Raw genomic sequence first — 230,686 nt, 5'->3', positions numbered from 1 at the left:
GACCATCGCCGGCGGCTTTGCCAAGCTGACCAAACTGGCGCAGGGTGCGCTCGATCTCCATTCGTCCCGCAGTCAGGTGGATTTGGGCTTTCTGGCAGACTTGCCAGTGTGCAGGGAGTTGGAGGAGCCTGTCCTGAACTTAATCCGAAGCTCGAACACATCACTGGAAGCCTTTTCAATTGCTCGCGAAAATGGCGTAAACCTTGCCCCCTCCGTCGCACGTGAGGCCTTGCGGATCGTTCGCGAGATCCTGCGAGACGCGCCCATCACGGTCGACATTGTCATCACCGATCGCGCCGGGAAGATCATTGCTCATGAGCACTGACGCCGGGCAGAAGCGCATCCTGATCCTCGGCGGCACGGCCCAGGCGCTCAACATCGCCAGAGACGAGATCGCCAAGGGCAACGACGTCATCACCGCGCTTGCCGGTCGGACAGAGGCGCCAACCCTGCCGCCTGGACGCCATCGGATCGGGGGCTTCGGCGGTGCGAAGGGGCTGGCCCGCTATCTGAAAGAGGAAGGCATCGACCTCCTCATCGACGCCACGCATCCCTTTGCGAAGACGATCAGCGAGAATGCGGTGCTGGCGGCACAGCAATCCGGCATTCCTCTCAAGACGGTTACGCGCGCGCCCTGGCAGGCCGAACAGGGCGAAACCTGGCTTAAGGTGGCCGACGAGGCAGCAGCGGCGGCGCTCTTGCCCGCCGGGGCACGCGCCTTCCTGGCGCTTGGCCGGCAGCATGTGGCCCTGTTCCGCTCTCGAGAGGATTGCCATTTCATTCTGCGCGTCGTCGATCCACCGATCGAGCCATCCACAGATAGCCGCTGGCAATGGGTGATTGGCAAACCCGCACAGGCCGCGGACACCGAAAAGGCCCTTTTCGAGGCCCACGGCATAACACATCTCGTTTGCCGCAATTCCGGTGGAACAGCCGGTTATGCCAAGCTTGAGGCTGCACGCATGCTGTCACTACCCGTGGTCATGATCGAGCGCCCCTTAAGCAATTCCAGCCGAAGCGGGACCGCTTCGGTGTCGGACAATGCGGCAAAATCAAAAAGATAGAGCATATCAGGTGAACCTGTATTCACCGGAAATGCTCTAGGCCGGCGCTCATCAACGGAATTCGAACACCTGGCGGAAAACGCCTGGTGCAATGATCGACAAGGGATTGATCACAAGATTGGGCTTGGCGGTGGGGCCTGTCAGCTTGAACGTGATTCCGAGCAGACCACGATCGCGCCCATTGCCGAGAATGAGGCCGATGACCGGCAGCTCTCCAAACAAGCGATTCAAGCCATAGGCCGGCATGAAGGTACCGGTCAGGTCAATCCGCCCCTTGGGATCGCGAATGATCCCCTGGAAGCTTGCGCCGACCTGCTCGCCGCGCACAATCCCGTTTTCCACGCTGAGGGAACCATCAACGACGGCGAGCCTGGCAAAGGCTCGCTGGAAGCGTGCCGAGCGCACATCGATATCGCGTTTAACCGCCGTATTCAGGCTCTGGCCATTCGCACCGGCGGGCGTTGAGACGATGGATTGAAGGCGCTCTTCATTGTCGACACTGAAATTGCGCATGTCGAAGCCGCCGGCCCAGGCGCCCTCTCTCACTTCGGTCATCTTGAGATTTGCAAGACCACCCGAGAGCCTGTTGTAGACGTCGATGAACCGAACCACAGCACCGGCATCGCTGCTGGTCATCGTCAGTTGCCGCTTTTCATCCTCGGTGCGCAATTTGGCGACCAGCGCCTGCCCACGACCAGTGACGCCTGAGAAATCCAGAAGCGAAATGCGGCTTCCCTTGCCGCTATAGATCAGGGAAGCCCCCGACAGCACCTCGCCACCGAAGCCGATGACCCTGTCGAGCTGCGCCTCAAGACGCAACGCCGTCGAAGACCCCTTCTTGCCCCCGGAGGGCGATGGGGTCTTCAGGCTTGAGATCAGGGAGCGCGCATCGAACGAGGCGCCGGTGGCCGTTACATTGTAGCGCCCCTTCTGCTGACTGATCTTGATGGCGACATCGTCTTCCGGACTGAGGCGGACCCGGCCGAAATTGGCCGACTGCAGCCCGTCCTTGTTGAGTACGAGGTCGCCCTTGATGCCAAAACCTTCACCGTCTAGTTCGAACTTGTCGATCCGCTGGGTCCCGTCGACAGAACTGAGTTCGAAGGTCGCCTTCGCACCGATGCTCTGCCCCTTGGACCAGCCAACCCAGGGAAAGGTCAGATTTGCATTGCGCAGATCGACGCTGACGGCCTGTTTTTGATCGTCCAGCCGCGTCAGCTCGACGGCAATCGGACCCTCGATCAGGTCCCCGATGCCTGGCACCAGTTTTTCGCGGGCCGCATTGTCGAGCTTCGCCGAGACGACACGCTCGCTTTTGACGCCGGCCTCCTTATCGACGGGTTCCACCATCCGGATGTTCATCGGCACATCCGCCACCTTGGCCTCGCCCTCAATGCGCGCAAGCGCCGGATCGACATCGATCTTGCCGTTGAAGGCACGAACCTCGCGTCCGTCAAAGGGCTTCAGGATATCGACATTCTCCAGTGCTGCGGCTGCAGTCCATACCGGTGGCGGCGGCGATTGATCGGCGATGAGGCCTAGACGAAGTTTGACGTTTCCAGTGACCTTGCCGGCAAAATCGTCAACCTTGAAGCCCGTGCGCTGCAGGGCGCCAATCGGGCGGAAGGAAATCAGCTCGGCAACGGAATCCGCACTCCCGGCCAGATTGAGGTCCATGTCGGCCATCAGCGGCTTGTCATAGGCATTGGCGATCGCGAATGCACTGTTCTCCAGAAGGACGGTTCGGCCCGACGGGAAATAGGAGCCGGCAGAGCGGACAGCGACATCGATCTTGCCGCCCGACATATCAAAGCGTCCGTAGACATCGCGCAGCGGTGCGATCTCGCCCGTGACGTTGATGCGAGCGTCCTCAACGTCAAACCCGATCTTCAATTCGTTTTCGTCGAGACGCACAGGCTGCGGATCGATGCTGAGGCGATTCTGCGGAATGAAGACATCGACCGTGCCCCTGGGAACGCGACCACCGAAAAGATTGCCCAACACCCATTTGCGCGGCTTGTCGGCAATCCAGTAGGGCCAAAGCTGTTTGACAACGGTCGTCTCAATTTCCTCGAAGACCGCGTTGAAGCGCACTTCCGGACCAGTGCCGCCGAAGCGCATGGCAAGCTTGCCCTTCATCCCGCCACCGGGGGCCGAGACATCCAGCTGATCGAGCTGCAGCCGCTTGTCGGCCGGCAGATAGCGGCCATAAGCCTTCATGAAGAACGGAACCGGCGGCTCGTTGGCAGCAGGCACATTGGCGCGGCCCTCGGCAACCACGAGGTCGATGCCGAACCCCTTCGGATAGGACTTGCCCTCAGGCAGACGGTCGAGGTCGATCAGCCCACCGGTGACCGGCAATGTCACCTCGCCCAAGCGTGCCTGCGATTGGGCAAGCTCGATCGTTCGCTTGGAAAAATCGTATTGAAGATTGAGCGTCGCCTCATCCAGCGACTGGTCCTGGCCATCCGAATAGAAGGTTGCATCGCGCACATTGATCGCAAGCCCGAGGGACGGTGGAACGCCCTCGGCTGCGCGCTTGGCGTTCAGCAGAAATTCGGCCGATCCATCGATCCCCTGCCGCGCCTCGCCAACGCTGGAGCGCCGCAGCAGGAAGGGCGTCACGCGGAAATCTTCGATCCGCATGGTCAAGGCTTGCGGCTTGCCATCCACTACAGTGGTCAGGGCCGTCAATTCGGTCTGCTCGCCGTTGACGGAAATGGCGCCGAAGATCGATAGGGCTCCATCCTCAGCACGTTCCAGTGCCACGTCGTCAATACCCAGGACGAGCGGCCGACCGCTGACGCTGGTGGTTGCGATCTCCAGCCCGCCAAGCCTGATTCGATCCAATCCGCCGCGTTCGATGATTCCCTGAATGCGCTCGAGTTCCGCGAATGCCGTTTCAAAACCCACAGGAATTGCATCGATGCGAAATTCGGACATATCCATCGGTTCGCGCGCCGGAAGAAGGCGCGCATCGAGCATGATGCCGTCGCTCGCCACCTCGCGGATCGCGACGCGACCGCCGAGAAGTGCAAAGGGATCGAGGATGATCCGCACGGATTGCGTCAAGGCGATCTGCTGCTGCTTGACCGAATCAAACAGACGAACGTTCTGCGCTTCGACCGCGACTTCGAAACCGTTGGAAAAACGGATCGCGGCAGAGCCGACATCGGCCCTCAGATCGGGACCGACCGCATCGTTCAGCGCTGCCGTTGCCCGGGCGGCAAGCGACGAATCGAGCGCCCCGCTTTCAACGACCGTATAGACCCCGAGAATGACGACGAGCCAAAGACCGACAAAACCAGCCAGAACCCGCACCAAGCGTCGCGCAACCGATCGCTTTGGTGGCGGGCAGTGCACGATGAGGGGGTCTTCGGCCTGTGCAGACGGCAAAGCGTGCAGCGGAACGATATCCCGCTTGCGAAAGCGCAGCTTTTCGCCCCGGATCTCCGACATGTCCTGGTGATTGTCTCCGCTGATCGATGCCGCTATCAAGTCGCTCTGGTCGACCTTCGAGCGGACTATATATCGATAGCGCTTAGATACACGCACAAAACGGGCAAAAGAAAGGTTATCCCATGACTGAAATCTCAATCGGCAAAAGCGCACCGGATTTCACCCTGCCCGCAAACGGCGGCGGCAGCGTAACGCTTTCAGATCTCAAGGGAAAATCGGTTGTCCTATTCTTCTACCCGAAAGACGACACAAGCGGCTGCACGACTGAGGCCAAAGACTTCACAACGCTTGCCGATCAGTTTTCAGCCGCAGGCGTAGCCGTCATCGGCATCTCGCCCGATTCGGTAAAGAGCCACGACAAGTTCGCAGCCAAACACGCTCTCTCCGTTACGCTGGCCTCCGACGAGGAGAAGTCGGTTCTGCAGACCTATGGCGTCTGGAAGGAAAAAAGCATGTACGGCAAAACCTATATGGGCGTGGAGCGTACAACCGTCCTGATCGATGCCTCGGGCAAGATTGCGGCGATATGGCCCAAGGTAAAGGTTCCCGGCCATGCGCAGGCCGTGCTTGAGGCCGCCAAGGTTCTGTGATGGCTGACAGCCCTGTGACCGATCCATCTGAGGTGCACTCGCTCCGTCAGGGCGCGACCCTGGCGATTGCGAGTGCGGATCTCGACCGCAAGACGAGATTGGCCCAGGAAACGGCAAGGCGGTGGCACGACCGCCGGCTGTCGCTGCGATCGCCGCTTGATCCCCCGCTGCCGGACCGTCCCGGGCGACCTGCCAAGCCCGACCTAGTCCCTCCAAAAGCTGTCGAAAAGCGCTCTCTGCATACGCTGCCGGGGCGCATCGCCCTCCTGCACGCACTGGCGCATATTGAACTCAACGCCGTTGATCTTGCCCTCGACATCGTGGCGCGATTCGCGACAGAACCCGTGCCGCAGTCCTTTTTCGACGGCTGGATGAAAGTTGCCTTCGAGGAGGCAAAACATTTCCTTCTCGTTCGCGACCGACTGAGGGCACTCGGCGCCGACTATGGCGACCTGCCGGCGCATGACGGCCTGTGGCAAGCGGCGCATTCCACCCGCAACGACCTGACGGCGCGGCTGGCCGTGGTACCCCTGATCCTGGAGGCCCGCGGACTTGATGTGACACCGGCCTTGCAGGAGAAGATGCGCGAAACCGGCGACCTCGAAAGTGCCGATGTGCTGAAGGTCATCTATGAGGATGAGAAGGGTCATGTCGCGGTGGGAGCCAAATGGTTCCGCTTCCTCTGCGCCCGCGAAAAGCGCGATCCGGCCAAAGCGTTTCAAGATCTGGTCCGGGCAAATTTTCGCGGTCAGCTGAAAGCACCCTTCAACGATATTGCACGCGCTGAAGCCGGCTTGACGCCTTCCTTCTACCGAACGCTTTCTGCCAAGAACTACTCAGCAAACACCAAGTAATTTCCGTCATCTAACCCTTCATTAACCCTAACAGGGACATATTGTGGACCGTGAAACCACACCGGCGACACGAGTCTGTTCGGCAGCAGGGTCAAACCCCGGTAGCCGGATCTTGAGGGACGGAAATAGCCATGACCGCCAAAAATCAGGTGTTCGGTAAACGGCGCCAGCAGCACATGATCATCCTTGCGAGCGGCGACAAGGTTCGCCACATGACGGTTCGCCCCTGGATGATGGCGCTCGGTGCCTGTTTTCTCGGCGTCATGACCATCGGCTATCTCGGAGCCACCACCTATCTGGTTCTGCGCGACAATCTGATCGGCGCAACCATGGCGCGCCAGGCGCGCATGCAGCATGAATACGAAGATCGGATTGCGGCACTTCGCGCGCAGGTCGACCGGGTGACGTCAAGGCAGCTGCTGGATCAGCAGGTGGTCGAGGAAAAGGTTGAGAAACTCCTGGAGCAGCAGCTGGCATTGACCTCCCGGCAGGGCCGGATAGGGGCGCTGCTTGACGGGGTGAGCACACAGCCGAAACTGCCGTCCGACGGTCCCCTGCCCGCTGACAAGCCCTATGAAGACGCATTGGACGAAGCCCGCGCGACCACCGAGGCGTCGAGTGCCTTTGCCACCCTTCTTGGCGACAAGAAGCCCGCTGTTGCGCCTGCCGCAACGACATCGCTGGCGCTTGGCTACACACCGATGACCAGCGACAATGTCGCAGACCGCGCCGACCGCCTGTTTTCGCACATGACGCTGTCTTTAAAGGAGATCGAGGCCGAGCAGATCGAACGGATCGTCTTGCTGACGACAGGCGCTGCAAAGACAGCGGATGAAATCGCTTCGATTCTCGACCGTCAGGGGGTCGTCCTTGCGGCAGCCGAGACGGATGCACAAGAACCGACGGAAGCCATCGGCGGCCCCTATCTCGCCCCGCGTGCCGAGCAGGATTTCAACGCCTCGCTCAACGCACTCGATGCAAGCCTGGTACGGCTGGAAAAGGCACGCGACACGGCACGCCGCCTTCCCTTTGCCAATCCGGCCCCGGGCCATGAAATCACCAGCCGCTTCGGCAATCGCCCCGATCCGTTCTTCGGTGGTCTTGCCATGCATGCAGGCATCGATTTTCGAGCGCCCACCGGGTCCGAGATTCGCTCGACCGGCACAGGCCAGGTCGTCAGCGCCGGCCCCGCCGGTGGTTACGGCATCATGGTCGAGATTGACCACGGCAATGGATTGACGACCCGCTACGGCCACCTCTCCCGCGTTCTCGTCAAAACCGGAGACACGCTTGAGACCGGCGACCTCATCGGCCTTTCAGGCTCGACCGGGCGCTCGACCGGACCGCATCTTCACTATGAAGTACGCCGGAACGGAGACGCAGTTGATCCCATCCGCTTCCTGAATGCCGGGCTGAAACTTGAACCGCTCATTCATTGATTTCTGCCGGGGCACTTTCTCAAAACCTGCCCTTGGATCAGCTGGCGCGAAGTTTTATTGCCGGTTTGCTAATCTGAAAGAGCATTGTTAATCCTTTCCTCTGTTGATCCCGCCCGTTTCCTTGACTTTCAGATGGTTTGCCACTATTCGGCGCAACCAATACGGTTCAGTTGGAACCGCCATCACGATGTTCGCTTGAACAGGAACGGAAACTATTTCCCTTTGACCACTTTTGCTGATCTTGGCTTGAGCCAGAAAGTCCTCTCAGCCGTCACCGACGCCGGCTACAATACCCCTACCCCGATCCAGGCAGGTGCCATCCCGCCGGCGCTTGAACGCCGCGACATTCTTGGCATCGCGCAGACCGGCACGGGCAAGACGGCTTCCTTCGTTCTTCCCATGCTGACGCTTCTGGAAAAGGGCCGCGCCCGCGCCCGCATGCCGCGCACGCTGATCCTCGAGCCGACGCGCGAACTGGCAGCGCAGGTCGCCGAGAATTTCGAGAAATACGGCAAGAACCACAAGCTCAATGTTGCGCTTCTGATTGGTGGCGTGTCCTTCGACGAACAGGACCGCAAGCTTGAGCGGGGCGCAGACGTCCTGATCTGCACGCCAGGTCGTCTGCTCGATCATTGCGAACGCGGCAAACTTCTGATGACCGGCGTCGAGATCCTCGTCATCGACGAAGCCGACCGCATGCTCGACATGGGCTTCATTCCCGATATCGAGCGCATCGCCAAGATGATCCCGTTCACCCGGCAGACACTGTTCTTTTCGGCCACCATGCCGCCGGAAATCCAGAAGCTTGCCGACCAGTTCCTGCAGAACCCGACGCGCATCGAGGTGGCACCGCCATCTTCGACGGCAAAGACGGTTACGCAGCGTCTCGTTGCCTGCCACAACAAGGATTACGAGAAGCGCTCGAAACTGCGCGACCTCATTCGCGCCCAGGACGACCTGAAGAATGCGATCATCTTCTGCAACCGCAAGAAGGATGTGGCCGACCTCTTCCGCTCGCTCGACCGTCATGGCTTCTCCGTTGGTGCTCTCCATGGCGACATGGACCAGCGCTCGCGCACCACGATGCTGGCAAACTTCAAGGCCAATGCGATCACACTGCTTGTCGCTTCGGACGTTGCAGCTCGCGGCCTCGACATCCCCGATGTCAGCCATGTCTTCAACTTCGACGTCCCGATCCATGCGGAAGACTATGTCCACCGCATCGGTCGTACAGGCCGTGCCGGCCGCTCGGGGGCCGCTTTCACGCTGGTCACGCGCAGCGACACCAAGTTCCTCGACGCCATCGAAAAGCTGATCGACAAGAAGATCGACTGGCTGGATGGCGACGTCAGCGCTCTGCCGGCACCGGCGGAGAGTGACGAGCCGCAGCGCGGCCGTGGCAAGGGCCGCGATCGCGATCGTGGTGGTCGCGGCAAGTCGCGCAGTCACAAGCCTGACACGCGCCGCGAGGATACTGCGGAAGCAGTGGCAGTCCAAGAAGCACCGGAAACAGCAAGGACAGAAAGCGTGGCAGTGGAAAACCAGAGGGTCGAGCACCGCAAACCGCAGGGTGGCCGCCACCAGGGACGCCCCTACCCCGCCAATGACGATCACCGCGAGCGCCGTCGCCGGCGCGACGATGATGACGGCCCGACCCCCGTTGGCTTCGGCGATGACATCCCCGCCTTCATGCTGATCGTCGCCAACGCGAAGATCTGACCGGAATGGCGGCACCCGGCGTCGATTTTCCCGGTGTCGGGGTTGGCCTCGCCATCCTCAGGGACAACAAGCTATTGCTTTACCGGCGCCTCAAGGCGCCGGAGGCAGGGCACTGGAACATTGTCGGTGGCAAGGTCGACCACATGGAGGCTGCCGAACAGGCGGCCCGCCGTGAAGCGGAAGAAGAAACCGGACTGACGATCGGCGCGGTCGATTTTGTCCAGGTAACCGAACAGATCATTGCCGCGGACCAGCAGCACTGGGTCTCCCTCCTCTACAAGACCAGCGACATCACCGGTGAGCCGCGTCTCACAGAACCCGACAAGCTGAGTGACTTCGGCTGGTTTTCACTAGACGCGCTGCCTCAACCGCTCTCGGCTTTCACGCGCGCAATCCTGCCGCACTTGAAAATCGATTAGCAGCCGCCTCATCGCCGGCATTCTTGCTTCGCCACCGGTAGCCGCCATTTCGGGACGGAAGTCTCCTCGCGTGGAAGCTAAGGGGTGATATCGTCAAGCGACCGCTCCCGGGCGCCCCGCTTTGGCTTCTTTGGCTTGGCAACCCCGGCACGCTGACCTGCATCGTTGGCGAGCCGGACCCAGTGTGCCATTTCATCCGGGTCGTCATAGGCCGTTTCCGGGATCGTCCAATAGGGCATGGCAACAGGCGACTTGCCCTCGCGCTGGTAAACCCACTGCCGCCCACCGGCCTCGGCAAATGCGGGAGAGCTCATTTCGTCGGCCTTGAGCATAACCTCTCCAAAGAGATCGATCGCTATGATCGCGCCTTCGCAATAGATGCCCTTGCCGCCGAACATGCGTTTGATCTGCACGTGCCCAAGGCTTGCAAACATCTCCTCGATCTCGACCGCATCCATGGCTCAATCCCTCAAGACCCCGCCAGCGGCGAGCACCGCGTCCGGCGTGTCGACATCTAGATGCGCCGCCGGGCCAAGATCGACATCGATGATCTCCAGTTCCGAGGTCTCGATAACGGCTCTTGCCCCGATATCACCCTTCAGGGCAAGCAGGCTTTCGAATGTGGATTGCGGCAGGATGACGGGATTGCCGCGCTTGCCCGCCGATGTGGCTCGCACGATAGCACCCCCGTCGCTTGCATCGAAAGCTGTCCGTAAGCGTCTGAGGCCGTCGGCATCGATGCCTGGCATGTCGGCGAGTATGACCGCCACCCCTTGCGCATCCGCCACCGCGGACGACTGCATGCCGGTGATCAGCGAACTTGCCATCCCACTGGCAAAATCCGGATTGTGATCGATGGTGACGGGCAATCCCTGCAAGGCCCGCTCGATTTCATCCGCGCGATGCCCGGTCACAACCGAGACCGCATCCATTCCGGCCTCGATGGCGGATAGGGCAACACGGCGGATCAAGGGAACACCTTCAAATTCGGCAAGCAGCTTGTGCTGACCGCTCATGCGGCTTGCCTTGCCTGCCGCAAGGATGAGGGCAGCAAGCCTTGGCCTTGCGGGTGGCTCCGGTGTTGCCATGCGCGGCTGGGGACGGGTGGGGATCTCCATCAGTAGCCCGCCAACCCCGAGACCGGCGAGATCATCTGAGGTCGGCTCCTCGCCGGTCAGCAGGCGCGCCAGGATCCAGTCGAAACCATTCTCCTTAGGGGAACGCGCACAGCCTGGCGCGCCGATGACATGCGATTGGCCGAGACGGCCGAGCACCAGAAGATTGCCGGGATCGACCGGCAGCCCCACCCGCTCGACCGTGCCGCCGGCCTGCCGGATGGCTTCCGGAATGACATCCGCCTCATCACAGACCGCGCTCGCTCCGAAGACGATGATCAGAGACGCGGGCGCCTGCAGAGCAGCCCGTTGCAGCGCGTCGGCAACAGCGGCCGTCGTATGCACAACCCGGTGCTCCCAATTGATGCGACATCCAGCGGCGGAGAGGCGCGTCTCCGTGATCCGCCGTGTCTTGTCCATCACGCTTGCACGAAGCGATGGTAAGGTCGTGGCAATCAGACTGACGGGTCTTGGACGATAGGCTGCGACCTTGAACACGTTATGGTTCCCGACCACCGCCGCCGCCGCCTCCACCGATCGTGCTGCCGCCGCAAGCGGAATGATCTTCAACGTGGCGACGAGATCGCCTGTCCGGACGGCTTGGCGGTCCCTCAGTGTCGCGAGCGTAATGGCAGGATCAACCCTGTTGAACGCGTTGACGTGAGCGGCCTCGACCTGAAAGACCCCGTTGGTCGATGCATGGAAATTGACGCGACCGGTGGAGGCTGGCCCCTGTTCAACACCGACGGCTGAAAATCCTGAAGCAAGCCTTCCTGCGGCCTCGTCTTCCGTCAGGTCGTCGGCGGACAACCGAACACCGATGACATCGGTGATCCCCTCGCCCACAAGCCGGTCGATGTCAGCCATCAGCAGGCGGTGCCCCTTTGGCAGTTTTCCATCCGGCAAGACCATCGCATGTGCGAGGATGACGCCCTCCGCCTCGCGCACGGGAACGGTTCCAAAGATCATGCGCCGGCAACCTCCCGCTCGATTACCTCCCGCTGACGCATATGCCGGATGACATCGGCAAGGATCGCGACGGCGATCTCAGGCGGATTGGCCGCGCCGATATCAAGCCCAATAGGGGCCGATATCAGGGCAATATCGGTTGCGCTGATGCCGGCAGCCGTCAGGCGACTGACACGGGCTGCATGGGTTTTGCGGCTGCCGAGTGCGCCGATGTAAAAACATCTGGCGCCGAAAGCGGCGAGAAGGGCGGGGTCGTCGATCTTAGGATCATGGGTGACTGCGACCAGCGCCGAATGCGCATCAAGTGGCCTCTGCTTCAAGGCTTCATCCGGCCACTCGGGCAAGAGTTCGACACCGGCAAAACGCTCGGGCGTGGCAAAGGCCGTGCGGGGATCGATGATCGTCACGGAAAAATTGGCCATGGCGGCCATCGGAGCCAGCACCTGGCTGATATGCACGGCACCGATGATGACCAGTCGCGGCGCCGGCAGATAGACATTGACGAACCATGAGCGGCCATCAAGCACGACCATGCCGGACTTGCCGCTCTGAAACATTTCCGACAGATGCTTCCGCAGAGCACCTGACTGCGGCTCGTCGGCGCGCATGCGTTCAACCGCGCCGGTCTCAAGATCGGTGACGGTGGCAACGGCAATGCGAGACCGGCGCGCCGCATTGAGCGCCTCAAGATGATCGAGTCGCATCAGTCGATCCTCTCGACATAGACGCGGATCTGCCCACCGCAGGACAGTCCGACGCGCCAGGCGGTCTCATCCGCAACGCCGAATTCAAGCATCCTGGCAGCGCCCGTCTCCAACACATCCAGCGCCTGTGAAATCACCTCGCCTTCGACGCAGCCGCCCGATACCGACCCTTCGAAGTGGCCCTCGGAATCGATCACCAGATGGCTGCCGACAGGGCGTGGGGCAGAGCCCCAGGTTTCGACCACGGTCGCGATCGCCACCGCGCGACCTTGCTGGCGCCAGGCTTCCGCAATGCCGAGCGGGTCGTCGCCAATTGTGTCCTGCATATCAGTTCCTCCCCATGCCAATCGTGTAACGCCTGGGATCGACAGATCGATCCACCGGGCGCGAAAGCGCCTCCACGAGATCCGACAAGGCTTGCAGGTTGTGCACACCCCGCAATTCGTCAACATGGGGCAGCATGGCCTGAACACCCCGTGCCCGCGCCTCGAAACCCGAAAAGCGCAGGAGCGGATTGAGCCAGATCAGACGCCGGCACGAGCGGTGAAGGCGCGCAGTTTCCTCGGAGAGCAGCGCCGTATCATCCCGCTCCAGCCCGTCCGTGATCAAAACGACGACCGCACCCTGACCGAGCACCCGACGACCCCAATCATGGTTGAAGGCTTTCAAAGCCTCGCCGATGCGCGTGCCGCCTGACCAATCGGCGACAGCCCCGGCGCATCTTTCGACAGCCTCGTCGGGATCACGGTGGCGAAGCGCGCGCGTCACATTGGTCAGTCGCGTACCGAAGAGAAAGGTATGCACCCTCTGGCGACGTTCGGTCAGCGCGTGGAGAAAATGCAGGAAGATCCGGCTATACTGGCTCATCGAGCCGGATATATCGGCAAGAACGACAAGCGGCGGCGGACGCAACTGCGGTCTGCGAAACTTCGGAAGCACGAGATCGCCGCCAAAGCGCAAGGCCTGGCGAAACGTTGCCTTCGGATCCAACTGGCGCTGGTCTCTCGAAGGCTGGTATCGCCGCGTTTTCACAAGATCCTGCGGCATGACCATCCGGCGGATAGCAATGCGCGCCGCGGCAAGTTCGTCCGCACCCATCTGCCCGAAATCCATCTGGCGCAACACCTCCCGTTCGGAGACGGTGAGCGTCGCATCGAACTCGACATCGGGTTCGCGCCTCTCCTCCGCTTCGGCGGAACGCGCGGCGAAGAGCGCATCCGACACACGCGCCGTGCCTGCCTTTGCCTTTTGCCGCTCGCCAATGGCAGCAACCGGAGACATCAATGCGATCATCTTACCGACAAGATCGCGGGACCGCCAAAAGAGGGAAAAAGCCTCATCGAACACCGGTTGATCTTCGTGCCGCTTCACGAAGACGGCAGAGAGCGCCGCGTGGAACTCGGCCCTGGAGCCGATGCCGATGGCATCAATCGCCTCGACGGCATCGATGACCGCGCCTGGCCCGGGATTGAGGCCTGCGCGTCTTAGCACACGCGCGAAATAGACGATATTGTCGGCCAGATGCCCGCCTGCGGAAACCGGAGCGGTGGTTGCAACCGAAGGGCCTGCCACCGTTTCCATGCCTCAAGCCTCCTGAGCCAGAAGCTCGGCCTTGACCTCGGACAGGATCTTCGTCCCCTCGCCGCCCTGCATCCGGGCAATATCCTCCTGATACTTGAGAAGCGTGCCAAGCGTGTCGGAAATCGTTTCCGGATCGAGCGCCAGCCGATCGAGTTCGGTGACGGCAGTTGCCCAATCCAGCGTCTCGGCAATACCGGGGTTTTTGAAGAGATCAACGGTCCGCAGCCGCTGGACGAAGGACACGATTTGGCGGGAGAGCTGCACGGAGGCCCGCGGAACCTTGCGCCGGATGATTGCCAGTTCATCCGCGGCGCTGGGATAATCGACCCAGTGATAGAGACAGCGACGACGCAGTGCATCATGCACTTCGCGGGTCCGGTTGCTGGTGACGATGACGATCGGCGGCGCTGCCGCCTTGACGGTGCCGAATTCCGGGATGGTGACCTGAAAGTCAGAGAGGATTTCCAGCAGAAAGGCTTCGAACGCCTCGTCCGTCCGGTCGAGTTCATCGATCAGGAAAACCGGTGCTGCCCCCGCTTCGCCATGCAGCGCTTCAAGCACGGGACGACGAATAAGGAAGCGCTCGGAATAGATATCGGCATTCAGCCGCGCCCGATCCGAAATACCCGCAGCTTCGGAGAGGCGGATTTCGAGCATCTGGGCCGCATAGTTCCACTCATAGACGGCAGACGCGATATCGAGACCTTCATAGCATTGGAGGCGGATCAAGGGGCGCCCCAGCGCCTTGGCCAGCACCTTGGCGACCTCGGTCTTGCCGACACCGGCCTCCCCCTCCAGAAAAAGCGGACGCTGCATCTTCAAAGCCAGAAATACGACCGTCGCAAGCGGCCGGCCAGCCAGATAGTTTTCCGTTCCCAGAAGCTCGATCACGCCATCGATTGACTGGGGCAAGGTCTTCGGCGCGGTCTCCGTCATGTCTCCTCCCCGCTTTGGAGCAGAGCTTACAGCGTGTGAAAGGCCCGGTCCAGATAGAGGAGGGCCGGGTCCTTCTCGCCAAAATGTATCGCTTCGACCTGGCCAAACAGGATGGTGTGCGTATTGGTCACCTTCTGATCGACAACGCGGCAGTCAAAGGCGACGAGCGCATCGGAAAGAACGGGCGAGCCCGTCGCTGCGACCTGCCATTCGGCAAGCGCGAATCGCTCATCGCCGCTCAATCCGCGAAATCCAGCAAATGCGGAGGCAAGCGCTTCATGACGTTTGCCAAGCGTATTGAGCACGAAATGGCCCGAGGCAAAGAACACTGCGTTGTTTGCATTGCTGTTGTTGAGGCAGACAAGCACCATCGGCGGATCATCGGAAACAGAACAAGCCGCCGTAATGGTCACGCCACGCCGCACACCATTCATTTCCGTTGTGACGATCTGGACATGACCGGCGTAACGACTCATACCCTCGCGGTAGAGGACCGAATCCAGGGGCTGCGAGACCAATGCGTTTTCCTTTCGGCGGGGTATCGACCGGGCGACTATGGCCGGCAACGATTACCTTTTCCACAACGAACAGCGGAATTGCAACGCCTCGGCGCGCGGTGGAAGTCAAGTCTTTCCAATCCTCTGCGCTTTCAGATAGGATTGGGGCGATAATCCGGGGATGCTTGATGAAACGATTGATGCTGGCGTTACTGCTGACGGGCCTTGTCCCGGCAACCGCCAGTGCACAACAGGTGACGCTGGCCATTGTCGCGCCCAAGTCTGGCAATTTTGAAACGCTCGGCAATCAGGTGCGCCAAGGAGCTGCACTCGCTGCAAAGGGCCTTTCGCTCAACCTGGTAGAGATCCACGAGCCCTGCACGGAAGGCAGCGGCCCCGTGCTTGCAGACCAGATCAAAAAGACCGGTGCGCGCGCGGCAGTCGGCTTCCTGTGCAGTGAAAGCCTGGTGGGCGGACTACCCCTCCTGGCCGAGGCCAAGATCCCGGCCATCACCCTCTCTGTCCGTGGCAAGGTCCTGATGGAGGATGCACTGAAGAATGGCTGGCCGTTTTTCCGGCTGGCACCCAACAGCGATGCCGAACCGGAGAAACTGACCGAGATCATTCTCAGGGACTGGAAGGCCGAAGCCATTGCGCTTATCGAGGATGGGACGATCCGAGGCCGGGAATTGACGGAAGCCGTGCGGCTTGCGCTCGAAGCGCGGGGGTTGAAGCCCGTGTTCATCGACACATTCCGCCCCGGGCAGGAAAACCAGATTGCACTTGTGCGACGATTGAAAGCGGCAGGCGCCAGCCGGGTCTTAGTCGGCGGCGATCGGAACGATATCGCCATCATAGCCCGCGATGCCGTCGAGGAGGCAGGTGCGATGCAGTTCCTCGGCGGTGACAACATGCACGCTCCGAACGACCCTGTGCCGCTGAAGAACGGCGTGCGTGCCGTCACGCTGCCCGAAAAGCCCTTTGGCGCCGCCGCAGTGGAGGTGACGAAAGCCTTGAGCGAGGCGCGGATTTCGGCGGAAGGCTACGTATTGCCTGCGCATGCGGCGGTCACCCTGATTGCCGATGCCCTCGGCATTTCCTCGGCCATGGGCCTGTCCCTGCCAGAAACCCTGGTTGAAACCGATTTCGAAACAGCGCTTGGCACCCTGCGCTTTGGCAGCGATCGCGAGCTGGCAAAAAATCCCTTCCAGCTCATGGAGTGGGACGGGACAAATTTCGTACCCGTTGTGCCACCCGCTCCTTGAGCCGATCAATCCCGATATGGCCAGAAGGCCTGGGTGAACACGCCACCATCGACCCAGATCGTTTGCCCGGTGACGAAAGCGGATTGTTCGCCCGCCAGAAACAGGATCGGCCCGGCGAGATCCTCAGGCGTTCCGACGCGGCGCAACGGTGTCACCTCGCCCCAGGTCTTGGCATAGTCGGGTGCTTCGACCAGCGTGCGGGCCGTCAGAATGGCTCCCGGCGCCACGCAATTGACGCGGATACCGTGGGGGCCGAGCTCGACTGCAGAGACCTTGGTGAACTGTTCGATACCGCCTTTCGACGCCGTGTAATCCACGAGTTTCGGAAAGGCGAGCTTGTTGCAGCCGGATCCAAGATTGATGATCGAGCCCACGGTACGGGCAGCCACCATGCGACGTGCGACCAGCTGCGTGTTGAGAAAAGTCCCCTTGAGATTGGTGTTGATGACGGCGTCCCAGCGTTCCTCGCTAAGCTCAAGAAGCGGAGACCAGGTCTGGATGCCGGCATTGTTGACGAGCACATCCGGTACTCTGCCGGCAAAGTCGATCGCCTCATCGAGGAACCGCTCGATCGCTGCTGCATTCGCCACTTCGCATTCCCGGCCGATCGCTCGGCCGCCTGCGGCAGCGGCTTCGGCCTCGACCTCTCCGGCGGCTTCCGCTTGGCCAAGATGGGTGAAGGCCACTGCATAGCCTGCCTTGGCAAAGGCGCAGACAAGATGCCGACCAATGCCGGAACTGCCGCCGGTGATGATTGCAAATTTTGACATTCTAACAGCCTCCTCCAGACCAATATGGTTGTCTGGGATGCCCCGCGGACTATCCGCCGTCAAGGCATCCGGATGCTTCCATCGTACGGTTGCCGCTCACTACAGCCGGTGCTATGCGCAGAGGCTAGCTGGTATCGGCTGCGACAACCGCTAGACGTCGCGCCCCGACCGCACCCCACACTGCGCCAAGAGGAACACAGATGAACCGCCCGCTGACCCTTTCTCCCTCGATCCTGGCTGCCGATTTCTCCCGCCTTGGCCAGGAAGTTGCCGATGTCGTGGAAGCGGGTGCCCAGTGGGTGCATCTTGACGTCATGGATGGGCATTTCGTGCCGAACATCTCGTTCGGCCCGGCGGTTATCAAGGCGCTGCGGCCCTGGACAAAGGCCGTCTTCGACTGCCACCTGATGATTGCACCCGCCGACCCCTATCTCGCAGCCTTTGCCGATGCGGGCTGTGACATCATCACCGTGCATGCCGAAGCCGGCCCACATCTTCACCGCTCGCTCCAGACGATCCGCGCCCTGGGCAAGAAGGCCGGCGTATCGCTCAATCCCGCCACACCGCTTTCGGTGCTGGAGCATGTCATGGATGACATTGATCTCTTGCTGATCATGAGTGTCAATCCGGGCTTTGGCGGCCAGGCCTATATTCCGGCGATGACCGACAAGATCCGCGCCGCACGCGCGCTGATTGGCAACCGGCCCATCGATCTTGAAGTCGACGGCGGCGTGACGGCGGCCAATGCAGCCGAGATCACGAGGGCCGGCGCCAATGTTCTGGTGGCAGGCTCGGCCATCTACAAGGGCAAGGGTGTGGAAGACTATCGCAAGACCGTTGCAGCACTCATGGCCGCCGCTGAGGAGGGCCGGGCGTGAACCTGTCCCGGCTGATCGCGACAACTGTCGCCGCTCTGCTCTGTGTCCCGACGGCGCAAGCCGGTGATGTGGCCGAGATGCGCCCACACGGCTTTTCCGCGGACGGCCGCTATTTCGCCTATGAGGAATTCGGCGAACAGGATGGCAGCGGTTTCCCTTACGCAACCATCTATATCGTCGATACCAAGACAGACTCATTCGTTCCGGGGAGTCCTGTCGAAACACGCATCAGAGATGAGAAGGCCAGTCTAGGGGAAGCGAGGCGCAAGGCCGCGCTGGAGATCGATCCCCTCTTCAAGACACTCGGCATTGGTGACGATCCGGGATATCTTGCGGCCTACAACCCGGTCAGCGAACTGGTCGAGGAACCGAAGGCGCTGCGCTACCAGCCCGTACCGAGCCTCTACATCGACGAAAGCGTGCGCAGACTGCGCCTTGAAACAGTCTCAATGGACGGTCCGGAAGACTGCAAGCGCTGGGGGATCGCCGTTCAAGGCTTTCGCCTCCTGATCGCTGCCGATGACAGCCCTGAGACGGCGCGAACTGTCTACGAGGACAAGCGCATCCCCGAAAGCCGACGCTGCCCCAGCAATTATGCGATTGGTGGCGTCGTCACACCCGGCTACCGGACGAAAGCGCCGCATATCGTCATGGTGCAAGTCGCCTCGCTCGGCTTCGAAGGCAATGACATACGCTGGATCGCCATCCCGATCAGACCTTGAGGGCATGCCAGAATGCCGATGACGCGACCAAAACCGCGCCTGCCCGCCGCCCTAATTGCGCCGCGCCGTCTGATCGTCGGCGCTCTGGCCTGGGGGCTTGCGATGGCGATAAGCCTCCTGGCGTCGGTTCTGGTCCTTGGCCGCGACATGGGCAGTCACAATGGGGCGCTCGCCATGCTCTATGCGGCAGGCGGCTTTTTGGGCTGGCTGATTGCCCTCCCCCTCATCCATGTCATCACCCGCAGTCGAGCGCCCTCGGTCGTGCTATCCGCATGGCTTCTCATCCTCGGGCTCTCGACGCTTGCCGCCACGGCGGCCCTCTTTGCAGTGCATTACCGGATCTTCTACGCCCATTGGCATGCTCCAGCCTTCACCCGGGTCTGGATCTATCAGCAGATTTTCACCGGCGCTTCTGCCGCCTATCAGTTCGCCGTCACGGGTCTCAGACACTTTCTGCCGGTGGGCTTGCTCCTGCTTTTCGGCCTCGGTGTCGCCATGGCCCGTCGCAGCCGTTGAGCTTGCCGCCCCACTTTGCTAAGGGGTGCCCAGATTTTCAGTCCAACGAAAGACGAGCCCGATGATCCCGCGTTACTCCCGGCCGGAAATGGTCGCCATCTGGTCCCCCGAAACCAAGTTCCGCATCTGGTTCGAGATCGAGGCCCATGCCTGCGACGCACTCGCCGATCTCGGCGTGATCCCGAAGGAATCCGCCCGCACCATCTGGGAAAAGGGCGGCCCTGCTGAATTCGACGTCGCCCGCATCGATGAAATCGAGGCGGTCACCAAGCACGACGTGATCGCCTTCCTGACACATCTTGCCGAATTCATCGGTCCTGACTCGCGTTTCGTCCACCAGGGCATGACCTCCTCCGACGTGCTCGACACGACGCTCAACATCCAGCTGGTCCGCGCCGCCGACATTCTGATCGCCGATATGGACCGCGTTCTCGCGGCCCTGAAGTCCCGCGCCTTCGAGCATAAGGATACGGTCCGCATCGGCCGCAGCCACGGTATTCATGCCGAGCCGACGACGATGGGCCTGACCTTCGCCCGTTTCTATGCCGAGATGGCCCGCAACCGTGACCGCCTCGTCAATGCCCGCGCAGAAGTCGCGACCGGTGCTATTTCCGGTGCCGTCGGCACCTTCGCCAATATCGACCCGCGCGTCGAAGAGCATGTCTGCGAGAAACTGGGCCTCGTGCCCGAGCCGATCTCGACCCAAGTCATTCCGCGTGACCGCCATGCGATGTTCTTCGCCACGCTCGGCGTCATCGCCTCCTCGATCGAAAACGTTGCGATCGAAATCCGCCACATGCAGCGCACGGAAGTTCTGGAAGCGGAAGAATTTTTCTCGCCGGGCCAGAAGGGCTCGTCCGCCATGCCGCACAAGCGCAATCCGGTGCTGACCGAAAACCTGACCGGCCTTGCCCGTCTGGTGCGCATGTCGGTGACACCGGCGCTGGAGAACGTCGCGCTCTGGCACGAGCGCGACATCAGCCATTCCAGCGTCGAGCGCGCCATCGGCCCGGATACCACAATCACCCTCGACTTCGCGCTGAACCGTCTCGCCGGCGTCATCGAGAAGCTCGTGATCTATCCCGAGAACATGTTGAAGAACATGAACAAGTTCAAGGGCCTGGTCATGAGCCAGCGCGTTCTGCTGGCTCTCACCCAGGCTGGCGTTTCCCGCGAAGACAGCTATCGCCTCGTCCAGCGCAATGCGATGAAGGTCTGGGAGAAGGGCGCTGACTTCCTTGAAGAACTGCTCGGCGATGAAGAAGTGCGCGCAGCCCTCTCCGAAGACGATATCCGCGAAAAATTCGACCTTGGTTATCACACCAAACATGTCGACACGATCTTCAAGCGCGTCTTCGGTTGATTGCGCAACAAATGACAGTATCGAAGCGCCTCAAGCGGTCCCGCCTGAGGCGCTTTTTTGATGTGGCGGAACGAGGCAAACCATGACGAAGGTCTCACTATGGATTGCGCATTGCATTTGCGCAGTCGCGATTCTCGTCCAGTTGCTGGTCCGCGGCTCTGAATATGACTGGATGCACGGCATGGACGCCAGCATTGAGACAGCACAGATCGAAAGCGCCGGAAACCGGGCCGTCATTGCTGGCCTCGCCCTGGTTCTTGCACTCGCGTCTCAAGGTTTCGTCGCCGCCTCCACGCGCTCCACTGCAGAACGACGTCTCTCCTTCGCGCTTGCAGCAGGTTCAGCGCTTCTGTTTCTGACCGGCTGAAGGCATCAGCGCCTCCAGCCAGGCAGTCGCTGCATCCGCGTTTCGGCGAAAGACCGCCTAAACCACCAGCCGGCGATAGAAGTGCCAGGTGGCATGACCGAGCACCGGCACAATGACCACAAGTCCGACCATCAAGGTCGCCATGCCGATGGCGAGCAGGGCTGCGACCATCAGCCCCCAGGCGGCAACCGGCAGCGGATTGGCAAGGCTTGCCCGCACCGAAGTCGCGACGGCGGACGCCGCACCGCAATCGCGATCCAACAGCATCGGGAATGCGACGATGCTGATCACAAGAGCCGTCAAGGCCAGCAGGAAGCCGAGGCCGTTGCTCCAGATCAGGAAGGCCGCGGCATTGGGATGCCCAAGCACATCGTTGAAGAAGGCGAAGATGCCGGGTGCCGGATAGTCACCGATGAAGGACAGATAAAGCGCCCGCGATATGACAAGCCAGAGCATGAAAAGCGTGACGAGATAGAGGCTCATCATCAGAAGCGCCGGCATCGAGGGCGATCTGAAGAGACCCAAGACCTGCGACCATTCGCTGGGCTGCCCATACTCTCTGCGCCGGCTGACGTCCATCAGGGCCAAGGCCAGAAGTGGTCCAAGCAACGCGAAACCGGTCAGCAGCGGATAGACCATCGGCAGAAGCGCCATTCCGGCACTCCAGGCGACCATCAGCACGCCGGCGATTGGATAAATCAGGGCAAAGAAGGCGTAGTGCGATGGCCTCTCGCGAAAGTCTTCAAATCCTTCTCGTAGGGCACCCGTCACATCGGAGAGACCGATGCGGCGGATTTCCGGATGTTCGATTGTACCCGAACCACTTGTCATGACATGGAATGTCGACATTCTCACTTCCTCCTCAAGCGTGTATTCACAGGCCTTAAAGTGAAATGCGAAGCAGCGCTTGCGCGCCTGCCCAGGTTGGAACGGCAATGTCGGAAATGCCGACGTCTGTCTGTCCAACGCTTCGGCCAAAGACCGAGACACGTCATGATAGCAGAAATTTCCCCAGGTGTCGCAATCATCCCGAACACCATCACGTGATGATTATGTCTTCCTGCAGTTCTGAAAAAATCGAAAAAACGGAATTTCAGCACAATCCAGCCCTGGCCGAAACCTTGACGGCAGGGATCGGGAGACGCAGATAAGGCCCATGAAAGTATCTGAAGCAGACATCCTCATCATCCCTGGCTACACCAATTCCGGCGCTGACCACTGGCAGAGCCGCTGGGAAAAGAAACTTTCGACCGCGCGCCGGGTAGAGCAGGCCGAGTGGTCTAAACCGGTGCGCGACGACTGGGTCGCGCGGGTCGCCGAAGAGGTCAACGCTTCGACGCGCCCCGTAGTGCTTGTCGCCCACTCACTGGGCATTCCGGCCGCCATCCATGCCATTCCCGAGATGAAACAACGTGTCGCCGGCGCCTTTCTCGTGGCACCTCCCGATGTGGCCAACCCCGCCATCAGACCCAAACATCTGATGACCTTTGGTCCCTATCCACGCGATCCGCTGCCCTTCCCTTCGATCATGATTGCCAGCCGGAACGACCCCTTCGGCGACTACGGCCATGCCGAAGACATCGCCAATGCCTGGGGATCCTTTCTCATCGATGCCGGCGAGTCCGGCCATCTCAATGCCGAGTCGGGACACGGCCCCTGGCCGGAGGGCACCATGGTCTTCGCACAGTTCATCGGCCGCCTTTGATTGTCACTGGCTATGCGCGCAGATGAAAGATTGACACAACCGGTTAATCCGTTTTTAAGCTACGGCTGATAGATACCTGGAGTTGTCATCCGACGTCTGGAGCATTGCGTGCGCCCCGATCCCGTGAGACACGCGGCTCCGCAAGAGAGCCGCGTTATAAGCATTTCGGACCTTCCTTTCCCCGCGGCTTGGGTTGACATCCACGGGACCATGGAAAGCGTAAACGCGCCCCTTCAAGCGCTCTTGGGCAGCATGGGTGATGCGTCATCTGGCGAGAACTGGTCTGCCTGTTTGCGACCCGGAGATCAGGCGCGCCTGCAACTGGCATTGAGACGCCTATTCCTCACGGAAGAACCCGCTGAACTCCAGGTCGCGACTGCGGACGGGCGCGGCCTCGCCTTTATCGCAAGCCTTTCGCGGGCAAGCGCGGAGGCAAACCTCGCCCTTCTTACTTTGACAGACATTTCGGCTCTGAACGGCAAGCTCCTGGACCTGGCGGAGCGGGAAAGCCGCTGGAACCATGCCCTTGTCAGCTCGGCGTCCGGGGTCTGGGACCAGCGTTCCAATGGCGAGCTCTACTACAGCAATATCTGGCGCTCCATCCGCGGCTTGAGCCCCGACGATCCCATCCCGCCAAACATGCAGGAATGGCTCGAATTCGTGCATCCGCAGGACCGGGAGCATGTGCTGCATTGCATCGAACGGCAAAATGCCGGCGATCCCGAATACATGACCTTCCAATATCGGGAATGGCATCGCAGCGGCTACTATGTCTGGATCGAATGCCGCGGTGCCTGCATCGAGCGCGGCAGCGATGGCAAGCCGATTCGAATCGTTGGCACCGACACCGATGTCACCTCGCGCAAGGTTCAGGAGGAATGGCTGGTCGGTCTTTCGCGCCGCCTAAGCCTTGCTCTCGATCTCTCTCGCATCGGCATTTTCGAAACCGATTTCGAGTCCGGCATCAGTGAGTGGGATGACGGCATGCGGCGGATTTTCGAGCTGCCGCACGACGACTCGGTGAAGGTTGGCGAATTCTGGGAAAACAAGCTGCATCCGGATGATCGCGAACGCACCCTTGCCTATGTAGAGAAGAAGGTCGCAGACCTCCGCCCCTTCACCGACGCCTACCGCATCATCGCCAATGACGGCACTTGCCGGTACATCCGCTCAAACAGTCTGCCCTACCTGGATCAGGATGGCCGGCTGAAAATGATCGGCGTCAACTGGGACGTGACGGAAGACCACAACCTGCATCAAGAACTCGGTCGGCAAAAGGCACTGGCCGAAATGCGCAATATCGAGCTGGAGCGCATGCGGCTTGAGGCGGAATATTCCGCCATGCATGATTACCTGACCGGACTGCCGAACCGCCGTTGCCTGGAAGCGAACCTCGAAGCCTGGCGTCAGGGAAAGCATGCGCGGACGCACGGCCTGGGCATCCTGCACATCGATCTGGATCGCTTCAAGCAGATCAATGACACGCTGGGCCACGGTGCAGGCGATGCGATGCTCAGACATGTCGCATCGATCCTCACGGGTTGCCTGAAGCCGGGTGAACTGGCTGCACGCATCGGCGGCGACGAATTTGTCCTTGCGGTCAATTGCACGGGCGACCAAAGCGTCCTGGCGCGCCTCGCCGAAGACATCATCTCCGCCATCCGCAAACCCGTCTGGCACGAAGGCCACGAATGCCGCTTCGGCGCGAGCATCGGCATCGCATGCTCGGCGGGAACCGATCTCGACCTGCCGCAGTTGCTGCAGAATGCGGACATCGCGCTCTACAACGCCAAGAACAATGGTCGCAACCGCCACGAATTCTACACCCCGAAAAGCCGGACCGCCCTTGCTCATGCCCAGCGGCTGGAGAACGAACTGATGCGGGCACTGGAGAACGATGAGCTCGTGCCGTTCTACCAGCTGCAATACGACGCGCGAACGCGCCGCGTGGTCGGTGCCGAATGTCTTGTGCGATGGGATCATCCTCGTCTGGGCATGATCGGCCCGGATCGCTTTCTCGCCACAGCCGACGATTGCGGGGTTCTGGCGCAGGTCGACAAAATCATGTTGGCGAAGGCCGTCAGGGATCTCGAAAGCTGGCGTCAACAAGGCTTTGACCTGCCGAAGGTCTCGGTCAATGTGTCATCGAAACGCCTGAGCGACCCGGATATGGCCGAAGCCCTGTCTTTGATGTCGATCCGCCCCGGATCCGTATCCTTCGAAATTCTGGAAAGCGTTTTTCTCGACCGTCAGGATGAGACGGTCATGCGCAATCTGGAGGCATTGCGTCGTCTGGAAATCGACATCGAGATCGATGATTTCGGGACGGGACATGCCTCGATTGTCGGCTTGCTCAACCTGAAACCCAGCACGTTGAAAATCGATCGGCAATTGATCCAGAACCTGCCAACCAGCCAGGAACAACGCGTGCTGGTCATGTCGATCATCCAGATCGCCAGGTCGCTGAAGATCAGGGTCACGGCGGAAGGTGTCGAAACCGAAGAGCATGCCCGCATTCTCAAACGGCTCGGATGTGACGTCCTGCAGGGGTTTGGACTATCCAGGCCATTCGACGTCCAAACGACAACCGAACTGCTGGCATTGGACAAAAAAAACGCCGCGGCCCGTGGACCGCAGCGCAGACATCAATAATGGCGCGACTACAATTCGCTTAGCTGTTTTGGACCTGCTCGATGGCCTGGCCGAGAAATTCGACCATCTTTTCGCGCAGTTCCTCATCGGTGATCGAAACACCGCCGGCGGAAAGGTCGGCGCGCAGCTTGCGCAGCACGTCTTCGTCCCCGGCCTCTTCAAAATCAGCTTCGACCACTTCCCGGGCATAGGCGTCAGGGTCCGCCTTGCCGAGCAGACCGGCAGCCCAGAGCCCGATCAGCTTGTTGCGACGCGCTTCGGCCTTGAAGCGAAGCTCCTGATCGTGGGCAAACTTGTTTTCAAAGGCCTTTTCGCGATCACTCATGCCGCTCATATCGATCTCCCGTTTCATGCCGTCATTGTGCGGTTTCGTTTCCCCATTAATCAAAAGGGAGTACAAAGTGCAATGCAAACTTCCGCGATTCTAGGTCAGACCCTGACGGCGCGACGTTTTGGCAGGAAGGGGTGAACTGCTGCATTGTGAAAACCGCTCTTTTCCTTTATGGGACCGCTTCAAAGATTGATCCACAGCATCCGCGCTCCAGGCGCCGGGATGCCAACAATAGAGAAATTCACCCATGAACCGTCGCCGCCGCGTTTACGAGGGCAAGGCAAAGATCCTCTATGAGGGTCCGGAGCCGGGCACGCTGATCCAGTTCTTCAAGGATGATGCAACGGCATTCAACAAGAAGAAGCACGATGTCATCGACGGAAAAGGCGTTCTGAACAACCGCATTTCGGAATATGTCTTCACGCACCTGAACAAGATCGGCATCCCGACGCATTTCATCCGCCGGATGAACATGCGCGAGCAGCTGATCAAGGAAGTCGAGATCATCCCGCTCGAGATCGTCGTGCGCAACGTTGCCGCCGGCTCTTTGTCGACACGGCTCGGCATCGAGGAAGGCGTCGTTTTGCCCCGCTCGATCATCGAATTTTACTACAAGTCGGATGCACTTGGCGATCCGATGGTCTCCGAAGAGCACATCACCGCCTTCGGCTGGGCCAATCCCGCCGAGCTCGACGACATCATGGCACTTGCCATTCGCGTCAACGACTTCCTGTCCGGCCTCTTCCTCGGCATCGGCATCCAGCTCGTCGATTTCAAGATCGAATGCGGCAGGCTGTTCGAAGGCGACATGATGCGCATCATCATCGCCGATGAGATCTCGCCCGACAGCTGCCGGCTCTGGGACATCGAGACCCGCGAGAAACTGGACAAGGATCGCTTTCGCCACGACATGGGCGGACTGCTGGAAGCCTATCAGGAAGTTGCCCGCCGTCTCGGCATCATGAATGAAAACGAGCCGGTTCGCGGAACCGGTCCGGTTCTGGTCAAGTAAGGTTTGGAGATAAGACAAGTGATCAAGGCACGCGTGACCGTTACCCTGAAGAACGGCGTCCTCGACCCCCAGGGCAAGGCCATTGAAGGCGCGCTCGGCGCACTCGGATTCGATGGCATCGGCCAGGTCCGCCAGGGCAAGGTCTTCGACCTCGAAATCGAGGGCGCAGACAAGGCCAAGGCCGAAGCCGACCTGAAGGCCATGTGTGAAAAGCTCCTCGCCAACACGGTTATCGAGAATTATACTATCTCCATCGCCTGAGGGTTGAAGGAGACACGCGATGGCTGAAGTAACCAGCGAATTGATGTTCGAACTCCTGAAGAAGCTGAACCAGAGATTTGACAAGGTAGACTTTGCCATCAGTGAGTTGCGCGCAGACAATCAGACAATGCGCGCGCAACTGCATGCGCTGCAGGGAGACGTGAACAACCTGCGCGCAACGGTCGGACACTTCGAAAGCCGGTTAGACCGTATCGACAATCGCCTGGAGCTGCGGGAGTTCCAGGAAGCCCAGCTAAGGTTTGAGCCCCAGCCATGAAATCAGCCGTCGTCCAGCTCCCAGGCCTCAATCGTGACCGTGACATGATCGCGGCTCTGACCAAGATCTCCGGCCACACCCCCGTCACCATCTGGCAGACAGAAACCGAGGTACCGGATGTCGATCTGATCGTCATTCCCGGCGGCTTCTCCTATGGCGACTATCTGCGTTGCGGCGCAATTGCCGCCCGCATGCCTGTCATGCAGGCAATCAAGGAAAAGGCCGAGAAGGGCGTCAAGGTCATCGGCGTCTGCAACGGCTTCCAGATCCTTGTGGAAGCCGGCATGCTGCCCGGTGCGCTGATGCGCAATACATCGCTCAAGTTCGTCTGCAAGGAGATCAAGCTCCAGGTGGCGAATGCGGACACGGACTTTACCCGCGCCTATGCCAAGGGCCAGATTATCCGCTGCCCCGTCGCGCATCATGACGGCAACTACTTTGCCGATGCCGAGACGCTGGCTGCGATTGAAGGCAATGGCCAGGTCGTGTTCCGTTATGCCGACGGCACCAATCCGAACGGCTCGATCAACGACATTGCCGGCGTCATCAACGCCAAGGGCAATGTGCTCGGCATGATGCCGCACCCGGAAAACCTGATCGAGGCGGCCCATGGCGGCAATGACGGCCGCGGCATCTTTGCCTCGGCTCTCGACGTCATCGCCGCCTAAGTTAAGCTTGGGTTAACCCTTTCGCTGTTAGGGATGCGGCATCAGCAAGGATCAGACCATGCGCCGCCTCCCCCTCTTCATGATTGCCTCCCTCACCGTCGCCGCCCTGCTTGCTGGCTGCAAGTCGGAAAGTCCGAAGCCTGTCGCACAGGGCCAATCGGCGCTGGACATCATGGAAAAGGTCGCTGTCGGCGCCAACCGCTGCTGGTTCAAATCCGGCGACGCCGCCTTCAAGGCCTATGCGCTTGCTCCAGAACTCACATCTTTCTCTGGCCGACCACGCATCCTGCTCGTGCGCAAGGGCTCAAGCGACATCCGTCCGCTGCTGGTCATTCAGGCGGAAGGCCGGCCCGCCCGCCTTGACGCTTTCGGCCCGTTGATGAACGAAAGCCTCTCAGGCCGCATCCGTCAAGATGTCGTCCGCTGGGCAAACGGCAGCAAGGACTGCTGATCGACCAAGCCGATGGATCAGAAGGGCGGCTGTATGGCGCGATCGATCGGCAGAAGCCTCGATCGACGGATTTCCCTTTGCGCCTCCTCCTTCGTAAGGCCGATGTCCTTCAGCTGATATGGGCTAAGGGCTGCCAGATGGATGCGGGTAACCCGCCGCCGGCGCCAGAGCCTGAACAGGCGAAACAATGACCAGGTTGCCGCGCCAGACTGGGGATCCGCCCCCGCCCCGCCAATTTCAACTGGATCGATTGCATCAATTGTCACCGCCATATCAAATCTCCACGTCTTCAATTCCTTGTTTTTTGCTTATGGATTGACGGAATGAAGGTGACAATCTATGGAATTGACACCATGACAAATTGGCTTCCTTCACTCCAGACTGGTTCAGGTCCCCTTTATGTTCGCATCGCCGATGAGGCCGAGATGGCCATCAAGGCAGGCCAGCTGGCGCATGGCGTCAAACTGCCGCCGCAACGGGATCTGGCCTACGATATCGGGGTGACAATCGGAACAATTTCACGTGCCTACGCCTTGCTGCGCGAGCGCGGGTTGGTCACAGGCGAAGTCGGCCGTGGCACTTATGTGCAGGCGACGGGGAGCGACACGGACCATCCATCGCGCGATCCGATCTCGATCACCTATGGCGGCACGAGGACAATCGCGCCACCGCCGGGCAAGCTGCGCTTCGACACCACCGCTGCGATCGATGTCGGCCAGGCGGAAACCGTGGGCCAGATCATGGCCGAGATTGCGAAGGCGCATCCGGGTGAAATCTCAAGCTACACACGGACCCTTTCGCCCGACTGGCTGGAAGCCGGCCGACGCTGGCTATCTGCCGGCAATTGGATGCCCGATGCGGAGCAGATCCTGCCGCAACTCGGGGTCCATGCCGGTGTCAACGCGGTGGTGGCGGCTGTCAGCGGCGCGGGAGACCGCATCGTCTGCGAACATCTCACCTATTCGCAGATCGCCCGCAGCGCCACGCTCATGGGTCGTCAGATCACGCTGGTCGATTCGGATGACGATGGCATTTTGCCCGCAGACTTCGAGCGCGTCTGTGCGCGCGAGCATCCCAAGGCCGCCTTCATCATGTCCTCGGGCCAGAATCCGACCCTCTCCTGCCTGCCGTTGCAACGGCGCAAGGACATCATCGATATCGCCCGCAGATACAATGTCTGGCTGATCGAGGATTATCTCTATGGCGGGATGATCGCCGACGGCATCCCACTCCTGGCGGAGTTAGCGCCCGATCGCACTTTTCTGCTCAACGGCCTGTCGAAATCGGTCGCCGCCGGCGTTCGGGGTGGCTGGGTGGCCTGTCCGCCGCACATGAGCCAGCGCGTGCGCGTGACGCAGAAGATGGTGACAGGCGGCCTGCCCTTTCTTCTGGCGGAACTCTCTGCACGCCTTGTGCTTTCGGGCGCAGCCAATGACATCCGGGACGCTGTCATCTCAGAGATTGGCGCGCGAGAAAAACAGGTCAGACAGCTTTTCGCCGGCCACGCGTTTCGCTCCCGTCCCCGCCTGCCCTTCCTCTGGTTAAAGCTCGCAGAGCCATGGCTTTCAGGCACATTCAAGCAGGCCGTTCTGGATGCCGACGTGCTGATCGACGATGAAGACGAGTTCAAGCCGGCCCGGTCGGCCAAGGTGTTTCACCATGTGCGCATCGGTTTCAGCGAAGGCCGGGATCGCGCCATTGCGATCGAGGGATTGAAGACGGTGCGTCGCGTCCTCGACCAATCGCCGGTCGGCACCAGCGCCATCGTCTGACAAATGGTCGCGGCAAGACAGCCAGCGACCGACGAGCCGTAAAAGCCTAAGGGAAAGGCGCGCGGGCCCGCATTTTTCAAGTGCGCCGAGCGCAGGCTTGGGATATAGCCTGCCTCGAAACCGATCTCCCACCGATCTCCCATTGCCCTGAGAGCCAGATGACCGTTTCCAACTCCCGTCCCATCACCCCGGAACTGATCGCAAGCCACGGCCTGAAGCCGGATGAATACGATCGCATCCTGAACCTGATCGGACGCGAGCCGACCTTTACCGAACTCGGCATCTTCTCGGCGATGTGGAACGAGCATTGTTCCTACAAGTCCTCGAAGAAGTGGCTGAAGACGCTGCCGACCAAGGGTCCGCGCGTTATCCAGGGTCCGGGCGAAAATGCCGGCGTTGTCGACATCGATGACGGCGACGTCGTGGTCTTCAAGATGGAGAGCCACAACCACCCGTCCTACATTGAGCCCTACCAGGGCGCAGCAACCGGCGTCGGCGGCATCCTGCGCGACGTCTTCACCATGGGCGCCCGTCCGGTCGCAGCCATGAACGCCCTGCGCTTCGGCGCGCCCGACCATCCGAAGACCAAGCATCTCGTCGCCGGCGTCGTTGCCGGTGTCGGCGGATACGGCAATTCCTTCGGCGTTCCGACCGTTGGCGGCGAAGTCGAGTTCGACGCCCGCTATAACGGCAACATTCTCGTCAACGCCTTTGCAGCCGGCCTTGCCAAGGCCGACGGCATCTTCCTGTCGGAAGCCAAGGGCGTCGGCCTGCCGGTGGTCTATCTCGGTGCCAAGACCGGGCGCGACGGCGTTGGCGGCGCGACCATGGCATCGGCCGAATTCGACGAGTCGATCGAAGAGAAGCGCCCGACCGTGCAGGTCGGCGACCCCTTCACCGAAAAGTGCCTGCTGGAAGCCTGCCTTGAGCTGATGAAGACCGGCGCGGTCATCGCCATCCAGGACATGGGTGCCGCCGGCCTCACCTGCTCGGCCGTCGAAATGGGCGCCAAGGGCGATCTCGGCATCGAGCTGCAGCTCGACAAGGTGCCGGTGCGCGAAGAGCGCATGACGGCCTACGAAATGATGCTGTCGGAAAGCCAGGAGCGCATGCTCATGGTGCTTGAGCCCTCCAAGGAAGAAGTTGCCAAGGCAATCTTCGTCAAGTGGGGCCTCGACTTCGCGATCGTCGGCTACACGACCGACGACCTGCGCTTCCGCGTTCTGCATCAGGGCGAGGAAGTGGCTAACCTGCCGATCAAGGAACTCGGCGACGAGGCACCGGAATATGATCGCCCGTGGATCGAACCCAAGGCTCCGGCCCCGCTCGCCGAGGGCGACATTCCCACGGCCGACATCAGCGACAGCCTGCTGAAGCTGGTCGGCTCGGCCAACAATTCGTCGCGCCGCTGGGTCTACGAACAGTATGACACGCTGATCCAGGGCAATTCGCTGCAGCTTCCGGGCGGTGATGCCGGCGTGATCCGCGTCGACAACCATCCGAGCAAGGCGCTCGCATTCTCATCGGACGTTACCCCGCGTTACGTTGAGGCCGATCCGTTTGAAGGCGGCAAGCAGGCGGTTGCCGAATGCTGGCGCAACATCACCGCGACCGGCGCGCTGCCGCTGGCGGCCACCGACAACCTCAACTTCGGCAATCCGGAACGTCCGGAAATCATGGGCCAGCTGGTCTTTGCCATCAAGGGCATCGGCGAGGCCTGCCTTGCGCTCGACTTCCCGATCGTCTCGGGCAATGTCTCGCTCTACAACGAGACCAACGGCCAGGGTATCCTGCCGACCCCGACGATTGCCGGCGTTGGCCTGATGAAGGACTGGTCGAAAATGGCCCGCGTCCGCTTTGCCGCACAGGGCGAAGCGATCCTGCTCGCCGGTGCGCCGTCCGGCTGGGGCACGCATCTGGGCCAGTCCGTCTATCTGCGGGATATTCATGGCCGCACCGATGGCCCTGCACCGCATGTCGATCTCGCCCATGAAAAGAAGGTCGGCGATTTCGTGCGCGGCCTCATCGAGGACGGTCTGGCGACCGCCGTGCATGACTGCTCCTCGGGCGGCCTTGCGCTTGCGGTCGCAGAAATGGCCATGGCTTCGGGCATCGGCGCGCATGTCAACGCGCTCAACGATGCAAACCCGGTTGCCATCTTCTATGGCGAGGACCAGGGCCGCTACGTGCTGACCGTGACCGAAGCCAATGTCGACCAGGTCCAGGTTCGCGCCGAAGCCGCCGGCGTCTTCTGCCCATGGATCGGCCGCACCGGTGGATCGAACGTTGTGCTTGGCGATGCACGTCCGGTTCCGGTCGAAGAACTGAAGGCAAAGCATGAAGGCTGGTTCCCGGCCCTCATGGATGGCGAACTCGCCTGATCAAAGTCCGCGTCCCTGTGGAGCATGGGGCAGCCTGTCGCTGCCCCATTGAAACGCCCCGGCGAATGGATGATAGTCAGCCTCATTGCTGATTTGCATGAGGGATCCATTACATGCCGATGAAACCAGGCGACATCGAAGACATGATCAAGGCCGGCATTCCCGGCGCCAAGGTCGTCATCCGCGACCTCGCGGGCGACGGGGACCACTACGCCGCCGAGGTTGTCGCCGAAGCCTTCCGTGGCAAGAGCCGCGTCCAGCAGCACCAGATGGTCTATGACGCCCTGAAGGGCAATATGGGTGGCGTGCTGCATGCGCTGGCGCTGCAGACCAGCATCCCCGAATAGCAACTGACCCGAGGATCGCAAGCGTGGCAGACCTCATCAAGGAAGTGGTCGAGAACGTCGTTCAGGGCGTTCTCAAGGAGATCCTGAAGAAGAGCGGGCTCAACGGACCGACGCGGCGGAAAAAGCGCAAAGCCTCGGCATCGACGGCCACGCGGGCGAAAACCACGCGCAAGCCGGCAAAGCGGACAACAAGAGCGGCAAAGCCTGCCAAGAAGCAGGTGAGCAGGCGGCGTACTGCCGCCAAACGCAGCGTGCAAAAGCGCCGCTAACCAGCATCTACAGACGCGCGTGGGGACTGGCAATCGCCGCAGCAAATTGCTATCTGTCACAACATATCAAAGCTGCGGCCTTGAACCGCATGTGAAAGGAACAACGCATGAGCGCGCACGAATTCATCGACAACGAAGTCAAGACCAATGATGTGGTTCTGTTCATGAAGGGAACGCCGCAGTTTCCGCAGTGTGGTTTCTCCGGTCAGGTGGTCCAGATTCTCGACTACCTCGGCGTCGACTACAAGGGCGTGAACGTTCTGGCCGACATGGAAATTCGCGAAGGCATCAAGCAGTATTCGAACTGGCCGACCATTCCGCAGCTCTACATCAAGGGCGAATTCGTCGGCGGTTGCGACATCGTGCGTGAAATGTTCCAGGCAGGTGAACTGCAGAAGCAATTCGAAGACCAGGGCATCGCCGTTCGCGGCGCCGCCTGATCCGCTCAGAGATACAAGACGTCCACTCCGTGTAACAAGGCGTTGCGAGAAGCAGCGCCTTGTGCCGTTCTCAGGTACAAATTTATGTCAGATATGTTACAGGCGTCCCCCAAGACGCTGGGCGCTATGGGCCGCGCCGAATTCATTGCCATGATGGCGTTTCTCATGGCGCTCAACGCGCTCGCCATCGACATCATGCTGCCGGGCCTCCAGGAAATCGGGGCAGCTCTCAACGTCGAAAACGAGAACCACCGTCAGTATGTCGTCTCGGCCTATCTGATCGGCTTCGGTGTCGCGCAGCTTTTCTACGGACCGATTTCCGACCGCTTCGGTCGTCGGCTGCCGATGATTGCGGGCCTTGTCATCTACGTGCTGTCATCGCTTGCAGTGCTGTTCGTACCATCATTCGAATCGCTCCTGCTGCTGCGCTTCATTCAGGGCATCGGCTCGGCTGCAACCCGCGTCATCACCGTTTCGATTGTCCGCGACGTCTTCGGTGGACGTAAGATGGCCGAAGTCATGTCTCTGATCATGATGGTGTTCATGGTTATTCCGGTGGTCGCGCCCGGTACGGGTCAGGTGATCATGCTCTTCGGCGATTGGCACTGGATTTTCGTCTTCATGGCCGTCATTGCCGTGATTGTCGGCGTCTGGATGTATGTCCGTCTGCCGGAAACACTGGCCACGGAAGATGTTCGCCCCTTCACCCCAAGGGTCATCTTCGACGGCTTCCGCATCGTTCTGACCAATCGCGTGGCGCTCTGTTACACGATCGCCAGCACCTTCATTTTTGGTGCGCTGTTCGGCTTCATCAATTCGGCACAGCAGATCTATGTCGGCATCTACGGCCTTGGCGTGTGGTTCCCGGTCGCCTTTGCCGCCGTTGCCATCTTCATGGCGCTCTCGTCCTTCGTGAATGCCAAACTGGTCGGTCGGTTCGGCATGCGCACGCTGTCGCATGCCTCCCTCCTCGGCTTTATCGCGATCAACTTCCTCTGGCTTGTGGTACAACTCCTCGGCCCCCAGCCTATGCCATTCTTCCTGTTCCTCGCCTTCTTCTCGCTGGCGATGTTCCAGTTCGGCTGGATTGGTTCGAACTTCAACTCGCTCGCCATGGAGCCGCTCGGCCACGTTGCCGGTACGGCTTCTTCCGTTCTCGGCTTCATGGGAACGGTCGGCGGTTCGCTGATCGGAGCTGGCATCGGGCAGGCCTATAACGGCACGGCTCTCCCGATGGTCGCCGGCTATTTCATCGTCTCGGTCATCGGCCTTGTCTTCGTTCTCATCGGTGAGAAGGGACGGCTGTTCCGGCCGCAGAACAAGCCGGTCTGAGCGCCCCACACCGCCAATGAAAAGCCCCGCGACAGCGATGTCGCGGGGCTATTTTTTTGTCAGACCGTGAAGATCTTTTCCCTGAGTTCCTGCCAGGCTTCCTCATCGGCAGCAATCAGAAGGCCGCCGTCGACATGGCTTGGCCTGTAGGGACTACCATCGAAGCGCGCGACATGCCCGCCAGCTTCTTCCATCATCAAAGCCCCCGCCAAATGGTCCCAAGGCATAAGCTTGTTATACATGGCAAAATCCATGTGGCCCTGGCCAAGCAACCGGTATTCGTGTGCAGCACAGCGATAGCTGGTAAAGAGGCGTACCTGAGCAAGATTGGAGAGAATCGTCCGGCGCTGGTCGATGTCGAAAAAGCCGGTATTGGCGATGCCGATCATCTGTTCGAGCGGCCCACTTGGACGCATGAACATTTGCTCCTGACTGCCATCAGGACGGCAAAGCCAGGCACCGCTGCCCTTTTCGCAGATGGCCCAGTCATTGCCGATCGGATCGTAGATGATGCCGGCAACCGTCTCGCCCTTTGAAACGACAGCCAGCATGACGCCGAACAAGGTCAGGCCTGCCGCGAAGTTGAAAGTGCCGTCGATCGGATCGACAACCACCGCAAGATCGGCATCTGCAAGCTTGGCCAGAAGCGGCGGATCGGCGGCGAAAGCCTCTTCGCCGATGAATAGCGCATCCGGCATCAGTGCCTCGATACCACGACGAATGTGGCGCTCGGCCGCCTCATCCGCTTCGGTGACGAGATCGATGGCTTCCGTCTTCATCCGGACATCGCCCTCGCCCAGATTGCGGAACCGGGGTCTGATTTCTTCGTAGGCTGCCTCTTGCAGCAGGGCGGCAAGTGCTGCGATGTCAATCATTGTGGTCATGAAGATCTCCCGTCTGGTCGTTTTGCCAGCTAAAACCTGCTCCGGCTTGTAGCGGTCTTTACCCTTGCAAGTATAGGGGAAAGGACTGTGCAGAATCGTTGTTTCGGCATGCGAAATATGCAAGATCGGAGCCACCCTACCTTCGGAGCCTTCCCCATGATCTCACGGCGTACCCTGGTCTCTGCGGCCGGCCTTCTCCTTGCCTCTTCGATGATGCCGGTCGAAGCCGCGACCCGGAAACCCTTGAAGGGGCCGAAGGGACAGATCTATCTCTTCCGCGGCTTCGCCAATATCTTTTCGACCGGTCTCGACGCCCTTGGCAAGGAATTGAACGCGCAGGGCATCGAGGCGCAGGTGCAGGCACAGCCGAAGCCGGAATTTTTTGCGCGCCGCATCGCCGAACGCTACCGCGCCTCGAAGGATGCGCGTCCGGTTATTCTGGTCGGGCATTCGCTTGGCGCGGATGCGAGCTTCGCCATTGCCCGCGCACTCCAGCCCATGAAGGTGCCAGTCGCGCTCATCATCAGCTTCGATCCGACCGGCCAAGGGCCAGTCCCCGGCAATGTGAAAAAGACCATCAACTTTTTCACCGGCGACGAAAAAATGTGGTCGCCGGTCAAGCCTGCCTCGGACTTCAAGGGCGATCTCGCCAACATCAATCTTCGCGAAGGCGAGACGGCCATCAAGGGCATCGGACACTTCAACGTCGAGAAAAATCCGGATCTGCACAAGCGTGCGATCAAGGAGATCAAATCCGCCCTCAAACGGCGCTGAGCTTAGAAGACCCCGGGAATGAGGCGCCGTGTGCGCTGGCAATAGGCGTCATACTGGGCGCCAAAGGTTTCCCGCATCATCGCCTCCTCTTTCTCCTGACGGACAGCGTAAAGGGCTGCCACAGCCGTGAGCCCAGCCAGGCCGGCGATCCAGTTCGGAATGAGCAGAGCCTGAGCGATCCCCCACAGGAAAAACGAGGCATACATAGGGTGGCGCATGAAGGCGTAGACGCCCTGTGTCACGAGCTGGTGCCCTTCCCTTACCTCAAGCGTCACGGACCAGTTGCGGCCGAGATCCTTGTGGCTGCGGCGGAAGAGCCACAGGAAGCCACAGGCGGCGACCAGTCCGAGCACCAGGGCGGGAATCGACTGGCCACGATCCGCAAACGTCCCCAAGGCTCCCAATCGCCAGAGAACAGGCATCAGTGCCAGACCGACACCACAGAGCGTCAGAAGTGTGATGTCGAGCGTCGTGCGCTTGTCGACAGCCGTCTTCTGCCGGCGCGCCCGCCGCATGGCGGGGTAACGCATGGCGCACCAGGCCAGAAGCATGATTGCCCAGAGGATGAAGGAGAGTCTGATCATGGAGAACCTTTTGTCGATGAATCATCCGGCATGGCGGCAATCGGCAAAGAGCCGGAGGTTGCAGCTTCAAGGCGCCGCGTGCCGAAGCAGATCATGAAGAAATCATAGAAGTAGCGGCGGCTGTTGGCCGAGATGAACTGATAATGGACCCGGAAAAAATTCCGGCGAATCCGCTTATAGGCCGCCGGCTCCAGCATCTGGCGAAACCGCACCTGATACTGCTTCGGAAAGGAATCTGGCCTGTTGTGGACGAGACCGACCGATGTGAACGGATCGCATTTGTAGAAATTGATGATGTCCGTCAGTGCCTGGAATTCGAACCAGCGAATCGCTGGACGCTCGCTCAACGCCTTTAGCCGCCCCCTTGCGCGCTGCGCTGCCGGATGGAGCCCTACCTTCATCGACGTCGAGCCCACTGTCAGGAGAGTAAAATCGACGTTCGCCCCACGGCCATCGAGGCGCGCCGACAAAAGATCCGCCAGATCAAGGATCAGAGCGCCTCCCGTGGAATGGCCGACGAGAAGGACCTCATCGAATGGGCCACCGGACAGCCGCTCGTCGATCATCGTCGCCCACGCATCAAGCCGTTGATCCATCTCGGGCCTGCGGCAATGCAGATGCTCGCGGCTGAAGGACCAGAGATCCATCAGATGGAAGACAAAGTATCGCCGCCCTAGGTAGCGGCCAACCAACACAATCGCCAGCAAGCAGAGGACCAGCGGAAGAACAGGTCCGCCCGGAACCCCTAGAGCGTTGACGATGCGGAATACGGTGTATCCGACAAAAAGGAAGCCGCAGAGGGCTGTGAAGGGATAGAGAAAATACAGGGCAAAGCGCCAGTTGGTAGCAAAGAACCGCGCCATCGTTCCACTGAAGACGTAGTCGAAGAATGCCAGCAGATAGACCCAAAGCCGCACAACCACCGGCCTTGCCCCGTCGCGGCGAACGATGTCGTCATAGCTTAGGAATGTGATGTCGCTGACGCAATCGCCATCCGGCCCCGCGTAACGCACCGTCGCCGTGGCCGACGTCTGGTCCGGGGCGTGGCTCGCCTCCCCCATTTCCGCGCGCACAGACCAGCATGTTTGAAAGCGTGCCATCTCGCGGCCAATCCGGCGAAAGAAGCCGGCCGCATCATTGCGCTCATAGCCACCGACGAGAAACACGGCACGACGGGCCACAACTGGCCGACTGGCGTCAGACATTCACTTTCCCCAAACCCCTTACAGATGCCTCGGGCGGATTACCCCGCAGTATCGGACGCAATCTGGAAAAATCACCCCCTGCAGCCCAGCACTGCCGATTATGCACCGGAATACCAAGAGAAACTTCCATGTCTAGTCCAGAGCGTCTCGAAAGAAAGCGGAACCACCGACCCCTCACCTAACCGCGCCTCTCGGCTGAAAGCGCCGCGAAATCATAGAGTTTCGGATCCAGAAGATGCGATGCATCGACATGACCAAGGGCTCGCAACATGGCATCCTTCCGACCCGGCATCTTGGCCTCGATACCGGCCAGCATCTCCTTCATGGCATTGCGTTGCAGACCATCCTGCGATCCGCACAGATCACAAGGGATGATCGGGAACTCCATTGCCTGGGCAAAGCGCGCCATATCCTCTTCCGCCGCATAGGCGAGAGGACGCAGCACAAGCATGTCCTTCTCATCATTCAAAAGCTTGGCGGGCATGCCAGAGAGCCGGCCGCCGTGGAAGAAATTCATGAAGAAGGTTTCGAGAATATCCTCGCGATGATGTCCAAGCACGAGCGCATCGCAGCCTTCTTCGCGGGCGATTCGATAGAGATTGCCGCGGCGCAGGCGCGAACAGAGCGAGCAATAGGTGCCACCGACAGGCACCTTCTCTTTCACGATCGAATAGGTATCGCGATACTCGATCCGATGCTTGACCCCAATCGAAGCCAGATAATCGGGAAGCACATGCTTGGGAAAATTCGGCTGACCCTGATCGAGATTGCAGGCGACCAGTTCGACCGGCAAAAGGCCGCGCCATTGCAGATCCAACAAAATCGCGAGCAGGCCGTAGCTATCTTTTCCGCCGGACAAACCGACCAGCCATCGTTTCTGGCCATTCAGCATGTCAAAGTCGGCAATTGCCTGCCGAACGTGGCGGATCAGGCGTTTGCGCAGCTTGTTGAACGACACCGATTGCGGCGCACGCGCAAAGACCGGGTGCATGCCCGAAAGGTCGAGCTCATCCCCGGCGTCGAGGGCCTCATCGATGGAAATTGCAGGCATACTGTTCATTGCGGCTCCGGCCATTTCGGCAAGTTGAAACATGCATTGCCCGCTTGCCGCCCCGAGATCAAGTCCCGAAGACGGACCAGCCTGTCCGACTTGCGAGCATTTCAAGTGCTGCCGACCCGAGCGCCGAATTGCCCACCTTGTTCAGACCCGGAGACCATACGCCAATCGACGCCTTTCCCGGCGCGATGGCGAGAATGCCCCCGCCGACGCCGGATTTTCCTGGCAGGCCGACATTGTAAGCAAAATCGCCCGATCCGTCATAATGGCCGCACATCAGCATCATTGCATTGATGCGCCGCGCGCGCTTGGGCGAGACGACCGAAAAGCCGGTCAGCGGATTGGTACCGCGATTGGCGAGAAACAAGCCGGCATGCGAGAGCTGAACGCAGGAGAGCGCCAGCGCGCACTGGTGGAAATAGACGCCGAGCGTGTGCTCAACGGGATGGTCGAGATTGCCGAAACCGCGCATGAAATTGGCAAGCGCGAAGTTGCGATAGCCGGTCCGTTGCTCCGACTGCGCAACCTTCTCATCGATGGCAAGCGTTTCGTCATCCGCCAGATAGCGCATGAAACGCAGATATTCGCCGATTGCCTCGCGCGGCGCATGGCCGGCCAGCACCATGTCGCTGATGACGATGGCCCCGGCATTGATGAAGGGATTGCGCGGAATGCCGTGTTCGTGCTCGAGCTGCACAATCGAATTGAAGGAAGAGCCTGATGGCTCCCGCCCGACCCGCTTCCACACCTGTTCCCCGGCCTTGCCAAGCGCCAGCGTCAGCATGAATACCTTGGATATGCTCTGTATGGAAAAGGATGTGTCGGCATCGCCGGCCTTGAAGGTCTCGCCATCGACCGTGGTGATCGCGATACCAAACTGCCTGGGATCGATGCGCGCCAGTTCAGGGATGTAATCGGCGACCTTGCCCTCCCCAAGCCGGGGCTGGAGAGAGACGACGATCTCGTCGGCGATCTTCTGCAGGTCCATATCCACTCCCCTCAACCAGTCCGTTGGCTCCGCATCATCACGGCTCTACGCTGCACTGCAAACAGAAAAAGCCGCCCCGAAGGGCGGCTTTCCACAAATCCGTCTCGCAAAAAATCAACGCGAGTAGAATTCGACGACCAGCTGCGGTTCCATGATGACGGCGTAAGGCACGTCAGCCAGGGTCGGAACGCGAGCGAAGGTGGCAACCATCTTGTTGTGGTCAACTTCGATGTAATCAGGAACGTCGCGTTCTGCGAGCGAAACCGATTCCAGAACGGTGACGAGCTGCTTCGACTTCTGGCGAACTTCGATAACGTCGCCAGCCTTGCAGCGGTAGGAACCGATGTTGACGCGAACACCGTTGACCGTCACGTGGCCATGGTTGACGAACTGACGGGCAGCAAAGACCGTCGGTACGAACTTGGCGCGGTAGACGATGGCGTCCAGACGCGACTCAAGCAGGCCGATCAGGTTTTCGCCGGTGTCGCCCTTGCGGCGGTTGGCTTCGTCATAGATCGCACGGAACTGCTTCTCGCGGATGTCGCCGTAGTAGCCCTTAAGCTTCTGCTTGGCGCGCAGCTGCACGCCGAAGTCCGAGAGCTTGCCCTTGCGGCGCTGGCCGTGCTGGCCAGGACCGTATTCGCGGCGGTTCACCGGGGACTTCGGACGGCCCCAGATGTTTTCGCCCATACGGCGGTCGATTTTGTACTTGGATGATGCGCGCTTGCTCATCGTATTTCCTTCTCAAAGGGTTACAGCGATTTGTTACCAAACCGCCTTAAGGAAACACGCCCTCCTCTTAGCCTCCGTTTCCGAGGCTCTGACAGGCTTCTCACGTCAGCGAACGGAGAAAACCACGGGACATGTCAAAACAAACACCGGGCTTTTCGGCCCGGCGTTGCGGCGTCATTAGTGGCCAGATCGAAAAATGTCAACACGATGGCTTGAACTAATCGGCCATGATCCCATTTGAGCCCTACGCAGCGCCGGGCCCCTCTGACGCGAGTGCCGGATTCCCGTGATGTCGGAGCTGCGATCCTCAACATAATCCGGCAAAGGATGTCCGCAATGGATTTTCTTTGGATTGACGTACTGGGCAAGCCTGCCTGGATGTGGCTCACTTTCGTGGCCGTCGTTCTCTTTCTTCTTGCCCTCGACCTGGGCGTTCTCCACAAAGACAGCCGTGAAATCGGCATCAAGGAAAGTTTCGCGCTTTCCGCTTTCTACATTACCCTTGGCCTCGCATTCGGCGGCTGGATCTGGTTCCAGAGCGGACAGCAGGCTGGCCTCGAATATCTGACAGGCTTCGTGGTCGAAAAGAGCCTCGCGATGGACAATATTTTCGTCATCGCGATGATATTCAGTTACTTCTCGGTTCCGCGCGCCTATCAGCATCGCGTGCTGCTCTGGGGCATCCTCGGTGTCATCGTTCTGCGTGGCATCATGATCGGTGCGGGTGCAGCGATTGTCGAAAACTATAGTTGGGTGCTTTATCTCTTTGCGGCCTTCCTGATCATCACCGGCATCAAGATGCTGATGACAGCGGATCAGGAATACGACGTGGCCTCGAACCCCGTCCTCACATTCCTGCGCAAACGCCTTCCGGTCACCGACGGCCTGCGTGGCGAAAAGTTCATCGTGCGCGAACCGGATCCGAAGTCGGGACGGATGAAGCGCTATGTTACGCCGCTGTTCCTGGCACTTGTCATGGTGGAACTTGCCGACGTCATATTTGCCGTCGACTCGATTCCCGCCATCTTTGCCATCACCACGGACCCCTACATCGTCTACACCTCGAACATCTTTGCGATCCTGGGATTGCGCGCCCTCTATTTTGCGCTGTCTGCCCTGATCCACCGCTTCGCCTACCTGAAATATGCGCTGGCCGTGGTGCTGATCTTCATCGGCTCGAAGATCTTCCTGGCAGACATGCTGGGCCTTGCGAAGGTCCCGCCGGTGGTCTCCCTCACGGTAACCCTGGGCATTCTTGCCGCCGGCATCCTCGGCTCGCTCTGGGCCACCCGCAATGATCCCGCCGCGATTGCCGAACGCGAGCGGACCGGCTGACCAGACCGGATCCGGGGGCAGCGCAAATCTGCTCCCGGATCCGCAGAGGAATCACGCCGGAGTGATGGAAAACCAATCAATTCAGGGCGTCCAATACTGACATGGCCGGACAAAGCGGGTATTCCCGTGGCGTCCGCCACAACAGTGTGTATCGTTTCTGATGATTTTCTCCGCGCTTCGCCGTTTGCCGCATCTCCTCATTCTTGCCCTGACCATTGGCGCCGTCTCCGTGAACACGGTTTCCGCCAAGCCGCAGCATCAGGCATTTATGCTCGTCGACGCTCAGACGGGCGGCGTGCTCGCGGCTGAAAACAGCGACATGATCATGTATCCGGCATCGCTGACCAAGATGATGACACTCTACCTGACCTTCGAGGCTCTGCGGACGGGTCGCTTCTCCTGGGACCAGAAGCTGACGATTTCGAAGAATGCCAATGACAAGGAACCCTACAAGTTCGCGGTTGGCGCCGGAAACAAGATCACCGTGCGCGAGGCGGTCATGGGCATGGTGGTGCTGTCGACCAATGACGCCGCGACCGCGATCGCCGAAACCCTGTCAGGGTCCGAGGAAGCTTTCGGCCAGGTGATGACCGCAAAGGCCCGCGAACTGGGCATGATCAACACCGTCTTCACCAATCCGTCCGGCCTGCCCGATCCACGTCAGGTCACGACCGCGACCGACATGGCCCGGCTCGGACTGGCCCTCGTTCGCGATTTCCCTGAGGAATACAAGCTGTTCGCGAATCGCGGCATGACCTTCCGCGGCATGAAGTTTCGCGGCCATAACGGCTTTCTGGTCCAGTATCCCGGCGCAGATGGCATCAAGACCGGCTATACTCAAGCTGCAGGCTACAATATCGTGACATCGGCCACCGACGGCAATCGCCGCCTGGTGGGCGTGGTCATGGGCGCCAGCAGCGCGGAGGCCCGCACCAACCTCATGATTGCACTTTTCAACCAATATCTTGGCCCGAAACCCGGGCAATAATCCTTTCAGGAGGTTTCATGACGGCGTCCGTTCTCGACCGTTTCCTGCGCTACGTGGTCATCGACACGCAATCGGATCCAGCCTCGAAGAGCCAGCCCTCGACCGAAAAGCAGAAGGATCTCGGCCGTATCCTCGTGGCCGAACTTCTGGAACTGGGGCTCCAAGACGCGCATCTCGACGAGCACGGCAATGTCTACGCCACCATTCCCTCAAACACCGACCGTGACGTGCCGGTCATCTGCTTCTGCTCCCACATGGACACGGCACCGGATTTCACCGGCACTGATGTCAAACCGCAGATCATTCGAAATTATCCGGGTGGCGACATCACCCTGCCGGGCGATGTGAGCCAGGTCATCCGCGTTTCCAGCCATCCGCAGCTGAACAACCAGATCGGCAACGACATCGTCACCACCGATGGCACGACGCTGTTGGGTGCCGACGACAAGGCCGGTATTGCCGAAATCATGACAGCGGCAGCCTTCCTCGTGGCCAATCCGGAGATCCGCCACGGCACGATCAAGATCCTCTTCACCACCGATGAAGAAATCGGCCGGGGTGCGGACAAGGTGGACCTGGAAAAGCTCGGCGCCCGCTTCGCCTACACGCTCGATGGCAGCACGGTCGGCGAGATCGAGAACGAGACCTTCTCGGCCAACGGCGTGTCGATCGAGATCACAGGCGTCGCCATGCATCCCGGCTATGCCAAGGGCAAGATGGAAAATGCGCTGAAGATCGCGGCAAACATCATCGCCCGCCTGCCAAAGGACATGGCCCCCGAAACGACCGAGGGCAAACAGGGCTTCATCCATCCCGTGGCCATGACGGGCGGCATGGAATCGGCAAAGATCACCCTGATCACGCGCGATTTCGTTGATGAAGGCCTTGCCGAAAAGGAGGCCCTGATCGAGGCGATCGTCAAGGACGTGATGGCTGGTTATCCCGGTTCGAGCTATCGCTTCGCCGTGACCCATCAGTATCGCAACATGAAACAGGTGCTCGACCGGCATCCCGAAATCATGGACAACCTTGCCGAAGCCGTTCGCCGTATCGGCGTCGAACCGGTGCAGCATTCGATCCGCGGCGGCACGGACGGATCACGCCTGTCCTTCATGGGCCTGCCCTGCCCCAATATCTACACCGGCGGCCATGCCTATCACTCGCCGCTCGAATGGGTGAGCGTTCAGGACATGGAAAAATCTGTGGCAACCATCGTTGAGCTGGTGAAGGTCTGGGAAGAGCGGGCGGCGAGCTGAGGCAGGAAATCTTCGAGGCGGACGAAGGCAAGGTCGACGATGACGGACGAGACGCTAGACTTCTATGCGCGCAACGCAGAGACCTATGCGGCACAGAGCCAGCCAAGCCCGCGCCTTGCGGCATTCCTTCGGCTGCTGGCACCCGGCAGCCACATCCTCGAACTCGGCACGGGCAGCGGCAGGGACGCCGCCGAAATGAAGCGGGCCGGGTTTCGCGTCGAGGCGACGGATGGCTCACCGGAACTCGCTCGTTGCGCAGAGCGCCTGATCGACCAGCCAGTGCGCATCCTGCTGTTCACAGAGCTCGATGCCGAGGGCATTTATGACGCCGTCTACGCAAATGCCTCCTTGCTGCACGCCCCGCGCCACGAACTGCCTGACATCATCAGCCGCATTTACAAGGCCCTGAAGCCCGGCGGCCATATCTGGGCAAGCTTCAAGGCGGGAGATGCCGAAGGCGTGGACGGCCTTGGAAGACGCTACAACTATCCGACCAGACAGGAACTCGGCACGCTCTGGAACGACAGCGGACCATGGTCCCAGGTAATCATCGATAGTTGGCAGGGCTTCGGCTACGACAGGCAGTCAACCGAATGGCTCTCCGTCACGGCCAGACGTCCGGGTGAGACAGAAACCTAAAGGCGGCAGGTCCTATTCGGCAGCGGTCTGGGAAGGCTGATCCTCGTCGATCTGGTTCGGATCGCCCGGTCGCGTTTCCGCTTCCAGATCCGGAAACGCGACAATGCGCTTGCCGGCAAAGTCCGTATGCACCACGACGAGACCCTGCTCCTCGAAATAGCCGAGCAGCCTGCGGGCGCGGCGCGCCGAATGCGTTCCATAGGCGCGCGCAATGCGCTGATCGGACGGGCACTCCTCACCCCGCAGAGCGGCCTTGGCCAGAAGCAGGAACACGCCTTGCAGATCATCCGAGACGCGCACCGAAAGCTCGAGCGCACGTGCCCATCCTTCGCTGGCCGCCGTCTCTTCATCCACGCCTGCGCGCGCAATCGCTACACGACGGCGGAATTCCCCCATTGGCATCGGTGGGCCGGTGACGCGGCGCATGCGGGCGCGCACCAGAAACTCCTGATAGAGAACGCTGTCGGTGCGATAGGCGGCCTGCGGATCGCCGAGAATTTCGGCCAGCACGGCGGCGAGGCGTTCCTCGCGCTCCTCGGAAGACATTTCCGGCGCTCGCGAACCGGAATCCGGGGCCGGGCCGGCGCCTATGCTGGGTGTCGAGCGTGACAATTCGGCCAGGATGTCAGTCGTCGGTCGCGGCGCCGGCGGTGCACGACGAACGATCGGCCGCGTGAACTCCTCCGGATCCGGCGTAAAGATCAGGTCCTCAACGTCCTGCGGGGCATCCGGCAGCGGCATCAGCACGGGCGATGACGAGCGCGCGGACGTTTCGACCGGACCGATCACAATCGGCAGCGGACGGCGCGACATGGCCGGCCCAAGCGCCACGAAATTGCCGCGCGCCAGATCGCGGAACATCTCCGCCTGGCGCCGATCCATGCCGAGCAGATCGGCCGCGCGCGCCATGTCGATATCGAGAAACGTACGACCCATCAGGAAGTTGGAGGCTTCGGCTGCGACATTCTTCGCAAGCTTAGCCAGGCGCTGCGTGGCGATAACGCCGGCGAGACCGCGTTTACGGCCACGGCACATCAGATTGGTCATGGCACCCAGCGACATCTTGCGCGCATCTTCCGATACATCACCGCCGACTGAGGGCGCAAACATCTGCGCTTCATCCACAACGACGAGCACGGGAAACCAGAATTCTCGGTCCGCATCGAACAGGCCGTTCAAGAAGGCGGCGGCGGCCCGCATCTGCTGCTCGATATCGAGACCTTCCAACGTCAAAACGCAGGAGACACGGTACCGGCGGATACGATCGGCAATGCCGGCAAGCTCGGCTTCGGTGCGCTCACCATCGACCACGACATGACCGTAGCGGTCCTGGAGCGTCACAAAGTCACCCTCGGGATCGATGATGACCTGCTGCACCCAGGGCGCCGACTGCTCCAGAAGGCGCCGCAGGAGATGCGATTTTCCCGAGCCTGAGTTGCCCTGGACCAAGAGACGGGTCGCCAGGAGCTCCTCGATATCGAGCTTTGCAGGCTGACCGCCCTGCACCGTTCCCATATCGATCCCGACTTTCACTGACGCCACCCTTGGATACTGATTGATGCTGACACACTGACCGCATCGGCACTTCGACCCGATGATCCGCAGAGCCTTAGCAAAAAATTCACCTTGGGACCCAGCAAAAGACGGCGCATCAACAGAGAAATTCTGCAGGTACCTTGACGGACCTCAAGCCGAGACAAGGCGCGGACGGCATAGAACGCGGATCACCACACATCGCAAGCATGGGGATCCGCGCTGTATCATCGCAGTACGCGATTCGCGGAGACTGCGGCGATCAGGATGTCAAACTGCTGATCTTTCTGCAGGGGAAGGCCGATATCCTCTCGGATACGGTTCGGCACACCCTGCAAATCGTTCATCAGCCTTCTGCGGCGACGAAGCCCGGCGACGAGAGCCAGCAAGGTGGACCACCCACCGAAACGAAGCAGAAGTTGATCGATCTCATCGCTCAGCGACGTTTCAATTAAAGATTGAGTTTTGTGCATGACGATATCTTACCCGGGCCATACGGATGGCCGGGTCTCCCAAATTGAAGACAGTGAAAGACAAGCCACGGACACGCACTGAGGCGAGCGGAGACCTATCGAGTTACGTTAGAGAGATAAAGCGCCGGAATGGCTGGAAATAAGCTCGAAAGCTTAGCGTGTCGTCGGAATGCCTGGTCGCACCGCGGTGGACACGTATCCGCCAGAGAGGCGCATATACGAACGATCATGAGTCATCTAACGCCTCCTGTTTCTAAAAAGTTGCGGACGGGAAAACCATGCCATCGGAATCACCGAAGGGCAAGCATGCAATTGAAGATTGCGAAAACTGACGGATCGCGTTGCAAGCCTGCAACAGATTGTCGCACCCTATAACTATCGACCGTTAGCCGACACTGGACATCGACAGCCCCATCCCCTGCATCAGCCGTCGCGTCGAAAAATCCTGGTTGCCCGAGGTGAAGACGGCAAAATCGAAACCATCCGGATGCTCCTGGCCCTCGACAAGCGGCACCAAACGGCGCGCCTGGCGGGCAATCGCCTCTGCCGGATCAAGCCAGTCGACCGGCCATGGCGCCAGCCGGCGGAAGACATTGGCGAGAAAGGGATAGTGCGTGCAGGCGAGCACGACGATGTCGGTGCGTGCGCCATCCTGCTCGACAAAGCATGGGGCAATCTCGGCAAGGACATCGGCATCCTCGATGGCCTCGCCCCGGATATACGCCTCCGCCATGCGAGCAAGGTTCTCAGAGCCAACCAGCCGCACATGGCAGCGCGTGGCAAAAGACTGGATGAGATCACGCGTATAGGCGCGCTTGACGGTGCCGGGTGTCGCAAGAACAGAGACCAGACCCGAGCGCGTTCGCTCTGCAGCCGGCTTGATCGCCGGCACGGTGCCGATGAAGCGCATCTCCGGAAACGCCTGCCGCAGATCGGCCCCCGCCAGCGTAAAGGCGGTGTTGCACGCCACGATGATAGCTTCCGGATTGAAACGGGCAAGCAGCGTCTCGAAGAGCGAAACGATCCGGGCGCGCAATGGTGCTTCCTCCCAGCCGCCGTAGGGAAAGCCGGCATCGTCAGCGACATAGATGAAGCCGCGCTCCGGCATCAGCAGGCGCGCTTCCCTGAGAACGGTCAAGCCGCCAATGCCGGAATCAAAAACCAGGATCGGCTTTGCGCCATTCGCTGTCGCGTCAGTCGCCTGCGGTGCCACCATCATGCCCATCATCCCCAGATTGGCTAGAAACCGTGATCTGGCCAGGGCGGGAGAACCGGTCGAGCGACGTGATGATGCCGCGCAAAACGTGGATCTCTGGCGACGTATAGGAACGCCTGGTCAGAACAGCGCGCAAGTTGTCGACCAATTTGGCCTTTTTATGCGGCGGATGGAAATAATTGCGCACCGAAAGTGCCTGCTCGACATGCTCGAACAGGCCGATCACCTCCTGCTTGCTCGCCTGCGCTTGCTCCGGCGCATCAAAAGCCACCGCATGGTGGTCCTCCATGCCGGACTTCATCCATTCATACGACATCAGGAGCACGGCCTGAGCGATGTTCAGTGACGCAAAGGCAGGGTTGACCGGGAAGGTCACGATCTCGTCGGCCAGCGCCACATCCTCGTTGGAAAGGCCGGATTTCTCGCGTCCAAAGAGAATGCCCGTCTTCTCGCCGGAACGGAAACGGCCGCGCAGGGTCTCCGCCGCCGTCACCGGCGAGCGCACGGGCTTGAAGCCGTCGCGCGAACGCGCGGTCGTCGCATAGACGAAATTTAGGTCGGCGACGGCGCCTTCAAGCCGATCGTAAACCACCGTCCCGTCGATGACATGGTCTGCCTTCGCGGCAGCCGAGCGCGCCTTGTCCGATGGCCAGCCATCACGCGGATTGACCAGCCGGAGTTCGGCGAGACCGAAATTGGCCATGGCGCGCGCCACCATGCCGATGTTCTCGCCCAGTTGCGGCTCCACCAGAATGATCGCCGGCCCTTCGGCCAAAAGTATGCGCTCGCTATTCGTGCCCGCCATGATCTGCCCTTTGAAAGTGTCGGGCACCCCTTGGCATAAAAATGCCCCGCCTTAAAGACCTTCGCTCATTGCTTGGGCCAGGCGCCTGTAACCCGGAAGGTCAGATAGTCGCGCGTGAAATCCGCATATTCATTCTTTACCGACGACAGGACATCGCCGCTCCTGTTATCGCGGTTCCAGAAATTGTCGATCACCGCTCTCCCGTCCTCTTCGATGACATGGAAGACGACCTGGGGCTTTGACAGATCCGGCGCGTGCCCGAAGCAGGACATGGCGTCGAAATAGACGGAGACTGGCGTCACACCGCCAGATCTGGCTCCCGTTTCAATGCGAACATCCTTCAGTTCGCAGGAATCCTGACCGCCGATGACCACGTCATATCCGGTCATGTAGCCGGAACCATCCTGAAGTTCATCGGTCTTCTGTGCGAGCCTGTAGACTTCGACAAAACTCTGGCTGTAGATCGTCGACAACAGGCTATCGTCGAAATAGCCGGAAGCCTGAACATCCGGCGCATCAGCCCCCTTCCAGCCGGCAACACTCATCAGCACCTTGACTGGATAGGCACCATCTGACGCCAGAGCCTGCGTCGGAAGCCATGCAAACAGCAATGCGAGCGAAAAGGCAGACGCGTGGGCGACAACCATCACAAGCCTCCCTGTCGTTTCAGCGCCTGCTTGATCGACTCGCCACTCTCACCTTCAACCACGGGATAGATGTCGTCGATGACAGCCCTGCCCGCCTCTTCCACGACGTGGAAGATCAATACGGTATCGGCGGCAGAAGTCCCGTCGAAGCAGGAGCGATTGTCAAACAGCGCGGTCACCTGCCCGTCACCATCGTCTTCGATCCGTATATTCTTGAAGGGGCAGCCATCCTGGCCCTGTGCGATGGGATCGTAGTCGAAGGGAAAGCCGGTCGTTTCACCCTCTGGAAGATCATGGGGCGGGTTCTTCGAGGCCGCGGTAAAGGCCTCCGCGAAATCCTTGCTGAACCGGTTCTGGAGGCGCTCGGGACTGAAAACCTCTTCTACCTGCCCCGTTGTACCTTCATCCCAATTTCGGGCTGTCGCCTCCACCACATCGCGAACAGGTTCAGTGACATCGAAAGCCGCCGGGGCTTGGCTGGCCAGCATACTCAAAAGCAGTGACATCGTAAGGGTTCGCATCGGCATCTCCAAAGTTTCATCGGCTTTCTTCTAGCCGATGCTGCGGCAGTTCTCCGGGCCAAGATTGGGAGCAAGCAGATATCGAAAGTCTGAACTCAGTTTTTGGCCGAAAAGGCCCTGCCCTGTTTGCCTTGGCAGAAGAGAATGTTATAGGCAGGCCATCGGCACGGCGCCTGCAAGCGCTCGTCCATCAGGCACCAACCCCGCGAGGATATTCATGAGCAAGATCAAGGTAGCCAACCCGGTCGTCGATCTCGACGGCGACGAGATGACCCGCATCATTTGGCAGTTCATCAAGGAAAAGCTGATCCTGCCCTATCTCGATCTGGACATTGAATATTACGACCTTTCGGTAGAAAATCGCGATGCGACCAATGACCAGGTCACCATCGACGCCGCGCACGCCATCAAGAAGCACGGCGTCGGCATCAAGTGCGCGACCATCACGCCCGACGAGCAGCGCGTCGAGGAGTTTGGCCTGAAGCAGATGTGGAAGAGCCCGAACGGCACGATCCGCAACATCCTCGGCGGCGTCATCTTCCGCGAGCCAATCATCTGCAAGAACGTGCCGCGTCTCGTTCCCGGCTGGACAAAGCCGATCGTCGTCGGCCGTCACGCCTTCGGTGACCAGTACCGCGCGACCGACTTCAAGTTCCCGGGCAAGGGCAAGCTTACGATCAAGTTCGTCGGCGAAGACGGCACCGTGATCGAGAAGGACGTCTTCGACGCTCCCGGCGCCGGCGTCACCATGGCCATGTACAACCTCGACGATTCGATCCGCGAATTCGCCCGCGCTTCGATGATGTATGGCCTGATGCGCAAGTGGCCCGTCTACCTGTCGACCAAGAACACGATTCTCAAGGCCTATGACGGTCGCTTCAAGGACATCTTTGAAGAAGTCTATCAGACCGAATTCAAGGCCCAGTTCGACGAAGCCGGCATCACCTACGAACACCGCCTGATCGACGACATGGTTGCCTCGGCGCTCAAGTGGTCCGGCGGCTATGTCTGGGCCTGCAAGAACTATGACGGCGACGTCCAGTCCGACACCGTTGCTCAGGGCTTTGGCTCGCTCGGCCTGATGACCTCGGTTCTCTTGACCCCCGATGGCAAGACCGTCGAAGCCGAAGCGGCTCACGGCACGGTGACGCGTCACTATCGCCAGCACCAGAAGGGCCAGGAAACCTCGACCAACTCGATCGCTTCGATCTTCGCCTGGACCCGCGGCCTCGCGCACCGCGCCAAGCTCGATGACAATGCCGAGCTGGCGAAGTTCGCGACCACGCTTGAGAAGGTCTGCGTCGACACGGTAGAAGCCGGCTTCATGACCAAGGATCTGGCGCTCTTGATCGGTCCGGACCAGCCGTGGCTCTCGACCACCGCCTTCCTCGACAAGGTCGACGAAAACCTCAAGAAGGCCATGGCGGCCTGATCGTCGCAAGACATCTGAGCATCAGGAACCCGGTCACGAAAGTGGCCGGGTTTTTACGTCATAGCCCCCCTCATCCGCGCCGTCGAAGGCGGCGAAACGCTGGCGGATGCTGCGCCCCAATCGGTGACCGGATACAGACATGCCTGACAAAGGCAGGTCGAAAGTCTCGACTACGTCCGGCTGCTCTTCGCGCAAATGGCGGATCGAGATCACCCATACCCCCCTGCTGCGGCGCTGCGCCAGATCGACGATATTAGCCCAGCCGATCCGGGTCTCGCTCGGAAAATGAATGATCTCCTCATCGTTCAGCTCGACGACCGGCTTCATGGATGCGGCGAGCTGTTTCAGCCCGCGGTGAATGACGACATAGCAGAGAGCAAAGATCACCAAATAAGCCATGGTGAACACGCAGGCCCAGGCGCCGTTCAGGATTTGGCCGAGCAGACCACCTGCAGAGACAGACAGGCCGATGGCGGCACTCACGATCAGCAAGAGATGCGTGGCGCGGCGGGGATAGGCGATCAAAATCGGAAACTGCTGGGTGCTCTGCATTGTCTTCACGCGAACAAGGGAAACGTCTAGCTCTAGCATGAACCGACGCATTCCTGTCGATCTCTGCCACTCTTCTCCAGAGATTTCGAAGGGCGCTTGCCGGGGAGTAAGGCTTGACGAACAGACATGCCCATCAGGCCCAAGAGCCGGCAAATCACGATATCCCCTCAAACACCCTCGACCAAAAGCTAATGCAAGCGGGCCTCGTGCTGCCGGCCAACTCATTGCAAATGCGATGGACTCAGTTTTGTATGGAATGATCTACCTGCCCGAGCGGCCCATCCAAGAGACAATCCGTCGAGACATGCGCGAAGCCCTGCTACCGAAATCCGTGAGCGTTTATCGCGAGGGCTACAGCGTCTCGCGCTTGCAAGCTGATGCCCTGGCGGGCTTGACCGTCGCCATCGTTGCTCTGCCACTCTCCATGGCGATTGCAATCGCCTCGGGCGTGACACCAGACAGGGGCCTTTACACTGCCATCATCGGCGGTTTCTTTGTCTCGTTGCTCGGCGGCAGCCGGCACCAGATCGGAGGCCCGGCCGGTGCCTTCATCGTCTTGGTTGCGGCCACTGTCTCGCGCCACGGCATCGACGGCCTGCTGCTGGCGACGGCGATGTCAGGTGTTCTTTTGGCGTTGGCCGGCTTCTTTCGACTAGGGGACTATATTAAGTTCATCCCCTATCCCGTCACCGTCGGCTTCACGGCGGGTATAGCCGTGATCATCTTTTCAAGCCAGATCAGCGAATTGCTGGGGCTTCAGCTCACCGGGCCGGAACCCGGTCCGCTTCTGGAAAAACTTCCCGCACTGGCAAATTCGCTCACCACGATCTCGCCAGCCGCCGCCGGAATTGCGAGCCTCACCATCCTCACTATTTTGGCCATTCGCCATTATCGACCCCATTGGCCGGGCTTGCTGATCGCGGTCATTTCGGCATCGCTTGCCGCCGCTCTTCTCGAACTGCCTGTTCCGACCATCGGCACAAAATTCGGCGGCATCCCCTCCAGCCTCCCTGTACCGACCCTTCCCGATCTGTCGCTGCAGCTTGCGATTGCCGTCCTGCCTGACGCGATTGCCTTTGCGCTGCTCGGGGCCATCGAATCGCTTCTTTCTGCCGTCGTCGCTGACGGAATGACGGGCCGCCGGCATCGCTCCAATACGGAATTGGTGGCGCAAGGCGTGGCCAACATCGCCTCTGCCCTGTTCGGCGGCATCTGTGTAACGGGCACGATTGCCAGAACCGCCACCAATGTGCGCGCCGGCGCAACGAGTCCAGTTTCCGGCATGTTGCACGCCGTCTTCCTGCTCGCTTTCATGCTGATTGCCGCCCCGCTTGCCTCCTATATTCCCCTTGCGGCCTTGGCAGGTGTTCTGGCCGTCGTCTCCTGGAACATGATCGAGCGGCCGGCGATCGCCGCTCTGATCCGCACATCGCGGGCTGAAACGGTGATCCTCGCTGTGACCTTCCTGCTTGTGGTCTTCCGTGACCTCACCGAAGGCATTCTGGTCGGCTTTGCGCTCGCCTCTGTGCAATTCATCCACCAGATGGCGAGCCGTTTGCAGGTAGCCTCACGCGAGACAGAGCGTCCAGTGGATGGCAGCGACGCCGAGACCATTGTCTACCGGCTTGATGGCGCCTTCTTCTTTGGCGCGGTGGCGACAGCGACTGCAGTCCTCGACCGGATCGGGGACCAGCATCGCAACCTGGTCCTGGATTGCTCTGGCATTGTTTTCATCGATGCCTCAGGCATCAACGCGCTGGCCGGCGTTGTCCGCAGCGCGGCACGGCATGGCACGCGGGTCTATATTGTCTCCAGCCGCCCGGATCTTCACGCCATGCTGCTGCATCATGAAATCAGCGACGCAACCGCGCGGTTTGAACCGGACATGCAATCGGCAATGCGGACCATTGCGACCCGGCGCAAAGCCGCATGAGTGCTCGACGAGCAGCGCAGGCCAAACGAAAAGGCCGATCCTGAGGACCGGCCTTTGCTGAGCGAGTAAACGGACGAAGCCTATCAGGCAAGAGCCGCAGCCACCGCCTCGATCGCTTCGTCGGCCTTGTCCCCGTCAGGACCACCGGCCTGCGCCATATCGGGCCGGCCACCACCGCCCTTGCCGCCGAGCGCGCCGGAGGCGATCCGCACGAGATCCACCGCGCTGAAGCGCGCCGTCAAATCCGGCGTCACCGAGACAACAGCGCTTGCCTTGCCATCGTCACCCGCAGCAATCAGCACCACGACAGCGCTCTCGATTCCGGCTTTCGCCTCGTCGGCCAGGCTCTTCAAATCCTTTGCCTCGACGCCCGCCAGGTTGCGACCGATGAAGTTGACGCCATTGATGACGCGCGGCTGATCTGCCTGTGCCGCACCACCGCCCATGGCCAGCTTGCGCTTGGCGTCGGCAAGTTCCTTTTCGAGCTTGCGGCGCTCATCGACGAGCGCCTCGACGCGGGCCACGACGTCCGTCGGCTGAACCTTCAGGGCCGAGGCGAGCGCCTTGACGCGTTCATCCTGCTCCGCCAGATAGTTGCGAGCGGCCTCGCCGGTCAGGGCTTCGATACGGCGCACCCCGGCGCCCACCGCACTTTCGCCCACGAGACGGACCAGGCCGATGTCACCAGTCGCCGATACATGCGTGCCGCCGCAGAGTTCGGTTGAGTAGCTCTTGCCCTTTTTCTCGCCGCGCACAGCGGTTCCCATCGAGACGACACGGACCTCATCACCGTATTTCTCGCCGAACAGCGCCATTGCGCCTTCGGCAATGGCATCATCCACAGCCATGAGGCGCGTGGTGACCTGCGCGTTCTGGATGATGATTTCGTTCGCCATCTCTTCAACGATCTTCAACTCCTCGGCAGAGATCGGCTTTGGGTGCGAGATGTCGAAGCGCAGACGCTCCGGAGCGACCAGCGAGCCCTTCTGGGCCACATGCGTACCGAGCACTTCGCGAAGCGCCTCATGCAGAAGATGGGTTGCCGAGTGGTTGGAGCGCAGGCGCGAGCGACGGGCGTGATCAACGGTCAGTGTCACCGCCACACCGGCGGTGGCCACACCGTTCGCCACAGTTGCCACATGCACGAAGACGCCTTCGCCCTTCTTCTGGGTATCGCTGACGGCAAGCGAGAAGCCTTCGCCGACGATGACGCCGGCATCGCCCATCTGACCGCCCGACTCGCCATAAAAGGGCGTCTGGTTCACGACGACCTGAACTTCGGCACCGGCATCGGCCCGCTCAACAAGCTTGCCGTCCTGCACCAGGGCCAGAATCTGGCCTTCCGCAGTTTCTGAGGTATAGCCAAGGAACTCGGTGGCGCCGAATTTTTCCTTGAGCTCAAACCAGACCGTTTCCTGCGCCTTGTCACCCGAGCCGGCCCAGCTGGCGCGTGCCTCTGCCTTCTGACGCTGCATCGCATCGTTGAAGCCCGTGAGATCCACGCCAATTTCGCGGCTGCGCAGCGCATCTTGCGTAAGATCCAGCGGAAAACCATAGGTGTCATAAAGTTTGAAGGCTGTTTCGCCGTCGAGGCTATCGCCCTTACCCAAGGTCGAGGTCGCATCCGACAAGAGCGTCAGACCGCGCTCGAGCGTCTTGCGGAAGCGGGTTTCCTCAAGCTTCAGCGTTTCGGAAATCAACGCTTCGGCGCGAACCAGCTCGGGATAAGCGCGGCCCATCTGCTGCACCAGAACCGGCAGCAGCTTGTAGATGATCGGATCCTTGGCGCCGAGCAGTTGCGCGTGCCGCATGGCGCGGCGCATAATGCGGCGCAGGACGTAACCGCGACCCTCATTCGACGGCAAGACACCGTCAGCGATCAGGAATGCCGACGACCGCAGATGGTCTGCAATGACACGATGGCTTGCGCGTCTCTCGCCCTCAGCCTTGACGCCCGTCATTTCGACCGAAGCCTCGATCAGCGCCCTGAACAGGTCGATGTCATAGTTGTCGTGCTTGCCCTGCAAAAGAGCGGCGACGCGCTCCAGGCCCATGCCCGTATCGATCGACGGACGCGGCAGATCCACCCGCTCTTCCTTGGTGATTTGCTCGTATTGCATGAAGACGAGATTCCAGATCTCGATGAAGCGGTCACCATCCTCTTCCGGCGAGCCCGGAGGGCCTCCCCAGATGTGATCGCCGTGATCATAGAAAATTTCCGAACAGGGACCGCAGGGACCGGTATCGCCCATGGCCCAGAAATTGTCGCTGGTCCCGATGCGGATGATCCGGTCATCAGACAGCCCGGCGATCTTCTTCCACAGGCCATGCGCCTCGTCGTCCGTGTGATAGACGGTAACCAGCAACCGGTTCCGGTCGATACCGAATTCCTTGGTGATCAGGTTCCAGGCAAGCTCGATCGCCCGCTCCTTGAAATAGTCGCCAAAGGAGAAATTCCCGAGCATTTCGAAGAAGGTGTGGTGACGCGCCGTATAACCGACATTGTCCAGATCGTTATGCTTGCCGCCGGCGCGGACGCATTTCTGCGCTGTCGCGGCCGTCGAGTAGGGACGATGTTCAAGCCCCGTGAACACGTTCTTGAACTGCACCATGCCGGCATTGGTGAACATCAGCGTCGGGTCGTTACGCGGCACAAGCGGGCTTGAGGAAACGACCTCATGACCGTTCGTCTTGAAGTAGTCGAGGAAAGTCGACCGAATGTCGTTTACACCGCTCATGTCACGCCCTTCATTCACGCCGAATTTCGGCCACTTTTTCCAAAATCAATGGCTTTTATCGCCCGTCAGAAGCGCTGTCCAGCCGCGCAATGGAAAACCGGCCGCGTCTCCATCGAAACGCGGCCGGCTTCACTTTCCAGTCGAGATCAGAGGATCTCACGCATCCTCGGCGCCGTCGCCATCATTGGCATCCGGGCCACCATTCTGCAGGAATTTTTCCGCAATCAGACCGGCATTCTGGCGCAAGGCCATTTCGATCTCCTGGCCCAGCGCCGGGTTGTCGCGCAGGAAGTTCTTGGCGTTCTCACGCCCCTGCCCCAGACGCTGACTATTGTAGGAGAACCAGGCGCCGGATTTTTCGACGATGCCGGCCTTGACGCCAAGGTCGACCAGCTCACCGGTCTTCGATACGCCTTCGCCATACATGATGTCGAACTCAACCTGCTTGAAGGGAGGCGCCATCTTGTTCTTCACGACCTTGACGCGGGTCTGGTTGCCGACCACCTCTTCGCGATCCTTGACCGAACCGATGCGGCGGATGTCGAGACGCACAGAGGCATAGAATTTCAGCGCATTACCACCCGTCGTCGTTTCCGGCGAACCGAACATGACGCCGATCTTCATACGGATCTGGTTGATGAAGATAACCATGGTCTTCGACTTCGAGATCGAAGCCGTCAGCTTGCGCAATGCCTGGCTCATCAGACGCGCCTGCAGACCCGGCAGACTGTCGCCCATTTCACCTTCGATTTCCGCACGCGGCGTGAGCGCTGCCACCGAGTCGACGACCAGGACGTCGACAGCACCGGAACGCACCAGCGTATCTGTAATTTCAAGCGCCTGCTCACCGGTATCGGGCTGCGAAATCAAAAGGTTCTGCAGGTCGACACCAAGCTTTCGGGCATAGACCGGATCGAGCGCATGTTCCGCATCGACGAAGGCGCAGATGCCACCCTTTTTCTGAGCTTCCGCAATTGTCTGAAGCGCCAGCGTCGTCTTACCCGAGCTTTCAGGCCCGTAAATTTCAATGATACGCCCCTTCGGCAAGCCGCCAATGCCAAGCGCGATATCGAGGCTGAGCGAACCGGTCGAAACCGTCTCCACCTCGACCGCACTCTCGTTGGCGCCGAGCTTCATGATCGAGCCCTTGCCGAACGAGCGCTCGATCTGCGAGAGCGCCGCTTCCAATGCCTTGCTTTTATCCACCGATTTGTCCTCTACCAGCCGCAAAGAATTCTGTGCCATTCGATCCACCTTTAGGTTATTGAAGCCGCATAGGCAATGAAGCCGCCGATGGACAGTATGTACGCCTTTTGTTCTCGTTTTGCAAGCCCACATCAAGGCCATGATTTCAAATGGTATTTTGACGCGTGTTCGAATTATGTTCCAACACTGGCTGGCATTGTCGGCGCGTCGCCTGGCGAGACGGTCCCGGATGAAAAGGCGGGCGGGCGATTCGCAACAGTTGAGACAAAGGAATTTTATCCGTGAACACCGATCTGCTTGCCATCGGCGGTGCCCATATCGATCGCCGCGGTTCACTTTTTGGACCGACAAAACCCGGGGCGAGCAATCCCGGCAAATGGTTCGAGGAGGTTGGCGGCGGTGTCTTCAACGCGGCCTGCAATCTGTCACGTCTGGGTCGTTCCATCCGGCTGATTGCGCCACGGGGCGGAGATGCGGCGGGCGCGCAGGTCGCTGATGCTGCGGAGCGCGCGGGCCTTGATGACCAGCCGGTCATGTTTCTCGACCGGGCCACGCCGAGCTATACGGCGATCCTGGAGCGGGACGGCAATCTCGTGATCGCACTGGCCGATATGGCGCTCTACGATGCCTTCAGCGCCCGGCGTCTGCGCGCGCGCAGCCTGCGCGACAGTCTTGACGCGGCAGGCTATGTCCTTTGCGATGCCAATCTTCCTGCAGAAACCCTGACGGCTCTTGCAAAGGAATGTGCCGCGCGCGGCCGACCGCTTGCAGCCATCGCCATTTCGCCCGCCAAGGTGACGAAACTGCGCGGCGCGCTTCCGCTGCTCGACCACCTGTTCATGAACGCCGCGGAAGCGGAAGCCATCGTCGGCGAGCCTGCGGGCCATCCGGAAGAGTGGCCGCGCCTGCTGAAGGCCTGCGGTTTGCGCGGCGGCACCGTCACCTCCGGCGGTGGGCCCGCCATCGCCTTTGCCGGAAATCAGACCGCTGTTATCGAGCCAAAGCCGCTGACCACCATTGCCGATGTCACGGGCGCCGGCGATGCCTTTGCCGCGGGCTATCTCGATGGCCTGCTCTCCGGCATAGAGCTCACTGAACGTCTGCGTCGCGCCGTTGCATCGGCAACGCTCACCCTTGCCTGCCACCGCGCGACGGATGAAAACCTGTCTGCATCAAGCCTTGCCGCGCAAATCACCCTTGTCCCGGAGGCCCGTTTCCTGCCATGAGGAAACAGGTTTTTTAGAGAGTTGCCAATGACACGTCCCATTTCGCCCCTTCTTCCGATCAGTTACTCGGCTGAAGTCAGCGCCGCAAAACAGCGCGGCGCACCACTCGTCGCACTGGAATCGACGATCATCACGCACGGCATGCCCTATCCCGGCAATATCGAGATGGCCCGGAGCGTCGAAGACATCATCCGTCAGCAAGGTGCCGTGCCTGCGACCATTGCGGTGATCAAGGGAACCCTGCATATCGGCCTTGAGCCGGAACAGCTCGAAACACTGGCCAAGCTCGACAATGTCATGAAGGTGTCGCGGGCTGATCTCGCCTTTGCGATCGCGGAGCGCCGCCATGGTGCGACAACGGTTGCTGCCACGATGATCGCGGCCGCCCGCGCCGGCATCAAGGTCTTCGCGACCGGCGGCATCGGCGGCGTTCACCGCGGCGCGGAGGAAAGCTTCGACATTTCTGCCGATCTGGAGGAACTGGCGCGCACCGGCGTCATCGTCGTCTGCGCCGGCGCCAAGGCGATCCTCGACGTGCCGAAAACCCTTGAGGTTCTGGAAACCCGCGGTGTTCCGGTCGTGACCTATGACAGCGAGGAGTTTCCGGCATTCTGGTCGCGCAGTTCAGGTCTCAAAAGTCCGCTCAGCCTGCCAAGCCCGGCGGCAATTGCCAATTTCCAGAAGATGCGTGACCAGCTCGGCATTGATGGTGGCATGCTGATTGCAAATCCTGTCCCGGAGGCAGACGAGATCCCGCGCGAGGAAATGGAAATCTATATCGGCCGGGCGCTCGCCAATGCCGAACGTGACGAGATCTCCGGCAAGGCCGTGACACCTTACCTGCTGGACAACATCTTCCATCTGACAGAGGGCCGCAGCCTGAAGACGAATATCGCGCTGGTCGAGAACAATGCCCGTCTGGCAGCGGAAATCGCGGTTGCCATGGGCAACTGACCTCGCGAGACAGCGCTCAATCAAAGAGACCGCCGGTGCTTGCCGGCGGTCTTTTTTTTGGTCGGATGAAGCTTGGCGCTATAAACCTCAGCTTTCGCCGTCGAGCATTTCGCGCACCGCAACCGCCAGCTGCTTCAGCGAAAACGGCTTCGGCAGGAAGCCAAACTTCGCTTCCGCGGGCAGATTGCGGGCGAAGGCATCCTCGGCATAGCCCGAGACGAAGATGAATTTGAGATCCGGGTACTTCTTGCGCAATTCGGTCAAGAGTGTCGGCCCATCCATCTCCGGCATCACCACGTCGGAAACGACGATGTCGACCTGACCGTCGAGCTCATCCATGATGTCGAGCGCCTCGACGCCCGAACCTGCCTCATGCACAGTATAACCGCGGGTCTCCAGCATGCGTTTGCCGCCGCGCCGCACGGCCTCCTCGTCCTCGACCAGAAGCACGACGGCGGACTTGCCGGTGAGGTCCTTCTGCTCGGCAGCCGCCTCAGCGGTGGGAGCCGCAACCGTAATCGTGTCGCCATCGACTGAGACGTTGACGGGCTGCGCCTCAGGCACGGCCTGTACCTCGGGAATATGGCGCGGCAGGAAGATGCGGAAGGCCGTCCCCTTGCCAACTTCCGATTCCGGATAGATGTAGCCGCCCGACTGCTTGACGATGCCGTAGACCATGGCAAGGCCAAGTCCGGTCCCCTTGCCGACTTCCTTTGTGGTGAAGAAGGGCTCGAAGATCTTGTCCATGATATCGGGCGCGATGCCTGTCCCGGTATCGGCAACCTCGATCAGCACCATGTCTTCGACGGGCAGGCCGCGATAGTTGAAGGCCTCCGTCTCCGATGCCGATATGTTGCGGGTCGAAACGGTCAGCGCACCGCCCTGCGGCATGGCATCACGGGCATTGACGCAGAGGTTGATCAGCACCTGTTCGAATTGCGAAAGGTCCGTCTTTACCGGCCAGAGATCGCGGCCATATTCGACCTTCAGCTTGACATTGGTGCCGGAAATCAAGCGGTCGACCAGCATTCTGAGGTCGCCGATCACGTCCGTTAGATTGAGCACGGATGGCCGCATGGTCTGCTTGCGCGAGAAAGCCAGAAGCTGGCGCACGAGCACGGCAGCGCGGTTCGCATTGCGCTTGATTTCCATCAGGTCGGCAAAGCTCGCATCCGAGGGGCGCGCCTGCAACAACAGGTGATCGGAGGAGAGCAGGATGGCGGTCAGAACATTGTTGAAATCGTGTGCAATGCCACCGGCCAAAGTGCCGACCGCATTCATTTTCTGCGTCTGCGCCATCTGCGCTTCCAGCGCCTTCTGGTCTGTCACATCGACGGCGTAAACGATGGCAGCCTCTTCGGGCGCCTCGTCGCTTTGATCGATGACGGCATTGACGTAGAAGCGGAAGTTGCGCACATCGCTGGTCGGATGTCGACTGTCGATGGGCGCGATATCGACCTGGCGATCCTTGGCCGAGGCAAGCGCCTGACGAAAGGCTTCCCGCTCGCTTTCATGCAGCACGACCTCGATCCGTTCCTGACGATCGATTTCATCCCGCGAGATGATGTCCGAGAATAGCTTCATGAAGGGCGCATTGGTGCGCAGGATGCGGCCCTCGCCATCGACAGAGGCGATGGCCATCGGCGTGTTGTTGAAGAAGCGGGTAAAGCGCATCGAGGCAACGGAATCCGAGTGATCGCCGCCTTCGCCCTGCTGGCGCGCCAGAACAATCGATCGGCTCTCGCCCGGCGCACCATCGCGGGCGGCCCGCACGCGGTGAACCAGCCTCACCGGCAGGCTCTGACCATTGGTCCGCCTCAGATCGAGATCCAGCGTTTCGGTCCGCGACTGGCCCGGTTCCGCCTGAACGGAATCGATCAGCGCCATGCCCTCGCCCGCCACGAGGTCGGAAATGGAAATCGAACCGGGATTGAACTGGGTAAGATCGACCCCCAGCCATTCCGCAAGCGTTGCATTGAGATAATAGATCTCACCCTTGCGTCCGGCGGAGAAGAAGCCTGCGGGGGCATGGTCGAGATAATCGATGGCGTGCTGTAGTTCCTTGAAGAACCGCTCCTGGTCGTCACGCTCGATGGTGATGTCAGACAGCTGCCAGACATGCAGGTTGCGGCCGCGCCGGTCGCCGGGCAATAGCCGTGCCTTCAGCCGATACCAGTGGGCGCCCGAGCCGGCACTGGCCTGGCTGCCCAGAGGTTTCATCAGGCGAAATTCCTCATAGGTCTCGCGCCCTTCACGAAGGCCGTTTGTCAGGCGATAGAGCGCCTCGCTCGACTCGCGGTGGCGCGACAACAGGGCCTCCAGCGTCTGCACCTCGGCGGCCTTCTGCGCGCCGGTCAAAGCCCCGTAGGCAGTGTTGGCGTATACGATCCGCCCCTGCTCGTCGGTGATCAGCGTGCCCTCAGGCTGGCTTGCCAGAAACTGGCGCGCAAGCGTGTCGCCCTGCGGCTGTGGCATAACTTCGACAAAGCCGATGACCGCCGAAACGATGAAGAAGATTCCCATCATCGCCAGAACGCCCAGGACACCGAGAAACAGCTGATTGTCCAATTGTTCGCGGAAGAAGACGAAAGCCGCCGACGCAGCGATCAGGACAAGGGCGAGCACCAGGATGCGCAGGGCCGTGCCAGCGCCGCCGCGGCGCTCCACAAGCGCGCCATCACCGTCGCGGTCCGTCAGTTGTCGTGTCATCGAGGCCTCTCGCTCATTCCGCGATTCCGTCAATCCCAACGAGAATCGTGCCATTCTGTTTAGCAACTTGGCTTGACCGCAAAAAGCAAAGAAAGGGTTCAAGACGCGACACATCCCCGCTATCCCACAGGAATGCCGCATTCTGGGCACAAACAGACCTGTCGCTAGGGAACAGAACGGGCGCATACTGGCCGCAGATTGCGCAATATGATGTCTTCTGCCAGAAAGCCTGTAAAGGAGCCAAAGATATGGTCGATGAACTGATGTCCGCTTACGGCGACAATTTTCTGGTCGCAGCCCTCGGCGTCGCCTTGGGGCTACTCTGCCTTTTCATCGTGCTCTGGCTGCTGCGCAGTCGCGCGCCATCACCCTTCGTCCGCGGTGGTCGCAACCGGCAGCCCAGGCTGCAGATCCTCGACGCAGCCGCTGTCGACACGCGACGACGGATCGTTTTGATCCGACGCGACAATGTCGAACACCTCGTGATGATCGGCGGACCAACGGATATCGTCATCGAGACCGGTATTGGCGACGAGCGCATACCTACGGCAAACACTGCGCCGGCAATCGTGCAGAATGCCGCCGAGCCTCCCTCTGTCGCCGTCGAGGCACTGGACAACACTGCTGCGCTGGCACTTTCCGCACCGCCTGCATCGCCGGCTGCAAGAGCAACCCCGCCGAGCACGCCCGCGCCAAACATGCAGCAGCCCTTAAGAGTGGCGCCCGCCGCACCGCCCGTTCCGCCAGCGCCAATGCCCACGGCTTCGCTCGATCGCCGCCCGGACGCGCCATCCCGCCCTCAAAGCCCAGCCGCCGCAGCGCCTGTTCGCCCCGACGCGCAGCCGCCTGAGAAGCCCATTGCCCCACAAGTCGCCCAAGTTGCGCCGGTAACGCATCATCGCAGCGAGGCACCTCCCCCGGCCCAGGCCCCTTCAGCGCCGCCCGTGCCCGTTGTTGCCCCGACAATTGCTGCCGAGCGCCGCCCCGACCAACCGGCACCGACAGCAAAAGCCACAGCAAGCGCAAGGTCGGAGCCCACCTTGTTTGCAGCGGCGACATTCGCCTCGACGCTGTCAGCGTCTGCCGTGAGCGCTGCTGAACCTGATGACAATCTCCGCTCCAGCGCTGTCGACAACCTGGTGCCAGAGCGCGACGCGCTTCCGGAGAGCGACGCGATCACAACTTCGCCAGCCTCAGCCAAGCTGTCTGAGGATCACAATCGGCAAGAGCTGACGTCGATCGACATTCCGAAACGCTTGGAACCTGTCGTCCCGATTGTTTCGGTTGCGCCGTCCATCGACGAGGATCTGGTCAAAATCTCGCACCCTGCTGAAAGCTGGCCCGCACCTTCAGAGCCTGCCGCCGCGGCATCGCAGGACGCTAGCCTTAAGACCGATGAGCCGACCGTGGTGCCAAGCCTTGATGACAGCAGTGCGGAGACTGCTCAGGCCAGCAGGCTCTCCGGGCTCGATCAGATCTTCGGGCTCGATCCGGTCGAGCGCAACCGGACGACCGAACAGGATGCGGTGATTGATCCGCAAATCCCCGAACCGACCATTGCCGATTCTGTAATGGAGCTGCAGCCGGAACTCACCGAGATTGACGATATCTACGTCCCGAACGAAGAGCCGCGCACAGGGTCTGACAGCATCGCAGTGCGCGATGACGAGCCACAGAATTCACAACAGAATGAAAGCCCGGCCGCGGAGCACGCCTCCGTCGATCTGCCTGATGTCGAAGAAATTCTGGACGTCGCGCGCCACAAGGTCCTGGTTGACGGACCGGAACCGCGCCCCTTCCCGCAGGAGCGCTTCGACAGAACGCCGGAACCGGTGCATCTTGAGCCAACAGAGCCACCAAAGCGCGATATGAGCGATTTCGAGCGGGTTCTGGAACAAGAAATGGCCATGCATCTCGCGGCATCTCCCATCCCGGCAAAACGCGATGCCGATGACGACAACCAATATGCTTCCATGCACGGCAGCACTTCGGAAAGCCCGCGATTGCCCGCTGACATCTTGCTTGGCGACGGCCTGGTCGCCCGCAGACCGACCAGTCAGCCGGATGGCGCGAAAGCAGAAACCGATCCCAATTTGCAGAACGAGATCGCCAGGATCTTTGGGGAAATGTCGGCAAGCCGCAACTCCTGAAGGGGCGGCATTTCCGCAAATGAAAACAGGCCCGCGATCACCACGGGCCTGTTTCAAAAATCACAGCTGACTGCGACAATCGCTGTCCCGGGCTTTGGCGCATGCACCGCAACCCGTGAACAAGCGGAGGATATTTACTCGTCGCGATAGACCTTCTCACGGCGCTCGTGACGCTCCTGCGCCTCGATCGACAATGTTGCGATTGGCCGGGCATCGAGACGCTTCAACCCGATAGGTTCGCCCGTCTCCTCGCAATAACCGTAGGTTCCATCATCGATACGCTGCAAGGCGGCATCGATCTTGGAGATCAGCTTGCGTTGGCGATCGCGGGCACGAAGCTCGATGGCGCGATCGGTTTCCGAAGATGCTCTATCGGCGAGATCGGGGTGGTTGGCACTTTCCTCGGCGAGATGATCAAGCGTTTCGCGCGCTTCGCGGAGGATCTCATTCTTCCATGCAATCAGCTTGGCCCGAAAATAGGCCCGCTGGCTCGTGTTCATGAACTCGTCTTCTTCCGACAAGACGTAGTTGCTAAGATCGATCTTCTCACTCAACGCGATTCTCCCGAAGAACATCTCAATGGGCGGCTGTATATCCTTTCGCGACTGGTCGTTCAAGTCTGCATCGCGTTGATTTTGTCTTTTTAAGTTTGTCACATTTTTCAGCTAAACTGTCATTTTTTAAGCACAAATTTTATATGCTCCATGTTTGCCGATTGTTCCTTCCCTAAAGGCAGGCACCATCACCTGACACTCATGGGCCAGTTGACGGCAAGGGGCAGAAGCCGCTACGTGATGGCTTCGCAAATCAAGCGGAATGGCCGGATGATCTCCAATCTGCAGCAAGCCGAACGACTGTACCTGTTGCGCCACGCCAGATCCGGATGGGCCGAACCCGGAAGCCGTGACTTTGACCGGTCTCTGTCTGATGCGGGTTACGCCGAGGCTGAACTGGTGGCGAATGCCGCTGCCGATCGCGAGTACCGCCCTGATCTGGTCATCAGCTCGACAGCAAAGCGGTGCAGGCAGACCTTCGAGGCTTTCTCGCGCGCCTTTCCGGATCTGGAGGACGCCCGCTTTGTTGACGAACTCTACAACGCGCCTGCGGAAATCTATCTGGAAATCATCGGCGCCACGCAAGGGGTGCGCTCGCTGCTCTTGATCGGCCATAATCCGGCAATCGAAGAGGTCTTGGCGCGCCTCTGCGGCCACGACACGGTCGGCAAGACAGTGCCCGACGGTTATCCGACCTCCGGTTTCGCTGTTCTCGACGCCAAAGACAACAGCTGGGGACTGTCCGATTTCCTGATTGGGTGAATTCCATAAGCAGCTTGAGCGCTGCCCCTTCCGATCACGGTACACACCACCTATATCGCTTCTGTTCCCCGCAGTCGGACTGCACCTTGACACCACCTCAAGCGGATAGACCTGTTGCCACCCTCGCTGACCGGATTGATGGATGAAGCCGCCATCGTATTGGACAATCTCGGCGATCGCGCCTCAAGCCTGATCAATCCGACGCTTCGACTCGGCGTGACCGGCCTGTCGCGCGCCGGAAAGACTGTCTTCATCTCCTCCCTTGTGCACAACCTGCTGCATGGCGGACGGCTGCCATTGTTCGAGCCCGTGCGGTCTGGCCGTGTCTCCGCCACAAGACTTGAAGAGCAGCCCGACGATGCCGTTCCGCGCTTCCAGTATGAAGATCATGTCAATGCATTGGTAACGGACCGGATCTGGCCTGACAGCACCCGGGCCATATCGGAATTGCGACTGACAATTGACTACAAGAGTGCGAGCGCCTGGTCCCGCATGCTGACACCCGGACGGCTTTCCATCGATATCGTCGACTATCCGGGAGAATGGCTTCTCGACCTGCCACTCCTCGATCAGGACTACCGCACCTTCAGCAGGAAGACCGCAGAACTCGCCGAGACAGGTGTTCGCGCCGAGCTTGCGCGCCCATGGCTGGAGCTGGCTGCCAGCATCGACCCCGAAGCCGTCGCTGACGAGACGACCGCCCGCAAACTCGCAGAAGCCTTCACCACCTATCTCCGTCTCTGCAAATCGGACGAACGGTCGCTGTCGACACTGCCGCCGGGGCGGTTTCTTATGCCTGGCGATCTCGAAGGGTCGCCCGCCCTCACCTTTGCGCCGCTCCCATCCCTGCCGGACAATGTCCCGTCGAAGGGCTCACTGCACGCCATGATGGAGCGGCGCTTCGAAGCCTATAAAACGGTCGTGGTGAAGCCCTTCTTCCGCGAGCATTTTGCCCGGCTTGATCGCCAGATTGTGCTGGTTGACGCCCTGCAGGCATTGAACCGCGGGCCGGAAGCCGTTCAGGATCTCGAACGCGCACTCGTCGACGTCCTCGGTTGCTTCAGGGCTGGCAAGAATTCCGCACTCACCGCCCTGCTCCGACGCAGGATCGACAAGGTTTTGATCGCGGCGACAAAAGCCGACCATCTGCACCATGAAAGTCACGACCGACTGGAGAACCTGACCCGCCGGCTTGTTCACCGTGCGGTGGAGACCATCGGCGCAAGCGGTGCGGGTATTGACGTCATGGCAATCGCCTCGGTGCGCGCCACCCGCGAAGGCGTCGTGCGGCAGGACGGGCACGAGCTGCCCGTCATCGTTGGCACCCCGATGCCGGGTGAACGCATCGGAGAGGAAGACTTCGATGGCGAGCGGTCGACCGCGATCTTCCCCGGCGACCTGCCGATTGATCCCCAGGCCTATTTCAGAGCCGTGGACATCGGCTCGCAAGCCGCAAAACTCTCTGATGTTTCCTTCGTGCGCTTTCGTCCGCCGAAACTGGAGCGGACTGGCGAAATGCATATCTCGCTGCCGCATATCCGGCTCGACCGTGCACTGCAGTTCCTGATGGGAGATCGCCTCGGATGAAAGAACCCTCAGACCCCTATTCTCCGAAACCCGAAGAAGCCAGCAAACGGCGCCCGGCGGCCTTTGCCGTGGCGAAGGATGCAGCAGAACCGGGCAAAGCAGAGACATCTCGGCCACCGCGCGCCTTTTCAGGCGCAGTCGAGATCGTCGCCGACCAAGACGATCCCTTTCTCGCAGACGCGGTAGAGGCGATGCCAGCCCCTCCGCGGCGGCGCGTCTCATGGTCCAACCTTGCGTTCGCGGCCATTGGCACGCTGCTCTCACTGGCCTTCGGCCTGTGGGTGGACCAGCTCATCCGCGACCTTTTTGCCCGATCCGATTGGCTCGGTTATGCCGGTGCCGTTGCGGCAGCGATTGCCGCCTTCGCCTTGGCAGGCCTTCTGGTGCGGGAGATGTTGGGGCTTTATCGCCTGGCGGCAGTGCAATCCTTGCGCAGCGACGCTGCAGAGGCGAGCCGACAGCGCGACCGCCGTCCGGCTCAGAAGGTCGTCGACCGGCTGCTGGCCATTCTCTCGTCAAGGCCAGAGGCAGCACGGGGTTCCGCCAACCTCAAGGCCCTCGCCGATGAGGTGATCGATGGCCCGCAGCTGATCGAACTTGCCGAACGCGAGCTTCTCGCACCGCTTGATGTCAGGGCCCGAGCGCTTGTCCTCGGTTCGGTCAAGCGAGTGTCCGTCATTACGGCTGTAAGTCCGCGCGCAATTGTCGATCTCGCCTATGTCACCTTTGAGATTACCCGCCTGGTCCGGTCCATCGCCGAACTTTATGGCGGCCGCCCGGGCAGTCTTGGAATGCTGCGCCTGCTTCGCGACGTGATTGCGCATCTGGCCGTGACAGGCTCCATTGCCGTCGGTGACGGATTGGCCCAGCAAATCGTCGGTCACGGCCTTGCAGCACGCCTGTCAACACGACTTGGAGAGGGCGTCATCAACGGGCTCATGACGGCGCGAATCGGCATTTCAGCCATCGACCTTTGTCGCCCCCTGCCCTTCAACGCCCTGAAGCGACCCGGGATTGGTGAGTTCATGGGTGACCTTTCCTCCCCGAAGGCAGACACGAAGGGGCAAGCTGCAGATTAACCTTGCGCCAATTTCGGCGTTGTGATCCATGACGATTGATTGCAATGTCGCAAGCGGCTAAAGCAAGAAAGCATTAACCACTCTGCCGGTATTTTAGCGTTGGCTCTCTGGTTTCTCGTAGCAAGGTTCAACCATGTCCATTCTTCTTACTTCGACAGTCGGTCGCTGCGCTGCACTTCTCGCTGCAATCGCTCTTATGCCGGCCGGCTTTGCAGAGGCCTCCTCGCGTGACAAACGCTTTTTCGAGTCGGTCGCCGGCGTCTGGAAAGGCCCGGGCGAGATTGTCGCCGGAAAATACAAGGGAACGAAATTCACCTGCAATCTGACAGGGCTTGCGGCAAACGGTAAGGAGACCGGTCTGAAGCTCGACGGCACCTGCCGCGTTGGCGTGTTCAGCCAGCCGATGTCGGCGGTCATTTCCAATATGGGTGATGGCTATAAGGGTCAGTTTCTGGATGGTGCCGACGGCAAGGGCCTGGACATCGTCTCGGGTCAGGTCACCGGCAATCGCGCCGTCATGGGGATTAACCGGGCCAAGCTGAGCGGCGCCATGGTTGCACGCCTCGACGAAGACGATTCGATGAACATCACGATTTCGGTCAAGGTTGAAGATCAGATGATCCCGGTCATCGGCCTGAAACTCAACCGCCAAGCCGTGGCCCAGGCGCGCTCCATCGATTAGGGCCTGCCCTCAACCAAAATTCTGAGCACTGCATGATCATCCGCGCCACCAGGCGCGGCTTTCGTTTTCGACCCGAATGCCGGCCTGATCGCTGTCACGCAGCCAGGCATCGACTGACCGCCCCTTGACCGTAAGATCCCAAGCAACATCGGCAAGCGGAAGCAGAACGAAGGCACGCTCCGTCATGCGCGGATGCGGCAGATGCAACCGATCACTATCAAGCTCGACCGAGCCGAAGGTTAGAATATCGATATCAATTGTGCGCGGCCCCCAACGTTCGGATCGAACGCGCTTCATCCGCCGCTCTATCTCAAGACACAGGTCAAGCAGGTCATGCGGCATCCGCCGGGTTTCGAGCTTGACGCATGCATTGTAGAAATCCGCCTGATCGGTTTTCCCCCAGGGCGGCGTCCGATAGAGACGCGAAACATCGAGAACACGGCAATCCGAATCCGCGTCAAGCCATCGGATTGCCTGCGCCATCGCGGCAACCGGATCGCCGAGATTGCCGCCAAGACCAAGCGTCGCAACGGTGCCGATGTCGCGGGTTTCCTGCTCGGGCGTACCCACGTCAGACTCTGCTCTGCTCAACACTCACCTGCACATAGTCGAGAACGCCGGCAATCGGTGCGCTGGGCTTGCGCAGCGTAACCCTGACGCGCAGAATTTCTTCAAACCGATCAAGAAGCCCGCGCGCCACGGCAAGCGCCAACGCCTCGATCAATTGCTTGCGCGCACCGGTGACGATCCCTTCAATCACCTCAAAGGCAATTCCGTAGTGCACCGTGCCATCGAGCGTGTCGGTTTCGGCGGCCCTCTCGGCATCGACGTCGAATTCGACATCGACATAGAAGCGCTGCCCCAGGACCGCCTCTTCGGCGAAGACCCCGTGATGCGCGAAGAACGCGCAATTCTTCAAAGTAATGGTGAAGATCGCCGGCATCTCAGGCATCGCCCTCCGATTGAGTGTGATACGCGCCACGGCGCGCCGAAAGCATAGCATCGGCGACCAGCAAAGCGTCCCGGTTCATAGCGACATTATGGACACGAAATACGCAGGCCCCCGCCATTCTCATCAACACCGTAGTCGCAGCGGTCGCAGCATCGCGCTCTGCAGCATCCCGCCCCGTCAACGCGCCGAGAAAGCGCTTGCGAGAGGTCCCGACCAGGAGCGGCAGCCCGAACGTCTCGAGTTCGCTCATGCGCGCCATCAGCGACCAATTGTCGGCCGGCGTCTCCTTCGCAAAACCGAAACCCGGATCAAGCACGATGGACTGCCGTTCGATGCCCGCCTTTTCCGCGACAGCGAGAGAGTGCTCGAAGAATACAACCTGATCAGCGATCGGATCGGCAAGGCGCTTGCGGTCGCGTCCCGTGTGCATGATGCAGACGCCCGCACCGACTTTTGCAATGACATTAGCCATCTCCGGATCGCGCTGCAGACCCCAGACATCATTGACGATATGAGCCCCGGCCTTGAGCGCGGCAATCGCTGTCTCTGCACGATAGGTATCAACGGAGATCAGGGCATCGGTCGAGGAGGCCAAGGCCTCGATCACCGGCAAGATACGCCTTTGTTCTTCGCGCGCATCGATCGCCTCGGCACCCGGCCTTGTCGATTCCCCGCCGATATCGAGAATGGTCGCCCCCTCCGCCAGGCAGGCAAGGCCATGGGCGACGGCTGCATCGACATGGTGGTATCGGCCGCCGTCGGAAAAGGAATCCGGCGTCACGTTGACGATGGCCATCAGGTAACCGCGTTCGCCGAGATCGAGCTGGCGGCCCTGGCCAAGCTTCCAGGAAAACTTTCTGTCGATCGTCACGGGCCCTCTGTCGAAATGGCGCAAAAGCTGCAAAAGTGCATTAGGGTTCGTGCTCGGCTATGCCCGAAGGCCCTGGCGATTACAACATTGCGGATCAAAGAATGAAGAGAATAAGTCGCCTTGCGGCCATCGTGCTGGGCGGACCTTTGCTTTTGAGCACCATCACTGCGGCAAACGCAGAAACCCGGATCAAGAAAACAATCACCTATTTCGATATCGGTGGCCGCACCGCCGCCGAAATTGATGCAGAGCTTTCGAAGAAGGGGCCGCTCACGCAATCGACGGGCGGTCGACATCCCGGCGCAACGCAGATCCAGTTCGGCGGTGACGTTACCTATTCCAGCAGCGGCGGACGCTGCGCGATTGAAGACGCAACCGTCACGCTCAAAACCAAGCTCATCCTGCCGCGCTGGAAGAACCGCAGCAAGGCGCCAAGTGGGTTGGGGCTCATCTGGGATTCGCTGTCTGCCGACATAAAGCGGCACGAAGAACGCCATGCCGAGATTGCCAGACAGCATGCCCGCGAGCTTGAATCCAGATTGAAACGGCTAAGACCGGAAAACAGCTGCGATCGGCTCCAGGACAAGGTCGCAGCCATCACCGACATGGTCACGGCCAATCACGACCGCGCCCAGATGCAGTTTGATCGCGTCGAATCGAAAAACTTTGAGGAGCGCATGATCCGCATCCTGCGCTACCGTGCCCAGCAACGAGAACAGCGTTAGACCATTTTCGGCGAGCACCGCCGGAAACAATTTGGCTATTTGCTTTTGTTGGGCTTTCCGGCGCGGACGCGATCTCGGATCGGCAGGAAGCGCCTGCGATCGTCATCCTACTTGCGCGATGGCGCTTGGACCACAATTTCAGTGGCTTGCCCGAAGCTTTCCAAACGCCTCGTGAATAACCTGCAATTTATCAGTGTAGAACTTACGCAACGACTGAAATAAGATTGTCACCAATTGCAGATATTCTGACAGATTTCTCTCCCAGGCGCGTTCTGGTGCCGCAGGTGCTTCCTCCCTCGCCTGCTTGGCTATGCGCCCACTTGCCCCGCTCTCGTCAAGGCGAGAGCGGGGCTTTTTTCGTCGCAAAGGTAAATGCTGAGCCCTGGACTAAAGGGCCTTCAAGCGGCTTAGCCCTGCCGCTCGGGGACGTGCACGACCAGACCATCAAGATCCGGCGACACCTTGATCTGACAGGACAGACGCGACGTCGGGCGGACATCGACGGCAAAGTCCAGCATATCCTCCTCCATGGGCGAAGGACTACCGACCTTCGACGCCCAGGCATCATCAACATAGACATGACAGGTCGCACAGGCACAGGCACCACCACATTCCGCATCAATCCCAGGAACGGAATTGCGGACCGCGTTCTCCATGACGGTGGAGCCATCCTGCACTGAAAGGTCGAAGCGTGTACCGTCAAAGGCGACGATCGTGATGTTTGACATGTGAAATTCGTTGCTCCGCTTGCATTCGCACGGGCGCTGTCATCCCCCAATTCAAAACGGAGGTCAACACGCCTGCCCCTCAGATGGGGCGAAGCAACCGGCTTGAGAAGGGGTAGATCAGCGCGCGATCTTCAAGATGAACAGTTCAGCCTCCAGAACGGAGGCGGCAACACTGGCCAGAGCATCTGTTGTATTGCCTTTCATTTCGAGGATTTCCAACGCGCCGACAACACGCATGGCCCCTATGCTGAGGGCCGCATTGCGCAGTCCGGTCACAACCTTCTTCACCTCTGCACCGGTTGCCCCTTCCCCCAGCACACGCAGACACTTACGTGCCTTTCGTGCAAAACCCTCAAGCAATTGAATTTCCCGAAGCTTGTCACCGTCCACGGCCGAATTGACAATCTGCAAATCGATGGGGCGACTCCCGCGGCGGGATGCAACTTCAAGCAGTTGCGGCGCTTCAAAAGCAATCGAAGAGGTATTAATCATGGGGCCAGCCTGTGTTTTCCACGTTTAATTTCATGCCCCACTTTGAATGGACCAGTTGCGACGTAACGTTAAATGTGCCGTATCGGGACAGAAAAAACTGGCCTTATGGTTAACAAAACGCAAAGCCCTGCGAACAAAGGCTTTTCGCGGTCAATCAAGGTTGAGATTGGTTTAACATCGATTGCGGTCGAGACTGGCGTCAAAACGCATTAATTGTATAAAAACCTCGGATGTGCCACTACGATACGGTTGATAAGGGCGATCTGCGATTGCGAGCCCCGCTCGACGGAAGCAGAATATTTAGCCCTGCTTGCCGGCACCACACAATTGGCCGGTTTGGAGGATGAAAGATGCCGCGTTCATTGTGGCGGTGGACGAGCAGTCGGTGTACGAAGGTGTGATCGGTGTCACCCGGCCTGGGCGACAGGTTCTCAGTGTCACCGAGAATGAGTGTAACGAGGCGTAACCTTATGGCGAACAAGAAGTCAGACTCGATCGATGAAAGTGCTTTCCAAGCACTGGAAGCGGCGCTGAGCATCGACTTCGAAGACGAGGCATCGCCGTCTCAAGGCGGCAAGTCTCGCGTTTCGGAGGAAGCCGATACAGTCAAGCAAGCGCAGGGCAATGCGACCAAAGCTGAAAAGCGGGCCGCACGCGCGAGCGAGCATGCGGCAGAACCGTCGCCCCGGTCTCCAAACCTCGCCGCAGCCAACGATGCTTCGCGTCGGCCGCCGACGGCTTTGCTGCGCTCGCTTGAGAGCAACTCCGTAAGCCATGCCATTAGAAATGCCACCGTGATCTCGGCGCTCTGGGTGCTTGGCGCCCTGGGCCTCACGCAACTTATATATGGCGCAACGATCTGGCAGGCCAACAGCATTGCCGAAGTCCTTGCTGCACCTGGCCTTGTCGCCATTTTCATCGGCACCGTTCTGCCGATCCTTCTTTTCTATGCGTTCGCAGTCATGATGGCCCGCGCACAAGACCTTCGCAATGCCGCCCGCTCCATGGCAGAGGTGGCGCTGCGTCTCTCAGAGCCGGAGACAATCGCAACAGAACGCATCATGACGGTGGGTCAGGCTGTCCGGCGCGAAGTCTCCGCCATGAACGAAGGCATCGAGCGCACCATTGCCCGCGCCACCGAGCTCGAAGCACTGGTTCACGCCGAAGTCACAGCCCTCGAGCGCAGCTACACCGATAACGAACTGCGCGTGCGCGGCCTGGTGCACGAACTGGGTGCCGAACGCGACGCCATCGTCAATCACGCAGAACGTATCCGCTCCTCGATTGTTGGAGCACACGACCAGCTGAAGGAAGACCTGTCGCTCGCCACGGAAGAAATTTCCGTGCGCTTGCAGACATCCGGCGAGGCTTTCGCCTCGATGATCGACACGCGTGCAGCTGTGCTGATGGAGAAATCCAATGCGGCGGTGAGCGCGCTTGGCTCGTTGCTCGACCACAAGACCGAGAACATGGTCCAGACGCTGGGCGCGTCAGGCCTTTCGCTTTCCACCGAATTCGACAGCCAGCTCAAGACGTTGACAGACACCTTGAGCTCGCGGGGTCGCGAATTGCTGACCGAATTCGAAACGCGTGCCTCCACGCTCGACGCCAATACCGAAAAGCTCAATGCCGCCCTGCACGACCGCGCGCGTCAGCTGAACGATACCTTGCTCGAGCGCACCCGCGACATCGCCGAGAGCCTGAAGACCGGCGAAACGACGATCACCAGCTCGCTTGACACCGTCCTGTCGACGCTCAACCTGTCGCTTGAAGAACGTGGCAAGAGCTTCCGCCAGAGCCTGCAGGCCAGCGCCGATGACGCGCTTGTTGACCTCGATCTGCGCTCGGGCCTGTTTGAAGATCGCTTCCAGACCACCATTGGCCAGATCAACGCAACCTTTGACGATCGCGTTGCCGAGTTTGCCAGCGCCTTCGATCAGCGCGCCGGCAGCCTCGATAGCAAGCTGATGGAAAGCCTTGCGCGGATCAACGAAACGGTAAATGGCGGCTCCGAATCCATCGAAGGCATTCTGACCTCCAGCATCGAGCGCCTTGGCACCACGCTGACGGAACAGTCGCTGGCAATGGCGCTGAGCCTCGATACCAATCAGACCATGCTGGACGAGACCCTCTCCGGTCGCGCGCAAGAGATTGCCGATGCCATGTCGGCCCGGGCACAGTCGCTGACTGAAGGTCTCGAAAATGCCAAACGGCGCATCGAGGAGGTTCTTGAGGAGCGTGGCGGCGCGCTGACCAACGCCCTGACCGACAACCAGACCCGTTTCGAAGACGTCCTCACCAGCCGGACCGATGGCGTCATCAATGCGCTCGAGGGCAACCAGGCACGGCTCGCCGAAACGCTTGACGCCAAGACCCGCGGCATTGCCTCGATGCTTGAGAACAAGAGCAGCGAGATCGCCGACACGCTCGAGACGAAGAGCCTTGAGCTGGATCTTTCGTTGACGGCGCGCAGCGCCGATCTGGCGCAGACGCTGACCGATAGCCAGCGCCGTCTTGATGAGAGCCTTGACCAGCGCGCTTCGGCCATTATCGAGAGCGTTTCCGATGCTGACAAGCGCATCGATGAAGCCTTTGCCGGCAAGGTCGATGTGATCCGCACGGCATTCACCGAAAATCAGGAACGCCTGGATCTGTCGCTTGCAGGGCATACCAGCTATCTCGCTGCCACGCTCGAAGACGCCCAGACGACATTGTCGCGCACCCTCGGCGAAAACACCGGCAAGATCGTCGACACGATCACCACGGGTGTCGTCGATATCGATGAGCGCCTGGTGAGCACGCATGACCAGATCCGCAGTATTCTCGAAGATCGCTCGGAGGCCATCGCGCTGACGCTTGGCGATGGACAGCGCAATTTGGCTGAGACCCTCTCGGGTGCCCATGAGGCGATCGAGAACACCTTGAGTGAGCATGGCACCACCATCGGCGCTTCGCTGGCCGCGAGCACGAGCATGCTCGAAATGAGCCTTGAGGACCGTGAGGAAGCCCTGAGAAAGGCGATCGACGACTCAAGCCGCATGCTTGACGATCGTCTCCGCGGCACCGCCGGCACACTCACCGAACAGATCCGCGATGCCGCCGGTGAAATCACCAAATCAGCGCAGGGCTTCTCCGGCATGGTCGAGCAATCGGTCACCGGCATGACCTCGCGTCTGGATGAGACGAGCTCGCGGATCGAGTTGAGCCTTGGCACGCTCGAAGACCGCCTGCGCAACGGCCTTGACGGCGTCGACGCCCGTGTCAACGACGCCGGTGAGAAGTTTGCAGCCCGTCTCGATGACAAGGTCTCCGCCATCGAACGCATCGGTGAAGAAGCAAGCCAGCGCGTTTCACAGGTACTGACGGATGGCGCGACAAAGGTCGCCGACACATTCGACAGCCGTACGACAGAAATCACATCAGCGCTCGATAGCCGCACAACACAGATCACCGCAGCACTCGACAGTCGCACCACGCAGATCGCTGCAACGATCGACAGCCGGACCGCGCAGATTGCCGAGACATTCGACAGCCGCACGACGCAGATCGACGAGCGCCTCTCGACCATGGATCGCGCCCTCTCCGTCGGACTTGAAAACGTCAACAAGACCATCGAAGGCAAGGCTGCCGGGTTGGCTGCAGCACTGCGCAGCGCCGTGACGGATGCCGCACGTGATCTCGACACCGAAGCGCAGCGCTCCGTCGAGCGTCTGGCTTCCAGCAGCACCATGCTGACCGAAAAGCTGGACGAAAGCAGCGCAGCGCTCAGCCGCACGGTTGAGGCGCGCTCCGAAGAACTCGCCAAGCGCATCAGCGAAACGCAGAATCGCCTCGCCGGACAGGCCGCCGTCGTCGCCGAAACCTTCTCGCAGGCCGGCGATGTCATTGCCAACAAGGTTTCGCATGCCGAGGCACTGGTGAGCGCCCAGGTGTCGAACCTCACCGGCACGCTGTCTGATGTGTCCACAACACTTGAACAGCGCGCAACGGCGATCCGCGATGCGATTTCCGGCAATGCCCAGGAACTCAACGCATCCATGGATGCCGTCGAAAAGGCCCTGGAAGCACGCGGCAATTCGATCCGCAACGTGCTTGATGACCGTACCCGCGAACTCAACTCGATGCTGTCGACCCGCTCGGCCGAACTTAGCCGCCTGATCGACGAAAAGGCCGTTCCGGTCATCGAGACCTATGCCCAGACCGGCCGGACCGCCGCCGAGCAGATCAGCGCCGCAGCCGCGGAAAGCGCCGACCGTCTGCGCGCCGAAAACCAGGCACTCGTCGGGGCCATCAATGAGCGCACCGAGCGCGCGGTGGCATCGCTCTCCAACGCGGAGAACAATCTCGTTGCCAGCGCAACGCAGCTCATCGACCGTCTTGGCGACAGCAATGCCGGCATCGCCGATGTCATCGAACAGGCCGTCTCCAGCATCAGCGCGCTCGACAGCCGTCTGGACGCAACCGCTTCACAGTTCAACGAGACCGCCGGCAAGGCAACCGATCTGATGTCGACCTCGAGCCGCTTGCTGAGCGACCAACTTGGCCGCCTGTCGACGGTGTCAGGCGAAACCCTGTCGCAGGTCTCCTCTATCGTGGGCCGCTTCGGCGATCATACGAAGGTCCTCGGCAAGGCATCGGAACTTCTCTCTGCCGCGCAGTCCAACCTCGTTGGCACGCTCGAAGAACGCCAGCAGGCGCTCCGCGAACTCTCGGTTGGCCTCGTCAAGCGCTCGGAAGAGATCGAGACCACCATGCAGGGTCTCGGCCAGATGCTGGAAGGTGCCTTCGAACGCGCCGAACAGCGCTCCGGTCAGCTTGCCGGCAATCTGCGCCAGAGCGTTGCATCCTCCTTCAGCGATATTGGTCAGATCCTGACCGAAACCGAGAAGCGTGCACAGGGCACGGCCGCCACCATGCGCGATGCCCTGCTCTCCGCAGAGCAGGAAGCCCATCAGTCAATCGAGAAGACCCTTTCGGAGGCCGAGCAGCGCTCTGCGGCTCTCGCCGAGCGTCTGCGCGGCGGCCTGTCGATGTCGCTCAACGACATCGATCACCTGCTGCAGGAAGCCGGTCGTCGTTCGGACGGCGCTGCAGCAACGCTGCGCGAGGCGCTCCGTCAGGCCGTTGACGAGGCGGTCACCCGCTTTGCCGGTGCGACCGACGAAATTCGTCGCTCTGCGGGTGACATCCGCAAGGAGCTCGATATGACCCGCGAAGAACTGAAGCGCGGCGCCTTCGACCTTCCCGAGGAAGCCAAGGAAAACGCCGCGGCCATGCGCCGTGCCGTCTCCGAGCAGATCAAGGCCCTCCAGGATCTGTCGCAGCTGATCGGCCGCACCAGCCAGAACCTCGAGATCTCCGAGCCGGTCGCCCAGCGTGCCGTCCCTCAGGCAGATATTCGCAGGGCAGCCCAGGCTCAGGTCGCCGCCCCCGCGCGCGCCACCGAAACCTTCGCATTGCGCAGCGGTGTTGACGCCACTGACAACGCATCGCCTGCTGCCGGTCGCGGCGAAGGTGGCGGCTGGATTTCCGATCTGCTCCGCGCCGCGTCCCGTGACGAGGCTGCAGAAGCCGCACCGCCGCGCGGTGCCGCTGCGACCGCCCGCCCAGCCGCCGAAACGGCGGCAGCCGCACCGCGTCAGGGCGACACGCGCAACCCGCGCCACATGGTGGAATCGCTGAATTCGCTTTCGGTCGATATCGCCCGCGCAATCGACCATGAAGCCTCGGTCGACCTGTGGCGCCGCTACCAGCGCGGCGAGCGCGACATCTTCACCCGTCGCCTCTACACGCTGAAGGGCCAGCAGACGTTCGACGAGATCAAGCGCAAGTATGAACGCGAACCGGAGTTCCGTGTAGCCGTCGACCGCTACATCGCCGACTTCGAGAAGCTCCTGGGCGATGTCGCACGCACGGATCGCGACAAGACCATCACCCAGTCCTACCTCACCTCGGATACGGGCAAGGTCTACACCATGCTTGCCCATGCGGCCGGCCGTTTCAGCTGAGACTGAATTCACATCAAGACCTTCAAAGCCCGGCCTCATCAGCCGGGCTTTTTGCTATCGGGGCTCAATGGCCAGCGGCCGGATCCAGGCAAGCTCGGACTTGGGCATGGGCTCGCAGAATCGGAAGAGGGCGCCATCACTGCTGCGATGACGCCCTCTTCCAAATTGCAGTGCTCTTGCCGAGCGAGATTGTCTCAGAGTGTGGCCAGGGTCCAGGCCACCATGTCGGCCGTCACCGTGGCGAAGGCGCGGTTCAAAGCATCGACATAGGCTTCGTTACTGGTGCCTGTGGCGCGCGCTTCGGCGCGGAAGCTGCGCTGCGCCTTGACCGTGCCATTGCGGTCATTGAGGAGCTTCACGGAAATCTCGACGACACCACGGTCTCCGCCGCTTGCGACAATTTCAAAGGTGCGGATATCGGAGACGAGCTGGTAGTCGATCGCAAGACCCTGCCCCGGTCGACCGACACCGCCCAGACGACCCGTGTTCTCGAAGGCTTCGACCAGATTTGCCTGCACGACGCGTCCCAGTCGATCGCTCCACTGGGAGTTCTTCAGGTAGCGGATCTCGGATCCGGAAACACGGACCAGGATCTGCTCGCTATCGAGCGCCTTCAGCGCCGAGGGATCTGCCACCAGCAGCTGGCGCGAGCGCGCCGAGGCCTTGGTCGAAACATCGACCTGCGCGGCAGACAAATCAAACGTATCATTGACGGCAGACGAACTGCAGCCTGCAAGCCCCATGCCGACGCTTAGCATAGTGACCGCCAGCAGATGCGGTCGCCACCGGCGTTGCATGAAAGGATCGCGTTTCAAAAACTGGTCGCCCATAGTTTTACTCGTCCCTGCCCTTGTCACCGGCGCGTCCGCCCGTCGAATTCCTTGACGGTATCGCCACCAAAGATCAGCCTCTGCGGATCCTGATCGAAGTTTGTAATCGCATCATTCAAGCCACGAACGGTCTGTCGCGTGTCATTGACCAGCGTCTGGATGTCACGCAGACCGCTGCTGGAGAAGCGGTTGAAGTTATCGGCAATCGGACCGATCCGGCTGTTGAGGTTCTCCGCCGTTTCGCGGATCGAAACCAGGGTCCGGCGTGCCTCGGCACTCAGCGAATTCGCCTCGTCCGATCCGAGCAGCGCGTCGACCTTGCGCAGGATGCCGTCGACCTGTGTCGATGCATTGTTCAGCCGTTCCGCCAATTGGGTGAAATCGTCAATCGCACGATCGATATCGCCTTTACGGCTGGCGAAGCTATCGGAAAGGTCGCGGAAATTCTCAAGCGTCTTGCGCGCATCGGCAGAGGCGACCGATACGTCGTCTACGACCCGTCCGACCTTCTGGCTGTCAACCGCGGCAATCAGAGCGTCGACACGCTGCAACGTCTTGTCGGCATTGTCGCCGAAACGACCGAAGGTGTCGGCAGTCTTGCGGAAGGTGTCCATTGTCGGCCCGACCTTGTCCGAGGCATCAGCAAAACTTGCCGTCGCTCGCTCCGTATTGGCAAGAATCTGGTCGATCTTCTCCGAGTTCAGTGCCTTGAACAACTCCTCCGCAGCACCAAGCGTCGAATCGAGACGGCCGGAAAGACCCGAGACCGAATCCGACAATGCGCTTACACTCTCAAGAAACCGGTCGATACCCTCGGCATTGTCGGCCAGCGACTTCGAGAATGTCTCGGCATTTGCAACCGTATTGGTAAGAGGCCCGCGCGCATCCGCAATAAAACCCTGAAGGTCGCTGATGGCATCGTCGGCCCGCTGCAGAATACTGTCTGCCGTCGACAGGAGGTTGGTCACGCTCGACTGATCAGCGGTCAGGATCGCAGGCTCTCCGGTATCCAAAGCCCGCTGAAGAATGCGCTCTTCCGCCTTGCCGCCAGCCCCTGAAAGCTCGATATAGGCAGCCCCTGTCAGACCCTGAATTTCAAGGATGGCCTTGGTATTGGCCGTCACTGGTGCGTCCGCCCGTACCTCGGTGAAGGCGACGGAAAACTTCGGATCGTCGTTGTCGATATAGAGATTGCGCACGGCGCCGACCGCAATGCCGTTGAAGCGGACGGCCGAGCCAACGCTCAGACCGTTGGCTGAACCGGGAATGCGAATTGCCAGCGGCGCCATTGGGCCACCGCGACCATACTCGGCCATCCAATAGACAAATCCGAAAGCCGCCGCGATCACCAGAATGGTGAAGAAGCCGACGATCGTGTAATTGGCTTTGGTTTCCATGGGTCACTCTACCGGAAATCTGGCGGATTGATCCGCGCGGGGAATGGAGCGGGCGCGCTTGCCCTTGAAATAGGACTGGACCCAGGGGTCATCAAACGCCAGCATGTCATCAAGCGTTCCCTCGACCAGCACCTTCTTCTGCCCGAGCACCGCGATACGGTCGCAGACGGAGAACAGACTGTCCAGATCGTGGGTCACCATGTAGACCGTCAGGCCAAGCGTATCTCGCAACTGAGCGATCAGTTCGTCGAACTCTGCTGCGCCAATGGGATCAAGACCCGATGTCGGTTCGTCCAGGAACACAAGATCCGGGTCGAGCGCCAAGGCACGCGCGAGCGCTGCACGCTTGATCATGCCGCCAGAAAGCTCAGAGGGATAGCGGTCTGCAGCCTCGGGCTTAAGGCCAACCAGTGCGATCTTCAGATAGGCAAGCTCGTCCATCAGCCATTGCGGCAGATCGAGATATTCGCGCATGGGCAGCTGGATGTTTTCCTTGACTGTCAGCGCCGAAAACAGCGCGCCATGCTGGAACAGCACCCCAAGCCGCGTATCGAGCGCCATTCTCTCGGCATCGCCGACGGCGTCGTAATCGGCCCCCAATATCTCGATGCGACCCGAGCGACGCGGCAAAAGTCTAAGCACCGTGCGCATCAGAACGGACTTGCCAGCGCCGGATGCGCCGACAAAGCCGAGGATCTCGCCGCGATAAATGTCGAGATTCAAGTGATCAAGAACGACATTGTCACCGAATGCGACCGTGAGATCCTTCACGGACAGAATGACCTGACGATCCCGATCTCTAAACTTGGCTGCTGCAATCATTCGGCCACCTCAAAAATCGATGGCTGCGTAGAACATGGCGAACAGACCGTCCACCAAGATCACGACAAAGATGGATTTGACCACGGAGGCCGTGACGTGGCGACCGAGCGATTCGGCGCTGCCGCCGACCTTCATGCCTTCCACAGCAGCGATGATGCCAATGATCAGCGCCATGAAGGGCGCCTTGATCATGCCTGTTGCAAGGGTCGAGTAGTCGACGGCCTCATGCAGACGACCGAGGAAGACCTGAAAGGTGATGCCTGAATAGCCCCAAGCAACCACGGCCGCACCAAACAGCGCGGCAAAATTGGCGATGATGGTCAGGAGCGGCAGGGCGACTGTCAGCGCAACAAGACGCGGGAAAACCAAGACGCCGATCGGATTGAGACCGATGACCTTCAGCGCATCAATTTCCTCGCGCATCTTCATCGAGCCGATTTCCGCCGTGATCGCGCTGCCGGAGCGACCAGCAATCATGATGGCCGTCAAAAGCACACCAATTTCGCGCAGTTGCAGGATACCGACGAGGTCGACAACAAAGACCTCCGCACCAAAATACCGGAGCTGAAAGGCCCCCTGCTGGGCAATGATCGCGCCGATCAGGAACGACATCAGGACGATGATCGGGACCGCCCGCACGCCCATATGGTCCAGCTGGCTGACGACGGAGGCGGGAGAAATACCAGAGCCACGACCGAGCTTGGTCTGCGCGCCTCTGACGGCAGAGCCGAGTACGAACATCATGGCGACGAGATCTGACCAGACCGCAATGGTGGCTCGACCGACAGGTTCAAACACCCGATCGACCAGCCGACGCCTGTCATTGACCTTTGCCGGCGCCGGCACCTGCTCGGGCAGCGCGCTGATCAATTCGCGCATCTCCTCGGTGCCACCGGAGACCTCTACCGTTCCGCCCTTGCCCACACGGTCGTTGACCAACCGCCGGATCAGCCAGGCACCGGCGGTATCCATTGCGGTTACACCGCTGAGATCAATGCGTCCGATCTCGGGCGAACTGACGCCGAAAAAATCGCCAGGCCCTTTCACCACATCCATAAGATCGGCATTCTTCCAGCTGCCGGACAACCGAAGACAGCGCGTTCCATTGGTCGCTTCCTCGTCGACATCGATGCGTGCAGGTTGAGACTCAGCAAGAGACAAGGAGCGGCATTTTCCCAAAGAACGCGGCCCGCGACTCAGCACGGGCCAAACTTCGATAATTCAGGAGGCCACTATAACCACCCCAGCAACAGATGAAATGCTTAACAAATATCTAATCCGGGACATTGCGTGGTTTGCGCAACGGCTGTGTTTCTTTGCAACACCCACAGGAATTCAAGCAGCGCGCACACCCGCATTGTCTGCCGGGCCTGTCAGCCCAGGGATCGACACCTTGACCATCGGTTCAGGTTCGCTGCGCTTCGTCGCTGCGCCGACACGATCGGCCCACGAAATCAGCTCGAGCCTGCCATCGAAATGCTCGACAATCGCGGTGCAGCTCTCCACCCAATCGCCGGTGTTGACGTAGTGGATGCCATCAATGTCTTCCATCACGGCATGATGGATATGCCCGCAGATGACGCCATCCACTTCGTTGCGACGCGCTTCGTCGGCAACCACCTTCTGAAATTCACCGATAAAGTTGACAGCATGTTTGACCTGCAGTTTCGCCCAGGCCGAAAAAGACCAGTACGGCATGCCCAATCTGCGGCGAACCGCAGCAAGCAGCACATTGATCGCGATTGCAGTGTCATAGGCCCAGTCGCCCAGATAGGCGAGAAGCCGGGCATTGCGCACGACGACGTCGAACTCATCGCCGTGGAGAACGAGATAGCGCTTGCCGTCTGCCATCTCGTGCACCATGCGCTCCGCGACCTCGATGCCACCGAAATGCGTACCGGGAAAACCGCGCAGGAACTCGTCATGATTTCCGGGAATGTAGACGATCTTCGTGCCCTTGCGCGCCTTGCGCAGCAGCTTCTGCACAACGTCATTGCAGGACTGAGGCCAGTACCAGCTGCGCTTCAAACGCCAGCCGTCGACAATATCCCCGACAAGAATGATCGTCTCGGCTTCGTGTGTTTTCAGAAAATCGAGCAGGAAATCCGTCTTGGCTGCTTTTGATCCCAGATGAACATCGGAGATGAACAGAGTACGGAAATGCCGGGCTTCGCTCACAGTTTCCACGGGCCTAGTCCTTTTCAGCGGTCACGACAGCGCTAAACCAGACTCGTGTTTCAAGAAGATGACATTGGCGGCCCACCCCTCTTCCGACAGGCGCGCGGCGGAACTAAAGTCTACCACTCAACGACAATTCGTGTATGACGTTGGCGATATCGACGCCTTGAACCGCCCGGTGAAATGATGAATTCCCAAGAAAAGACCACGCCTCCCCTTGTCAATCCGACTGCCGATCTCGACGAGCAGGCGCTTTTCTACCATCGCCATCCAAGGCCCGGAAAACTGGAAATCCAGGCAACGAAGCCCCTCGGCAATCAACGCGATCTGGCGCTTGCCTATTCTCCGGGGGTCGCCGCGCCATGCCTCGCGATCAAGGATGATCCTGCTGCGGCCGACTATTACACGGCCCGGTCAAACCTCGTCGCCGTCATTTCCAACGGCACGGCCGTGCTCGGCCTTGGCAATATCGGTCCGCTGGCCTCCAAACCCGTGATGGAGGGCAAGGCCGTCCTTTTCAAGAAGTTTGCCGGTATCGATGTGTTCGACATCGAGATCGATGCCCCGGGCGTGGACCAGATGGTCAACACCATTTCGGCGCTTGAGCCGACCTTTGGCGGCATCAATCTCGAGGACATCAAGGCGCCTGAATGCTTCCAGGTGGAAGATCAGCTGCGCGAAAAGATGAACATCCCGGTCTTTCACGACGATCAGCATGGCACCGCCATCATCGTTGCGGCGGCGATCCTCAACGGTTTGGAACTTGCCGGCAAATCGATCCAGAGCGTCAAGATCGTCGCATCAGGCGCTGGTGCCGCCGCCCTCGCCTGCCTCAATCTGCTGGTCATCCTCGGTGCCAAGACCGAAAACATCTGGGTCCATGACATTGAGGGGCTGGTCTACAAGGGCCGCAACGAGCTGATGGACCGCTGGAAAGAGGTCTATGCACAGGACACCGACAAGCGCGCATTGCACGAGACGATCGACGGCGCGGATGTCTTCCTGGGCCTGTCGGCAGCCGGCGTATTGAAGCCGGAACTCCTGACCCGCATGGCAGCAAAGCCCCTGATCATGGCGCTTGCCAACCCGAAGCCCGAGATCATGCCGGAAGAAGCGCGTGCTGCACGCCCTGATGCCATGATCTGCACCGGACGCTCCGACTTTCCCAACCAGGTCAACAACGTCCTCTGTTTCCCCTATATCTTCCGGGGAGCCCTGGATTGCGGGGCGACTACCATCAATGAAGAGATGAAGATGGCCGCGGTCCGCGCGATCGCAGCGCTGGCCCGCGAAGAGGTCTCGGAAGTCGCCGCGCGCGCCTATACCGGCGAAACGCCGACCTTTGGTCCCGACTACCTTATTCCATCACCGTTTGACCCCCGTCTGATCCTGCGCATCGCACCGGCTGTCGCGAGAGCGGCAGCCGAGAGCGGCGTTGCCCGCCGGCCGATCGCCGACTTCGATACCTATCTTGATCAGCTCAATCGCTTTGTCTTCCGTTCAGGCTTTGTGATGAAGCCGATCTTTGCCGCCGCAAAGACCGCAACGAAGAAACGAGTGATCTTTGCCGAAGGTGAAGACGAGCGCGTCTTGCGCGCAGCCCAGGTGCTCCTCGAAGACGGGATTGGCGAGCCGATCCTGATCGGACGTCCGCAGATCATCGAGACGCGCTTGCAGCGCTATGGTTTGCGCATTCGTCCGGGCACCGATTTTGAACTGGTCAATCCGGAAGATGATCCGCGCTACCGTGAGTATGTCGAGGAATATTTCACGCTTGTCGGCCGCAAGGGTATCAATCCTGAAGCGGCGCGCACCATCGTGCGCACCAACACCACGGTAATCGGTGCGCTTGCCGTCAAACGCGGCGATGCCGACGCTCTCATCTGTGGCGTTGAAGGCCGCTTCGATCGGCATGTTCGCGATGTCAGGCAGATCATCGGCAAGCGCCCGGGCGTTCGGGATTTCTCCGGCCTCAGCCTGCTGATTTCGCAGCGCGGCGCTACATTCTACACAGACACCTTCGTGACAGATGATCCGACCGCTGAGGAAATCGCCGAAATGACGGTGATGGCTGCCCAGGAAATCCGTCGCTTCGGCATCACGCCGAAGGCAGCACTGCTATCGCATTCCAATTTCGGCTCGCGTCCATCGCCAAGCGCGACGAAAATGCGTTCGGCTCTCGAAATCATCCGTGTCGTAGCGCCGGAAATGGAAGTCGACGGCGAGATGCAGGGAGGCTCGGCGCTCTCGGAAATCTTGCGCAAGCGTGCAATGCCAGACAGCACTTTGACGGGCGAAGCCAACCTTCTCGTGTTTCCGAACCTGGATTCTGCTAATATCTCGCTCGGAATATTGAGGACCATGATGGACGCTCTGCATGTCGGGCCGATTCTCCTTGGTGCAGCGATGCCCGCCCATGTCCTGTCCACATCGGTCACGTCGCGCGGCGTCGTCAACATGGCAGCCCTCGCCGTGGTGGAAGCCTCGCAACCGGTCACCTGACCGCGCTTGACCTCCGTCGGCATGCCCAGGCCAGACGTAGCACATGTCAGCGTACATAACGCGCCATTCGACTGGGCCCTTGAAATCGAGGGTCCAGTGATGGCTCAGACTGATGCGTATCGGGAGGTTCGGTCCTGGTTACAGGACCAGCCTGCATCAGATTCACTCGGCTTCATCTCCAGGCTTCAATCTGCGTTCGACTGCTTGCGGGTCACCTATCTGAGTGGATCGCTTGCCGACGGCACGTTCCAGATTGTGGAACTACGCCACGTCCCGCCCCGGGAGAGGCCGCGGCTAAGCCGTGGCTTGACGGAGCAGCGCAACTTGCCGCTCGTCGCCACCGTCATCTCCCACCTCGCACCTGCCGGCGTGGATCTCTCACGACTTCGCGGTAAACCTGTCAACCCGGAGGAATTGCCTCAGGACGATGAGGTGGTGCTGGATATCATCTACCCGCTTCCGAACCATCCAGGTCGTCATGCGTGCCTGATTCTCACGCCGAATTTGAGGGGTTATGCGCTCGATCAATGGCGTGACGCCCATGATCACGAGATTGCCCATCTGGCGACACTGTTTCACGCTGGCTTCGTCAGCACAGCCAAGCCCGAAAAACCCTCAAACGGCACCAATGTTCGCCTGACAAGACGCGAACGGGAAACGCTTGCCTGGATTGCGGCGGGTAAAAGCTATTGGGAAACCGCGATCATCATGGGCATCACCGAACGAACTGTGCGCTATTTTATGAGCAATGCCCGTCGAAAACTCGACGTGGTCAACAACGCTCAGGCCGTTGCCGAGGCAGCCTGGCGCGATCTGATCCCGCGACTGACCGATCCCGGCGATGGGTAACGCAGGGTTGCGGATATCTTATCAAAGATTGCAAAATTTAAAGCTGTCACCACTGCCAGTTTCATCTGCGGGAACCAGAAGTCATCTTTTGACTTCCAATCCCAATGAAGGAGCAAGCGCATGATCCGCATCATTAACGGTTCCCGACGCAACCAGTTTCCAGCCGAAATGGATGCAATGCATCGGCTGCGGAAAAGAGTTTTCCACGATCTCCTCGGGTGGGATGTGTCCGTGGAGGATGCTTGGGAAATTGATTCCTATGACCGCTCAAACCCACTTTATGTTCTGTCCTATGGCGAAAACGGCGCGCTGCGCGGATCGCTCAGACTGCTGCCGACGCTCGGTCCGAACATGCTGGACGATACGTTTCCGATCCTTCTCGGCGACGGTCCGGAGATTCGCGCCGCGGATATCTGGGAATCGAGCCGCTTTTGCATCGACCCGGAGATCTCGCAGGATCGTTCCAGCAACCAGGTGACCATTGCCGCAGCAGAACTGATGTGCGGCGTGGGCGAGCTTGGCCTCTCCTCTGGCCTTTCCCATATCGTCACGGTTACGGATGTGTTTTTGGAGCGCATGTTCAAGCGCATGGGTTGCCCTGGCGAGCGCATCGCCGATCCACACCGGATTGGTTCCGTCTATGCCGTGGCGGTTGCCTGGGAGGTCACGCAGGACCTGCTCGACCGGATGAAGCTCGTCGCACAGATCGGCGGTCCGGTTCTGGAAACGCCGATGACACTCAACGCCGCGCGCGCCGCATAAGGCGCAACGACGTACAGAAGCCGGCTGCAGCTTCAGCCGGCTCCTTTTATATTCGCCGCTTGTTAATTATGGTGGGGCAAAACTGCCCGCGCCAGACTGAAAGCAATCGGCGAATGAGAACCGCGTTTTCCAATCCCAAGAAAATGGCAGGTCTTGCCTCAATCTTGCTTTTTCTGTCGCCGCCGATGGCAGCGTCGGAGGATCTATGCGTTGATCTGCGCAGGCAAGTATTGGCCCGGCCCTCCGTATCGGCGACGGATTCTAATCAAGAAACACTCTATGTCAGCGCGCTTGCTCAGCAAAATCTCGAACTCCGCAAGGCTCGAACCAAGCAGCGCCAGCTCAAGTGTGGCGCCGGCTCCATCATCCAGATCAGTCCGAATGGCAAAGGCGATTGTGCGGAGCTGGGGTCTTCCATTGAGCGGATGAAGCTCAACCTGCAGATTCTCACCGACAAGCTGCAGGCCATTCGCAGGCTCCAGACACGAGAGCAGCTGATTGACCGCCTGGTCCAGGAGGGCTGCAGCCTTGACGGGATTGTCACGGACGAGGCCAGTCACCGCGAAGCCTATCTCGACGTCATCGCAAAGGGCAGAGTGCCGATGACCAGCGAGACCGGTCACCCCAGCTCCCTAATGCCATCCGGACCGGTCCGCACTGTGTGCGTCCGAACATGCGACGGCGGCTTCTTTCCGATCAATTCCCAGAGTTCCGCTGCTGACTTTGAAAGAGACGCGGCCCTTTGCAGCAACATGTGCCCAGGCGTGGAAACAGAGCTCTATTTTCACTCTATCTTCCAGCCGGAGACAAGCGACATGATCTCCACCGCGAGCGGCCGTCGCTACACGGAACTGCCAGCCGCATTTGCCTACAGGAGCCGGCGCAGTGACGAAGGTTGCCGCTGCGACTTCAAAGGTTTTTCCGAGAACCGGCGCGACGTGCGTTCAGCCTCCACCACGACGTCTCAGGAAGGGAAATCGATCGTGGAAATTCCTTCCAGACCGGACGGGGGGCGGCAGGATGCCATCTCCGCATCGCAGCCTCCCATCGAGCGCGAGCTCGATGAGGAAGCACTCAATGTCCGCAAGGTCGGCCCGACCTTCCTGCCGCCCGATCATGGAACGATCAATCTGCGCCGCCCATCTTCGGACGGACCTCAGCCACTTCAGGTTCCATGAGGTCGGTCGCAGCGGTGCCCCAACTGTCTGCGAAGATCAGATCCTCGATGGCGAGCCGCTTGCGCCATCCTTTGATCTGCAATTCCGGTTCGGAATAGAGCGCCTCGACAAAGCCAAGGCAAAGATAGCCAATCACCCTGATATCCCGCGGGATATTCAGGATGGATTTGACCTCCTCCTCGTGAAAAATGCTGACCCAGCCAACACCGACGCCCTCCGCACGCGCCGCCAGCCACAGGTTCTGGATGGCGCAGACGGTCGAGTAGGAATCCATCAGAGGGTTGTGGGTGCGCCCGAGAACGATGGGCCCTGCCCGATTGGGGTCGCAGGTAATGCACAGGTTGACTGGCGCCTTCTCGATCCCTTCCAGCTTGAGGCGATCATAGATCTCGCGCTTCTCTTCTGGAAACATCGAGGTTGCCTCCGCATTGGCCCGCTCGAATGCGGCCCGCATTGCAGCCTTTTGCTTGCCATCGGTGACCACGATGAAATTCCAAGGCTGCATGAAGCCGACGGAGGGGGCGGCATGGGCGGCCTCAAGCAGCCGCCTCAACAGTGCATCAGGCAAGGCTTTTGGTAGGAACTGGTCGCGGACATCCCGCCTTGTGTGAATGGCGCGGTAAACCGCCTCCCGTTCCCTTTCAGAAAACGCACCAGCGGGCGCGAGGCCGTCAAGCATCGTGTCTTGCATCGTTTTATCCCCAACAATGCGCGACCGCCCGCCGTCCATGCGGGCTGAGCCTATGATGCCAGGCCGGTCTTCTGACTTGGCTTCATCCGTCTTGCACAGCCTTCCCGATCCGAAGATCAGTGGCGGGCTTCCCCTTGCACAGACGTCCACCTCACAGCGTTGGGCACGTTCCGGATTCTCACCGGCTTCCCGATTCTCCCGCAATGCGGGCACCTGACGGATATAGGCTTACACTCAAAGAAGAAGATCCGGCAAGCCGTCCGCGTCAGTCATCATCAACGGGGAAATAGCGAACGAATGCAAATGCCGTCCCGTCCGGCGCCCAGTTCGGAACGTTGATAGACCCCTGCCCGCCGAAGAACTCAAACAGCGTCTCGACATTGCCGCCATCGGCATCCATCAGCCGCAACCGAACCTGTTTGTCGCGGGGATGACCCGCTACATCGACGTCATAGGACAAGAACAGGACCTTACGTCCATCCGGCGAAGGATGCGGAAACCAGTCACTGTGGCCGTCGGAGGTCAGTTGCTCCAGCTCTGTGCCATCCGTCCGCATCCGAAAGATCTGCATGGTGCCGGTACGACTGGAGTTGAAGTAGATCCACTGGCCATCCGGCGAATAGTCGGGACCGTCATTGTGTCCCTCTCCGGAAGTCAGCCGCCGCTCGACCCCACCCTTGGTGGAAATCGTGTAGATATCGAAGGTGCCATTCCGCTCGCCGCAATAGGCAAGCTCTGCCCCATCCGGCGACCAGCCATGCCAATAGGAGGGCATGTTCTTGGTCACCTGCCGCGGTTCATCATCCCCGTCACCGAGCAGATAGATGCAGGACTTGCCGAAGAGCGTATGGTCGGAAAAGGCGATCGAGGCGCCGTCTGGCGATATCCCGTGGTCGTTGTTGAGCCGCACGGCAAACCCGGTGTCGATCGGCTCGAGCTCCGGATCATCCTCGTCCAGCGGCAAGGCATAAAGCAGACCGTCGCCATTGACGACGAGGAACTCGCCGTCGCGCGACCAATTGGGCGCCTCAACGAGGTCCACCGTCTGCCAGACGACTTCGCATTCGCGTGTCGTCATATCGTAAATCTCGACCGAGCTGCGCATCTTCGCTTCCCTCGTTAAATCAATCAGCGAGCGAGCGATTTTCCATCGCCAACCGCAGTTTCGCGACGACCGCCCGCCCTGTGCGCTCGTGATGGCTGTGGCGCAACTCGGTGTAGTATCCCCAGCCCAGGCTGACGACAAGCGTCAGGAAGCCGAGGCCAAGCGTCTTGAAGCTTCCGTCCCAAAGCCCATAACAGCCAATCGCCACAGATGGCAGAAAGTAGGCCGCCCCCGACATCGCCCGGTATATCCCACCATCCTGGCTGTCATCCGGCGCGACGGCAAAAATATAACGTCGCTCTTCCTCCGTGAACTGCGGCATAGGGATCTGAGCCCCCCTATCCTCCAATGCCTCTGTCACGCGCGATCCCGGAAGCGGTTGGTAATCGGATAGCGACGGTCGCGGCCGAAATTCTTCTTGGTGATCTTCACGCCCGGCGCCGACTGGCGACGCTTGTATTCGGCGAGATAGAGCAAGTGCTCCACCCGATGAACGACCGCGATATCGTGGCCGCGCCCAACGATGTCTTCGACCGCCATCTCCTTTTCGACCAGGCACTCGAGAATGTCATCAAGCACGGGATATGGCGGCAGACTATCCTGGTCGGTCTGGTTCGGCCGAAGCTCCGCCGACGGTGCCTTGGACAGGATGTTGGCGGGGATCACCTCACCCGAAGGACCCAGCGCACCCGGCGGCACATGCTGATTGCGCCAGGCCGAAAGGGCATAGACCTGCATCTTGTAGAGGTCCTTGATCGGATTGAATCCGCCGTTCATGTCACCGTAAAGCGTCGCATAGCCGACCGACATTTCCGACTTGTTGCCGGTCGTCACCACCATCGAGCCGAACTTGTTCGACACCGCCATCAAAATGGTGCCGCGGGTGCGGCTCTGCAGGTTTTCTTCCGTGATTCCACTTTCGGTACCTTCGAACATATCCGCAAGGGCCGAGAGAAACCCTTGGACAGGTTCGATTATCGGCACCGTGTCATAGTGACATCCGAGTGCCTTGGCGCAGGCGGCAGCGTCCGCAAAGCTTTCCTCAGAGGTGTAGTGATAAGGCAGCATGATCGTTCGCACCCGCTCTTCACCGAGCGCATCCACCGCAATCGCTGCACAAAGCGCGGAATCGATACCGCCGGAAAGACCGAGAACGACACTCTTGAAGCTGTTCTTGTTCACATAGTCCTTGAAGCCGAGGACGCAGGCACGGTAATCGGCCTCTTCCTGGTCCGGGATCTTGGACACGGCGCTTTCTCTGCAGCGCCAGCCGTCCTCAGTACGTTTCCAGGTGCTGACCGAGAGCGTCTCCTCGAACTGGCTCATCTGGAAAGCGAGGGACTTGTCGCCATTGAAGGCAAAGCTCGCACCATCGAAAACCAGCTCGTCCTGGCCACCAACCTGATTGGCATAGATCAGGGGGAGTCCGGTCTCGATAACCTGCCGCAGCACCACCTGGTGGCGCACATCGACCTTGCCGCGATAGTAGGGCGAGCCATTGGGCACCAGCAGGATTTCAGCCCCGGTTTCCGCCAGCGTCTCGCAAACACCAAGGTCGTTCCAGATTTCCTCGCAGATCGGAACGCCAATCCGCACGCCGCGGAAATTGACCGGCCCTGGCATCTCGCCTTCAATGAAAACGCGTTTTTCATCGAATTCGCCATAGTTCGGCAGATCGACCTTGTCGCGCAGGGCAAGAATGCGTCCGGCATCAAGAACAGCGACCGAGTTATGCCGGCCTTTCTCCCCCTGGCGCGGAAAGCCAATGATCACGCCGGGACCGCCATCGGCCGTATCCGCAGCCAGCTGCTCCACAGCTGCAAGGCAGGCTTTCAGAAAAGCCGGTTTGAGCACGAGATCTTCCGGCGGATAGCCTGAGAGAAAAAGCTCTGTGAACAGGACAAGGTCCGCCCCCTGTGACGCCGCATCCTGTCGCGCGGCACGTGCCCGCGCGAGATTGCCGGCGATATCACCTACGGTTGGATTGAGCTGCGCGATCGCGACACGCAGGACATCGGAGATTTTCTTTGTTTCGCTCATGCCACCGGTTTAGCCGCTTGCAAGCTCGCTCGCAACGCCGCTGGACGGCATTTCAAGCCTGTGCGTTGAAGACGACTTATCCCCACACAAACACCTTGGGAACAACGGTGCAAGTTCATGGTTCATGTAGCATTCATGACGGTTATGTGACAGCTAGATGAAACTTGCACAACATCTGCCCTCATCGGAGAATGCCGTGAAAAACGCCAGACAGAACGCCCTGCTTGCACCGGTCGCTGAGACGGGTGAAGCGGTACGGCAGCAAGACCGCTGGCAGACCAAGGCAATCTCCGTATCTTTGCAGGTGGCTGCGGCCTTCGCTGTTGCGCTAATCGCTGTGACCTTAAGTGAAATCTTTGCGCGGGGCACGTTGGACGATATCGTCCCTTACCTGACCTCTGCGGCACGCCCAGGCTTCGTTGCCGTTGCCATCGTTGCCTTGGCAATTCTCGCATTGGATGCTGTGATCGGCCGGTCGCTTCAGTCCATCATCCTTGTTGCGCCGCTGGTCGTTCTGCCGGCCTTTTTCTCCGGTCAGAAACAGCAATATCTGTCTGATCCCCTCTATCCGAGCGATCTACTGTTCGGACGTCAGATCGTGGAACTTTTGCCCGCCATGGTGTCGGCACAGCCGCTGCTTGCTGTGGTCGTCTTCGGCGGCGCGTTGCTGGCGCTAGGACTGATCGCATGGCTCGTCATCAAAGGCAGAAAGATTTTCGTGCCGCTTTCGGGGCGCGCACGACTTGCACGGCTTTTGGTCGCAGTACCTGTCCTCCTCGGCTTTTCAAGCATCATGAACCCAATGGCCTATTCCGCCACACGCGATAGGCTCAACATCGTGCCGATGCTCTGGGATCAGACCATCAACTACCAGCACAACGGCTTTCTTCTTGCCTTCATGATCAATGTGCCGATGGCAACTGTTACCGCGCCAGATGGCTATGGCAATGTTGCCATTTCCGACATCCCTTCCGACCGGCTCCCCTCCTCCTTTTTCGCGGGTCGACGCGCGGATGTCATCTTCATCATGAGCGAGTCGCTCTGGGATCCGACACGCCTCGACAATGTCACCTTCTCGAAGGATCCGATGCCGACAATACGGTCGCATCAATCCGGCAATGTTTTCTCGCCGGAATTCGGCGGCATGACAGCCAATGTGGAATTCGAGGCGCTCACAGGCTTTACTAACGCCTTCCTTCCGTATGGAAGCATTCCCTATCAGCAGTATATTCGCCGGCCGATCCCTTCTCTTGCGACATTCTTTGCATCCAAGGGATATGCGACCAAGGCATTTCACCCGTTCCAGGGATGGTTCTGGAACAGAAACAATGTCTATCAGTCGCTTGGCTTTGACGAGTTCAAGAGCGAAGACACCATGCCGGCGATGACGAAGCGCGGGCAGTTCGCCTCGGATGAAAGCCTGACGCGCTACATCATTGAGGAAGCAGATCGCAGCGAGGAACCGTTCTTCTATTTCGCTGTCACGCTGCAGGGTCACGGTCCCTATGAAGCCGATCGCTACGCCAACGGGGCAATTACGGTCGATTCACCAGTTCTCTCTGCAGCCAGCACCCAGTCCCTGCAAACCTTTACCCGCGGGGTGAAGGAATCCGACGTAAGCTTCAAAACCCTGATTGACTGGGCCAAGAAGCGGCAGCGCGAGACGATCCTGGTGTTCTTTGGCGATCACCTGCCGCCGCTCAACGAAGTCTACACCGAGACAAAGTACATGCCGAATGTTGTGGCCACGCGCCGTGCATCGGTGGAAACCATGAAGCGCGAACACGAGACGCCCCTTGTGGTCTGGTCGTCAAAACGCGGCGTCCAGAAGGATCTCGGCTCGGTCAGCCCTTCGCTTTTGCCGCACTACATCGTCCGCATGGCAGGATATCGCCACCCGTTCTACACCGGCATCCTCGGCCGCGTGAACGAACGCTACACCGTCATCGACCGTCACCAACTGATCAGCCGGAACAACCGTGCGCAGGCGGATTGGGCGCAGTCCGGCCAGGTCGATCCGCTGATCCGGGACTACAGATACCTGCAGCACGACATGATGTTCGGCGACCGCTTTTCTGAGGAGCGCTTTTTCCCCGAGCAGCAAGACAGACTTGCGCCGGCAAGCTGAGAATCTGAACCGCGGATCCTCCCATATTTTGTTGGAATGCTGACTGATTATGTCTTGCATCGGTTTCAATGATGCGCAATTTTGCGCCATTGACGGAAAATTACGATAAGATGAATTTCTGTTGCATCGACGGCACGGAGCAGGTTCACCGTGCCCCCGAAGAGTTTAGGTTCGAGAGAACGTCATGCCATTCCTCCGGCGCAACGATATTGTCCAGCATGCCCTGTTTCCCGATATCGAGAAACAGATCGCACTGCATCTCATCGGCATTCATTTGAAAACACCGCGAATGTCCAGGCTCAAAGCCTCACATCGCAAGTGGCTCCTGACGCAATCGCTTTTTTCCCTTGCGCTGCGACGCGATCCCGAAGACCCGATGTCGGGCCTGACAGCGACGCGCTTTATTGAATGCGCGATGCGTCTGGGCGCCGCCAGCCGCAACACGGCAACGGCTTATCTGGCTGAGCTGGTCGCTTATAAATTCCTGCGCGACATACCCGATGTCCCTGACAAACGCATGCGTGTTCTGGAGCCCACCGAACTTGCCATGAATGGCATGCGCAGCTGGCTCATCGGCCATCTCGCCTGCCTGGACCGCCTCGACGGCGGTGCGCGGGAGATGACGGCGCTTGCCGATGAACGCATTTTTCTGGCAGCACAGCCCATTGCGGCCGAAAAATTGGTCGCGGACCCGATCTGGAAAGATCCACCCGACACGATCGGACATTTCCTTTGGTCCGATCTCGGCGGCATGGTCCTGCACGATCTTGTGGCGCGCCTGACTGCGGTGGATCGCAATGCGGAAAACCTCAATGCCGGCCCCGTCACGCTCGCCGAACTCAGCGAGCGCTATCAGGTCTCACCGACAAATCTCAAGCGCATGTTCAAGAAGGCCGAAAGTGACGGTCTGCTTGGCTGGCAATTGCCACGGCGCAGGGGAAGCCTGTGGCTGAGCCGGCGTTTCACCGAGGATTACTTCACCTGGCAATCGGCAAAATTTGCGGCAATTGAAGAGGCCTACCACCTAGCGCTTCAGCAGATCAGCATGCAATCCGAGACCGAAGTCGCCGCCTGACCGCCGCTAGCCGCCTGCCCCATGGCGCGGCAGGGCATCGTCGATGTCATAGAAGGCGGCCTTGTCGGCCACGAAGATGTGCTTGCCACCCGCAAGTCCGCTCGGCGCATCGAAGAGACCAGCCATCAGCGATATGACAGCCTCGCCATTCCGCTGCCAATAAAGCGCCGAGCCGCACAGCTTGCAGAAACCGCGCTCGGCATCCTTGCTCGCCCGAAAACGGCCGATCGCCCCCTCACCCGTAAGGGTCACCTTGTCGAGCGGCACGGATGTTGCTGCATAGTAGAGCCCCGTCTGGCGCCGGCACTGGCTGCAATGGCAGAAGGTTACCGGCGATAGGTCGGCGTCGACCCGAACAGTCACCGCTCCACACAGACAGCGCCCCTCATGTGCTTGCGTCATTATTTTTGCCTCCCAAACGACATCCGGGCGAGCTTCAGAGAAGCTCGCCCGGATGTCAATTTTAGAAAGGTGAAGCTGACCTTCAGCCGTTCGCAACCATCATGCGCTTTTCGTCGCGACCGCTCTTCATCCGTTCGGCCAGCAAGAAAGCGAGTTCCAGTGCCTGATCCGCATTGAGGCGCGGGTCGCAATGCGTGTGGTAGCGGTCAGCCAGATCGTTGCCGGTGACAGCACGAGCACCACCCGTGCATTCGGTAACGTCCTTGCCGGTCATCTCGATATGGATACCGCCCGGATGCGAACCTTCCGCACGATGGATCTGGAAGAAGCTTTCGACTTCCGACAGGATCCGCTCGAATGGACGGGTCTTGTAGTTGTTGAGCGTGATCGTATTGCCATGCATCGGATCGCAGGACCAAACGACCTTGCGGCCTTCGCGTTCGACAGCGCGAATGAGACGCGGCAGATGCTCGGCAACCTTGTCATGACCGAAGCGGCAGATCAGCGTCAGGCGACCGGCCTCGTTCTGCGGGTTCAGGATGTCGATCAGGTTCAGAAGGTCGTCCGCCTGCAGAGACGGGCCGCACTTCAGACCGATCGGGTTCTTGATGCCGCGGCAGTATTCGAGATGCGCATGGTCGGCCTGGCGGGTGCGGTCACCGATCCAGATCATGTGGCCGGACGTGGCATACCAGTCCCCGGAGGTGGAATCGACGCGTGTCAGCGCTTCCTCGTAGCCGAGAAGCAGGGCTTCGTGGCTGGTGAAGAAATCGGTTTCACGCAGGCTCGGATTGTTTTCCGACGTGATCCCCACGGCCTTCATGAAGTCCATGGTTTCAGAAATACGATCGGCAAGCTTGCGGTAACGTTCGGCCTGCGGGCTATCCTTGACGAAGCCCAGCATCCACTGATGCACGTTTTCGAGGTTGGCATAACCACCCATCGCAAAGGCGCGCAAGAGGTTGAGCGTCGCGGCCGACTGGCGATAGGCCATCAGCTGACGATCAGGATTTGGGATACGCGCATCCTCGGTGAATTCGATGCCGTTGATGATGTCGCCACGGTAGCTCGGAAGCTCGGTGTCGCCGATCTTTTCCATATCGGAAGAACGCGGCTTGGCGAACTGGCCGGCGATACGGCCAACCTTCACGACCGGCAGCTGCGCACCGAAGGTCAAGACGACTGCCATCTGCAAGAAGGCGCGGAAGAAGTCGCGGATATTATCCGCGCCATGCTCGGCAAAGCTTTCGGCACAGTCACCGCCCTGCAGCAGGAAGGCTTCCCCTTCTGCGACCTGGGCAAGCGACTTCTTGAGGCGACGGGCTTCACCTGCAAAGACCAGCGGCGGATACGTTGCAAGCTGCTGCTCGGCCGCCTTCAGCGCCTCCTGATCCGGATAGGCCGGAACCTGCTTGATCGGTTTTTGCCGCCAGCTGCTCGGGGTCCAATTCTGCGCCATGGTCGTCACCTGTCTCATCTAGATCTGCGGCGCGCTCCCGGCCGCAACGGTGGAGGGCTTATAAACGGTTACTGATTGCTTTGAAAGCCGAAGTTTCAACAGAAAAGGCCTGTTTCGGCGCGCAGATCAGGCAAGCCGAATTTCACCCGATACGGCTCTTCATCACGATGTCCCATTTTTCCACAGCCCGTAGCAGCAGAATAACAATGCTATTGCATTCCTCCGCATCAGGGAACAAATTCATCTCATTCGAATATGCCGCAATGCGGGTAACTGGAGGGAGGCCAGTTTCGCGCATGCTTCGAGGACTACCGATCCCGACTGGGGATGGAACTTGTTTCGGAGTCGCAAGACTTCAAGCGTAGATCATAAGGATCGTGTTATGGCGTATGACTGGACCGGCGTTCACACCCGCAGAACCCGCAGATTGCGGTTTCTCGCTTTATCCCTGGCAGCACTTGCCGCTGCACTTTTCACCTATATTCAGCTCCTGCTCTAGGAGCTTGAAGCGCCCTCCCGCACGGAGGGCGCTTGCCGAGACGCTTCTCAGGCACGTTCACCGTTTCGGATGCGATAGCTGGGCTGGTACATGGTGACCAGCTCCTCAGCCGCTGTCGGATGAACCGCCATTGTGCGGTCGAAATCATTCTTCGTACATCCCGCTTTCAGCACAATGCCCAATAGCTGAGCCATTTCACCGGCGTCGTGGCCAAGGATGTGGGCACCAACGACCTTTCGATCGGCAGCGTTGACGATGAGCTTCATGATCATCTTCTCGCCACGCCCGGACAGGGTTGCCTTCATCGGCCTGAACTGAGCCCGATAAACCTCAATTTCCGGAAATTTCTTCGAAGCCGCCTCCTCAGACAGGCCGACGGTGCCGATTTCCGGCTGCGAGAAGACGGCAGTCGCGATCAGGTCGTGATCCGGCTTTGTCGGATTGCCACGGAACTCGCTCTCGACAAAACACATCGCCTCATGGATCGCAACCGGGGTCAGCTGCACTCGATCCGTGACGTCGCCGAGCGCGAATATGCTCGGCACATTTGTCCGAGAATAATCATCGACAATGATGGCTCCCCGTTCGTTGACGGCAACACCGGCAGCCTTGAGGCCCAGACCCTTGGTATTGGGATCACGACCGAGTGCCAGCATCACCTGCTCCACCACGATTTGTTGGCTTGCCAGCGTCTCGACGTTCAGTTGACCTGTTGCCGATTTCGAGACCGATGCGATGTGATCCTGGCAGATGATGCGGATTCCCTTCTCGACCATGGCCTCATGCAGCCCCTTGCGCATGTCCTGATCGAACCGGCTGAGTATCTCGGCGCCCCGATAGATCAGCGTGGTGTCAACGCCCAGCCCATGGAAGATATTGGCGAATTCCACCGCGATGTAGCCACCGCCCGCAATCAGGATTGACCGAGGGAGAGCTTCGAGATGAAAGGCCTCGTTGGATGAGATACAAAACTCGTAACCGGGAAGCGCCTCATGCGGGTTGGGCGTTCCGCCAACGGCGATCACGATTCGCTCGGCCGTCACTTCCCGGCCGCCATTGACCAGCCGCACGCTATGGGGGCCGGTGATCTCCGCACGGCTTTCGATCAACTCGACCCCTGCGCCTTCGAGGCCTTTCCGGTAAAGTCCTTCAAGACGCGCGATCTCCTTGTCTTTTGCAGCCAGGAATCGGGACCAGTCGAATTGCGTCTCCTTGACCGTCCAGCCATAGCCGGAGGCATCCTCGAAATGCTCCGGATACTGCGAGGCGTAGACCATGAGCTTCTTGGGTACGCAGCCACGGATAACGCAGGTGCCACCAAAGCGATATTCCTCGGCAATCGCAACTCGCTTGCCCATGGCGCCCACCAGTCTCGCACTGCGAACGCCGCCCGAGCCGCCTCCGATGACAAAAAGATCATAATCATACTGGTGCATGGCAGGCTCCCGACGCTTTTAAAGTGATCAGACGGATATAGGCGTTCCAGAGGGCAAAAAGAAAGCCCGGCTTTGAACCGGGCTTTCAACGAAGAGTGAGGTCATCAGATCAGGGCTTCGGAGCCTGGCTCTGAACAACCTGCAAGAGGCTTTCATTGGCCTCCTTTTCAAGGTCGCGGGCAACACCTGCAGTCCAGATGTCGGCAGCCTTCAACAGTTCGCGGGTTGCGATCGGGCCATCCTTCAGGAGTTTCTTGCCGGTTTCACCGCTGTAGAAATTGGCGATCTCCTGCAATTCAGCCTCGGTGAACGCCTTGGCGTAAACAAGGGCCGCTTCGCGCTCAAGATCGGCACGGCGGGTGGCAAGCTTCAACGCAGCTTCTTCGACCTTCGCAGAGATTTCGTCCTGCAGGTTCGGATAGGCCTGGATCAGCTGCATCGTCAGCCGCTCCATGATGTTTGGCAAAATGGCATCGAAACGATTGGTTACACCAAGGGCGGAGATGGCAGTGCGAGCGGCCTGAAGGTGCTCGGGCGCCACGTCCTGCGCGCGAGCGGAAAGGCCGCCCAGCATGACGCTGCCAGCGACAACGGCGATCGAGGCGAAACGGCCGAAACGCGAAATGCTGTTCATCAAAATTCTAAGCTCCTGTTAGTATTTAGCCTTCATCTCTCGAGCACCTGCCGGTCCGGCAATGATTGCGAGAGACGCGATGTTTATGAAGAGACCGTGCTCAACGACGCCAGGTATCGCGTTCAACTGGTTCGCCAATGCGTCTGCATCAGGAATACGGCCAAAAGATGCGTCCAGGATCAAGTGACCGCCGTCAGTCATGAAGACACTGCCGTCTGCGCGACCACGAATTTTCAACTCACCCGACAGACCCATCTTCGAGCACAGAGTCTCGATTGCAATCTGCGTCGCCTTCTGGCCAAAGGGGTTGATTTCAATCGGCAGCGGAAAGGCGCCGAGGCAATCCACAACTTTGGTTTCATCGGCAATTACAATCATCTGCCGGGACGCCGCAGCGACGATTTTCTCGCGCAAAAGGGCCCCGCCCCCGCCCTTGACCAGGCGCAACTGTGCGTCGACTTCGTCTGCACCGTCAATCGTCAGATCGAGTTCTGGAAGCTCGTCGAGAGACTTCAATGGAACCCCGAGCTCGACGCAGAGTCGGGCTGTGCGCTCGGACGTTGGAACGCCCTCAACATTCAGGCCGGCCGATACTTTTTCCGCCAGCAGGCGGACAAATTCTTCTGCGGTCGAGCCAGTGCCGATGCCAAGCTTCATACCGTCTTCGACATAGGCAAGTGCGGCCTCTGCGGCCTTGATCTTCATTTCGCGCGCGTCCATGCGCCAAAAGCTCCCGATCGTTTCGTTGCAAGCTGTTTACACGGGCAAGTCGCCAAGTAAAAGCCCTGCCCTTTGCAGATTGGCTTCCGTCAGATAAGGCCAAATGCATATCGGCCACTGCGGAGGTTTTATGCACAAGGCAACGATCATTTTCGATCTCGACGGCACACTGGTCGACACGGCTCCCGACCTGGTAACAAGCCTCAACGCGACTATCGCATTGCGTGGACTTACCCCAGTCACCTACGAGGATCTGACCCATCTGGTGGGCCAGGGCGCAAGGATGATGATTGCAAGGGCATTTGCCCTGCGTGGCGCCGCATTGGGCGAGGACGATCTCGATGTCCTCCAGGCAGAATTCGTCCACCACTATCGTGCCGGCATGCCGGGCGCGAGCCGCCCCTATCCTGGCATCGTGGAGGCTCTGGAACGGCTGAGAGACGCAGGTCACACGTTGACCGTCTGCACCAACAAGCTGGAGGAATTAGCCCTGCCACTTTTGCAGGGTTTGGGGCTGGCCCACCACTTCGCGGCGATCACCGGCGGCAACACCTTCGAGTTTCGCAAACCCGATCCGCGGCACATCGTCGAGACCGCAAAACGCGCCGGTGGCCCAACGGACCGCATCGTCATGGTCGGTGACAGCATCAACGACATTGCCGCTGCCCGCAATGGCGGCATCCCATCCATCGCGGTCACCTTCGGCTATTCCGATATCCCGGTCACCGACCTCGGTGCCAACGCCGTCATCGACGACTTTGCCCTGCTGACAGCAGACTATATCGCCAATCTGACAGCCTGACCGGCGCGATAGGCAACGAATGTGAAAACGGCGGGTGTCCCCGCCGCTTCTGCCCCCGATCAGACGCGCGGCGTGCGCGCATCCGTCGTCGCCTTGAACGCTTTTTGCGTCGCAGTATCACGGGCGTAGACGTCGTCGAAATACTCGATCACGCCATCCTTGTTTGGCCACGCCGTGAAGTACGAGACATAGACCGGAATCTTCTGCGGCACCTGAACCGCACGGTTCTGGCCGCTGGCAATCTGCCGTCCGATTTCCTCTACCGTCGTCCCCATCACCGCAGCCGCCATCACGCGTGGCTCTGCCAGTCGCACGCATCCATGGCTGAGAGCACGCATGTCCCGGTTGAAGTAGCTCTTCGACGGCGTGTCATGCATGTAGATAGCATGATCATTCGGGAACAGGATCTTCAGTTCGCCAAGCGCATTGTCACCGCCCGGCGGCTGACGGACATCGACGCGCGGGTTTCTGTACCAGTCTACATGGCTTGAAGGAATCTTGCGGCCTGCCGACGACACCTCATAGCCGAGACGGTCAAGATAAGATGGATCCGCCCGAAGCTTCGGCAGCATTTCGTTGATGATGATCGACTGCGGAACGCCCCAATAGGGGTTGAACTCAACCGTCTCGATCTGATCCTGGAAGAAATAGGTCTGGTTGGCTTTCGAGCCAACAACGACCCGCATGGAAAGCTGCTCGCGCCCCTCATTGATGTAATAGGCGCGGAAAGCGGGCTGGTTGATGAAGACATGCCGTTCGCCAAGCTCGTTCGGCAGCCAGCGCAGCGCTTCCATCGACGCAACGAGCTTGGCAATCTTTTCCGCATTGCTGTGGCCGGTCATTGCCCGGATGGTCGCTGGTCCGACAACGCCGTCCGGCTTGAGGCCGAGTTCCTTCTGAGCGGCCTTGACCAGTTCCACGAGCTCAGGCCCGTAAACGGTGCTCTGCGACTGCGTTGCCAAGGTGGCGGCATGCGCCGCCTGAATGTCAGGCGACGCGATCTGCTTGATGGCAGCAATGATGTTGACCAGTTCCGGATTGGTCTGTCCGGGCTTCAGCACGGTGCCAGGTGCGATGGTGACGACAGTCTTGTCAGCCGCCGCATCCTCGGCGCGCAATCGGGCCAGCTCCTCGCGCATGGCAACGAATTGAGGGCTCTGGGGATTGCGCGTGCGCAGGTAAGCCTTCACGTCGGGGCTGCGGCGCAGCATGTCGAGCAGCGAGCCAAGATTGACCGTCTTCCGCTTGAAGTCGTGATAGCCTGAAATCTTGTTCGGATTGATGCGGCCCCGCTGCGTGTCCTGCACGTAAGCTGCCACTTTGGCAGAGAGCGCCACTTCAAAATTCATCAGGTCACGCTGGAAACGCTCCTGATCTGCAGCATCCACAGCCGCGGCAGGCACAGTCAGCGCGTAATCTTCAGGCGCAAGCCCATACTGGTCTGCCTCCGCCAAGGCTTCCTGTGCAAGGCGCCCACGCTCGCTCAAGCCTTCGTCCGTCACCCAGATCATCGGCTTATCCGGGTTGGAATAGTAAGCCTCGACCACCTTGGCGACGTCGTCCGTCGCCTTCACCTTGGTTGCGGCAAGAAATTGGCGTGGATCAAGAGGCGCGGCCTCCGCAGCCGGTGCCCCGCCTGCCCCAGCCGGCGCAATCGCGCCCGTCGTGACCGCGGATGCAGCATCTGCCTCGGTCTCCGCCGCAGCCGGCTGCGGTTCGACCGCCTGTGGCAGCTTTATGGCGATCAGGCGCTGCGCTTCACTCTTGTATGTGTAGTATTGCGGCCCCTTGACCTTCGGCAGCGGCTCCGGATCGCCCATCTCCAGACCGCCGCGCGCTTGCTGCTCGAGACTGGCATTGGGAGTAGCCTTCGCCTGACGGCCCGGCCCGCCCCGCAAAAGATCGAGAAGGGTCGTCGCCCCTGCACTGGAAGGCGCCACAGCAATTGCCGTGGACACCGACAGGAGGGCCGTAAAGATGGCACTGCGGTGAAAGCTCATTCTCAATCTCGTCTCTTCCGTCCGAGTCGTCAGAGACTCGTTGCTGCATGGGCGCTGATGCCGATCCATAAGCGATCCGCATTGGCTTGAAAAGTTGTCGACCTGACAGCGGTCCGGAGGCGCCCGGTCAACTTCCCGTGACGCGATCCCATTGCGGACCACCATCGCCGAACTAGGCCTAAACAACAGTTAATTTTCCCTAAATCTTAAACAAGCGTTCACACACTTGCAGTGATGCTCCGCACTTTGATGGCCAACAGGTGGCGACAGCGGCAGCGTGTGACACGAGCAAGGCCGAGATGAGGCAAAGTCATTCCCTGGCACAAGAATTTGACCCTTGCCGTTTGCATCACCATTTTCACCATTGGCTGCGCTGCATCACGCAGCGCCCGCCACGAGAAAGGAACGCCACTCATGTCCACGCGTACGGAAACCGATACATTCGGGAAAATCGAGGTTCAGGCCGATCGGTATTGGGGCGCGCAAGCCGAACGATCGCTTGGAAACTTCAAGATCGGCTGGGAAAAGCAACCTTTGCCGATCATCCGGGCGCTCGGGATCGTCAAGCAGGCCGCAGCGCGCGCCAACATGGCGCTTGGCAAGCTCCCGCCCGAATTGGGTGCGGCCATCATTGAAGCGTCGGAAGAGGTTCTGCGCGGCGAACTGAACGAACATTTCCCGCTCGTCGTCTGGCAAACAGGGTCCGGCACGCAATCGAACATGAACGCCAATGAAGTGATTTCCAACCGCGCCATCGAACTGCTGGGAGGCGAAAAGGGCTCAAAGACACCGGTGCACCCGAACGACCACGTCAATATGAGCCAATCATCAAACGATACCTATCCCACCGCCATGCATATTGCGGCGGCCGAGCACGTCGTTCACCACCTCCTGCCAGCCCTCAAGCACCTTCATGGCGCCTTGGACGCCAAGGCAAAAGCGTTCGTCGACATCATCAAGATTGGCCGCACGCACACGCAGGACGCAACGCCACTGACCCTTGGCCAGGAGTTTTCAGGATATGCCGCGCAAGTTGCCTCGGCGATCAAGCGCATAGAACTGACCCTGCCCGGACTGTACGAACTTGCCCAAGGCGGTACGGCTGTCGGCACCGGCCTGAATGCGCCGATAGGCTTTGCCGAAAAGGTTGCCCAAGAGATTGCAGCGATCACCGGCCTGCCCTTTGTCACGGCACCGAACAAATTCGAGGCGCTGGCTGCGCATGACGCCATGGTATTCGCCCATGGGGCGATCAATGCCGCGGCGGCAGCACTGTTTAAAGTCGCCAATGACATCCGCTTTCTCGGGTCAGGACCTCGCGCGGGTCTCGGCGAACTGGCGCTGCCGGAAAACGAGCCGGGTTCCTCGATCATGCCGGGCAAGGTCAATCCGACCCAATCGGAAGCCCTCACCCAGGTGTGCGCCCATATCTTTGGCAATCAGGCTGCGATTACATTTGCCGGCAGCCAAGGCCACTTCGAACTCAACGTCTACAATCCGATGATGGCCTATAACTTCCTGCAGTCCGTGCAACTGCTTGGCGATGCAGCCGTCTCGTTCACCGACAATTGCGTCGTCGGTATCGAGGCGAGAGAGGACAACATTCGCAAGGGGGTGGAGAACTCGCTGATGCTGGTGACAGCGCTCAACGGTCGACTTGGCTATGACACCTGCGCCAAGATCGCGAAGACAGCCCACAAGAACGGCACCACCCTGCGCGAAGAAACGGTTGGCGGCGGCTACCTCACCAATGAGGAATTCGACGCCTATGTCCGCCCGGAAAAAATGATCGGCCCGAGCTGAGCATCTTTGCGCGGTCCTCACATGAGAGGGCCGCGCATCGCGTTCTGGCAGCTGTTAGCGCGGGAAGACCTCAAGCCCAGTGCGATTGAGGTCGCGCGCGCGAAACAGCGCCATATCGGCGCGATGGATGAGATCCGCCATCGCATCTCCCATCTGACGCACCGACAATCCGAACGTCACTCGCAATTCACCGCGTTTCAGAGGCGACACCTCGAGCTTCTCAACCGCTGACCGGATGCGCTCGCAAAGTGTCACGACGGCATCGGGCAAATCGCCGGGAAAGAGGATCACGAAAGTCCGGCCCGACATCCGCGCGGTCACATGCTGCTGCCCCAGCACCTGACGCACAATGTCGCCAACGGCAACCAGGGCAAGATCCGCCGCCTCGCGGCCATGCTCTGTCTGCACCGCCTCGAATTCCGCCACTTCGAAGACCGCAACCGTGAAGGGGGCCGTGGGATCACTACCTTGCGGCATCCGCTCCAATTGCAAGGCATAGGCAGCACTGCCATTCAGCAAACCGGTCAGAGGATCGAGCGCCGGCCGCCCCTCTACACGCTCGGCCAGCGACGCAATTTCCCCCACCATTCCACAGACAGCCCGCGTCACCACAGCGATTTCGTCATCGCCGCGCTTCTCCACCAGTTCATCGGCAAACCGTCCTCCGTGGCGATAGGCCGTGATCACAGAAGCAAGGGTCCTTAACGGCGCGGTCAGGTGCCAGATCGCACCGAGGCAGGCGATCGTTCCGACCAGCGTTGCCGACAAGACGATCAGCGCCAGCTGCCAGCCACCCGGATTTGGCATCGAGCTGAAAGCGATCAGAAGCGAGATGAGCGGCAGATGGATGCAGACAAAGCTCACGAGGAAGAAACGGATGACGATGGAATGACGCCACTTCAGCAATGATCGCTTGTCAATCTGCACGAATAATTTCCTTCCTACGCAATCTGCATTTGAATCTAAGATCTGGTTGTTCTTTGACGAAGATCAACCACTGTGACAAGCGGAAGCTTCGGCTTTCGCCGCATTGAAATTTTAAGCCCTTCCCCTTACACGACAGGCAAATCCCGCGATGCCACGAAAGGTTCGATGATGGCTGACGATCTGTTTCCTCTCGGCGAGGACCGCACGCCCTACCGCAAGATCACCTCGGAATTCGTCTCGACCGAGACATTCAAGGGGCAGGAAATCCTTGTCGTTGAGCCTGAGGGCCTGCGCCTTCTGGCCGAAACCGCGCTCTCGGATATCAACCATCTTTTGCGCCCCGGCCACCTGAAACAGCTCGCCTCAATTCTTGAAGACCCCGAAGCGACTGACAATGACAGGTTCGTCGCCTTCGACCTGTTGAAGAACGCCAACATTGCGGCGGGTGGCATTCTGCCGATGTGCCAGGACACGGGTACGGCGATCGTCATGGGCAAGAAGGGACGCGCTGTCTGGACCGACGGCAAGGACTATGAGGCCCTGGCCGAGGGCGTTCGCGACGCCTATGAGCGCCGCAACCTGCGCTACTCGCAGCTTGCCCCTCTGAAGATGTTCGAGGAAAAGAACACCAAGACCAATCTTCCTGCGCAGATCGACCTCTACGAGGAGGGCGAGGACGCCTACAAGTTCCTGTTCATGGCAAAGGGTGGCGGCTCCGCCAACAAGACCTTCCTCTACCAAGGCACACCATCGCTCCTCACCCATGACCGAATGATCGACTTCCTTAAGGAGAAGATCCTGACGCTGGGGACGGCAGCCTGTCCGCCCTACCATCTGGCGATCGTCATTGGCGGCCTGTCTGCAGAAATGACGCTGAAGACCGTAAAGCTTGCATCGGCCCGCTATCTCGACGACCTCCCCACGGAAGGCTCCGAGAGCGGCCACGCCTTCCGCGATCTGGAGATGGAACAGGAAATCCACAAGCTCACCCAGTCGTTGGGCGTTGGCGCGCAGTTTGGCGGCAAGTACTTCTGTCATGATGTCAGGGTCATCCGCCTGCCCCGCCACGGCGCCTCGCTGCCGATCGGCCTTGGCGTCTCCTGTTCCGCCGACCGCCAGGCAAAGGGCAAAATCACCAAGGATGGCATCTACATCGAGCAACTCGAGACCGATCCCTCCAAGTACATGCCAGACATCGATGAGACCGCCCTCTCCTCCTCTGTGGTGAAGATCGATCTCAACCAGCCGATGGACGCAATCCTCGCCGAATTGACCAGGCATCCGGTCAAGACGCGCCTGTCGCTGACGGGCACCATTGTCGTGGCACGTGACCTTGCGCATTCCAAGATCCGTGAGCGTCTGGAAAAGGGCGAAGGCATGCCCGACTACATGAAGAACCACCCTGTCTATTATGCAGGGCCTGCCAAAACGCCGACCGGCTATGCCTCTGGCTCTTTCGGACCGACAACGGCTGGCCGCATGGATTCCTATGTCGACCAGTTCCAGTCTTTTGGTGGTTCCATGGTGATGCTGGCGAAGGGCAACCGGTCGCGCGCGGTGCGCGAAGCCTGCAAGACGCATGGCGGCTTCTATCTCGGCTCCATCGGCGGACCTGCAGCCCGGCTTGCGCAGGATTGCATCAAGAAGGTCGAAGTCCTGGAGTACCCGGAACTTGGCATGGAAGCGGTCTGGAAAATCGAGGTCGAAGACTTCCCTGCCTTTATCGTGACAGATGACAAGGGCAACGATTTTTTCCAGGAATTCAATCTGGGCTAGTCCCGATCGTCGGGAAAAAGCAGCCCGAGATCGATAATTAGCTTAAAAATTCAATGGCCTGAGGGATGTCTCTCGGGCCATTGCAATTTCACACCAGCAACAATTGGTTGTCGGTACGTTAAGCCTTTTCCAAGAATTTTACGCTACAGAATCTGAACGCTCATAGTGGGTGTCGAGATTGGAGCTTGCCGAATGAATACGGCACAAACACCAAAACCGCAGATTCCCGACGTATCCAGCCAGATCGGCTTCGCGATGCGTTCGATGGGTGTGGCGCCGATCCCGCGAAACTACGAATTATTCTACGAAGCCTATATCGGCTCCAATCCGGCCTTGACCCGCGACCTGGCTGCCCTGGGCAGTCGCGCGACGCAGGACGAAATCGACGCCCTTAGAGACCACTATTTTGGCAATGGCCAGGATCGCATCGAAAGCGTCCATGGGAAGCTACTTTCGGAGCTCGAAGCGCTGCTGCGCTTGATGAAGCAGGAGCAGACCTCGCTTGAGAGCTACAACAGGCTTCTCGGCGAAACCTATACCCGTATCAGCTCCAAGAGCACCACCAGCGCGGATCTGTTGCGCAACGCCATCTCGATCCTGACCGACGCGACCGGAAACACCATGGCCCATGGTGAGCAGACGGTTGAAAAGATGTCGCAGCGCTCCCAGGAAATGGATGCCGTCCGGCGCGAGCTCGATGAATACAAGCGCATCGCCAACACCGATTCGCTGACCCGGATATCGAACCGCCGCGCTTTCGACGAGAAGCTCGCCTCGATTTACGCCAAGGGAGACAAGCCACTCGCCAGCCTCATTTTGGCGGACATCGATCACTTCAAGAAGATCAACGACGTCTACGGCCACCCCGTTGGCGACAAGATCCTGGCGACTGTCGCCACCATCATTCGCGCCAATGTTCGCAAGGATTGCTTCGTAGCCCGCACAGGCGGCGAGGAGTTCGCCGTGATCGTGGAAGGATACACGGCGGACGAAGTGTTCCAGATAGGCGAAAAGATCCGCGTCGCTCTCGAGCACACCCCCTTCAAGAACTCCAAGACCGGCGTGAATTACGGGCCGATTACGATTTCGCTCGGCTATTCCATGTCAAGCGAGGCGGAAGATGCGGGCGAGCTCTATGCGAAAGCCGATACCGCTCTCTATTGCGCCAAGAACAATGGACGCAATTGCATCTTTGCCTTTGAGGACGGCATGAAGAAGGATTTCAGCAAAAGCTGGCTGATCTACCGCCGATAGTGCGGACTGGCCCGCTCACCACATGGTTTTCTCAGCCCGGCCCGGCCATTCACGATCATAGGTTTCCTGATCGAAACTCTCCTTGGCCGATTTCAGCATGGCGCCAGGAGACGGCAATCCTTCCGCCGCGTCTTGCGAGCCGGCGCTCCAAAGCCCTGCCCGCATAACCGCCCGCGCGCATTGGAAATAGACTTCGTCGATCGTGACCAGAGCGACACTGCGGGGCGCCTTGCCCTCCACGACAAAGCTTTCGAGGAGTGCGGCATCGACCGAAATCTCCGCCCTTCCGTTGACCCGCATCACACTGTCAGATCCCGGAATCAGAAACATCAGCGCAACGCGTGGATCCCTGACAATGTTGAGCAGGCTATCGATGCGATTGTTGCCGCGCCGGTCGGGCACGGCAAGCACCGTGTCGCTTTCGACGCGCACTACCTGGCCGCGATCGCCACGCGGTGAGCAATCCAACCCTTCAGGACCGACCGTCGCCAGAGCCATGAAGGGCGATGCCTCAATCATCTGCCGGTAAGCTGGCGTCAGGCGCGTTGTCACCTTGATGGTCGATGCTTCCGTCACATCTCCATAAATCGCCTTTAGCTGTTCGACGCTGGTCACAACAGTCATCAAATCCTCCATCTGCGCGAGCATCGCGGCCCTACCGGCGCTAAAGCAGAACGATGACAGTTTTACAATCGTCCGCCTGCCGCGCTGTTGCTACTCCACTCCGGTGTCAAGAGAAAGGTTTTGACCGCTTCGATGACCTCTGCCGCGCTGACGATTCGTCGATGCCCATGCCCATTGGCCCAGAGATGGCGAACATGGGGTGAAGCACCCGCATAGCGATGCGCGTGCTGCGGCGAGACCTCCTTGTCATCCTCTGCATGCACGACGAGGAGCGGCGTCTGCTCCTGTTGCGCAACAGTGACGGCATCGAGATCCTCCAGACGCTTGCCGACAAGCTTGAACACGCGCTCCCCCATGCTTGCAAGGCTGCGCTCACCAACGCCGACCACCTTGGCAAAACCGACAATCACGTCGTTCAGGTTCGATGGGGAGCCGATCACGACAACGCGCCTGGTGCGCAGCCGCGCAACTCCGTTGAAAACGCCACCGAGCGCCATCATGACAGAGGCGCCGCCAAACGAATGCCCGACCACACCATCGAATCCGCCAAAATGCCGATCTGCCGCAACGATCGCCTCCGTCGCGACATGCAGATCCAGCCTGCGCCCACTGGAAGCGCCATGCCCGGGCAGATCAAGAATGACGACCTCGGCACCGGCTGCATTGAGGTTCAACGCCAGCTCGGCCAGATACTCCGCCCGCGAGCCCCAGCCGTGGACGATCAGAACCCGCGGTGGGGCCGCACCCTCCGGGTTCGCCTCGAGCACATGCAGACCCACCGTGCCGGAAGCGATAGGCAATTGCACCCGCCGCGCCGAAGCGAGCGCCCGCCGACCGGCAGCAAAGGCCCGGACCGCTTTTACCCCCTTGGGTTTTCGCGATGGGGTTCGACAAAACAAGGCAAATGCCACACGCCCCGAGAGGGTCGGTGCGACACGCTCCAACCCGCGCATGAACAGACGGGTGACCTGAAGGGACAGAGATGGCATAGTCAGCGGAAATCCAATAATGTTCAACGGTGAACAATAAACGATGAAATCAGACAAAGTTCAAGCCCTGCCCTGGGATCATCCGCGCTTTCGCAGCTGGATTGCCGTTGGCCGGGCCTGCCAATTGATGCAACAGGCCCTGACAAAGGCCCTCGCGCCGCTCGATATCAAGCCGCCGCACCTCGACATTCTCGTCAATCTCTATCGATTCGAGGGCATTTCGCAGCAGGAGCTCGCCCGCAAGCTCCTGGTCGGTCGGTCCAACATGAGCATGCTTCTGCCGCAGATGGAGAAACGGGGACTTCTGGAACGGCGGCCAGACCAGTGGGACAAGCGGATACTGCGACTTCACCTGACGGGACAGGGACGTGAACTGGCCGAAGAGGCGATGGTGATCCAGACAAGCCTGATCGATGCAACGCTGTCGACCATTCCTGTTGACGATTGCGGGGTCGTTGCAAACAGCATGGAGCGCCTGATCGAGCAAATGCTGTCCCAGACGGACCGCAGCGGCTCAGACCCTAGCGAGGATCGCGACTAAGACCCTTAGTCGCAAGCTCTCGCTCATACTCGGCAAAGGCCTGATCGCCGGTAAGCCTGAGTTCGCGCAGATAGGTCCAGGTAAAAATCCCGGTGTCATGTCCGTCATCGAAGGCGATGCGCACTGCGTAATTGCCCGTCGGCACGACGCCCCGGATTGCGACGTTGCGCTTGCCAGGCACAGTTACCTTTTGTCCGGGTCCATGCCCCTGAACTTCTGCAGACGGCGAAAGCACACGCAGCATCTCGGCCGGCAGCGCCGCCACGCTTCCATCATTGAACGTCACCGTCAGCAGCTGCCGATTTTTCGCGACTTTGATTTCGGTGGGCCAGATATCGGTCACGGCATACTCCTTCGGTCGGGGGCTGCCGCAACCGTTAGGATCTGCCAATCCCGGTGACAAGCAAATTCCGGAATGAAATCGCAGGATTGCTTGACGCTGGTCGGGTCGAACGCCACATTGTGCAAAAGTGGAGTGCAACTTGGACCAGACCCCCAGCGCATGGTCGGCAGCGACCGCCTTGTCGAACTCGATGTCACCGATGATCGATCCCTTCGGTCGGTCGGTGACCTATCTGCGTGTCTCGGTGACGGATCGCTGCGATTTCCGCTGCACCTATTGCATGGCCGAAAACATGACCTTCTTGCCGAAGAAGGATCTGTTGACCCTGGAAGAGCTGGACCGTCTCTGTTCCGCCTTCATCGCCAAGGGTGTCCGCAAGCTGCGTCTGACCGGCGGCGAGCCGTTGGTGCGCAAGAACATCATGCATCTGGTGCGCGGCCTGTCGCGTCATCTGGGCTCCGGACTTGAAGAGCTGACCCTCACCACCAATGGTTCACAGCTCACGCGTTATGCCGAAGAGCTGGCCGATTGCGGTGTCCGGCGGATCAATGTCTCGATCGACACACTGGATCCGCAAAAGTTTCGCCAGATCACGCGTTGGGGTGAGCTGGACCGGGTTCTTGAAGGCATAGGTGCAGCGCAGAAAGCGGGCATTGCCGTCAAGCTCAACGCTGTGGCGCTCAAGGACTTCAACGACACGGAAATCCCTGAACTCCTCAAGTTCGCGCATTCTGAAGGCATGGATCTGACGCTGATCGAGACCATGCCCATGGGCGAAATCTCCGAGGATCGAACGGACCAATACCTGCCTCTCTCGGACGTCCGGCGCAAGCTGGAAGATCAATTCACACTCACCGACATTCCCTACCGCACAGGCGGTCCCGCACGCTATGTAACCATTGCAGAGACTGGCGGTCGGCTGGGCTTCATCACACCGATGACCCATAACTTCTGCGAAAGCTGCAACCGCGTCAGACTGACCTGCACCGGCACGCTTTACATGTGCCTGGGCCAGGATGATGCCGCCGACCTGCGGACCGCCTTGCGGGCATCTTCGGATGATGCCTACCTCTCGGCAGCCATTGATGAAGCTATCACCCGGAAACCCAAGGGGCACGACTTCATTATCGACCGGCTGCACAAGAAGCCGTCCGTCGCTCGACACATGAGTGTCACCGGCGGCTGAACCGGCGGCATTTGCATGCCTCAAGCGGATCGGCGCCTGCGCGCCTTCCCGGCGAAGCGTCGACATCCCTGCTGAGGCGGGCAATCTTCTGCATCAGCAGGTCCACACGCTGGCTAAGCCCGTGGATATGACCAATCGTCGCTGTCTTGAAACCGATCAGACCAACACGGGCAATGAAGAGGATGAGCGGCACCAGGAACGGTAGAATCTTCGAGACGATTCGGCGACCTTACGGCAGACGATCTAAGACCCCCATGAGAACTTTGAGGCGTGAGCGCTAAGCGACCACCCCGGCGGGGCACGCCCCAGGACGGAGCGCGAAACGATCTTCTGGCCTCGCCCTTTCGCATCGATTAGCCCGCTCAGCCATTTTTGACGCAGCGCACAATCAGTTGACGGTTTCGACTCTTCGTTGCTTGGTCTACAACTGCCGCGCAAGAATGGGATTGATTTCATGGCCTTATCAGACAACAGCCGCGGCGCCCTTTTGATGGCGATCTCCATGGCTGGCTTTACATTCAATGATACCCTGACGAAATCGATCATCGGTGAGCTGAGTGTAGGTCAGGTCATGTTCATCCGCGGTGCGATGACAACGCTTCTCGTCTATGTCGTAGCCCGAAGGCTTGGCGCCCTCGATCACATCAGGAATATCCTGCAGCCACTGATCATGACCCGGATCGTGTTCGAGATCGTCGCGGCCATTGCATTCCTGTCAGCGCTGGGCCAGGTCCCGCTCGCCAATGCATCCGCGATCCTGCAATCCCTGCCGCTTGCCGTCACGCTCGGCGCTGCCCTGTTCCTCGGCGAACCCGTGGGCTGGCGGCGCTGGACGGCGATCTGTGTCGGCTTCCTCGGCGTGCTCGTGATCATCAAGCCCGGCCCCGAGGGCTTCACGATTGCTTCTCTTTATGTGGTGATCAGCGTCATCACGGCAGCCGGTCGCGATCTGGTCACACGCAAGATCGATGCGAAGATCTCTTCGCTGACCGTCACCCTGTTCACCGCAGCCTCGATTTCTGTGGCCGGCCTGCTTCTGACGCCCATTTACGGCGGCTGGCAGCCGGTTTCCGGCAAGGCTCTCGCCACGCTCGCGGTTGCTTCCGTCTTCCTGTTTGCCGGCTATCAGGCCGTGATCATGGCCATGCGAACCGGGGACATCTCCTTCATCGCGCCTTTCCGCTATACCAGCCTGCTCTGGGCCGTCCTGCTGGGCTTTGCGTTTTTTGACGAAGTTCCCGATCGCTATATGTTCATCGGGGCTGTTATCGTCATCGGCTCCGGTCTTTACACCTTCTACCGAGAGCACAAGCGCAAGGCAGCACTGGCCGCCGACATCAAACCGAGTTCTCCGGCCTGAGCACAAGGGGAGAGATTTTTGGCGACGCCCTTCAACAAGACGGGTTTCCCTGGCCTGATCCTGGCGGGTGGCGCATCACGCCGGATGGGTGAGGACAAAGCCCTCGTGAAACTGGGCGAGAAGACATTGATCGAGCATGCCGCCTCTAGGCTTTGTCCGCAGGTGAGCGAGGTCTGGATCAACCGCATGCACGCGGCCCATATGCCGTCAGACTACCTGGTGATCCCCGACACGCTGGAAGGGCGCCAAGGGCCATTGGCCGGGATCCTTGCCGGGCTTTCCTTCATGAAGCGCCGCAATCACACCGCGACACATCTTTTGAGCGTCCCCATCGATACGCCTTTCATGCCGGCGGATCTCGCCACCCGGCTCGCCGGCCAGCTGCAGACGGCGAGCGACATAGTCCTCGCCCAATCCATGGGGAGGCAGCACCCGGTCATCGGGCTCTGGCCTGTCAGCCTATGGGAGGACCTCGCGGCGTGGCTAAGAGGGGCGGACACCCGACGCGTGTTCGACTACCTCGCCCGCCATCCACACCACTTCGTGGATTTCGAGGCGTATGGCGACGAACAGGACCCTTTCTTCAACATCAACAGTCCTGCCGATCTGGCATGGGCGCAGGACCGAGTAGAACAGCAGGGGTCATGACGAAAGAACCAAGGATTTTCGGCATTGCCGGCTGGAAGAATTCCGGCAAGACGGGCCTTGCCGTTCGTCTGGTCGAAGAATTCACGGCGCGTGGCTACAGGATCTCGACGATCAAACATGCCCATCATGATTTCGACATCGATAAGGTGGGAGCGGACAGCTATCGCCACCGCCACGCCGGTGCCCATGAGGTGGCGATCGTGTCCGGCACACGCTTTGCCATCATGCATGAATTGCGCGGCGAGCCAGAGCCAAGCTTTGAAGACATTCTTGCGCGTTTGGCCCCATGCGATCTGGTGCTCATCGAGGGCTACAAGCGCGAACCGGTCCCCAAGATCGAGGCACGGCGACGGGATGCCGCTCGGAAAGACCCGCTGGCTCCCTCCGATCCTCACATCCGGGCAATCGCTGCAGACCATGCCGTTGAGAACACGGAGCTTCCGACCTTCGATCTCAATGACACCAAGGCCATCGCCGACTTCATCACCGAGGTCACTGGTCTGCCGGTACGGGACTGAACCTACCAGTCACCCGAGGGAATCGAAAAGGGCCGCCGGTTTTTCACCGGCGGCCCTTTTCATTGCAATGAACTGAACAATCGATCAGTCGGCACTCGAGACGTTTGCCGGACGAACCAACGTGGTCACGCGGCGGATCGCAACGCGACGGTTCTGCTGCTCGGCCTCTTCCGTGCGGATCTTCAGGTAGCGCTCACCATAACCCTGAACCGACATGTTTTCCGGCGGGATGCCGTAGACTTCGGTCAAGAGGTTGGCAACGGTTTCCGCACGACGGTCCGACAGAACGAGGTTCGAACGGTCGGAGCCGACAGCATCGGTGTGCCCCTCGATCAGGAAGACTTCGCCAGGATCCTTGTCGAGCAACTGCTCCATCGCCTGGGCAACCTTGCGCAGGGTGCGAGCCTGCTCGAGCGGCACTTCGGCCGAGCCGGACGGGAAGGTAATCGTGTCGAGGTCGATACGGCGTACCTTGTCACGCAGACGGGCTGACGACTTCACCTCATCGATCGAGTAAACGCGTTCAACACGTTCGACAGGCGGCTGGGCGAGGAACTCATAGTAGTCACGATCCGGCGAGCGGGTCGTGCTGACGATGTAGTCCTCGACCGGAACCGTGAGACGCATCGGCGGCAGGGACAGACCAACGTCGACATACATGCGCGGACGCTGACCATCGGCTTCCGGCGAATACATCAACACCGTTTCGCGACCGCGTGGCGAGATGCGCGAGCGAACGATGATGTCACCGTAGCGATTGTAGACTGTCACGAGCTTGCTGCCGTCAGCGCGCTCGATCGTCTCACGGGTCCGACCGCGTGGCAGTTCCTCGTAGTAGGTCTCCTCAGCATCGTAACGCAGACGCTGACGATCATCACCGCGAACGACAATCTGGTTTCCGACATTGATGACGGTCCGGTTGTCGATCTGCTCGACGACCCGAACTTCGGTTACCTGATTTACGATCGTTGTATTGTTCGTCACGTTGTTGTTCGTGACATTGTTCGTCACGTTGTTGACGACGGTGTTGTTGGTGACATTCGTCGCATTGTTGACGACGCTTGTCGGCACTTCAAAGGTCGGCTGAGCATCCAGCCGCTGACCATCTTCGGTGACGACAGCCTGGATCGCCTGCGGCTCCACCTGAACCGTTTCGGCCTGCGCGGCGGCATCGCTTTCCGGGGCGGCGACAACCTCCTCCTGGGCACGAAGCTCGGAGCGCTGTTCGCGAGAGGCTTCCCCGCCGGTATTGTCGGCATCCTTGTCGCTATCGAGCACAGCCGCGCCATTCTCAACCGGCAGAACGACGGTGTCGGACGTCTGTGACGGATCCTGGGCGATGGCTTCCTGCTCTTCGGCGCTGCGGGTGTCGGTGATCACCTCGACTGGCTGATCAACCGGCGGCTCAACGGCGGGAACGAGAACCTCTTCACCTTCCGCAGGGGCCTCGGCGGGCGTCTCGGCCGGAACTTCAATCTGGTCCGCCGGAACATCCGTGCTGTCGGGGCGCGGCTGCTCAGCCTGGCCATCCTGCTGTTCGGCAGGTTGCTGGGTCTCTTCAGCAGGGACCTCCTCTGCAGGGGCCTCTTCGGCCGGAGCCTCTTCAGCAGGCGCTTCATCTGCCGGGGCAGCTTCTGCCGGAGCCTCTTCGGCTGGCGCTTCTTCTGCCGGTGCCGCAGGGGCCGGGCATTCGGCTTCACTTGCTGCCTGCGAGCCGTCGGCACAGGTCACAGCCTGAGGCTCTTCTGCTGCTGCTGCTGCTTCAGCTTCGGCAGCCGCTTCGGCTTCCTTCTGCGCTTCAGCGTCAGCAGCAGCCTGCGCCTCGGCTTCAGCCTGGCGCTGCGCTTCGGCGTCAGCTTCCGCCTTGGCCTGAGCCTCCGCGTCGGCGGCCGCTTGTGCTTCTGCCTCAGCCTGACGCTGGGCTTCAGCCTGAGCTTCCGCTTCAGCAGCGGCCTGGGCCTCCGCTTCCGCCTGGCGCTGCGCCTCGGCCTGAGCCTCAGCTTCGGCCGCGGCTTGAGCTTCCGCTTCGGCCTGACGCTGCGCTTCAGCTTGTGCCTCGGCTTCCGCCTGGCGCTGGGCCTCAGCCTGAGCTTCCGCTTCAGCTGCGGCCTGGGCCTCTGCTTCGGCGGCAGCCTGCGCTTCGGCTTCCGCCTGGGCCTTCGCCTCCGCTTCCGCTGCCGCCTGCGCATCGCGTGCTGCGCACGCTTCCGCATCTGCAGCCTCGCTGCCATCCGCACAAACCACAGCCTGCGCCAGCTGGATCAGCTTTTCTTCCGCGCCCTGCGCCTGTGAACGCTTGGCGATACCCGCACCGAAACTCGCTGCACCGACCGGCTCGACAAGCACAGCCATTGTCAGCACCGGGATCGCCACGGTGTTGAGCAGTTTGTTTTTGAACATAAAGTTCATTCCTTCCCTTGAGCGCCTGATGGCCAGTGGATCGGTCCACCTTCCTAAGCGCTGTTGTAAACTCGTATCGAACCCGTCGGGTTAGCTTGTCGATGATCCTAAGAAAATGAAAATTAACCGCGTCTGAACGCACAGTCGAAGCTTTTGCTCCATGATTCCGGCAAAATTTGTCGCCTGGGCGAGGATTGCTGGTGCAAAAATTCTGACCACTCGCCTTTGCGGTTGATTTCCGAGGCAAAACCAGACGAATATTGGACCCAAGTATGGCCGATATAGTCATACGATCAGGGACAGTCGCTGCAAAGAACAAGCGGCGTCCCACCAACAGAGAGGATCACATGCGTATTTCGACACGTTTTCTGGCAGCCGCTTCCATCGCTGCCCTGTCGATGCTTGCCGGCTCGGCGATGGCTCAGGAAAAGCTGATCATTGGGACGGAAGGCGCCTACCCGCCCTTCAACACGCTTGAGGCTGACGGTTCGCTCGTCGGTTTCGACATCGATATCGCACGCGCACTTTGCGATGAAATGAAGGTCACTTGCGAATTCGTCACCCAGGATTGGGACGGCATCATCCCGGCTCTGCAGGCCAAGAAGTTCGATGCCATCATCGCCTCCATGTCGATCACGCCGGAGCGACTGGAAAAGGTCGACTTCTCGAAGAAATACTACAACACACCGCCGGCAATCGCCGTGCCCAAGGATAGCCCGATCACCGATCTCGCCGGCCTGAAGGGCAAGACGCTCGGCGCACAGTCATCCACCACCCATGCCAACTATGCCGAAAAGCACATGGGCGATTCCGAGCTGAAGCTCTATCCGACTGCGGATGAGTACAAGCTCGACCTCGAAGGCGGTCGCGTCGATGCCGTTATCGACGACGTTGTCGTGCTGTCGGAATGGATCAAGTCGGATGCCGGCCAGTGCTGCAAGATCCTGACCCCGCTCGAAACCGATGTTGAAATCAACGGCGAAGGCGCCGGTATCGCCGTTCGCAAGGGTGAAACGGCGCTTGCCGACAAGCTGTCCGCTGCGATCGCGGCCATCCGTGCCAACGGCAAATATGCCGAGATCAACAAGAAGTATTTCGACTTCGACGTCTATGGCAATTGATCGCCTGACACCATGAATGGCGGATGGCGGAAGGTCTTTCACTTCCGCCATTTTGCGTTTGACAGACAAAAGACAAACATGGCGGCCCAACCGCCTAAGGGGACGATGGCATGGACGGAGTGGCTGATACACTCAGCGCACTGGTGAACGGTGTGGCTACACTTCTCGACCCCTTTTGCGGCCCGATCGGCGTATTCACTTTGCTGGCGAGCGATAGTCTCGTGTCGTGCGGAGCAACAGGATGGGGCGACGAGATCGCGCTTGGCGTAAAGGTCACCATCTCGCTTGCCGTCGCCACGCTGCCTGTCGGCCTGGCGCTTGGCTTCCTGATTGCCCTTGCCATGCAGTCCAAGGAAAGGTCGCTTCGGGCTGCAGCGGGTATCTACACCACGATCTTTCGAGGCCTGCCGGAACTCCTGACCCTCTTCATCGTCTATTACGGCTTCCAGATGATGCTGCAATCGGCGCTCTCATGGACCGGTAGCGATGGACGCGTGGAGATCAGCGCCTTCTTTGCCGGCATGCTGGCCCTCTCCGTCGTGTTTTCGTCCTACGCCTCCGAGGTCTTGCTGTCGGCCTTCAAAGCCATCCCCACAGGACAATATGAGGCAGGCAGCGCGGTCGGGCTGACAAAAGGCCTGACGATGCGGCTTGTCATCGTTCCGCAGTTGATCCGCATTGCGCTGCCGGGACTGGGCAATCTCTGGCTCGTTCTGCTCAAGGACACAGCACTTGTCTCGGTGATCGGCCTTGCCGACATCCTGCGACAGACAGGCGTTGCGGCCCGCGTCAGCAAGGAAGCCTTCCTGTTTTACGGCATTGCCTGTCTGATCTATCTGGCCCTTGCCTCGCTGTCCTCCGTCGGCTTGAAGTTCGTTTCCAACTGGGCCAACCGCGCGGAGGTCAGCCGATGAGCCATGTGACGGAAATGATCGCCGCCCGCCCAGCACCACCGCACCAGGCCAGGCGCCTGACCCTTGCTCGTGTTGTCGGGCTTGCCGTTATCGGGCTCTGGATCGTTCTGGCACTGGCACTCGCCTGGTCGATGATCGCAGGCTTCGACATGGAGAAAATCGAGCGGTACGGACCCCGCTATCTGGACGGTCTTGCGACCACCTTGATCCTGACCGTGACATCGGTTGGCCTAGGCGCCCTGCTCTCCCTGCCCGTTGCCTTCGCGCGGATGTCGAAGCGCAGCGTTCTCAGCGCACCCGCTTACGCCTATGTCTACGTCTTCCGCAGCACACCCATGCTCTTGCAGATATTTCTCGTCTACTACGGGCTTGGCTCATTTCGCGCTGAAATCGAGGCGGTCGGTCTCTGGTGGTTCTTCCGCGACGCCTGGAACTGCGCCTTGCTCGCAATGACTTTAAATACAGCCGCATACCAGGCGGAGATCTTGCGCGGCGCAATTCAAAGCGTGCCTCGCGGTCAGACGGAAGGCGCGAAGTCGCTTGGTCTTTCTGGTCCGGTGACCTTCTTCAAGATCATTCTACCGCAAGCCTTGATTGTGGCGCTGCGTCCCTATGGCAACGAGATCATTCTGATGGTCAAGGGGTCTGCCGTCGTCGCAGTCGTGACAGTTCTCGATTTGATGGGCCAGACCCGCTACGCCTTCTCGCGGACCTTCGACTATCAGACTTATCTCTGGGCGGCCTTGTTCTATCTGGCGATCGTCGAAATTCTGCGCCACACCTGGGCTGCCCTCGAGCGGCGTTTGACGCGCCATTTGAGACGCTGAACAGTCGGGGTGGGCTGAGACTGGCCCGCGTCGTAAATTAACAACCTCTTAAGTATACTTTGTTTCCATGGTCGAAGGTCCACGGTTTCCGTGGCCCGGTCGGCCGCGGAATGCGAGACGCCGTCCGCGCCGATCCCAACACTTGAGATCGGAGACCCATACACATGCACCGTGAAATGGAATTGATGCTGAAGGGCTATGGACTGACAACCGCTCAGATCCTCTATCGCATGCCCGATCATCCGGCTCTGCTGCAGACCTATATCTGGCAGCAATATGATTTGGCGCCGGACTTCCCAGAAATGCGCGGCTTCCTGAAATTCTGGGAAAGGGAAATCGAAGGCCCGATTCACTCGGTTTCCTTCGTTCATGCCAAGATGATTTCAGCCACCGAGTGGCGCGCCCTGAAGGGCGATTTTGTGCTCCACTAAAGCCTACACGTGAACCTCGCCATAGGCCGCCTCCCCTTCGTCAGCCGGGCGCCAGAAGGCGACGGCGACGATAACGAGGTAAATGAGGCCGACTGCGAGAAGCACTGCGCCGCCAGGCACCGGGCCGAGATGCGCATTCGAAACCAGCTGCGCGCCGTTCGAGACGACGGCTGCGGAGGCTTCGTCGGCCTGAAGTTTCGGCGTCGAGATCTTCAACACCCAGGCCAGCACCAGGATGGTGTACATCCAGACATAGTTCCGTCGGATCCGCCGCCGCACCGCATCAAAATAGCGGATCAGGAACACAGGTTTGCGGAGGGAAAGCGCAATCGCTGCTGCCCAATCCGGAACCAGTTCCGACTGCGGCGAAAGCGCCTGCGAGAAGTAGTGGCGCTCCAGCTGTCGAACGCGGGCGCGGTAGACGTCAAAGAACCGATAGCGCCGGGCTTCGATCAGCAGAAAGACGGAAATCAACAGCATGGCAAAGAGCACCACGCCATGGTGTGACGTGGCTGACGAAAGGGAAACTGACAGCAAACCCGCGACCACCGTCATCGCCCAGTTCGACGTCCGGTCTATACGATCCCGCCAGCTTGTCATCCGCGCCATTTCACCGCGGTAGTAGTGGATGATCATATTGGCCTTTTCGGCTGAGGTCGCCGGCAGCACCGGCGCTTCCGGCACGCTCAGTGCATTGGGGGCTTGGTCGGCCAGGCCAACGATCGGGCTCTTCATATCCATGAGACATCTCCTTGAAAGAAAACCTCCCGCTGGCGGAAGAGTTCCGCCGATTGCCAATCCGTAGGCGACGCGATAGAGCAACCGCTTAGAGATGCGCTTGCGCAAACAGGAGACCAGATATGGCCAAGATCGATGAAGAAGCGCTGGCGGAGGCTTATAATCGTGCCCTCAGCCTGGAAAAGGCTGGAGACATCGATGCTGCCGTCAAGGCCTATGAGGAAGTTCTCGCCATCGACCCAGAGGATCACGGAGGCGCCGCAGTCCGTATCGCATCGCTCGGTCGCGGCGAGACGCCTGCCAAGGCACCGGATGCCTATGTTGCGACCCTCTTCGATCAGCATGCCGAAGCCTTTGAAGACATCCTGGTCGAACAGCTCGGTTATGCCGTTCCGGTCCTGGTGCGCCAAAGACTGCAAACGCTCGGGCTTGGCCCCTTCCAGCGCATGCTCGATCTCGGCTGCGGCACGGGCCTGACGGGCGGCACGTTGCGGGACATGGTCGAAGATATCACCGGCATCGACCTCTCGGAAAAGATGATCGAGCTGGCGCACGAAAAGGACCTCTACGAGACACTCTATGTCGCCGAGATCGATGACTTCCTCGAAGACAATGATGAAGAGGCCTTTGATCTCATCACCGCGACCGACGTGTTGCCCTATATGGGCGCGCTCGAACCGTTGTTCTTCGGTGCCGCCGAAAACATGGTTGCCGGCGGCCTGTTCATCTTTTCATCCGAGACCCGTGCCAACGATGTGATGGATGGCCGCCCCTTCATGGTCGGACCGCATCAGCGTTTCGTGCACACGGAAGCCTATGTCCGCGAGCGACTTGATGCCACGGGCTTCGATATCGTCGAAGTCACCGATATCAATGTGCGCATGCAGGATGGTGAACCCTCACCAGGTCATCTGGTCATCGCGCGGCGTCGCGCTGAGGCGTGACATCGATCGAAGCGTCTCCCGATCGGCAGCGATTGGGTGCGCACCTCAGAATTAGATGGGAAGGAAACGGGCATGGCAAAGGTCGCATTCATCGGTTTGGGCGTCATGGGTTATCCGATGGCCGGACACCTCAAGGCCAAGGGCGGCCATGATCTGACCGTCTACAACCGAACCCTCACCAAGGCAGAAGGTTGGGTTGCGCAGCATGGTGGAAACCATGCGCCAACGCCCGCCGAAGCGGCGCGCGATGCCGACTTTGTTTTCACCTGCGTTGGCAACGACGATGATCTGCGCCAGGTAACGACAGGAAAAGACGGTGTTTTGGCAACCATGAAGCCTGGCGCCATCCTCATCGACAACACGACGGCGTCAGCTGAAGTCGCCCGCGAAATTGCCGAAATCGCCGGCGCAAAATCCATCGGCTTCATCGATGCCCCCGTCTCCGGCGGCCAGGCCGGCGCGGAAAACGGCGTTTTGACCGTGATGTGTGGCGGCGCTGCGGAAACCTTTGAGAAGGCCAGACCTGTCATCGACTGCTATGCCCGCATGGTCGGCCTGATGGGGCCGGTCGGCGCAGGACAGCTGACGAAGATGGTCAACCAGATCTGCATCGCTGGCCTCGTTCAGGGGCTCGCGGAAGGGATCCATTTCGGCAAGAAGGCCGGCCTCGACATCGAGAAGGTCGTTGACGTGATCTCCAAGGGGGCCGCTGGCTCATGGCAGATGGAAAACCGCCACAAGACGATGAACCGCGGAGAATACGAGTTCGGCTTTGCCGTTGACTGGATGCGCAAGGACCTCGATATCGTGCTCTCAGAAGCACGTCGGAATGGTGCTACCCTGCCCGTCACGGCTCTGGTCGATCAGTTCTACGGTGAAGTGCAAAAGCTCGGCGGCCAGCGCTGGGACACCTCATCGCTGCTGGCGCGACTTCAGGCCAAATGAGGCGGCCAATCTGCGCCTTGCGGCGCATGCTCCTGATATCGCTTGCCTTGCTTCCCGTCGGAGCATCCGCCCAAGATCTCGATCCGGCTGGACAGGAACTGGTCACGAGGATTAAGCGCTGCTGGGTTCCGCCGGCGAGCGAAGGCGAAATCCGCTATTCGCCGCGGATCCGGGTCTCCTTGCTGCCGGATGGACATCTGCGCTCCGAGCCTGAAATCCTCAATCCGCCCGAAGCCGACGGCCATCGCACAGCCCTCGCCGAATCCGCCCGCAGGGCCGTGGTCCGATGCGCACCATTTGAAGGGCTGGAAGCCTACGCGCCCTATTCAGCATGGGAAACGGTCATCGTGACATTCCATGCCGATTTCTGATGCCCACATGGAGCGAGGATCAGACCTCAGTCCTCGCCATTTCTTTGATTGTCGAGGATCATGTAGTCGAGCGGAAGCTCGGTCGTATACTTGATCTGCTCCATCGCAAAGGCCGAGGACACATCGCGGATCTCGATCTTGGCAATCATCCGTTTGTAGAAGGCGTCGTATGCGCCGATATCCGGAACGACCACGCGCAGCAGATAATCGACGTCGCCGCTCATGCGATAGAACTCGACAACTTCCGGAAACTCAGACACCACCTCGGAAAAGCGCTTCAACCATTCAATCGAATGGCTGGAGGTCCTGATCGAAACGAAGACCGTGACCTTGGTGTTGACCTTTACCGGATCAAGCAGGGCCACCCGGCGACGGATGACACCGTCCTCCTCCATCTTCTGGATGCGCCGCCAGCACGGTGTGGTCGACAACCCGACCTTCTTGGCGAGATCGGCAACTGCCAGGGTCGAGTCTTCCTGAAGAATGCGAAGAATTTTTCGGTCTAGACGATCCATGGGCCGTTCCTGAAAATTGAATTTCTCCGATATAGCGCGATTCAGGGTCCAGTTGGAAAACCATTTCCTCCTATCAACAAGGAAACTTCCCGTTTCAGCACAGGCAAGACCTCCTCTTCAAACCAGGGGTGCCGCTTCAGCCAGCCCGTATTGCGCCAGCTTGGATGCGGCAGGGGCAGGATACGTGGTCCCGGACGATTGGAAAGAAAGCTGTCGCGCCAGCGTTCGACCGTCTGCGTCATGGTCTTCTGACGAAGCGGGCCCAGATGATAGCGCTGCGCATATTGGCCAATCGCCAGAATGAGTTCGACCTGCGGCATGGACGCCATGACGGCGTCCCGCCATTGAGGCGCGCATTCCCGCCTTGGCGGCAGGTCATGCCCGTGCTCATCATAGCCTGGAAAGCAGAACCCCATGGGAGCGATGGCAAACTTGGCCGGATCGTAAAACGTCGCCCTGTCGATACCGAGCCACGACCGCAATCGATCGCCCGAGGCGTCGTTGAACGGCAGCCCCGTCTCGTTCACCCGAAGTCCGGGTGCCTGCCCGGCAATCATCACCCGCGCCGTTGCCGACAGCACGGCCACGGGCCTCGGCTCTTGCGGCAAACGACACGCCGCGCCACCGGCCGGATTATCCCGGCAAATCCGGCATCGCGCGATAGCCTCGCTTAACCCATCGACCCCGCAAGCGCCGGTCCGTGATGCGGATTCAGCCGTCATCTTTAACCTCTTTCACCTTGACCCGCAGCCGGCAAAACAGCACTGGCCGGATCCTGTCTCGCCAAGGTCATGGCCCCAGATGTCATGAAGGAAACCTTGGCATCTATGGCAAACAAAGCCTTCCCCGAGAGGATCTTCTTAAGAATTGAGAGATAGGGTCGCAAGGAATGATCAACCACTGCAAGTTTCATGAGTGACGACGCAGCACCTTCGACGGACAAGAATGTAGTCGACCTGACGCGCGGACACCGCAGATCCGCCGCGACCAAAGCTGTGCGCGCAACCCGGGATCGCCTGCAGACGGGAATGGGCCTGTCACCCACCTTCGATGCCGATATTCTGGCGATGCACATAGCGGCAACGCTGCAAGGTGCTGCCGTCATGCCGGTCATCATCTTGCTGGTTGCCGGCGCCGGAACCTACATCTCTCAGCAACCGCATTTCTTTCTCTGGGCGGTCCTGGCGCTCACCATCCATGCCGCAGGCATCTTCCTCGTCCGCCGCGCCTCACGCGGTGGCGTCACGCCGGCCAATCAAGGCCGCTGGCGCCGGATCATCCTCATCTCGCAACTTGCCATGGGCGGCGCCTGGGCGCTATTTGCCTTGCAAACCTGCAATACCTGCGAACCCACAGCCTTCATTTCCTTCAAGGGTGCCGTATTGCTCCTGGCGCTCTCCATCACCGCCATGGGCGCGATGCTGCTGCGTCAGGCCGTTCTGTTCAGCTTCCTGCCGACGGTCGTGGCGCTGGTCTATGTCGCCGTCAACGACGGGATGGAGCTTGACTACGGGCTGACCGCTGCTTTCAGCACGGCCCTGGTTTTCTTCATCTACATCACGAACCGACTGCATCAGGCCAATCTGAAGCTATTGTCCTTCCAGACGGAAAAAGACGACCTGATTGCCGAGCTTGAAGTGGCAAAATCCTTGTCAGACGAAGCGCGACGCCGGGCAGAAGATGCCAATATGGCGAAATCGCGCTTCCTTGCGTCCATGTCGCACGAATTGCGCACACCGCTGAACGCCATTCTCGGATTCTCCGAAGTCATGGCAACGGAGGTGCTCGGCCCGCTCAACAACCCGCTCTACAAGGAATATGCCGGCGATATCCACCGCTCGGGCAAGCACCTTCTCGATCTGATCAACGAAATCCTCGATCTGTCGCGCATCGAAGCAGGCAAGTACGAGCTCAGCGAAGAAACGGTCTCGCTGCTCGACCTCGCCGAGGAATCGATCGGCATGATCCAGCTGAGAGCCAAGTCCAAGAACATCACCATTCACGAACAGTTCGAACCGGCCCTGCCCCCGCTATGGGCCGATGAGAAGGCGATGCGTCAGGTCGTCCTCAACCTGCTGTCCAACGCTGTGAAATTCACGCCTCAAGGGGGAGAGATCAAGGTAAAGGCTGGCTGGACCGCCGGTGGCGGACAATACATATCCATCCGCGACAATGGACCCGGAATCCCGGAAAGCGAGATCCCGATCGTCCTGTCGGCCTTTGGTCAGGGGTCGATTGCGATCAAGAGCGCCGAGCAAGGCACCGGGCTTGGCCTGCCGATCGTTCAGGCGATCCTGGCCAAGCATGGCGGCGAGTTCAAACTTAAATCGAAACTGCGCGAAGGCACGGAAGTCATCGCGATCCTGCCAGCCAGCCGTGTTCTCGAAAGTTTGCCGGCGGTAAGCGACGCCAAAGCCGTCGAGCCTCGTCGCCGGCAATTTGCCTAATCAGGCGCCAAAGAGCCGCGTGAAAACGACGTAGCCGACGAATACAGCGTTGGCAGCGATGAGACAGAAGACGGCAAACGATCCCAGATCCTTCGCATTGCGTCCCACCGTCGAGATTTCCGGCGAGATGCGGTCGACCAGTTCCTCGATTGCGGTGTTCAACGCCTCGACACAGAACATCAACAGCATCAGAACGACAAAAGCCACGAACTCGAACAGCGATGCTCCAACGAGCACGAGCAGCAAAAGCCCAACGCCGAAGGCCAGCAATTCATGGCGGAACGCCGCTTCTGCAATCAGGCGGCGAAAGCCCTGGGCGGAGTACTGGCCCGCTGCAAACAGATGTGCAATGCCGGTCTTTTTGCGGATGGTCTTCGCAGCTAAAGGCGGCTCGGCTGCGGACTTGTCCTGAAAATCAGTCATTGGATTTGTTGCTCACGCCAGCCTGTTCGAAGGTTGCCATACCCGAATGGCAAGCCGCCGCGGCCTTGACGATGCCTGCCGCCAGCGCGGCCCCCGTGCCTTCGCCAAGACGCATGCCAAGTGCCAGCAAAGGCGTCTTGCCGAGCTGTTCGATGGCGCGCAGATGGCCCGGCTCTGCCGACACGTGGCCGATCAGGCAATGATCGAGCGCCGCCGGATTGGCAGCCTTCAGAATTGCTGCCGCAGATGTTGCAACATACCCGTCGATAAGGACGGGTATCCGCTCCATGCGGGCGGCCAGGATTGCACCTGCCATGGCAGCGATCTCGCGACCGCCAAGCCGACGCAGGATTTCCAGGGGATCGCCCAGATGCTCACGATGGAACGCAACCGCCTGCTTGACCGCGGCAATCTTGCGCTGGAGCACCTCGCCTTCCGAGCCTGTGCCAGGCCCTACCCAGTCTTCCGCCTCGCCACCGTAAAGCGCCAGATTGATGGCCGCCGCAATCGTCGTATTGCCGATACCCATTTCGCCGATGCAGAGGAGGTCCGTACCACCGGCGATGGCCTCCATGCCGAATGCCATGGTCGCGGCGCAATCGCGTTCCGAGAGCGCCGCTTCGGACGTGATGTCACCGGTGGGGTAATCGAGCGCAAGATCGAAGATCTTCAAGCCGAGATCGTGTGTGACGCAAATCTGGTTGATCGCAGCGCCGCCGGCTGCAAAGTTCTCAACCATCTGCTGGGTCACCGACGACGGAAACGGTGTAACGCCGTGGCGCGTCACGCCGTGATTGCCGGCAAAGATCGCTACAAGCGGACGATTGACCGCTGGCGCGCGCCCACTCCAGGCCGCGAGCCACATGGCGATCTCTTCCAGGCGGCCAAGGGCGCCGGGCGGCTTGGTCAATTGCCGGTCGCGGTCGCGCGCAGCGACCAGCGCCGCCGTATCCGGACCGGGCAGATCCCGAATGAGCCTGCGAAAATCATCAAAGGGAAGACCGGTCACGCTCATCGCGCAGTATCCTTGTTTTCGTCTTGCAAATCATGCTTTCTGGCCACTCTCTTAATCACCCTGTCGGGCAGGCTCAACACCAAAAAGGCAGTTCCGGTCGCCCCAGTCGCAATGGAAGTTTGAAATGTCGCTTTGGCGGGAAACTATGGCGGAAACGGCGCGAGCGGTCGCATTTCTCAGCCGAATTCCGATGCCGGACAAATTTTTCGTCGGCCATGACGGAAGCCTGTCGGACACCGTGCGTGCCTTCCCGCTCGCCGCGATCGTCATCGCCCTTCCCTCTGCCCTGACTGTGCTGCTGCTTGCAGAGACGACGCACGCGGCCCTTCTCGTTTCCCTTGTTGCCGTGACGGTGCTGACCTTGCTGACCGGCGCCCTCCACGAGGACGGCCTTTGCGATACGGCCGACGGTCTCGGCGGCGGGCGCGACAAGGAGCGCGCACTTGAGATCATGAAGGATAGCCGGATCGGCACCTATGGCGCGGTCGCGCTCATCCTGTCCATCGCGCTGCGCGCAACGGCGCTCGCCACCGTCATAGAGGAGACAAGTCCTCTTGCGGCGGCATGTGTGGTGCTTGGAAGCGCCGCCTTCAGCCGAACCGCCATAGTCTGGCATTGGGCGAGCCTCCCCGGTGCGCGATCATCAGGCGTTGCAGCATCCGTCGGCGCCCCCTCCGCCTCGTCCGCGCGCCAATCTTACGGTCTTGGCGCAGCACTCGTGGTCCTGCTTCTGGTCTTCCTGATACCTCCAGCAAGTCTCACAGCAGCGATCGTTGCCAGCAGCATGACCGTTTTTGCCTTCACTCGATACGTTCGACGCAGACTTGAAGGGCATACGGGTGACACATTGGGTGCGACGCAGCAGGTGGCGGAAATGGCCTTTCTGGTTTCTCTTGCGTTCCTAATCTAGCGCAACGATATAAGGACCAACGAAAGGTCTCTGATGGAAACGCCCTGCATTCTCATCTGCTCGATCGATGACAAGACCGGCTACTGCTTCGGCTGCGGTCGCACGCGCGCTGAGATCGGCGGCTGGATGACCTATAGCGACGAAGAGCGGCGCTTGATCATGAGCGCGTTGCCGGCACGGCTTGACACTGTGGAACGCCGCCCGCGCCGCGAGACACGCCGCAGCCGCATGGCACGCGACAGGACCTCCCTCTGATGCGTTATATGCTCGCCTTTGCCATCCTCGGCTTCGGCCTCGTGGTGCTTCTCGTCAATCACGACAGCGGTCGCAGTTTCGGTATGGCCAATGACGATTTCGGCAACATCGTCTATGCGCTCCCAATCCTGTTGATGATCTCGACAGGCATACTGTCGGCCCGCCATCGGCTTGGCGAAAGCCTCAGGAATCTTCTGGTGTGGGTGATGATCGCGCTGGTGCTGATGACCGGCTACGTGTTTCGCAACGATTTTCAGGCCACGGGCACCCGCCTGCTCGCCGGGTTGATGCCTGGGCGCGCGGTGACCGTCACAAGCGCCGATGGCAGCGCCGAAGTCGTGCTTCACAAGTCTCTCGGCGGACATTTCGAGACAACGGTCGCGATGGGGCCGGTAGACGTGTCCGTTTTGATCGATACGGGCGCCAGTTCCGTTGCCCTTCGCTTCGAAGATGCAGTGCGCATCGGCATCGCGCCGGAGGAACTCGTCTACAGCGCGACCGTCTACACGGCCAACGGACGAGCCAGCGCCGCCCCTGTCGTCATCCCTGAAATAAGGCTTGGGCCCATCGTTCGGACGAACATTCCAGGCGTCGTGCTGGAAGAAGGCAGGCTGGACCAAACCTTGCTCGGCATGAGCTATCTTTCTTCCCTCTCGTCGCTCCAGATGCAGAGCGACGAGCTGCGCCTGCGCGATTGACCGATCGCGCTCACCCCAGGCCGATCAGGGGCGAAGCTTATAGCCTGTCTTGAAGATCCAGGAGAGCACGCCGAGCAAGAGCAGCATGAACGCCCCGATCATCACCAGGCTGATGGTTGGATCTACGTCGGACGTACCGAAGAAGCTCCAGCGGAAGCCGCTGACGAGGTACAGAACCGGATTGAGATGACTGACGGCCTGCCAGAAGGGCGGCAGCATTTCAATGGAATAGAAAGTTCCGCCAAGGAACGTCAATGGCGGAATGACGAGAGACGGGACCAGGGAAAGCTGTTCGAAGTTCTTGGCGTAGATACCGATCAGAAAGCCTGCGAGGCTAAAGGTGACGGAGGTCAGCACCATGAAGAGCAGCATCATCACCGGATGCAGAATGTGCAGATCCACAAAGACCGCGGCCGTCGCCAGGATGATCAGACCGACGATCATTCCCTTCGTCGCTGCCGCACCGACATAGCCGATCACGATCTCGGTGAACGCAACGGGTGCAGAGAGGATCTCGTAGATCGTTCCGGTGAATTTCGGGAAATAGATGCCCGCAGATCCATTCGACACGCACTGGGTCACCAGCGCCAGCATGATCAGGCCGGGCGTGATGAAGCCACCATACGACACGCCATCAATGGCTTCCATGCGCGAACCGACGGCCGCGCCGAAAACGACGAAGTAAAGTGCCGTGGACAGAACCGGAGAAACGATGCTTTGCAGAAGCGTTCGGCGCGTACGCGCCATCTCATAGACATAGATGGATTTGATCGCTTCGATGTTCATGCGTTTTCTCCGATCAGCGACACGAAGATGTCTTCCAGTGAGGTCTGCCGGGTCGAAAGATCGCCCAATTGCAGGCCGGCCTTGGTCAACTCGTCGAGGACTCTCGCGATGACCCCATCCTGACTGCCAAGTTCGTAGGCATAGACCAGCTCATTGCCGGCATCATTGAGATCAAGGTCAAGATGCGCGAGCGATGCGGGCAGAGCCGGGATGGGCTCGGTCAGTTGCACCACCAACTGTTTCTTCCCGAGCTTGCGCATCAAGGCATCCTTTTCCTCGACCAGAAGAAGTTTGCCGCGATTGATGACGCCCACGCGGTCGGCAATCTCCTGCGCCTCTTCGATATAGTGGGTCGTCAGAATGATCGTGACACCGCGCTGGCGCAGCCGTTCGACGAGTTGCCACATATCCTTGCGCAGGGCGACATCGACGCCGGCGGTCGGCTCATCAAGAAACAGGATCGTCGGCTCATGCGACAATGCCTTGGCAATCAGTACGCGCCGCTTCATACCGCCCGAGAGTTCGCGCAAGGCACTGTCCCGCTTGTCGAGCAGCGAGAGATCGCTCAGAATTTCCTCGATAAAGGCCGGATTGGGCTTCTTGCCGTTCAGGCCGCGAGAGAAGCTGACGGTGTTGAACACGCTTTCGAACATGTCGGTCGTCAACTCTTGTGGGACGAGGCCAATGCGGCCACGCGTCTCGCGGAAGTCCTTGACCACATCGAAACCGTCGACAACCACTTGGCCATCGGTCGGATTTGTGATGCCGCAGATGATGGAGATCAGGGTGGTTTTGCCGGCCCCGTTGGGACCGAGAAGCGCCAGAATTTCCCCCTTGCGGATATCGAGGCTTACATCGTCGAGCGCCGTGAAGCCATTGGAATAGGTTTTGCGAAGATTTTTGACGGAAATGATAGGGGCCATGAAACACACGAGCTATGAGAGAGCCAAAAGACGGCTCCCATCATATAAGGTGGCTTCAACGGGAAACCAGATCGCGCCCCAAAGCATTGCGGCTGCAATCGAGTGCGGCCCCCACCCGCCAGGCAGGCGTTGCCTCAGGCGCGCTTGCGTGCCTGAGCCGCCCTGATCTGCACAAGCGTGTCGAGGTTCTGGTTGACGCGGCAATAGAACTCTTCGTCGATGAAGGGGCGCAGCATGAAGTCATTGCCGCCCACCTTGAGGAAGCGCGCAGACAAAAGACGGTTGGTCGAGGAGGAGACGCCGATGATGCGCAATTCGTGCGATCCACGGACAGCGCGGATGCGCCGGGTCAGCTCGAAACCATCGATATCGGGCATATTATAGTCCGTCACGACAAGCCCGATATCCGGATTGGCCTTCAGGATCTCGATCGCCTTGGCGCCGCTTTCCGCAAGGCTCACCCGGAAATTGTAACGCCGGAGACGGCTGGAAAGAAGCGCGCGAGCCGTTGGGCTATCATCGACAATCAACACGTGATGGCGATGGTTCGTCAGGAAGCGATAAACGGACTCCGCAAGCATTTCGACAGCGAAGACATTGTCCTTCAGAATATAGTCGACGATGTCCTTGTTCAGAAGCTTTTCGCGTGTCTCGTCGTGGAAGGTTCCAGTAAATACAATCGTGGGAATGTTGCAGTCGACGAGATATTCGAGGGCTTCGCCATTCTCGGCGCCCGGCAGGTTGATGTTGGAGATCGCGAGATTGACCTGTGCATCCGACAACTCGTTTGCCATCTGCAGATCCTCGAAGGTGCGGCAGATTTCGACATCGACCCCCATGAGTTCTTTCAGGCGCTGACTGATCATTTGTGTGAAGACATTCGAGTCTTCACCCAAGATTACCCGGACCTCGGGAAACATTTCGCCCGAGTATTCCATTCCCGAGACGCCAAGAACTGCCATGACACGCCTTTGCTGATATGCTTGCTCTTGCCACAGCTAACATTGATGATTTTCCGAAGCGTTAATCGGCGATGGTCATTCCTTCCCGCAGCAAGTTCGCTTGACCGGATATTGCCCTCTGGCCAGATAAACGGTGACGAAGGAATGCGTTTTCAGTTACCGTTATTTGATGACGAATTCGCCGTCTTGAACTTCAAGCGTCTCATCTCCGGCAAGGCCGATCCGGTCACCATTGGGCAAGGTCACAAAACACCCCGCCGAACAGATGATCTCGGATGTGCCGGCATCGACGGAGACCTCAACCTTGTTGCCGTCTTCGACAATGACGAGAATCACCGAGGCGTCTCCGACATTGCTGACGGTCGCGGCCAGGACGCGGCCGGTACTGGGAACAGTGGCAACGACTGCCAGGGCGAAAGCGGCAACACCTGTTGCAAGGCGAACGGTCATTGATGTCACTCCCGAAACCCGTACCGGAGCAATCCCGGAACTCCTGCCCCTCTTGTGCCACGTTCGTCCTGAATGCGGCCTGAATAGGGCCTTCAGGGAAGGAGTTTGTCATCATCGGGCCCGCCTTGCAAATCGCCGCGTTCAGCGGACGATTTTGGCGACGGCGACGATGACGAACGGGGCTGCATCAGCATTTCGAGATCGCGAACATGCAGGGTGACATCCCGTTGCGGGAACGGCATGACAATGCCATTGGCGCGGCAGCGACGAACGATCTCGACACGCACGCGGTTACGCACCTCCAGTCCCTTGGTGAAGTCGGCAAGGTGGAAGCGCAACTCAAAGTCCAGCGATGAAGCACCAAACCGCAGGAATTCGACATGCGGCTCGGGGTTCTTCAGGATTTCCTCTTCCTTCGAGACGACATCCAGCAACAAGGCAATCACCTCTTCGGGATCGGACTCGTATGCCACGCTGACAGGGATTTCAGACCGCTGGACGCGGTTGCGGTGGGTCCAGTTTCCAAGTGGCGCATTGATCAGTTCCGAATTGGGAACGATGATGGTCTGGCGCCTGAATGTCTCGATCTCGGTGGCACGGACCGAGATGCGCTGTACGATCCCTTCATTCGCACCGGTGATCACGTAGTCGCCGACCTTGAAGGGGCGCTCGACCAGAAGGATCAGGCCGGAGACAAAATTCGAGACGATATTCTGAAGGCCGAAACCGATACCGAGCGACAAGGCACCGGCGACGAGCGCAAGGCTGGAGAGATCAATACCGGCAGCAGATATGCCCACTATCCCGGCGATACCTGTCCCGAGATAGCCAATGCCCGTGCGCACCGAATTTCGCACGCCACCATCGACCTGCGATCGGGCCATGACATTGCCGTCAAGCCACTTCTGGAACCAGCGGGTCAGAATGAGCCCGACGGCAAAGAGCAGGATCCCGCCCAGAATGCCGAAGATCGAGATGCGGATCGTACCGACGCTGATTTCCGTGAAGAGCTGGTATACCCAAAGCCTGATATCGCCCGGCTGGAAGCCCCAGGACATCAGGATCAGCGGCACACCCGTGGCAAGCGCAAACACATAGATGAAGAGGCCCGCAACGATACCGGCCTGGTCAAGCCCGATGCTGCTGAGCCTGAGCTTGTTACCGATGAATTGGCCGACGCGCGTTTCGCCGAACCGGTTCGGCGCGGAAATCGCCTTGCCTGAGAGAATGCCGATATAGATCGTTGCAACGACAGCGCCCGTCACGACGATCTGCGTGGCAAGAAAGCGCGCGAGACCGACATAGCCGATGGCCGCAGCCAGCAGCAGGAAGATGCCGACACCCCTCAATGTGAGAGCGATCGTTTTCGGCCAGGCGCGTCCCTGCTCCGCCGGATTGCCGCTGTCTGCCAGGACAGGCCGCAGGAACGACGCCAAGACCAGCAGCAAAGCAACGACAATCGATGAAAACAGACTTTTCACCACGGTCAGCACGACCGGCGAACTGTAGATTTCACTGATGACGGCCAGCACATAGTCGATGCCGTTGACCAGCACCATCAGGAAAATTGCGATGCAGAGATCCCGCGCGCCACGATTGGACACCGGAACGAGACGCCAATTGGGCGCCCTCGGTGCAAGCACAGCGCGTGACACGGCCGTGACGAAGAAGACCAATCCAATCAGCGCAAACACCGCCGCAATCAGCGGAGAGATATCCGATCTCAGGACATTGAAGGTTCTGAGCAGGAAGTAGGTCGAAGACAAAAAGAAGCTGAGAGCCAGCGATGGCAGGATCGTCGACCAGAACGCCACCGACAAGCGGCTGATATAGGAAGGGTCGTCGATGGTACGGTCGCGCCGATGCAGACGGCCGAAAAGGCGGTACTCCCCCACGAGAATGGCCAGCGCCAGGGCGAGAGACAGAAGCACGGCGATCGCAAGTTGGGTCGCCTTGAACCTGACAGCAAACTGCAGCCAGCTCGACACGCTGCGGCGGACCCGCTCTGCATCCGTGGCAAAGCTGTCCAGCGCGTCCTTGAGGATCGCGCCGTCAATATCCGTATGGGCAAACAACTGGCTGGTGAAAAGATCGCGACGGATATCCGAGATCCGATCCGACAACGCCTTTGCCTCGATCGAAACGTCTTCGGCGCGCCCCGTCAAGGCATTGATTTCCGAGCGCGTCGCCGTCAGTCGATTGCGCTCCTGGGTAACCGTCGCATTCTCCGCCGGCTGTCCCTCGCCGGGCGGATCGCCAAGTTCGGTCAAACGGGCCTGAACATCATTCAATCGCGGCCGCAACTCGAGCGATATGTCGAGCACCTCGCGGGCAAGCGCATCGGACTGGATCTTGAATTCGGCAAGACCACGGTCATCAAGGGCTGCGGCATCAGCCTGACGGCGCAACGTTGCCAACCGCTCGATGACCTTTTCGACGCGTTGCGCAGCAAGGACAACTGGATCATCCGGAGAAAGGGGGGCAGCATTGGCAGCGCTTTCCGCAGGGGGCAGAGACGCAGGCGGATCTGCGGCCGGCGCTGGCGTCGCAGCCTCTGTCGGCAAGGCGGCGGGAGAGCCCTCTTCTTGCGACGGTGCATCGGGAACTGCCGGAACCTGGGATGCCGCCGGATGGGCGAGTATCAAACAGACTGACAGAGCTGCCAGCGCAACGCGGGCAGACGAAAGGAGAGAGGCGATATGGATCAACGAAATAACCAGCCCAATGGAATGTGTCGGGCGAACCATAGCCCCGCTTAAAGGCAAAAGAAAGAAATGCCTGTTCGCCCTCCACCGCACGTGGCGCCCTGCCCCCCCTCCAAGCATCGAAGAGGTCATGATGATGTGAGAGCACCGCCGGAAGAACCGTAATGCTGACAATCTTTCCACAGCTATCCACAGGCTGCTCGTGCAATCCGAAAGAACAAAGGGAGAATCGGAGCCATGGCGGGCCGAACATAGGCGAAACATTTATTCTTTGTTTAGAAATAGCGCATGTTCATATGGCTTAAAGCTTGCCAAACCGCAATTTTTTGTTTTGCGCCCAGGAAACTCCGGCAGCACAACCATATAGAGCGGAGTGAAAGACGAAACTCCCGCGTGAGTTATGCTTCATCGACGGGTCACAGTACCACAGAAGCGTGCGAACGTTGGACAGGTTGCGATCTGTAACACGGTCGGCAAAAAGCACTAAGTCTTTGCAGGCATGACCATGCGCAGCTGGTTGGATGTCTAGAACGCCTAAGCCGACAATCGGCCTATCCTGTTGAATTTGGTGGGTGATGTAGGGCTCGAACCTACGACCCGCTGATTAAGAGTCAGCTGCTCTACCAACTGAGCTAATCACCCGCCAGCACCCCTTGGAGTGCGTTACGCCCCGTTCCGGTGGCGTGACCGGGCGTATAAACAGGATATCCGATGTTGTCCAGCGCCCTGTCGTAAAAACTTTGTCAAACGGTCAAAAAAATTCCAGCCGGCGGGAGGCGCGATCAGATCTCGAGCGATCCTCTTGCCAGCCGTACGGCACGACCGCCAATTCTCGCCTTGTTGATCTTGTCGCCCTCGACGTCGAGATGCAGATGGATATGCGAGGGGCGTCCCATCTCGACCCCCTGCTCGATCAGAAGCGCATGATGGCCGTCGGGCAACCCGTCAAAAAGATGGATCGCGCCGGAAAAGGCTGCAACGGCAGAGCCGGTGGCCGGATCCTCCGATATTCCCATGTCAGAGCTGAACATGCGGGCGTGGAAATGAGCGCCATGATGCACGCCACCCCGGCAATAGAGATAGGCGGAGACGAGATGCCCTTCGCAGAGAGGCGCGATGCGCTCCCACAGACCGGGTTCGAATTCCGCAACGCTGGCCGCTGCCAAATCGTGAACGGGCACGAGGAGGAACGGTACGCCAGCACTCCACACCGTCGGCACGTGGTTTTCGAAACCGATCTGGCTGGACTGGAGTGACAGGGCATCGGCGATTTCCTGCCGATCGAGCGGGAAGACGTGTTGAACCGAATTCCGCGGCAGCGTGAATTCGGAGAATCCCGCCTCCCCGGCCCTCAGCCTGACGGCACAGCGGACCGCGCCGACATTCTCCTCCAGAACGGAGACGAGGTCTGCCTGTCCACCATCGCTCAAATCATGCGCCCTTTCTGCCAGCGCAATCGCCGCCCCCACGGTCGGGTGACCGGCAAAGGGCAGTTCGCGCGCCGGCGTGAAGATGCGCAGCTTCGCCGTGTGAACCGGATGGTCCGCGGGCTGTACGAAGACTGTTTCGGAAAGATTGAATTCGGCCGCAATCGCCTGCATGGCATCATCGGACAATCCATCGCCGTCAAAGACCACCGCAAGCGGATTGCCGGCAAGCTTCTGGTCGGTGAATACGTCATAGATCGCGTAGTCTCGGGACACTGGCCACTCCGAATTCTGTCAAATCAGCCGCAACACTGCCCCACCCCGCCGGGCATGGCAAGCAAGGAGCAGGCTTGCAGAAACGCGAAAAGGCGAAGGCCCGGAGATCATCCGGGCCTTCTGGGAGGTTCGCCGTGCGCGAGGGCGGACTACTACGAACGGATAGCCTCCGTGTGGGAGGGGCAACGGTGCCCCTTAGCGGCTTGCTGCTTCCTGGCCGTAACGCTGCTTCTTGTCACAATGGTTCTGAGCCCAAGGGAAAGGCAGCGCGCAGATCAGGTTCGGGCGGCCAGACAGATCGACATGCTTGGAATCGTGGTCTGGACGGTTCGGAAACTTGACCGGCTTTTCAGGCTTCGGGGTCGGCGTGTGCGTAACCGGGGTCGGCTTAGGCGTGCCGCCGGTCGAAGGCGGGTTATTGACCGGCGACGGCTTCGGCGACGACGGCTTGCCACAATTCCAGTCCCACGACTTGTTGCGGCTGCTTGTCCAGGATTTGCTGAAGCTGCCGGACACCGTCTTCGACTTGTCCTTGCTCATGCTGCCCGACCAGGACATCGAGAAGGAACCCGACTTGGACTTATCCCCAGTGTGCGAGCCAGACCACGAACTGGACGACGAAGCAGAACCGCTCCAAGACTTGGAACCCGACCAGGACTTCGACGACGAGAAGGATTTCGAAGACGAGAAAGACTTAGACGAAGAGTATGACTTGGACGACGAAAACGACTTGGAGGACGAGAACGACTTCGAAGACGATCCGGAAAAAGACTTGGAAGAGCTATGCGAACCACGGTCTTTGCTGCCATGGCTCTGTTTGTCGCGCCCGCCACGGTCGTGATCACGACCACCGCGATCATTTCCACCGCGGTCATGACCGCCCCGATCGTGGCCGCCGCGGCCGGCATACGCTTCAGTAGAAACGCCGCTCAGCACAGTAGCGGCAACAATTGCCGCAGAGAAAATCATTTTCTTCAACTGACTGCTCCAGTTATTATTGGTTACCAGCCCCTTAACAAGCCTCCTTTTACTAGAGCTGCCGTTACCTCAGTTCAATAAACTTGTGATTTGCTGTTGTCTCGCATCACACACTTTTAGGTTGCGTCAGCAAATCGTGCACGCAATACGAACACAATTTGACCGCATTTCAGCACGCGATACTTGAGAAAGCCGCCGTATCCGGCGGATTTTCGCGCGGTTGCAGGGGAATATCGCGGCGAGAAAGTGGCGAGCATTAGGGAGCGATGAACAACGACGGCCTTTGAGGTGTCTTGGCGACCTAAATGTGACAGCAGGCGCGATCAATGAACATATTTGGCAAAATTGAGGCGGACAGAACGCCCATCGCATGTATTGCCGGAGTGGAATTCGGCGTGGTGATAGTAATCACGGTGAAATCAGGGCAGATCGGAACGTCCGCGTTCAAAATACCAGCGCAAAATGGGAATCATTGCAGGGTTGTAGCGATGCGTACCGGACGCCGCGTCATGAATTGCAATCGCCGCGTCAATTTCGTCATGTCCGCCACGGATATGGTCGCGGATCGCGGTGAGCAGGGCTGTCGTGCTGCGGTTGAACTGATAGACGCGAAAGAGCGTCATTTTCTTGGGACGGTAGGTGCCGAACAACTGACCGGTCGTCATGGCCTCTGCAAGATCGAGGCCCGTCTCTTCCATGACCTCCCGCCGCATATTGCCATCGAGATCGCATTGGCCATTGACGACATCCGACAGATCCAGGGAGCCGGCGGCAAAATAGACCTGTCGCGGATTTGCCGTGTGTGGCGCCATGCGGACGGCGATCAGGTCGCCATCTGATGACGCAATCACCGGATACCCGAAGAGATGGCTCGCTCCTGGCAGTCCCGGTTGGCTCCGCCACCAGAGAAATGTCGCGAAATCAGACACATGCCCCCGCGACACGATCACGCCATTGCGATAGGCGATCTGCCGCTGGAGGATCACAGGCCCGTTGAACAACGAGGGATTTGCAGCTTTTTCCAACGTCCAGTGATGGGAAATCTCGGCTTGTCGGGCAAGGTTCAACGGATGCGGCCCATCTGTGACATGCAGCTCATAGCCCTTGAGCTCCACGACGCTTCCGTCGTCCGGCAGATCCGGTCCTAGTTCCGGCAAGGTTTGCACGTTTGCGATCATGGAAGATGCAGACTGATGGCAACCGGACAATGGTCGGAGGCCTTCGGCCTGTCCCAACCCGTGCGCGGATAGCGATCGACCTCCTGCCCCGGCGGAAAGGGCGTGCGAAAAGGCTGGCCTGCACGAATGATATTGGGAACAGCAAGCGGATTTGCAGCCGCAAGGGCCGGCGAAAGCCAGACATAATCGAGTTGGCAGAGATGCTGCTCTTCGGGCCCTCGCGCATGATAGAGAGTCCACCGGTCAAGCGCATCGCGCCGATTCATGACGTTCTCTGCAAATCCGTCAGCAGAGAAAACATCAAGCGCGCTTTTCAGGCCATCCCGAACCACGAAACGGAAGCCGCTAGACCGGTCGCCGATCACCTCAACACGTTCCTGATAGTCGTTCATGTCGCCGCAAATCATAAAGTTGCAACGATCAGCCCTTCCGCCGCACTGATTTTCGATGATGTGCCGAACCGCCCTCGCCTCGGCTTCGCGCACTGGTCGGGTCAACTCCCGTCCATCTCCCTCGCCGCGTCCGGTCATAGATTTGAAATGCACGACATAAAGCCGCAATGGCCGTCCGCCGATACGCAGATCAAGCTCCAGGCAGTCACGCTTGAAGATCTTGTCCTGCGGCTTGACACCGGGGCCCAAGTCCACGCTGTACAGACCAAGATCATGGTAGGTCAGCGCGGAATGGCTGGTAACGTCGCGAACCTCTATCTTTTCGCCGAACCGCGTCTCCTCACGCATCAGAACCGCGACATCGATGCCCCTGCTGTCATTGCCTTCGACGAGATATTTCTGCCGATAGCCAGAACCAACCATCCGGAAGAGATAGCCGTACTCGAAGGCTTGAAGCGCCTCCATGCTATCGACTTCCTGCAGGCACAGAATATCCGCTGCCGCATCGGCAATCGCAAGCGCCGACATCTGCCGCGTATCGTCAGTCGCCGCGACGATACGCGCGGCTTCCAGCTGGTGGTACAGACCTTCACTCTTGATATCGAAGAGCTTGAGAACGCGGTCGGATCGCAATTGATTGCGGTAGCCCGTGAAATCAAAGCGGGTGATCAGGTTCTCGATATTAAACGTGGCAATGCGGACGGTCATGGGAGCCTTGCGGATAAAAGCATGACCGCAGGACGGCGCGGTCAGTTGCAATCAAACACGCGACCGCCTGAGCAGCAAGGTCATGCCCTCAAGGTCATGCTGCATTCTGAGTGTGGCGCTTTACCAAACGCCCAAGTCGCGCAATACCTTCCTCAATGGCAGTCTCGTTGGCGCAGGAATATGACAGCCGCAGCGTATTGGTGCCGGATTTGTCCGCAAAGAATGCCTGCCCCGGAACGAAGGCCACCTTTTCCATGCTGATCGCGTTCTGCAAGAGATCGGCCCCATCGACGCCATCCGGCAATGTGACCCAGATAAACATACCACCCTCCGGCTTGGTCCAGCGCGCACCGACCGGCATATGGCGGCTGAGTGCATCAAGCATCGCATCACGCCGCGCCATGTATGTTGTGCGGATCTTCTCGATTTGCGCTTGAAAATGCCGCTCGGCTACATGGGCGATAGCCATCTGGTTGATGGTGGAGGAGTGGAGGTCAGCGGCCTGCTTCATCAACACAAGCTTTTGGATGACCGGCTTGGCGGCAACCACGTAGCCGACACGCAGGCCCGGCGCGAGTGTCTTGGAAAAGCTGCCGCAATAGATGGTCCGCGTCTCCTCGATCGTTCCTGACCGCGCGATATCGAGTGCGAGGATCGACGAAAGCGGCGCGCCTTCGAACCGAAGATGCTGATAGGCAGCATCTTCAATGACGGGGATATCAAGCTCTCGCGCGAGCGACAGCACGCGCTCTCGCTCTTCCAAAGAGACCGTCTGACCTGTCGGATTGGCGAAATCGGAGGAAAGATAGGCAAACTTCACATCCCCGCCCCGGCTCTGCGCCAGGCTGCGGTAGCTTTCCGGTGTCCGATTGGCAAATCCCAGCTGATCATAATGCGGCTCATAGGCGTTGAACGCCTGCAGCGCACCGAGATAGGTCGGCCACGTCACAAGCGCCGTATCATCAGGTGAGAGAAAGAGTTTTCCCAGGTAGTCGAGGGCTTGCTGCGAGCCGGACGTGATGAAGATATTGTCCGGTTCGCACTCGATACCAATGCGCCCCATCTCCTGCTGCAGCCATTGCCGCAGGGGGGCATACCCCTCCGACACCGAGTACTGAAGCGCCGCCATGGCCTCTCCGCCGTTGAGGGTTTCGGCATAGGCCTGTTTGAACGCCTCTGCCGGAAAAAGCTTCGGATCGGGTATGCCGCCGGCAAAGGAAATGATGTCCGGCTGATCCAAGAGCTTCAGCAGCTCTCGAATTTCAGAAGCACGCATCCGTGACGCGCGGCTGGCAAAGACGTGATTCCAAGCAAGCATGGTGTTTCCTCAGGCATTGTTGCTGAGGGCAGCTGATCACGAAAAAGCCGATAGGTCAACAATGCTGACCTATCGGCTTTGCTATGGAATTTCGACTTTACAGGGCCTTCACCTCGCCAACGACATCCACGACCACTTCCAGATCGTGAAAAGTATGAGGCACCAAAGCCCTTGCCGGCTCATCTGTCACCTGAACCGAAAGCGCTGGGCCATCTGCCAGAGTGTTCAGGCACAGTCCCACGCCGACAATGCTCGGCAAGTTTGAGAATGCGTCGACAAATTCCTTCTGTACGACACCGGCCGCTTCGAAAGCCTTGACGTCCACAGCCATGACACTGCTCCTAGAGCATTTCCGGCCGACGCGTGGTTGCTTCGGCGCAGGACAATGCGAAAAAACAAAAGCTTGGAGTATCCCCGCCGCTTACGACTAGCGGAAATGCTCTAGATCCACGACAGGTTCAACTGTCTCAGGACCAATGATATGGGATTTCCGCCGGTGATGCCAAGATTACCCTGGCCACCGGATGTCGATCCGGCAAACAACAAGGCAATCGGCGATCCTTCCAGATCGGTAATCAGCGAGCCGCTGTCGCCGGCCCGCGAAAAGGCTTGGGTGGCTCCAGGCTCGGCCTCAAAGACGATCTGCCCATCGAAGCGAGCCAACCGGTTCGCACCCATGTTCACCACGTAATTGTTGACGTTGATCGCCCTTACCCGTCCACGCGTATGGCCCGTGGTTCGACCCGTTTTCATCACGGACAACCCGGGGAGCGCAGGTACGCTGCTCGGTCGTTTCAATGTGGCAATCGTGGGCGGCGGATTGCCGTTTCCGAACATATTGACGGCATCATAGCCAATCTGCGGATCAAGGTGAGCAAAAGCGGCATCAACACTGTTGGGAAGTCCGCCAAAGAGGATCGGCACATAGTCCCCAAGGACACCGACTGCATCGGCGCTTCGGCCACCGTCTCCATCGGCTTGTTGCACGATCCGGGTACCAACGGGGTGTCCGTTGACATTGGCAAGGACGTGATTGTTCGAAACCATCCCGATCTTGTCGCTTGCATTCGAACGGGCGAAGAACCCCAACGTGCCGCTGTAGCCGGCTGAGATGGGGGATATGCTCGATCCGATCCTGAGCGGCCTTTGACGCGTCCTCGTCCATGTGGCGACCTGGCGGCCGATAAAGATGACCTCCACCTCGTCATGCGCAATCGCCCTGATCCGCGCCAAGGCCGCGCTGTCCATCAAGTCTTCGCTTTGCATAAGGACAGCAAGCCTGACATCCGTATCCCTCTCTGTCGGAACCGTTCCCAACGCGATATCGGTGCGAATGGACGACTGCGCCCTTGGCTCGGCTGGTTCTGCTCTCGACTGCAGTATCGGGTCTATGAAGGTCGATTCATACTCATGCGTGCCCGATACGATCGTGGCGGACGCAACCTCCGAAAAGCCGAAAACCTCGGTGAAAATCTCGGCCTGGACGTCTTTCAGTGAACTGCTCAGCATATTCGCCTCCAAGGTGCATTCGGCAAAGGCACCACCAGAAAGACACGCAGCAAGCAGAAGGCGTCACAGCAAGGAAAAAGGCCGGAACCAAGAGGCTCCGACCTTTGATGTCACCCAACAAACGGTGCGACTGTGATCAGTTGCGGGCCTTGTCGACCAGCTGGTTCTTGGCGATCCACGGCATCATGCCACGCAGCTTGGCGCCGACTTCTTCGATCTGGTGGGCGTCGTTCATGCGGCGGATACCCTTGAAGCGGGCAGCACCGGCACGGTATTCCTGCATCCAATCCGAGGTGAACTTGCCGGTCTGGATGTCGTGCAGAACGCGCTTCATTTCAGCCTTGGTTTCGGCCGTGATGATGCGCGGACCGGTCACGTATTCGCCCCACTCCGCCGTGTTGGAGATTGAGTAGTTCATGTTGGCGATGCCGCCTTCGTAGATCAGGTCGACGATCAGCTTCACTTCGTGCAGGCATTCGAAATAGGCCATTTCCGGCGCGTAGCCGCCTTCGACCAGCGTCTCGAAACCGGCGCGGATCAGCTCGACCAGACCGCCGCACAGAACGACCTGTTCGCCGAAGAGGTCGGTTTCGCACTCTTCCTTGAACGAGGTTTCGATGATGCCCGAACGGCCGCCGCCAACGCCACAGGCGTAGGAGAGAGCGAGTTCAAGCGCGTTGCCGGAGGCATTGTGATGGATTGCAACGAGGCAGGGAACGCCGCCGCCCTTCTGGTATTCGCCGCGAACCGTGTGGCCTGGGCCCTTCGGAGCGATCATGACGACGTCGACGCTCGACTTCGGCTCGATGAGGCCGAAATGAACATTGAGGCCGTGTGCGAATGCGATCGCGGCGCCGTCGCGGATGTTCGGTGCGATGTCGGCCTTGTAGATGTCGGCCTGCAGTTCGTCAGGAGTCGCCATCATCATGAGGTCGGCCCAGGCAGCGGCTTCGGCAACCGTCATGACCTTGAGACCATCAGCCTCGGCCTTCTTGATGGTCGGCGAGCCGGCCTTCAGAGCGATGACGAGGTTTTCTGCACCCGAATCCTTCAGGTTCAGCGCATGGGCGCGGCCCTGCGAGCCGTAACCAATGATGGCAACCTTCTTCGACTTGATCAGGTTCAGATCGGAATCACGATCGTAATAAACGCGCATAGTCAGTGTCCTTCCCTAGGCTTTGTCAGTTGTGATGGATATTGGTTTCAGGCGCCGCCTTGCGGACGCCGTTATCGAGTTCTGCCTGTACGCGGTCTGTGCCGTACAGGGTTAGAAATGCCGAGACGGCCTTTGCAGCCCGCGCCCCGAATTTGTGGGCCTGCGGCGTATCGCCCAGCAACAGGCGTACATGCAGATCCCCCACGATCAGGCCGTAGAAGATCCGGTAAGCCTCGTCTCCGTCGGCAAAGCGCAACAGGCCATCGCGCTGCCCAGCGTCCAGCAACCCGCGCGCCCGGCGATCAATCTGCCGGCGACCGCGTTCGAGCAACAATTTGCCAAGCTTCGAACCGTCGCGGCTCGACTGGCCAATGGCAAGCCTGTTCAGCGCCAACGACACGTCCCCAGCAAGCACCTCAAGCAGATCGCGGGCAAAAACCTCCAGATGCTCGGCAAGTGTCGCGACCGTCAGCCTTTCGCCTGCGCGCTCCACGGTGCGCACTTTGCTCGCCTGATAGGCGATCATCGCCGAAAGCAATCCATCACGATCGCCAAACCACTTGTAGAGGCTTTCCTTGGAACAATTGGCGGCACGCGCAAGGCCGGCCGTTGTCACAGCCTTGTCGCCCCCATCAACGAGCAGGCGCAGAGCCTCCGCTAACACGGCGCTCTGCCGGGGCGTGAACTCAGAAATCTGGCCGCTCTCAGTCGCCATACAATCCTCCATGTACCGTACGGTACGGTTCTGGATCGTTATCGTTCAACTGGCCTGAGACGTCAACCCACCCGCACAAGATTCTGAGCCGAGCCTGGCGTGAGGCCGATCAACAGCAGTCACAAAAGCTTGATGGGCATAAAAATATCTGTTGTATTTAATATCTTTTTAGGCCGAAAACACGACGTTATCCAATTGTATTTGCTATATTTTTGAATCCAGAACCCCAGGATATCAGCAATCACTTTCTCGAACCGATCAGTTCGATTGTGCGCAATTAGCTATTGAAAAATCTAAACGCCTGCCCCAAATCAAGCTCATCGAACCGACGAGTTCGACGCAAGCCCTCCCCGGATCATCCTGGGATCGGCTGCAGATCTCGCAAAGGACGAGCCACGCGGCACGTTCCAGGCGCAGTCTGAAAAGCGTCATCGACAATCTGGTTCCGCAAATTCCGCTTGCCCGGGCTGACCGGACATAGCAGCAGACACAACTTTAACGTGCGCTCACGAAGAATGAACGCTTGAAAATGGAGAAGACCATGAAAACCGTAGTTTCAGCCGCCCTTATTGCCATCGTATCCGGTTCGGCCGCCTTTGCCGGTGCCATGCCGATCCCCGGTTCGATCACGTATGACAATGCAGCCCAGCTCGAGCAGGCACCCGCCGGTTCGACCGTACTTCACACCTTTGCCAACGGCGACGGTCGCGATGTGAACGAGGTCTACAAGGTAAACGCCGACAAGACGCTCACGCTCGTGACCCGCACTATCTCCAACAACTCCTAATCCGTTCAAAAGGTGTCGCGACCGCGCATTCTGAATGCTGGTCGGTCGTGCACCCCCTTCACAAGGAACATCATCATGAAGACCATTCTTTCTGCCGCTCTCATCTCGGTTGTCGCAGGCTCCGCCGCTCTTGCTGCACCGCAGCCGATCCCGGGCTCGATCACCTACGACAACGCTGTCCAGCTCGAGCAGGCGCCTGTCGGATCCACCGTGCTTCACACATTCGCCAAGGGCGACGGTCGTGACGTGAACGAAGTCTACAAGGTCAACGAGGACAAGACGCTCACACTGGTAACCCGCACCATCTCCAAAAACTCCTGAGCTCAAAGCTCGATCGAAGCTACGGCCTTGAGTGCCGCATTGCTTCCGACCTGACATCACAAAGGAAGACGACCATGAAGACCATTATCTCTGCCGCCCTGATCTCCGTTGCCGCTGGCTCTGCTGCGTTTGCAGCGCCGCAGGCGATCCCAGGCTCGATCACCTATGACAACGCCGCACAGCTTCAGCAGGCGCCTGTCGGGTCCACCGTGCTTCACACATTCGCCAAGGGCGACGGTCGTGACGTGAACGAAGTCTACAAGGTCAACGAGGACAAGACACTGTCGCTCGTAACCCGCACGATTTCGAACAATTCGTAATCGCCGAGACTGAGAACCTCCTCCCAAGACAAGCAGACCGGTCGCCGCAATGGCGGCGACCATTTCAAAGACAAATGGAATGAACCAATGAAGACCATTATCTCTGCCGCTCTCATCGCCCTCGCCGCCGGCTCGGCTGCTGTTGCAGGCCCCGCCCCCATCCAGGGCTCCATCACCTATGAAAACACTGCCGGCCAGTTGGAACTGGCACCTGTCGGCTCCACCGTGCTTCACTCATTCCCGGCAGGCGACGGTCGAGACGTCCACGAAGTCTACAAGGTCAGTGACGACAAGTCTCTGACTCTGGTCAGCCGCAGCTATTCCAACAATCGCTAACACTCCGCCTCCCAAGCGACCTCCCCTGTCAGGGTTGCCACGATCCACAACCCTGACTTTTTTCTCTAAGGACTGATTCAATGAAGACCATTCTTTCCGCTGCCGTTTTCGCCATTGCCGCCAGCACGGCGGCTGTCGCAGGCCCGATGCCAATTCCCGGCTCAATCACCTACGACAATGCCGCGCAGCTTGAACAATCGCCGGCTGGTTCGACCGTGCTGCACACCTTTTCAGACGGCAGCGGCCGCGACGTCAATGAAGTCTACAAGGTCAATGACGACCGCTCGCTGACCCTGGTCAGCCGTTCGATCTCGAACGCTTCGTAATTCGATCTGGCGATCGCTCAACCCCGGCCCGTCGTGGCCGGGGTTTTTCTTTGTCAGCTGGCGTATTCGACCGGTACGGCCAGACCATCCTTCAATGTCTCCATCGAGATAGAAGCAGAAACATCAAACAATTCCAATCGCTTGACGAGGCGTCGGTAGACGACGTCGTAATGCTCCACCCGCGGCAAGACGATTTTCAGGATGTAGTCATAATGCCCCGTCAACCGGTGCGCCTCGACAATCTCGGGAATGTCGGAAACGGCGCGACGGAACTGCTCGATCCATTCATCTGAATGATGCGCTGTCTTGACCAACGCGAAGACGGTTGTCGGTACACCGACGCGGTCGCGGTCGAGCACCACGAATCGCCCCATGATATAGCCCCGCTCTTCCAGCTTCTGAATGCGCCTCGAACAGGCCGATACGGACAGATTGACCCGCTCGGCGATCAACGCGATCTGATGGTCCGGATGTCGCTGCAACAGCTCAAGAATCTTCCTGTCTCTCTCGTCAATCACCATGTACTCCGCGCCATCCATGAAAAGCCTAGGATAAATTTGCACGATTGCGACCAATTGTGCAATTCACACCAAAAAGGGATCCGCCTGGCGCGAAACTTTGCAATCCCATCGCGTGTCCGGGATGCCATCCTTGCATCTCACTTGAACCGGAGGACTGAAGACGTGCGAATGATTGGCCTGATTGGTGGCATGAGTTTTGAAAGCACAGCCGTATACTACCGGCTCATCAACGAGGCCGCGCGCCAGAAGCTCGGCGGCCTGTCCTCCGCAGAGGTAGCAATCCGCTCGGTCAATTTTGCCGACATCGTCAAGCTGCAGCAGCAAGGCCGCTGGGAAGAGGCCGCCCAAATGCTGGCCCGCGCGGGCAAGGGCCTGCAAAACGCTGGCGCGGACTGCGCCCTCATTTGCACCAACACGATGCATCTTGTGGCCGACGCCGTAGCGAGCGGGATCGACATTCCTCTGATCAACATCATCGACGAAACCGCTTTGCGTCTCAAGGAGGACGGCCGCGAGCGCCCTTTGCTGCTCGCCACCCGCTACACGATGGAGCACGGCTTTTATGCCGAGCGGATGCGCACGCACGGGATCTACGTCATCGTACCCGATGAGGCCGGGCGCACCGCCGCACATGACATCATCTTCCAGGAGCTCTGCATGGGCGAGGTCAAGCCGACATCGCGTGATCGGCTGCTCGCCTTGATCGAAGAAGCGAAAGCCCAGGGCGCAGACAGCGTCATCCTGGGATGCACGGAGATCTGCCTGCTGCTCGATCCCAACGCTTTGCCGCTTCCAGGCTACGATTCAACCGCCATCCATGTCGATGCGGCAATCCGCTTTGCCCTGGAGGCTTCACAGGCCATGGACGCGGCGTAAGCGGCGTCAGACCACCTGGCCACAGGCGCGGCGGAAGCGCTTCACCGTTTCCGCCATGCCGAATTCCAGTGCATCGGCCGTCAGGCCATGACCAATTGAGACTTCTGACAGGTAAGGAATGCGCGCGATGAGAGCCGGCAGATTGGCGACGGTCAGATCATGTCCGGCATTGACATGAAGGCCCTCTGCGCGGGCAGCGTCGGCAGTCACCCCGAGCTTCTCGATCTCCGCAGCAGCGCTCGCAGGATCCGAATGGCATCCGCCATAGGGGCCGGTGTAGAGCTCCACACGGTCCGCGCCTGTCGTCTTGGCAAGCGCCATTGGCTCCGATCGCCCGTCGCCATCGACAAACAAGGACACGCGCATCCCCTTGCCCTTCAGCCGCCCGATCACATCGCACAGGAAGCCGTGCTGACCGACGAGATCCCATCCGTGATCGGAGGTTGCCTGCGAAGGATCGTCCGGCACCAACGTAACCTGCTCCGGCTGGGTGGCTTCACACAGCGCCAGAAACTCCTCGGTCGGATACCCCTCGATATTGAATTCGGCTTCGGGAAACAGATCATCGATCAGGGCGCGCAGATCAGGCAGATCGCTGAAGCGGATATGGCGCTGGTCCGGCCGCGGATGCACCGTCAAGCCGCTCGCCCCTGCCGCAAGCGCGATCCGTCCGAGATCGCAGACGTTGGGCCATGGAAGATCGCGACGATTGCGCAGCATGGCGATGGCATTCAGATTGACCGAGAGAAGCGTCGGCATGGTTGATCGTCGTCCTGACTGAAATGAAACCGATCTCCTCCTTAGGCCATCGCGCAGCTGAAAACCAACGAGAATTGCAGATCGAAGAATTGAAGAGATTGATGTGTATGGCGACCCGGCCAACCCCTAGACTTTAGGGGGTTGACCCTTTTCAACGATCCATTACTCAGATTAATTCATGTGACGGAGCGCACTTGTGCCAGCGACATGGCAAGTGACTGAATTACGTCCAAAAGGAGCCGAAAAACATGCGAAAAGGGGTCGACAGGCAGACGGTTGCCGATGCCCTCACCCGCGTGCTGACGAGCCGGACCTTTGCCCGGTCGGAGAGGCTCCGCGCCTTCTTGAAGTTCGTCGTCGAAATGGAGCAGGTTGGCCTTGGCCATCAGCTCAAGGGCTATACGATTGGCATCGACGTTTTCAGTCGCGGGGAAGGGTTTGATCCTGGGACCGATCCGCTGGTGCGCGTTCAGGCAGGCAAATTGCGAAAGCTGCTCAACCAATTCTATGCGGATGAGGGGATCGATGAACCGTTGCGCATCCGTATCCCCTTGGGCGGCTATGTTCCGGTCTATGAGGAGGCCAGCAGTCATACGACCCATGCTGCGCGCGGGACCGAGAGCCACCTGCGCGCCGAAGGAGTGGGCTGGTCTGCACAGATTGATCACCTCGCCAGCTCGGATCTGCCGCGCATAGCGATCATTGATCGCTCGACAGGCGACCGGAAGGCCGCAATATTCATGCATAGCCTTTTGGGTGAGCGGAACACACCCGTGATCATGGAGCCCCCCCTTTCCGGTCGTAGCCGGCTGTCCGATACAAGACCGGACGCCACCCTCCACTTCGAGATCTATCTAGATGTTTTCGACCGGGATCCGGATTGCCTGGACATTTCAATTGTTCATCCGGCTACAGGGTCCACCCTGTCCAGATCCCAGTTGCGTCAGGACGAGGCCGACGACGCCATGGATATCGCGCTGGCCGCACACCAGTTTGCAGCCGCAGCTCTGACCATCCCGGGCCTGGTCTACCGCTTTAGCCGGAAACGAAAAATTGCCAGCCCCTTGATGCGCTGCCTTGAAGCGACATATCGCTATCAGATCGAGCAGACCGAAGAGGCCTTGAGCCAAGCGCGCGACCACCAGAACATGTGGTCCAGCATGCGCACGTCCCATGGCGTGATCACCGAAATCCCTCGGCTCATCGCGCTTGCTTATCTGGCAAACTGACACTTAAGTCAGGGATAGATATTTATTTTATATTGTTCTTATATACGTGTTAGGATTGTGTCAGGGCGAGTCTTGACGCGGCTGGAGGACGCGCCCCGATAGAGCAGAGACGAGGATCGACGCGAGCGGCGATTGACGCGACGAATGCCACCTGGGGAGGGGCAGCATGACCGGGCAAAAACCATTGAAACCGTCAACGGCAACTCTGGATGACGCTTGGCCACAGACGTACCTCCCGAGCATCACCCTGCCCGTCGACGCGCCCAACGAGCCAGTCGTCATAGCGGATATGGCCGACTATTTTGGCGTGACACACCGGACTCTGCATTTCTACGAGGAAAAGGGGCTGATAGCGGCAGATCGCATCGGTCTGATGCGTGTCTACCGGCAGCGCGATGTCGAGCGCATGGCCGTGATCAATGCGTGCCGCGAAATCGGCATGCCGATCTCCGTCATCCAGGATCTTTTCGAGATGCTTCAGACGGCAAAATCCGTAGACGAGGCGAACCGGATCTTTGAAGACGCCCTTGCCGCCCGCAAACGTGAACTCACGGCGCATCTCTCGACAGTCCATCGCCAGTTGCAACAAATCAGCTCGCTATTGGTCAACGAAGCCGATCAGGAAGCGTCGGCGCCGGCACGCCATCAGGCCATGGCCATCGATGACAGCGAACGCAATTGCCTAAGACTGATGGCAGAGGGCTATTCTTCCGCCCGGGTCGCCCGCGCCTTGAACCTCACGATGGAAGAGACTGACGCGATCGAGAAAAGCGTCATCAACAAGATCGGCGCGCAGAACAGATTTCAGGCCGTCGCAAAAGCCGTTCTGCTCGGCTTGATCGCAAACTGATGCCAGCACTTGGCGATCGTCAATGATGACCAAAAGGTAACGGGACAAGCAGGATCCACTCGGATACCGGAGCGTGGTCCGGAACTTAAGCAGGTGTCACCATGCTTTCATTCATTTCCCGCTACGCCACGCCGCTGACCACAGGGCTCTTCCTGATATCGCTCATCTCGGGCATTGCGCTGTTCTTCCATTTTGGCACCGGCGCATTTCGCGGCATGCACGAATGGCTCAGCATGGTGCTTATGATTCCGGTCGTCATGCATATCTGGAAGAACTGGCGCCCATTCGTCTCCTACTTCAAGCGCTTGCCCATGGCCTTGTCGCTGTTTGCCTGTCTCGCAGCGGGCCTTGCCTTTTCCTGGCCGTCACTGACAGGGTCTGGCAGCGGCGCCGGCGGTAATCCCGCAATAGCGATGGTCTCGCTCGTTGCAGCGGCGACACCGGTCGAAGTCGGACAGCTCCTTTCCAAATCGGGCGATGAGCTTGTTACCGACCTCAAGTCCGAAGGATTTACGGCGGCAACGCCGTCAAAATCACTGAATGACATTGCAGCGGAGTCTGGAAAGAGCGTTATGAGCCTGATGGCGACGCTGAGCCAGCTGAAGCGGGCGAACTGATCACACGCAGGCGCTCATCGCACGATCGTGAGCGTCTCCGCGGCCCGGGTCACAGCGGTATAAAGCCACCGTTCACGGGTGTCACGGAACGCCCAACTTTCGTCAAACAGCACGACATTGTTCCACTGCGAACCCTGCGCCTTGTGAACGGTCAGCGCGTACCCATAGTCGAACTCATCATACCGCTTGCGTGTCGACCAGGGGATTTCCCCCTCGACATCCTCGAACGCCGCTTTCAGCAGTTTGATCTTCGCCGCGCCGCGATCCATGTCATCGTCTTCGGGCTTGATCAACAGATTGATCCCCGGCTTTACCGTTTCCCGCGACGACGTCATGACCTGCCAAAGCGACCCGTTCAGCAAACCCTTGACCTGATCATTGCGCAAGCACACGAGCTTGTCGCCTGCCTGTGGGTAGTCTGCCGTAAAGCCCTTGAGTTCGCGCAGCCGCATATTGTAGCGCCGACGCGTCTTGTTGGTGCCGACGAGTACCTGATCGGCATCCAGGACCAGATCCTGATTGACCTCGTTCTTGGAGATCACGCGGGCCGTGGTCCCGTAGTCGCCATACATGATCTCACGGCCTTCTCGGATATGCATTGCCAGCTGGATGATCGGATTGTCCCGCGCCTGGCGGTGAATGTCTGTGAGCAGATAGTCCGGCTCCTGCTCGGTGAAGAATCCGCCACCGGTGACCGGCGGCAACTGGCCGGGATCTCCGAGCACCAGGATCGGCGTCCCGAAGCTCATAAGGTCGCGTCCGAGCTGCTCGTCGACCATCGAGCATTCATCAATGACGATCAGGGCAGCCTTGGCCACCGGGCTTTGCCGATTGATGGCGAACATCGGTGCAATCGACGTCTTGCCGGTGTCTTCGTCTTCCACCGCCTCTTCGCCGCGCGGACGATAGATCAAAGAGTGGATGGTTTTGGCGTTTGATGCACCACGCGAGCGTAAAACCTGAGCGGCCTTGCCCGTGAAGGCGGCGAACAAGACCTCACCGTCAACATGCTCGGCAAAGTGCTTTGCCAATGTAGTCTTTCCCGTTCCGGCATAACCGAACAGCCGAAAGACCGGGGTTTTCCCTTCTTTCAGCCATTTGGAAACGGCCTTCAGGGCCTCGTCTTGCTGGGGCGCAAATTGCATAAGCTAGCTCATGCGCGGATTCGTGGGCAGGATGCAAGGCAAAAGCCGAAATGCAGAGAACAAATCATGCACATGGCCAACGCGGACACATTTTATTTTAGCATCGGCCAGAGGCTGAGAACGAGCAAGACGGCCATCGAGATATTGAACCACTTGAGCCGAACCGGCACCGAAAGCCAGTTGCGAAGCGCTGATCCAAACCCCGCCCAGGTCGAAACGCTCGGCAGATTGACCGCAGCAAAGACGATCGAAACGATGGCCACCGTCAAACCATAGTGCCGGGGGTCGGGATAGACCGCCATCGCGGTAATCGCCATCACCCAGGCCTTGGGGTTGACCCATTGAAACGCGGCAGCGGCCAGAAAGGTCATGGGCCGAGCCTTGGCTTCGCCCTCCCCCATCGTCCGGGACATTCCAATCTTCCAGGCAATCCAGAGGAGATAAGCGCCGCCCGCAATCTTCAACGCGATGAACGCTGGCGGATAGGCTGCAAGTATTGCACCAAGTCCGAGGCCGACACCCAGCAGTAGGGACAGAAAGCCTGCGCCAATACCCAGCATATGCGGGACCGTGCGCCGAAAGCCGAAATTCACACCGGAGGCAAAAAGCATCATGTTGTTCGGCCCTGGCGTAATGGATGTCGTGAAGGCAAACAGGATCAGCGCCAGGAAGGTATCAGTCTGCATAAGGGGTCCCCAATCATTCGGCGCTAGGTTATTCAAGCGCGCGCGACATGCCAGGGAAATCGTGTTGCGGTGATAATATCGCGGAACGCCTTCAGGCTTGCGATGCGGTGCCATAGCGATATCGTTGGCAGAAGAGCTAGGAGAACCGCCATGCATGAAGCTATCCCGACCGTCACCCTGCAGGACGGCACGGAAATCCCGGCACTGGGCTTCGGCACCTGGATGATGGGTGAGGATCACCACGCCAGAAGCCAGGAGGTTGAAGCAATCCGGCTTGCCCTCGAGCTCGGGATCAGAGTAATTGATACGGCTGAAATGTATGCAGATGGCGGCGCCGAGCGGATCGTCGGCGAAGCATTGCAGGATCGTCGTGAGGACGCCTACCTCGTCTCCAAGGTGCTGCCCTGGAACGCGAGTTTCGATGGAACGATCGCGGCATGCCGGAACAGCTTGGAAAGGCTGCAGAGCGAGTATCTCGATCTCTACCTTTTGCATTGGCGCGGACAACACCCGCTCGCCGAGACCGTTGCCGCATTGGAAGCGCTAAAGGCAGATGGATTGGTCCGTGCCTGGGGTGTCTCCAACTTCGACGTCAACGACATGGAAGACCTGTTGTCGGAGACCGGCAGCGAGAACTGCGCCACCAACCAGATACTCTATAATCTTTCGCGACGGGGTGTGGAATTCGACCTGCTGCCCTGGTGCCAGACGCGCGGCATACCCGTGATGGCTTATTCGCCAATCGAGCAGGGCCGGATCCTCAAGCATCCCGAACTCATCCATATCGCCAAAGCCTATCAGGCAACACCCGCACAGGTCGCCCTCGCCTTCCTGCTGGAGCGCGACAGCGTGATCCCGATTCCAAAGACTGCCAACCTTCAGCGCCTCATCGAAAACCGTGAGGCCGTCGACCTCGATGTCTCCGACGAGGACTGGGAAAGGCTCGACGCCGCCTTCCCGCCACCTGACGCCAAGCAGCCACTGGCAATGCTTTGATCCGACACGCACAAGACTGGAATTCCCCGAAATGACAATCCTCGTTCTCGGCGCGACTGGCTTTATCGGCCAAGAGATCGTGCTGTCCCTTCAGGCGGCTGGACATCAGACTATCGGCCTTGGCCGCAATATCCGCCAGGTGAAGGCGCGCTTTCCGCAGGCAGTCTTTCCCAGAGCGCATTGGCAGGCACGAGACCTCACATCTCTGCGTGACTCCGCAAGCTGGCTGCCGCTGCTCGACACCGTCACCGCGGTCATCAATTGCGCCGGCGCCTTGCAGGACGGATTGCGCGATGATCTTGCCGTCCAGACAGAGGCCATGCTGGCGCTGCAGGCTGCGGCAAACAGGCTGCCGACAAAGCCGCTGATCGTGCAGATTTCAGCCCCGGAAAACCTTGCCGCAGCAGGCACGCGCTTCATCGAAACCAAGCTCGAAGCCGACCGCGCACTCAAGACCTCCGGCCTGCCGCATGTCATCCTGCGCCCGACCGTTGTAGTTGGCCGCAATGCCTATGGCGGCACGGCACTCCTGCGCGCCATCGCCTCCTGTCCCGGCATCCTGCCGCTGGTCGATTCGGACGCCCGACTCAATGCCGTGCACGTTTCCGATGTCGCCAAGGCTGTGGTCGATGCCGTGGAAGGACGACTGGTGGATGGTTCGGATTTGGTGGTGGCCGGTCAGCCGACACGCACGCTTAAAGAGATGGCACGCATCTACCGAGGCTGGCTTGGCCTGCCCGAGGCGCCGATTGTTAACATACCAACACTACTGACGCGCCCGCTGTCGTGGCTGGCGGATTTGGCCGGGCGTCTCGGCTGGCGCTCGCCGCTGCGTAGTACCGCAACCCGCATCAGCGGCATCGGCGTTGCACCAGCCGCGGATGCGCCGACACTCTGGGCACCGGACCCGATACTCAGGCTCTCATCCGAGCCGGCAGCCGCACAAGACCTTTGGTTCGCCAGGCTCTATCTGTTGAAGCCTCTGATGATTGTGACGCTTTCTCTCTTCTGGATCGCCTCCGGCGTCGTGCCGCTCTTCGATCCCATCCAGACATCACTGCGCTTCGGCTCTAGCCTGCCTCCAACACCTGCACTTGTCGTGACAATCTTCACGTCGCTGCTCGACATCGCGCTTGGTCTGGCCGTCCTCGTCCAGCCCTCGGCAAGACGAGCCCTGCAGGGCATGATCCTCGTCCCGCTATCCTATCTTGTCGGCGGCACGCTGATCGAACCCACGCTTTGGCTCGATCCGCTTGGGCCCCTCGTCAAGGTCTTTCCATCCATCCTGCTGGCGGTTGCGACCCTCGCCGTGCTGGAGGAACGCTGACATGCTCGAAGAAATTCTCCGCTTCGTCCACGTTATCGGCGCAACCGTGCTGTTCGGCACAGGCGCCGGCATTGCCTTCTTCATGCTGATGGCGCATCGGACGGGAAATCCCTCCCATATCGCCCATGTCGCCGGCACGGTGGTGATTGCCGATACGGTCTTCACGGCGACGGCCGCGATCCTGCAGCCGATCACCGGCGCCTGGCTCGCGCATGAAATCGGCTGGGACCTTACCTCCGGCTGGGTCTTGCTCTCGCTCATTCTCTATGTGGTCGTCGGCCTCTTCTGGCTGCCCGTGGTCTGGATCCAGATTCAACTGCGCGATCTCGCCCGTCTGGCCGCGGCCTCCGGCACACCTCTCCCGCCCCGCTATGTCAGGCTTTTCCGCATCTGGTTCGCCTGTGGTTTTCCGGCCTTCCTCGCTGTAATGGCCATCCTCTGGCTGATGCTGACCAAGCCGGACATCGCAATCAACCTTTGAGGGAAAAGAAAAAGCCCGCCGATGATGGCGGGCCTACTTGATTTGGAAGTGTTCGGTGGATCGTCCGTCAGGTGAAAAACACCAGCGCTTGATCTGGTGGCCAGTAAAGCAGCATGGCTGCTAGAACTCCGCAAACAATGACACCGATCGGGCCGTTGACGATTATGCCAGTCTTAGTGAAATGAACTTGATTCTTCTCGCGCTTGGGCTGCTTGGTCTGCTTCAATCGGAACTCCTTCGTCCGTGTGTTGCGAAACGCCTTGGGATGCCTGAGTATTCAAACACAGCCAGGCGGGGTTTGTGAGCACTTGCGCAGCAACCCACATTGATTCACAGAGCAAAGTGCTCTGCCCAAACTAAAACAGTAACAGACCGATTTTTCGTTTGCCTAGATGCGAATCATCGAAGTGCTTGACTCTGCTAGCGCGTAACTAAAGCTGCGAGGCGACGTTTCAGGATCTTGGCTCAGCGCTTCCCCCTAGATGCAGTGATTTGGGATGCTCATTATTAACGACGCCGACATGACCGAGGCCATCTAAAGGCGAAAAGCCTACAGCCGCGGCAATTCCTGCCCTTTACCTCAGTCGCTGAGAAAATTAGGAGTTTAACGAATTCCGGAATAGGGGCCGGATGGATTCGCGATTTCATGCAGGGGGCTACATGGCAAAGCGCAACAAGGGTGGCATCCACCCGATCTTGGACAAAACGACATCACGCGTGTTTCACGCACTGGCATCCGATCCGCGTCGGATGATGCTGGCACATCTCGCGCAATCATCGCTGACCGCAGGCGAAATCGCGGCGCGGTTCGACATGGCCAAACCGTCGATCTCGCAGCATCTGTCGATCCTGGAAAATGCCGAACTGATCGAAGGTCAGAAAAAGGGCCAGTACATTCACTATCGGCTGAAGCCGCCGGCCCTGCGCCAGGCGCTCGACGCCATGCTCTCGACGCTTGAGCCAGCGGATGCCGCAGACATCCCAGGCGAGACCGAAGCCATCGCCGGAACAACCACCGCCAGCGCAGCCCGGCCAACCCGCGCAGCCAAGGCGGACAAGAAGCCGGCCCCAGCGGAGCGCAAAGAAAAGCCGACAAAGCAAGCGAAAGAGAAGGTGGAGACACCAGAGGTGGCCCTGCCCCCACTTCCGCGGCAGATGGGATTGCTCGATCTTCTCGGCATGGAAGCCTGACGACCATAGAAAAAGGGCGACCCCACAGGATCGCCCTTTGATATTTCGGCAACAAACGAATTCCTTACATCCCCTGCGCGCCACGATTCATGGCGGCAATGCCAGTGCGGCAGACTTCATTGAGGCCGAGCGGCTTCATGATCGACACGAACTGGTCGATCTTCGAAGACTTGCCGGTGATCTCGAAGATGAAGTGATCCACCGTCGCATCAACCACCTTGGCATGGAATGCATCGGCGAGGCGTAACGTTTCGGCGCGCATTTCACCCGATGCGACCACCTTCACCAGCGCGACCTCGCGCTCGATCGGGCGCTCCTGGCCCTGCTCGCGTGCGCGGACCGTCAGGTCCACAACGCGATGCACCGGCACGATACGCTCGAGCTGCGCCTTGATCTGTTCCAGCACGCTCGGCGTTCCGCGCGTGACGATGGTGATGCGCGACAAATGCGCCTCATGCTCGGTCTCGGAAACCGTCAGGCTTTCGATGTTGTAGCCACGGCCCGAAAACAGGCCTATGACCCGGGCAAGAACGCCCGGCTCGTTATCGACCAGCACCGAGAGGGTATGGCTTTCGATGGCGGCGGTTTCCTTGGCGATGAAATAGGCCGAACCGGTCGGTTGAAGATGTGCATTCATGGTATTTTCCTCCCGGTCAGACGAGCTGACGGCCCTTGGCATCGATGGCATTGGCGACGGCTTCGTCGGTGGCTTCGTCCGGCAGCAGCATCTCGTTATGCGCCTTGCCCGACGGGATCATCGGGAAGCAGTTGGCGAGATTGGCGACGCGGCAATCGAAGATCACGGGCTTCTTGACGTCGATCATCTCCTGGATGGCGGCATCGAGATCGCCAGGCTTTTCGCAGCGCAGGCCAACCGCGCCATAGGCTTCGGCGAGCTTGACGAAATCCGGCATGGCTTCCGTATAGGAGTTCGACAGGCGGTTGCCATGCAGCAACTGCTGCCACTGGCGCACCATGCCCATGTACTGGTTGTTCAGGATGAAGATCTTGATCGGCGCATTGTACTGGATCGCCGCCGACATTTCCTGAATGCACATCTGGATCGAGGCATCGCCGGCGATGTCAATGACCAGGCTTTCCGGATGGGCGATCTGCACGCCGAGTGCGGCCGGCAGACCGTAACCCATGGTGCCGAGGCCACCCGAGGTCATCCAGCGGTTCGGCTGCTCGAAACCGTAGAACTGCGCCGCCCACATCTGGTGCTGACCGACTTCGGTCGTGATATACGTGTCGCGGTCCTTGGTCAGCTCATAGAGGCGCTGCAAGGCATATTGCGGCATGATGACATCCTTCGACTGCGTATAGGCGAAGGAATTGCGTGCCCGCCATTTTGCGACGCTGGCATGCCAGTCGGCGGTCTGCTCCGGCTCTGGCTTCTTCGGCAGGGCGCGCCAGGCTCGCACCATGTCTTCCAGAACGCGGCCGATATCGCCGAGGATCGGCACATCGACGCGGACGTTCTTGTTGATCGAGGACGGATCGATATCGATATGGATCTTCTTCGAATTCGGCGAAAACGCGTTGAGGCGACCGGTGATGCGGTCATCGAAGCGTGCGCCGATGCAGACCATGACGTCGCAATCATGCATCGCCATGTTTGCCTCGTAGGAGCCGTGCATGCCGAGCATGCCGAGCCAGTTCTTGCCCGAGGCCGGATAGCAGCCAAGGCCCATCAGCGTCGACGTGATCGGGAAATCGGTGAGCGAGACAAGCTCGCGCAACAGCTTGGTCGCCTCAGGACCGGAATTCACGACACCGCCGCCGGAATAGATGATGGGACGACGCGCGCTCGCCATCAACTCGACGGCTGCGGCAATCGCACCGGCATCGCCCGAGAGCTTGGGCTGATAGCTCTTGGCAGGCTTGTGCGTGTCCGGCGGTGTGTAAGTGCCGGTGGCAAACTGGATGTCCTTCGGCACATCGACGAGAACAGGCCCCGGACGACCGGACTTCGCAATGCGGAAGGCTTCATGAATGATGGAGGCCAGCTGGTTGACGTCCTTGACCAGCCAATTGTGCTTGGTACAGGGCCGGGTGATGCCGACGGTATCGCATTCCTGGAACGCGTCAGAGCCGATCAGCGCGGTAGGCACCTGGCCGGAAATGCAGACGAGCGGCACGCTGTCCATCAGCGCATCCTGCAGCGGTGTCACGGCATTGGTGGCACCCGGACCGGACGTGACGAGCATGACACCGACCTTGCCGGTCGACCGCGCGTAACCCTCAGCGGCATGGCCGGCGCCCTGTTCGTGACGCACCAGAATGTGCTGGATCTCGTCTTGCTGGAAGATCTCGTCATAGATCGGCAGCACCGCACCGCCCGGATAGCCGAAGATGTGCTCAACGCCATTATCCTTCAATGCGCGCAAAACGATTTCGGCGCCTGTCATCTGATTGTCTGTACCCGTCATGCTGTGTTTCCGTCCGCCTTCTGGATTTTTGGACACTTTGGCCCGGCTCTAGGCATAAAAAAAGGCCCCTTGAGGAGCCTGTCTTCTAGCGCATGGGTGGCTATCGCCGGATGGTTACACCATCCTGCCCATGCGCCGTCCCACCACGATAAGAACCATCGAGTTTTTCATGGTGCAAAGTGTTAGACAGAAAGCGCCCATGCGTCAACGCATGTTTCAGAATTTTTTCCGCGTCTTTGCGCAGTTTTCTTGCTTTCGGACACCGAGCTTTCCCAAGCCATAGGGCCTAACTACACTGAATCTTAAATCGCCCCCGCGCATGATAAAATGAGCAGGGAGTATAAGCAGTGCTGAACAATGATCTTCAGGTCTCCGCAACCGCAGGCGAACAGGACCGCCGCGACGTTCTCAGTCCGGGCAATCGTATGCTGGGTCGAGTCGTTGCCTGTAGCGGATCGCGCACAACCATCTCGGCCGTCGCGGAAAACGGCGGCACGGACCTGACGGAATTGTGGTCTGTCGGCCGACTGATCTCGATCAGCGTCGGTCGCAATCGCGTGGTCGCTCTGGCCTACGAGATGCAGACGGAAGGCAAGGACTGGGGCGAAGAAGCCGATAACCAGTTCCTGATCGAAGCCGAGCTTCTCGGCGAAGTGAATGTCGCGGAAGACGGCACAGAGCGATTCACAACCGGCATTTCCCGTTATCCTTATCTCGGCGCCGTCGCGCACCGCATTCGTTCGTCGGATCTGATGAAGATCTATGATGCCGGACAAAAAGACATCTGCGTCATCGGCAAGCTCACGCAGGATACGTCGATCGACGCCAGCATTCATATCCCCTCGATGCTGTCGAAGCACTTCGCAGTTGTCGGCTCGACCGGTGTCGGCAAGTCGACAGCGGTTTCGCTCCTCCTGCGCAAGGCGATCGAAAGCGATCCGAAGCTGCGCATCCTGATCCTCGATCCCCACAATGAATTTGCCGCGGCCTTCCCCGATCTCGCCGTGGTCATCGACACCGACACGCTCGACCTGCCCTTCTGGCTGATGCGCCTGGATGAATTCGCCGAGGTGATCTTTCGCGGTCGGCCTCCGGTTGCCGACGAACTCGACATTCTCCGCGATCTTCTGCCCGAGGCAAAGCGCGCTTTCCGTGGCAATGAAAGCGCCTTGATGCGCCGCATGGCCGACCGCAATGCGATGACGGCGGACACACCTGTCCCCTATCGTATGGCCGACCTTCTGGCGCTGATCGATGAACGCATCGGGCGGCTGGAAGGCCGGGGCGAAAAACCGCACCTGCGGTCGCTCAAGATGCGCATCATGTCTGCGATCAACGACCCGCGCTACCACTTCATGTTCTCAAACAACACGATCAGCGATACGATCATGGAGACCATCGCGCATATCTTCCGCGTGCCGGGCGATGATCGGCCGATTTCCACATTCCAGCTCTCCGGCATTCCCTCGGAAGTCGTAAATTCCGTCGCTTCGGTGCTCTGCCGCATGGCCTTTGAACTGGCGCTCTGGTCGAATGGGGCCATCCACATGCTGGTGGTCTGCGAAGAAGCCCACCGCTACGTACCCGCCGACCCCAATCTTGGCTTTTTCCCGACCCGTCAGGCCATTGCCCGTATTGCAAAGGAAGGCCGAAAATACGGCGTTTCGCTCGGCATTATTACACAGCGTCCCGGCGAACTTGATCAAACGATCCTGTCGCAGTGCTCCACGCTCTTTGCCATGCGCCTGTCGAACGACCGAGACCAGGAAATCATCCGCTCCGCCATTCCTGACAGCTCGATATCGACCACCAGCTTCATCTCCTCGATCGGCAACGGCGAGGCAATCGCCTTCGGTGAGGCGATCGCGGTCCCCATGCGCATGAAGTTCGCCCGCGTCGATCAGACACGCCTTCCCAAGGCCAATGGCCTGACCGTAAAATCCAGCGAGGAGACTCCGGATACCGTCGATCTGCGGACGATCATCGGTCGGATGCGCTCCGTCCTGCCGCCGGACATTGCCGCCTTCCAGCAGAGCTTCGACAATGCAGCGCTCGGCAATGGGTCCGTCCCGGCAGCGCCGGAGGGACCCTATGACGACGAGGAGCCGGACGACTATCCTTCGTCGGTTGCCGTCGCACCGAGCAGACCCGCTGCTCCCCAGGCATCCCCCTACGCCCATCTGCGCCAAGAGGCCGCATCGATGGAGCCGTACCGCCCGGACATGCTGCCATCAACCTCGGGTGATCTGAGAACGCGCTCCTACGGCCCGACATCCGGTAACGACGCCACGTTTGGCACCGCACAGCCAAGACGTGAAGGTGGCCCCTCGCTGCGAGAGAGCCTGCTGAAAAAGCCGTTGTCCAATCTCTACAAGAAAGACTGAGTTTCAGGACGACAGCAAGCGGGCGGCATCGCCCCGCTGCCAGCTTTCGTCCATCTGATTGCGGAACCAGGTCATCTGCCGTTTGGCATATTGGCGCGTGGCCGTGGCTGCCAGCCGCACGGCCTCGTCGGGCTGGAGCTTGCCTTCAAGCATGGCGGCAATCTGCGACACACCGATTGCCCGCATCGCAGGCAGGTCGGGAGAAAGTTTCATCGCAAGGAGGGCTCTTACCTCCTCCACAGCGCCAAGCGTCATCATCTCCGAGAAACGACGGTCGATGCGGTCGTAGAGGATGTTGCGATCGGGAAGTACAAGATACTTGGCAGCCTTTGCCGCATCCACGAGAACCGGACCGGTGCGGGCCTGAAACTCACGGATGGATTGGCCAGTCGCCGCATGAACTTCCAGCGCCCGAACGATGCGCTGACCGTCATTCTCACCCAGCCCTTCTGCGCTGCGCGGATCGACTTGAGACAGATGGCTATGCAGCGCCTGAGCTCCCTCCTGCACCAGCTTCTGCCGGAAAAGCGCACGGATCTCCGGGGAAATGGCGGGCATATCAGACAAGCCGCCAGTCAAGGCCTTGAAGTACAGTCCCGTCCCGCCGACGATGACAGGCATGAGCCCCCGGCCTCTCAGTTCGACCAGTACACTTTCGACATCCCGGAGCCAGGCACCGGTCGAATAAGCGAGAGACGCGCTGACATGCCCGTACAGGCGGTGCTCGACACCCTCCATCTCCTCAAGCGAGGGACGCGCGGTGATGACCCTTAGCGTGTCGTAAACCTGCATGCTGTCAGCATTGATGACCACGCCGCCATGCCGCCGCGCCAGTGCCAGCGCCAGCGCGGACTTGCCGCTTGCGGTCGGGCCGGTTATCAGGATTGCCTCAGTCGACTTCTTAGGATCGTTCATCATGGCCTTCGTTGCCACGCTCATTGCCAATCCGTCAAATCCCATTCTGGAAGCAGCACTTGGGGAGCATGCGGCAAGCATGCTCAACTCACGGCATCTCTATTGGCTGGCCGATGGCATTGCCTGTGACATCCCCCTTCCGACGGACACGGATCCGCTGGATGCAGAGGCTGCGCTCAGAACAGTCGTTGGCGACTTGCCGATCGACGTTGCCGTCCAGCACACCGACAGCAGGCGCAAAACTTTCCTGATTGCCGATATGGATTCAACCATGATCGGCCAGGAATGCATCGACGAACTGGCAGACGAAGTCGGCCTGAAGGACAAGGTATCCGCCATCACGGCACGGGCGATGAACGGTGAAATCGCCTTTGAACCCGCGCTACGCGAGCGCGTCGCCCTGCTCAAAGGCCTTTCGCTCGACGTCGTCGATCGCGTGATCGAGAACAGGATTACACTGACGCCAGGTGGCAAGACGCTGATTGCGACCATGCAGATGCGAGGCGGATACACGGCCCTGGTCTCGGGTGGTTTTACAGTCTTCACGCAAAGGGTGGCCGAAATGCTCGGCTTCAATGAAAACCATGCCAACATCCTGCTGCAGCAGGATGGCGTTCTCACAGGCGAGGTCGCGGAACCGATTCTCGGGCGACAGGCCAAGGTGGACGCCCTGCTCTCGATCTGCGAGCGGCTTCGGATCACCCCTGAGCAGGCAATCGCCGTCGGCGACGGCGCGAACGATCTCGGCATGCTCGAAATTGCCGGATCGGGGGTGGCGTTGCATGCCAAGCCGGCCGTTGCCGCACAGGCCAAGATCCGTATCGATCATGGTGACCTGACCGCACTTCTCTATCTCCAGGGATATCGAAAGTCGGACTTCGTCTGAAGGGGAGAGCATGGAAATCAGCACGCCCAGGCTTGTCCTGCGCAACTGGAAGACCGAGGATCGCGACCTCTTTCGTGAAATAACCCGTGACCCCAAGGTCATGGAGTTCTTCCCCTATCGCCGCACGCACGCAGAAGCCGACGCGATGAGGGAACGGATCAGCCACCAGATCGCGACTTCAGGGCTTGGCATGTTTGCCGTCTCTGACAAGGCGACTGGCGAAGCCATGGGCTTTTGCGGTGTCGCCCCTGTGAACCTTCCCGGCATCCTGCCGGAGGGCGCTCATGAAATCGGTTGGCGCCTGGCAACACGGTTCTGGTCCCAGGGCTATGTCACGGAAGCAGCCACGGCCGCCCTCGGCTACGCTTTTCAGAATTTCGGCCTCAACGAAATCTACGCCTTTGCAGTGTGTGAAAACCGGCGCTCGATCGCCGTGATGGAACGGATCGGCATGCAGCGAATGACCGGTCGCGATTTTGCCCATCCTCAGGTTCCAGAGACCCATCCTCATCTCTCGATGCATGTCCTCTACCGGATCGAGCGCCCCGCCGCCGTGGTTTCTGAGCGATACCGAAAACCCTAACGGACCGATTCAGCGGCACTTAAGCATTGACGATTATAAGCAGATGCTGCAACAGCGCCGAAGAAGGTAAGCCGGCCGATATGATGAATTGGTACAATCGCTTCCTGCGACTTGGGGAGGAAGATCAGACCGAGGTGGAAGCGCCGCGGATCCGCGCTGTTCGCATGGGTGTTGTCGCTGAAAACACCCCATGGATGATGGCTGCCAATCTCCTGAATGCCTTTATCACGATCGGCGTATTCTGGACGAGCCCGATCTCGTTACCCATCACCGTCATCTGCAGCCTGCTGATTGCCCTTGCCTTGTGGACGCTTTGGATGGCCTGGCAGGCGCGCGGGCGCAAGCATCGGGAAACTGCAAGCATTCGCGGCACACAGCGCGCTGTCTTCCACGCATTTGTCCTGAGCGGGCTTTGGGCTGCGATTGATATCGTTGGTTATTCGCAGGCCACCGAAACACAACGTATGGTGCTTGCCGCCCTCGCCGTCGGCATGGCCGGTGGTGGCGGTTTTGCCTTGGCGACGATCCCGCCCGCCTCCATCGTGTTCTGCGCGGTCATTGGCGTCGGCGCCACTCTTGGGCTCGCAAGCTCACCAGCCCAGATCAACATCTATCTGATCTTTCTCTACGTGATCTTCGCGATGATCATCGTTCGGTCTTCGTTGAGCGTGTGCAAAAGCCTTACCCAACGCGTCCGTGCACAGATGGCGGCAGACGAGCAAAGGGATGTTGTCGGATTGCTTCTCAATGATTTCGAGGAGAACGCAGCGGACTGGCTTTGGGAGAGCGATCAGAATTTCAACCTCACGCGGGTTTCAAGCAGACTGTGCCAACAGATTGATTTGCCGGAAGAACTCCTCCTTGGTTCGAGACTTCAGGATGTTGTGCCCTTCTCCGCCATGTCACTGCGCAGCGGAAACAGCACCGACTGCCGCGCGCGGTTCCTTGAGCGCTTGGAGGCACGCCAGAGTTTTCGAGATGTCGACATCTGCGTAGACATCGGTGGCGAACTGGCGATCTGGTCAATGACCGGCAAGAGCATCCGCGATGAGGACGATATCTTCCTCGGATATCGCGGTGTCGGTCGCGACGTCACGGCAAACCGCGAAGCGTTGATCCGTATCGAGCACATGGCGCGTCACGACGCTCTGACGGAACTTGGGAACCGCATCCTTCTCAAGGAAGACCTGGAGCGGGCGATCACCCGACTGGAGCGCACGGGTGAAGGCTTTTCCGTGCTCCTGCTCGACCTGGATCGATTCAAGCAGGTCAATGATACGCATGGTCACGCCGCCGGTGATGAATTGCTGCGTGAAGTGGCGAAGGCACTGAGGACTCTCTGCGGCGAAAACAGTACACTTGCACGCCTGGGCGGCGACGAGTTTGCGATCATCCAGACCGCGTTCAACTGCGCCCGCGAAACCAGTCTGCTCGCATCCCGCATCATCGACAAACTGGAAAAGCCCTTCGGTCTCAGCAGCGGTACCGCAAGCGTCGGCGTGAGTATCGGCATTGCCACGGCCCCGGCAGACGCCGTGAACGGCGATCAATTGCTGCGAAACGCGGATCTGGCCCTCTACCGGGCAAAAAGAGACGGCCGCAACCGTTATCAGTTTTATGATCCATCTCTGGATGCTGCCGCTCGCCGGCGCAATCTCATCGAAAACGAACTTGCACTCGCCGTTTCCCAGGGCGCCCTGGAATTGCGTTTCCAGCCGTTGGTCTCGACCCGCGACGGCGACATCCTGGGGGCCGAGGCACTGGTTCGCTGGACGCATTCCCAGTTGGGCCCGATCAGCCCCGCCGAGTTCATCCCGATTGCCGAAGAAACCGGCATGATCATCAGCATTGGCGCCTGGGTGATCCGCGAGGCCTGCCGCGTGGCAGCAGAATGGCCGCCACATCTGCGTGTGGCAGTCAATCTCTCATCCCGCCAGTTCTTGAGCCCGGGGCTTCTGCCGCTGGTCGAGAACGCCCTGAAAACCAGTGGTCTTGCGCCCGAAAGACTGGAGCTTGAAGTCACAGAAAGCCTGCTGATGGACTCCACGCTTGGCCTTGAGCACACCATCGCTGCCTTGCGCAATCTCGGCCTCAGGATTGCGCTTGACGACTTTGGCACCGGGTTTTCGTCGCTCAGCTATCTCCGTCGCTACACCTTCGACAAAATCAAGATCGATCAGTCGTTCATCTCTGACATCGAGACAAACCGCGAGGGGCGCGCAATCGTCGAATCCGTCATTCACCTGGCGCACGACCTCAACATGGTGGTCGTCGCCGAAGGTATCGAGACCGAGGCGCAACGCGATGTCCTGAAAGGCCTCGGTTGCAGCCAATTGCAGGGCTTTTTGCTGGGCAAACCCATGACGGCCATCGACTTCGAGGTCGCCGCCAAGCGTACCCCGATTCTGCGGGCTTTGCCTCGCCTGACCGCCTGATCCTACTCGAGTGGCACGGCGATGAGCCGGAGGTCACCCTGTTTGTCTGCAATCATCAGATAGCCGCTACGACGGCCCTCCCCCTTGAGAGCGGTCAGCTTCTCCGCGACCTGCTGCGGGCTGCGCATGAATTCCTGCGCAATCTCCACGATCACGTCGCCGACCTTCAGCCCCTTGTCCTCCGCCTTCGACCCCGGCAGCACACGGGTAATCAGGACCCCCTCAACCCCTTCGGCAATGTCGAATGCAACACGTTTTTCATCATCCAGAAGGGTGATCTCCACACCGATCAGCCCTTCCGTAACCGGAGCGGGAGCAGCGGCCTGCGGGGCGTCCGGATTTGCCCCGTCCTCTGTCGATGGAGGAGGCTCGGGAGCCTCGTCCGGCTGCGCCTCATCGGTATTGTCTTCAGATGGCGCCTCTTCCTTCTCGTCACTTGCCGCCGCCACCTCATCTTCCAACTGGCCAAGCGTGACCTTTACCGTCATCTCCTTGCCGTCGCGCAGGATGACCACGTCCAAGGGCGTGCCTATGGCGCTCTCAGCCACGATCCGTGTGAGGTCGCGGGTTTCGTCAATCTCGCGCCCGTCAAATGTCACAATGACGTCACCGACCTGGATTGGCCCCTTCTCCACAGGCCCACCTTCAACGACGCCACTGATGAGAGCGCCACGCGGTCGCGGCAGGTCCAGACTGCGCGCGAGTTCATCCGATACAGGCTGAATGCGAACGCCAAGCCAGCCGCGACGGGTCTCGCCGAACTCTATGAGCTGCTTGATGATGTTTTCCGCCAGTTCGGTCGGAACCGCAAAGCCGATGCCGATCGAACCACCGCTCGGCGAGATGATCGCCGTGTTGATGCCGATGACATCGCCATCCATGTTGAACAGCGGGCCACCGGAATTGCCCTTGTTGATTGCCGCATCCGTCTGGATGAAGTTGTCATAGGGGCCTGCATTGATATTCCGGCCGCTTGCGGAAATGATGCCCACCGTCACAGATCCACCCAGGCCGAACGGATTTCCGATCGCCATCACCCAATCGCCGATCCGCATCTTTCGCGAATCGCCGAACTTGACCGCTGTCAGCGGCTTGTCCGGCTCAACCTTCAGGACAGAGAGGTCCGTCTTTGTGTCGGTGCCGACCAACGTTGCCTTGAGCTTTGATCCGTCGGAGAAGATGACCTCGATGTCATCAGCGTTTTCAATGACGTGGTTGTTGGTCACGACATAACCCGTTGGATCGATGACAAAGCCTGATCCAAGCGAATTCACACGGTTGTTGCTGTCGCCGCCCTCGCCATTTTTGTAGAAATCCTCAAACAGTTCCTCGAAGGGCGAGCCTTCCGGAACCTTTGGCATTGGCCCCTCGCCCTCCTCCTCGACACTCTGCGACGTCGAGATATTCACCACTGCCCCGAGAAGCCCGGAGGCCAAATCGGCCACGGATTCTGGTCCTCGCGCCTCCACCACCTCTGGCACGGCGGCTGTTGTCGCAAGGACGCTGCCGGCAAGCAAGGCGGACAGGAGAATGCGCGACGAGCGACGGTTTGGCTTGGACATGGGTATCCTCATGGGAATCTCAGGTATCGTTGCGAAGATAAGGCGGATTGTCCGCAGGGAAAATCACAATTCCAGGAACAGCATAGGATTGGCTTGCGCCCAGATCGTGTCAGGGACAAGGAGTGTGTTGGTCAATCCTCGACCTGGTTGGCATAGCTTGCCTCTCACACTGCAATGATTGTCACCCTGGCAAGGCCAGCAAAGCCCATCAAAAGCAAGGCCGGCAATGGCTGCCGGCCCTCTCAAGCACATGCGACAAGCGCAACCGATAGCTCGGTTCAATTGCTACTCGCAGCCGGCGCTGCGGGCGCTGCTGGAGCGGCCGTTGCCGGCACCTGGGGGGCAGAGTTCTGAGACCGGTCCAGACCGCTGTTGAAATAGCGGAAGAAATCCGAATCCGGCGACAGCACCATGGTTGTGCCCTGATTGCTCATGGAGCCGACATAGGCACGCATCGAGCGATAGAACTCAAAGAAGCCCGGATCGCGCTGGAAGGCCTCGGCAAAGATGCGGTTGCGCTCGGCGTCGCCTTCACCACGCAGGATTTCCGAATCGCGCTGCGCCTCGGCCTGCAATTCGACGACCTGACGGTCGGCGATCGCCCGGCGACGCTGGCTCTCTTCGTTACCACGGGCGCGGATCAACTCCGCTTCCGCCAGACGCTCGGCCTTCATGCGCTGGAAGGTCTGCTGGGAGACTTCCTGCGTGAGGTCGGTGCGGCGAATACGCACATCGGTGACCGACAGCCCCAGGCTCTCGGCTGCGGCCTGCAGATCGTTGCGGACATCCGACATCATCGACCCGCGTTCTTCGGAAAGTGCTGCATCGAAGTTTCTTAGACCATAGACCCGGCGCAGGGCGGCATCGAGGCGCGTGCGCAGACGCGATTCGGCAGCTTCCCGATCGCCAGACACGGTTTCACGGAAACGACGGGGATCGGAAATCTGGTAAACGGCAAACGCATCGACTTCGTAGAAGGCGCCACCGCGAACCTGAACACGGATGTCCGGAAGATCAAACCGCAACGCGCGGTCTTCGACATACTGGACCCGATCCGCATCCATGAAGGCAAACGGAAGCTTGAAGTAAAGCCCAGGTTCGCTCTTCACATCCTGGATCTGACCGAAGCGCAGAACGATGGCCTGTTCCCGTTCGTTGACCACGAAGATCGAAGAATAGGCGAAGAACGCAACGGCTGCGATGGCCACAAGGAAGTAGGGAAGACGGTTCGACATCTTAGTTGCCTCCTGCCGCGTTCTGGCCTGCCGGCTGATTGCCCGGCTGGCGTGTCAACTCGTTCAGCGGGAGATAAGGAACCACGCCCTGCTTCTCATCGATGATGATCTTGTTGGAATTACGCAAAACGTTTTCCATGGTTTCCAGATAGATGCGCTGGCGCGTCACGTCGGGTGCCTTGCGATACTCCTCATAGATCGAGACGAAGCGGGCAGCTTCACCCTCGGCCTCGTTGACGACCTGGTTTTTGTAAGCCGCCGCCTCTTCGCGGATCTGGGCTGCCTGACCGCGGGCCTGACCGAGACGCTGGTTGGAATACTGGTTCGATTCTTCTACGAAGCGATCTTCATCCTGCTGGGCGCGCTGCACTTCTTCAAAGGCCTCGGCCACTTCGCGCGGCGGAGCGGCATCTTCGATCGGAACCGCGTTGATGGCGATGCCGGCGCCGTAATTATCCATGGTACCCTGAATGATCGCACGAACCTGGGTGGAGATTTCCTCGCGATTGTCGCGGAAAACGTCCTGCGCCGGACGACGGCCAACGACTTCGCGCATCGCGCTTTCAGAAACCTGCTGCAGCGTCTGCGCGGGATCTTCGAGATTGAAAAGATAGGCCTGCGGATCAGAGACGGTGTACAGAACCGAGAACTGAACGCTGACGATGTTCTGGTCACCCGACAGCATCAGCCCGGCACTCGGATTGCTGGCGCTGGAACGGCTGCCGACATTCTGCTGTTGCTCGGTGACCTTGACGATCTCGACCTGTTCGATCGGCCAAAGGTGAAAGTGAAGGCCCGGCATCGCAAGCTCGGACTTCGGCTTGCCGAAGCGCAGCTCCACGCCGCGTTCGTCAGGCTGGACGGTATAGACCGCCTGCACGGCCCAGAAGGCCGCGATGACAAGAGCGATGATGACGAAAACGCCGCCGTTGAAACCGCCCGGCACGACATTCTTCAACCGGTCCTGTCCACGGCGGATCAGATCCTCCAGATCAGGTGGCTGGTTTCCACCGCCCCCGCCGCCGCGCGGCCGGTTCGGCCCCTGGCCCCAAGGACCCTGATTGTTGCCGCCGCCGCCGCCCCAAGGACCACCGCCGCCGCCGTTCTGATTGCTCCAGGGCATTCATACCTCTTTAAGTGAAAAATCGCTCCCAAGTCCTTTGAGCGCATGGTCCTATTGGAGACATGCGAAAGGTTGGATTGGTTATAGGTATAGCGCAGCGGCCTTTCAACGAGAGCTGGCCAACTTCTTGCGGAGACAAGGCAAATTTTGCGTTATCAGGCCGTCCTGCGACGGTATACCGCGTATCTTGTAGGATAACTATCCACCGGACCAGCCGGGACATCTTCGCTGCTGACCATTTCGAACTGCGCGGCATCGATGGAGGGAAACGTCGTATCTCCCTCCAGCTCGGCTTCGACATGGGTCACGTACAACACATCTGCGTGCGGCATGGCCTGACGGTAGATCTCGCCTCCCCCGATGACGCAGATCTCGTCGGTCTTCATTGCAATGGCGAGCTCTTCTGCCCGTGCCATCGCATGCTCGACGCTTGAAACGACCTCGACACCGGGTAGCTCAAGCCCCGCCTGTCGACTGATGATGATGTGCGTCCGCCCCGGAAGCGGCTTTGACCCGAAGCTTTCGAAGGTCTTGCGCCCCATGACAAGCGGCTTGCCCATGCTGAGCGCCTTGAACCGCTTAAGATCCGTCGACAGTTTCCACGGCATGTCACCATCCCGGCCAATGACACCATTGGCAGCGATCGCGACGATGAAAACCACACGGGGTTTTGTCATGACAGGCGCCTTCCGTTTTCGTCAAACCGCGATCGGCGCCTTGATGCTGGCATCAGCTTCATAACCGACAAGATTGAAATCCTCGAAGCGGAAGCCAAAGACATCCTTCACATCAGGATTGATCTCCATGCGCGGCAGGCTTTTCGGTGTCCGGCTCAATTGCAACTGCGCCTGCTCGAAATGATTGGCATAGAGATGCGCATCGCCAAGGGTATGGATGAAATCCCCGGGTTTGAGCCCGACGACCTGCGCCACCATCAGCGTCAGCAATGCATAGGAAGCGATATTGAACGGCACGCCGAGAAAGATATCGGCCGAGCGCTGGTAAAGCTGGCAGGAAAGCTTTCCATCCGCCACATAGAACTGAAACAGACAATGGCATGGCGGCAGCGCCATGTCATCGACCAGTGCCGGGTTCCAGGCGGACACGATGTGTCGGCGGGAGTTCGGATTGGTTTTCAAGCCCTCGATGAGCTTGGCGATCTGGTCGATATGGCCGCCGTCGTAATCCGGCCAGGAGCGCCACTGCGCACCATAGACAGGGCCGAGATCGCCATTCTCATCGGCCCATTCGTCCCAGATCGTCACGCCGTTTTCGCGCAGATAGCCGATATTGGTTTCGCCCTTCAGGAACCACAGAAGCTCGTGAATGATCGAGCGCAGATGCAGCTTCTTGGTGGTGATGACGGGAAAGCCTTCGGACAGATCAAAGCGCATCTGGTGCCCGAAGATCGACCGCGTGCCTGTGCCGGTCCGATCGCCGCGGTCCGTTCCTGTCTCAAGGACATGACGAAGAAGGTCGTGATACTGCTGCATGGATCGGTCCGTTCAGGCTTGTGTCTCGCGCGCACCATACTGCCATCGACAGCCAAGACCAAGCAGCCGGGCGGGGTTATCCAAGCCGCAGATGTATCACAGAGTGGTGCGGGAAGTTTTGCCCGGCCTCTTTTCATCGGGGATGGAAACACCTATATCAAACTTGCCGGGGCTTGCTCCGGCTATGGCAATAAACGGTCGGTGTAATAAACCTATTGGACCCGGGGGCGGTACCCGGCGCCTCCACCAAAAACCGGTCGGTGCGGATCGCATGGTCTGACCGGCTTTTGATGGGGGCGAAATAGGATCGACAAGGGCGTAAAGATCGAACTTTTGCTCGGCATGATACCGCCGTTATCGGGTCACAAGTGTAGTTGCAAACGACAACAACGCTAAGGGTTATGCTCTCGCTGCCTAATGGCGGTGCGGGAAATCCGAACCAAGTCCTCTAGGTTAGCCCCTTGAGGCGGGGTCCGAAGGCACCTGGCAACAGAAGCCTTCACCTTACCTTCTCCCCTCCAAGTCTTCACGCCACCTCGCCTATCAGCGCGCCAAAAAATGGTGTAATCTGTATCGACGCATTCGGTCCGGCGGGGCTTTTCCACCATCGCCTGTCGTGGCATATAGCCGCAAACGAGGCATGACAGAGAGAGACAGATTCTGATGGGGCACGATCACATTCGCTACGACATTCTGGCCCAGGACGCCCTGCGTGGCGTCATTCGCAAGGTCTTGAGTGAAGTGTCGGCAACCGGTCGCCTGCCGGGCGACCATCATTTCTTCATCACGTTCCTGACCGGCGCGCCCGGTGTTCGCATCTCGCAGCATCTCAAGTCAAAATATGCCGAGCAGATGACCATCGTCATCCAGCACCAGTTTTGGGATCTGAAGGTCACGGACAGCCTGTTCGAGGTGGGCCTTTCCTTCTCCGACACGCCGGAAAAGCTTGTCATCCCCTTCAATGCCATCCGCGGCTTCTACGATCCATCTGTCAACTTCGAACTTGAATTCGACGTACCCCAGGTCGAGGGCGAAGAAGAAAGTGCCGAAATCACGGCCTACCCTGTCGATGCGACCGCCAAAGTCGAGGACGAAGGCGAAGCACCAAAGGCTGAGGAAAAGAAGGAAGGCTCTGTCGTCTCGCTCGATGCCTTCCGCAAGAAGCAGTGAACGAGGCCTTCAGGCTTCAACGCAGGAATCATCGCTATGGGTGACCTCGTCAATCTCAGGCAGTTTCGCAAGGCAAAGGCGCGCACTGAAAAAGAGGCTGCGGCCGATCAGAACCGTATCTCGTTTGGCCGCACCAAGCAGGAAAAGACCCTGACCGACGCCCGCAACGAAAAGGCTCTGCGCGACCACCAGCAAGGCAAGCTGGAGAAATAGGGCGGCAGCTTCATGCCAGCCCGGCGGTGCAGGTGCGGAGAGCAACATGCTGCGCAAACACTCGATCACGCTAAGCGGGCACCGGACAAGCTTCTCTCTCGAAGATGCATTTCTGGCCGAACTCAAGACCATTGCGAAAGCCCGAAACATCAGTTTTGCCGCACTCGTCGCCGAGATTGACGAGCGGCGAACCAATACGGCCAATCTCTCATCAGCGCTGAGACTGCATGTGCTCGATGTGCTCAAGCAAAGCGCCAATCCAGAGCCGTGAAGCTTGCCGCATGGGCCCCTTCGCCCAACCTTTGCCGGCACTCACGGCAGACTGGGCACTGCCTAGAAACGAACCTCCGGCAAAGGCTGACGCACAACCCGCTCTGCAGGTGATACGGACAATCTACGCTCCGGCGCCGTGGCACCGGTCGGTGCGGGCGCAGGACTGGTTTCGGCCGGCGCCGAAGGTTGTTGGGGCGGACGAACCGGCTCTGCTCGATTGGGGACCTCCGGTGCCGGGCTGCCTGACGTTGCGGCAGCGGCACGAGCCGCCTCTTTCGCTGCCTTTGCCGCAGCGGCTGCTTCGGCCTCCTTGCGCGTCTGCTCTTCCTGTTTTGCCCACTCGGCGTCCTGGCGCGCACGCTCCTCGATGCGAGCGCGGGCAAGTGCCGATTCTCGCCGCAGGCGCTGCTTTTCAAGGACGCTGGACTGGAGAGCCTCTACCCTCCGACGCTCCATCTCAAACGCTCTCAGCGCCAGGAAATTGGTCAACTCGGTAACGTCATAGGTAACGGCCGGCGCAACGAATGGTCCGGTTATAGCAAGCCCAAGCGCCGGGACGGCCCCTTCAAGTGCCGCATCGCCTGCATCCAGGACAATCTTGAGCAAACCTTCGACGTCGCCCGACTGGAGATTGAGGCGCATATCGCCGCCCAGTGCCGCAGCCTCGGCTTTGAACGCCGCATTTTGCACCCGCAAAATCCTGTCCGCCAGCGACAGCTGAAGCTTTAGCCCATCCAGTTTGGCGCTGTCTTGGGGAATAGTCTGAGCGACAATGCCGCGCACCGCCTCCTGGTCGATGGCGGTGCCAATGGCATCGGCGCTTTCGATGATCTCGGGCAGGATGCCAAGCTTCAGACCGGTCACCTGAAGGCGCTCGAACACCATTTCGCCGGACCCGGTAACGCCGCCAATCAAGGCAGCCGGTGTCGCCCCCGTGCCTTCGAGCACCAGAGTAAGGCTTGCGCGGCCCGCCAGTTGACTGCCGCGTTCAAGTCCGCGCTCAGTTCTGAGACCTTCGAGCGTCCTTGCGACATCGGCGCCATCGACGGTGAGCTTGGCCTGAAGCAGCCCGGCACCTTCGGCATTGGCGAGGAACAGCCGTCCAGCGGCGGTCCCACCCAGCCAGTTCCCGCGCTCTACGTCGAGCACAGCTTCGCGTACAGTGAGATCAAAGCCTCCTGCAAAATCTTGCACGGCCTCCACCGCCCCGACCCACAAGCGATCCGCGGCCAGCTTCAGACTGACATCGATAGGCAAGGTACTGCTTGATAGTTCCGTCTGAGCAAGCTCGCCGCTTTGCGCGTCACGCAAGGGCCCCGTTACGGTTTCGGCCAGCCAGGCAAGATCGAGCTGTTCCGTGGCGATCGTACCCTTCAACCGCGGCCGCGCTGCAGTGAGATCGATATCGACACGCCCTTTGACCGGCTGGCCCACAATCTCTGCGGTAAACTCTTCGGTCGAAAGGATCCCCTTGGCCACCTTGACGGCCAGATTACCCTTGACCGGCAAACCGACTTGCAGATCCGGCAGATTGGCCTTGAGCGCAAGAAGGTATGGCGCGAGGTCAGCGCTGTCGATTGCGAAACTCCATGAACCATCTGCCAACAGGCCGGTCGCCAGGTCGGCAGTGTCACCGGTCAGTTCCAGCCGCGTCTTCTGCGCTTGATAAACTGCAGAGACCTCTCCGCCACTCTTGTCGTCGGCGGCAATCTTGAGGGTTATCGTGCCGCCATCACCGACCGGCAGCGGCAGGGGATCCATGCCGACCTGCCCCATCAGAATGCCCGCATCATCGTTCTTGAGTTCAACGTCCACCGCGCGCTCGCCAGTTGCGTTGACGCTGCCATTGTAACTCAAACGCACTTGGCTGCCGTTGGAGCGGCCCTCGCCTGCAACAGTCAAAGCACCCGTCTCGGAAAGCGCGATATCAAGCGTGACGTCCGTGTCGGCATAAAACCGCGAGGCACCCAAAAACCTCTCAAGCGCGGGCAACGCGGCATAGCGCTCCTTTACGAGACCCAGAAGGCCCGCCGGATCTACGGCGGAAATCGTCACGCGCCCTTTGGCAGCAGGTGCATCAGCCTTGCCCGCAAAGTTGCCCGCCAGGCGCAAGGTCGCTCCGGCGAGATCGCCAACATTCAGGCGCTCCACCTCAACTCGGCCGTCTGCATAGCGCAGGATCGCGTCGATCTGTTCAGCCTCGACACCAAGGGCCACCAGCTTGCGCAGTTGCAGGCGCGCCGCAACCTTGTCGGCGACGATCTTGTCGGCCTCGTCCTGCCCGGTGACCAGGGCAGCGATTGCGCGCGCTGCATCAAGGTTGAGAACGTCGCCCGAGAGATCGATAGAGAGACTTGAGCCCGCATTTTCGGAGGTTTCGCGCTCCATGCGCCCGATAAGCGGGTCCGAGCCGAGCGCAAGTTCCAGCTTCTCGAAACGCTGCAATTGTGAGGTCAGATTGACGGAGGCCGAGAGGCCTGCCGACCGCAATTGCCGAATAGCCGGGTCGACATTGCCGGACAACCAGGTGGCAAGCCCTGATGGCTGCGTCGAGGCAATCAGCAGATCGCCTTCAAACGACGGTGCCCCGCCCAGCATCAAAGCGCCGCTTGCTTCTACCTGTGTACGGCCCGGCAAAACGGCCACAGCTTTTTCGACCGCCCATCCTTGTCCATCCGGGCGAACATCGAGCTGGATATCGCGGAACACGGTATCTCCGGCGACAATAGCGGGCAGACGCAGGCTGGCTTTGCCTGGAACATTTGGAATGGGGATGGCCGTCGCCACACGCAACACCACGTCCAGCCGATGCTTGAGCGAGATTGCGCCGACGCGTGACGTCTTGCCCGTCGAACTGTTGGCTTCGAGCTTGGCGACATCGATCTGCTGCCCCTCGGCCGTCAGGCTGAATTCGGGCTTCGCCCCGGTGTCCAGCTTACCGGTTCCGGTCACCACATAGGGGTCGGCGACATCGCCAACTTCAAGGCGATAGGATGGGATCGCAATGCTTTCGTTGGTAACCTCCACCTCACCGCGGATACGGGGTGCGGGTGCCGGCTCCTCGCTCTCTTGCTCTTCAGGCATCTCGGCCTTGACCATGGCATCAAAGCGGCCCTCGTAAACCGGGCGGCCTTCCCTCAGCGACAGGGCTCCGTCGACATTGATATCGACCGGTCGCGTATCAGGCTCCAGGCGCAGCCTGAGCGGCAGGCTGTCTGCTGTCGGCGGCGTCGAATTCAGGGTAAAGTGCCCCGCCTCGCCGTCGAGCACCGCGCGACCGTCGATCGACCACGGCCCGGCAAGTGTGCGGGCCGATACCTTGGCATCGAGGTCTGTGATGAGCCGGTTGCGCCCGGTCTGCTGGTCGATGAATTCGACGGCACCGCCGGTGACGGTCAGATTCTCCAGGACCACGGTTCGCGCCGGCAGCGTCGGCTTGCTTCCCCGCAACCAGTCCAGCTCACCATTTTCGAGAAGACGTATGCGGGCACGAGGTTGCTCGATGCGCATATCGAAAATCCGGGCTTCGCCGGAGAGTAGCGGCGCCAGTTCGGCATCGAGCGAGAAGCGTTCGATGGTCACCAGAGGCGATCCGTCGAGATCTGCACCGATGGTTACATCCTGCATGCTGAGCGACGGAAAGGGAAGCAGACGCGCGCTGACGGTTCCGTGCACCGTGACCTTCTTGCCGAGGATACGGCTCGAACGATCCTCGAACTCCTGGCGGAAGCTGGTCCAATCGACGAAAAACGGCGCCAGGAGAGCTACAAAGAGCGCGACGACAACGAGGCCGCCTAGCGTTACCAGAATGCGTCCGAGCACCGATTGCAACTCCCTTATATGTGGCCCACAGCCTTAGCGAATTTCAAAGGCTAGGCAACCCGTCAGCTTTCGCAGTCAGAGCCTGAAGATTTTCCCCGGATTGAAGATATTGTCAGGATCGAGCGCCTGCTTGACTGCCCGCATGGCCGGAATTGCCGCGCCAAGTTCGGCCTCGAGATAGCGCATTTTCCCCTGCCCTATTCCGTGTTCACCGGTACACGTGCCCTGCATGGCCAGCGCCCGCGCACTCAAACGCTCGGTGAAAGCCTCAACCCGCGCAACGTCCTCCTCGCTCTTGTCATCAAAGAGAACCAGAACGTGAAAGTTGCCATCACCGGCATGACCGACGATCGGCGCAAGAAATCCTTCCGCCGCAATATCGGCCTGAGTTTCGGCCACGCAATCGGCCAGTCGCGAAATCGGCACACACACATCCGTCGAAAGACCGGCAAGATGCGGCGCAAGCGCTCGGCTCGCCCAATAGGCATTGTGTCTCGCCTTCCACAATTGTGCGCGCTCCTCGGCATCCTCCGTATAGCGGAAATCTGTGCAGCCGAAATCCGCCGCGATTGCGGCAAACTGCCGGGAATACAGGGCAACAGCCTCGTCCGTGCCATGAAATTCGACGAAAAGCGTCGGCTGCTCGGGATAGGTCAGCTTCGAATAGGCATTGCAGGCGCGCATTTGCATCTGATCGAGCAATTCGATGCGCGCAACAGGAATACCGAGCTGGATGGTCGTAATGACGGCGTTGCAGGCATCCTCAAGAGACGGAAAGCCGCACACGCCGCCGCCGATCTTTTCCGGAATGCCCTGGAGCCGCAAAGTGATCGAGGTAATGAGGCCGAGTGTGCCCTCCGCTCCAACAAAGAGGCGGGTTAGATCATACCCGGCAGACGACTTGCGCGCCCGCTGGGCCGTCGTGATCTCCTCGCCATTCGCCGTCACGACTGTCAGGGCCAGCACATTGTCCTTCATTGTTCCGTAGCGCACGGCATTGGTGCCGGACGCGCGGGTCGAGGCCATACCGCCAATCGAGGCATTGGCACCCGGATCAATCGGAAAGAACAGACCGGTATCACGCAGATAAACATTCAACGCCTCGCGGGTAACGCCGGGCTCGACCGTGCAATCGAGATCTTCCGGGCTCACGCGCAGCACTTTGTTCATCCAGGTAAAATCCACGCAGATGCCACCAGATGCAGCGTTCACCTGCCCTTCCAACGAAGTGCCAGCGCCGAAACCGATAATCGGCACCTTGTGGTGCGCGCAAAGGCGAACGATGGCTTGAACCTCCTTGCCACTTTCGACGAACACCACGCCATCCGGCAATTGGGCAGGAAGATAGCTCGTGCTATGCGCGTGCTGCTCGCGATGGGCTTTGCCGGTTTGAAATCTCTCGCCAAACTGTGCAGAGAGCGCCTGGACGACCTCACTGAGACCAATCTCGTTTCTCGGTCCGTCAATGACATCCTTGAGCGCCATCTACGCCTCCTAACAGCTGCTGACGCCGCGCACGCTAGGGGGCAATGGTCGATTCGTCCACCGCCCCGAAGCCAGGGACGGCCTCACTCTGCAGCGGCCCGTTGCGGAACCCCGGGGTCGTTGGCACCCGTCAACGCGGCATCCTCCAGCTCCGAGTGGAAGCGCGCCTCTTCCTCGGCATGCGGTTTGGAGAAGCGCGCAAGGAGGAGGTACGCAACGGGCGTGATATAGAGCGTAATAAGGGTGGCAAAACCCAGACCACCGACGATGACCCATCCAAGGGCAACGCGCGCTTCAGCCCCTGCACCTTGAGCCAGCACAAGCGGCACGCCGCCAAGCACGGTCGCGATCATCGTCATCATGACCGGGCGAAGACGGATCGTGCAGGCCATTTCAATGGCTTCGCGCACCGAGTGCCCGCGATCCCGCAGCTGATTGGCGAATTCGACAATCAGGATACCGTTCTTGGCCATGACGCCGACAAGCAGAACAAGCCCGATCTGACTGTAGACATTGAGGCTGGAGCCGGTGACCAGAAGCGCGAATACGGCACAGGCAAGGCCAAGCGGCACTGTCGCCATGATAATCAGGGCCGAGATGACACTTTCAAACTGCGCAGCCAGCACCAGGAAGATGACTGCGATGGCGAAACCGAAGGTCAATGCCATGCCGTAACTGTTTTCCTCAAGGGTCGCGGCTTCCGCCAGAGCCACTAGGCGCGCCCCCGGCGGCAAGAGAGGCTCGGCGATCTGCTTTGCAATTTCGATGGCATCCCCCAGCGCGACACCCTCACTGAGCCCGGCGGAGAAGGAGACAGAGGCCAGTTGCTGCTCTCGGTTCAGGCTCGGCGATACCGCCGTCTCCTCAAGCGAGGCAATACTGGACATCGGCACGACCCGGCCATCCGATGTCGTCAGGAAGATGTTCTCCAGATCCGTCGGATCGTTGATCGGCTGGGTGCTGGAGACAATCCGGACCGGAATGGAGGTACCGTCAACAAAGACATCCGTGACGGACCGCCCTTCCAGCAGGGCCTGAAGCGACGTGCCGATGGCATCGATGTCGATACCCAGATCGGACGCGCGTTCACGGTTCATGGTGACGGAAATCTGCGCCTGTGTCGGCTCATTGGAAAGCCGTGGTATATCGAATTCCGACCGCTCCGCCATCGCCTCCACGACCTTGAGCGCGGCTTCCGTCAGGATCTCGTGATCGGATCCGACAAGCGCCATCTGCAAACCGTTGCCAGCACCGCGGATGCGCAGACTGTTGGACTGGAACACATTGCCGCGAAGAGCCGGCACCGTGGCTGCAGCCGCGTTGACGTCCTGAACGATCTCGTCCTGACTGCGTGTGCGCTCCGACCAAGGAGCGAGTGTCATCACCATGAAGCCGCTGTTGGACGACCCCTGACCGGACAGCGAGAAGATATTGCGGATCTCGCCGCTGTCGACGAGGGGGCGCAGGTTCTCTTCGACCCGCTGCAATTGATCGCGCGTGTAGGTAAGGCTCGACCCTTGTGGCGTGCTCAGTCGCATCATCACCATGGAACGGTCCTCACGCGGCGTAAGCTCATTCCTGATGCCGGTAAACGTTACGTAAGCCGCTGCCATGAAAAGGCTGGCAACAAGGATCACGACCAGCGGATTGCCGAGACACGAAGTCAGCGTTCGCCGGTAAAGATCAGAAAATCCTTCGCCAAAACGCGTCAGCAGACCGGGCTTGGAATGCTCATGTCGACCGAGCATACGAGACGCCATCATCGGGCAGAGCGTCAAGGCAGTGATCGAGGACAAGAGCACCGCAAAGGCGAGCACGAAGCCGAATTCGCGAAACAACCCGCCAAGCTGGCCCGGCAGGAAGGAAAGCGGGACAAAGACGGCGGCAAGCGTCGCAGTCGTTGCCAACACCGCAAAAAAGACTTCCTGCGTGCCGAGGACCGCCGCTGCCCGTGGGCCCATTCCTTCGGCTCGCCGGCGCACGATATTCTCAAGCACGACGATTGCGTCATCGACCACAAGCCCCGTCGCGAGCACGATGGCCAAAAGCGTCAGGATGTTGATCGAGAAGCCGACCATGTAAATGGCAACCAGCGTCCCGATGAGAGCAACCGGCATGGTCAGAGCCGGAATGAGCGTTGCGCGCCAATCCCGAAGAAAGAGATAGAGGACAACGAGGACAATCGCGGCAGACAGGCCAAGTGCGATTTCGACCTCGTGTAGCGCGCCTTCGATGAAGACGGCATCATCACTGGTGATCGCAACCCGTGTACCTTCCGGTAGCGCTTCGCTCATCGCCGCGACGGCGGCATGCACACCCGCAGAAATATTGAGCGTGTTCGACTGCGCCTGGCGGACGATACCGAGGCCGACGCCCTGAATGCCATTGGATCGCAGCGACGTCGAACCGTCATCAGGGCCAAGCGTGATCGTTGCCACATCACGCAGACGCACCTTGTCTCCGACGAGGACATTCTCGAAGTCCTCGGCAGTGCTGAGACTTGCCGTGGCGCGAACCACGATATCCTGGGTGGCGGATTCCAGCGATCCTGCCGGCACGTCCAGCGAAGAGTTGCGAAGCGCTTCAACGAGCGAGGCGACCGTCAATCCGCGGCTGGCAAGCGCTGCCTGGTTCACGTCAACACGGAAGACCTTTTCCTGATCGCCGTAGACCTGAACGTCTGCCACACCTTCAACCGCGGCAAGACGGTCGGATATCTCGTTGTTCACCAGAAGCGTCAGATCCTCCATTCCGAGCGTGGAGGATGTGACGGCAAGGCGCATGATCGCATCGGAATCGGCATCCGCCTTGACGATGCGAGGCTCTTCCGCATCCTCAGGCAACTGTCCAATGACCCGGCCAAGAGCATCCCGAACATCATTGGCGGCAACCGCGAGATCTGCGGAATCGCTGAATTCGAGCGTGGTCCGGCTGGAGCCGAATTGCGATCGCGAGGAGATCGACTTCAGCCCGCTGACGCGCGCGACGGCTCCCTCGATAATCCGGGTAACCTCCTGATCCATGGTTTGCGGCGAGGCACCGTCGTAGTCGACCGACACGGATATCACCGGCCTGTCGACGTCAGGAAGCTCGCGAATTTCGATGCCCGCCAGCGCCGCGAGACCGCCGACCACCAGCAGTGTATTGAGCACGGCCGCCAATACCGGGCGGCGAATAAACAAAGCCGTGAAGCTATTGCCGGCCTTGCCGGTCTCGAACCCGTTTCCGCTCATCGGACGGCCACCTCCGGTGCTTTCGGATCAGGAGCAGCAACACGGACAGCCCCGCCTTCGCGAACGCGCTGCAGCCCCTCGACCGCAACGAGATCACCCGCCTTCAACTCCGCGTCGACCAGGATCTTGTCGGAATTGCGCTGGATGATCTTGACCCGCTTCTTGAAGGATTTGTTGTCGACGATTTGCCAGACATAGGATCCTTCACCGTCCCACTGCACCGCAAGCGGATTGACGGACGCGAACTGGTCGCCGGGAAAGCGCATGGAAACGTTGAACGACATGCCCGCGCGCAAGACATCATCGGGATTATCGATGCGCGCTCGAATGCGAATGGTGCGGCTGGCCTGATCGACGCGGCTGTCGACGGCCTCGACCTTTCCTGCAAACTGCTGCCCAGGACGAGAGACGGAGGTTGCTTCGACGGGCATGTCCGTTTTGATCGTGGCGGCAAAACGCTCGGGCACCCAGAAATCGACGAGCAGTCGATCACGATTGTCAAGCGTGACGATCGGGCTGGTCGTCGTGACATTGTCACCGATATTGACGCCGACGATTCCGATCACCCCGGTGATCGGTGCAACGATATCGCGCCGCTTGAGGTTGAGCTCGGCTGTCGTCAGCTGCAATTGCGCCTGCTCCTCGGCGATCTTCGCGTCGAGCACTTCGAGCCGGGAGAAGCTCTGAAGATTGCCATAGGACTCGGCTTTTTCCTTCGCGCTGCGCAGCGCGACGGCGGCCTGATCGCGCAGGATCACCTGTTCTTCGCTGTCGAGACGTGCGATGATATCGCCCTTCTCGACACGCTGCCCCGATTTCACGGCAATCTCGGCCACCATCCCGCTTGCCTGGGGCATGACAGTCACCGCCTCAATGGCCTCGCCGTCACCGATGGCGTTCAGGCGATCATTGATCACGCCCATGGCCACCGGCTCGATTGCGACCAGGATATCCTGCTGACCTCCGCCGCCGCGACGCCCTTGTCCCTGCCCACCTCCTTGGGCCTGCCCCTTGCCATCGCCCGCCTGCGAAGACGGCGCGACCATGGAAACAAGTCCTTGTGGCACCCCGAGACCGACCAGTGTCGGGCCGGCTGCCGGTGACAGATACACCCAGCCACAGACGCCGAGGGCCAGGATGAAAAGACACAGCGAGAGTTGCTTCCAGATCGGCATGCAGGCTCCAAAGATATGAGATGAAATATTTCGCTCCAGTATCCGGCCTGAATTGTGGCTGGCAATGGCAGAAACGCAAGCTTACTGATTTGTAATCTCTACGCTTTCACGGTCCCGTGATCGAAAGACTTCGCAGCGGTGCTTTCGGCATAGATAGGAACCGCGATGACTTGGGCTATGGGCGACCCCAAAAAGCCGTGCGCAAGAGCGAGGGCGAGAATAAAACCAGAACGGTTACACTGGCCTTTCGGGACCGAATCACTACATTGAGCCGCATGACCAGTGGTTTTGATGATATTCCCTTCTTTGACGAGGAACCGGCACCGCGCAAGAAGCGAGTGGAACCGGCCCCCGCACCAGCAGCCGGTGGGCTCGGCATTGCCGCGCGTGCCATGGCGGCCCGTGATCAATCCCGTGCACCTGACTATATCTCGGGCCTGAACCCCGAGCAGCGGGAGGCCGTGGAAACGGTCGATGGCCCAGTGCTTGTCCTTGCGGGCGCAGGAACCGGAAAGACCCGCGTGCTGACCACCCGCATCGCGCATATCCTTGCCAGCAACCGCGCCTATCCGAGCCAGATCCTGGCCGTGACCTTCACCAACAAGGCCGCACGGGAGATGAAGGAGCGGATCGGCGTTCTCGTCGGCGGCCAGGTCGAAGGCATGCCCTGGCTCGGCACCTTCCACTCGATCGGGGTCAAGCTCCTGCGGCGCCATGCCGAGCTCGTCGGGCTGACATCCGACTTCACCATTCTCGATACCGATGACGTGGTACGGCTGATCAAGCAGATCATCCAGGCAGAGGGCATTGACGACAAACGCTGGCCCGCCAAGCAATTTTCCGCGATGATCGACGGCTGGAAGAACAAGGGGCTCGATCCGGCCCAAATCCCCGAAGGCGATGCCCGTGCCTTTGCCAATGGCCGCGGTCGCGAACTCTATGCCGCCTATCAGAACCGCCTGAAGACACTGAACGCCTGTGACTTCGGCGACCTGCTGATGCACCCCATCCGCATGTTCCGCGCCAATCCCGACCTGCTCAAGGAGTATCACCAGCGGTTCAGATATATTCTGGTCGACGAGTATCAGGACACAAACACCGCACAGTACATGTGGCTAAGGCTGCTCGCGCAGCGACCGCCCGGCGTGCCGCAGAATGTCTGCTGCGTCGGCGATGATGACCAATCGATCTATGGTTGGCGTGGTGCGGAAGTCGACAATATCCTGCGCTTCGAGAAGGATTTTCCCGGCGCAAAGGTGATCAAGCTTGAGCGCAACTACCGCTCGACCGAGCATATCCTCGGTGCTGCGGGTCATTTGATTGCTCATAACGAGGGGCGCCTTGGCAAGACGCTGTTCACCGATCGCGTCGACCCCAATGACGAGAAGGTCGTTGTCCACGCCGCCTGGGATTCCGAAGAGGAAGCCCGCGCCGTCGGCGAGGAGATCGAACAGCTGCAGCGCAAGCAGCATCCGCTGAACAACATGGCGATCCTTGTGCGCGCTTCCTTCCAGATGCGCGAATTCGAAGACCGCTTCGTGACGCTTGGCCTCAACTACCGCGTCATCGGCGGCCCGCGCTTTTACGAACGCCTCGAAATCCGCGATGCGATGGCCTACTTTCGCCTCGTCTGCCAGCCGGCAGACGATCTCGCCTTCGAGCGCATCGTCAACACGCCGAAGCGCGGTCTCGGCGACACGACCATCCGCAATCTACATGATTATGCCCGCACCCGCGACATCCCGATGCTTGCGGCAGCGGGCGACATCATCGAAACCGACGAGTTGAAGCCAAAGGCGCGCAAGGCGCTTTTTGACGTCGTCACGGATTTCCGCCGCTGGCAGTCGCTTCTGGAAAACACGCCCCATACCGAGCTTGCCGAGCAGATCCTCGACGAGAGCGGCTACACCGCAATGTGGCAGAACGACAAATCGGCGGAAGCGCCGGGACGGCTTGAAAACCTGAAGGAACTTGTCCGCTCGATGGAAGCCTTCGAGAGCCTACGCGGCTTCCTTGAGCATGTGTCGCTGGTCATGGATGCCGAGACAAACGAAAATCTCGACGCCGTATCGATCATGACGCTGCATTCGGCCAAGGGGCTTGAGTTCGAAACAGTGTTCTTGCCAGGCTGGGAAGAGGGCCTCTTCCCTCATCAGCGCGCATTGGATGAAGGCGGCCGCTCGGGTCTGGAGGAAGAGCGGCGCCTCGCCTATGTCGGCATCACCCGCGCCAAGCGTCGCTGCCACATATGGTTCGTCTCCAACCGTCGCATCCACGGCCTCTGGCAGTCGACCATGCCCTCGCGCTTCCTCGACGAATTGCCACCCGCCCATGTCGACGTCGCCGAGGCAGAGACCTCTTATGGCGGTTATGGTCGCAACCCGTACGGCCAGTCCCGCTTCGACAAGCAGGAGCCGTTCCAGAACGCCTATTCGACGCCGGGCTGGAAGCGCGCCCAGGCCAACAAGACCGACGCCACCCGCGACAACTGGGGATCTCGCTCCGGCCATGCCGTCGAGCGGATCGGTTACGGCGAAAGCGGACCTCGGGCCAAAACGATCGACGGCGAACTGGTTGCCCGATCGACGAACAGCGAGCCATCGCGCTTTTCGGTCGGCGACCGCGTCTTCCACATCAAGTTCGGCAACGGCAATATCGCGTCCATCGAAGGCAACAAGCTGACGATCGACTTTGACCGGGCAGGCCAGAAGCGCGTTCTAGACGGGTTCGTCGAAGCCGTCTCGTGATCAGGGGTTCGGGCGGGAAAGCCGCTCGACCCCGTTTCCCGACGGTGCTATTCCCGCGTGACAACAAGCAGAAAGATCGTCGGGACGGCATGGTGAACATACGCATTGCGCGACTTCTCTACTACATCGAGAACTATGCCAAGGATGCCCTGCCCCAGCGGTACTTCGCCGCAAGACGCCCCACGCGTCTTGATCAGTTTGCCAACCTCGATCTTGCCGAACTCCGTCGGCGGCTGCGCTATTACAACAAGCTAGCGGTGCCGTTCACACCAGCGCTAGAGGCTCACACCATCAAGGGCACGCCTCGCGGTGCGAGCCGCTACTATTTCGACTTCATGGAAACGGCCCGCTACTTCCCCGCGACCTCACGTGTCAGCACGCTGTTCGGCGACATCACACATGTGCCGGACGTGCCAACGGTGGTGAAAAGCCGCCCGATCGGCGAGCACAATGCCAATTCCGTTTTGATGAAACTGGATAAATTCCGCCATTTCCGCCAGACACACGATGCGATCCCCTTCACAGAAAAGAAGTCGGGTGTCGTCTGGCGCGGCGCGCCGAACAACGACAGGCGGCTTTCGCTCGTCAAGACCTTCAGCGGGCACCCGCATATTGATGTCGGCACAACTGGCAAAAACAGTCCACCGGAATGGCAAAAACCGTTTCTGTCGATCGAGCAGCAGCTTCAATACCGTTACATCCTGTCCATCGAGGGCAACGACGTCGCAACCAACCTCAAATGGATCATGTCCAGCAACTCGCTCTGCTTTTCGCCGAAGCTGCGGTTTGAGACCTGGTATATGGAAGGCAGCCTGGAAGCCGGCCGTCATTACGTCGAAATCCGCGACGACATGAGCGACCTGGAGGAGAAGTTCGAATATTACGAGCGCAATCCCGCGGACGCACAGGCGATCGTCAGAGAAGCCCAGGCCTATCGGAACCGGTTTCTGGACGCGCGGATGGACGAGGCGCTATCGCTGCTCGTGCTCGAGAAATATCTCTGCCTGAGTGGTCAACTCAGTCCGTCGGACGTGCTCACTGAGGTCATGGCCGGCGCATAGCGCACGACTGACACTCGCCGGAAGGGCTAATCAGCCTTCCGCCGCGTCACTGCCGTGCAGCCACACCAGTTCCCACTGGACAGCGTTCTGGAATTCCATGACTTCAGCGCGCATGGTTTCTTCAGGACATCCCAGCGAGAGGAGTTCCTGCCCAAGGGCGCGGCAGGTTTTCTTCCAATAGGTGTCAGCCGCCCGGCCGTTCAGCTTGTCCAGTTCAACCGCAGAACGACGCACCAGGTGGCGGCGGCTGGCGAGTGGAAAGAAGGCGATCTTAGAAACAGTCTGGCCGGTCATGGCGAAACACCCACGCGAAACAACATCTGGTCACACCATGGGTTTAAATTCAGATAGTTAATGTTCGGTTTCGGCGCGGCGGAAAAGTGTCTTCGAGCGTGTCGGAATGGAGCAGACCTCGCCTTTGATCTCATCGCAACATCGCCCACACGTCCATCTGCTGCCCTCAAGAACATCATAGCTGCAAGTCAGCCCTGCGCGGCTTCCTCACGATGCAGCCACATCAGCTCCCTCTGAACGGCAGCCTGGAAATCCATGATATCCGCACGCATCTCGGCTTCCGGGCATCCGACAGCGAGCAGTTCCTGACCGAGCGCCCGGCAGGTGGTGATCCAGAACTGATCGGCGGCACGACCATGGAGTCGGTCGAGTTCCAGGGCCGAACGACGGACAAGGTCCCGTCGGCTGGCAAGCGGAAAAAAGGCAACGGTGGAAACGGGCTGGCCGATCATGGCAGAAGCAATCATGCAAAACATCCTTACGTAACGGCACCCGACGTAGAATCAGATGGTTAATGTTCCGTTTCGCAGAGGGAACAATGACGATGATCTGCTCCGAAATGTGACGCGCCCGGCAGCGGACTGCCGGGCGCGTGTCTCTCGTCACAATGCGCGTAAAAGTTAGTCTGGCAGTCGGTAGGCGATAACGTAGTCGCCAGCCTTGGTGCCAACAGAGCCATGCCCGCCGGCGACCATGACCACATACTGCTTGCCATCCTCCAAGGCATAGGTCATCGGCGTCGCCTGACCGCCTGCCGGCAATCGAGCTTCCCACAACTGGTCACCCGTGGTCAGGTCGTAGGCGCGAAGGTAGTTGTCGACAGCAGCACCCAGGAACACGACACCACCCTTGGTGATCATTGGCCCACCAATGCCGGGAACACCGACCTTGAACGGCAGCGGCAGCGGCGTCATGTCATAGACCGTGCCATTGCGGTGCTGATAGGCGATCTCGCCTGTGCGAAGATCAGTTCCGGCGATCGTGCCCCATGGCGGCGCCTGGCAGGGGATGCCGATCGGCGAGAGGAAGGGCCCCATCACCACGCCGTAGGGAGAACCTTCATTGCGGTTCAAGCCCTGCTCCGATCCGGTCTCGCCCTCTCGCTTTTCGGGGATATCTTCGCGCGGAACCAGTTGTACGGTGAAGGCCAGATAGGTTGGCATGCCGAACATGACCAGCCTCTCGGGATCGACAGCGACAGAGCCCCAGTTGAATGTGCCGAAGTTGCCAGGGTAGACCAGCGTTCCCTCAACCGACGGAGGGGTATACTGGCCATCATAGCGGAGCTGACGGAAGGCGATCCGGCACATCATCTGATCGATGATGCTGAGGCCCCACATGTCCTTCTCCTCAAGCTTTGCCGGACGGAAGGTCAGATCGGAAATCGGCTGCGTCGGCGCGGCAAAATCTTCCGGGATCGTGCCGCCGGGAGCCGGGATTTCCCGAACAGGAATGATCGGCTCGCCGGTGCGACGGTCGAGCACGTAAATGTCGCCTTGTTTGGTTGGCCCGACCAGAGCGGGAACCACTTGCCCCTCAGCATCGGGAATATCGATCAACACAGGCTGCGCCGGGACGTCCATGTCCCAGAGATCGTGATGGACGGTTTGCCTGACCCAGCGGTCAGCACCCGTATTCACATCCAGCGCGACGATAGACGAGGAATGGCGCTCGACCGCTTCGCTTCTGCCCATCCCGAGCTGGTCTGGGGTCTGGTTGCCCAAGGGGATATAGACAAGCCCGAGCTCCTCATCGACCGAGAAGATCGACCAGCTGTTGGGCGAGTTGGCCGAGTAGGTTTCACCCTCTGCCAGTGGCTCGGTCTGCTCCGGATTGCCGCTATCCCAGTTCCACAGCAATTCCCCGGTATTGACATCAAAGGCACGGATAACACCCGACGGCGATTGGTTCGAATAGTTGTCGTTGACGGCACCGCCGATGATGATCTTGTTGCCGACGATGACAGGCGGCGACGTGGAATAGTAGTAGCCCGCAGGATTGTAGGGCATTTTCTGCTCAAGCCGCAGGGTCCCCTGCTCCGCAAAGCTTTCGCAGATTGTACCGGTTTCGGCATCGAGTGCGATCAGCCGCGCGTCGGATGTCGGCAGATAAACGCGTGCTGAACACAGACCACCGGCAGACGCATTCGGATCGGCGTAGTAGGTCACACCGCGGCAGGTCTGATGCTGGCGATCGGGGTTTAGCCCGGCATTCGGGTCAAACTTCCATTTCTCCTTGCCGGTTGCCGCATCCACTGCAATTGCCCAGTTGTGTGGCGTGCAGAGATAGAGCGTATTTCCAACTTTCAGGGGTGTCACCTGGTAGGTGGTCTCGCCGACATCTTCAGGCAGCTTCACATCGCCCGTCTGATAGGTCCAGGCAACCTCGAGATCTTTGACATTCTCAGTGTTGATCTGGGTCAGGGGCGAATAGCGCTGGCCGAACTGCGTGCGCCCATACTGTTGCCAATCAGCCTCCGGGATCGCATTGCCAAGGTTGGGTGCTGCGACGCTGGCCTCGACCGGCAGAGCGCCTTCACGCCCATAGGGGTCGATGAAGAGGGAAACGCCGGCGACTATGACGGATAGGACAAGCGGCGCGGCAAGAGCCAGGAGATCGAAACGCCTCCTCGACCGGTCCGGGCGTGGATTAAAGGAACCAAGTGCATAGAGGACCAGAAGCCAAACACCCAGGAGAACAACAAGCCCTCCACGGGTTCCGAGCTGCCACCAATCAAGACCGACTTCAAATATCGCCCAGATCAGGCTCGCAAGGATAACGGCTCCGTAGATCCAGAGCGCCTCTATGCGGCGTCGATAGACGAAAAAGGCGGTTGCGAGAAAGGCAATGCCAGCGAGAAGATAGTATGGACTACCTCCAAGCATCGCCAATTGCACGCCGCCTCCGGCGAGCACCAGGCCCAATATGCCGAAGACGACTGCTGTGATGATCACGAGCATCTCAGATTCCAATCTTTTGGTCGTAGAAATTGCGGACTTCCGCGAGGGCGGACATAAGTCCGAACGGGGATTTCGAAAGATTGTTCCAAACATCGCGATTTCTTGCTGAATCTCGTCGCCAAGGAACTGAGCGCAATCGACCTTGATTGATGTCCCAGCCATTGCCATCTTGCGCACGCATCAAGGAGAGAGACATGACAAAGGCACTGCTGCTCATCGACATCCAGAATGGCTTTTGTCCGGGCGGCAACCTGCCGGTCGCCGATGGCGATGCCGTTGTACCGGTTGCCAATAGACTGATGCGCAGCGAGTATTATGACCTGATCATCGCTTCGCAGGACTGGCACCCGGCCGATCACGGCAGCTTTGCCTCCCAGCATCCGGGCAAACATCCGTTTGAAATGGGCGTACTTGCCGGCCAGCAGCAGATGATGTGGCCCGACCACTGCGTACAGGGCACGGATGACGCGAAGTTTCATCCCGACCTTGAGACCAAACTTTTCGACTACGTGCAGAAAAAAGGCGAAAATCGCACTGTCGACAGCTATTCCGCCTTTCGCGACAATGATCGCGCCGCACTGACAGGACTTGGCCAGTATCTGGTCGGGAAGGGCGTGGCAGACCTGGACATCATGGGGCTAGCCACAGACTATTGCGTGCGCTTTTCCGCGCTCGATGCGCGGGACATGTTGCCGAATGTCACCGTGCGGCTGATTGCAGACGGCTGCCGCGGCATCGACCCGCAAGGCGTTGTTCAAACCTTGGCCGATTTGCGCGAAGCCGGGGTGGAGATCATCGACAGTGGCGCGATTGCGCCCTGACAAGCTGGCCGTCAACACGTGATTGCCTTTTTTTGCGGCAGGCGTTAGACGCCAGCGAACGACATGACAGGGAGGACGCCAGACATGGACGTCATCACCACGATCGCCGAGCTCCGCGAAAAGCTCGCGCCTCATCGCCGCGCCGGGCGCAGCATCGGATTCGTGCCGACCATGGGTTACCTGCATGAGGGTCATCTGACGCTGGTGAACCGGGCCCGTGCCGAAAACGATGTCACGGTCGTCTCGATCTTCGTCAACCCGCTGCAATTCGGCAAAAACGAGGATCTCGACAAATACCCGCGCGATCTCGCGCGCGACCGCGCCATGCTGGTGGAAGCTGGAGTCGACTACCTGTTTGCTCCGACCGTCAAGGACATGTATCCGGAGCCCATGCAAACCGTGGTCGACCTGCCGAAGCTTGGTTCCGAGCTGGAAGGCGAAGCGCGCCCCGGCCATTTTGCCGGCGTGGCCACCGTCGTCACCAAGCTTTTCAACATCGTCCAGCCCAATGCCGCCTATTTCGGCCGCAAGGACTATCAGCAGGTGACGATCATCAGGAAGATGGTCGAGGACCTGGCCCAACCGGTTCGCGTCGTTCCGGTTGAGACCGTACGCGAAGCAGACGGCCTCGCCTGTTCATCGCGCAATGTCTATCTGAGCCCGGCAGAGCGCGAAGCAGCGGTCATCGTTCCGAAGACGCTTGCTGAAGCCGAGCGCCTGCTTCTGACAGGTGTGAGGAATGTCGCCGAACTGGAAGCAAAACTTCGTGAATTCCTGACAAGCGAACCGCTTGCCCGACCGGAAGTGGTGGCCATTCGCGATCCCGAGACCCTTGAGCCCATCGATACGGTCGAGGAGCGCGCGCTCGTGCTCCTCTATGTGCGCTTCGGCCAGACGAAACTTCTCGACAACAGCATCATCGGCCAGTCGGCCGCCAACGGCATGGAGGCCGCATAATATGAGCACCCCACCCCGTCAGAAGCGTTTGACGCCCGCAGACATCACAGCCCTCAAGGGCAATCGTCCGATCGTCTCCCTGACGGCCTACACGACGCCTGTTGCGAAGATCATGGACCGGCATTGCGATCTGCTTCTGGTCGGCGACAGCCTCGGAATGGTGCTTTATGGCATGGAAACCACCGTTGGGGTCACCATGGACATGATGGTGGCCCATGGACAGGCAACCATGCGGGGCGCATCGCGCGCCTGCGTCATCGTCGATCTCCCCTTCGGCGCCTATCAGGAGAGCAAGGAACAGGCTTTCCGCAATGCAGTTCGCCTGATGAAGGAAACCGGCTGCGACGGTGTGAAGCTCGAAGGCGGCGAGGAAATGGCCGAAACAGTCGCCTTCCTCGTCAGCCGCGGCGTTCCGGTGTTCGGCCATGTCGGCCTAATGCCGCAGCAGGTCAATACGTCGGGCGGCTATCGCTCCAAGGGCCACAGTGAGGCGGAGCAGGACAAGATCCGCCGCGATGCCCGCGCCATCGATCAGGCGGGGGCCTTTGCCATCGTCATTGAGGGCACGGTCGAACCGCTGGCGCGCGAGATCACGACCGAACTGTCTGCGGCAACGATCGGCATCGGCGCGTCGCCGGCTTGCGACGGCCAGATACTTGTGTCCGACGACATGCTGGGGCTCTTCAACGAATTCAAGCCGCGCTTCGTCAAGCACTACACCGAACTTGCGACGATCATCGATCAGGCAGTCGCGGACTATGCAGACGAGGTGAAGGCACGCACTTTCCCCGGCCCGGAGCATACGTTCCAGATCCGTCCAAAAAAATGACGAGACATCGGGCGCCTAACCTTCCGGCTGGCGCTCCATCTCATACAAACGCTCATTGATCTCGTCGACCTGGCGCGCCAGCAGAGCCTGCGCGTCGCGCAGGCCCTCGTTGTAGTAATGCGGCCCGACCAAACCGGCGACGAGATCCAGAAGTTCCTCGGCCTCGAATCGACCAAGCTCGACCTCGTGTTCCTCACGCAGATGACGGCACAGTGTCGCCACGATGTTGTTGCGCAGTTCCGTTGCCAGCGCCTTCTGCAAAAGTGTCCCCGTCTGATTCTGAGCCAAACCGATTGCCTCCCAAAAGTTTCGCGTTCGTCCACGCGGGCGACAGCCATCAATTTCCCGCGCTGATCCATCAATCCTATTGGTTTGCACAGGGACATTGGACAGGTTAGCTGACCTTAGATCACGAGAGAATACGATGTCCCGTCCAGAATTCTTCGAAGGCGCGCTGCGCGCCCTCCCCGTCATGGTTTCCGCCGGTCCATTCGCGGTCCTGTTCGGCGCGGTTGCCGTCGCCAACGGACAGACCGTGGCGGAAGCGACATTAATGAGTGCCACGGTCTATGCAGGCGCGAGCCAGCTGGTCGGTATCGAATTGTTTGGCCAATCGGTCCCGATGTGGGTCGTCGTGTTGTCCATTCTGGCGGTCAACTTCCGCCACATCCTTTATTCCGCAGCCATCACGCCGTTCATGGACCACTTCACCGGCGCCCAGAAGGCACTCAGCTTTTTCGTCCTGACAGACCCGCAGTTTGCGGAGACGTTGGCGCGGGGCGAAAGCGGCAGACCCGTGACATTCAGCTGGTATGCAGGCTTCGGCGCGATGATTTACGTGCCCTGGGTCGCGCTGACCGCGGTCGGTGGCCTGGTCGGATCGATGATGGGAGACCCGGCGAAATGGGGCATCGACATCCTGCTGCCGCTTTATTTCATGGGTCTGGTTCTGAGCTTCCGCAAGCGTGACAACTTCTTGGCCGTCGCCGTGGTCAGTGCCGTTGTTGCCATCGTGGCGCAGCACATCGTTGGCTCGCCCTGGCATATCAGCATCGGTGCCCTTGCCGGCGTGACACTGGCGGCCATCCTGCCCCCAGCTGTGACGGAGGACGCGGCATGAGCGGGCTTTTCACACCCTACATGGTGCTGCTGATCCTCGCCTCGGCGGCTGCAACCTACCTTACACGGATTGGCGGCTATTTCCTGGTAAAGCGGCTGAAAGTGATGCCGCCAAGGCTGGAGGCCGCGCTGAATGCGGTGCCGGCAGCGGTTCTCACCACGCTGGTCGCGCCGGCTTTTTTCTCCGGTGGCACTGACGTGAAGATTGCCATGTTGGTCGCGCTTGTTGTCGGCCTTCGCCTGCCGCCAATACCGATGCTGGTGATCGGCTGGGCAGCGGTCATGCTGGCGCGACAGACACTGTAATTGCGATCCGCCGGCCAAAACCAGCGGATCGCGCGCAGCATTCACCGGTTGAACGGTTCGGTTGCAGCAAGCAGCCACGCCTTCGTCTTGGGATCGTCGATCAGCGGCAACAACGCCTCTCTGGATTGCATGTGGTAGTCGTCCAGCCAGCGCAGCTCATCCCGCGTCAAGAGATCTTCGACGACCAGCTGCCGATCGATCGGCACGAAGGTCAACGTCTTGAAGCCGAGCATCGGCTGATCTCCACCTTCGATCGCTGCAGCATCCTGCACATAGACAAGGTTTTCGATGCGGATACCGAAGCTGCCGGGGCGGTAGTAGCCCGGCTCGTTTGACAGGATCATGCCCGGCAAGAGCTCCTGCGTGGATAAACGCGCAATGCGCTGAGGACCTTCGTGGACGGACAGATAAGAGCCGACACCGTGGCCCGTGCCATGAGCGAAATCCGCACCGGCCTTCCAGAGTGCAATGCGTGCCAAGGGATCGAGATCGCAGCCGCGTGTCCCCTTCGGGAAGCGGGCCGTGCTGATCGCAATCATGCCCTTCAGCACGAGGGTGAAGAAGCGCTTCTGCTCTTCGCTCACGGCGCCGACAGCCACAGTGCGGGTAATGTCGGTCGTGCCGTTCACATATTGCGCGCCGGAGTCAATGAGGAACATTTCGCCATCGTTGATCACGCGGTCGCTTTCGGTGGTGACACGGTAATGCATGATGGCCGCGTGTTCACCGGCACCGGAGATCGTCTCGAAGGACAAATCCTTCAGTGGGTTCTGCATCCGCTCGCCCACCTTGACGCGGCTCGCCTCCAGCGCCTGCGCCGCAGAGATCTCGGTCAGGCTCCCGGCGGGCTGCGACGAGAACCAGTGCAGGAACTCGACCACGGCGACGCCATCCTGGAGATGCGCTGCCGCTGAGCCATTCAGCTCGACGCTGTTTTTCACAGCGCGACCGAGCTTGGCCGGATCATTGCCTTCGACGATCTCACTGCCGAACTGACGGAGCATGAAGATCAGGGAATAGGAGGTCAGATCGGGATCGACCAGCACACGACGGCCGCCAGAGGCGAGCTCTTCCAGCCGTCGAGGAAGTTCGGCCGGATCAACAAGGCTGCAGAGCTTGCCGAGATACTCCATGACCGATGCCGACAGCTTCTTTTCGGCGATCATCAGTTCCGCGCTGCCATCCGCCCTGACGATGGCGCGAGCGAGCGGATGCGGCGTATGGGGAACATCGGCGCCACGAATGTTGAAGATCCAGGCAACCGAGGACGGGTCCGTCACCAGCACGGCATCCAGCTTCTTCGCGCTGAGGTCGGAGGCAATCCGTGAAAGCTTCTCGGCAGCGGAGACGCCAGCGAGATGATCGGCCTGGATGGCCACGGCGCCCATCGGCTCGGCGGGACGATCCGTCCAGAGCCGATCGACGGGATTGAACGGCAGAAGCACAAGCGTGCCACCGACGTCCTCAAGGGCTTTCTCGATGCGATTGACCTCGGCCCCCGTGTGCATCCACGGATCAAGGCCAAGACGGAAGCCCTTCGGCACATGCGCCGCAATCCACTTGTGCGGCGGTTCATTGACCAGGTCACCACGGGAGAACACGCTCATATCGACCTGCTGCTCGACCTGCGTCACGTAGCGACCGTCGACGAAGACAACGGCTTCCGTCGCCGTCACCAGAAGCTGACCGGCCGACCCTGTGAAGCCGGTGGCCCAGGCCAGACGCTCGGCACAGGCGGGAACATATTCGCCGAGATACTCATCCGAGCGCGGGATCAGGACCGCATCGACGGAGAGTTCCGGAAACAGAGCGCGCAAGGCGGCAATGCGCTCCTTGCCGTGCTGAGGCGTGGATTTGACTTCGAATGACTGAAACATGAGGGCCTGCAGATTGGTGTGAAAATACGCATCGCTTATAGCAAGCCGACAGGCAGATGCCCACCACGGCGACAGATCTGCGACGTGCTATGCCAAATATTTCGGCGTTCTCATGTTGCTATGCAGCATTCGCAGGGCTCCCCTGCCCCAAAGCCACTGACACATGTCGCTGAAATGACCTATGTACTGTGCATCGGCGGCGCGGATGTTGCGTCGCAACAAAAAGGAACAGAGAGATGGCAAAGTCATTCCTGCGCACAGCTTTCAACAACCTCGTCGAAGCCCGCCAGCGTCGTGCCGACCTCTACACAACGGGCGCTCTGCTTTCGTTGGATGACACCTCGCTGCAGGCAATGGGTCTGAGCCGCGAAGAACTCCGCCGCCGCCCGGCCCAGCGCGCGCTGTTTTAATCCGCTCGGTTTAAAACCGAGACCGAGTAGTCTCTGCTTGAGCTCTCCTCCCAGGCTCGCAGAGTGGCACCCAAAGCAGGTGCCCAAAAGGCGGTTCGCTGACGCGAGCCGCCTTTTCTATTGAGGTCGGATCGAAGAGCGGTTGGCCGGCTTTTAGCCCTTGCCGCGCGTGAAGTGGATGGTGACCCAGCCGTTGCGCCAGATGGTTCGGACATGGGAGAGGCCGGCCGAACTATAGGCGGCAATGACCTTCCACCGCTGACTGGCGAGAATTCCGGACAAGATAACCGTTCCGCCAGGCGCCAGATGCGCGACAAGCTGCGGCGCCATTTTGATCAAGGGGCGGGCCAGAATGTTGGCGATAATCAGATCGAAGGGCGCATGCTGGCCAAAGGCCGTCGAATGGAAACCCGGAGCGGTGCGAAAATCAATTCCCTCGACCACCTGGTTTCGCCGCGCATTTTCGCGGGCAACCCGGACGGCAATCGGATCGATATCGGTCGCCAGCACGGGGATGCGCACCATCTTGCGGACAGCGATGGCAAGCACGCCGCTGCCGGTGCCAAGATCGAGTGCGTTGCGGATCTTGCGGGAGCGCACCACATCCTCGATCACCTCCAGGCAGCCGGCCGTCGTGCCGTGGTGCCCGGTGCCGAACGCCTGGCCCGCGTCGATTTCGATGGCCAGATCATGCGGCTGCACCTTGTCGCGGTCATGCGAACCGTGGACGAGAAAACGCCCAGCCCTAACCGGCTTCAGCCCTTCGAGAGACTTGGCGATCCAGTCGATGTCAGGAATGACCTCCCGCTCGATCGATGCTTCCGGAAATTCCTCTTCCAGGCAGGCTTCGAAGCGCGGACGCACATCCTCTTCATCCGCCATCATCAGATAGATGGAGGCCTCCCAGATGTCGGCCTTCTCATCAATCTCGGTGGTGGCGATGGCATAGTCTTCTTCGCCGAAAGCGAAGCTCATCAATTCAAGAATGCGGTTTGCGCCCACTTCCGTGGTGGACACGTACAAACGGATTTCCAAGGTCGGCATCCCTCGCGCTTAATCTGAACCCAGTCCGCTACACCGCCCAGACCAAGCTGGCAACCGCACTTGAAAGCCGCGGGTCAGCCCTTTGCCAGATTGGTGAGCTTCTGGACGGCCGTCTCGGGGTTTTCTCCATAGGCGATCGTGCCCTTGAAGCGACCTTCCGCATCCAGAAGGAAGACAGACGCGGTGTGATCCATGGTGTAGTCACCATTCGGCTGGCTCTCGTCTACCGGTATCTTCTTGGCATAGACGCGATAGCCCTTGATGACTTCGGCGACCTTGGCCGGATCACCGGCAATGCCGACGATTCGATCCGTGACGTTGGAGATGTAGCGTCCGAGCAGTTCCGGCGTATCGCGCTCGGGATCAACCGTCACGAAATAGGCCTGCAAAAGCGTCTTGTCGGGATCGACCTGCTTCATCCAGCCGTCGAGCTCAAACAGCGTCGTCGGGCAGACTTCGGGGCAATGGGTGAAGCCGAAAAAGAGCGCAGTCGGCTTGCCGCGGAACGCCTGTTCCGTGATTGCCTTGCCATTCTGGTCGAACAGCTCGAACGGCACACCGAACGGTCCTTCCGCCAATCGTTGGCCAGGAGCGGTGACCGAATAGGTGAGCCACGCCAGAAGGCCCGCCATCACGAGAACGCAGCTCCAGAGAATGATCCGTACAGCCTTCATAAGTCTTGCCCCATCGTGGATCGATGGCAGCCCGTTACGCCCAGCCTCGGCCCAAATCAACCGCAAACAACAGGAAAGCTGGCAAGGGGGCGCATTTGTCGCGCCAGCACGAACTGCAGGTCTTCTTTAGAAACAGTAGGTGAGACCGCTTTCGATCAGCGACAGAAATATGCCCGACCCAAAATGCAGCCAGCCCGCAAAACCTGCTGCGAGCAAGCTTACAATCAAAAGGCCAATGGCGAGCGGCGGCAAAGCAACAGATACTGTTTGGGTTTTCGACATAAGCCGATGATAACCGACCTTTTACGATCCGCATAGATGGCCGGCTCATACGTAGATCCATCTTGACGTGCGCGGCGGAAGGCGCTCTCCTCTGGCGACAGATTGCGTTCACATGGCTTGGGAGGAAGCGGATGGAACAGCAGGCACTCAAAGGCGCACCGATCCCCAAGCCGCATATATGCCAGCTTCAGATCGCCGATGTCTTCGCAAGCTTCGCAGCTGGATGGCGCGACTTCACGAGACACAGCACGATGGGCCTGTTTTTCGGCGCAATCTACGCAGTTGGCGGCCTCTTCATTCTGGCGATGCTGTTCTATTTTCAGATGCCCTGGATGATCATTCCTGTGGCGATCGGCTTTCCGCTGGTCGGCCCCTTCATCGCCGTCGGCCTATACGACATCAGCCGCCGGACGTTTTACGGACAACCCGTGACCTGGCGCGCGGTTCTGGCCGAGGTATTTCGCCAGCGTGAGCGCCAGCTATCTTGGATGGCATTCGTCGTGCTCTTTATCTTCTGGATCTGGATCTACCAGGTTCGCCTTTTGATGGCGCTGTTCCTCGGCTTCCGCATTCCGTCAAGCCTCGAGGGCTTTGCCCAGGTGGCCCTGCAAACACCGGAGGGTCTTGCCTTTCTCGCTATCGGCACAGTGGTCGGCGGCATTTTGGCGACGCTGCTATTCAGCGTAACCGTCATTTCGATGCCTATGCTGGTGGAACGAGAAGTCGATTTCGTCACGGCAATGCTGACCAGTATGCGCACCGTCATGGAAAACCCTTTGCCGATGCTGACATTTGGCATCATCGTCGCCGGCGCCGCCGTCGTGGCTCTCGTTCCACTCTTTCTGGGCCTTTTAATTGTGCTGCCTGTTGCCGGTCACGCGACATGGCACCTTTACCGCCGGGCGGTGCGCTTCGAAGAATAACCGGATTTCCCGATACGCTTAGGCAAGCGTTAACTAATATTGTCAATGATCGCTACTTGGAAGCGCTGGCCATGGGGCTGCGCAGTTTGTGGATGCGCTCTGCCCGCTTTTGGCGCGCCGAGCGCAAGCTCGGCGGTCCAAGAATGACGAAAATTCGCTCGGGAAGTTCTTTCTCCATAAAGATGCGAATGTTGACACTTGCAGGTGTTGCCACGCTCGGTGTGGGCTCCATGCTGGTCGTTGGCTGGTACGAGAACGCCAAGCAGGAATCCGCGCTCCTTCGAGCAACCGACATTCAGGCAGTTGTCGAGCAGGTCAATGAAATGCGGTTGGCCAATGCCAATATGGTGCTGGCCGCCATGGACAGCATTATCGACAGAGGCGAAGGCGCAATCCAACCCGAGAGAGCGCAGATCATCAACGACGCCCTCGCGCAACTCGCCGAGAAGCAAAGCGCGCTGGAAACGATTGCAATGGAAGCCGGACGCGGCGCATTGCTGGCGACCTATCGAGAGGACCTGAACGTCCTGTCGATAGCGGTCGAAGTAGACCTTGCACGTCTGATTGAAAGCGGCGCCCCGGAAGACGAGTTCAGCGCAATCGACGATGCGATTGACGGCGCCGGAAATCGGATTTCTGCGACCCTGGAAGAACTGGCAACCTTGGGCAACGGTTTGGTCAATCTTGGCGTTGAAGAAGCGAAGGCAAGAAGCCGCGAATCCCTGACGATCCAGTTGACGCTGGGTGTCATCGCATTCTTTTCAGTGCTGATCCTGCAATTGATCCACGGCAACGCCATTGTTGGCGGCATCAACCGTATCCGCCAAAGCATGCAGAGCATCGTCGACGGCGACTATCAGCGCCCTGTCGAGGCCACCAACCGCCGCGACGAGATCGGCGACATGGCTCGGGCGGCTGACGTTTTCCGACTGGCCGCCATCGAAAAACTCGAACTCGAACAGCGCGCGAAGGCCGAGAGCGAGGCAACCCGCAGGGATCGCGAGGCCCGTGCCGCGATACTCGAAGCCGATAGCCGCTCGCTGCGGCTGGCCGTCGACGCCCTTGCGGAAGGGCTGACCCGTCTCTCGGAAGGCGACCTCAGCACAGAAATCACGGCAGACTTCCCGACCGAACTGGAGCGCTTGCGGACTGACTTCAATCTGGTCGGCCAAAAGCTGCGCACCGCAATGACGGAGATTGCCGTCAATAGCAGCTCCATCCGTGCCAACAGTCACCAAATGCGCGCGGCGGCCGACGACCTGGCCAAGCGGACGGAACAGCAGGCAGCATCGCTTGAGGAAAGCTCAGCCGCCCTCGCCCAGTTGACGACCACCGTGAACACCGCAGCCGAACGCGCCGAAGAGGCTTCGCGAATGGTAGCCCATACCAAGGAGCGTGCTGCCGAATCCGGCGCAGTCGTCAGCAATGCCACATTGGCTATGGGACGCATTCAGGACGCATCGAACGAGATTGGCAAGATCATCAACGTCATCGACGAAATCGCCTTTCAGACGAACCTCTTGGCGCTCAATGCGGGCGTCGAGGCCGCAAGAGCCGGTGATGCGGGCAAAGGCTTCGCCGTGGTCGCCCAAGAGGTCCGTGCGCTGGCCGGCCGCGCGGGCGATGCGGCGCGCGATATCAAGACCCTGGTGTCCCGATCGACGCAGGAAGTTGGCATCGGAGTGGAGCTGGTGACCGCTGCTGGACAAGCATTGAGCGGAATCGGCGAAGAAGTCGTGAAAATCAATGATCTTGTTAAGGCAATTGTTACCAGCGCGCGTGAACAATCAACGGGACTGAGTGAGATCAACGCGGCCGTCGGACAGATGGACCAGGTCACACAGCAGAATGCGGCAATGGTGGAGCAGACCAATGCGGCAAGCCACACCCTGGCGAGCGACGCGGAAGGATTGACGCGGCTTGTCGGGCAGTTCCGAATGAACGGCGCTGCACCTGCTCATGGCCAAGCATCCACGGCTTCTGCGGCTCCGCGCCCTATGGCCGAACCACCGCAGATCCGGTCTGGCCAAGGCATGACCGTCCGACACAATCGCACCGCCCTGGCGACGGCAAGCTTAGCCAAGGCGGAAGAACACTGGGAAGAGTTCTAAAATGAGCAATGCAATCAAGCAGTCAGGTGCATACCTGGAAATCGTATCGTTCCACCTGGGCGACCAGGAATTCTGCATCGATATCATGGCAATCCGCGAAATTCGCGGCTGGGCGCCGGTCACGCCGATGCCGCATACGCCGCCTTATGTTCTCGGCCTGATCAACCTGCGCGGTGCCGTTATCCCGGTCATCGACATGGCCTGCCGCCTTGGCATGAAGATGACCGAGCCGTCCGAGCGCGCGGCGATCATCGTGACCGACATCGCCGGCAAACTCGTCGGCCTTCTGGTCGAACAGGTCTCCGACATGATGACGATCAAGAGCGAAGACCTGCAGCCGGCACCGGAAATCATTCCGGAAGCCCAGCGCGCCTTCTGCCGCGGCATTGTCGCGCTCGAGAAGTCCATGGTCTGCTTCCTCAACCTCGACACGGTCATTGCCGACGAGCTGGCACAGGCTGCCTGATCTGACTGAACAATCTTCCCAAGGCCGGCCGCGCCATCGCGCGGCCGGCTTTCAGCGTTGAACTAGTCTCAGACGAGATGAAATAAAGCACCAAGCCTTCGCGATACCCAAGAAATTCGTTTAAACGATATAAATATTTAATTATTCTTTCGGAACCGAACAATCATCTAGCCGTTTCTCCAGTGCTTCCAACGAGGCAGAGATTTCCGAAGGGAATAAAGGAGAAATACTATGAACACCGCAATTAAACTTGCCCTTGCCAGCGCCATGTCTGTTGCCTCGCTTTCCGGCGTCGCCCTTGCCCAGACCGCAACAACGCCGATGGTAGACAGCACCACCACCGCCGCCACCACGACTGAAGGCGTCAGCATCGTTCGGCTCGATAGCCTGGACAACGACCAGAACCGCCAGGAACATACCCGTCTTGAGCAGCTCGCCAATGACCAGGCAGCCATGGCAGAAGCCCAGACCGCAGTGAGCTCGGACCCGGCCGTAGCCCAGGCCCTGCAGGCTCAGAGCGTTGAGGCGATGAACGTTATCGAAGTGCAGACCGCTGCAAACGGCGGCAAGATCGTCTACGTCAAGTAACGACATGAACGATCAAAGATCGAAGCCCTGGAGCCCGCCGGCTCCGGGGTTTCTTTCATATGGGATCAAGGCTTGCCTTTGGTCCAGACCACCGCTTGATCAAACAAAGGGACAGTCGAAATCGCCATTTTGGCCGACCCCTCGACGACTTGCCGCGAATGGGCCAGGTAGATCAAGGTGTCGTTCGTCTTGTCGTAGATTCGGTTGACGTAGAGCGACTTCCAGATGATCGACCTCCCCTCGCGGAAAACCTCTTCGCCCCCGTCGGACAGATCGATATCACCGATTTCGATGGGGCCCGTCTGACGGCAGGCGATCGAATTGTTCGAAGGGTCCTCGAACCAATTGCCGTTGCTGAGCCGATCAATCAGCGAGCGGTCGAAATAGGTCACATGGCAAGTGACGCCCTTGACTTGCGGGTCATTGATGGCCTCTACGATGATATCGTTGCCGACCCAGTCCACCCCGACTTTCCCGACAACCTCTGCACATGCAACAGCGGGCACGAGGCCAAAGACGAGGGCCGCACCCAAATTGAGCAATCGATTTTTCAGTGCCATGCAGACCTCCATTGGAATACCTCCTGAGAAGTAGGCACTCACAAAGACGTTACAAGGCGCGGCGCGATGGCTTTGCTACCGAACAGGCCCGATAGCCTTGCGGATGCAGCATGCCCGGGTTGAGGCCGATCAACCGGGCCAGATCCATTACATGGTCAACACCCTTGTCGCGCGTCATGGCAATCGCCGCGGATGCGCAGACAACGGCATCTTCCGCCGCATTATGATGGATGAAGCGCAAGCCAAGGTGACCAGCAAGAATGTTGAGCTTGTGCGATGGCAGATGTGGCCAGACCTTCTGGGCCAATTTGACCGAACAGAGGTAGTTGAAGCTCGGATACGGCATACGATACCCATCCAACGACGCGCGCCAAACGGAAAAATCGAACGCCGCATTATGCGCGATCATCGTCGCACCCGCAAAGTCGTCGGCGAACTCATCCATGACCTCTGGAAACTCGCCGGCGTCCTCGACATGCTCGGGGCGAATGCCATGAATTGCAATGTTGAAGGAGGAAAAGCGCATGGATCTCGGCCGGATCAGCCGTTCTTCGACCCGCACGACAGATCCGCCCTCAATCCAGGCAAGCCCCACAGAACAGGCACTGCCCCGCTCTTCGTTGGCGGTTTCAAAATCGATGGCAATGGTCTTGCCGCTGGGTGCAGATACAGTTGACATGCGTGTCGCATAAACCTTCACCCGGATTCGGACAACAACCGAGACCGATCGACGGACCGCGCAATGCAGTTGACAAGAAACCCAAGCCAGACGACCATCGCGCCATGATTGCAAACAGAAAGCCACTGGTAGTGCTTCATCTGACCACCTTTCTCATGGGGAAACGGTGCGGGAAGCGTGTGTCTGGAAGCTGATTTGCCTTCATACCCGCCAACCCTGCACAAGCGAGCAGGGTTGCAAAATGCCTCTGCTCCTCAACACCTGAAAGGAGCAGACATGAAAGACATCCCATCTTCCCATCCGGTTTCCCCTGGCGCCCGATGGCCAGCGGGCCTGACCATTCGTGCGATACGACCTGACGATGCAGAGGAACTGGCGGCGCTGCAGAGCCTTCCTGGCTGCCGATATGGCACACTGCGGATGCCCTACCCTTCCCCGTCCAGCGTCAGGAAACATATCGACGATCTGGACGAACACTCGGTATCGCTGGCGGGCTTCATCGACCATATCATGGTCGGCAATGCCGGGCTTCATCGGTATCAAGGGCGACGGAGCCACGCCGCCAGTATCGGCATGGGAGTTCATGACGCCTATCAGCGGCGTGGAATTGGAAGGGCTCTGCTGGGCGAACTCGTCGCCATTGCCGACAACTGGCTCAACCTTCGCCGACTGGACCTGACAGTCTACACCGACAATCTGGCAGCAATCACCCTCTACGAAAGCTTCGGCTTCGAGCGGGAGGGCATACACCGCGACTACGCCTATCGCGATGGCGCCTTTGTCGACGCACTGGTGATGGCAAAAGTCCGCAAGGTGTGATCGCTGGCACCTCAGCCCAGGCTGAAGGACCGGCATACAGGCCCTCAGCCTTCATCATAGTCAGCCTTTTGGCGTGCTGCCCTCTATACTTTCTGGCAATGTGCAGCTAGGAACGGCTCAACATACCCGCACATCGCGGATGAGGCCTCGTGGCCAGCAGTTTCAACGCATTTCGAAAGACCCAACCGATGACTGATTTTGACGGCATCGTCCCGGCGATCGCCGAGGCCTTGCGCAAACGTGGCTATGACACCCTGACGCCCGTGCAGCAGGCGATGATTGACCCTGAGCTGGAAACGCGCGACGCCCTCGTGTCTGCTCAGACGGGTTCCGGCAAGACCGTGGCCTTCGGCCTTGCCATGGCACCGACGCTGTTGGGTTCGGATGAACGCTTTGGTCGCGCCGGCGCCCCGCTTGCGCTCGCCATCGCGCCGACGCGCGAATTGGCGATGCAGGTCAAGCGCGAACTCGAATGGCTGTATGCGGAAGCCGGCGCGATCATCGGCTCCTGCGTCGGCGGCATGGATGTGCGCACCGAACGCCGTGCGCTGGAACGTGGCGCCCATATCATCGTCGGCACGCCCGGCCGCCTGCGCGACCACATCACCCGCAATGCGCTCGATCTGTCGCAGCTGCGCGTCGCGGTGCTCGATGAGGCCGACGAGATGTTGGACCTCGGCTTCCGCGAAGATCTCGAATTCATCCTCGAGGAAGCGCCGGATGATCGCCGCACCCTGATGTTCTCGGCGACGGTTCCGCGTTCGATCGCCGATCTGGCCAAGAGCTACCAGCGCGATGCCCGGCGCATCGAGACCGTGTCCGAAAAGAAGCAGCATGTCGATATCGAATATCGTGCGCTCGTCGTGGCCAATCCGGACAAGGAAAACGCCATCATCAACGCGCTGCGCTTCTACGAAGCACGCAACGCCATCGTCTTCTGCTCGACCCGCGCAGCGGTCAATCACCTGACGGCACGCCTCCACAATCGCGGCTTTTCCGTCGTCGCCCTCTCCGGCGAGCTGTCGCAGAACGAGCGCACCCACGCGCTGCAGGCCATGCGCGACGGTCGCGCCCGCGTCTGCATCGCAACGGACGTCGCTGCGCGCGGCATCGACCTTCCGGGCCTCGAACTTGTCATTCACGCCGACCTGCCGACCAATTCGGAAACCCTGCTGCATCGCTCGGGCCGCACGGGTCGCGCCGGCAACAAGGGCGTCTCCGCCCTCATCGTGCCTGTCGGCGCACGTCGCAAGGCAGAGAGACTGCTGGGCGGCGCGAATGTTCGCCCCACGTGGGCCCTGCCGCCGTCCGCGGACGAAGTTCAGGCCCGCGATGATGAACGACTCCTGGCTGACCCGTCGCTGCAGGACGCACCGAACGAGGACGAGGCTGCCATGGTGGAGACGCTGATTGCGACCCATGGCGCAGAGAAGGTCGCAGCAGCTTACCTTCGTCTGCAGCGCGTCAACCGTTCCGCGCCTGAAGATCTGATCCCGATCAACATCGAACAGCAGCGCAAGGCCCGCGAGAACGACGATGCGTCCAAGGCGCCGCCACGCCCGCGCGCCGAGCTGGGTGCCAGCAAGTGGTTCTCGGTTTCGGTTGGCCGTCGTCAGAGCGCAGAGCCACGCTGGCTGATCCCGATGCTTTGCCGCAACGGCAACATCACCAAGAACGAGATCGGCGCGATCCGCATCCAGCAGGAAGAAACCTTCGTCGAGATCGCCGAAGATGGTGTCGAGACCTTCCTGTCTGCCGTGGGCCAGAACATGACGCTCGAAAAGGGCGTGCGGATTGCGCGCGTCGAGGGCGTACCGGATTTCAACGCTCCACAGAAAGAGCGGGCACCGCGGCCGCCGCGTGACGACCGTTCCGCTGAAGACGGTCGCGATAAGAAGCCTTACGGCGCAAAGAAAAGCTTCGGCGACAAGAAGCCCTTCGGCGACCGCAAGCCGTATGACGGCAAGAAGAAGGACGACAAGGCCTGGGGCGGCAAGCGCCAGGACCAGATGGCGGCCAAGGATGCCGAAGTCTGGGGTGATGCTCCCTCACGCGGCCCGAAGGGAGAGCGTGACAGGCCCGCCGGAAAATTCCAGGCAAAACGGCCTTCGAATGCAGCGCAGCGGGATGGCAAGCCATCCCGCCCTGACAAGCCGGGCTTTGCAAAGAAGTCGCCAAAACCGCGCAGTTAAGCGCGCGTAAGCTCTGGGCCCCACGCCCCGACACCATTGAGTGGGGCGTGGAACAATTTCACCATGCCCGCATTCCTCCACGCAGAGAATGCAAGGGGGCAGACGTGAATAGCATCACAAGGTCAGACCAGGTAGCGTTCGAGGAGCGCTATCTTCGCGGACTGGCAAGGGGCCTGGCAGGGGCCCTTTTGTTTTCGCTGCCGATGCTGATGACCATGGAAATGTGGCATCTGGGCTTTTCAATTCCTAAGGGCCGGCTGCTCCTGCTTCTTCTCGTCAATCTGCCGCTTCTCGTTCTCTTGTCGCATCGCATCGGCTTCGAGCGCACGATAACCTGGCGTGACAGCGCGCGCGATGCCGTCGTCGCCTATGCCATGGGGATAGTGGCAAGCGCATTCATCCTCATCCTCCTCGGCGTCATCACCTTCGACATGCCGCCCCGGCAATGGGTGAGCATGGTCGGCATCCAGGCTGTCCCGGCCAGCATCGGCGCGTTGCTTGGCAGAAGCCAGCTCAGCATGGCTGAACCGGATGATGAAGATGACGACGCAGACCGCAGCAGCCCTGGCGATGACAATACGGCGGGTTACGCCACAGAATTATTTATGATGGCCGTCGGGGCTTTGTTCCTGTCGTTGAACCTGGCGCCAACAGAGGAAGTGATCCTCATTGCCTACAAGCTTACCCATTGGCACGCCCTTGCCCTGATCTGCGTTTCCCTCATCATCATGCATGGCTTCGTCTATGCGGTCGCCTTTCGCGGGAGCCATCAAGCTGGGCCAGAAGATGGTGGTTGGAAAGCATTCCTGCACTTCACGGTTCCAGGATATGCCGTCGCGTTGATGGTTAGCCTTTATTCGATGTGGACCCTGCAAAGCATCGATGACCTCGCAAGCATCGAGATCCTGCTTGGCGTGATCGTCCTGGCCTTTCCCGCCGCCATAGGCGCTGCCGCCGCGCGTTTGATCCTCTAGGACCGCCAATGACCGACAATAAAGACATGAAACGAAGCTCGAAATCCACCGGAAACTATTGGGTTCAAACCATCATCGGCATTCTCTCCGTCCTCCTGGTCAGCGCCTTGATCGGCTGGATCACCATCGATCTTTTCGACTCGAACGAGACCCCTCCCGACCTGTCCGTCGAGACCACCCATGTGACGAAGGTGGGTGCGGGGTGGCTTGTGGAGTTTGAAGTCACCAACACAGCAAGCGAAACGGCAGCCGAAGTCGGGATTGAAGCGGACCTTTCCACGAATCGCGAAAAAGTTGAAGAGGCCTCGGCGACGCTGGACTATGTGCCAGGCCACTCGACAGCCCGCGGCGGTTTGTTTTTTAGCCAAAATCCCGCGGAATTTGAGCTGGAAATCCGTACGGTCGGCTACCGCAAGCCGTAGAATTCAGTTGCGCGAACGCAATCAGTGGTTTTACATTTACCACGCGTTAATCTGTTACCCCCTAAAAATCACCCACGAGTATTGCTTAATCAGGCGGTGGCTGGCGCCCACCTATCCGGTGGCCAGCAGCAGCCGTGTGCAAAAATCCCAACGTGTACCGGTCGCCACTCCGGTCGCACGGTTCCCCTTTTTGAACACCTCATTCCGTGAAGAAAATCGATGCTGAAGAAACGTATCGAAGCCTGGATCATCAACGACATCGGCCTCACCGAAATGGACAACTGGAACCAGGTGATGCGCTTCGCGCTGCGCCTCGCCATGCGCGTGACGGCTGTCGCAGTGGTGATGGTCTCTTGCATTTTGCTCGCGATGGACAAGCTCGGCTGGCTGATAATCCCGTTGCCGCGCGGCCTTCTGATCGGCACCGGGATTGCGAGCGTCGTTGGTTTCAACCTGACCATGATCTGTTCTGTCTATCTGGGTCATGCCGTCGTCCACATGGCCCGGACGCGACTTGAATTCCAGCAACTGAGCCGGACAGATATGCTGTCTGGGCTCTTGAACCGGCGAGCTTTCATCGATGAAGTCATGGCCACAGAACGGGGCCATCTGTTGATCATCGACATAGACCGCTTCAAGCAGATCAATGATCGTTACGGACATATCGCCGGAGACGATGTGATTAGAAACATTGCTCGTCTGTTCTTAACGGCGATCGAACCGCCTCACCGATTGGCGCGAATTGGTGGCGAGGAGTTTGCCATTTTGCTGATCGGGCTGGATCAAGCCGAAGCCATCGCCACGGCAGAACGACTAAGACGTTGCGTAGCAACCACGCCGGTGGATGTACAGAACCACACGATAACCGTCACGCTGTCGGGTGGACTGGCAGATCTTACGCCGCTTCGCGACTTCTCTGCCGCTTATGCGGCGGCAGACAAAGCACTGTATTTCGCCAAGGCCGGCGGGCGAAACAGGATGCACCACGAAAGCGAAATCAGGCACTACATTCTCGATCAGGAACCGCCGCTCTTCCCCGGCGCCGGCATCCTCGACCTGGCAGTGGCAGCGCAGTCAAGCTGAAAGAAAATCCAGCCACTCCTCTTCCGTCATGACGGTGACGCCAAGCTCGCGCGCTTTTTCAAGTTTCGATCCGGCGCCTGGACCGGCAACGACATAGTCGGTCTTTTTCGACACCGAGCCTGCGACTTTCGCGCCCAACGCTTCCGCTCGCGCCTTGGCTTCTTCGCGGGTGAAGCGCTCCAGAGATCCTGTGAACACGACGGTCTTGCCGGTGATTGCGCTCGCCTCGATCGTGGTCGTGTCATTGTCTTCAGGCTGCACTTCGCGCAGCAGCCTTTCGACCACATCCAGGTTTCGAGGCTCCTTGTAGAACTCGACGATGGAAGCCGCCACCACCTCACCGATGCCCTCGATGGCATTGAGCTCGTTCCACGCCTCACCGTGCCTGGGTGCTGCGTCCTTCATCGCCTCAGCGAAGGCGCTGTAGGAGCCATAGGTGCGCGCCAGAAGCTTCGCCGTCGTTTCGCCGACATGGCGAATGCCGAGCGCGAAGATCAAACGCTGCAGCGATATCTGCCGACGCGCATCGATGGCGTCGAACAGCTTGCGAACGCTTACCCGACCGAAACCCTCGATATTTTCGAGCTTTGTCAGCGACTTCTCCTGCCGCTCTTTCAGCGTGAAGATATCAGGCGCAGTGCGAACCGTAAGCGAAGGATCTTCGCTTTCAAAGAAGAAGTCGATCTGCTTGGTCCCCAGGCCTTCGATGTCGAAGGCATTGCGCGAAACGAAGTGCTTCAGATGCTCCTTGGCTTGCGCACGGCAGACGAAGCCACCGGTGCAACGCGTGACGGAATCAAGCTTGCCGGTCTTCTCGTTCTTTTCGCGGACAGCGTGACTGCCGCAGACGGGGCACTTTGTCGGGAACGCATATTTCTCCGAGCCCGCCGGACGCTTTTCCGGCACGATGTCCAGCACTTGCGGAATGACATCGCCTGCCCGCTGCACGATGACGGTGTCACCAATGCGGATGTCATGATCGAGCGCACGAATGCGCTGGCCGGAATTGCCGATACCCTCGATATAGTCGGCATTGTGCAACGTCGCATTGGTCACGACGACACCGCCAACCGTCACCGGGGTAAGCCGCGCGACGGGTGTCAGCGCACCCGTCCGTCCGACCTGGATATCGATTGCCTCCACCGTGGTGAAAGCCTGTTCGGCGGGGAATTTGTGGGCCGTTGCCCAGCGCGGCGAGCGCGAGCGGAATCCCAGCCTTGCCTGCAGGTCAAGCCGGTCAACCTTGTAGACCACGCCGTCGATATCATAGTCGAGTGCCGCGCGCTCCAGACCGATCGCATCGTAATGGGCAAGAATCTCCTCAATCGAAGACAGACGGCGCATCAGCGGGTTCACCGGGAAACCCCAGCGCGCGAATGTCTGCACCATGTCCCACTGGGTGCTGGCCGGCATCTGCGAAACCTCGCCCCAGGCATAGGCAAAAAAGCGCAGCTTGCGGCTGGCGGTCACCTTGGCATCAAGCTGGCGGAGCGATCCGGCTGCCGTATTGCGCGGGTTCACGTAGGTCTGCTTGCCCTCCGCCTCCATCTGCGCATTGAGCGCCAGGAAATCCGATTTCGCCATATAGACCTCCCCGCGCACCTCAACGACGTCAGGTGCATCGTCAGGCAGCGTCTGAGGGATATCGCTGATCGTGCGAATGTTCGCAGTCACATTTTCGCCGGTCGTGCCATCGCCCCGCGTCGCCGCCGTTATGAGCTTGCGGTTCTCGTAGCGCAAGGACATCGACAGGCCGTCAATCTTCGGCTCTGCCGTGAACGCAATCGAACCGTCGGGCATCTGGCCAAGGAAGCGATAGACAGAAGCAACAAAATCGCGCGCATCGTCCGCCGAAAAGGTGTTGTCGAGCGACAGCATCGGGCGGGCATGCACGACCTGAGAGAATATCCCAGCGGGTGCAGACCCGACACTGTCTGCAATCGCCTTCTCAAGACCAGTAAGACTGGTTGAAAATGTTAACAAATCGTCTCGAACTATTCTCAGCCCATCAAATGCAGCATCCGAAATAATAGGACTGTCGTAGGTATGATACTGAGAGTTACAAAAACCAATAAAATCATTGATTATCGCAATTAGCTCAGTAAGCTTCCCTTCATTTCGAAGAAAGAAATTCCTGATTAGGTTCACTCTTTTTTCGGGATCCTCCTGCTTAATTTTTGAATGAAAATCATAGACCTTATCCAAAACGCGATCATATCCGCGAATATACATATTCGCTAGCGTCTCAACAAACCCTGCCTTGTAAAGATTTGGCTCCAACAATACATAGTCATCCGCAATCAGGTTTAGCTTGTCTGCAAGCTCCTTTGGACTAGACTTTTTCTTCTGCTCACTGGCGGGACGCGGTGGTCCAGCAAATTTTGCATGCAGCTTGTAAAGCCTCTCAACGAGTTCGGTAGTCAGAGTTACATCCACGCTATGTCGATCCCGCATTGATCAGCTCCCTGCCACCATAGGCTATGACTAGATTCCCTCGGGAATAAAGTCTTCAAACGACCCTCTCGATATCTAGATGCGCAACAAGCGGCAAGTGATCCGATGCAACCCGTGCCAGCACGCTGTCATGCACGGTCAGCGTCCTGATCAGATCAGCGCGATTGGCCATGATGCGATCGAGCGAAAGGACAGGCAGCCGCGCCGGAAAACTCGGGATTGCCGGCGGCAGCGGTCCAAAAACCGGTTCAAGCCGGGTCAGCGCCGAGCCCTTGCCAAGCCGCCATTCGTTGAAGTCACCCATCAGGATCGTTGGTCGATCATCGCGGTCATTCAGCAAATTGAGGATCGTGTCTGCCTGCTGTTTGCGCGCCCAGCGCAGGAGACCCAGATGGGCGGCGACAATGCGCAAGCCAGCACTGCCACTCAGATCGATCTCGGCCACCAGCGCGCCGCGCGGCTCCAGTCCAGGCAGAGCAATCTGATGCACATCGCTGACCACCCCATGACGAAAGAGCAGCAAGTTGCCACGCCAGCCATGCGACTTCGGGCCGGTCACGATCGGAACCGGGACCAGGCCAGTTTCAAGGCGCAGCCGGTTGAGATCAAGCAGGCCAGACCGCTCGCCGAATCGCTTGTCCGCTTCCTGAAGCGCAATGACGTCGGGAGAAATTTCTCGGATAACCTCGATGATACGGCCGGGATCAAACCGTCCATCGGCGCCCACGCATTTGTGCACGTTGTACGACGCAACCGTCAGCGCGCGCTGTTGGTTGGGCCCGACCTGCGAGGGAATATCGCGCACGCTTCGCCGATTGCGCAATGTGGTGAGCAGGGTTCCTGCAAGACTCTGGCCTCTCTTGTCCGTCACGATGGGCGACATCTCCTCACATTTCGGTCACGGCCAAGATAGGCGCCGCCCTCGTCAAAGATAGGGCGATCCCAGCCAAAACAAGCGGTCCAGAAGACGAACCGCCGTCGGCCTTGACCGCAAGGCCTCGGTAGTCAGTGGCGTTGCCTGCGCCACCAGGTTATCGATCCGTCCGCCGACCTGCTCGGCAAGCGCGCGGTCGAAGACCTCAAGGTCAATCTCGAAATTCAGACGAAGCGATCTCGCGTCGAGATTGGACGAGCCGATAAAGCACCATTGCCCATCCACCACGATCAACTTCGAGTGGTCGAACGGGGCCGCAGACATATAGACCCTGCAGCCTTCTTTCAGCACGTCATCGAGTTGCGCCAGCATCGCTCGACCGACAATCGCCAGGTTGTTCTCGGCGGGAATGACGATTTCAACCTGGACGCCACGACGCGCGGCCGTGTTAAGCGCTGAAAGAAAAATCGTATCCGGCAGGAAATAGGGCGAAACGATGCGGATCGAATGCTCCGCGACAGAAAATGCGCCGAGCAGCATCTTCAGATTGGTTTCCAGATGCGAATCGGGACCGGAAACGATGGCACGCATATAAGCCCCTTCGCCCGGTACGGCATTGGGAAGCCGCACGCGCCATTCAGGCCCGACCAGTAGCTCCTTTGTCTCGAAATGCCAGTCCTCGGCCGCCACGGCCAGCACATCGGCAACAATGGGTCCGCTCACCCTGAAATGGGTATCACGGGCCGCGCCTTCCCCGGTAAATCCGGCGCGAATATTCATGCCACCGACAAAGGCAACTTCGCTGTCCACCACCAGGATCTTTCGGTGAGTGCGCAGGTTCGCATAAGGGAGCCTCAGACCGGCAATGACCTTTCCATTGAAGGTGACGACGGGTACACCGGCGTCTTTCAGGTAAGCGATAATGCTCGGCACACTGTACCGCGCACCGACCGCATCCACGACCACCCGCACGACGACACCGCGTCTGTGGGCGCTGATCAGACTGTCCGCGATCCGCAATCCGATCGTGTCGCGGTCAAAGATATAGGTTTCGAGGATAATGCTGGCCTCAGCGCGATCGATCGCTGCCTGCATCGCCTCAAAGGTTACATCGCCGGTCGGAAGCAGCGTGATGTGATTGCCTGATGACAGCGGATGACGGGCAACGCGATCCCCCAAGCCTTTCATCTGGCCAAAACGTCCACCGAACTCCTCGGCAACGACTTCACGACTGATCGCGTAAAGCGACAGATCTCGCCAGATCTCGTCAAGGGCAAGGCTTCGCCGGTGCACGACACCGGCACGCCGGATACGATTGATGCCAGCGACGCCATAGATCAGCGCGCCGACCAGCGGCGACAGGATGATGATGCCGACCCAGCCGAGCGCGGAACGCACCTCGCGCTTGGTCATCGCCGCATGCACAGCGGCAATCGTTCCGAGAACCACGGACAAGAGCGCAAGAAGTTCTGCCCAGTAGATTTGAAAGGTCTCAATCATCGGCACATCTGCGCTGCGGGTTACGGCTTAACTCAAAGCGCATAATGCGCGGCCCAGCGGCGAGTTCAAGCCTCGCCATCGAGGAGCTTGGCAGCAGCGGCGCGCGCTTCCTCGGTCACTGAGGCACCCGCCAGCATTCGGGCGATTTCCTCTCTGCGGTGCTCCGGTGTCATGATCGCAACCCGTGTCGAGATCTTGTCCCCGGCCTCGCCGCTTGGCCCCTTGGAGATGAGGAAATGCGTACCCGCTCTTGCCGCCACCTGCGGTGCGTGCGTGACGGACAGCACCTGCACTGTATCGGCCAGGCGCTTCAACCGCTGCCCGATTGCATCCGCCACGGCGCCACCCACCCCGGTGTCGATTTCGTCAAACACTAGCGTCGGCGCTGAGCCACGATCCGCCAGCGCCACCTTCAGCGCAAGCAGGAAGCGCGAAAGCTCGCCCCCTGAAGCAACCTTGAGGATGGGTCCTGGCCGCGTCCCCGGATTGGTCTGCACGTGAAATTCGATCGTGTCGATGCCCTCGGCACGCGGCTCGTCTGTGTCAGTCGCGATTTCAACCATGAACCGCGCCCGCTCCAGCTTCAACGCTGGCAATTCCGCCATCACGGCATCGGCAAGCGCGGATGCCGCATTATGGCGCTTCTCCGACAACGAGCGAGCGAGCTCGTCATAATGCGCACGCGCCTCGCGAGCCGCCGCTTCCAGCTGCCCCAAGCGCTCTTCGCCAGCATCGAGATCGGCAAGGTCTGCGACCATCTTCTCGGCAAGCGCCGGGAGATCCACAACGGCCACCGAATACTTGCGTCCGGCGGCGCGGAGCGCAAACAGCCGCTCCTCAACCCGTTCCAGCTCGCGGGGATCGAATTCCGTACGGCGCAGGGCAGCCTCAACTTCCATCTGCGCGGACGACAAGGTGTCGAGCGCGGTTCCCAGCAGTTGAACGGTCTCTTCGAGCAGGCCCGGCGCCTCGTGGCTCTTGCGCTCCAGCCGCCGCATCATCGACGCCAGCAGCGGCACAGGCGAAGCATTGCCGTTAAGAAAGTCGGAGGCTTCCGCGATGTCGCCGGCGATCCGCTCGGACTTCTGCATCCGCGATCGCGTCTCAGCCAGGCTCTCCTCTTCGCCGTCCATCGGCGAAAGGGCTTCCAGCTCCTCGACAGACGAGCGCAGATAATCCGCCTCCCGTGCGGCCGCTTCCACCTTCGCCTTATGTGTCTTGAAAGATCGTTCAGCCTCCCGCCAGCGACGGAAACTTTCGCCAACGGTCAAAGCGTCATCGGTGAGCCCGGCAAAGGCGTCGAGCAGGATGCGGTGCGTATCCGTATCTGTCAGAGCCCGATCGTCATGCTGGCCGTGGATCTCGACCATCAACTGGCCGACCTGGCGCATCAGCTGAACGGAGACCGGCTGATCATTGATATAGGCCCGCGTCCGGCCATCGGCGGACTGGACGCGGCGAAAGATGAGGTCGCCGTCATCATCGACGCCATTGCCCTTGAGAAGCGTGCGCGCCGGATGGCTTCCGGCGACGTCGAACACTGCCGTTACCTGCCCCTTGTCTTCGCCGTGACGGACAAGGGATCCATCGCCTCGTCCGCCAAGAGCAAGCGAAAGACTGTCGAGCAGGATCGATTTGCCCGCGCCGGTTTCACCGGTCAGAACGGACAGACCTGCCTCGAAAGACAGATCCAACCGTTCGATCAGGACGATATCGCGGATCGACAGTTGGACCAGCATGGGTTCAAGGTCTCACGTGCGAAAGGAATGGCCTCAAGAGCCGACGAGCAGGTTGCGGCCAGCGCGTGCGATCCACGAGCCTGCATTTTCGCGCGGCTCAAGCCCGCCCTTCTGCAGAAGCTTGTAGGAATCGGCATACCACTGGCTGTCCGGGTAGTTGTGACCGAGAACGGCGGCAGCCGTCTGGGCTTCCTGGACAACGCCCATCGCGAAATAGGCCTCCACGAGACGCGCCAGCGCTTCCTCGATCTGGTTCGTCGTTGGATACTTCTCGACGACCGTGCGGAAGCGCGAAATGGCGGCCAGATATTCCTTACGCTCGAGGTAATAGCGACCGACCTGCATTTCCTTGCCGGCGAGCTGGTCGCGGGCAAAGCGGATCTTGGCCTGCGCGTCATCGACATATTCGGAGTCAGGATAGCCGTCGACGACCCGCTGCATCGCTTCGATCGTCTTGACCGAGCTGCGCTGATCCTGGGTCACGTTGGAGATCTGCTTCCAGTGCGAAAGCCCCACCAGATACTGCGCGTACGCCGAATCTTCCGATTCGGGATAGAGCTTGAGATAACGCTCTCCGCTGGCAATCGCATCCGCGTAACGGCCCATGCGATACTTCGTGAACGTGCTCATCACGAGCGATTTGCGCGACCATTCCGAGAAGGGATGCTGCGCATCGACGGCATCGAACTTGCGCGATGCTTCCGTCATCTTGCCGGCCTTGATATTGGCCAGACCCTGATTGTAGAGCACTTCCGGCGGATCCGTCTCGGCCGCGAGCTTCGTAATATCGAGGTCAGGATCGCTCTGGCAGCTGGCGAGAACGCCCGCTACGGATACCATGACACACAGGCTTGCAACACGCGCGGCTTTCTTCACAACAACCGATCCTACTTGCTTCATTCGAAAGATCCCGACTGCAGCGCCGTATTGAACCGTCGCCTCCACCCGAGTTTCTAGCCACAAATGCGGCATCAGGGCAACGCAGTGATGGCCATTTAACGCAATTTTATGGCATCACCCCAAGAAACTGCCGGCGGGCAGCCAAAGAGATCAAAAGAAATGCCGGCCCAGGTAGAGCCGGCACTGAATTTTTGCAGCCAATTGAACAGAGTTATGCCGACCAGGGCGCGAATCCCGCCACCTGAACCGGCACAAATTCCCGCGCACGCACCCGTATGTCGCGGCTCGGTGCTTCCACCACTTCATAGGCGGTCGGATCGCTCAACAGCGCCTTCAGCGCATTGGCATTCAGCTTGTGCCCGCCGCGATAGGAACGATAGCACCCGATGAACTGCGCCCCGGCCAGCGCCAGGTCGCCGACGGCATCAAGCGTCTTGTGACGGACGAACTCGTCCTTCTCGTAGCGCAGACCTTCAACATTGATGACCGTATCATCATCGGAAATGACCACTGAATTCTCAAGCGACGAACCAAGGGCAAAACCGGCAGCCCAGAGGCGCTCGACGTCGCGCATGAAGCCGAATGTCCTGGCCCGCGAAAGCTCGTCCTTGAAGCTCTGCGCGGTCAAATCGCCTGCCCAGGTCTGGCGACCGATGAGTTTGCTGTCGAAATCGATCTCGACTTCAAACCGAGTGCCGTCATACGGGCGGAACTCCGCCCACGAGGCACCCGCCTCGATACGCACCGGCTTGATGACGCGGATATAGCGACGCTTCACCCCGAGATTGACCATCCCGACCTGCTCGATTGCATCGATGAAGACTTCGGAACTGCCGTCCATGATCGGCATTTCCGCGCCGTCGACTTCAATCACGACATTGTCGAGGCCAAGCGCATAGATGGCAGCCATGACGTGTTCGATGGTGGCGATGGAATGCGCCGGTGAGGTGCCGAGCACGGTGCAAAGGTCCGTATTGCCAACATGCGCGGAGACTGCCCGGTATTCGCTGATGCCACCATCCTCGAGCTGGCGGACGAAGACCACACCCGTACCCGCCTCGGCCGGCTGAAAGGATATCGTCACCGTCTTGCCGGAATGCACGCCCGTTCCGGTCAAGGAAAACGGTGCAGCGATGGTGGTTTGAAATCCGAGCAGTGCGATTGCCATTCTAAATAGCCTTGTCTGGGTCCCGCTCCGGCGCCCTAGAGGGCACCTCGGGACAAGTCATGTAAAGACGTTGGTAACGTCTATGTCATGCTCATACATGACGACCGTCGACTGATAGATCAAATCACTGTTTCTTTCGCTGTGTTACGAAGCCAAGAGGCTGAAAATACGAAAGATTTCCCCCGGTCTTTTGATGGGTTTGAAAACGAAAAACCCGGGTCTGGGACCCGGGCTTTCAATCGCGATAGTCGACTCGCTCAGTTGGTCTGGCGACGAAGGAAAGCCGGGATCTCCAGCTCGTCACCTTCGCTCGTTGCGCGAGCGGGTGCTGCACGACCGTGATCGTCCAGCGTGCCCCGGCGCGGTGCATAAAGGCTCGCCTCCGCCGAGAGCGGACGACGCTGCTGGGATGCAGCCGACGGAGCCGAACCCGTCATGTCACCCATGACGTCTTCATCCTGATGGCGGCCAAGCGAGTTGGTGATTCGCTTGAGGAGACCCATCGGGCCGCGCTCGTCCTGGGCAGCAGGCGCTGCCATCTGGCCGGTGCGGTGATCAAGTTCGGCGCGGACAACCGGTGAGAAGTCGTCGACCTTCGGCATGCGGATCGGCTCAGGAGCCGAATGCTGCATCGGTGCCGGTTCCATGTGCATCGGCGCGAGCGGTGCCGGAGCCTGCATGACAGGCTGGACTGATGCCAGCGGAGCCGGAGCAAAGGGCTGCGTCATCTGCGGCGCGGGTGCCGGTTCTGCCGGAGCGGAGAAAAGCTTGCTGGCAGGGCGAAACTCTGGTTGAGCCGGCTGCGGTGCAGCCATTGTCTGGCGGGCCACAGCGATCTCGAGTTCGCGTTCCATTTCAGCTTCAGCCGAGCGGATGGTTTCAGCGACCGGGTCCATTCCGGTCTTGGGAGCCTGCGTCATTGCAGGCTGATATGCGGCCGCCGCCGAAGCAACGGCCGCGGAGGGACGCATAGCGGGCTTTGCGACCGGAGCCGGTTCAAAACCACGCGCAGCCATCGCTGCACGGTCGATGCCGGTGGCGACGACGGAAACGCGGATGATGCCCTCAAGCGCTTCGTCGAAGGTTGCGCCGAGGATGATGTTGGCATCCGGATCGACTTCTTCGCGAATACGGGTGGCCGCTTCGTCGACTTCGAACAGGGTGAGGTCACGACCACCGGTGATGGAGATCAGGAGGCCCTGGGCGCCCTTCATGGAGGTTTCGTCGAGCAGCGGGTTGGCGATGGCAGCTTCGGCAGCCTGCATTGCGCGGCCTTCGCCGGATGCTTCGCCAGTGCCCATCATCGCACGACCCATTTCGCGCATGACGGAGCGAACGTCGGCGAAGTCGAGGTTGATCAGGCCTTCCTTGACCATCAGGTCGGTGATGCAGGCAACGCCCGAATAGAGAACCTGGTCAGCCATGGCGAACGCGTCGGCAAAGGTCGTGCGATCGTTGGCGATGCGGAAGAGGTTCTGGTTCGGAATGACGATCAGCGTGTCGACGGACTTCTGCAGTTCCTCGATACCCTGTTCGGCAAGCCGCATGCGGCGACCACCTTCGAAGTGGAAGGGCTTGGTCACGACGCCAACCGTCAGAATACCCTTGTTGCGGGCGGCCTGCGCGACGACAGGAGCAGCACCGGTACCGGTACCACCACCCATGCCGGCGGTAACGAAGCACATGTGGGTGCTGTTGAGATGGTCGATGATCTCGTCGATGCATTCTTCGGCAGCCGCGCGACCGACTTCCGGCTGCGAACCAGCGCCCAGACCTTCGGTAACGTTAACGCCGAGCTGGATGATGCGCTCCGCCTTGGTCATGGTCAGCGCCTGGGCATCTGTATTGGCGACGACGAAATCGACGCCCTGCAGGCCAGCAGTGATCATGTTGTTGACGGCGTTACCGCCGCCGCCGCCGACACCGAAGACGGTGATACGGGGCTTCAGCTCAGTGATATCTGGCTTCTGCAGCTTGATGGTCATGGTACCCGTTCCTTCTTTTTCCGGCCGCATCGCCAAGCCGGCCATGGTATTTCAACAGATTTCCCTTGGCCGAACCTTGTGGTCCGGCCGCTAACTCAAAAACTCTCTTTCAGCCACTGGCCCATGCGGGCGAACCGGCTGTTTCCGTTGCCGAAGGGCGAGAACAACCCGCCCTGGCCGGCATGTGTCTCCTGGTCGGCCATCTGCGGGTAGATCGCCAGACCCACCGCCGTCGAGAAGGCCGGCCCCTTTGCGGCCGCCGGAAGGCCCGACACGCCCATCGGACGTCCGATCCGGACATTGCGCGCCAATATCCGGCGTGCTGCATCCGGCATGCCCGTCAGCTGGCTTGCACCGCCGGTCAGCACCACCCGCTTGCCGACAACAGGCGAAAAACCGGAGGCCTGGATCCGATCGCGCAGCAATTCGAGGGTTTCCTCGACGCGCGCACCGATGATCCGCGTCAGCAATGCCTTGGGAACCTGGATCAGCTGGTCGCGATCATCCTCACCGATCGGTGGGACGGACACGACTTCGCGATCATCGGCGCCATTGGCGACAGCCGAACCGTGAACGACCTTCAAGCGTTCTGCATCCTCGATACGGGTCGAAAGCCCGCGCGCCAGATCGGTGGTCACATGATGACCGCCAATCCCGATGGCGTCCGTATGGATCAACTTGCCTTCAGCGAAGACCGAGATGGTGGTCATGCCACCGCCCAGATCGATCGCCGCGCAACCAAGCTCCACCTCGTCGTCGACCAGGGCTGCAAGCCCACTGGCGTAAGGCGTGGCAACCACACCCTCGACGGTCAGATGCGCGCGGTTGATGCAGAGCTCGAGATTACGCAGCGCTGCACGTTCGGCCGTGACCACATGCATGTCGACGCCGAGGACGTCGCCATACATTCCAAGGGGATCGCGGATTCCCCGCTCGCCGTCAAGCGAAAAGCCAGTCGGCAGCGAATGAAGTACGGCGCGGTCATTGCCCTGCGACTGCTGACCTGCAGCAATCAGGACCTTGCGCAGGTCGGAACCTTCAACTTCCTGGCCGCCAAGATCAATCGTGGCGGTATAGACGTCAGACCCGATCCGGCCAGCGGACACGTTGACGATGAGGCTCTCGACCGTGAGGCCAGCCATACGCTCGGCCGCATCGACAGCCAGGCGGACGACGTTTTCGACCGCATCGAGATCAGCAATGACGCCACACTTGACGCCAAAGGACCGCTGATGGCCAAGACCGATCACTTCCACATTGTGGGTGCGGCCCGGCAGGACATTGCTTTCACGCCGCGGCGTCAGCCGTGCAATCAGGCAGACAACCTTGGTTGAACCGATGTCCAGCACTGAAACGACATGCGCCCGCTTCGAAGAAAGCGGCTTTGAACGCGGCAGACCGAAAGAAGAGCCACCAAAGATGTTCATATGTTCTGCTCCTCTTTCTTGAGAAGCTTCCGGCGCTCTTCGAGCACCGCAATGCGCCGCTCCTGCGCCTCGGGGGTCAGGCGAACCGTCACGCGATCCGGGAGCCTGAGGTCGATCGCCGCGACATCGCGAGCGAGAACCTGCTGCTCCTTCTCGAAGCGATCCAGCAAGGCAAGCGCCTCGGACACACCCTCTTCCGGCAGGCGCACAATGATACCGTTGTCCATATGCACATCCCACCGACGACCGCCGACGCGAACGAAAGCCTTCACGCGCGATGCGATGGCCGGGAACTGCGAAAACTCTTCATCCACTTCCGCTGCAGCCGTTTCTGCGTCACGGCCGACAAACAGGGGCAGCGAAGCAAACTTGTTGTCGCGCAGCGGCGCAATCACGCTGCCCGAACGCTCAATCAGCGAGAGGTCATTGCCATGCTGCCAGATGCCGTATGCCTGGCGCTCACGCAGCATGATTTCAACCGCCGCCGGATAAACCTTGCGGATCTCGACCGATTCGACCCAGGGAAGCTCGGCAATAGCCGCGCGAGCACCGGCGATATCGAGGCCAAGCAGACTGGTGGAGCCATCCAGGCCAAGCAGCTGCAGGATATCGATTTCCGACGTGTGCTGATTGCCGGAGACCCTGATGTCCTCGACGGCAAAGCCTGCAGTCGAGGTAACAGCTTCGGCAACAGCCGGGGCATGACCGCCGAGTACCATACCGTGCAGACCGACCGCAGAATAAAAACCGACCAGAGCAAGCTTGCCGATGTGGCGCGGGAAGACGATCCGCCCCGCACACAGGCTGAGGACGAAGCGGACAACGCGACGCAGCGGCCGAGGAAGCACGACCCCCTCGCCTGTCGCGGCCTGATAGCCGTCACCACCATACATCGACTTGTTGCCGTTCACCGAGAACACGAAGCGTCCTCCACCATCCAACGCAGAAATTCACCAAATTCGAAGCCCGCATGCGCCGCCATTTCTGGCAGCAGCGAGGTTGGCGTCATTCCCGGCTGATTGTTCAGCTCCAGCCAGATCAGATCACCATCCTCAGAGACCCGGTCGTCGTAGCGAAAATCTGAGCGACTCACTCCACGGCAACCGAGCGCCCGATGCGCCCTCAATGCCAAGTCTTGTATTTTTTGGTAAATTTTCGGTGAAATTTGCGCCGGAAGCACGTGCTCCGAGCCGCCAGCGACATATTTAGAGTCGTAATCGTAAAACGAATGACCGAGCGGCACGATCTCGGTCACGCCGAGCACGCGATCCCCCATGACGCCGCAGGTCAGCTCGCGACCGCCAACATAGCGCTCAACCATGACCTGATCGCCGTAGCCCCACTCGCTCGACGTCACGATCTGCGGCGGATGCGCCATGTCCTCGCGCACGATGACAACGCCGAAGCTTGAGCCTTCGCGAACAGGCTTCACCACGTAAGGGGTCGGAATGGGATGGTCCGTGCCGATATCGAAGCGGCTCATCACCACAGCTTCGGCGACCGGAATACCGGCCTGCGCAGCAACGATCTTTGCCTGACGCTTATCCATGGCCAAAGCCGAGGCCAGCACGCCGGAATGCGTGTAAGGGATTTGAAGATATTCGAGGACGCCCTGGATCGTGCCGTCCTCACCATAGGGACCATGCAGCGCATTGAAGGCCACATCCGGGCGCAATTCTTCCAGCACGCGACCGATGTCGCGACCGACATCGACTTTCGTGACGCGGTATCCGACAGCCTCCAGCGCCTGGGCACATGCATTTCCCGAGGACAGGCTAACCGGCCGCTCGGAAGACAATCCACCCATCAAAACCGCTACATGCATGCCACTCATCAACGCCTCGCAACCTGTTCGAAAATCTGTTCAGCGACTCATGGGCCGCACCGACTTTCTGCAGGATCAGTTCAACAACATTAAGGTTAATGAAACGTTTACTTTCGTTAACCAGAGGCAGTTGAAGCGTGAGCCGTCATTGATCTGTCACATCAAAAAACGTCGATAGATATCTGAAAGATAATGCCTCAAAGAGAAAGCTGTTAAAGCCAGTCAGGAGAAAGCTTTGCATGGCCAGCATCGGTCGGATCGCGGGGCGACAGCCGATTACGGCTGGAACCTGCAGGCGATTCGAGCCGTGCTCGATTGGCCACGGTCAGCCGGCGACACCACCAGACCGAGACAGGAGACCCGAAATGAAATGCCCTTGCCAATCTCGCCCGCGTCCGGCAGCGCCATCCGCAACGGCTCAGAGCGCAGAAACAAAAAAGGCCTCGCCCCTTTATGCAGGAGCAAGGCCTTGATGAACGATGGTTCGAGCGATCCCTCGAGGTTATACCGGCACAGCCCCCATGAAGGGCGAAACTTCGCGTCCCGGCATGAAGATACCAAGCCGCTTGATTTCCCATTCAAGCTTGACGCCCGAGGTTTCAAACACACGCTGGCGCACGGTCTCGCCCAGATATTCCAGGTCGTAGCCGGTCGCATGGCCGACATTGATCATGAAGTTGCAGTGAAGCGACGACATCTGCGCGCCGCCAATCATCAGGCCGCGGCAGCCAGCCTCATCGATCAGCTCCCAGGCCGAGTGGCCCTCCGGGTTCTTGAATGTCGAGCCACCGGTCTTTTCCTTGACCGGCTGAACGGTCTCACGGTGGTGGCGAACCGCGTCCATATCGGCCCGGATCTTGGCCTTCTCCTCCGGATAGCCTTCAAACAGCGCATGCGTGAAGATGAGGTCGGAAGACACGGCGGAATGGCGGTAGCTGTAGCCCATATCGGCATTCGACAGCACATGCACATTGCCCTGGCGGTCGACAGCCTCAACCTCGACCAGCCGGCCTGCAGTATCGCCGCCATTGGCACCCGCATTCATTCGGACAGCACCGCCGATGGAACCGGGAATGCCGTAATAGAAGTGGAAGCCGCCGATATTGTTGTCCATGGCCATCGCGGCGATGTGCTTGTCCGGGCAGATGGCGCCGGCGCGAATGCGGTTCTCGCCCGCCAGCTCAACCTGGCCGAAGCCCTTGGCCGACAAGCGAATGACAACACCTGGAATGCCGCCATCGCGCACGAGCAGGTTCGATCCGACACCAACCACCGTCATCGGCACGTCTTCAGGCACGAGCTTCAGGAAGGCAATGAGATCATCGCGGTCATGCGGCTGAAACATCAGTTCGGCAAGCCCACCGGCCTGGAACCACGTGACGCGATCCATCGGTGCATCCGGCGTCAGACGCCCCTTGAGCTCATCGACCCCTGCGCCCAATCGGGCCAGCAGCTTTTCCCCATCCACCTGTTTCATTCAAGACTTTCCCGCAATTGCATCCAGCTCGGCCGGCAAGGCGGCCGCCCATTGTGTAATATTACCTGCGCCCAAGAGGACCACGAAATCACCAGGCTGCGCAATGCCCGCAACGAGCGAGGCAAGCTCTTCCGGCCCGGAAAGGTAGCGCGCGTCCCTGTGACCGCCAGATTTGATCCTCGACACGAGGCTTTCCGAATCAAACCCTTCGATTGGCTCTTCGCCCGCAGCATAGACCGGCGACAGGAAAATCGTGTCGGCATCGTTGAAGCAATTGGCGAAATCGTCAAACAGGCTCGCGAGGCGCGAATAGCGATGCGGCTGGTGGACGGCAATAATCCGGCCCTTGCAGGATTCGCGCGCAGCTCTCAGCACCGCCTTGATTTCCACGGGATGGTGTCCGTAGTCGTCGAAAACTTGAACATCGTTCGATACGCCCGTCAGCGTGAAACGACGCTTGACCCCGCCAAAGCCACTCAATCCCTTGCGGATGTCGTCCTCGGAGATGCCGAGACGATTGGCCACCGCAATCGCAGCGCATGCGTTGGAAATATTGTGCCGTCCCGGCATCGGCAGGACGAGATCCTTTAAGTTGAAAATCCGTCCAGTCCGACGGCGGCGAATTTCCACGTCGAAGATCGAACGCGTGCCGTCGAGACGGACATTGGAAAATCGGACATCGGCCTGCGGATTTTCCCCATAGGTGATGACCTTGCGGTCCTCGATCTTGCCGACCAGCGCCTGCACTTCCGGGTGGTCAAGGCACAGAACGCCGAAACCGTAGAACGGCACGTTCTCAACGAACTGCCGGAAGGCAGCGCGGGCATTGTCGAAGGTGCCGTAGTGATCGAGATGCTCAGGATCGATATTGGTGATGACGGCGACGTCGGCTGGCAGTTTCAGGAAAGTGCCATCGGATTCGTCGGCTTCCACCACCATCCACTCACCCTCACCCATGCGGGCATTGGTGCCATAGGCATTGATGATGCCGCCATTGATCACAGTCGGATCCAGGTTTCCTGCTTCCAGCAGCGCCGCAACCATCGAGGTGGTCGTGGTCTTGCCATGCGTTCCCCCGATCGCAATCGCATTGCGGAAACGCATCAATTCGGCCAGCATTTCCGCGCGACGCACGATGGGCAGCGACTTCTCCCGCGCCGCAATCAGCTCCGGATTGCTCTTCTTGATTGCCGTCGAGACAACAACGACCTCCGCCTCGCCCAGGTTTTCAGCGGCGTGACCGACAAAAACCTTGATGCCCTTGGCGCGCAACCGCTGGACATTGGCGCTCTCTGACTGATCGGATCCCTGCACTTTGTGCCCGAGATTGTGCAACACCTCCGCGATGCCGCTCATTCCGATCCCACCGATCCCGATGAAATGGACCAATCCGATTGTCTTCGGCATTTTCATTGTTGTGTTTCCTTTGCATGGCCAGTGGCCTTGCCGGTCGCAATAGCCTCAACCAGGTCGGCGAGCAAGACAGAGGCGTCAGGCTTGCCGGTCCTCTTCGCTGCCGCCGCCATCTCCGACAGACGGCTTGGCTCCGACATCGCATCTTCGATGAGCTTTGCTATCCGCTCCGCGGAAAGCTCCGCCTGCGGGATCACCAAGGCTCCCCCTTGCGCCGCCAGCGCCGCAGCATTCGCCGCCTGATCGTGGTCAAGCGCGTGCGGATAAGGCACGAGAATGCTCGGTCGCCCGATGACGGCAAGTTCCGACACGGTTGATGCGCCAGACCGGCAGATCACCAGCTGGGCAGCAGCAAGGCGACTTGCCATGTCGCCGAAGAAGGGCGCAATGTCGGCCGTCACACCGAGGGCGGCATAGTTTGCGCGCACGAGGTCCGCATCATCAGGACGGGCCTGCTGCGTGAGGACGATCCTTTGCCGCGATGCCTCGGACAGAAGCTTGATCGCAGCCGGCAAGGCTTGC

The 230,686-nt window shown here is 59.7% G+C and carries 217 protein-coding genes, 1 tRNA gene, 1 other RNA gene and 1 riboswitch (2 of these 220 cut by a window edge); of the genes, 108 read left to right on the top strand and 111 right to left on the bottom strand.

Annotated elements, in window-relative coordinates:
* Together FAA97_RS02155 and FAA97_RS02150 are read left to right on the top strand one after the other, a co-directional pair.
* On the top strand, positions 1-325 hold the 3' portion of the coding sequence (locus FAA97_RS02155; protein ID WP_136596879.1) for a cobalt-precorrin-5B (C(1))-methyltransferase. 809 nt of this gene lie to the left of the window's left edge; only the last 325 of its 1,134 coding nucleotides appear in the window; the start codon falls outside the window, past its left edge; it ends in the stop codon at positions 323-325.
* Positions 315-1,064 (top strand): cobalt-precorrin-6A reductase, encoded by a 750-nt coding sequence (locus tag FAA97_RS02150; protein ID WP_136596878.1) that lies wholly within the window; start codon positions 315-317, stop codon positions 1,062-1,064. The genes FAA97_RS02155 and FAA97_RS02150 overlap by 11 nt, the downstream gene beginning before the upstream one ends.
* A gap of 51 nt (positions 1,065-1,115) precedes the next feature.
* On the opposite strand, the gene FAA97_RS02145 is transcribed toward FAA97_RS02150, so the two are convergent.
* Positions 1,116-4,523, bottom strand: coding sequence for a hypothetical protein (locus FAA97_RS02145; RefSeq protein ID WP_136596877.1), 3,408 nt, complete (start codon positions 4,521-4,523; stop codon positions 1,116-1,118).
* Positions 4,524-4,645: 122 nt separating this feature from the next.
* Here FAA97_RS02145 and bcp point away from each other — a divergent pair, with 122 nt between their 5' ends.
* The 5 genes from bcp (at position 4,646) to FAA97_RS02120 (ending at position 9,544) form a co-directional block, all read left to right on the top strand.
* Positions 4,646-5,113, top strand: a complete 468-nt coding sequence (gene bcp, locus FAA97_RS02140) for a thioredoxin-dependent thiol peroxidase (protein WP_136596876.1) — start codon at positions 4,646-4,648, stop codon at positions 5,111-5,113.
* Entirely contained in the window at positions 5,113-5,967 is an 855-nt protein-coding gene (locus FAA97_RS02135) for a ferritin-like domain-containing protein (RefSeq protein WP_136596875.1), read from the top strand. The genes bcp and FAA97_RS02135 overlap by 1 nt, the downstream gene beginning before the upstream one ends.
* Positions 5,968-6,098: 131 nt before the next feature.
* Complete coding sequence (locus tag FAA97_RS02130) at positions 6,099-7,406, top strand: M23 family metallopeptidase (protein ID WP_136596874.1); 1,308 nt, start codon at positions 6,099-6,101, stop codon at positions 7,404-7,406.
* 222 nt (positions 7,407-7,628) lie between these two features.
* On the top strand, positions 7,629-9,125 hold the full coding sequence (locus FAA97_RS02125) for a DEAD/DEAH box helicase (protein WP_136596873.1): 1,497 nt from the start codon (positions 7,629-7,631) through the stop codon (positions 9,123-9,125).
* 5 nt (positions 9,126-9,130) lie between these two features.
* Complete coding sequence (locus FAA97_RS02120; protein ID WP_136596872.1) at positions 9,131-9,544, top strand: NUDIX domain-containing protein; 414 nt, start codon at positions 9,131-9,133, stop codon at positions 9,542-9,544.
* 77 nt (positions 9,545-9,621) lie between these two features.
* Here the strand turns inward: FAA97_RS02120 and FAA97_RS02115 are convergent, their stop codons facing one another.
* Genes FAA97_RS02115 through FAA97_RS02085 form a run of 7 tightly spaced genes read right to left on the bottom strand, consistent with a single transcriptional unit; the run spans position 9,622 to position 15,325 of the window.
* Positions 9,622-10,002: a TfoX/Sxy family protein gene (locus FAA97_RS02115; RefSeq protein ID WP_136596871.1), complete on the bottom strand. Its 381-nt coding sequence runs from the start codon at positions 10,000-10,002 to the stop codon at positions 9,622-9,624.
* Between the two features lie 3 nt (positions 10,003-10,005).
* Positions 10,006-11,628, bottom strand: a complete 1,623-nt coding sequence (locus FAA97_RS02110; RefSeq protein WP_136596870.1) for an NTP transferase domain-containing protein — start codon at positions 11,626-11,628, stop codon at positions 10,006-10,008.
* Positions 11,625-12,332 (bottom strand): XdhC family protein, encoded by a 708-nt coding sequence (locus FAA97_RS02105; RefSeq protein WP_136596869.1) that lies wholly within the window; start codon positions 12,330-12,332, stop codon positions 11,625-11,627. The genes FAA97_RS02110 and FAA97_RS02105 overlap by 4 nt, the downstream gene beginning before the upstream one ends.
* Positions 12,332-12,658: an XdhC family protein gene (locus FAA97_RS02100; RefSeq protein ID WP_136596868.1), complete on the bottom strand. Its 327-nt coding sequence runs from the start codon at positions 12,656-12,658 to the stop codon at positions 12,332-12,334. The genes FAA97_RS02105 and FAA97_RS02100 overlap by 1 nt, the downstream gene beginning before the upstream one ends.
* Position 12,659: 1 nt before the next feature.
* A complete protein-coding gene (locus tag FAA97_RS02095) occupies positions 12,660-13,913 on the bottom strand; it encodes a vWA domain-containing protein (protein ID WP_136596867.1) in 1,254 nt (417 codons plus the stop codon).
* A gap of 3 nt (positions 13,914-13,916) precedes the next feature.
* Complete coding sequence (locus tag FAA97_RS02090) at positions 13,917-14,849, bottom strand: AAA family ATPase (protein WP_136596866.1); 933 nt, start codon at positions 14,847-14,849, stop codon at positions 13,917-13,919.
* 26 nt (positions 14,850-14,875) lie between these two features.
* Positions 14,876-15,325 (bottom strand): flavin reductase family protein, encoded by a 450-nt coding sequence (locus tag FAA97_RS02085; RefSeq protein ID WP_136597683.1) that lies wholly within the window; start codon positions 15,323-15,325, stop codon positions 14,876-14,878.
* 209 nt (positions 15,326-15,534) lie between these two features.
* On the opposite strand from FAA97_RS02085, the gene FAA97_RS02080 reads away from it, so the two are divergent.
* The gene (locus FAA97_RS02080) at positions 15,535-16,611 is read left to right on the top strand and encodes an ABC transporter substrate-binding protein (RefSeq protein WP_136596865.1); all 1,077 of its coding nucleotides are present in this window, start codon (positions 15,535-15,537) and stop codon (positions 16,609-16,611) included.
* A 5-nt stretch (positions 16,612-16,616) separates the two neighbouring features.
* Here FAA97_RS02080 and FAA97_RS02075 read toward each other — a convergent pair whose 3' ends face one another.
* Positions 16,617-17,381, bottom strand: a complete 765-nt coding sequence (locus tag FAA97_RS02075; protein WP_136596864.1) for an SDR family NAD(P)-dependent oxidoreductase — start codon at positions 17,379-17,381, stop codon at positions 16,617-16,619.
* A 200-nt stretch (positions 17,382-17,581) separates the two neighbouring features.
* Here FAA97_RS02075 and rpe point away from each other — a divergent pair, with 200 nt between their 5' ends.
* The 5 genes from rpe (at position 17,582) to FAA97_RS02050 (ending at position 21,227) form a co-directional block, all read left to right on the top strand.
* A complete protein-coding gene (rpe, locus tag FAA97_RS02070; RefSeq protein WP_136596863.1) occupies positions 17,582-18,259 on the top strand; it encodes a ribulose-phosphate 3-epimerase in 678 nt (225 codons plus the stop codon).
* On the top strand, positions 18,256-18,981 hold the full coding sequence (locus FAA97_RS02065; protein ID WP_136596862.1) for a DUF2259 domain-containing protein: 726 nt from the start codon (positions 18,256-18,258) through the stop codon (positions 18,979-18,981). Before rpe ends, FAA97_RS02065 begins: the two co-directional genes overlap by 4 nt.
* An 18-nt stretch (positions 18,982-18,999) precedes the next feature.
* Complete coding sequence (locus FAA97_RS02060; RefSeq protein WP_136596861.1) at positions 19,000-19,497, top strand: hypothetical protein; 498 nt, start codon at positions 19,000-19,002, stop codon at positions 19,495-19,497.
* A 61-nt stretch (positions 19,498-19,558) separates the two neighbouring features.
* Complete coding sequence (purB, locus tag FAA97_RS02055) at positions 19,559-20,860, top strand: adenylosuccinate lyase (RefSeq protein ID WP_136596860.1); 1,302 nt, start codon at positions 19,559-19,561, stop codon at positions 20,858-20,860.
* 82 nt (positions 20,861-20,942) lie between these two features.
* Positions 20,943-21,227, top strand: coding sequence for a hypothetical protein (locus FAA97_RS02050; RefSeq protein ID WP_136596859.1), 285 nt, complete (start codon positions 20,943-20,945; stop codon positions 21,225-21,227).
* A gap of 57 nt (positions 21,228-21,284) precedes the next feature.
* Here FAA97_RS02050 and FAA97_RS02045 read toward each other — a convergent pair whose 3' ends face one another.
* Entirely contained in the window at positions 21,285-22,076 is a 792-nt protein-coding gene (locus FAA97_RS02045; RefSeq protein ID WP_136596858.1) for a DUF2189 domain-containing protein, read from the bottom strand.
* A gap of 307 nt (positions 22,077-22,383) precedes the next feature.
* Between FAA97_RS02045 and FAA97_RS02040 the strand changes: the two genes are divergently transcribed.
* Together FAA97_RS02040 and FAA97_RS02035 are read left to right on the top strand one after the other, a co-directional pair.
* Complete coding sequence (locus FAA97_RS02040) at positions 22,384-22,932, top strand: RBBP9/YdeN family alpha/beta hydrolase (RefSeq protein WP_136596857.1); 549 nt, start codon at positions 22,384-22,386, stop codon at positions 22,930-22,932.
* Between the two features lie 327 nt (positions 22,933-23,259).
* Positions 23,260-25,584, top strand: coding sequence for a sensor domain-containing protein (locus FAA97_RS02035; RefSeq protein WP_246041315.1), 2,325 nt, complete (start codon positions 23,260-23,262; stop codon positions 25,582-25,584).
* A gap of 19 nt (positions 25,585-25,603) precedes the next feature.
* Here the strand turns inward: FAA97_RS02035 and FAA97_RS02030 are convergent, their stop codons facing one another.
* Positions 25,604-25,918: a DUF1476 domain-containing protein gene (locus FAA97_RS02030; RefSeq protein ID WP_136596855.1), complete on the bottom strand. Its 315-nt coding sequence runs from the start codon at positions 25,916-25,918 to the stop codon at positions 25,604-25,606.
* A gap of 244 nt (positions 25,919-26,162) precedes the next feature.
* Here FAA97_RS02030 and purC point away from each other — a divergent pair, with 244 nt between their 5' ends.
* From purC to FAA97_RS02005, 5 genes are read left to right on the top strand one after another with little or no spacing between them, the layout of a single operon-like run.
* Positions 26,163-26,927 (top strand): phosphoribosylaminoimidazolesuccinocarboxamide synthase, encoded by a 765-nt coding sequence (gene purC, locus FAA97_RS02025; RefSeq protein ID WP_136596854.1) that lies wholly within the window; start codon positions 26,163-26,165, stop codon positions 26,925-26,927.
* A gap of 18 nt (positions 26,928-26,945) precedes the next feature.
* The gene (gene purS, locus FAA97_RS02020; RefSeq protein ID WP_136596853.1) at positions 26,946-27,188 is read left to right on the top strand and encodes a phosphoribosylformylglycinamidine synthase subunit PurS; all 243 of its coding nucleotides are present in this window, start codon (positions 26,946-26,948) and stop codon (positions 27,186-27,188) included.
* A 19-nt stretch (positions 27,189-27,207) separates the two neighbouring features.
* Positions 27,208-27,465 carry a hypothetical protein gene (locus FAA97_RS02015; protein ID WP_102020215.1) on the top strand — a complete coding sequence of 86 codons (258 nt, stop codon included), beginning with the start codon at positions 27,208-27,210 and terminating at the stop codon, positions 27,463-27,465.
* Positions 27,462-28,133: a phosphoribosylformylglycinamidine synthase subunit PurQ gene (gene purQ / locus FAA97_RS02010; protein ID WP_136596852.1), complete on the top strand. Its 672-nt coding sequence runs from the start codon at positions 27,462-27,464 to the stop codon at positions 28,131-28,133. The genes FAA97_RS02015 and purQ overlap by 4 nt, the downstream gene beginning before the upstream one ends.
* Before the next feature lie 58 nt (positions 28,134-28,191).
* Positions 28,192-28,584 (top strand): hypothetical protein, encoded by a 393-nt coding sequence (locus tag FAA97_RS02005; protein ID WP_136596851.1) that lies wholly within the window; start codon positions 28,192-28,194, stop codon positions 28,582-28,584.
* A gap of 17 nt (positions 28,585-28,601) precedes the next feature.
* Here FAA97_RS02005 and FAA97_RS02000 read toward each other — a convergent pair whose 3' ends face one another.
* Positions 28,602-28,856, bottom strand: a complete 255-nt coding sequence (locus FAA97_RS02000) for a DUF1127 domain-containing protein (protein ID WP_136596850.1) — start codon at positions 28,854-28,856, stop codon at positions 28,602-28,604.
* 81 nt (positions 28,857-28,937) lie between these two features.
* Between FAA97_RS02000 and FAA97_RS01995 the strand changes: the two genes are divergently transcribed.
* The 6 genes from FAA97_RS01995 (at position 28,938) to FAA97_RS01970 (ending at position 35,125) form a co-directional block, all read left to right on the top strand.
* On the top strand, positions 28,938-30,356 hold the full coding sequence (locus tag FAA97_RS01995) for an aminotransferase-like domain-containing protein (RefSeq protein WP_136596849.1): 1,419 nt from the start codon (positions 28,938-28,940) through the stop codon (positions 30,354-30,356).
* A gap of 158 nt (positions 30,357-30,514) precedes the next feature.
* Positions 30,515-32,737 (top strand): phosphoribosylformylglycinamidine synthase subunit PurL, encoded by a 2,223-nt coding sequence (gene purL, locus FAA97_RS01990; protein ID WP_136596848.1) that lies wholly within the window; start codon positions 30,515-30,517, stop codon positions 32,735-32,737.
* Positions 32,738-32,850: 113 nt separating this feature from the next.
* Positions 32,851-33,084, top strand: a complete 234-nt coding sequence (locus FAA97_RS01985; RefSeq protein WP_062278593.1) for a BolA/IbaG family iron-sulfur metabolism protein — start codon at positions 32,851-32,853, stop codon at positions 33,082-33,084.
* Positions 33,085-33,107: 23 nt separating this feature from the next.
* Positions 33,108-33,353, top strand: a complete 246-nt coding sequence (locus FAA97_RS01980; RefSeq protein ID WP_136596847.1) for a hypothetical protein — start codon at positions 33,108-33,110, stop codon at positions 33,351-33,353.
* Positions 33,354-33,460: 107 nt separating this feature from the next.
* Positions 33,461-33,793, top strand: a complete 333-nt coding sequence (gene grxD / locus FAA97_RS01975; RefSeq protein WP_136596846.1) for a Grx4 family monothiol glutaredoxin — start codon at positions 33,461-33,463, stop codon at positions 33,791-33,793.
* A gap of 126 nt (positions 33,794-33,919) precedes the next feature.
* Positions 33,920-35,125 (top strand): multidrug effflux MFS transporter, encoded by a 1,206-nt coding sequence (locus tag FAA97_RS01970; RefSeq protein ID WP_136597682.1) that lies wholly within the window; start codon positions 33,920-33,922, stop codon positions 35,123-35,125.
* Positions 35,126-35,184: 59 nt separating this feature from the next.
* Here FAA97_RS01970 and FAA97_RS01965 read toward each other — a convergent pair whose 3' ends face one another.
* A complete protein-coding gene (locus tag FAA97_RS01965; RefSeq protein ID WP_136596845.1) occupies positions 35,185-36,009 on the bottom strand; it encodes an inositol monophosphatase family protein in 825 nt (274 codons plus the stop codon).
* Positions 36,010-36,165: 156 nt separating this feature from the next.
* Between FAA97_RS01965 and FAA97_RS01960 the strand changes: the two genes are divergently transcribed.
* Positions 36,166-36,783, top strand: coding sequence for a hypothetical protein (locus FAA97_RS01960; RefSeq protein ID WP_136596844.1), 618 nt, complete (start codon positions 36,166-36,168; stop codon positions 36,781-36,783).
* Between the two features lie 2 nt (positions 36,784-36,785).
* On the opposite strand, the gene FAA97_RS01955 is transcribed toward FAA97_RS01960, so the two are convergent.
* The 5 genes from FAA97_RS01955 to rpsD form a co-directional block, all read right to left on the bottom strand.
* The gene (locus FAA97_RS01955; RefSeq protein ID WP_136596843.1) at positions 36,786-37,367 is read right to left on the bottom strand and encodes a protein-S-isoprenylcysteine O-methyltransferase; all 582 of its coding nucleotides are present in this window, start codon (positions 37,365-37,367) and stop codon (positions 36,786-36,788) included.
* Positions 37,364-38,572, bottom strand: a complete 1,209-nt coding sequence (locus FAA97_RS01950) for a lipase (protein ID WP_136596842.1) — start codon at positions 38,570-38,572, stop codon at positions 37,364-37,366. Before FAA97_RS01950 ends, FAA97_RS01955 begins: the two co-directional genes overlap by 4 nt.
* 178 nt (positions 38,573-38,750) lie before the next feature.
* Positions 38,751-39,632, bottom strand: coding sequence for a tRNA 2-thiocytidine(32) synthetase TtcA (ttcA, locus tag FAA97_RS01945; protein WP_136596841.1), 882 nt, complete (start codon positions 39,630-39,632; stop codon positions 38,751-38,753).
* Positions 39,633-39,690: 58 nt separating this feature from the next.
* Positions 39,691-40,617, bottom strand: coding sequence for a glutaminase (locus FAA97_RS01940; protein WP_136596840.1), 927 nt, complete (start codon positions 40,615-40,617; stop codon positions 39,691-39,693).
* Between the two features lie 114 nt (positions 40,618-40,731).
* Complete coding sequence (rpsD, locus tag FAA97_RS01935; RefSeq protein ID WP_136596839.1) at positions 40,732-41,349, bottom strand: 30S ribosomal protein S4; 618 nt, start codon at positions 41,347-41,349, stop codon at positions 40,732-40,734.
* A 336-nt stretch (positions 41,350-41,685) separates the two neighbouring features.
* Here rpsD and FAA97_RS01930 point away from each other — a divergent pair, with 336 nt between their 5' ends.
* From FAA97_RS01930 to FAA97_RS01915, 4 genes are all read left to right on the top strand, one after another.
* Positions 41,686-42,684, top strand: a complete 999-nt coding sequence (locus tag FAA97_RS01930) for a TerC family protein (RefSeq protein ID WP_136596838.1) — start codon at positions 41,686-41,688, stop codon at positions 42,682-42,684.
* A gap of 160 nt (positions 42,685-42,844) precedes the next feature.
* The gene (locus FAA97_RS01925) at positions 42,845-43,672 is read left to right on the top strand and encodes a D-alanyl-D-alanine carboxypeptidase family protein (protein ID WP_136596837.1); all 828 of its coding nucleotides are present in this window, start codon (positions 42,845-42,847) and stop codon (positions 43,670-43,672) included.
* Positions 43,673-43,689: 17 nt separating this feature from the next.
* Positions 43,690-44,928 (top strand): peptidase T, encoded by a 1,239-nt coding sequence (gene pepT, locus FAA97_RS01920; protein ID WP_136596836.1) that lies wholly within the window; start codon positions 43,690-43,692, stop codon positions 44,926-44,928.
* A gap of 39 nt (positions 44,929-44,967) precedes the next feature.
* Complete coding sequence (locus FAA97_RS01915; protein ID WP_136596835.1) at positions 44,968-45,567, top strand: class I SAM-dependent methyltransferase; 600 nt, start codon at positions 44,968-44,970, stop codon at positions 45,565-45,567.
* Positions 45,568-45,579: 12 nt separating this feature from the next.
* Here the strand turns inward: FAA97_RS01915 and FAA97_RS01910 are convergent, their stop codons facing one another.
* Complete coding sequence (locus FAA97_RS01910; protein WP_168800892.1) at positions 45,580-47,100, bottom strand: helicase HerA domain-containing protein; 1,521 nt, start codon at positions 47,098-47,100, stop codon at positions 45,580-45,582.
* A gap of 143 nt (positions 47,101-47,243) precedes the next feature.
* Between FAA97_RS01910 and FAA97_RS21165 the strand changes: the two genes are divergently transcribed.
* Positions 47,244-47,555, top strand: a complete 312-nt coding sequence (locus tag FAA97_RS21165; protein WP_206109934.1) for a hypothetical protein — start codon at positions 47,244-47,246, stop codon at positions 47,553-47,555.
* 403 nt (positions 47,556-47,958) lie between these two features.
* Here FAA97_RS21165 and murI read toward each other — a convergent pair whose 3' ends face one another.
* From murI to FAA97_RS01885, 4 genes are all read right to left on the bottom strand, one after another.
* Positions 47,959-48,789, bottom strand: a complete 831-nt coding sequence (gene murI / locus FAA97_RS01900) for a glutamate racemase (RefSeq protein ID WP_136597680.1) — start codon at positions 48,787-48,789, stop codon at positions 47,959-47,961.
* Positions 48,767-49,594: an RNA methyltransferase gene (locus FAA97_RS01895; protein WP_136596833.1), complete on the bottom strand. Its 828-nt coding sequence runs from the start codon at positions 49,592-49,594 to the stop codon at positions 48,767-48,769. The genes murI and FAA97_RS01895 overlap by 23 nt, the downstream gene beginning before the upstream one ends.
* 65 nt (positions 49,595-49,659) lie before the next feature.
* Positions 49,660-50,241, bottom strand: a complete 582-nt coding sequence (locus tag FAA97_RS01890) for a hypothetical protein (protein ID WP_136596832.1) — start codon at positions 50,239-50,241, stop codon at positions 49,660-49,662.
* Positions 50,241-50,762: a hypothetical protein gene (locus FAA97_RS01885; RefSeq protein ID WP_136596831.1), complete on the bottom strand. Its 522-nt coding sequence runs from the start codon at positions 50,760-50,762 to the stop codon at positions 50,241-50,243. Before FAA97_RS01885 ends, FAA97_RS01890 begins: the two co-directional genes overlap by 1 nt.
* 217 nt (positions 50,763-50,979) lie before the next feature.
* Here FAA97_RS01885 and FAA97_RS01880 point away from each other — a divergent pair, with 217 nt between their 5' ends.
* Positions 50,980-52,194 carry an NADP-dependent isocitrate dehydrogenase gene (locus FAA97_RS01880; protein ID WP_136596830.1) on the top strand — a complete coding sequence of 405 codons (1,215 nt, stop codon included), beginning with the start codon at positions 50,980-50,982 and terminating at the stop codon, positions 52,192-52,194.
* A gap of 33 nt (positions 52,195-52,227) precedes the next feature.
* Here the strand turns inward: FAA97_RS01880 and FAA97_RS01875 are convergent, their stop codons facing one another.
* Positions 52,228-52,746, bottom strand: coding sequence for a hypothetical protein (locus tag FAA97_RS01875; RefSeq protein WP_136596829.1), 519 nt, complete (start codon positions 52,744-52,746; stop codon positions 52,228-52,230).
* 304 nt (positions 52,747-53,050) lie between these two features.
* Here FAA97_RS01875 and FAA97_RS01870 point away from each other — a divergent pair, with 304 nt between their 5' ends.
* Positions 53,051-54,679: a SulP family inorganic anion transporter gene (locus FAA97_RS01870; protein ID WP_136596828.1), complete on the top strand. Its 1,629-nt coding sequence runs from the start codon at positions 53,051-53,053 to the stop codon at positions 54,677-54,679.
* 83 nt (positions 54,680-54,762) lie between these two features.
* Here FAA97_RS01870 and alaS read toward each other — a convergent pair whose 3' ends face one another.
* A complete protein-coding gene (alaS, locus tag FAA97_RS01865) occupies positions 54,763-57,417 on the bottom strand; it encodes an alanine--tRNA ligase (RefSeq protein ID WP_136596827.1) in 2,655 nt (884 codons plus the stop codon).
* A gap of 156 nt (positions 57,418-57,573) precedes the next feature.
* Positions 57,574-58,662 (bottom strand): recombinase RecA, encoded by a 1,089-nt coding sequence (gene recA / locus FAA97_RS01860; RefSeq protein WP_136596826.1) that lies wholly within the window; start codon positions 58,660-58,662, stop codon positions 57,574-57,576.
* Positions 58,663-58,904: 242 nt separating this feature from the next.
* On the opposite strand from recA, the gene FAA97_RS01855 reads away from it, so the two are divergent.
* Both FAA97_RS01855 and FAA97_RS01850 read left to right on the top strand, forming a co-directional pair.
* Positions 58,905-59,849 carry a carbohydrate kinase family protein gene (locus FAA97_RS01855; protein ID WP_136596825.1) on the top strand — a complete coding sequence of 315 codons (945 nt, stop codon included), beginning with the start codon at positions 58,905-58,907 and terminating at the stop codon, positions 59,847-59,849.
* A 27-nt stretch (positions 59,850-59,876) separates the two neighbouring features.
* Positions 59,877-60,803 carry a pseudouridine-5'-phosphate glycosidase gene (locus FAA97_RS01850; RefSeq protein WP_136596824.1) on the top strand — a complete coding sequence of 309 codons (927 nt, stop codon included), beginning with the start codon at positions 59,877-59,879 and terminating at the stop codon, positions 60,801-60,803.
* An 87-nt stretch (positions 60,804-60,890) separates the two neighbouring features.
* Here FAA97_RS01850 and cckA read toward each other — a convergent pair whose 3' ends face one another.
* Entirely contained in the window at positions 60,891-63,512 is a 2,622-nt protein-coding gene (cckA, locus tag FAA97_RS01845) for a cell cycle histidine kinase CckA (protein ID WP_136596823.1), read from the bottom strand.
* A gap of 248 nt (positions 63,513-63,760) precedes the next feature.
* Between cckA and FAA97_RS01840 the strand changes: the two genes are divergently transcribed.
* Entirely contained in the window at positions 63,761-65,662 is a 1,902-nt protein-coding gene (locus tag FAA97_RS01840; RefSeq protein ID WP_136596822.1) for a flagellar biosynthetic protein FliO, read from the top strand.
* Between the two features lie 134 nt (positions 65,663-65,796).
* On the opposite strand, the gene dksA is transcribed toward FAA97_RS01840, so the two are convergent.
* On the bottom strand, positions 65,797-66,216 hold the full coding sequence (dksA, locus tag FAA97_RS01835; protein WP_136596821.1) for an RNA polymerase-binding protein DksA: 420 nt from the start codon (positions 66,214-66,216) through the stop codon (positions 65,797-65,799).
* A gap of 270 nt (positions 66,217-66,486) precedes the next feature.
* Between dksA and FAA97_RS01830 the strand changes: the two genes are divergently transcribed.
* From FAA97_RS01830 to FAA97_RS01815, 4 genes are all read left to right on the top strand, one after another.
* On the top strand, positions 66,487-66,978 hold the full coding sequence (locus FAA97_RS01830) for a SixA phosphatase family protein (protein WP_136596820.1): 492 nt from the start codon (positions 66,487-66,489) through the stop codon (positions 66,976-66,978).
* A gap of 114 nt (positions 66,979-67,092) precedes the next feature.
* Positions 67,093-68,565, top strand: a complete 1,473-nt coding sequence (locus tag FAA97_RS01825; protein WP_136596819.1) for a YcjX family GTP-binding protein — start codon at positions 67,093-67,095, stop codon at positions 68,563-68,565.
* A complete protein-coding gene (locus FAA97_RS01820; RefSeq protein WP_136596818.1) occupies positions 68,562-69,644 on the top strand; it encodes a YcjF family protein in 1,083 nt (360 codons plus the stop codon). Before FAA97_RS01825 ends, FAA97_RS01820 begins: the two co-directional genes overlap by 4 nt.
* Positions 69,645-69,777: 133 nt before the next feature.
* On the top strand, positions 69,778-70,326 hold the full coding sequence (locus tag FAA97_RS01815; protein ID WP_136596817.1) for a hypothetical protein: 549 nt from the start codon (positions 69,778-69,780) through the stop codon (positions 70,324-70,326).
* A gap of 36 nt (positions 70,327-70,362) precedes the next feature.
* On the opposite strand, the gene folK is transcribed toward FAA97_RS01815, so the two are convergent.
* The 3 genes from folK to folP form a co-directional block, all read right to left on the bottom strand.
* Positions 70,363-70,809: a 2-amino-4-hydroxy-6-hydroxymethyldihydropteridine diphosphokinase gene (gene folK, locus FAA97_RS01810; RefSeq protein ID WP_136597679.1), complete on the bottom strand. Its 447-nt coding sequence runs from the start codon at positions 70,807-70,809 to the stop codon at positions 70,363-70,365.
* An 88-nt stretch (positions 70,810-70,897) separates the two neighbouring features.
* Positions 70,898-71,260, bottom strand: a complete 363-nt coding sequence (folB, locus tag FAA97_RS01805) for a dihydroneopterin aldolase (protein ID WP_136597678.1) — start codon at positions 71,258-71,260, stop codon at positions 70,898-70,900.
* A 10-nt stretch (positions 71,261-71,270) separates the two neighbouring features.
* Positions 71,271-72,149 (bottom strand): dihydropteroate synthase, encoded by an 879-nt coding sequence (gene folP, locus FAA97_RS01800; RefSeq protein ID WP_484237556.1) that lies wholly within the window; start codon positions 72,147-72,149, stop codon positions 71,271-71,273.
* 101 nt (positions 72,150-72,250) lie between these two features.
* Here folP and FAA97_RS01795 point away from each other — a divergent pair, with 101 nt between their 5' ends.
* Positions 72,251-72,874 (top strand): DUF922 domain-containing Zn-dependent protease, encoded by a 624-nt coding sequence (locus FAA97_RS01795; protein ID WP_136596816.1) that lies wholly within the window; start codon positions 72,251-72,253, stop codon positions 72,872-72,874.
* Between the two features lie 407 nt (positions 72,875-73,281).
* Here FAA97_RS01795 and FAA97_RS01790 read toward each other — a convergent pair whose 3' ends face one another.
* Entirely contained in the window at positions 73,282-73,602 is a 321-nt protein-coding gene (locus tag FAA97_RS01790) for a 2Fe-2S iron-sulfur cluster-binding protein (RefSeq protein ID WP_136596815.1), read from the bottom strand.
* Between the two features lie 117 nt (positions 73,603-73,719).
* On the bottom strand, positions 73,720-74,094 hold the full coding sequence (locus tag FAA97_RS01785) for an Hpt domain-containing protein (protein ID WP_136596814.1): 375 nt from the start codon (positions 74,092-74,094) through the stop codon (positions 73,720-73,722).
* Between the two features lie 470 nt (positions 74,095-74,564).
* On the opposite strand from FAA97_RS01785, the gene FAA97_RS01780 reads away from it, so the two are divergent.
* Positions 74,565-80,102, top strand: a complete 5,538-nt coding sequence (locus tag FAA97_RS01780; RefSeq protein ID WP_136596813.1) for an apolipoprotein A-IV repeat region-like domain-containing protein — start codon at positions 74,565-74,567, stop codon at positions 80,100-80,102.
* A gap of 194 nt (positions 80,103-80,296) precedes the next feature.
* Here the strand turns inward: FAA97_RS01780 and FAA97_RS01775 are convergent, their stop codons facing one another.
* The 5 genes from FAA97_RS01775 to FAA97_RS01755 form a co-directional block, all read right to left on the bottom strand.
* Positions 80,297-80,899 carry an ABC-type transport auxiliary lipoprotein family protein gene (locus tag FAA97_RS01775; protein ID WP_136596812.1) on the bottom strand — a complete coding sequence of 201 codons (603 nt, stop codon included), beginning with the start codon at positions 80,897-80,899 and terminating at the stop codon, positions 80,297-80,299.
* 56 nt (positions 80,900-80,955) lie between these two features.
* Positions 80,956-82,329, bottom strand: coding sequence for an MlaD family protein (locus tag FAA97_RS01770; protein ID WP_136596811.1), 1,374 nt, complete (start codon positions 82,327-82,329; stop codon positions 80,956-80,958).
* 3 nt (positions 82,330-82,332) lie between these two features.
* Entirely contained in the window at positions 82,333-83,151 is an 819-nt protein-coding gene (locus tag FAA97_RS01765; RefSeq protein WP_136596810.1) for an ABC transporter ATP-binding protein, read from the bottom strand.
* Positions 83,152-83,160: 9 nt separating this feature from the next.
* The gene (locus FAA97_RS01760; protein ID WP_168800891.1) at positions 83,161-84,312 is read right to left on the bottom strand and encodes an ABC transporter permease; all 1,152 of its coding nucleotides are present in this window, start codon (positions 84,310-84,312) and stop codon (positions 83,161-83,163) included.
* A 174-nt stretch (positions 84,313-84,486) separates the two neighbouring features.
* Complete coding sequence (locus FAA97_RS01755) at positions 84,487-85,338, bottom strand: UDP-2,3-diacylglucosamine diphosphatase (RefSeq protein WP_136596809.1); 852 nt, start codon at positions 85,336-85,338, stop codon at positions 84,487-84,489.
* Positions 85,339-85,515: 177 nt separating this feature from the next.
* On the opposite strand from FAA97_RS01755, the gene FAA97_RS01750 reads away from it, so the two are divergent.
* The 4 genes from FAA97_RS01750 to FAA97_RS01735 all read left to right on the top strand — a co-directional run bounded on the left by FAA97_RS01750 (position 85,516) and on the right by FAA97_RS01735 (position 90,620).
* Complete coding sequence (locus tag FAA97_RS01750) at positions 85,516-87,831, top strand: NADP-dependent malic enzyme (protein ID WP_136596808.1); 2,316 nt, start codon at positions 85,516-85,518, stop codon at positions 87,829-87,831.
* A gap of 99 nt (positions 87,832-87,930) precedes the next feature.
* Positions 87,931-88,680 (top strand): helix-turn-helix transcriptional regulator, encoded by a 750-nt coding sequence (locus FAA97_RS01745; RefSeq protein ID WP_168800890.1) that lies wholly within the window; start codon positions 87,931-87,933, stop codon positions 88,678-88,680.
* A gap of 120 nt (positions 88,681-88,800) precedes the next feature.
* Positions 88,801-89,442, top strand: coding sequence for an acyl-homoserine-lactone synthase (locus tag FAA97_RS01740; protein WP_136596806.1), 642 nt, complete (start codon positions 88,801-88,803; stop codon positions 89,440-89,442).
* A 230-nt stretch (positions 89,443-89,672) separates the two neighbouring features.
* Entirely contained in the window at positions 89,673-90,620 is a 948-nt protein-coding gene (locus FAA97_RS01735) for a DUF2865 domain-containing protein (protein WP_206109932.1), read from the top strand.
* Here FAA97_RS01735 and bluB read toward each other — a convergent pair.
* The 4 genes from bluB to FAA97_RS01715 all read right to left on the bottom strand — a co-directional run bounded on the left by bluB (position 90,568) and on the right by FAA97_RS01715 (position 94,456).
* Complete coding sequence (bluB, locus tag FAA97_RS01730) at positions 90,568-91,311, bottom strand: 5,6-dimethylbenzimidazole synthase (protein ID WP_136596804.1); 744 nt, start codon at positions 91,309-91,311, stop codon at positions 90,568-90,570. The two genes, FAA97_RS01735 and bluB, sit on opposite strands and share 53 nt — an antisense overlap.
* Before the next feature lie 44 nt (positions 91,312-91,355).
* A riboswitch (cobalamin riboswitch) is annotated at positions 91,356-91,542 on the bottom strand.
* A gap of 34 nt (positions 91,543-91,576) precedes the next feature.
* A complete protein-coding gene (locus FAA97_RS01725; RefSeq protein WP_136596803.1) occupies positions 91,577-92,416 on the bottom strand; it encodes a TolB family protein in 840 nt (279 codons plus the stop codon).
* A 19-nt stretch (positions 92,417-92,435) separates the two neighbouring features.
* Positions 92,436-92,738: a hypothetical protein gene (locus tag FAA97_RS01720; RefSeq protein WP_136596802.1), complete on the bottom strand. Its 303-nt coding sequence runs from the start codon at positions 92,736-92,738 to the stop codon at positions 92,436-92,438.
* 35 nt (positions 92,739-92,773) lie between these two features.
* A complete protein-coding gene (locus tag FAA97_RS01715; protein WP_136596801.1) occupies positions 92,774-94,456 on the bottom strand; it encodes an NAD+ synthase in 1,683 nt (560 codons plus the stop codon).
* A 157-nt stretch (positions 94,457-94,613) separates the two neighbouring features.
* Between FAA97_RS01715 and FAA97_RS01710 the strand changes: the two genes are divergently transcribed.
* A complete protein-coding gene (locus FAA97_RS01710) occupies positions 94,614-96,584 on the top strand; it encodes an LTA synthase family protein (protein WP_136596800.1) in 1,971 nt (656 codons plus the stop codon).
* A gap of 184 nt (positions 96,585-96,768) precedes the next feature.
* On the top strand, positions 96,769-97,659 hold the full coding sequence (locus tag FAA97_RS01705) for a hypothetical protein (protein WP_136596799.1): 891 nt from the start codon (positions 96,769-96,771) through the stop codon (positions 97,657-97,659).
* Between the two features lie 6 nt (positions 97,660-97,665).
* Here the strand turns inward: FAA97_RS01705 and FAA97_RS01700 are convergent, their stop codons facing one another.
* The 5 genes from FAA97_RS01700 to rpiA all read right to left on the bottom strand — a co-directional run bounded on the left by FAA97_RS01700 (position 97,666) and on the right by rpiA (position 102,809).
* On the bottom strand, positions 97,666-98,061 hold the full coding sequence (locus FAA97_RS01700; protein ID WP_136596798.1) for a GFA family protein: 396 nt from the start codon (positions 98,059-98,061) through the stop codon (positions 97,666-97,668).
* A gap of 82 nt (positions 98,062-98,143) precedes the next feature.
* Positions 98,144-99,520 carry a class II 3-deoxy-7-phosphoheptulonate synthase gene (locus FAA97_RS01695; RefSeq protein WP_136597675.1) on the bottom strand — a complete coding sequence of 459 codons (1,377 nt, stop codon included), beginning with the start codon at positions 99,518-99,520 and terminating at the stop codon, positions 98,144-98,146.
* A 546-nt stretch (positions 99,521-100,066) separates the two neighbouring features.
* A complete protein-coding gene (gor, locus tag FAA97_RS01690) occupies positions 100,067-101,455 on the bottom strand; it encodes a glutathione-disulfide reductase (protein WP_136596797.1) in 1,389 nt (462 codons plus the stop codon).
* Positions 101,456-101,564: 109 nt separating this feature from the next.
* Positions 101,565-102,089 carry a DUF2059 domain-containing protein gene (locus FAA97_RS01685; protein ID WP_136596796.1) on the bottom strand — a complete coding sequence of 175 codons (525 nt, stop codon included), beginning with the start codon at positions 102,087-102,089 and terminating at the stop codon, positions 101,565-101,567.
* Between the two features lie 18 nt (positions 102,090-102,107).
* Entirely contained in the window at positions 102,108-102,809 is a 702-nt protein-coding gene (gene rpiA, locus FAA97_RS01680) for a ribose-5-phosphate isomerase RpiA (RefSeq protein WP_136596795.1), read from the bottom strand.
* Between the two features lie 130 nt (positions 102,810-102,939).
* Between rpiA and FAA97_RS01675 the strand changes: the two genes are divergently transcribed.
* Positions 102,940-103,611, top strand: coding sequence for an HAD family hydrolase (locus FAA97_RS01675; protein WP_136596794.1), 672 nt, complete (start codon positions 102,940-102,942; stop codon positions 103,609-103,611).
* Positions 103,612-103,670: 59 nt separating this feature from the next.
* Here FAA97_RS01675 and FAA97_RS01670 read toward each other — a convergent pair whose 3' ends face one another.
* Complete coding sequence (locus FAA97_RS01670) at positions 103,671-105,611, bottom strand: L,D-transpeptidase family protein (protein ID WP_136596793.1); 1,941 nt, start codon at positions 105,609-105,611, stop codon at positions 103,671-103,673.
* Between the two features lie 414 nt (positions 105,612-106,025).
* On the opposite strand from FAA97_RS01670, the gene fumC reads away from it, so the two are divergent.
* Positions 106,026-107,414: a class II fumarate hydratase gene (fumC, locus tag FAA97_RS01665; protein WP_136596792.1), complete on the top strand. Its 1,389-nt coding sequence runs from the start codon at positions 106,026-106,028 to the stop codon at positions 107,412-107,414.
* Between the two features lie 54 nt (positions 107,415-107,468).
* Here the strand turns inward: fumC and FAA97_RS01660 are convergent, their stop codons facing one another.
* Positions 107,469-108,341: a GGDEF domain-containing protein gene (locus FAA97_RS01660; RefSeq protein ID WP_136596791.1), complete on the bottom strand. Its 873-nt coding sequence runs from the start codon at positions 108,339-108,341 to the stop codon at positions 107,469-107,471.
* A 165-nt stretch (positions 108,342-108,506) separates the two neighbouring features.
* Here FAA97_RS01660 and FAA97_RS01655 point away from each other — a divergent pair, with 165 nt between their 5' ends.
* Together FAA97_RS01655 and FAA97_RS01650 are read left to right on the top strand one after the other, a co-directional pair.
* The gene (locus FAA97_RS01655; protein WP_484237555.1) at positions 108,507-110,117 is read left to right on the top strand and encodes a fumarate hydratase; all 1,611 of its coding nucleotides are present in this window, start codon (positions 108,507-108,509) and stop codon (positions 110,115-110,117) included.
* Between the two features lie 192 nt (positions 110,118-110,309).
* A complete protein-coding gene (locus tag FAA97_RS01650; RefSeq protein WP_136596789.1) occupies positions 110,310-111,371 on the top strand; it encodes a GGDEF domain-containing protein in 1,062 nt (353 codons plus the stop codon).
* A 15-nt stretch (positions 111,372-111,386) separates the two neighbouring features.
* Here FAA97_RS01650 and FAA97_RS01645 read toward each other — a convergent pair whose 3' ends face one another.
* A complete protein-coding gene (locus FAA97_RS01645; protein ID WP_136596788.1) occupies positions 111,387-111,995 on the bottom strand; it encodes a pyridoxamine 5'-phosphate oxidase family protein in 609 nt (202 codons plus the stop codon).
* A 62-nt stretch (positions 111,996-112,057) separates the two neighbouring features.
* Positions 112,058-112,984, bottom strand: a complete 927-nt coding sequence (locus FAA97_RS01640; protein WP_136596787.1) for an alpha/beta hydrolase — start codon at positions 112,982-112,984, stop codon at positions 112,058-112,060.
* 43 nt (positions 112,985-113,027) lie between these two features.
* Here FAA97_RS01640 and FAA97_RS01635 point away from each other — a divergent pair, with 43 nt between their 5' ends.
* A complete protein-coding gene (locus FAA97_RS01635) occupies positions 113,028-113,525 on the top strand; it encodes a MarR family winged helix-turn-helix transcriptional regulator (protein ID WP_136596786.1) in 498 nt (165 codons plus the stop codon).
* Here the strand turns inward: FAA97_RS01635 and FAA97_RS01630 are convergent.
* Positions 113,506-113,868, bottom strand: a complete 363-nt coding sequence (locus FAA97_RS01630) for a gamma-butyrobetaine hydroxylase family protein (RefSeq protein WP_136596785.1) — start codon at positions 113,866-113,868, stop codon at positions 113,506-113,508. The two genes, FAA97_RS01635 and FAA97_RS01630, sit on opposite strands and share 20 nt — an antisense overlap.
* 190 nt (positions 113,869-114,058) lie before the next feature.
* Here FAA97_RS01630 and moaA point away from each other — a divergent pair, with 190 nt between their 5' ends.
* The 4 genes from moaA (at position 114,059) to mobB (ending at position 117,580) form a co-directional block, all read left to right on the top strand.
* Positions 114,059-115,054, top strand: a complete 996-nt coding sequence (gene moaA / locus FAA97_RS01625) for a GTP 3',8-cyclase MoaA (protein WP_136597674.1) — start codon at positions 114,059-114,061, stop codon at positions 115,052-115,054.
* Between the two features lie 454 nt (positions 115,055-115,508).
* Entirely contained in the window at positions 115,509-116,414 is a 906-nt protein-coding gene (locus FAA97_RS01620; RefSeq protein WP_136596784.1) for a DMT family transporter, read from the top strand.
* An 18-nt stretch (positions 116,415-116,432) separates the two neighbouring features.
* Positions 116,433-117,062, top strand: a complete 630-nt coding sequence (mobA, locus tag FAA97_RS01615) for a molybdenum cofactor guanylyltransferase MobA (protein ID WP_246041313.1) — start codon at positions 116,433-116,435, stop codon at positions 117,060-117,062.
* Positions 117,059-117,580, top strand: coding sequence for a molybdopterin-guanine dinucleotide biosynthesis protein B (mobB, locus tag FAA97_RS01610; RefSeq protein WP_136596783.1), 522 nt, complete (start codon positions 117,059-117,061; stop codon positions 117,578-117,580). Before mobA ends, mobB begins: the two co-directional genes overlap by 4 nt.
* Before the next feature lie 84 nt (positions 117,581-117,664).
* On the opposite strand, the gene FAA97_RS01605 is transcribed toward mobB, so the two are convergent.
* Positions 117,665-119,980 carry an OmpA family protein gene (locus tag FAA97_RS01605; RefSeq protein ID WP_136596782.1) on the bottom strand — a complete coding sequence of 772 codons (2,316 nt, stop codon included), beginning with the start codon at positions 119,978-119,980 and terminating at the stop codon, positions 117,665-117,667.
* A 347-nt stretch (positions 119,981-120,327) separates the two neighbouring features.
* Here FAA97_RS01605 and FAA97_RS01600 point away from each other — a divergent pair, with 347 nt between their 5' ends.
* From FAA97_RS01600 to FAA97_RS01585, 4 genes are all read left to right on the top strand, one after another.
* Positions 120,328-121,101 (top strand): ABC transporter substrate-binding protein, encoded by a 774-nt coding sequence (locus tag FAA97_RS01600; protein ID WP_136596781.1) that lies wholly within the window; start codon positions 120,328-120,330, stop codon positions 121,099-121,101.
* A 110-nt stretch (positions 121,102-121,211) separates the two neighbouring features.
* Positions 121,212-122,015 carry an ABC transporter permease gene (locus FAA97_RS01595; RefSeq protein WP_136596780.1) on the top strand — a complete coding sequence of 268 codons (804 nt, stop codon included), beginning with the start codon at positions 121,212-121,214 and terminating at the stop codon, positions 122,013-122,015.
* Entirely contained in the window at positions 122,012-122,842 is an 831-nt protein-coding gene (locus FAA97_RS01590; RefSeq protein WP_136596779.1) for an ABC transporter permease, read from the top strand. The genes FAA97_RS01595 and FAA97_RS01590 overlap by 4 nt, the downstream gene beginning before the upstream one ends.
* 164 nt (positions 122,843-123,006) lie before the next feature.
* Complete coding sequence (locus tag FAA97_RS01585) at positions 123,007-123,273, top strand: usg protein (RefSeq protein ID WP_136596778.1); 267 nt, start codon at positions 123,007-123,009, stop codon at positions 123,271-123,273.
* 3 nt (positions 123,274-123,276) lie between these two features.
* Here the strand turns inward: FAA97_RS01585 and FAA97_RS01580 are convergent, their stop codons facing one another.
* Positions 123,277-124,008, bottom strand: a complete 732-nt coding sequence (locus FAA97_RS01580) for a DUF2270 domain-containing protein (protein ID WP_136597672.1) — start codon at positions 124,006-124,008, stop codon at positions 123,277-123,279.
* A 125-nt stretch (positions 124,009-124,133) separates the two neighbouring features.
* On the opposite strand from FAA97_RS01580, the gene FAA97_RS01575 reads away from it, so the two are divergent.
* The 3 genes from FAA97_RS01575 to FAA97_RS01565 are packed head-to-tail and all read left to right on the top strand — an operon-like array spanning position 124,134 to position 126,271.
* Complete coding sequence (locus tag FAA97_RS01575; RefSeq protein ID WP_136596777.1) at positions 124,134-124,955, top strand: class I SAM-dependent methyltransferase; 822 nt, start codon at positions 124,134-124,136, stop codon at positions 124,953-124,955.
* A 36-nt stretch (positions 124,956-124,991) separates the two neighbouring features.
* Positions 124,992-125,900 carry an NAD(P)-dependent oxidoreductase gene (locus tag FAA97_RS01570; protein WP_281281289.1) on the top strand — a complete coding sequence of 303 codons (909 nt, stop codon included), beginning with the start codon at positions 124,992-124,994 and terminating at the stop codon, positions 125,898-125,900.
* A 17-nt stretch (positions 125,901-125,917) separates the two neighbouring features.
* Positions 125,918-126,271, top strand: a complete 354-nt coding sequence (locus FAA97_RS01565) for a hypothetical protein (protein ID WP_136596775.1) — start codon at positions 125,918-125,920, stop codon at positions 126,269-126,271.
* A 26-nt stretch (positions 126,272-126,297) separates the two neighbouring features.
* On the opposite strand, the gene FAA97_RS01560 is transcribed toward FAA97_RS01565, so the two are convergent.
* The gene (locus FAA97_RS01560; protein WP_136596774.1) at positions 126,298-126,786 is read right to left on the bottom strand and encodes an Lrp/AsnC family transcriptional regulator; all 489 of its coding nucleotides are present in this window, start codon (positions 126,784-126,786) and stop codon (positions 126,298-126,300) included.
* 41 nt (positions 126,787-126,827) lie between these two features.
* A complete protein-coding gene (locus FAA97_RS01555) occupies positions 126,828-127,508 on the bottom strand; it encodes a uracil-DNA glycosylase family protein (protein WP_136596773.1) in 681 nt (226 codons plus the stop codon).
* A gap of 189 nt (positions 127,509-127,697) precedes the next feature.
* Here FAA97_RS01555 and FAA97_RS01550 point away from each other — a divergent pair, with 189 nt between their 5' ends.
* Positions 127,698-129,233, top strand: a complete 1,536-nt coding sequence (locus tag FAA97_RS01550; protein ID WP_136596772.1) for a sensor histidine kinase — start codon at positions 127,698-127,700, stop codon at positions 129,231-129,233.
* On the opposite strand, the gene FAA97_RS01545 is transcribed toward FAA97_RS01550, so the two are convergent.
* Both FAA97_RS01545 and cobT read right to left on the bottom strand, forming a co-directional pair.
* Positions 129,234-129,656, bottom strand: a complete 423-nt coding sequence (locus FAA97_RS01545) for a diacylglycerol kinase (RefSeq protein ID WP_136596771.1) — start codon at positions 129,654-129,656, stop codon at positions 129,234-129,236.
* On the bottom strand, positions 129,649-130,671 hold the full coding sequence (gene cobT, locus FAA97_RS01540; protein WP_136596770.1) for a nicotinate-nucleotide--dimethylbenzimidazole phosphoribosyltransferase: 1,023 nt from the start codon (positions 130,669-130,671) through the stop codon (positions 129,649-129,651). The genes FAA97_RS01545 and cobT overlap by 8 nt, the downstream gene beginning before the upstream one ends.
* Positions 130,672-130,795: 124 nt before the next feature.
* On the opposite strand from cobT, the gene cobS reads away from it, so the two are divergent.
* The 3 genes from cobS to FAA97_RS01525 are packed head-to-tail and all read left to right on the top strand — an operon-like array spanning position 130,796 to position 132,534.
* Complete coding sequence (gene cobS, locus FAA97_RS01535; RefSeq protein ID WP_136596769.1) at positions 130,796-131,581, top strand: adenosylcobinamide-GDP ribazoletransferase; 786 nt, start codon at positions 130,796-130,798, stop codon at positions 131,579-131,581.
* 33 nt (positions 131,582-131,614) lie between these two features.
* Positions 131,615-131,836 (top strand): DUF1289 domain-containing protein, encoded by a 222-nt coding sequence (locus FAA97_RS01530; RefSeq protein WP_136596768.1) that lies wholly within the window; start codon positions 131,615-131,617, stop codon positions 131,834-131,836.
* A complete protein-coding gene (locus FAA97_RS01525) occupies positions 131,833-132,534 on the top strand; it encodes a retropepsin-like aspartic protease family protein (RefSeq protein WP_425467402.1) in 702 nt (233 codons plus the stop codon). The genes FAA97_RS01530 and FAA97_RS01525 overlap by 4 nt, the downstream gene beginning before the upstream one ends.
* 24 nt (positions 132,535-132,558) lie before the next feature.
* On the opposite strand, the gene FAA97_RS01520 is transcribed toward FAA97_RS01525, so the two are convergent.
* The 7 genes from FAA97_RS01520 to FAA97_RS01490 all read right to left on the bottom strand — a co-directional run bounded on the left by FAA97_RS01520 (position 132,559) and on the right by FAA97_RS01490 (position 140,063).
* Complete coding sequence (locus tag FAA97_RS01520; RefSeq protein ID WP_136596766.1) at positions 132,559-133,320, bottom strand: ABC transporter permease; 762 nt, start codon at positions 133,318-133,320, stop codon at positions 132,559-132,561.
* The gene (locus tag FAA97_RS01515) at positions 133,317-134,243 is read right to left on the bottom strand and encodes an ABC transporter ATP-binding protein (protein WP_136596765.1); all 927 of its coding nucleotides are present in this window, start codon (positions 134,241-134,243) and stop codon (positions 133,317-133,319) included. The genes FAA97_RS01520 and FAA97_RS01515 overlap by 4 nt, the downstream gene beginning before the upstream one ends.
* A 134-nt stretch (positions 134,244-134,377) precedes the next feature.
* Positions 134,378-135,205, bottom strand: a complete 828-nt coding sequence (locus FAA97_RS01510; protein WP_136596764.1) for a response regulator — start codon at positions 135,203-135,205, stop codon at positions 134,378-134,380.
* Positions 135,206-135,367: 162 nt separating this feature from the next.
* Positions 135,368-135,655, bottom strand: a complete 288-nt coding sequence (locus FAA97_RS01505; RefSeq protein ID WP_136596763.1) for a hypothetical protein — start codon at positions 135,653-135,655, stop codon at positions 135,368-135,370.
* Between the two features lie 92 nt (positions 135,656-135,747).
* Positions 135,748-138,363 carry a mechanosensitive ion channel family protein gene (locus FAA97_RS01500; protein ID WP_246041312.1) on the bottom strand — a complete coding sequence of 872 codons (2,616 nt, stop codon included), beginning with the start codon at positions 138,361-138,363 and terminating at the stop codon, positions 135,748-135,750.
* 563 nt (positions 138,364-138,926) lie between these two features.
* Positions 138,927-139,002 (bottom strand) — tRNA-Lys (locus FAA97_RS01495).
* Positions 139,003-139,142: 140 nt separating this feature from the next.
* Positions 139,143-140,063, bottom strand: coding sequence for a PhzF family phenazine biosynthesis protein (locus FAA97_RS01490; RefSeq protein ID WP_136596761.1), 921 nt, complete (start codon positions 140,061-140,063; stop codon positions 139,143-139,145).
* Positions 140,064-140,400: 337 nt separating this feature from the next.
* Between FAA97_RS01490 and FAA97_RS01485 the strand changes: the two genes are divergently transcribed.
* Positions 140,401-140,904, top strand: a complete 504-nt coding sequence (locus FAA97_RS01485; RefSeq protein WP_136596760.1) for a hypothetical protein — start codon at positions 140,401-140,403, stop codon at positions 140,902-140,904.
* A gap of 556 nt (positions 140,905-141,460) precedes the next feature.
* Here the strand turns inward: FAA97_RS01485 and FAA97_RS01480 are convergent.
* The 7 genes from FAA97_RS01480 to FAA97_RS01450 all read right to left on the bottom strand — a co-directional run bounded on the left by FAA97_RS01480 (position 141,461) and on the right by FAA97_RS01450 (position 148,017).
* A complete protein-coding gene (locus tag FAA97_RS01480) occupies positions 141,461-142,219 on the bottom strand; it encodes an NUDIX hydrolase (RefSeq protein WP_136596759.1) in 759 nt (252 codons plus the stop codon).
* Positions 142,216-143,319: an endonuclease/exonuclease/phosphatase family protein gene (locus FAA97_RS01475; RefSeq protein WP_136596758.1), complete on the bottom strand. Its 1,104-nt coding sequence runs from the start codon at positions 143,317-143,319 to the stop codon at positions 142,216-142,218. The genes FAA97_RS01480 and FAA97_RS01475 overlap by 4 nt, the downstream gene beginning before the upstream one ends.
* A gap of 94 nt (positions 143,320-143,413) precedes the next feature.
* Positions 143,414-144,637 carry an aminotransferase-like domain-containing protein gene (locus FAA97_RS01470; protein WP_136596757.1) on the bottom strand — a complete coding sequence of 408 codons (1,224 nt, stop codon included), beginning with the start codon at positions 144,635-144,637 and terminating at the stop codon, positions 143,414-143,416.
* Between the two features lie 97 nt (positions 144,638-144,734).
* Complete coding sequence (locus FAA97_RS01465; RefSeq protein WP_136596756.1) at positions 144,735-144,968, bottom strand: hypothetical protein; 234 nt, start codon at positions 144,966-144,968, stop codon at positions 144,735-144,737.
* Between the two features lie 110 nt (positions 144,969-145,078).
* A complete protein-coding gene (locus FAA97_RS01460) occupies positions 145,079-146,146 on the bottom strand; it encodes a chymotrypsin family serine protease (protein ID WP_136596755.1) in 1,068 nt (355 codons plus the stop codon).
* A 136-nt stretch (positions 146,147-146,282) separates the two neighbouring features.
* Positions 146,283-147,302: a ketol-acid reductoisomerase gene (gene ilvC, locus FAA97_RS01455; RefSeq protein ID WP_136596754.1), complete on the bottom strand. Its 1,020-nt coding sequence runs from the start codon at positions 147,300-147,302 to the stop codon at positions 146,283-146,285.
* Between the two features lie 25 nt (positions 147,303-147,327).
* Entirely contained in the window at positions 147,328-148,017 is a 690-nt protein-coding gene (locus FAA97_RS01450; protein WP_136596753.1) for a TetR/AcrR family transcriptional regulator, read from the bottom strand.
* A 541-nt stretch (positions 148,018-148,558) separates the two neighbouring features.
* On the opposite strand from FAA97_RS01450, the gene FAA97_RS01445 reads away from it, so the two are divergent.
* The 5 genes from FAA97_RS01445 (at position 148,559) to FAA97_RS01425 (ending at position 150,107) form a co-directional block, all read left to right on the top strand.
* Positions 148,559-148,804, top strand: a complete 246-nt coding sequence (locus FAA97_RS01445; RefSeq protein WP_136596752.1) for a hypothetical protein — start codon at positions 148,559-148,561, stop codon at positions 148,802-148,804.
* A 75-nt stretch (positions 148,805-148,879) separates the two neighbouring features.
* Positions 148,880-149,125, top strand: coding sequence for a hypothetical protein (locus tag FAA97_RS01440; protein WP_136596751.1), 246 nt, complete (start codon positions 148,880-148,882; stop codon positions 149,123-149,125).
* Positions 149,126-149,199: 74 nt separating this feature from the next.
* On the top strand, positions 149,200-149,445 hold the full coding sequence (locus FAA97_RS01435) for a hypothetical protein (RefSeq protein WP_136596750.1): 246 nt from the start codon (positions 149,200-149,202) through the stop codon (positions 149,443-149,445).
* 87 nt (positions 149,446-149,532) lie between these two features.
* Positions 149,533-149,781, top strand: coding sequence for a hypothetical protein (locus FAA97_RS01430; protein WP_136596749.1), 249 nt, complete (start codon positions 149,533-149,535; stop codon positions 149,779-149,781).
* Between the two features lie 80 nt (positions 149,782-149,861).
* Positions 149,862-150,107, top strand: coding sequence for a hypothetical protein (locus FAA97_RS01425; protein ID WP_136596748.1), 246 nt, complete (start codon positions 149,862-149,864; stop codon positions 150,105-150,107).
* Positions 150,108-150,160: 53 nt separating this feature from the next.
* Here FAA97_RS01425 and FAA97_RS01420 read toward each other — a convergent pair whose 3' ends face one another.
* Positions 150,161-150,625: an Lrp/AsnC family transcriptional regulator gene (locus FAA97_RS01420; protein ID WP_136596747.1), complete on the bottom strand. Its 465-nt coding sequence runs from the start codon at positions 150,623-150,625 to the stop codon at positions 150,161-150,163.
* A 171-nt stretch (positions 150,626-150,796) separates the two neighbouring features.
* Here FAA97_RS01420 and FAA97_RS01415 point away from each other — a divergent pair, with 171 nt between their 5' ends.
* Positions 150,797-151,504: an aspartate/glutamate racemase family protein gene (locus FAA97_RS01415; protein WP_136596746.1), complete on the top strand. Its 708-nt coding sequence runs from the start codon at positions 150,797-150,799 to the stop codon at positions 151,502-151,504.
* 6 nt (positions 151,505-151,510) lie between these two features.
* Here the strand turns inward: FAA97_RS01415 and FAA97_RS01410 are convergent, their stop codons facing one another.
* Positions 151,511-152,263 carry a pyridoxine 5'-phosphate synthase gene (locus tag FAA97_RS01410; RefSeq protein WP_136596745.1) on the bottom strand — a complete coding sequence of 251 codons (753 nt, stop codon included), beginning with the start codon at positions 152,261-152,263 and terminating at the stop codon, positions 151,511-151,513.
* Between the two features lie 248 nt (positions 152,264-152,511).
* On the opposite strand from FAA97_RS01410, the gene FAA97_RS01405 reads away from it, so the two are divergent.
* The 3 genes from FAA97_RS01405 to FAA97_RS01395 all read left to right on the top strand — a co-directional run bounded on the left by FAA97_RS01405 (position 152,512) and on the right by FAA97_RS01395 (position 154,959).
* Positions 152,512-153,492 carry a hypothetical protein gene (locus FAA97_RS01405; RefSeq protein ID WP_136596744.1) on the top strand — a complete coding sequence of 327 codons (981 nt, stop codon included), beginning with the start codon at positions 152,512-152,514 and terminating at the stop codon, positions 153,490-153,492.
* A 166-nt stretch (positions 153,493-153,658) separates the two neighbouring features.
* Positions 153,659-154,342, top strand: a complete 684-nt coding sequence (locus tag FAA97_RS01400) for a MerR family transcriptional regulator (RefSeq protein ID WP_136596743.1) — start codon at positions 153,659-153,661, stop codon at positions 154,340-154,342.
* Between the two features lie 101 nt (positions 154,343-154,443).
* Positions 154,444-154,959, top strand: coding sequence for a DUF4405 domain-containing protein (locus FAA97_RS01395; protein WP_136596742.1), 516 nt, complete (start codon positions 154,444-154,446; stop codon positions 154,957-154,959).
* Between the two features lie 14 nt (positions 154,960-154,973).
* Here the strand turns inward: FAA97_RS01395 and FAA97_RS01390 are convergent, their stop codons facing one another.
* Both FAA97_RS01390 and FAA97_RS01385 read right to left on the bottom strand, forming a co-directional pair.
* On the bottom strand, positions 154,974-156,104 hold the full coding sequence (locus FAA97_RS01390) for an ATP-dependent DNA helicase (protein ID WP_136596741.1): 1,131 nt from the start codon (positions 156,102-156,104) through the stop codon (positions 154,974-154,976).
* Positions 156,105-156,196: 92 nt separating this feature from the next.
* Positions 156,197-156,790: a LysE family translocator gene (locus FAA97_RS01385; RefSeq protein ID WP_136596740.1), complete on the bottom strand. Its 594-nt coding sequence runs from the start codon at positions 156,788-156,790 to the stop codon at positions 156,197-156,199.
* 150 nt (positions 156,791-156,940) lie between these two features.
* On the opposite strand from FAA97_RS01385, the gene FAA97_RS01380 reads away from it, so the two are divergent.
* Genes FAA97_RS01380 through FAA97_RS01370 form a run of 3 tightly spaced genes read left to right on the top strand, consistent with a single transcriptional unit; the run spans position 156,941 to position 159,594 of the window.
* The gene (locus tag FAA97_RS01380) at positions 156,941-157,786 is read left to right on the top strand and encodes an aldo/keto reductase (RefSeq protein ID WP_136596739.1); all 846 of its coding nucleotides are present in this window, start codon (positions 156,941-156,943) and stop codon (positions 157,784-157,786) included.
* Between the two features lie 31 nt (positions 157,787-157,817).
* The gene (locus FAA97_RS01375; protein WP_136596738.1) at positions 157,818-159,113 is read left to right on the top strand and encodes an SDR family oxidoreductase; all 1,296 of its coding nucleotides are present in this window, start codon (positions 157,818-157,820) and stop codon (positions 159,111-159,113) included.
* Between the two features lies 1 nt (position 159,114).
* The gene (locus FAA97_RS01370; RefSeq protein WP_136596737.1) at positions 159,115-159,594 is read left to right on the top strand and encodes a DUF2269 family protein; all 480 of its coding nucleotides are present in this window, start codon (positions 159,115-159,117) and stop codon (positions 159,592-159,594) included.
* A 67-nt stretch (positions 159,595-159,661) separates the two neighbouring features.
* Here FAA97_RS01370 and FAA97_RS20990 read toward each other — a convergent pair whose 3' ends face one another.
* Positions 159,662-159,820 carry a hypothetical protein gene (locus tag FAA97_RS20990; RefSeq protein ID WP_168800887.1) on the bottom strand — a complete coding sequence of 53 codons (159 nt, stop codon included), beginning with the start codon at positions 159,818-159,820 and terminating at the stop codon, positions 159,662-159,664.
* 434 nt (positions 159,821-160,254) lie between these two features.
* On the opposite strand from FAA97_RS20990, the gene FAA97_RS21355 reads away from it, so the two are divergent.
* Positions 160,255-160,785, top strand: coding sequence for a metalloregulator ArsR/SmtB family transcription factor (locus FAA97_RS21355; protein WP_136596736.1), 531 nt, complete (start codon positions 160,255-160,257; stop codon positions 160,783-160,785).
* A gap of 64 nt (positions 160,786-160,849) precedes the next feature.
* On the opposite strand, the gene ilvN is transcribed toward FAA97_RS21355, so the two are convergent.
* Positions 160,850-161,422, bottom strand: a complete 573-nt coding sequence (ilvN, locus tag FAA97_RS01360; protein ID WP_054159451.1) for an acetolactate synthase small subunit — start codon at positions 161,420-161,422, stop codon at positions 160,850-160,852.
* 16 nt (positions 161,423-161,438) lie between these two features.
* Positions 161,439-163,196, bottom strand: coding sequence for an acetolactate synthase 3 large subunit (locus FAA97_RS01355; protein ID WP_425467401.1), 1,758 nt, complete (start codon positions 163,194-163,196; stop codon positions 161,439-161,441).
* 368 nt (positions 163,197-163,564) lie between these two features.
* Here FAA97_RS01355 and FAA97_RS01350 point away from each other — a divergent pair, with 368 nt between their 5' ends.
* A complete protein-coding gene (locus FAA97_RS01350; RefSeq protein ID WP_136596734.1) occupies positions 163,565-165,601 on the top strand; it encodes an ATP-binding protein in 2,037 nt (678 codons plus the stop codon).
* Between the two features lie 3 nt (positions 165,602-165,604).
* On the opposite strand, the gene miaA is transcribed toward FAA97_RS01350, so the two are convergent.
* On the bottom strand, positions 165,605-166,519 hold the full coding sequence (gene miaA / locus FAA97_RS01345; RefSeq protein ID WP_136597671.1) for a tRNA (adenosine(37)-N6)-dimethylallyltransferase MiaA: 915 nt from the start codon (positions 166,517-166,519) through the stop codon (positions 165,605-165,607).
* Here miaA and serB point away from each other — a divergent pair.
* The 3 genes from serB to FAA97_RS01330 all read left to right on the top strand — a co-directional run bounded on the left by serB (position 166,518) and on the right by FAA97_RS01330 (position 170,420).
* Complete coding sequence (gene serB / locus FAA97_RS01340) at positions 166,518-167,402, top strand: phosphoserine phosphatase SerB (RefSeq protein ID WP_136596733.1); 885 nt, start codon at positions 166,518-166,520, stop codon at positions 167,400-167,402. The genes miaA and serB overlap by 2 nt on opposite strands.
* A gap of 10 nt (positions 167,403-167,412) precedes the next feature.
* Positions 167,413-167,985, top strand: coding sequence for a GNAT family N-acetyltransferase (locus tag FAA97_RS01335; protein ID WP_136596732.1), 573 nt, complete (start codon positions 167,413-167,415; stop codon positions 167,983-167,985).
* An 80-nt stretch (positions 167,986-168,065) separates the two neighbouring features.
* The gene (locus FAA97_RS01330; RefSeq protein WP_136596731.1) at positions 168,066-170,420 is read left to right on the top strand and encodes a putative bifunctional diguanylate cyclase/phosphodiesterase; all 2,355 of its coding nucleotides are present in this window, start codon (positions 168,066-168,068) and stop codon (positions 170,418-170,420) included.
* Positions 170,421-170,422: 2 nt separating this feature from the next.
* Here FAA97_RS01330 and FAA97_RS01325 read toward each other — a convergent pair whose 3' ends face one another.
* The 5 genes from FAA97_RS01325 to FAA97_RS01305 form a co-directional block, all read right to left on the bottom strand.
* Positions 170,423-171,994: a Do family serine endopeptidase gene (locus FAA97_RS01325; RefSeq protein ID WP_136596730.1), complete on the bottom strand. Its 1,572-nt coding sequence runs from the start codon at positions 171,992-171,994 to the stop codon at positions 170,423-170,425.
* A 266-nt stretch (positions 171,995-172,260) separates the two neighbouring features.
* Positions 172,261-173,217, bottom strand: coding sequence for a protease modulator HflC (gene hflC, locus FAA97_RS01320; RefSeq protein WP_136596729.1), 957 nt, complete (start codon positions 173,215-173,217; stop codon positions 172,261-172,263).
* Position 173,218: 1 nt separating this feature from the next.
* Positions 173,219-174,340, bottom strand: coding sequence for an FtsH protease activity modulator HflK (hflK, locus tag FAA97_RS01315; RefSeq protein ID WP_136596728.1), 1,122 nt, complete (start codon positions 174,338-174,340; stop codon positions 173,219-173,221).
* Positions 174,341-174,495: 155 nt separating this feature from the next.
* Positions 174,496-175,017, bottom strand: coding sequence for a dihydrofolate reductase (locus tag FAA97_RS01310; RefSeq protein WP_136596727.1), 522 nt, complete (start codon positions 175,015-175,017; stop codon positions 174,496-174,498).
* Positions 175,018-175,038: 21 nt separating this feature from the next.
* Positions 175,039-175,833, bottom strand: coding sequence for a thymidylate synthase (locus FAA97_RS01305; RefSeq protein WP_136596726.1), 795 nt, complete (start codon positions 175,831-175,833; stop codon positions 175,039-175,041).
* A 126-nt stretch (positions 175,834-175,959) separates the two neighbouring features.
* Here FAA97_RS01305 and ssrA point away from each other — a divergent pair.
* The 4 genes from ssrA (at position 175,960) to FAA97_RS01285 (ending at position 177,487) form a co-directional block, all read left to right on the top strand.
* Positions 175,960-176,337, top strand: a transfer-messenger RNA (tmRNA) gene (gene ssrA, locus FAA97_RS01300).
* A gap of 159 nt (positions 176,338-176,496) precedes the next feature.
* Positions 176,497-177,003, top strand: coding sequence for an SspB family protein (locus tag FAA97_RS01295; protein WP_136596725.1), 507 nt, complete (start codon positions 176,497-176,499; stop codon positions 177,001-177,003).
* A gap of 36 nt (positions 177,004-177,039) precedes the next feature.
* Entirely contained in the window at positions 177,040-177,216 is a 177-nt protein-coding gene (locus FAA97_RS01290) for a DUF4169 family protein (protein WP_136596724.1), read from the top strand.
* Between the two features lie 46 nt (positions 177,217-177,262).
* The gene (locus FAA97_RS01285; RefSeq protein WP_136596723.1) at positions 177,263-177,487 is read left to right on the top strand and encodes a ribbon-helix-helix domain-containing protein; all 225 of its coding nucleotides are present in this window, start codon (positions 177,263-177,265) and stop codon (positions 177,485-177,487) included.
* A gap of 62 nt (positions 177,488-177,549) precedes the next feature.
* Here FAA97_RS01285 and FAA97_RS01280 read toward each other — a convergent pair whose 3' ends face one another.
* The 4 genes from FAA97_RS01280 to FAA97_RS01265 all read right to left on the bottom strand — a co-directional run bounded on the left by FAA97_RS01280 (position 177,550) and on the right by FAA97_RS01265 (position 187,204).
* The gene (locus FAA97_RS01280) at positions 177,550-181,311 is read right to left on the bottom strand and encodes an AsmA family protein (protein WP_136596722.1); all 3,762 of its coding nucleotides are present in this window, start codon (positions 181,309-181,311) and stop codon (positions 177,550-177,552) included.
* A gap of 75 nt (positions 181,312-181,386) precedes the next feature.
* Positions 181,387-182,796: an FAD-binding oxidoreductase gene (locus tag FAA97_RS01275; RefSeq protein WP_136596721.1), complete on the bottom strand. Its 1,410-nt coding sequence runs from the start codon at positions 182,794-182,796 to the stop codon at positions 181,387-181,389.
* An 83-nt stretch (positions 182,797-182,879) separates the two neighbouring features.
* The gene (locus FAA97_RS01270; protein WP_136596720.1) at positions 182,880-186,029 is read right to left on the bottom strand and encodes an efflux RND transporter permease subunit; all 3,150 of its coding nucleotides are present in this window, start codon (positions 186,027-186,029) and stop codon (positions 182,880-182,882) included.
* Positions 186,026-187,204: an efflux RND transporter periplasmic adaptor subunit gene (locus FAA97_RS01265; RefSeq protein WP_136596719.1), complete on the bottom strand. Its 1,179-nt coding sequence runs from the start codon at positions 187,202-187,204 to the stop codon at positions 186,026-186,028. Before FAA97_RS01265 ends, FAA97_RS01270 begins: the two co-directional genes overlap by 4 nt.
* A gap of 275 nt (positions 187,205-187,479) precedes the next feature.
* Here FAA97_RS01265 and FAA97_RS01260 point away from each other — a divergent pair, with 275 nt between their 5' ends.
* Both FAA97_RS01260 and FAA97_RS01255 read left to right on the top strand, forming a co-directional pair.
* Entirely contained in the window at positions 187,480-189,951 is a 2,472-nt protein-coding gene (locus tag FAA97_RS01260) for an ATP-dependent helicase (protein ID WP_136596718.1), read from the top strand.
* Positions 189,952-190,043: 92 nt separating this feature from the next.
* Positions 190,044-191,012, top strand: a complete 969-nt coding sequence (locus FAA97_RS01255; protein WP_168800886.1) for a glycosyl transferase family 90 — start codon at positions 190,044-190,046, stop codon at positions 191,010-191,012.
* Positions 191,013-191,042: 30 nt separating this feature from the next.
* Here FAA97_RS01255 and FAA97_RS01250 read toward each other — a convergent pair whose 3' ends face one another.
* From FAA97_RS01250 to FAA97_RS01240, 3 genes are all read right to left on the bottom strand, one after another.
* Entirely contained in the window at positions 191,043-191,306 is a 264-nt protein-coding gene (locus FAA97_RS01250; protein WP_136596716.1) for a DUF6074 family protein, read from the bottom strand.
* 188 nt (positions 191,307-191,494) lie between these two features.
* Positions 191,495-191,773 carry a DUF6074 family protein gene (locus FAA97_RS01245; protein ID WP_136596715.1) on the bottom strand — a complete coding sequence of 93 codons (279 nt, stop codon included), beginning with the start codon at positions 191,771-191,773 and terminating at the stop codon, positions 191,495-191,497.
* A 153-nt stretch (positions 191,774-191,926) separates the two neighbouring features.
* Positions 191,927-194,266, bottom strand: a complete 2,340-nt coding sequence (locus FAA97_RS01240) for a glucose/quinate/shikimate family membrane-bound PQQ-dependent dehydrogenase (RefSeq protein WP_136596714.1) — start codon at positions 194,264-194,266, stop codon at positions 191,927-191,929.
* Positions 194,267-194,460: 194 nt separating this feature from the next.
* On the opposite strand from FAA97_RS01240, the gene pncA reads away from it, so the two are divergent.
* The 3 genes from pncA to panB all read left to right on the top strand — a co-directional run bounded on the left by pncA (position 194,461) and on the right by panB (position 196,873).
* Positions 194,461-195,087 carry a bifunctional nicotinamidase/pyrazinamidase gene (gene pncA, locus FAA97_RS01235; RefSeq protein WP_136596713.1) on the top strand — a complete coding sequence of 209 codons (627 nt, stop codon included), beginning with the start codon at positions 194,461-194,463 and terminating at the stop codon, positions 195,085-195,087.
* Positions 195,088-195,171: 84 nt separating this feature from the next.
* Complete coding sequence (panC, locus tag FAA97_RS01230) at positions 195,172-196,044, top strand: pantoate--beta-alanine ligase (RefSeq protein ID WP_136596712.1); 873 nt, start codon at positions 195,172-195,174, stop codon at positions 196,042-196,044.
* A gap of 1 nt (position 196,045) precedes the next feature.
* Positions 196,046-196,873 (top strand): 3-methyl-2-oxobutanoate hydroxymethyltransferase, encoded by an 828-nt coding sequence (panB, locus tag FAA97_RS01225; protein ID WP_136596711.1) that lies wholly within the window; start codon positions 196,046-196,048, stop codon positions 196,871-196,873.
* 15 nt (positions 196,874-196,888) lie between these two features.
* Here the strand turns inward: panB and FAA97_RS21205 are convergent, their stop codons facing one another.
* On the bottom strand, positions 196,889-197,161 hold the full coding sequence (locus FAA97_RS21205) for a DUF2164 domain-containing protein (protein WP_246041311.1): 273 nt from the start codon (positions 197,159-197,161) through the stop codon (positions 196,889-196,891).
* A gap of 136 nt (positions 197,162-197,297) precedes the next feature.
* Between FAA97_RS21205 and FAA97_RS01215 the strand changes: the two genes are divergently transcribed.
* Positions 197,298-197,993, top strand: a complete 696-nt coding sequence (locus FAA97_RS01215; protein ID WP_136596709.1) for an AzlC family ABC transporter permease — start codon at positions 197,298-197,300, stop codon at positions 197,991-197,993.
* The gene (locus FAA97_RS01210; RefSeq protein ID WP_136596708.1) at positions 197,990-198,298 is read left to right on the top strand and encodes an AzlD family protein; all 309 of its coding nucleotides are present in this window, start codon (positions 197,990-197,992) and stop codon (positions 198,296-198,298) included. Before FAA97_RS01215 ends, FAA97_RS01210 begins: the two co-directional genes overlap by 4 nt.
* A gap of 41 nt (positions 198,299-198,339) precedes the next feature.
* Here FAA97_RS01210 and FAA97_RS01205 read toward each other — a convergent pair whose 3' ends face one another.
* A complete protein-coding gene (locus FAA97_RS01205) occupies positions 198,340-200,175 on the bottom strand; it encodes an aminopeptidase P family protein (protein WP_136596707.1) in 1,836 nt (611 codons plus the stop codon).
* Between the two features lie 236 nt (positions 200,176-200,411).
* Here FAA97_RS01205 and FAA97_RS20985 point away from each other — a divergent pair, with 236 nt between their 5' ends.
* The gene (locus FAA97_RS20985; protein ID WP_168800885.1) at positions 200,412-200,585 is read left to right on the top strand and encodes a hypothetical protein; all 174 of its coding nucleotides are present in this window, start codon (positions 200,412-200,414) and stop codon (positions 200,583-200,585) included.
* A 153-nt stretch (positions 200,586-200,738) separates the two neighbouring features.
* On the opposite strand, the gene FAA97_RS01200 is transcribed toward FAA97_RS20985, so the two are convergent.
* Positions 200,739-201,620 carry a 50S ribosomal protein L11 methyltransferase gene (locus FAA97_RS01200; RefSeq protein WP_281281287.1) on the bottom strand — a complete coding sequence of 294 codons (882 nt, stop codon included), beginning with the start codon at positions 201,618-201,620 and terminating at the stop codon, positions 200,739-200,741.
* Between the two features lie 83 nt (positions 201,621-201,703).
* Positions 201,704-202,303, bottom strand: coding sequence for an SCO family protein (locus FAA97_RS01195; RefSeq protein ID WP_136596705.1), 600 nt, complete (start codon positions 202,301-202,303; stop codon positions 201,704-201,706).
* Positions 202,304-202,716: 413 nt separating this feature from the next.
* Between FAA97_RS01195 and FAA97_RS01190 the strand changes: the two genes are divergently transcribed.
* From FAA97_RS01190 to FAA97_RS01175, 4 genes are all read left to right on the top strand, one after another.
* Entirely contained in the window at positions 202,717-203,508 is a 792-nt protein-coding gene (locus tag FAA97_RS01190) for a DUF2189 domain-containing protein (protein WP_136596704.1), read from the top strand.
* A 143-nt stretch (positions 203,509-203,651) separates the two neighbouring features.
* Entirely contained in the window at positions 203,652-205,619 is a 1,968-nt protein-coding gene (locus FAA97_RS01185) for a methyl-accepting chemotaxis protein (protein WP_136596703.1), read from the top strand.
* Position 205,620: 1 nt separating this feature from the next.
* On the top strand, positions 205,621-206,085 hold the full coding sequence (locus FAA97_RS01180) for a chemotaxis protein CheW (RefSeq protein WP_006725961.1): 465 nt from the start codon (positions 205,621-205,623) through the stop codon (positions 206,083-206,085).
* A 231-nt stretch (positions 206,086-206,316) separates the two neighbouring features.
* Positions 206,317-206,673 carry a hypothetical protein gene (locus FAA97_RS01175; protein ID WP_136596702.1) on the top strand — a complete coding sequence of 119 codons (357 nt, stop codon included), beginning with the start codon at positions 206,317-206,319 and terminating at the stop codon, positions 206,671-206,673.
* A 65-nt stretch (positions 206,674-206,738) separates the two neighbouring features.
* Here the strand turns inward: FAA97_RS01175 and FAA97_RS01170 are convergent, their stop codons facing one another.
* Positions 206,739-207,233, bottom strand: coding sequence for a CreA family protein (locus FAA97_RS01170; protein ID WP_136596701.1), 495 nt, complete (start codon positions 207,231-207,233; stop codon positions 206,739-206,741).
* 49 nt (positions 207,234-207,282) lie between these two features.
* Positions 207,283-207,912 (bottom strand): 3'-5' exonuclease, encoded by a 630-nt coding sequence (locus FAA97_RS01165; protein WP_136596700.1) that lies wholly within the window; start codon positions 207,910-207,912, stop codon positions 207,283-207,285.
* A gap of 276 nt (positions 207,913-208,188) precedes the next feature.
* Between FAA97_RS01165 and FAA97_RS01160 the strand changes: the two genes are divergently transcribed.
* From FAA97_RS01160 to FAA97_RS01140, 5 genes are all read left to right on the top strand, one after another.
* Positions 208,189-208,731 (top strand): GNAT family N-acetyltransferase, encoded by a 543-nt coding sequence (locus FAA97_RS01160; RefSeq protein ID WP_136596699.1) that lies wholly within the window; start codon positions 208,189-208,191, stop codon positions 208,729-208,731.
* A 188-nt stretch (positions 208,732-208,919) separates the two neighbouring features.
* The gene (locus FAA97_RS01155) at positions 208,920-210,923 is read left to right on the top strand and encodes a DEAD/DEAH box helicase (protein WP_136596698.1); all 2,004 of its coding nucleotides are present in this window, start codon (positions 208,920-208,922) and stop codon (positions 210,921-210,923) included.
* 104 nt (positions 210,924-211,027) lie between these two features.
* Positions 211,028-211,897: a TIGR02587 family membrane protein gene (locus FAA97_RS01150; protein WP_136596697.1), complete on the top strand. Its 870-nt coding sequence runs from the start codon at positions 211,028-211,030 to the stop codon at positions 211,895-211,897.
* Between the two features lie 8 nt (positions 211,898-211,905).
* Positions 211,906-212,319 carry a TIGR02588 family protein gene (locus FAA97_RS01145; RefSeq protein WP_136596696.1) on the top strand — a complete coding sequence of 138 codons (414 nt, stop codon included), beginning with the start codon at positions 211,906-211,908 and terminating at the stop codon, positions 212,317-212,319.
* A gap of 219 nt (positions 212,320-212,538) precedes the next feature.
* Positions 212,539-213,402, top strand: coding sequence for a GGDEF domain-containing protein (locus FAA97_RS01140; protein ID WP_136596695.1), 864 nt, complete (start codon positions 212,539-212,541; stop codon positions 213,400-213,402).
* On the opposite strand, the gene ligA is transcribed toward FAA97_RS01140, so the two are convergent.
* The 13 genes from ligA to murG form a co-directional block, all read right to left on the bottom strand.
* The gene (ligA, locus tag FAA97_RS01135) at positions 213,394-215,496 is read right to left on the bottom strand and encodes an NAD-dependent DNA ligase LigA (RefSeq protein ID WP_425467400.1); all 2,103 of its coding nucleotides are present in this window, start codon (positions 215,494-215,496) and stop codon (positions 213,394-213,396) included. The genes FAA97_RS01140 and ligA overlap by 9 nt on opposite strands.
* Before the next feature lie 415 nt (positions 215,497-215,911).
* Positions 215,912-216,727, bottom strand: coding sequence for an endonuclease/exonuclease/phosphatase family protein (locus FAA97_RS01130; RefSeq protein WP_246041309.1), 816 nt, complete (start codon positions 216,725-216,727; stop codon positions 215,912-215,914).
* A gap of 54 nt (positions 216,728-216,781) precedes the next feature.
* The gene (locus FAA97_RS01125; RefSeq protein WP_136596692.1) at positions 216,782-218,230 is read right to left on the bottom strand and encodes a phospholipase D-like domain-containing protein; all 1,449 of its coding nucleotides are present in this window, start codon (positions 218,228-218,230) and stop codon (positions 216,782-216,784) included.
* 65 nt (positions 218,231-218,295) lie between these two features.
* A complete protein-coding gene (recN, locus tag FAA97_RS01120) occupies positions 218,296-219,969 on the bottom strand; it encodes a DNA repair protein RecN (RefSeq protein ID WP_136596691.1) in 1,674 nt (557 codons plus the stop codon).
* 33 nt (positions 219,970-220,002) lie between these two features.
* Positions 220,003-220,869 carry an outer membrane protein assembly factor BamD gene (locus FAA97_RS01115; RefSeq protein ID WP_136596690.1) on the bottom strand — a complete coding sequence of 289 codons (867 nt, stop codon included), beginning with the start codon at positions 220,867-220,869 and terminating at the stop codon, positions 220,003-220,005.
* 211 nt (positions 220,870-221,080) lie between these two features.
* Positions 221,081-222,037 (bottom strand): UDP-3-O-acyl-N-acetylglucosamine deacetylase, encoded by a 957-nt coding sequence (gene lpxC, locus FAA97_RS01110; RefSeq protein WP_136596689.1) that lies wholly within the window; start codon positions 222,035-222,037, stop codon positions 221,081-221,083.
* A 257-nt stretch (positions 222,038-222,294) separates the two neighbouring features.
* Positions 222,295-224,022, bottom strand: coding sequence for a cell division protein FtsZ (gene ftsZ / locus FAA97_RS01105; protein ID WP_136596688.1), 1,728 nt, complete (start codon positions 224,020-224,022; stop codon positions 222,295-222,297).
* Between the two features lie 95 nt (positions 224,023-224,117).
* A complete protein-coding gene (ftsA, locus tag FAA97_RS01100) occupies positions 224,118-225,449 on the bottom strand; it encodes a cell division protein FtsA (protein WP_136596687.1) in 1,332 nt (443 codons plus the stop codon).
* Positions 225,446-226,342 (bottom strand): cell division protein FtsQ/DivIB, encoded by an 897-nt coding sequence (locus FAA97_RS01095; RefSeq protein WP_136597670.1) that lies wholly within the window; start codon positions 226,340-226,342, stop codon positions 225,446-225,448. The genes ftsA and FAA97_RS01095 overlap by 4 nt, the downstream gene beginning before the upstream one ends.
* A 14-nt stretch (positions 226,343-226,356) precedes the next feature.
* On the bottom strand, positions 226,357-227,283 hold the full coding sequence (locus tag FAA97_RS01090; RefSeq protein ID WP_136596686.1) for a D-alanine--D-alanine ligase: 927 nt from the start codon (positions 227,281-227,283) through the stop codon (positions 226,357-226,359).
* A 493-nt stretch (positions 227,284-227,776) separates the two neighbouring features.
* The gene (gene murB / locus FAA97_RS01085) at positions 227,777-228,751 is read right to left on the bottom strand and encodes a UDP-N-acetylmuramate dehydrogenase (protein WP_136596685.1); all 975 of its coding nucleotides are present in this window, start codon (positions 228,749-228,751) and stop codon (positions 227,777-227,779) included.
* On the bottom strand, positions 228,752-230,164 hold the full coding sequence (gene murC / locus FAA97_RS01080) for a UDP-N-acetylmuramate--L-alanine ligase (protein WP_136596684.1): 1,413 nt from the start codon (positions 230,162-230,164) through the stop codon (positions 228,752-228,754). It lies immediately after the preceding gene.
* Positions 230,161-230,686 carry the 3' end of an undecaprenyldiphospho-muramoylpentapeptide beta-N-acetylglucosaminyltransferase gene (gene murG, locus FAA97_RS01075; RefSeq protein WP_136596683.1) on the bottom strand. It continues 596 nt past the right edge of the window, so only the last 526 of its 1,122 coding nucleotides appear in the window; its start codon lies off the right edge, out of view; it ends in the stop codon at positions 230,161-230,163. Before murG ends, murC begins: the two co-directional genes overlap by 4 nt.

This window comes from Peteryoungia ipomoeae (assembly GCF_004912165.1).
GTDB lineage: Bacteria > Pseudomonadota > Alphaproteobacteria > Rhizobiales > Rhizobiaceae > Allorhizobium > Allorhizobium ipomoeae.
Note: the sequence above shows the minus strand (reverse complement) of the source record. Positions and strands in the feature narration are given on the sequence as shown.

Bases quoted from the DNA above. Each gene is read 5' to 3' on its own strand.
- FAA97_RS02105 (WP_136596869.1), bottom strand. From the start codon at position 12,332: ATGCGACTCGATCATCTTGAGGCGCTCAATGCGGCGCGCCGGTCTCGC.
- FAA97_RS01775 (WP_136596812.1), bottom strand. From the start codon at position 80,899: ATGCAACGCCGGTGGCGACCGCATCTGCTGGCGGTCACTATGCTAAGC.
- FAA97_RS01650 (WP_136596789.1), top strand. From the start codon at position 110,310: ATGAATACGGCACAAACACCAAAACCGCAGATTCCCGACGTATCCAGC.
- panB (WP_136596711.1), top strand. From the start codon at position 196,046: ATGAGCACCCCACCCCGTCAGAAGCGTTTGACGCCCGCAGACATCACA.
- FAA97_RS01275 (WP_136596721.1), bottom strand. From the start codon at position 182,796: ATGGCGCTCAAGGATGTCATTGACGGACCGAGAAACGAGATTGGTCTC.
- FAA97_RS01295 (WP_136596725.1), top strand. From the start codon at position 176,497: ATGGGGCACGATCACATTCGCTACGACATTCTGGCCCAGGACGCCCTG.
- FAA97_RS01410 (WP_136596745.1), bottom strand. From the start codon at position 152,263: ATGCCGACGCTTCTCTCGGTCAATCTGAATGCCATCGCCATGCTGCGC.
- FAA97_RS01205 (WP_136596707.1), bottom strand. From the start codon at position 200,175: ATGTTTCAGTCATTCGAAGTCAAATCCACGCCTCAGCACGGCAAGGAG.
- pncA (WP_136596713.1), top strand. From the start codon at position 194,461: ATGACAAAGGCACTGCTGCTCATCGACATCCAGAATGGCTTTTGTCCG.
- FAA97_RS01310 (WP_136596727.1), bottom strand. From the start codon at position 175,017: ATGACAAAACCCCGTGTGGTTTTCATCGTCGCGATCGCTGCCAATGGT.
- FAA97_RS01480 (WP_136596759.1), bottom strand. From the start codon at position 142,219: ATGATCGCAAACGTGCAAACCTTGCCGGAACTAGGACCGGATCTGCCG.
- FAA97_RS01415 (WP_136596746.1), top strand. From the start codon at position 150,797: ATGATTGGCCTGATTGGTGGCATGAGTTTTGAAAGCACAGCCGTATAC.
- FAA97_RS01880 (WP_136596830.1), top strand. From the start codon at position 50,980: ATGAGCAAGATCAAGGTAGCCAACCCGGTCGTCGATCTCGACGGCGAC.
- FAA97_RS01595 (WP_136596780.1), top strand. From the start codon at position 121,212: ATGGACGGAGTGGCTGATACACTCAGCGCACTGGTGAACGGTGTGGCT.
- FAA97_RS01715 (WP_136596801.1), bottom strand. From the start codon at position 94,456: ATGAGCGAAACAAAGAAAATCTCCGATGTCCTGCGTGTCGCGATCGCG.
- FAA97_RS02080 (WP_136596865.1), top strand. From the start codon at position 15,535: ATGAAACGATTGATGCTGGCGTTACTGCTGACGGGCCTTGTCCCGGCA.
- FAA97_RS01520 (WP_136596766.1), bottom strand. From the start codon at position 133,320: ATGAACATCGAAGCGATCAAATCCATCTATGTCTATGAGATGGCGCGT.
- FAA97_RS01175 (WP_136596702.1), top strand. From the start codon at position 206,317: ATGAACACCGCAATTAAACTTGCCCTTGCCAGCGCCATGTCTGTTGCC.
- FAA97_RS01530 (WP_136596768.1), top strand. From the start codon at position 131,615: ATGGAAACGCCCTGCATTCTCATCTGCTCGATCGATGACAAGACCGGC.
- murI (WP_136597680.1), bottom strand. From the start codon at position 48,789: ATGGTGGCACCGCAGGCGACTGACGCGACAGCGAATGGCGCAAAGCCG.
- FAA97_RS01290 (WP_136596724.1), top strand. From the start codon at position 177,040: ATGGGTGACCTCGTCAATCTCAGGCAGTTTCGCAAGGCAAAGGCGCGC.
- FAA97_RS01515 (WP_136596765.1), bottom strand. From the start codon at position 134,243: ATGGCCCCTATCATTTCCGTCAAAAATCTTCGCAAAACCTATTCCAAT.
- FAA97_RS01425 (WP_136596748.1), top strand. From the start codon at position 149,862: ATGAAGACCATTCTTTCCGCTGCCGTTTTCGCCATTGCCGCCAGCACG.
- FAA97_RS02120 (WP_136596872.1), top strand. From the start codon at position 9,131: ATGGCGGCACCCGGCGTCGATTTTCCCGGTGTCGGGGTTGGCCTCGCC.
- FAA97_RS01770 (WP_136596811.1), bottom strand. From the start codon at position 82,329: ATGGAAACCAAAGCCAATTACACGATCGTCGGCTTCTTCACCATTCTG.
- FAA97_RS01795 (WP_136596816.1), top strand. From the start codon at position 72,251: ATGAAGAGAATAAGTCGCCTTGCGGCCATCGTGCTGGGCGGACCTTTG.
- rpsD (WP_136596839.1), bottom strand. From the start codon at position 41,349: ATGAGCAAGCGCGCATCATCCAAGTACAAAATCGACCGCCGTATGGGC.
- murB (WP_136596685.1), bottom strand. From the start codon at position 228,751: ATGAAACAGGTGGATGGGGAAAAGCTGCTGGCCCGATTGGGCGCAGGG.
- FAA97_RS01170 (WP_136596701.1), bottom strand. From the start codon at position 207,233: ATGGCACTGAAAAATCGATTGCTCAATTTGGGTGCGGCCCTCGTCTTT.
- FAA97_RS01390 (WP_136596741.1), bottom strand. From the start codon at position 156,104: ATGCAATTTGCGCCCCAGCAAGACGAGGCCCTGAAGGCCGTTTCCAAA.
- FAA97_RS01820 (WP_136596818.1), top strand. From the start codon at position 68,562: ATGAAAGAACCCTCAGACCCCTATTCTCCGAAACCCGAAGAAGCCAGC.
- FAA97_RS01870 (WP_136596828.1), top strand. From the start codon at position 53,051: ATGCGCGAAGCCCTGCTACCGAAATCCGTGAGCGTTTATCGCGAGGGC.
- FAA97_RS02000 (WP_136596850.1), bottom strand. From the start codon at position 28,856: ATGGCGGTGACAATTGATGCAATCGATCCAGTTGAAATTGGCGGGGCG.
- bcp (WP_136596876.1), top strand. From the start codon at position 4,646: ATGACTGAAATCTCAATCGGCAAAAGCGCACCGGATTTCACCCTGCCC.
- miaA (WP_136597671.1), bottom strand. From the start codon at position 166,519: ATGATGAACGATCCTAAGAAGTCGACTGAGGCAATCCTGATAACCGGC.
- FAA97_RS01450 (WP_136596753.1), bottom strand. From the start codon at position 148,017: ATGGCGACTGAGAGCGGCCAGATTTCTGAGTTCACGCCCCGGCAGAGC.
- FAA97_RS01840 (WP_136596822.1), top strand. From the start codon at position 63,761: ATGGTCGATGAACTGATGTCCGCTTACGGCGACAATTTTCTGGTCGCA.
- cobS (WP_136596769.1), top strand. From the start codon at position 130,796: ATGTCGCTTTGGCGGGAAACTATGGCGGAAACGGCGCGAGCGGTCGCA.
- FAA97_RS01710 (WP_136596800.1), top strand. From the start codon at position 94,614: ATGAAACTTGCACAACATCTGCCCTCATCGGAGAATGCCGTGAAAAAC.
- FAA97_RS01195 (WP_136596705.1), bottom strand. From the start codon at position 202,303: ATGAAGGCTGTACGGATCATTCTCTGGAGCTGCGTTCTCGTGATGGCG.
- FAA97_RS01985 (WP_062278593.1), top strand. From the start codon at position 32,851: ATGCCGATGAAACCAGGCGACATCGAAGACATGATCAAGGCCGGCATT.
- FAA97_RS01560 (WP_136596774.1), bottom strand. From the start codon at position 126,786: ATGGATCGTCTAGACCGAAAAATTCTTCGCATTCTTCAGGAAGACTCG.
- FAA97_RS02005 (WP_136596851.1), top strand. From the start codon at position 28,192: ATGCGCCGCCTCCCCCTCTTCATGATTGCCTCCCTCACCGTCGCCGCC.
- FAA97_RS01930 (WP_136596838.1), top strand. From the start codon at position 41,686: ATGGATTTTCTTTGGATTGACGTACTGGGCAAGCCTGCCTGGATGTGG.
- FAA97_RS01375 (WP_136596738.1), top strand. From the start codon at position 157,818: ATGACAATCCTCGTTCTCGGCGCGACTGGCTTTATCGGCCAAGAGATC.
- FAA97_RS02075 (WP_136596864.1), bottom strand. From the start codon at position 17,381: ATGTCAAAATTTGCAATCATCACCGGCGGCAGTTCCGGCATTGGTCGG.
- FAA97_RS01685 (WP_136596796.1), bottom strand. From the start codon at position 102,089: ATGAACAGCATTTCGCGTTTCGGCCGTTTCGCCTCGATCGCCGTTGTC.
- FAA97_RS02050 (WP_136596859.1), top strand. From the start codon at position 20,943: ATGACGAAGGTCTCACTATGGATTGCGCATTGCATTTGCGCAGTCGCG.
- FAA97_RS01555 (WP_136596773.1), bottom strand. From the start codon at position 127,508: ATGACGGCTGAATCCGCATCACGGACCGGCGCTTGCGGGGTCGATGGG.
- FAA97_RS01185 (WP_136596703.1), top strand. From the start codon at position 203,652: ATGACGAAAATTCGCTCGGGAAGTTCTTTCTCCATAAAGATGCGAATG.
- FAA97_RS01740 (WP_136596806.1), top strand. From the start codon at position 88,801: ATGATCCGCATCATTAACGGTTCCCGACGCAACCAGTTTCCAGCCGAA.
- FAA97_RS01330 (WP_136596731.1), top strand. From the start codon at position 168,066: ATGATGAATTGGTACAATCGCTTCCTGCGACTTGGGGAGGAAGATCAG.
- FAA97_RS01380 (WP_136596739.1), top strand. From the start codon at position 156,941: ATGCATGAAGCTATCCCGACCGTCACCCTGCAGGACGGCACGGAAATC.
- hflC (WP_136596729.1), bottom strand. From the start codon at position 173,217: ATGTCGAACCGTCTTCCCTACTTCCTTGTGGCCATCGCAGCCGTTGCG.
- gor (WP_136596797.1), bottom strand. From the start codon at position 101,455: ATGCACCAGTATGATTATGATCTTTTTGTCATCGGAGGCGGCTCGGGC.
- FAA97_RS01405 (WP_136596744.1), top strand. From the start codon at position 152,512: ATGCGAAAAGGGGTCGACAGGCAGACGGTTGCCGATGCCCTCACCCGC.
- FAA97_RS01970 (WP_136597682.1), top strand. From the start codon at position 33,920: ATGGGCCGCGCCGAATTCATTGCCATGATGGCGTTTCTCATGGCGCTC.
- murC (WP_136596684.1), bottom strand. From the start codon at position 230,164: ATGAAAATGCCGAAGACAATCGGATTGGTCCATTTCATCGGGATCGGT.
- FAA97_RS02145 (WP_136596877.1), bottom strand. From the start codon at position 4,523: ATGTCGGAGATCCGGGGCGAAAAGCTGCGCTTTCGCAAGCGGGATATC.
- FAA97_RS02090 (WP_136596866.1), bottom strand. From the start codon at position 14,849: ATGACGGAGACCGCGCCGAAGACCTTGCCCCAGTCAATCGATGGCGTG.
- FAA97_RS01675 (WP_136596794.1), top strand. From the start codon at position 102,940: ATGCACAAGGCAACGATCATTTTCGATCTCGACGGCACACTGGTCGAC.
- FAA97_RS01700 (WP_136596798.1), bottom strand. From the start codon at position 98,061: ATGACGCAAGCACATGAGGGGCGCTGTCTGTGTGGAGCGGTGACTGTT.
- purQ (WP_136596852.1), top strand. From the start codon at position 27,462: ATGAAATCAGCCGTCGTCCAGCTCCCAGGCCTCAATCGTGACCGTGAC.
- FAA97_RS02115 (WP_136596871.1), bottom strand. From the start codon at position 10,002: ATGGATGCGGTCGAGATCGAGGAGATGTTTGCAAGCCTTGGGCACGTG.
- hflK (WP_136596728.1), bottom strand. From the start codon at position 174,340: ATGCCCTGGAGCAATCAGAACGGCGGCGGCGGTGGTCCTTGGGGCGGC.
- FAA97_RS01325 (WP_136596730.1), bottom strand. From the start codon at position 171,994: ATGAGGATACCCATGTCCAAGCCAAACCGTCGCTCGTCGCGCATTCTC.
- FAA97_RS01165 (WP_136596700.1), bottom strand. From the start codon at position 207,912: ATGTCAACTGTATCTGCACCCAGCGGCAAGACCATTGCCATCGATTTT.
- alaS (WP_136596827.1), bottom strand. From the start codon at position 57,417: ATGAGCGGTGTAAACGACATTCGGTCGACTTTCCTCGACTACTTCAAG.
- purL (WP_136596848.1), top strand. From the start codon at position 30,515: ATGACCGTTTCCAACTCCCGTCCCATCACCCCGGAACTGATCGCAAGC.
- purC (WP_136596854.1), top strand. From the start codon at position 26,163: ATGAACCGTCGCCGCCGCGTTTACGAGGGCAAGGCAAAGATCCTCTAT.
- FAA97_RS02100 (WP_136596868.1), bottom strand. From the start codon at position 12,658: ATGCAGGACACAATTGGCGACGACCCGCTCGGCATTGCGGAAGCCTGG.
- FAA97_RS01460 (WP_136596755.1), bottom strand. From the start codon at position 146,146: ATGCTGAGCAGTTCACTGAAAGACGTCCAGGCCGAGATTTTCACCGAG.
- FAA97_RS20985 (WP_168800885.1), top strand. From the start codon at position 200,412: ATGGCAAAGTCATTCCTGCGCACAGCTTTCAACAACCTCGTCGAAGCC.
- FAA97_RS01995 (WP_136596849.1), top strand. From the start codon at position 28,938: ATGACAAATTGGCTTCCTTCACTCCAGACTGGTTCAGGTCCCCTTTAT.
- FAA97_RS01885 (WP_136596831.1), bottom strand. From the start codon at position 50,762: ATGCGAACCCTTACGATGTCACTGCTTTTGAGTATGCTGGCCAGCCAA.
- FAA97_RS01155 (WP_136596698.1), top strand. From the start codon at position 208,920: ATGACTGATTTTGACGGCATCGTCCCGGCGATCGCCGAGGCCTTGCGC.
- FAA97_RS01745 (WP_168800890.1), top strand. From the start codon at position 87,931: ATGGCTCAGACTGATGCGTATCGGGAGGTTCGGTCCTGGTTACAGGAC.
- FAA97_RS01590 (WP_136596779.1), top strand. From the start codon at position 122,012: ATGAGCCATGTGACGGAAATGATCGCCGCCCGCCCAGCACCACCGCAC.
- FAA97_RS21355 (WP_136596736.1), top strand. From the start codon at position 160,255: ATGGCAAAGCGCAACAAGGGTGGCATCCACCCGATCTTGGACAAAACG.
- ttcA (WP_136596841.1), bottom strand. From the start codon at position 39,632: ATGAACAGTATGCCTGCAATTTCCATCGATGAGGCCCTCGACGCCGGG.
- FAA97_RS02135 (WP_136596875.1), top strand. From the start codon at position 5,113: ATGGCTGACAGCCCTGTGACCGATCCATCTGAGGTGCACTCGCTCCGT.
- FAA97_RS01510 (WP_136596764.1), bottom strand. From the start codon at position 135,205: ATGGCAGTTCTTGGCGTCTCGGGAATGGAATACTCGGGCGAAATGTTT.
- ftsZ (WP_136596688.1), bottom strand. From the start codon at position 224,022: ATGACCATCAAGCTGCAGAAGCCAGATATCACTGAGCTGAAGCCCCGT.
- FAA97_RS01440 (WP_136596751.1), top strand. From the start codon at position 148,880: ATGAAGACCATTCTTTCTGCCGCTCTCATCTCGGTTGTCGCAGGCTCC.
- FAA97_RS01215 (WP_136596709.1), top strand. From the start codon at position 197,298: ATGTCCCGTCCAGAATTCTTCGAAGGCGCGCTGCGCGCCCTCCCCGTC.
- fumC (WP_136596792.1), top strand. From the start codon at position 106,026: ATGTCCACGCGTACGGAAACCGATACATTCGGGAAAATCGAGGTTCAG.
- FAA97_RS01445 (WP_136596752.1), top strand. From the start codon at position 148,559: ATGAAAACCGTAGTTTCAGCCGCCCTTATTGCCATCGTATCCGGTTCG.
- FAA97_RS01250 (WP_136596716.1), bottom strand. From the start codon at position 191,306: ATGACCGGCCAGACTGTTTCTAAGATCGCCTTCTTTCCACTCGCCAGC.
- FAA97_RS01260 (WP_136596718.1), top strand. From the start codon at position 187,480: ATGACCAGTGGTTTTGATGATATTCCCTTCTTTGACGAGGAACCGGCA.
- FAA97_RS01645 (WP_136596788.1), bottom strand. From the start codon at position 111,995: ATGACTGTTGTGACCAGCGTCGAACAGCTAAAGGCGATTTATGGAGAT.
- FAA97_RS01750 (WP_136596808.1), top strand. From the start codon at position 85,516: ATGAATTCCCAAGAAAAGACCACGCCTCCCCTTGTCAATCCGACTGCC.
- panC (WP_136596712.1), top strand. From the start codon at position 195,172: ATGGACGTCATCACCACGATCGCCGAGCTCCGCGAAAAGCTCGCGCCT.
- FAA97_RS02015 (WP_102020215.1), top strand. From the start codon at position 27,208: ATGGCTGAAGTAACCAGCGAATTGATGTTCGAACTCCTGAAGAAGCTG.
- cobT (WP_136596770.1), bottom strand. From the start codon at position 130,671: ATGAGCGTGACCGGTCTTCCCTTTGATGATTTTCGCAGGCTCATTCGG.
- FAA97_RS01575 (WP_136596777.1), top strand. From the start codon at position 124,134: ATGGCCAAGATCGATGAAGAAGCGCTGGCGGAGGCTTATAATCGTGCC.
- FAA97_RS01160 (WP_136596699.1), top strand. From the start codon at position 208,189: ATGAAAGACATCCCATCTTCCCATCCGGTTTCCCCTGGCGCCCGATGG.
- FAA97_RS02110 (WP_136596870.1), bottom strand. From the start codon at position 11,628: ATGATCTTTGGAACCGTTCCCGTGCGCGAGGCGGAGGGCGTCATCCTC.
- FAA97_RS01815 (WP_136596817.1), top strand. From the start codon at position 69,778: ATGTCCATTCTTCTTACTTCGACAGTCGGTCGCTGCGCTGCACTTCTC.
- FAA97_RS01655 (WP_484237555.1), top strand. From the start codon at position 108,507: ATGATGGCTGACGATCTGTTTCCTCTCGGCGAGGACCGCACGCCCTAC.
- pepT (WP_136596836.1), top strand. From the start codon at position 43,690: ATGACGGCGTCCGTTCTCGACCGTTTCCTGCGCTACGTGGTCATCGAC.
- FAA97_RS01140 (WP_136596695.1), top strand. From the start codon at position 212,539: ATGCTGAAGAAACGTATCGAAGCCTGGATCATCAACGACATCGGCCTC.
- FAA97_RS01895 (WP_136596833.1), bottom strand. From the start codon at position 49,594: ATGGCGGGCACGAATAGCGAGCGCATACTTTTGGCCGAAGGGCCGGCG.
- FAA97_RS01545 (WP_136596771.1), bottom strand. From the start codon at position 129,656: ATGACTGATTTTCAGGACAAGTCCGCAGCCGAGCCGCCTTTAGCTGCG.
- FAA97_RS01245 (WP_136596715.1), bottom strand. From the start codon at position 191,773: ATGATTGCTTCTGCCATGATCGGCCAGCCCGTTTCCACCGTTGCCTTT.
- FAA97_RS02085 (WP_136597683.1), bottom strand. From the start codon at position 15,325: ATGAGTCGTTACGCCGGTCATGTCCAGATCGTCACAACGGAAATGAAT.
- FAA97_RS01190 (WP_136596704.1), top strand. From the start codon at position 202,717: ATGGAACAGCAGGCACTCAAAGGCGCACCGATCCCCAAGCCGCATATA.
- FAA97_RS01470 (WP_136596757.1), bottom strand. From the start codon at position 144,637: ATGCTTGCTTGGAATCACGTCTTTGCCAGCCGCGCGTCACGGATGCGT.
- FAA97_RS01580 (WP_136597672.1), bottom strand. From the start codon at position 124,008: ATGAAGAGCCCGATCGTTGGCCTGGCCGACCAAGCCCCCAATGCACTG.
- FAA97_RS01395 (WP_136596742.1), top strand. From the start codon at position 154,444: ATGCTTTCATTCATTTCCCGCTACGCCACGCCGCTGACCACAGGGCTC.
- FAA97_RS01785 (WP_136596814.1), bottom strand. From the start codon at position 74,094: ATGATTAATACCTCTTCGATTGCTTTTGAAGCGCCGCAACTGCTTGAA.
- FAA97_RS01145 (WP_136596696.1), top strand. From the start codon at position 211,906: ATGACCGACAATAAAGACATGAAACGAAGCTCGAAATCCACCGGAAAC.
- FAA97_RS01950 (WP_136596842.1), bottom strand. From the start codon at position 38,572: ATGTCTGACGCCAGTCGGCCAGTTGTGGCCCGTCGTGCCGTGTTTCTC.
- FAA97_RS01620 (WP_136596784.1), top strand. From the start codon at position 115,509: ATGGCCTTATCAGACAACAGCCGCGGCGCCCTTTTGATGGCGATCTCC.
- FAA97_RS01850 (WP_136596824.1), top strand. From the start codon at position 59,877: ATGACACGTCCCATTTCGCCCCTTCTTCCGATCAGTTACTCGGCTGAA.
- FAA97_RS01940 (WP_136596840.1), bottom strand. From the start codon at position 40,617: ATGGACCTGCAGAAGATCGCCGACGAGATCGTCGTCTCTCTCCAGCCC.
- FAA97_RS01370 (WP_136596737.1), top strand. From the start codon at position 159,115: ATGCTCGAAGAAATTCTCCGCTTCGTCCACGTTATCGGCGCAACCGTG.
- FAA97_RS01890 (WP_136596832.1), bottom strand. From the start codon at position 50,241: ATGGTTGTCGCCCACGCGTCTGCCTTTTCGCTCGCATTGCTGTTTGCA.
- FAA97_RS02040 (WP_136596857.1), top strand. From the start codon at position 22,384: ATGAAAGTATCTGAAGCAGACATCCTCATCATCCCTGGCTACACCAAT.
- FAA97_RS02045 (WP_136596858.1), bottom strand. From the start codon at position 22,076: ATGTCGACATTCCATGTCATGACAAGTGGTTCGGGTACAATCGAACAT.
- FAA97_RS01765 (WP_136596810.1), bottom strand. From the start codon at position 83,151: ATGATTGCAGCAGCCAAGTTTAGAGATCGGGATCGTCAGGTCATTCTG.
- FAA97_RS01915 (WP_136596835.1), top strand. From the start codon at position 44,968: ATGACGGACGAGACGCTAGACTTCTATGCGCGCAACGCAGAGACCTAT.
- FAA97_RS01465 (WP_136596756.1), bottom strand. From the start codon at position 144,968: ATGGCTGTGGACGTCAAGGCTTTCGAAGCGGCCGGTGTCGTACAGAAG.
- recA (WP_136596826.1), bottom strand. From the start codon at position 58,662: ATGGCACAGAATTCTTTGCGGCTGGTAGAGGACAAATCGGTGGATAAA.
- FAA97_RS01790 (WP_136596815.1), bottom strand. From the start codon at position 73,602: ATGTCAAACATCACGATCGTCGCCTTTGACGGTACACGCTTCGACCTT.
- FAA97_RS01670 (WP_136596793.1), bottom strand. From the start codon at position 105,611: ATGAGCTTTCACCGCAGTGCCATCTTTACGGCCCTCCTGTCGGTGTCC.
- FAA97_RS02130 (WP_136596874.1), top strand. From the start codon at position 6,099: ATGACCGCCAAAAATCAGGTGTTCGGTAAACGGCGCCAGCAGCACATG.
- moaA (WP_136597674.1), top strand. From the start codon at position 114,059: ATGTCACCGATGATCGATCCCTTCGGTCGGTCGGTGACCTATCTGCGT.
- FAA97_RS01115 (WP_136596690.1), bottom strand. From the start codon at position 220,869: ATGAAGCAAGTAGGATCGGTTGTTGTGAAGAAAGCCGCGCGTGTTGCA.
- FAA97_RS01720 (WP_136596802.1), bottom strand. From the start codon at position 92,738: ATGCCGCAGTTCACGGAGGAAGAGCGACGTTATATTTTTGCCGTCGCG.
- FAA97_RS01955 (WP_136596843.1), bottom strand. From the start codon at position 37,367: ATGATCAGACTCTCCTTCATCCTCTGGGCAATCATGCTTCTGGCCTGG.
- FAA97_RS02030 (WP_136596855.1), bottom strand. From the start codon at position 25,918: ATGAGCGGCATGAGTGATCGCGAAAAGGCCTTTGAAAACAAGTTTGCC.
- FAA97_RS01475 (WP_136596758.1), bottom strand. From the start codon at position 143,319: ATGACCGTCCGCATTGCCACGTTTAATATCGAGAACCTGATCACCCGC.
- purB (WP_136596860.1), top strand. From the start codon at position 19,559: ATGATCCCGCGTTACTCCCGGCCGGAAATGGTCGCCATCTGGTCCCCC.
- FAA97_RS01180 (WP_006725961.1), top strand. From the start codon at position 205,621: ATGAGCAATGCAATCAAGCAGTCAGGTGCATACCTGGAAATCGTATCG.
- ftsA (WP_136596687.1), bottom strand. From the start codon at position 225,449: ATGAACATCTTTGGTGGCTCTTCTTTCGGTCTGCCGCGTTCAAAGCCG.
- FAA97_RS01830 (WP_136596820.1), top strand. From the start codon at position 66,487: ATGATCTCCAATCTGCAGCAAGCCGAACGACTGTACCTGTTGCGCCAC.
- folK (WP_136597679.1), bottom strand. From the start codon at position 70,809: ATGGCGCAGGCAATCCGATGGCTTGACGCGGATTCGGATTGCCGTGTT.
- FAA97_RS01695 (WP_136597675.1), bottom strand. From the start codon at position 99,520: ATGGCGCAGAATTGGACCCCGAGCAGCTGGCGGCAAAAACCGATCAAG.
- rpiA (WP_136596795.1), bottom strand. From the start codon at position 102,809: ATGGACGCGCGCGAAATGAAGATCAAGGCCGCAGAGGCCGCACTTGCC.
- FAA97_RS01335 (WP_136596732.1), top strand. From the start codon at position 167,413: ATGGAAATCAGCACGCCCAGGCTTGTCCTGCGCAACTGGAAGACCGAG.
- FAA97_RS01640 (WP_136596787.1), bottom strand. From the start codon at position 112,984: ATGCCATCTCTGTCCCTTCAGGTCACCCGTCTGTTCATGCGCGGGTTG.
- FAA97_RS01725 (WP_136596803.1), bottom strand. From the start codon at position 92,416: ATGCGCAGCTCGGTCGAGATTTACGATATGACGACACGCGAATGCGAA.
- FAA97_RS01270 (WP_136596720.1), bottom strand. From the start codon at position 186,029: ATGAGCGGAAACGGGTTCGAGACCGGCAAGGCCGGCAATAGCTTCACG.
- FAA97_RS01385 (WP_136596740.1), bottom strand. From the start codon at position 156,790: ATGCAGACTGATACCTTCCTGGCGCTGATCCTGTTTGCCTTCACGACA.
- FAA97_RS01875 (WP_136596829.1), bottom strand. From the start codon at position 52,746: ATGCAGAGCACCCAGCAGTTTCCGATTTTGATCGCCTATCCCCGCCGC.
- FAA97_RS01355 (WP_425467401.1), bottom strand. From the start codon at position 163,196: ATGACAGGCGCCGAAATCGTTTTGCGCGCATTGAAGGATAATGGCGTT.
- FAA97_RS01090 (WP_136596686.1), bottom strand. From the start codon at position 227,283: ATGAGTGGCATGCATGTAGCGGTTTTGATGGGTGGATTGTCTTCCGAG.
- ilvN (WP_054159451.1), bottom strand. From the start codon at position 161,422: ATGAATGCACATCTTCAACCGACCGGTTCGGCCTATTTCATCGCCAAG.
- lpxC (WP_136596689.1), bottom strand. From the start codon at position 222,037: ATGGCAATCGCACTGCTCGGATTTCAAACCACCATCGCTGCACCGTTT.
- FAA97_RS02060 (WP_136596861.1), top strand. From the start codon at position 19,000: ATGACGCGACCAAAACCGCGCCTGCCCGCCGCCCTAATTGCGCCGCGC.
- FAA97_RS02150 (WP_136596878.1), top strand. From the start codon at position 315: ATGAGCACTGACGCCGGGCAGAAGCGCATCCTGATCCTCGGCGGCACG.
- FAA97_RS01780 (WP_136596813.1), top strand. From the start codon at position 74,565: ATGGCGAACAAGAAGTCAGACTCGATCGATGAAAGTGCTTTCCAAGCA.
- FAA97_RS01550 (WP_136596772.1), top strand. From the start codon at position 127,698: ATGAGTGACGACGCAGCACCTTCGACGGACAAGAATGTAGTCGACCTG.
- FAA97_RS01265 (WP_136596719.1), bottom strand. From the start codon at position 187,204: ATGCCGATCTGGAAGCAACTCTCGCTGTGTCTTTTCATCCTGGCCCTC.
- ilvC (WP_136596754.1), bottom strand. From the start codon at position 147,302: ATGCGCGTTTATTACGATCGTGATTCCGATCTGAACCTGATCAAGTCG.
- FAA97_RS02095 (WP_136596867.1), bottom strand. From the start codon at position 13,913: ATGGAAACGGTGGCAGGCCCTTCGGTTGCAACCACCGCTCCGGTTTCC.
- FAA97_RS01285 (WP_136596723.1), top strand. From the start codon at position 177,263: ATGCTGCGCAAACACTCGATCACGCTAAGCGGGCACCGGACAAGCTTC.
- FAA97_RS01125 (WP_136596692.1), bottom strand. From the start codon at position 218,230: ATGATTGAGACCTTTCAAATCTACTGGGCAGAACTTCTTGCGCTCTTG.
- FAA97_RS01925 (WP_136596837.1), top strand. From the start codon at position 42,845: ATGATTTTCTCCGCGCTTCGCCGTTTGCCGCATCTCCTCATTCTTGCC.
- FAA97_RS01635 (WP_136596786.1), top strand. From the start codon at position 113,028: ATGAAATCAGACAAAGTTCAAGCCCTGCCCTGGGATCATCCGCGCTTT.
- FAA97_RS01585 (WP_136596778.1), top strand. From the start codon at position 123,007: ATGCACCGTGAAATGGAATTGATGCTGAAGGGCTATGGACTGACAACC.
- bluB (WP_136596804.1), bottom strand. From the start codon at position 91,311: ATGCAAGACACGATGCTTGACGGCCTCGCGCCCGCTGGTGCGTTTTCT.
- mobB (WP_136596783.1), top strand. From the start codon at position 117,059: ATGACGAAAGAACCAAGGATTTTCGGCATTGCCGGCTGGAAGAATTCC.
- FAA97_RS01305 (WP_136596726.1), bottom strand. From the start codon at position 175,833: ATGCAGCAGTATCACGACCTTCTTCGTCATGTCCTTGAGACAGGAACG.
- FAA97_RS01210 (WP_136596708.1), top strand. From the start codon at position 197,990: ATGAGCGGGCTTTTCACACCCTACATGGTGCTGCTGATCCTCGCCTCG.
- cckA (WP_136596823.1), bottom strand. From the start codon at position 63,512: ATGACACGACAACTGACGGACCGCGACGGTGATGGCGCGCTTGTGGAG.
- FAA97_RS01605 (WP_136596782.1), bottom strand. From the start codon at position 119,980: ATGTTCAAAAACAAACTGCTCAACACCGTGGCGATCCCGGTGCTGACA.
- grxD (WP_136596846.1), top strand. From the start codon at position 33,461: ATGAGCGCGCACGAATTCATCGACAACGAAGTCAAGACCAATGATGTG.
- FAA97_RS01600 (WP_136596781.1), top strand. From the start codon at position 120,328: ATGCGTATTTCGACACGTTTTCTGGCAGCCGCTTCCATCGCTGCCCTG.
- serB (WP_136596733.1), top strand. From the start codon at position 166,518: ATGGCCTTCGTTGCCACGCTCATTGCCAATCCGTCAAATCCCATTCTG.
- FAA97_RS01400 (WP_136596743.1), top strand. From the start codon at position 153,659: ATGACCGGGCAAAAACCATTGAAACCGTCAACGGCAACTCTGGATGAC.
- FAA97_RS01435 (WP_136596750.1), top strand. From the start codon at position 149,200: ATGAAGACCATTATCTCTGCCGCCCTGATCTCCGTTGCCGCTGGCTCT.
- FAA97_RS01705 (WP_136596799.1), top strand. From the start codon at position 96,769: ATGCCATTCCTCCGGCGCAACGATATTGTCCAGCATGCCCTGTTTCCC.
- recN (WP_136596691.1), bottom strand. From the start codon at position 219,969: ATGCTGGTCCAACTGTCGATCCGCGATATCGTCCTGATCGAACGGTTG.
- FAA97_RS01505 (WP_136596763.1), bottom strand. From the start codon at position 135,655: ATGACCGTTCGCCTTGCAACAGGTGTTGCCGCTTTCGCCCTGGCAGTC.
- FAA97_RS01960 (WP_136596844.1), top strand. From the start codon at position 36,166: ATGATCTCACGGCGTACCCTGGTCTCTGCGGCCGGCCTTCTCCTTGCC.
- FAA97_RS01240 (WP_136596714.1), bottom strand. From the start codon at position 194,266: ATGCTCGTGATCATCACAGCAGTCGTCTTCGGCATATTGGGCCTGGTG.
- FAA97_RS01095 (WP_136597670.1), bottom strand. From the start codon at position 226,342: ATGTATGGTGGTGACGGCTATCAGGCCGCGACAGGCGAGGGGGTCGTG.
- FAA97_RS01965 (WP_136596845.1), bottom strand. From the start codon at position 36,009: ATGACCACAATGATTGACATCGCAGCACTTGCCGCCCTGCTGCAAGAG.
- FAA97_RS01430 (WP_136596749.1), top strand. From the start codon at position 149,533: ATGAAGACCATTATCTCTGCCGCTCTCATCGCCCTCGCCGCCGGCTCG.
- rpe (WP_136596863.1), top strand. From the start codon at position 17,582: ATGAACCGCCCGCTGACCCTTTCTCCCTCGATCCTGGCTGCCGATTTC.